This window comes from Gordonia hankookensis (assembly GCF_014673215.1).
Lineage (GTDB): Bacteria > Actinomycetota > Actinomycetes > Mycobacteriales > Mycobacteriaceae > Gordonia > Gordonia hankookensis.
Window position 1 is genome coordinate 114477 of sequence record NZ_JACWMS010000002.1, and the last position, 230686, is coordinate 345162.

A 230686-nucleotide genomic window follows, 5' to 3' on the forward strand; every position below is an offset into this window, starting at 1 on the left:
CTCGCCGAGGCTCTGCCTCCCCTCGGCCCCCGTGAGATCCAGACACACACTGCGTTTCCCCCGGTTCAGACTGGCGAAGTACTCGTCACTCACCTGCCGGGAGATGTCGCCGCCTCGCGGCTCGATCTTGATCACCTCGGCGCCCAGGTCCGCGAGCATCATCGTCGCGTAGGGGCCGGCCAGCATGGTGCCGACCTCGAGGACTCGGATACCGGCCAACGGACCGGCAGCCGTGGTCTTCCCGGCACCACCGGGACTCAACGCAGTTCCTTCACCAACTCGGCAACCACCTCGCGGGTGCGGTACTTCGACGCCACCAGTTCGTCGCGCGTGTCACCGATCGGGAGCAGACGCATCGACAGATCGGTCACGCCCGCGTCGGCGTAACGACGGAACTGCTCGAGGATGGACTCCTCGTCGCCGGCCACACACAGATCACCGACGTTGCGCGCCTCTCCCTGATCGAGCAGGCGCTGGTAATTGGGCGAGTATTCCGCCTCGGCCAGAATGCGATTCGCACGCTCACGCGCCTCGTCGACCTCCGATGGGCGGCACAGGCACACGGGCAGACCCGCGACGACGCGCGGAGACGGACGGCCGACGTTGTCGGCGGCCTTGGTGATCCGGGGAACCACGTGATCGGCGATGGCGCGGTGGTCTGCCATCCACAGGATGGTGCCGTCGGTGCGTTCGCCCGCCAGATTCAGCATCACCGGCCCGAGCGCGGCCAGCAGCACCGGCATCGGGCTGACCGGACCGAGTTCGAGGGGGTTGTGCACGGCGAACGAGTCGTTCTCGACATCGACGGCCCCCGGCCCGGTCAATGCCTTGTCCAGGACGTCGAGGTAGTCACGGGTGAAGCGAGCCGGTCGCTCATACGGCAGACCGAGCATGTCCTGCACGATCCAGTGATGAGACGGCCCAACCCCGAGTGCGAGTCGCCCGTCGGCCACCGCGTGCGCGGACAGGGCCTGGCGCGCCAGGGCGACGGGATGTTGTGCCTGCAGCGGGACGACTGCGGTACCGAGTTCGATCCGCGAGGTGCGCGTCGCCATCATCGTGACGGTGACCAGTGCGTCGAAATCGGACGGCACCTGCGGAATCCACGCGGTGTCCATGCCCGCGGACTCCGCCCATTCGATGTCTTTCAGCATTCGACCGGCTTTGCGGGCGGAATCGCCCCGCTCCGGCCCGATCATCACTCCGACGCGCACGATTCCTCCAGGTCTCCGGCACTTCTCGATTCGGTTGCGGTACAGATCGTCACGACGGCGACGCCGCCGCGGTGAGGGCCCGGACCTCGGTGACCAGTGTGTCGAGCGGTGTGCCCGTCGGGAACACCGCTGCCGCACCGGCTTCCATCAGGGTGTCGACGTCGGATTGCGGAATGGTGCCGCCGACGACGACCGCGATGTCGCCGGCGTCGGCCGCCCGCAGGGCATCGACGGTTCGCCGGGTCAAGGCCACATGCGCGCCGGACAGGATGCTCAGGCCGACGACCGCGACATCTTCGTGCAGCGCGATCGAGACGATGTCCTCGATCCGCTGCCGGATGCCGGTGTAGATGACCTCGAAACCGGCGTCGCGCAACGTCCGGGCGACGATCTTCGCGCCGCGATCGTGACCGTCGAGACCCGGTTTGGCGACCAGGATGCGGGCGGTCATCAGAAGACCACCGGCTGCCGGAACTCGCCCCACACACCCTTGAGTGCCGACACCATTTCTCCCACGGTGCAATACGCGTTCGCGCAGTCGATCAGGCGATGCATCAGATTCTCGTCTCCTTCTGCTCCCCGCGACAATGCAGCAAGCGTGTTCGCCACGTCGTTCGCGTTCCGTTCGGCCTTGACCTTGGCGAGGCGCTTGAGTTGCACCTCGCGCCCCTCGGGATCGAGCTCGTAGGTCGCGATCTCCGGAGCGGGCTCGTCGGCCACGAACCTGTTGACACCCACCACCGGTCGCTCACCACCCTCGACCTCCTGATGGACCCGGTAGGCCTCGTCGGCGATGAGACCCTGCAGGTAGCCTTCCTCGATCGCACGGACCATGCCGCCGTGTGCCTCGAGGTCGGCCATCACCTCGATGATGCGTTGCTCGGTCGCATCGGTCAGGGCCTCGACGAAGTAGGACCCGCCCAACGGATCCGCAACGCGGGCAACACCTGTCTCGTACGCGAGTATCTGTTGTGTACGCAACGCCATCGTCGCCGATTCCTCGCTGGGCAGGGCGAAGGGCTCGTCCCACGCGGCGGTGAACATCGACTGCACACCCCCGAGCACCGACGCCATCGCCTCGTAGGCGACGCGGACCAGATTGTTCTGTGCCTGGGGCGCGTACAGCGACGCCCCGCCGGCGACACAGCCGAATCGGAACATCGCGGCCTTGTCGGTGGTCGCCCCGTAACGCTCGCGGACGATCGTCGCCCAGCGACGCCGCCCGGCGCGATACTTGGCGATCTCCTCGAAGAAGTCGCCGTGGGTGTAGAAGAAGAACGAGATCTGCGGCGCGAACTGGTCGATCGTCATCCGCCCGCGCTCGACGACCGTGTCGCAGTACGTCACACCGTCTGCGAGCGTGAACGCCATCTCCTGCAAGGCATTGGCGCCCGCGTCGCGGAAGTGCGCGCCGGCCACGGAGATCGCGTTGAACCTCGGCACCTCCGCCGCACAGAACTCGATGGTGTCGGCGATCAGGCGCAACGACGGTTCAGGAGGCCAGATCCAGGTTCCGCGCGAGGCGTATTCCTTGAGGATGTCGTTCTGGATCGTGCCGGTCAGCTTGGCCCGCGGAACGCCCTTGCGCTCCGCAGCCGCCACGTAGAACGCCAGCAGGATGGCCGCCGTCCCGTTGATGGTGAAGCTGGTGCTGATCTTGTCGAGCGGGATCTGGTCGAACAGGATCTCGGCGTCGGCCAGGGTGTCGACCGCGCAACCGACTCGGCCGACCTCCTCCCCGTATTCCGGATCATCCGAGTCGTACCCGCATTGCGACGGCAGGTCGAGCGCAACCGAGAGCCCGGTGCCACCCTGATCGAGCAGATACCGGTAGCGGCGATTCGACTCTTCGGCGGTACCGAATCCGGAGTACTGCCGGAAGGTCCACAACCTCCCCCGGTAGCCCGTCGGAAAGTTCCCCCGGGTGAACGGATACTCCCCCGGCGACGGGGGGACCGCGGAGTCGGGGCTCGGCCCATAGGCAGGGTCCAGCGGGATGCCGGAGGCTGTTTCAGTCTGTGGTTCCATCAGCGGATACGATACTTGCAGAAAATGAGAATGCCAATACCACGGCGTCGTGAGATGAGGTGTCGCAACCGCAGCGGCCGGGACGCGGACCGCGCGGCGACCCCCGTGATCTCGACGGTCACGCTGCGCCACGGCGATCTTCGGCCTCGACAGGGTGAGAATAAGATTCTCACTGAGGGAGATCACGATGCTATCGTTGGGGCATGCAACCGGCCAGCATCGCGCCCGACGGCGGTCCAGGTGACCCGCTCGGCGATCTGACGGCAGCGTCCCGGCAGTACCTGAAAGCGATCTGGGACGCGAGCGAGTGGGATCGGAATCCGGTCACCACCAAGTCGATCGCGGAGCGCGTCGGCGTCTCGCCGTCGACTGCATCCGACGCGGTTCGGCGCCTCGCCCACAAGGGACTCGTGAAGCATGAACCCTACGGCGCGGTGGCACTCAGCAGCCGTGGTGAGGCGGCGGCCGCACACATCATCCGGCGCATGCGGCTCATCGAATCCTTCCTCGTCCGGGAACTGGGCTACGGCTGGCATGAGGTTCACGACGATGCCGACACCCTCGCCCATGCCGCCTCCGACGACTTGATCGAGCGCATCGATTGCCGACTGGGACACCCGACGCGGGATCCACACGGCGATCCCATTCCCGCGGCCGACGGTCGGGTGACCACTCCCGCACTGCGCCCGCTGTCGACCTGCGAGACAGGAGACACCGGCACGGTGGCCCGGATCGCCGACTCCGATCCGGCGATGCTCGAGTACTTCGGTTCCGTGGGCCTCACCCTCGACTCGGGAGTGACCGTCCACGCCAAACGGCCGTTTGCCGGGACGATGCGCATCTCCGTCACAGGCTTCGCCGAGATGGAACTCGGCGACATCGCGGTCCGGTCGGTCTGGTTGACCACCGCTGACCGCGGATGAACACAGACAGAGCCGGGAACCACCGGCAATTCCACCAGCCACGAAGGAGAGTGTCATGAACATTGACGACCTGGTGCTCATCAGCATCGACGACCACGTGGTGGAACCGCCGGACATGTTCCTCCGCCACGTCCCGGACAAGTACCGCGATCAGGCACCGGTCGTCATCACCGACGACAAGGGCGTCGACCAGTGGATCTACATGGGCAAGCAAGCGGGGGTCAGCGGACTCAACGCGGTGGTGTCCTGGCCTGCCGAGGAATGGGGCCGCGACCCGGCCGGATTCGCCGAGATGCGGCCCGGGGTCTACGACGTCCACGAGCGCGTTCGGGACATGAGCCGCAACGGGATCTGGGCGTCGATGTGCTTTCCCACCTTCGCCGGGTTCTCCGCACGTCACCTGAACCAGCACCAGAGCGACATCACCCTCGTGATGGTGTCCGCGTACAACGACTGGCACATCGACGAGTGGGCCGGCGCCTACCCCGATCGCTTCATCCCGCTGGCGCTGCTGCCCACCTGGAATGTCGACGCGATGTGTGCGGAGATCCGGCGGGTGGCGGCCAAGGGCTGCCGAGCGGTGACCATGCCCGAGCTCCCCCACCTCGAAGGTCTGCCGAGCTACCACGACCTGGATTACTGGGGTCCGGTGTTCGAGACCCTGTCGGAGACGGGTCTGGTGATGTGCCTGCACATCGGCACCGGCTTCGGCGCGCTCAACCTGGCCAAGGATTCGACCATCGACAGCCTCATGGTGCTGGCGTCGCAGATCTCGGCGCTCGCCGCGCAGGACCTCCTCTGGGGCCCGGCGATGCGCACCTATCCCGACCTCAAGTTCGCGTTCTCCGAGGGCGGGATCGGTTGGATACCTTTCTATCTCGATCGCTCAGACCGCCACTACACCAACCAGAAGTGGCTCCGCCGCGACTTCGGGGACAAGCTGCCCAGCGAGGTCTTCCGGGACCACTCGCTGGCCTGCTACGTCACCGACAAGACCTCCCTGCTGCTCCGTCACGAGATCGGTATCGACAACATCGCGTGGGAGTGCGACTACCCGCACTCGGACTGCTTCTGGCCGGACGCCCCGGAGCAGATGCTCAGCGAGCTCCAGGCCGCCGGTGCCGACGATTCCGACATCAATCAGATCTCGTGGGAGAACTCCGCGCGCTTCTTCAACTGGAATCCGCTCGACAAGCACACCCGCGAGGAGATCAACGTCGGTGCGCTGCGTCGGTCCGCAACAGATGTCGACGTGTCGATCCGGTCGCGCGACGAATGGAAGCGGCGCTACCACGAAAAGCACATGGCGCAGGCCTAGTCCGCACTCGCGTGTGGCTGCTCACCACCGCTGGACGAGCAGCCACACGTAACCACACCCCCCACCGCTGGTTGAGTAGCCACGCGCGAGCGCAGCGAGCCCGAGGCGTATCGAAACCCCCGTGCCTAACCCCCGGCGACCAACCCCCGACCACTCACCATCGGCAGGTCCAACGCGGTCACCAGACCCGGCTTCGCATCCACCACGGCGGCAACGGAATTGACCAGCCGCATCGCCGTCACGATCATCCCCGACACATTGTGGTCACCGTTCTCACCGTGGTGGACGAACTCGACCTTCATCTCCGGTTCACCGGAGATGAGGACGCGGTAGCAACCGTCGCCCTCGGCGGGGGTCGGCCAGTCGGGACACTGCCGAGGATCCGTGCGGGTGTAGTGCTCGAGTACGACGCGATCGACGCCGTCGACCTGCCCGACCACCTCGAAATGCAGTGCCGCCATGGTCCCTTCGCGGATCTCCACGGACACCGTCGAATAGTCGCGGTCCGCTGCCACCCGGTCGTGACGTTCGATCAACGGCTCGTCCAGGGTCAGCCCGAGTCCGGCGGCGATCTGCCGGACCACGCTGCCCCACCCCATCGCCAGCACTCCCGGCAGCAGGAGCAGGGGCGTCGCATCCATCGGCTGCCCGAACCCGAAGATGTCCTTCATGACCACCGGCTGGTAGTAGGTCGAGTAGTCGGCGATCTCGAGGCAGCGCACCTCGTCGATCCGCTGCGAGAGGCTCGTCATCGCCAAGGGCAGAACGTCGTTGGCGAACCCGGGATCGATGCCGTTCACGTGCAGGCTTGCGTTGCCGGATTCGCCTGCGGCCGCGATCCGGTCGAGCAGTTCCTGGTTGAGGATGCCCTGCGGGAACTGAAGCACCACCGGGCCGCTCGACACGACGTTGATCCCGTTCTCGACGAAGAAGATGAGATCGTCGATCGCCTCGAAGATTCGATCGTCGGTCATCGCGGTGTGCACGATGCAGTCGGGCCGCAGGGCGATCAGCGCGTCACGGTCGTCGGTGGCGATGACACCGAGTTCTCGATCGAGCCCGGCGAGGTCGCCGGCATCCCGGCCGACCTTGGCCGGGTCCGACACCCAGACCCCGACGAGCTCCAGATCAGGCCGGGCATCGATCCCGGCGATTGCATGCCTACCCACGGTTCCGGTCGACCACTCGACCACACGAAGAGTCATGACCCCAAGGTAGAACATGTTCCAATTCTGCCGTGTGATTTTGCCGATCCCGGTGGCCCCCGCGGGGATTCACCTCTCGTTTGCCGAGGTCACGTACGGTCGGTGAGGTGACCGATCCGCCCGCACCGACGGCCGTCGTCCACGACGGCCACACCACCCAGATCAAATGGCACCGGGCGCGTCGTCGTGCCGACGACCCCGCTTTCACGACGTCCCGCATCGTCGAGGGCATGACGCTCGGCGCGAGTGTCGAAGTCGACCTGGTGATCCATGCCGATCGTGGATTCGCGGTCCTGCACGACCGCGACGTCGCACACGCCACCACGGGAACCGGCCGCATCTCCGAACTCCCGGCGAGCTATGTCCGCACACTGTTCCTGCGGTCCGACACCGGGGTTCCGCTCGATGAGCCGGTCCTGCTCCTCGAGGACCTCTCCGACGTCATCGCCCGGCCGACCGTTCATCCGGACGCGTTGCTGCAGTTGGATTTCAAGGAGGACGCCAAGGCATTGGACACCGCAGCGATCGACACCTTCGCGCGTGCGGTCGCCCCGATCGCGCGGAATGCGATCCTCTCGTGCGGTGATGCAGAGGCCGTACGCCTGTTGACCGACCCGGTCCCGGGCATCCGTGTCGGTTACGACCCCTGCCATCACGGCGCCGTCGACCGGGTGCTGCGCTCGGGTGATTTCGCGGCCTTCGTCGAGCGCGCGGTCACGGCGTCGCCCCGCGCCGAGCTGATCTACCTCGAACGCCGGTTGATCCTCGAGGCGGATCGTCGCGGGTTCGACGTCATCGCCGCATTCCACGCCTACGCGCGCACCGTCGACGCCTACACGCTCCAGCGCGCCGACGACGAGTCCGTCCGACAGGCGCGACGGCTCGTCGAACTGCGGGTCGATCAGATCACCACCGACGACCCGGAGGGGCTGATCGCGGCATTGACCGGGTGAGCAGCCGGCCTCGGCGACCACGCTCCCCGATGCACTGTCCCCGGGTCGACCACGCCGCACCGATCCTTGCCACCGGCATCCGACGTGAGTAATCTGCGTCACATTCAGGGCAACGGCGCCCGGCCATCTCCCCAGGTCACGGCAGTGCACCTCGTCCGGTTCGCCTCCCCCGCGAAGGAAGTCGAGGTATCTCATGCTCGTATCGTGCGCCTTCCCGACCGCCCTGGACACTCCCGACAACATCGTTGTGGCCGAACAGCTCGGCTATCACCGTGCCTGGGTGTACGACACCCCGCAGCAAAGTGCAGACGTGTGGATGACGCTCGCGCTGGCCGCCGACCGGACCGACCGGATCGGGCTCGGCCCCGGCGTCCTGGTGCCGAGCCTGCGACACCCGATGGTCAATGCCGCGGCCACCGCCACGCTCTCAGCGCTGGCACCCGGTCGCGTCGCCGTCGCCTTCGGAACCGGATTCACCGGTCGCCGCGCAATGGGCTATGGGGCGGTTCGATGGTCGTTCATGGCGTCCTACATCCGTGCGTACCGGGCACTGCTGCGGGGCGAGGTCATCGAGTGGGAGGGCGCGACGATGCAGATGCTCCATCCCGCCGGACACGCGCCCGCCCGACCGATCGAGGTCCCGATCTACATCGGCGCTCTCGGCCCGAAGGGCAACACGGTCGCGCGCGATCTGGGCGACGGACTCTTCGCCACCCTCCAGTCACCCGAGTTCATGTCCGAACACGAGCATGTCGCGTTCCTCGAATGGGGCACGGTTCTCGACGACGGCGAGCCGACCGATTCCGAGCACGCGCGCGACGCCGCAGGCCCTGGCTGGGCATTGTCGTTGCACGGCGCGTACGAGTTCGCCGGCCCCGACGCGGTACGCACGCTGCCCGGCGGCGACGAATGGCTCGACATCGTCGAGAGCCACCCCGACGGCCGGCGGCACCTGTTCGTCCACGCCGACCACTGCGTGGCTCTCAATGCCGCCGACGAGGCTGCCTGGCAGGCCGGTGGGCACCGCACCCTCCGCGAGGTGACCCTCAGTGGAACGCGTGAGGAGATCCGGCGCGCCCTCGATGCCCACGAGGCACACGGCGTCACCGAGATCGTGATCCAGCCCTGCGGACCGGCAGTGGATCGAGAGCTCGAGAGATTCCTCGACGCGGCCCGCATCTGAGTCCCATCGAATCGACAACCGTCCGACCCACCGTCCAGGAGGACACCGCATGAGCATTGCCGGCAACGCTTCGAGTCGTGGCATCACCACTGTTGCAGACGGATTCGCGTACCTCGAATGCCCGCGGTGGCACGCCGGACGCATCTGGTTCGTGGACTTCTACACCTACCGCGTGTGTTCGGCAGCCGAGGACGGCAGCGACCTGCGGGTCGAGGCGGAGGTGCCGCAGCAACCGTCCGGGCTCGGCTGGCTGCCCGACGATCGGCTGCTGATCGTCTCGATGCGCGACGCGCGGATCCTCCGTCGCGAGCCGAACGGCGAGCTGGTGACACACGCCGATCTCTCCGGATACGTGACCGGACATCCGAACGACATGGTCGTCGACCCGTCATCCGGACGCGCCTACGTCGGCGAGTTCGGATTCGACCTCATGGGCGGTGCACCACTGCAGACCGCGGTGCTCTTGCGAGTGGATCCCGATGGGTCGGTCACTGTCGCTGCCGACGACCTGTGGTTCCCCAACGGCAGTGTGATCACCGACGACGGGGTCCTGCTGGTCGACGAGACCTTCGGTAATCGGGTGACCGCCTTCGACATCGGCGACGACGGCGGGCTCACCAACCGTCGGGTCTGGGCTCAGTTCGGCGAGTTGCCCACGGACACCGAGATCGAGAAGGCGCTTCCCCAACTCTCCGTGGCACCCGACGGTTGCTGCCTCGACGCCGACGGCGCGCTCTGGATCGCCGACGCGCTGGGCGCCCGTCTCGTCCGGGTCGTCGAGGGCGGCGACATCGTCGATGAGGTCCCGGCGGGCACCGGCGTGTTCGCCTGCATGCTGGGCGGATCGGACGGGCGCACGTTGTTCGCCTGCGCCGCACCCGATTTCCACGAGGAAGCCCGCAAGAACGCGCGCGAGGGAAGCCTCATCGCGATGTCGGTGGACGTACCCCACGCAGGAACGCCCTGAAACCGGGCGGCCGTGTCAGCCGAACAAGGTCGGCAGCGTGCCCTCGTAGACCTCGCGCAGTTCGGTGAGCGGGATCTCGAACTGATCCTGCACCGACACCGCGTCGCTGCCCTGATCCACCACGCCGACCCGGGCCCACGGCATGCCGCGTGCGTCGAGCATCGAGGTGAATCGTGACTCCTCGGTGCGCGGCACCGCGACGACGGCTCGACCGGCCGACTCGGAGAACAGCCACACGAATGGATCGGCCCCCTCGGGAAGCAGGATCCGACAACCGGTCTCGCCGGCGAGCGCGGACTCGACGACCGCCTGGATGAGTCCGCCCTCGGACAGGTCGTGCGCAGCGGACACGAGACCGTCCCGGGAGGCCGCCATCAGGATGTCGGCCAGCAAGCGCTCGCGTTCGAGGTCGACCTGCGGCGGCACACCGCCGAGATGGTCGTGGACGACCTGCGCCCAGATCGAGCCGTCGAACTCGTCGAGGGTCGATCCGAGCAGGATCAGGGTCTCCCCCGGCTCGGTACCGAAACCGGTGGGGATGCGGCGATGCACGTCGTCGATCACACCCAGCACACCGACCACCGGCGTGGGCAGGATCGGGGTCGAGCCGGTCTGGTTGTAGAAGCTCACGTTGCCGCCCGTCACCGGGATGCCCAGCTGCGCGCAGCCGTCGGCGAGCCCGCGCACGGCCTGCTGGAACTGCCACATCACCGCCGGGTCCTCGGGAGAACCGAAGTTCAGACAGTTCGTCACCGCCTTGGGTGCCGCACCCGACACCGCGACGTTCCGGTAGGCCTCGGCCAGCGCGAGCTGTGCGCCGCGGTAGGGATCGAGGAAGGTGTAGCGACCCGACGCGTCGGTCGCCAGCGCGATGCCGCGGCCCGAGCTCTCGTCGATCCGGATCATGCCGGAGTCGGCGTTCTCGGCGAGCACGGTGTTGCCGCGGACGTACCTGTCGTACTGCTCAGTGATGAACTTGCGGCTGCACAGGGCAGGCGAGCCGAGCATCTGCAGGGTGGTCGCGCGCAGTTTCTCCGCGGTGTCCGGACGCGCCAGGTGTGCGGTCGTCGACTCGATGACGCCGTCCTGCCACTCGGGTCGCAGAACCGGACGATCGTAGACCGGACCGTCGTGGGCGACGGTGCGGGGCGGGACGTCGACGACGGTCTCACCGTGCCAGGTGATCTGCAGGTGTTCCCCGTCGGTGACCTCACCGATCACGGTGGCCAACACGTCCCACTTCTTGCAGACCTCGAGGAACGCGTCCACGTTGTCGGGGGTGACCACGGCGCACATGCGTTCCTGCGACTCGCTGGAGAGCACCTCCGCCGGGGTCATGCCCTCGGCACGCATCGGCACCTTCTCCAGATCGATGTGCATGCCACCGTCGCCGGCGGCAGCGAGTTCCGAGGTCGCGCAGGACAGTCCGGCGCCGCCGAGATCCTGGATGCCGACGACCAGACCGGCGTGATAGAGCTCGAGGCAGCACTCGATGAGCACCTTCTCGGTGAACGGATCGCCGACCTGCACGCTCGGCAGCTTCTTGCGATTGGGACCGGCATTATCGCCGGAGTCGTCGAAGGTCTCCGACGCGAGCACCGACACGCCGCCGATGCCGTCGAGCCCGGTGCGCGCACCGAACAGGATGATCTTGTTGCCCGCTCCCGACGCGAACGCCAGATGCAGGTCCTCGGTCCGCAGCACGCCCGCACAGAGGGCGTTGACCAGCGGATTACCGGCGTAGCTGGCGTCGAATACGGTTTCGCCGCCGACGTTGGGCAGTCCGAGGGAGTTCCCGTAGCCGCCGACACCGCGGACCACGCCGTCGACGACGCGGCGGGTGTCGGGCGCGTCGGCCGGACCGAAGCGGAGCTGGTCCATGACCGCGATCGGACGTGCGCCCATCGCCATGATGTCGCGCACGATGCCGCCGACACCGGTCGCGGCGCCCTGGTAGGGCTCGACATAGCTCGGGTGGTTGTGCGATTCGACCTTGAAGGTCACCGCCCACCCGTCCCCGACGTCGACGACACCGGCGTTCTCACCGATGCCGGCCAGCATGCCTGCCCGCATCTCGTCGGTGGTGGTCTCTCCGAAGTAGCGCAGATGCACCTTCGACGACTTGTAGCTGCAATGCTCGGACCACATGACCGAATACATCGCGAGCTCCGCATCGGTCGGCCGACGGCCCAGGATCTCGCGGATCCGGGCATACTCGTCGTCCTTGAGACCGAGTTCGCGGAACGGTTGGGGTTGATCTGGGCTGCCTGCAGCGGCTGAGACGGTATCCACCTGCGCATTCACTCTAGCCAGTGTAGGTGAGGCACCATCTCGGGCGCGTGGTGGCGTGGCCCATGCCACCGCTAGGCTGACTTCGGACACGGACAGGTCGCCGACGTCGACGACGGCCTGCACGAGGCATGTATCTGGGGGGCCTGAGATGGCAGACGTCCGCAAGGCGCGGCAACTGTTCGAACTCGGCGTGTTGTCGCTGGGCATCGCGGTCGAGGGTCAGGAACCGATCGACAATCGACAGCAGGCGGCCAAGGCCTTCACCCGCGCCAGCGAATGGGACCCGACGATGGGCGACGCGTGGCTGGGCCGGCTGGCCTGTGGCGAGGACACCGACGAGATCCTGCTCGCCCTGTACCGCAATCGCACCACCATCGGCCTCGAACAACGGCGTCTCGGGCTACCACACGGCACGCTGGCCGGGCGCTGGGTGGTGGGCGACATCAGTTATCACCTCTCCGATGTCACCGAGGCCACCGCCGCCTACGCGTCGTCGTTGGCGCGCGGCAAGGACTTCGCCGGGGCCCAGGAGGTGCTGGACGAGATCCCGGCGGCCCAACGCGTGCCGATCGTCGAGTTCGTGCAGGCGACCCTGTTCATGTCGACACAACGCTGGACGGATCTGTTGACCGCGCTGCGCCGCTCGGAGCGATGGGATGACACCTTCCTCCACGCCGCCGCAGACTTCATGGCCGGCACCGCGTGCATCCAGATGGGCATGTTCGGGGAAGGAATCCGACGACTGCAGAAGGCCGTCGACGGCCCCATCCCGGCGCTCGCCACCGAGGCGATGGTCGCCCACGGTATGGCGCTGCGCGAGCAGGGGCAGGAGGAGAAGGCCCGTGCGTTGTTCGAGCAGGCGTACGCACGCAACCCGAACTCCATCGCGGGTCAGGCACTGAGATCTCCGAGCTTCCGCCTCGTGATCACCTCCCCCGACGAGATCGCCGAACGCCGCGACCCGTGGGACCCCCGGTCGGTCACCGACCCGGTCGAGACCCTCGTCGCAGATACCACCGGACAGCCCGAGATGGCGGAGATGGTCGACGACGCCCAGCGTGAGCTCGGCGCTCAGATCGGCCTGGAATCCGTCAAACAACAAGTGGCGAAACTACAGTCGGCCGCAACCCTGGCGAAGGTCCGGGCCGATCGCGGACTGAACACCTCGGCGCGGAGCCTGCATCTCGCCTTCACCGGCCCACCGGGAACGGGCAAGACGACGGTGGCGCGGATCGTGGCCAAGATCTATTGCGGGCTCGGATTCATCAAGACGGACAAGGTGATCGAGGCGACACGTCGCGACCTCGTCGGCGAGCACCTGGGGTCGACAGCGCCCAAGACGTCGGCGGTCATCGACTCGGCGATGGACGGGGTGCTGTTCATCGACGAGGCCTACACGTTGATCCAGCAGGGGTTGTCGGGCGGCGATGCGTTCGGCAAGGAGGCCGTCGACACCCTCCTGGCCAGGATGGAGGACGACCGCGACCGACTGGTGGTGATCATCGCAGGCTACGACTCCGAGATCGACCGTTTCCTGTCATCCAACGACGGCCTCGCCTCCCGCTTCGCACGCCGCGTACGATTCGACTCCTACACTCCCGAGGAATTGGCCCGGATCGGTGAGTTCATTGCGCGCAAACGGGATTCGCTCCTCACCCCGGAGGCGGTCGCAGAGATCGAGTTGGCCTGTACCCCGCTCTACCACGATGTACGCGGCGAGGGGCCTGCGCGGCGACGGGCCAGCGACATCGCAGGCAACGGGCGCTTCATCCGCAACATCATCGAGGCCGCCGAAGAGGAGCGTGAGTACCGCCTCTCCGCTCTCGGCGATCTCGACTCCCTGTCACATGACGATCTGATGCGCGTCGAGGTGACCGACGTCCGAACCGCGTTGTCGGGGGTGCTGTCGGGTCTGCAGTTCAGCCATAACCGATCGATGCGATGACGTGGTGCCGGTGGGGCTCCCCCTCCAGCTTGTGGAGGTACCGCTCGATGAACTCGAACGTCTCACGATGCCCCTTCTCGAACCCCAGCCACTTCTCCATCATGACCAGCCGGGACACGCTGGTGATGATGACGATCAGCACCTCTGCCGGCAGCTCCCGCGAACTCACGCCGTAGGTGGGTAGCAACTTCGTGATCGCCTCCTGCGCCTGGTCACGGAGTTGCTCCGAGTAGCGGGCGATCTCGGTGCGGAGTTCCTTCCGGTGATTGGCGAGCGCGAGGAGCTCGGTCGTGAACTGGGAAACCGACGGGTCGATGCTGAACTGCCACAGCGCCCACAGCGGCTGCGGCGACTCGAGCAGGGCACGCTGTTGTTCCAGCCCCTGATCGGCCCGGCGCCGGAACATCTCCAGGAACAGCTCGTCCATCGTGCGGAAGTAGTAGTGCACGAGTTGCGGCTTCAGACCGGCGGCCTGCGCGACCTTCCGTGAAGTGACTGCGGCATAGCCACTTTCGAGCATGAGAACCTCAGCCGCATCCAACAGGATCGACCTGTTCTTTGCCTCAACCGATCCGAATCTGCGCTCGTTCACACTCTCCACCTCTCCTGTCGCGCCCCGGACTCACCCTAAACCGGAAACGGGATATGTCCATTTTGAGAATGTGATCTTGACCTCACTGATCGGAGCATGGTAACAAGTATTACACCCCGCTGAGCACTCGCTCAGCATCTTTACCCAGGGTTCCCAGCCAACACAGCCCTTACGCACCCTCTCCCTGACGAGAGTTGCCGCACAGGAGGTTTCCGGTGAGCGATCTGACCGAACTGAATTACTTCACCGACGAGAGCCTGGTTCCCGACCCATACCCCTACTTCGACGAGCTGCGCAGCAAGTGCCCCGTGACCAAGGAGCCTCATTTCGGCGTCCTCGCGATCACCGGCCACGCGGAGGCGGTGACCGTCCTCAAGGACCCCGCCACGTTCTCGTCCTGCCTCGCCGCCACCGGCCCCTTTCCGGGCCTGCCGTTCGAACCCGAGGGCGATGACGTCGGCGAGCTCATCGACCAGCATCGCGACGAATTGCCCCTGCACGAGCACATGGTGACCATGGATCCCCCGGACCACAGCCGTGCTCGTAGTCTGCTGAGCCGCCTCCTCACGCCGCGGCGGATCCAGGAGAACGAGGAGTTCATGTGGAAGCTGGCCGACGAGTACATCGAGGAGTTCGTTGCCAACGGTGAGTGCGAACTCATGTCGGACTTCGCAAAACCTTTCTCACTCTTGGTTATCGCCGATCTGCTCGGCGTTCCGGAAGAAGACCACGAGGAGTTCCGCACCGTTCTGGGCGCGCCACGTAAGGGGGCCCGGCCGGGCGCCCTGGACTCGGAGGTCATGTCCGACAACCCGCTGCAGTGGCTCGACGACAAGTTCACGAAGTACATCGAGGACCGCCGCGCAACACCCCGTGGCGACGTCCTCACCGCCCTGGCCGAATCGAAGTACAAGGACGGCAGCACACCCGAGGTCGTCGAGGTGGTGCGCACCGCAACATTCCTCTTCGCCGCGGGCCAGGAGACCACCACCAAGCTGATCAGCGCCGCGCTCCGGGTGATCGGTGAACGACCCGACATCCAGCAGCGACTGCGCGACGAGCCGGAGCTGATCCCGATCTTCATCGAGGAGACACTGCGACTCGAGAGCCCGGTCAAGAGCGGCTTCCGGGTGGCGCGCAAGACCACCACGGTCGGCGAGACCGCCGTGCCCGCCGGCACGACGCTGATGTTCTGTCCGGGCGCTGCCAATCGCGACCCCGACCACTTCCCGGACCCGAACACCTTCGATCTCGAGCGCACCAATGTGCGTGAGCACCTGACCTTCGGCCGCGGGATCCATTCGTGCCCGGGTAGCCCGCTCGCCCGCATCGAGGGCCGCGTCACCGTCGAGCGCTTCTTGGCCCGCATGGCCGACATCCGCGTGTCCGAACAACACCACGGTCACAACGGCCACCGCCATTACGACTTCGAACCGACCTACATCCTGCGTGGTCTCACCACCCTGCACCTCGATTTCACCCCGAAGGCCTGAGGAGCAGACATGCCGACCACAACTGCGACAGCCACCATCCGCACCAGCGTCGTCACCGGTGGAGGATCGGGGATCGGGCAGTCCGTCGCCGAGCATCTCGCGGCGGCCGGACATCGCGTCGGTGTCCTCGACCAGAACGCCGACGCCGCCGAGAAGGTGGCTGCCGACCTCCGCGCCAGTGGTGCCGAGGCCCTCGCCCAAGCCGTGGACGTGAGCGACCGGACTGCGGTGGAGAAGGCCATGGGTGTGGTCCGGGAGAGGTTCGGCCCCATCGAGATCCTGGTGACCAGCGCAGGCATCGAATCGCAGATGCCCTATCCGGAGATCGCGCAGGACGAGTGGGACCGCATCATCGCGGTGAATCTGACCGGCACGTTCAACTGCACGCAGTCGGTCATCGGCGACATGCAGGCCGGCCAATGGGGACGCATCGTGACGATCTCATCCTCCAGCGCCCAGTCCGGCGCTCCCGAACGCGCCCACTACGTGGCGTCCAAGGGCGGTGTCATCGGGCTGACCAAGGCACTGGCATTCGAATACGCGCCGCATGGCATCACCGTCAACACGATCCCGCCGTCGATCATCGCGACGCCGATGGCCGAGAAGGCCGTCGAGGCAGGCCTGGTACCCGCGATCGAGGACCTCGCAGCCATGACACCGGTACGCCGAGCGGGACTGCCGGGCGATGTCGCGGCCGCGGCAGCGTTCCTGTGCTCGGATCAGGCCGGCTTCATCACCGGACAGGCCATCGGCGTCAACGGCGGTTGGTACATCTGACGCTCGACTTTCCCGAGTGAGCACCCTCAGCCCGGGGTGCGCACCCCTGACCATCACCGCCGATGGTCTGGCCTCCGCATGCCGAGGATGAACCGGGCCCGAGAGGGGGAACGGTGTCCACCGTCAACAGCGACATCACCAGGCACGTCGCCCCTGCCGACGATGATGCGCCGACCCGGCCGATCTCCGCCGGTGGCGTCGACCACTCGTCTCCCCCGCGGTCCGGGCCACCACCGACGCCCGAGACGACACCCAGGGCCACCGACGAGATCACCTCGTGGATGGCCGGTTATGTGCACCGCCACCCGCGGGCATCACTGGAAACCGTTGGCGGCCAGTTCGTCCTGGGCATCCGCGCGATCCAGCACCTCATCGTCGATCTCCTGACGTTCCGGTTCCCGGTCAAGGAGTTCATCCGGCAGTCGACCTTCATGGCCTCGGCCTCGGCGCTGCCGACGATCTTCGTCGCCATTCCCATCGGCATGACCTTGTCGATCCAGTTCGCGCTCCTGGCAGGTCAGGTCGGCGCGACGTCGCTCGCAGGTGCGGCGAGCGGCCTCGCCGTGATCCGGCAGGGCGCGCCGATGGTCTCGGCTCTCCTGATGGCCTCGGCGGCGGGCTCCGCCGTCTGCGCAGACCTCGGTTCCCGAAAGATCCGCGACGAGATCGACGCCATGGAGGTGATGGGTCTCTCGGTGATCCGGAGGCTGGTCGTCCCACGATTGGCGGCGGCGATCCTGGTCAGTACCGCACTGACGGGAGTCGTCTGCTTCGTCGGCTTCCTGTCCGGCTACCTGTTCAACACGTTCGTCCAGAACGGGACGCCGGGCACGTTCGTCACCACCTTCGCCTCGTTCGCGACGCTCTCCGACTTTTACCTGACGATCGTGAAATCCATTGTGTTCGGTGCGATCGTGGCGATCGTGGCATGCCAGAAGGGACTGACCACCCGTGGCGGTCCCGCTGGCGTCGCCAACTCCGTCAACGCCACCGTGGTCGCCTCCATCATCCTGCTCATGCTGGTCAACGTCGGCTTCACACAGATGTACGTACTGCTCTTCCCGAGGACGGGGTTCTGATGGCGGCAACGTACTACCCGACCGGGCTCCGCCCTCTCGTCCGCGCGACCGACGCGGTCGGGAGCGTCATCCTCCGCATCGGGCACCTCGCCGCGTTCCTCGGCCGCGCACTCGTCTCCATCCCTACAGCCCTGCGCCACTATCGCAAGGAGTGCCTGCGCATTCTCTCCGATGTCACCTGGGGCAACGGCTCCATCGTGGTCGGCGGCGGAACCGCGGGCGTGATCATCGTCCTCGGCGGCGCCGCAGGCGCGATCGTGGGCATCGAGGGCTACAACGCGTTGCACCTGCTCGGCATGGAGCCGGCGACCGGCATGGTCGCCTCCACCGCCACCACACGCGAACTCGCACCGATCATGGCGTCCTTGGCCTTTGCCGCACAGGCGGGCTGTCGCTTCACCGCTCAACTGGGGGCCATGCGCATCTCCGAGGAGATCGATGCGCTCGAGGCCCTCGCGATCCGGCCGATTCCCTACCTCGTCTCGACCCGCCTGTTCGCCTCCATCGTCGCCGTGATCCCGCTCTACCTGGTCTGTCTCGCGGTCAACTACGTGTCCGTCCAACTCGTCGTCGGACTGAGCGGCGGGTTGTCGGGCGGTACGTATCAGCACTACTTCGAGCTGGTCCTCAACCCCACCGACATCATGTACTCGTTGATCAAGGCTGTGATCTTCGTGGTCATCACCACCACCATCCAGTGCTACTACGGTTTTTATGCCCACGGCGGCCCGCAGGGTGTCGGCACCGCGTCCGGCCGTGCGATGCGAGCCAGCATCTCGGTGATGATCGTCGCCAATCTCCTTCTCACCGTGGCATTCTGGGGAGTCGGAAGCGGAGCAAGGTTGAGCGGATGAACGCACCGAGCATCTACGACGCGGGACCGCACGGTCTGTCGAACCGGCAGCTGCTCATCAGCGGCATCATCGCCATCGCGGTGATCGTGGCAGTTCTCGCGGCGATCGCACTCAAGTCGGGTGGCACCTTCACCCCGAAAGTACCGGTGACCGCCCAGCTCGCCGACGTCGGCGACGGTCTCCCGGTCAACTCCGACGTCAAGTACCGAGGTGTCATCGTGGGCACGGTCACCGGGGTGACACCGGCGATCACCGGCCCCGACAACACGGTCGACATCTCGATCGCACCCGACCGCGCGCCGCAGATACCTCGCACGGTGACCGCTCGCGTGGTGCCGAGCAATGTCTTCGCCGTGTCCTCGGTGCAGCTGATCGACAACGGCTCCGCGCCGGCGATCGCATCCGGTGACGTGATCTCTCAGGACACCAACGCCTCGACGGTGCAATTCCAGACGGCGTTGTCCAAGCTGCGCGCCATCGTCTCCGCGACCGCACGCGCCGGGAGCGACCGCACGGTCGGCATGCTGGCTGCGGTGGCCACCGCCACCGATCGGCGGGGTTCCGACATCTCCCGCGCCGGTGCACAACTCGACCGCATCGTCGGCGAGCTCGACCGTGTCGTCGCGCCCGACGGAGGGCCGTCCACGCTGAGGTCACTCAGTTCGGCGGTCACCGGCCTGCGGAAGTCCGCACCCGATCTCCTCGACGCGTTGCACAGCTCGGTCGGACCCATGCAAACGGTCGCTCGCGAATCCGGGGCGCTCTCCGACCTTCTCGGCTCCGGCATCGCCACCACCGCGCGGGTCAACACGGCATTGGAGCGCAACACCGCCCAGATCATCCGAATCACCGGCCAGGCCGCCCCGGTTGCGTCGGTCGTGGCTGACGGCAGTGCCGGCTTCACCTCCATCGTCATGAACATCGGTGTCATCGCAGACAAATGGTTCTCGGACTTCTGGCCTGCGGGCCTGGCCAACGGGAGGGGCAAGTTCCTCTTCCAGTTCACCCCCCACAAGCTCTACACCCGCGCGGACTGCCCTCGGTACGGAAATCTGCAGGGCGCCAGCTGTTCCACTGCACCGAGCAGCGTGTCGCCGCCGGTCCTGAAAGGCAACGAGCGCAAGAGAGTCACCGCCGGATACCAGACGGCGAGCATGGGCGGCAACGTCGGTTCGGTCGGCAGCGCCGATGAACAGGCCACGCTCGGCAAGCTCGTCGGTGGTGGCCCCAACAGCGCCAACACACTCATCCTCGGCCCCGTCGCCCGCGGCGAGTCCGTCACGGTGTCCCCCGACGTCCAGAAGGGGGCACCATGAGCATCCGCAAGCCTCTCATCGGTTTGATTCTCTTCCTCCTCGTGTCGCTGGCATTGACCTCGACGGTCTACGTCACCCTTCAACGTGACGTCTCGGAGGACACGAAGAGCTACAGCGCGGTGTTCACCGACATCACGGGACTCAAGGCAGGCGACGACGTCCGCATGGCCGGGATCCGTGTCGGACGGGTCGACTCGGTCGGTCTCGACGGGACCGCGGCACGCGTCTCGTTCCGAGTCGACTCCGATCAGGTCGTCGACGGGAGCACCAAGGCGTCGATCGTCTACCAGAACATCGTCGGGCAACGTTACGTCGGCCTGTCTCGCGGAGAGTTCCCCCACCCCGCGCCGCTGAAAGGCGGCGAGATCCCCCTCGCACACACCGAGCCGTCCTTCGACATCTCCGCATTGCTGAACGGATTCGAACCCTTGTTCAGCGTCCTCGATCCGAAGCAGGTCGACAATGTCACCGAAGCCCTCATCCGGGCCCTGCAGGGAGATTCGTCATCCATCACCACCCTCGTCGCCGAGACGTCGTCCCTGGCCGAATCGGTCGCCGGACCCGATCAGGTGCTCGGCGACGTCATCTCCAATCTGTCCCGCGTGGTCGGGACGTTTGCGGCCCAGCGCAGCAGTATCGACACCGTCCTCGTCAGCTCTCGCCGGATCTTCGAACAGATGTCTGCACAACGTGATTCATTCATCGGCTCGCTCGACAAAACCGCGCAGGTCGCCGATCGGGCATCGACGCTCGCCCGTGGCGCGCTTCCCGAGGCGCAGCAGATGCTCTCGCGTCAGCCCGGATTCCTCGGCCACTTCCTCGCCAACAAAGACGAGTTCGGCTACCTCGGTTTCAATCTCCCACCGCTGCTGAAAGGCCTGGCACGGGTCACACAGGCGGGCGCCTACATCGACACCTACCTGTGCAACTTCAACGTGACCCTGGTACCCGCGTTGAGCACGGTGATCCCGTCGATCGTCGCCCATGCGACACCGGGTGGCCACGTCACACAATCCCCGATCTGCAGGTGAGACGATGAGATCCTTCACCCAGCGTGTCCGCAACTCGTTGTCCCAGCCCATCGAGAACTGGAACAAGGTGATCATCGGTGCCGTAGCACTGCTGGCCATCGTGGTGGTGGCCCTCGGGCTGATCAAGATCGGCTCCGCCGGCATCGGCAAGCACTCGGTCCGGGCACAGTTCGCCCAGGCCGCAGGCCTCACGCCCGGCGATTCGGTCAGTGTCGCAGGCGTTCCGGTCGGCACGGTCAAGGACACCCGGCTCGACCACACCTTCGTCACCGTGACGATGGAGGTCGGCGACGACGTTCCGTTGGGATCGGACACGCGAGCATCGATCAAGCTGACGACGCTGCTCGGCTCCCGGTACATCGAGCTCTCACCTGCCGGTCGCGGCTCGCTGTCCGACGATCTCATCCCCCTCTCCCACACGGCTGTCCCATACGACCTGCAACAGGTCATGCAAAACGCGACAACGACTTTCGAGCAGGTCGATGCCGAGAAGATCGGGACGTCGATGACCACGTTGTCGCGGCAGCTCGACGGCACCCCCGAGCTGGTCCCGCAAGTCCTCACCAACATCCAGAGTCTGTCGACGATCCTCGCCGATCGCCGGGGACAGATCGGTTCCCTGCTGACCAGCACCCAGAAACTCACCGCAGTCGTCCGCAGGCAAGAATCCGGTCTCGGCCAGCTCATGACTCAGGGCCGTGATCTGTTGCGTGCATTGCTGACCCGACAGGTGATGATCGATCGGCTCCTCAACTCGACAACGGTGCTGGCCAATCAGCTCCGCCAGGTGGTCGTCGCCGACCGGTCGGGCCTCGACACCTTGGTCACCAACCTCGACGGCCTGCTGGACAGCCTTCGCCGCAACGACAATCTGCTGCGCAACACGCTGCAGATCCTTCCCGTCCCGGTCCGGAACTTCGCGAACGTCACCGGGACCGGCAACGAGACAGACTTCACCTCCCTGACGGGCCCGCTGATCGATTCGTGGATGTGTGCGATCTCCAAGCAGGCCGACCTCGCCAACCTCCCGCCCTACTTCAAGGACTGCCGATGACCCGGGGTCGAATCATCAAGGTGGCACTGCTGGCCGTGGCGGTCTTGCTGGTCGTCGGTGTCGCCCGGTCGTGCACCGACGACGACCACACGATCTCCGTCGTCGCGCAGTTCGACAACGCCTCCGGACTCTACGAGGGCAACGCGGTCGCAGTCCTCGGGATGCCGGTCGGCAAGGTCACCAAGATCACCCCGCACGCCGGATTCGTCGACGTGGCAATGGACATCAGTTCGGATACACCGGTTCCGGCCGACGCGTCCGCCGTGACGGTGTCGACGTCGGTACTGACCGATCGGCACGTGGAACTCACCCCCGTATATCAGGGCGGCCCCCGACTCCAGGACAACGCCCACCTGGGCCTGACCAGGACCAGGACCCCGGTCGAGGTCGACCGGATGCTGGCCATGGCCGACAAACTGTCCGTCCAACTACAGGGCGACAATCGCGGTGGCGGACCGGTCGCCGACCTGCTGAACGTAAGTGCGGCGATGACGTCGGGGAACGGGCCGGACATCCGGTCGGCCCTGGGCTCGCTGTCTCGTGCGCTGGCGATGGGCTCCGATCACGGAGAGCAGACTCGTAACGCCATCACCGACATCGTCGACGACATGTCGTCGCTCTCGGCAACCGCAGCCCGAAACGACTCCACCATCCGCGAATTCGGATCGTCGGTCCAGAAGATGTCGGACCTGTTCGCCGACCAGAACATCGGCTGGGGCACCACCGGCGCCAAGATCAACGCGGTCCTCGGCGAGGCCACCGACCTCATGCAGAAGCGTCGCAACGACGTCGCGGACACGGTCTCAGGCGCAACGACCGTCACACGCGCGCTCGCGGACTACCGGAGATCGTTGTCGGAGTTCCTCGACGTCGCGCCGCTGGTGATGGACAACGCGTACAACACGATCGACCAGAAGGCAGGCATCGCCCGGGTCCATGCCCAACTCGAGAAGGTCTTCTTCGACGGACGACTCGTCAAGGAGGTCTGCAACGTTCTCGGAATGCGTCAACTCGGCTGTTCGACGGGAACTCTGCGCGACTTCGGGCCCGACTTCGGCATGGACGGGATGCTCGAAGCGATGGCGGGAAAGCCGCAATGAGGTACTCGACGATCGTCCGGCTGTTGGTGGCAGCACTCTGCATGTGCACGCTCGCCGGCTGCGGCGTCGGCCTCGCCGACCTCCCGTTGCCCAAGAAGGGGACCGAATCGGGCGCGACCTATACGCTGCACGCCGAGTTCGCGAACGCGCTGAACCTTCCCGAGGAGGCGAAGGTCAAACTCAATGGCGCGGACGTGGGTTCGGTCCAGAGTATGTCCGTGCGCGACTACGTCGCCGTGGTGACCATGCACGTCGCGGACGAGGTGAAGCTGCCACGCGGCACCCGAGCCGAACTGCGCTCGGCCACTCCGCTCGGCGACGTCTTCGTCGCGCTGCAACCGCCGAAACCGCTCACGACAGACACCGCCGACCTCGGCGACGGTGACACGATCTCGCTGCGCGACACCGGCGCCGCGACCACCGTCGAGGAGATCCTCTCCACCTCGGCGCTGCTGGTGAACGGGGGCGTCTTGCGCGACCTGACGAAGATCGTCAACGGCCTGGGGCGAACCGTGGGCAATCGTGGTGACCAGTTGTCGGACCTCATCGCACGATCGACCCGGTTGATCTCCGCGCTGTCCGCACGATCGGGCGACATCCGTAATGCGCTGCGCCAGACCGACGCTCTGGTCTCCACCCTGTCGGCGCAGCAGAAGACGGTCAACGATTCGCTCGCCGCCGGCGGACCCGCCCTCGACGTCATCTCGTCGAACGCGGATCAGATCCTGACCCTGGTCGATCAGATCGGACAGATCAGCACACAGCTGTCGCGCTATCCGTCGATCGCCACCGGCAAGACACAGAATCTGATGGCCAACCTCAACACTCTGTCGAAGGGACTCAACGACGCCGCGACGGCACCCGGGGCAGACCTGACCAAGATGAACTCGTTGCTCGCCCCGGTCATCAAGATCACGAATTCCACAGCGGCGCACGTCAATGCCGACCTGGAGGACCTGTCCATCGGTGCGTTGGCCGACCCCCGACACCGGGCCGACCCGGGGGCCCGACTACCCGACGTCACCGATGTCGGGAACTTCGTCGGGACCATCACGTACACCCTGGAGAAGCTGCGCAAGAAGCTGGAGCCGCCGCGATGACGTCGACAACCGAAGGCACGTCATTCGCGACACCGGCCACCTCGGCCTTCCGCACCGGCTTCCTGGAGGTCCCGGCTCGCGGCATCGTGTCGGCCACCCGCCGGGGCCGGCGACATCGACTCGGATTGTCCGCCATCGGGCTGTTCGTCGTACTCATCCTGGGCATCGGGTATCTCGTGTTCGGCGTCTTCCACAGCTCGCCCGCAGCTTCTCCGATCGTGGTCCGCGTGCAGCTCAAGGAATCCGGTGGGCTGCTCGCCGGCCAGAACGTCACACTCCGCGGCGTTCCGGTCGGCCGGGTGCGGCAGGTGGACCTCACCCGCGACGGTGTCGTCGCGCAGGCCGAGATCGACTCGAGCGTCCAGATCCCGGTGCAGGGCGAGGTCCGTGTGGCAGGCCTGTCGCTGGCGGGCGAACAGTATCTCGACTTCCGTCCGACCACGTCGTCCGGTCCGTTCCTCGCCGACGGGACGGTGATCTCGGCGGACCAGACCACCACCCCGGTCCCGCTCGCGAATGTCCTCGACGATCTCAGCGGCACGCTCGAGCAGATCGACCCGGAGAAGTTGCGGACCATCACGCATGAACTCGGCGTCTCGTCGCAGGGTTCGGAGAGGCTCGCCGACATCATCGACGGCGGGACGTTCCTGATCTCCACCCTCGATTCCGTTCTGCCTCAGACGGTGAGCCTGCTGAAGACGAGTCGCACCGTGTTGACCACCCTTGGCCAGGGAGCACCGGCCCTCACCGAGACGTCCAAGGATCTCAGCCATCTGATGGCAGGCGCGGCGCGAAAGCAGAACGGCTACCGCACGCTGCTGGCCCGCACCCCGGCGGCGCTGAAGGCCACCGATGCCATCATCGCCGACAACGCGCCCACGATGGTGCAACTCCTCGGCAATCTCGCGACCGTGACGCAGATGGCCTACGTGCGTATCCCGGCTCTCAACGAATTCTTCTTCCCCAAGGATCGGGACGGGTCCACCCTCGGCGCACTGAGCACCACCATGCGCGACGGGGGCATCTGGGCCGCGGTGAACATCTATCCGCGCAACACGTGTGATTACGGGCTGCCGCGCCTGCCACCGTCACAGCCCGATCACCCGGAACCCTATCTGTACACGTACTGCAACAACCCCGATCCGTCGGTCCTGATCCGGGGTGCCCGGAATGCGCCCCGGCCGCCCGGCGACGACACCGCGGGTCCGCCACCCGGCGCCGCACCCGACGCCCGATCGAGCCCCTCACCGACTGGGCCGCAATCGATTCCGCTGCCCTTCGCCGGACCCGCATTACCGTCCACACCCTGACCACCGGAAGATCGATCGAAAGGACAATCGTGAACTCCACGACGACCAAGGCACCGAACAAGTCCTCGTCTGTGCGTCCGCCGTCCGCACGATCCACGGCGAAGCGGATCGCAGGCGCAGCGCCGTCGGTGCGCCGCGAGAAGTCCCCCGAGTCGCCGAGCGAGCCCGCGACCGCCTCACCGCCCGACGACGACGTCGTCGTGGCGGATCCGGCACAGGTCACCTCCGATCCGCCGGAGGTCACCGCAGGCGACGAAGCGGTCGCCTCCGATCACGAGGAAGAATCCGCCGCATCCCCGACGCGTCGTGCGCGGGTCCGGGCGGCCCTCACCGGCCGCCGAACCCGCCGGGTCGTCGCCGTCGTCGTCACTCTGGTCGCCATCGTCGGGGTGGCACTTGCCGGTTGGTTCGGCATGGAGTGGAAGCAGTCTCGCGACGTCGACAACGCCGCCATGGCCGCGAAGTCGGTCGCCGAGCAGTACGCGGTGTCCCTGACCAGCGTCAGCGCCGACAGCGTCGACAAGGATTTCGCCACCGTCCTCGGCGGCGCCACCGGCGGATTCAAGGACATGTACGCGAAGTCGAGTGCGCAGTTGCGTCAGCTGCTCGTCGACAACAAGGCGGACGCGCAGGGAAAGGTGATCGCATCCGGCATCCAGTCGGCGACCACCGACAAGGTGGTGGTGCTCCTGTTCATCGACCAGACGGTGCGTAACGCGTCCACTCCCGAGCCGCGGATCGACCGCAGCCGTGTGGTGATGACGATGGACAAGGTCGGTGACCGATGGCTCGCGTCCAAGGTCGATCTGCCGTGATCATCCGCGACTGACCCTGCGTGGGTGGAACGGTCGACGCGAACCTGCGGATGTCTACGCTGAGTTCATGAGCTTCGACATCCCTGCCCTCACGGGGTCGATCGACGCGCGATACGACGAACTCGTCGAGGTGGCCCGCGCGTTGGTGGCCGACGAATCCGACCTGGTCGCGAATGCCGCCAATCTGTCGGCGCTGGTGTTCCATTCGCTTCCCGAACTCAACTGGGCCGGGTTCTACTTCTACGACGGCAGCGAACTCGTCGTCGGCCCGTTCCAGGGGCGGCCGGCATGTGTGCGCATCGCGCTCGATCGCGGAGTGTGCGGGGCCGCGGCACGAACGCGCACCACGCAGCGCGTCGCCGACGTCCACGCGGTCCCCGACCACATCGCCTGTGATGCGGCCAGTCGCTCCGAGCTGGTGATACCGCTGATCGGGACGGAACTGATCGGGGTGTTCGATCTCGACAGCCCGGTCCCCGATCGATTCGGCCTCGCCGACCAACGAGGTCTCGAGGCGATCGCGCAGGTCCTCGTCGACTCCCAGCGGTGAGGCTCAGGCGTCGGCAGAGGTGATCCCGATGATCGCGTCCCTCAGCTCCGGCCGGCAGATCACCAGGTCGGGCAGGTAGGTGTCGTCGCGGTTGTAGACGAGCTCCGAGCCGTCGATCCGACCGCACCACAGGCCTTTCGCCTGGGCGACCGCAACGGGTGCTGCCGAATCCCACTCGTACTGGCCGCCCGCGTGCACGTAGGCGGCGGCCTCGCCCCGGACGACCGCCATGGCCTTGGCACCGGCAGATCCCATCGCCAGCACCTCGCCGCCGATGGCGTCGGCGACCGACGCGGAGAAGGCCGGCGGACGAGAAGCGCTCACCACCACGCGCGGCCGATCCCCCGCGGGCACCGCCGCGAGTCCGCCGGTCGGAGTGACCGGTTCGGTGTCGTCGAGATAGGTGACGCCGAGGGCCGGGAGTGCCACCGCACCCGCGATCAAACCGTCGGTCGCCGACCACAGCGCGACGTGGACCGCCCAGTCGGTGCGACCTTCGGTGCCGTATTCCCTTGTGCCGTCGACCGGATCGACGATCCAGACCCGCGGTGCGGTCAATCTCTGCTTGTCGTCGGCTGATTCCTCGGAGAGCACCGCGTCATCCGGCCGCTCGGCCCTCAGTCGCGCCAGGATGAACTCGTCGGACCGGAGATCGCCTGCCTTGCCGAGCTCCTTTCCTGCCAGCCCGCTGGTGGCACGGATCTCGACGAGCAGTTCTCCTGCGGCGGTGGCCAGATCACCGGCGAGCACACGATCGGTGGACAAGACGCTCTCCTACAGTCCCAGGTTTCGGATGATCGATTCGGCCACGTCGACCGGCGAACCATCCGATGGTGTCACCACCACGTCGGCGTGGCCGGGACGTTCGTAGGGTGAGTCGATTCCGGTGAACTGGCTGATCTCGCCACGACGTGCCTTGGCGTACAGGCCTTTCGGGTCACGTTCTTCACACACTTCGAGCGGCGTGTCGACGAAGATCTCGAAGAACGGCAGTCGCCGCTGCGCATGGATCTCGCGCGCCCGCTGCCTCTCCTCGGCGAACGGACTGATCAGCGAGACGATCGCGATCGCCCCCGCATCGGCGAACAGGGCGGCGACCTCACTGGTTCGGCGGATGTTCTCCCGCCGGTCGTCGTCGGAGAATCCGAGGTCGACGTTGAGACCATGCCGGAGGTTGTCGCCGTCCATCAGGTACGCGGGGCGGCCCTCGGCCACCAGTCGGCGTTCGAGTTCGACGGCCAACGAGGACTTGCCGGAACCGGACAGCCCGGTGAGCCAGATGGTGGCACCCTGATGCGTCCGCTGTTCACGCGACACCTTGGTGGTCTGCCACACCACGTGGCTGTCGTTGCTGACCGGCGCGGTGATCATGCCCGCCGCGACCGTCTTGTTGCTCCCCTCGTCGATGAGGATGAAGCTGCCGGTCTCCCGGTTCTTGCGGTAGGCGTCGAACATCACCGGCTGCTGGGTGTGCACCGTGATCCGCGCGATCTCGTTGAGCCCGAGGCTCGTCGCCTCCTCGTCACGGTGCAGGGTGTTGACGTCGAGCCGATAGTTCAGACCACTCACCTGCGCGCGGGTCACCCGTGTGCCGCACATCATCTGATAGCGGTTGCCCGGACGCAGTTCGGTGTCGTCGGCGAACCAGCACACCATCGCGTCGAGGTCACGGCCGATGTACGGACGGTTGTTCGGGCGCGCCAGCATGTCGCCACGCACGATGTCGATCTCGTCAGCGAGTTCGATCGACACCGCCATCGTCGCGAACGCCTCGTCCACCTTGGTGCCGCCGGGCCCCCAGATCTCGGTGATGGTCGTGCTGAATCCCCCTGGCAGGACGACGATCTCATCGCCTCGCGAGAACACGCCGCCGGCCACCGTGCCCGCGTAGGCACGGTGGTCGGCACCGTCGCTGCGCTGCGGCCGGATGACGTACTGCACCGGCATCCGCGCGTCGATCAGGTTGCGGTCCGAGGCGATGTAGACGTTCTCGAGGTGGTTCAGCAACGGCCGCCCCTCGTACCACGGCATGTTCACCGACTGCTCGACCACGTTGTCGCCCTGCAATGCAGACATCGGGATGAAGGTCAGGTCGACGACGTTCAGCTTGGCGGCAAAGGCGACGAAGTCGTCGCAGATCTCGTCGAAGCGCTCCTGCGACCAGTCGACGAGGTCCATCTTGTTCACGCAGATGGTCAGGTGTGGGATGCCGAGGAGTGAGGAGAGGAACGCGTGCCGCCGGGTCTGTTCCAGCACCCCTTTGCGGGCGTCGATGAGGATCATCGCCAGGTCGGAGGTCGAGGCGCCGGTGACCATGTTGCGCGTGTACTGCACATGTCCAGGCGTGTCGGCGATGATGAACTTACGCCTCGGGGTGGTGAAGTACCGGTAGGCGACGTCGATCGTGATGCCCTGCTCGCGTTCGGCCCGCAGGCCATCGGTGAGGAGTGCGAGGTTCGCATACTCGTCACCACGCTCGGCGCTCGTGCGCTCGATGGATTCGAGCTGATCGGTGAAGATGCTCTTCGAATCGAAGAGCAGTCTGCCGATGAGCGTCGACTTGCCGTCGTCGACCGATCCGGCGGTGGCCAGGCGGAGCAGTTCTTTGGCGTGCCGACCGGGCCCGCTCACTTCGTTCCCGGCGCCCACCACACCGGGCCCGCTCACTTCGTTCCCGGCGCCCACCACACCAGGCCCGCTCACTTCGTTCCCGGCGCCCACCACACCAGGCCCGCTCACTTCGTTCCCGGCGCCCATCACACCAGGCCCGCTCACTTCGTTCCCGGCGCCCATCAGAAGTACCCCTCCTTCTTCCGATCCTCCATACCCGCTTCGGAGATGCGGTCGTCGGCGCGGGTGGCACCCCGTTCGGTGACCCGGGTGATCTCGATCTCCTCGACCACCTTCTCGATGGTGTCGGCCCCGCTGAGGACACAGCCGGTGCAGGTGGCGTCGCCGACGGTACGGAAGCGGACCATCTCGGTCCGCGTCTCCTCCCCCGGGTACTGCTGCAGGAATCGGGTGTTCGCGAGCAACATGCCGTCGCGCGGGATGACCTCACGCTCATGCGCGTAGTAGATCGGCGGGAGTTCGATGTGTTCGGCGCCGATGTACTGCCAGATGTCGAGCTCGGTCCAGTTGCTCAGCGGGAACACCCGGATGTGTTCGCCCTTGTGATGTCTGCCGTTGTAGAGGTGCCAGAGTTCGGGGCGTTGGGCGCGCGGGTCCCAGGCACCGAACTCGTCACGGAAACTGAACACCCGCTCCTTGGCCCTCGCCTTCTCCTCGTCGCGCCGGGCACCGCCGAACACCGCGTCGAAGCGATTCTCGGTGATGCCACGAAGGAGTGCGGTGGTCTGCAGCCGGTTGCGGCTCGTACCCGGACCGGTGTCCTCGACGACACGTCCGGCATCGATGTCATCCTGGACGGAGCTCACCACCAGTCGCACACCGGTCTGCTCGACGACGCGGTCACGGAAATCGATGACCTCATCGAAATTGTGTCCGGTGTCGACATGCATCAGCGGGAACGGCACCGGGGCCGGCCAGAATGCCTTGCGCGCCAGGTGGAACATCACCACCGAGTCCTTGCCACCGGAGAACAGCAGTACCGGGCGCTCGAAGGTGGCGGCCACCTCGCGAATGATGTGGACCGACTCGGCCTCGAGCGCATCCAGATGGGTCAATTCGTACCCGTGGTGCACGCGATAGCCTGTCGCGTCTGCCGTGCTCGACACTGACCATCTCCTTGACATGTCGGATATTCGACACTCAGTATTGAGTATGTGACACAAACCGTAGGTGAGTCGTCTGGCGCGAGTCAACCGTCGCGCGCCGGCACCTCACCTCCCACCGCCCGCGTCGTCAGCATCATCGAACTCCTCGCCGATCCGGACAGGCAATCGATGACGCTTGCTGAGATTGTCCGCCAGATCGGGCTGTCGCGCGCCACCGCCCACGCGATCGTGGGCGAGCTCGTCGAACACGGCTGGATGTTCCGGGACCCGGCGTCGAACACCTACGGGATCGGTCCGGGATTCGTCGCGCTCGCCCGGTCTGCCGACAATGCCGATCACCTGAGTCGCTGGGCGGGTACCGCCGCACGCGAACTGAGCGAGCGATTGTCGATCCCGTGCTTCGTCGCCCGACGCACCGCACCCGATTCGATCACCGTGTCCGAACACGCCGTTCCCGATCACCTCACCGACGACGGAGACGCATCGCCGTGGTTCCGGCATGGCCAGCGCATCCGCCTGCGCCCACCGATCTGCCGCGAGTTCCTCGCATGGGAGACGTCGGAGGTCCGGGCCGAATGGATCGCCCAGGCTCCGGAGACCACACGGACGCGACTACGACTGGTCCTCGACGTCGTCGCCGAGCGTGGGTACTCGATCGAGCGGATGACCGACGATCACGTCGCCATGGTCGACGCGTTGAGCTCACTCGACACGATGTCGGACGGCCTGCGCGCCAAGGTCGGCGACCTGCTGACCGAACTGTCGGTGATCGACTACCTCCCTGACGAGCTGACCGGCGACGTCGCCGCGGTCACGATCGGCGCTCCGATCAGGGATGCGAACCGTGGCGTCGTGGCTTCGATCGTCGCCTGCCCCAACACGACGATGGCGGCAACCGAGCTGATCGCCGTCGCCGACGCGACGCGGTCGGCTGCCGACCGGATCTCCGAACAGCTGCGATAGGGGAATCAGCTCAGCTCCTCCGTTCATCTGACACACCAGTCACGACAACATCACAGTTCCCATAACTCGCAAACATCCGATAACGGGCAGATCGGCTCATCGACTACCGTCCCCGGCATGCCCCAGCTCCCTCACCTCACGACCACGCCTTCCGCGACTCTGACCCCGGTGCGCGGTCGCCGCCCGTTCCGCCTCGCCATCGCCCTCCTCGCCGTCACTGCCGCGATCGGACTCGGCGCCGTGGCGCCCGCGACCGCGTCAGCCGAGACGGTCGTGCCGCTCGACCGATGCTGGGGAGTGAGTCCCAACATCGTCGACCAGCCGTTCAGTACCGCTCGACTGTTCGTGAGTCCGAACGGGCGCGGCCGGGTCACCGCTGCGGTCCGCGACGTCTCCAGCTTCTGGACACCCACCGGCGGGTACCAATCGGCCGGACGCCTCGACTGGCACAACCTCTCGACCGGCGCGAAGGGCGTCGCGGTGAACACCGCGCAGATCAGGCTGTTCGTCGGCGGACCCACGTTCCGGCTCGACACCGGGCCCGGAACGGTTCGGGTCACGTTCAGCGCAGTGAATCGCAACGCGTTGTGGGCGATACCGAGCACCTCCTGTAGCGGAACCATGCGCGTGGGTTGACCGAGTCCCCGACCACGCTGCCCGGATCGAGCGACACCCGACTACCAACCAAGCACTTGCTAGGTTAGGCTCGGGGCATGAGTGATGCCGTCATCCCGCCCGCACTCGGCCCCGACGACCTCGGGCCGGATTCGACACCCGTCGCCTACGAGGTCGGCGGTCCCGAAGGCGCTGTCGCCTACGTGACGCTGAACCGGCCCGATTACCGCAACGCCCAGAACTCGGTGATGACGTATTCGCTCGATGCGGCCTTCCGCAAGGCCGTCGACGACGCGGCGGTCAAGGTCGTGGTGCTCCGCGCCAATGGCAAGCACTTCTCGGCCGGTCACGACATCGGTACGCCCGAACGCGACTTCGACACGTACTACGACAACGTCGCCACCCTGCATTGGGATCACACCGACAAGTCGGGGGCAGATCAGCGTCTCGCGCGCGAGATGGAGGTCTACATGGGCATGTGCCGCCGTTGGCGTGACATGCCCAAGCCGGTCATCGCCCAGGTGCACGGCGCCTGCATCGCGGGCGGTCTGATGCTCGCGTGGATCTGCGACTTCATCGTGGCCTCCGACGACGCTTTCTTCTCCGATCCTGTTGCCCGCATGGGCATCCCGGGTGTGGAGTACTTCGCGCACGCCTACGCACTCGGCACCCGCCGTGCGAAGGAGATCCTGTTCACCGGCGAACGGTTCACCGCAGCGCAGGCCGCCGAGTGGGGCATGGTCAACCACGTCGTGCCCCGGGATGAACTGTCCGCCAAGGTCGACGCGATCGCCGAGAAGATGATCGCGATGCCGATGCAAGGACTCTTCCTGAGCAAGAAGGCCGTCAACATCTGCGAGGACCAGATGGGCCTGCGGAACTCGATGGACTCGGTGTTCGGGTGGCATCACTTCGCGCATGCGGCCAACTCCGAATCGGGCGGTGATTCGCTCGGCGGCATGGACGCCAAGTCGATGAAGGCGAGTGGGGCGTCGGCATCCAACGGGTCGGGGAGCTGACATGGATCTCTATTTCGACGACGACGCCGAGGAATTCCGCACCGAGGTGCGTTCGTGGCTTGCCGAACACGTTCCCGCCGAGCCACTCCCGTCGATGGACACCGCGGAGGGCTTCGAGGCGCACCGGGATTGGGAACGAACGATGGCCACCGATCGGATGTCGGTGGTGAGCTGGCCCGAGGAATACGGTGGCCGCGACGTCCCCCTGCTGCACTGGGTCATCTTCGAGGAGGAGTACTACCGCTCGGGTGCGCCCGGCCGCGTCAGCCAGAACGGTATCTTCCTCCTGGCCCCCACCTTGTTCGAACATGCCAACCCCGGCCAGCTCGCCCGCATCCTGCCCCGCATGGCGCGCGCCGACGACATCTGGGGCCAGGCGTGGAGTGAACCAGAGGCGGGCAGCGACCTCGCCTCGCTACGGTCGACGGCGACCCGCACCGACGGCGGATGGCTGCTCAACGGGCAGAAGACCTGGAGCTCGCGGTCGAGCTTCGCCGACTGGGCGTTCGGCCTGTTCCGCACCGACAAAGAGGCCAAGCGCCACAAGGGCCTGACCTACTTCATGTTCGACCTGCGCAGTCCGGGCGTCACGGTACGGCCGATCGCGCAGCTCGACGGCGAGCCCGGCTTTGCCGAACTCTTCCTCTCCGATGTCTTCGTCCCCGACGACCCGGCCGATCCCGGTGACTCCGGCGTCATCGGTGAGATCGACAACGGCTGGCGCGTGGCCATGAGCACCGCGGCCAACGAGCGCGGGCTCTCGCTGCGTTCTCCCGGCCGCTTCCTGGCCGCCACGGACCGACTCGTCGATCTGTGGAAGCGCAATCGCGATTCGGTGCCGTCGACGGCGAATGTCGATGCCCGAGTTGCCGATGCATGGATCGGTGCCCGCGCCTACGAGCTCTCGACGTACCAGACGGTCAGCCGCCTCGCCGCCGGCGGCCAGCTGGGTATGGAATCGTCGATCAACAAGGTGTTCTGGTCGCAATGGGACATCGCCACCCACGAGACCGCCCTCGACCTCCAGGGCGTCGACGCCGAACTCGACGACAACTGGATGGACGGTTACCTCTTCTCGCTGTCCGGACCGATCTACGCCGGTACCAACGAGATCCAGCGCAACGTCATCGCGGAACGCCTCCTCGGCCTCCCGCGTGGGGACAGGTGACACCATGGAATTCCTCCTCTCCGATGTGCACGACGACCTGGGCTCCACGGTCGACGCCCTGCTGACCAAGGCCGATGTCGCCTCGCGCGCCCGCGCGTGGGCCGACGGCGATCCGCAACCGGCGACCGAGGTCTTCGCCACCCTGGCCGAGACCGGGATCAGCGGCCTGCTGATCGACGAGTCGTCAGGCGGCTCTTCGGCCGGCGCCATCGAGATGGCCGTCGCCATGGAACAGATCGGACGCCACGCCCTGCCCGGACCGGTCATCGAGACCATCGCGGTGCTGCCGGTGTTGTTCCACGCCGCGAACATCACCGGGGAACGTCTGAGCGCCTTGGCCGAGGGCGCGATAGCCACCTGCGCCATCCCACCGATCGCGCCGATGGCCCCCGTCGCCGACGTCGCCTATCTCGTGCGCGACGGCGTGCTCAGCACCGCCACCGTCGGCGAACCGGTGGCGACGGTGGATCCCACCCGCATGGTCGCCGAGCTGACCCCGGGCGAGGTACTGGCCGACGGGGTATCCGTCGACGACGCGATCGACATCGGGATCCTGGCGGCGGCGGCACAGCTGCTCGGCATGGCAGGCGCAATGCTCACCCTCGCCGCCGACTATGCACAGGCGCGCAAGCAGTTCGGCCGTCCCATCGGCTCCTTCCAGGCGGTCAAGCACCACCTCGCCGACGTCGCGATCGCGATCGAGATGGCACGACCGCTTGTGCATGCCGCCGCTCTCGGGATCGACGGTCTGGCGCCGGAGGACACCGACATCCGTCGGGACGTCGCCGCGGCCAAGGTCGCGGCAGGCGACGCCGCCCACCTGGCCTCGCGCCGGGCGCTGCAGGTGCTGGGGGCCATCGGCTACACCACCGAGCACGACCTGTCCCTCTACCTGACCAAGACACGTGCGCTGCTCACCGCGTGGGGAACTCCCGCGGTCTTGCGGCAGCGAGTACTGGAGTCGTTGTGACCAGTGATGTGATCGCCCCCGCAGCGGTCTCGGCGCAGGAGCGCGAGGCGCTCGCCGAGGCCATCCGCGATCTGGTGGCCCGCCGCGCCGACTCCGCGTCCGCCCGAGCGGCGATGCGCGCGACGCCACGCATCGATCGCGGGCTCTGGCAGACGTTGTGCGCGGAGATCGGCGTCTCGGCCCTCCCCATCCCGGAAGATGCCGGCGGTGCAGGCGCATCCTTCGCCGAGACAGCGGCCGTTCTCGAGGAACTGGGCCGATCGCTGAGCCCGGTACCCGTCTTCGCAACGGCGTTGGCCACTGCGGCGATCCTCATCTCCGGCGACGACGAGGCCATTGCGGGGTTGCTGCCGCCCATCGCGTCCGGCGAGCGCATTGCGACGGTGTGTTGGGCGGGCCGCGACGGATGGGACCGGCCAGGAGTGCACGCCGACGGCGGACTGCTCTCCGGCACAGCCGACTACGTGATCGACGGCGAGTCGGCAGATCTCCTGCTCGTCCTCGCCGGCAGTGGCGACGGCACCACCCTGCACGCGGTGGACGCCGACGCCGACGGGGTGACGGTCACCCCGCTTCCTGTGGTCGATCCCAGTCGACCCCTCGCGAGGATCGACTTCGACGAGGCACCGGCGGGCACGATCGCGTCGGGCCCGGACCTGCCCGGCCGGCTACGCACCCACGCACGGGCTCTGCTGGCGGCCGAGCAGGTCGGCGGCGCCGCGGCAGCACTCGACCTCACCGTCGACTACACGAAGTCTCGCAAGCAGTTCGGTCGGATCATCGGATCCTTCCAGGCGCTGAAGCACCGGATGGCAGACATGTACGCGTCGGTCGAGACCGCTCGGTCGATTTCCCGGGCTGCCGTGTCGGCGATCGTCACCGGCGATCCCGCCGCCGACGACCTGGCAGCGGCGGCACATGTGTACTGCTCGGAAGCGTTCGCACGTGTCGCCGGCGAGGGCATCCAGCTCCATGGGGGCATCGGGATCACGGCCGAACACGACATCCAGCTCTACTTCAAGCGCGCGCACGGCAGTGCCCAACTGTTCGGGCAGCCACACGAGGTGATCGCCGAGCTGAGCCGACGTCTCCTCGCCTGAGACGCCCGCAACCCTGCGAGCAGCCGCCTTCGGCTCACGCAGGTCTGCTCGGCTCACGCGGGTCTGCTCGGTTCACGCGGGTCTGCTCGGCTCACGCAGGTGGTCGACGACCCGCGTGAACCGAGCGCACCCGCGGTCCGCTGTTCGACCCGCGACACCCTGCGACCGAGGCCTCCCGACCTCACTTTCTCCGCCCTCGCCTTGACTCCCTCACACCACCGGTCTAGTGTTGCCGCCATCACAAATTGAAACGTTTCAAATCAGTTCGCCCGGAGACCGGAGGAGATGTCATGAGCGACCGACAGCGGGTGTGCTTCCTCTTGCACTTACGTCCCGAGCGGGTCGACGACTACCTCGAGGCCCACACCGAGGTCTGGCCCGAGATGCTCGACGCCCTGCGTGCGAGCGGTTGGCACAACTACTCGTTGTTCCTGCGGCCCGAGGACGGCATGGTGGTCGGCTATCTCGAGACCGACGACTTCGCCGCGGCGACCGCCGCGATGGAGGCCACCGAGATCAACGCGCGCTGGCAGGCCCAGATGTCGGAGTTCTTCCGCCCGCCGGGCACCCGCCCGGGCGACGACGGAACGCCCGGCGCGAACCCCGACACCATCCGCACCGAGCTCGTGGAGTACTTCCACCTCGCCTGACGCACCGGACGGGAGCCCGCACATCGACGACACCGGCTTGACCTCCTCGATCTTCACCCTCTGTACTGAGACCCGACGCAAGGAAGCACCATGAAAGTAGGAGCGCGCTCCACCACCGGCTGGCGGGCGACCATCTCGGTCGCCATGTCGAACTACATCGAAGCCGGCTCCATCATCGCGATCGCGACCAGCCTGACGTTCTGGCAGGACCAGTTCGGCATCAGCAACTTCGCGGTTGGCCTGCTCGCGGCCTTGAGCGCCAACGCCTTCGGCGCCGCAGTCGGGGCCGCCGTCGGTGGCCCCCTCTGCGACCGTTTCGGACGTAAGGCGATCTACACCTACGACCTGCTCGTCTACATGGTCGGTGTGCTGCTGGCCGCGTTCGCACTGAACTTCGGCATGCTCCTCGCCGGCTTCGTCATCACCGGCCTCGCCGTCGGCGCAGGCGTCCCGGCGTCGTGGACCTACATCGCCGAACAGGCGCCATCTGTCGAACGCGCGAAACATGTCGGCACGGCACAGCTGGCCTGGTCCGTGGGACCGCTGATCGGTTTCGCCCTCGCCGCGGCACTCGCACCGCTCGGGCTGTGGGGGTCGCGCCTCATCTTCCTCCACCTGTTCGTCGTGGCCGCAGTGGTCTGGTGGATTCGTCAGGGTCTGCACGAGTCGAAGATCTGGCAGGACGAGGCTGTCGACGAGACACGGCAACTCACCTCGTCGGTCGGCGCACGCGGCGTGAAGGGCCTCTTCGCCAAGAAGGTCAACATCATGACGCTGCTGTTCCTCGGCGGCATCTACCTGTTCTGGAACACCGTCGCCGGCCAGGCAGGCATCTTCATGCCTCGCGTCTACGAGACCGCAGGTCTCGAGAGCGCCGTCCAGCAGAACCTCCTGCAGGTGCTGGTCTGGGGTTGCACCGTGCTGGCCACGTACTTCGGTTTCATGCGTTACGCCGACCGTGTCTCGCAGAAGGCCCTCTATGTGTTCGGCGCAGCCCTCGGCATCGTCGCGTGGATCGTCCTGGTCGCGTTCACCGACAGCGGCATCGCGACCATGCTGATCTTCGCCATCCTCTGGGGTGTGTCCTCAGGCATCGGCGCTCAGGCCTTCTACAGCCTGTGGGCCAGTGAGATGTTCGCGACTCCGTACCGGGCCAGCGCCCAGGGCGTCATGTTCTTCGTCTGCCGCTGCGCGACCGGTCTGCTGAGTTACTTCTTCCCGACGATGCTCGCCGCGACCGGACTCACCACCGTCGGCACCCTCCTCGTCGGCCTGCTCACCATCGCACTGGTCATCGGTGCCATCTGGGCGCCCAAGACGCAGGGCAAGACCCTGCAGCAGATCGAGGCCGAGCGCTACGGGGCGCCCGTGTCCCCCGAACTCGTGGAGGATGCCGCGACGGCACCGACGACCCGCGACATCTCGGTGGCGGCACCGAGCCGCACCTCCGCCTGACCTGCCCGATTGAAACGATTCACACACCTCCCCGCCGCCGGCGACTCCCCCGCCACGCCGGCGGCGGGGAACCACAACCGAAAGATGTTCACCATGACCACCTTTGACGAGACGATCCTCGACAACCTCGAGATCGAACTCCCCTCCTGGGCATTCGGCAACTCCGGCACCCGGTTCAAGGTGTTCGGTACCCCCGGCACCCCACGCACCGTCCACGAGAAGATCGCCGACGCCGCCAAGGTCCACGAGCTCACCGGCCTGGCACCGGCGGTCGCACTGCACATCCCGTGGGACACCGTCGACGACTACCGCGCACTCGGCGCCTACGCCAAGGATCTCGGCGTCCGCCTGGGCACGATCAACTCGAACACCTTCCAGGACGACGACTACAAGTTCGGCAGCCTCACGCACACCGACAAGACGGTGCGGCAAAAGGCCATCGACCACCACATCGCCTGCATCGACGTGATGAACGAGACCGGTTCGCGCGACCTCAAGATCTGGCTCGCGGACGGTACCAACTACCCGGGGCAGGGCGACATCCGCGGACGTCAGGATCGCCTGGCCGAGTCGCTCGCGACCATCTACCAGCACATCGGCGACGATCAGCGACTCGTGTTGGAGTACAAGTTCTTCGAGCCGGCCATGTACATGACCGACGTCCCTGACTGGGGCACCTCCTACGCGCAGGTGACCGCACTCGGCGAGCGCGCGATGGTCTGCCTCGACACCGGACACCACGCGCCGGGCACCAACATCGAGTTCATCGTCGCGCAGTTGCTGCGCCTCGGGAAACTCGGCTCGTTCGACTTCAACTCCCGCTTCTATGCCGATGACGACCTGATCGTCGGCGCCGCGGATCCGTTCCAGCTCTTCCGGATCCTCTTCGAGGTCATCCGCGGCGGAGGGCTCGACACGGGCTCGCCGGTCGCACTGATGCTCGACCAGTGCCACAACGTCGAGGAGAAGATCCCCGGCCAGATCCGGTCGGTGCTCAACGTCCAGGAGATGACCGCACGCGCGCTCCTTGTCGACACCGACGCGCTGACCGCGGCGCAGGAGTCCGGAGACGTACTGGGCGCCAACGCGATCATGATGGACGCCTTCTACACCGACGTCCGCCCGATGCTCGCCGAGCGTCGCGAGGCACGCGGCCTGCCCGCCGACCCGATGGCGGCCTACGCGTCGTCCGGACACGCCGCGCGCATCGCCGACGAGCGAATCGGCGGCACGCAGTCCTCCTGGGGCGCCTGACCTCCACCCGCCCGACACCGTCTGACACATCGAGGAGAACCCTCCCATGACCAACCCGACAGTTGCCGCGCTGATCGCGCGCTCCAACCGACTCGGCTCCGATCCGAAGAACACCAACTACGCCGGCGGCAACACCTCCGCCAAGGGCACCGACACCGACCCGGTCACCGGCGAGGACGTGGACCTGCTGTGGGTCAAGGGTTCCGGGGGCGACCTCGGCACCCTCACCGAGAACGGCCTGGCCGTACTGCGTCTCGACCGCATGCGCGCGCTCGTCGACGTCTACCCCGGCCTCGACCGCGAGGACGAGATGGTCGCCGCCTTCGACTACTGCCTGCACGGCAAGGGCGGCGCCGCACCGTCGATCGACACCGCCATGCACGGTCTCGTCGACGCTGCGCACGTCGACCACCTCCATCCCGACTCCGGCATCGCGATCGCGACGTCGGCCGACGGTGAGGCCTTGACTCAGAAGATCTTCGGCGACCGCGTCGTGTGGGTTCCGTGGCGTCGTCCCGGCTTCCAGCTCGGTCTCGACATCTCCGCCATCAAGACGGCCAATCCGCAGGCCATCGGCTGCATCCTGGGCGGTCACGGCATCACCGCGTGGGGCGACACCTCCGACGAGGCGCAGGCCAACTCGCTGGAGATCATCCAGACCGCCGAGCAGTACATCGCCGCCAACGGCCGCGCACAGCCGTTCGGCCAGGAACTCGACGGCTACCGCGCTCTGCCGGCAGACGAGCGTCGGGCGAAGGCGGCCGCGCTGGCGCCGTTCATCCGCGGCCTGGCCTCGATGGACCGCCCACAGGTCGGGCACTTCACCGACGTCGACCCGGTGCTGGAGTTCCTTGGCGCCGAAGAACATCCGCGTCTGGCCGAACTCGGTACCAGCTGCCCGGATCATTTCCTGCGCACCAAGGTCAAGCCGCTGGTGCTCGACCTCCCGGCGACCGCATCGGTCGACGACTGCAAGGAACGGCTCGCCGAGCTGCATGAGGCCTACCGCGCCGACTACCGCGGCTACTACGAACGCCACGCCACCCCCGACAGCCCGGCGATGCGGGGTGCCGACCCCGCGATCGTGCTCGTCCCCGGGGTCGGGATGTTCAGCTTCGGCAAGGACAAGCAGACCGCTCGAGTGGCAGGCGAGTTCTACCTCAACGCCATCAATGTGATGCGCGGCGCCGAGGCGGTCTCGACCTATTCCCCGATCGATGAGTCCGAGAAGTTCCGCATCGAGTACTGGGCCCTGGAGGAGGCCAAACTCGCCCGCATGCCGAAGCCGAAACCGCTCGCCACCCGCATCGCGCTGGTCACCGGCGCGGCATCAGGAATCGGCAAGGCCATCGCGCAGCGGCTGGCCGCCGAAGGTGCCTGCGTCGTGATCGCCGACCTCGATGTCGAGAAGGCGCAGGCCGCGGCAGACGAGATCGGTTCCGCCGACGTCGCGATCGGTGTGGCAGCAGATGTCACCGACGAAGCCGCCGTCCAGGCAGCGATCGAGGCGACCGTCCTCGCGTTCGGCGGCATCGACCTGGTGGTGAACAACGCCGGCCTCTCGCTGTCGAAGTCGTTGCTGGACACCACCGCTGCCGACTGGGATCTCCAGCACAACGTGATGGCACGAGGTTCGTTCCTGGTGAGCAAGGCCGCGGCACGCGCACTGATCGATCAGAAGCTCGGCGGCGACATCCTCTACATCTCGTCGAAGAACTCGGTGTTCGCCGGACCCAACAACATCGCGTACTCGGCCACCAAGGCCGACCAGGCCCACCAGGTGCGGTTGCTGGCCGCCGAGCTCGGTGAGCACGGCGTCAAGGTCAACGGCATCAATCCCGATGGCGTGGTGCGTGGATCGGGCATCTTCGCCGGCGGCTGGGGCGCACAACGTGCCGCGGTCTACGGCGTCGATGAGAAGGATCTTGGGAAGTTCTACGCGCAGCGCACCCTCCTGAAGCGGGAGGTGTTGCCGGAGAACATCGCCAATGCCGCATTCGCCCTCTGTACCTCCGACTTCTCCCACACCACCGGTCTGCACGTGCCGGTGGACGCGGGGGTCGCCGCAGCGTTCCTCCGATGAGCAGCTCGTCACGGTCCGCCCAGGTCGCCGCGATCGACCTGGGCGCGACCAGCGGACGCGTGATGCTCGCCGACATCTCGCAGGGTCGGCTGGAACTCGAACAGGTCGCGCGATTCGACAACGGTCCGGTCCACATCTGGAACGGGAATCGCACGGCGCTGCACTGGGATCTGCCCGGCCTGTTCCGCGACGCCTGTGCCGGGCTCGCGGAGGCAGGCCGTCAGTCCGACAACCTGGTCGGTATCGGCGTCGACTCGTGGGCCGTCGACTATGCACTCCTGCGTGAGGGCCGGATGCTGGGTCTTCCGCATCACTATCGCGACGCGCGGACCACCGGCGGCGTCGAGGCGGTACACGCCGAACTCGCCCCGGTCGACCTGTATCTCCGTAACGGCTTGCAGTTCCTCCCCTTCACCACCGTCTACCAACTGGCGGCGGAGAAGCGGGACGGTCTGCTCGACGACGCCGACAGCGCCCTGCTGATCCCCGATCTGATCACCTATTGGCTCACGGGCAGACGTGGAACCGAACGCACCAACGCGTCGACCACGGGCCTGCTCGGGATCAACGGCGAGTGGGATCTCGCGATGATGGAACGGCTCTCCCTACCCGTCGGTTTGTTCCCCGACATCGTCGAGACCGGGACCGATCAGGGCCCACTGCTCACCGATGTCGCCGATCGCCTCGGCCTCGTCGAGCGTCCGCACGTCACCGCGGTCGCCTCCCATGACACCGCATCCGCGGTGGCCGCGATCCCGATGGATCCGTCGTCGGCGGCGTACATCTCGTGCGGCACCTGGGGTCTCGTGGGTGTGGAGCTCGAGGCACCGGAGGTCTCCCGGGCCGGCTGGAAGGCCGACTTCACCAACGAAGTCGGTGCCGACGGCCGAATCCGCTACCTGCACAACGTGATGGGATTGTGGTTGCTCAGCGAGACGGTCCGGCAGTATCAGCGCGACGGCTACCGTGCCGATCTCGCGGAGCTGCTGGCCCAGGCAGCCGAGGTCACCCCTGGGTTCGAGGTCTTCGACACCGACGACGCGCGGTTCCTCCCACCGGGAGACATGCCGGGCCGCATCCGCGACTGGTACGACGAGCGGGGCATGCGACCACCGATGACGCGTCCGGAGATGGTGCGCGCCATCGTCGAGAGCCTCGCCGCCGCGTTCGCCCATAGCGTGCGCACCGCAGCCGAGCTGTCGAGAAAGGATGTCCGCACCGTGCACATCGTCGGCGGCGGTTCGCAGAACCGACTGCTGTGCCAGCTCACCGCCGACCGGCTGGGCCTGCCCGTCCAGGCCGGGCCGGTGGAGGCGACCGCGCTGGGCAACGTGCTGATCACCGCACGAGCCCACGATCTGATCGATGGCGATCTGGAGGCGATGCGGACCATCGTCGCCGACCGGTTCCCGCCGCAACACTATGCACCCCGACGTTCCCACAGCGTGCGTCACCACGCTGCGGTCGGAGCAGGAAAGGCATGACCATGCAGGGCAGTTCCCCCATGAGGCGCCGAGTTCCCAAGCCTCGCGATCTCGCACCGTTGATGCAGTTCAAGAAGCCGCAGTTCGACGCCAAGAGGCGTCGGCTCGACGCGGCGTTGACCATCGAGGACCTCCGCACGATCGCCAAGAGACGGACGCCGAAGGCCGCGTTCGACTACACCGACGGTTCGGCCGAGGCCGAGTTGTCGATCGCCCGGGCCCGTCAGGCGTTCAGCGACATCGAGTTCCATCCGGCGATCCTGCGAGACGTCTCCAAGGTCGACACGAGCTGCACCGTCCTCGGTGATCGGTCGGAGCTGCCGTTCGGTATCGCTCCCACCGGTTTCACCCGGATGATGCAGACCGAGGGGGAATACGCCGGGGCGCGCGCTGCCGCACGCGCAGGCATTCCGTTCTCGTTGTCGACGATGGGCACCGCGTCGATCGAGGACGTCAAGAGCGCCAATCCGCACGGCCGCAACTGGTTCCAGCTCTACATGTGGAAGGACCGCGAACGGTCCATGGCACTGGTCGACCGCGCCGCCGCAGCCGGCTACGACACGCTTCTGGTGACCGTCGACGTTCCCGTCGCCGGAGCACGCCTGCGCGACAAGCGCAACGGCATGTCGATCCCGCCTGCCCTCACCGCCAAGACCGTGGTCAACGCATTGCCGCGCCCGCAGTGGTGGATCGACTTCCTCACCACCGAGCCGTTGGCGTTCGCGTCGCTGGACCGGTGGTCGGGAACAGTCGCCGAACTGCTGGACACCATGTTCGACCCCACTGTCACCTTCGACGACCTGGCGTGGATCAAGTCGCAGTGGCCGGGCAAGCTGGTGGTCAAGGGCATCCAGACTGTCGAAGATGCCAAGGCCGTCACCGAGCTGGGTGTCGACGGCATCGTGCTGTCGAATCACGGTGGGCGTCAGCTCGATCGGGCACCGATACCGTTCCATCTGCTGCCCGACGTCGCACGCGAGGTCGGCGAGCGAACCGAGATCATCCTCGACACCGGCATCTCCTCGGGCGCCGACATCGTCGCGGCCCTCGCCCTCGGTGCCGACTTCACCCTGGTCGGGCGTGCCTACCTCTACGGCCTGATGGCCGGTGGTGAGGCAGGCGTCGACCGGATGATCGAGATCCTCTCCGAGCAGATCGCACGCACCATGCGCCTTCTCGGTGTCGCCTCGCTCGAGGAACTGACACCGGCTCACGTGACGCAGTTGGAGCGGTTGGTACCGCGGTCCCGACCTGTGGCGCCCGGATAGCGACGAAGCTACCGCGACGTTCCGACCCGTCGCTCGGCGAACTGGTCGGCCAGCCCGACGACCAGCGCGACCAGCACCAGCAGCGCCGCCGTCGAGAGCCCGAGTTCGAACGCCTTCGACCAGTCGCCGTGCGTACTCGCCACCTGCGCGAAGAACACTGCTCCCACCACCGCGATACCGGCGGCCGAGCCGATGCGCTGACCGGTCTGCAGGACGCCACCCGCGATGCCCGCCTTGGAGACCGGGACCTCGTCGAGACTGAGGGTGAGGTTCGGCGAGATCACCAGTCCCGATCCGACGCCGGTCACCAGCAACGGAAATGCGGCGGCGTAGCCCACGTTGTCGCCGGGTACCAGATGAACTGCGAACACGGTCGCCACCATGCCGACGACGACGAGCAGCAGTCCGAAGACGACCAGCCTGCGCCCGAACTTCCCGACGATGTTCCCGCCGATGCCCGCCGACACCGCGGAACCGAGCGCGAAGGGGGTCACGGCAAGACCGGCCATGAGTGCCGAATAGCCCAGTCCCTGCTGCACATAGAGGGTGTAGATGAAGAAGACCGTGGTGAAACCGGCGAAGTACACGAGCGCGATGACACAGCCGAGCGAATACGAACGCAGCGAGAACAACGAGAGGTCCACGAGTTGCTGACGGCCCCGGCGCGCCTGGTACCGCTCCCACCACACGAAGACCGCCAGGAGCACCGTGGCGACGACCAGCAGCAACCACTTGCCATTGCCGTCCCACTGCTGTTCCTGGACGAGCGGCAGCATCAGGGCGACGACGCCGATGCCGAGCAACAGCACCCCGATGGGGTCGAACGACGAAGCACGCAACGGCTGCTTGGTCTCGACCGGCCGGGCCGGTATCAGCCGGACTGCCGCGATGAAGGCGAGGATGCCGATCGGCACGTTCACGAAGAACACCCATCGCCAGCCGTGCTCCTCGCCGCCGATCTGGATGAGGATGCCGCCGAGCAGCGGCCCGACCGCGGTCGAGATACCGATGGTCGCGGCGAACATCCCGAACGCCCGGCCCCGCTCGGCGCCGCGGAACAGGAGCTGGATGAGTCCCGACACCTGAGGGCTGAGAATGCCGCCTGCGACGCCCTGGATGAGCCGCGAGATCACCAGCATGCCCGGCGCTGGTGCCAGGCCGCACGCCGCCGAGGCCAGGATGAACAGCGTCAATCCGACGAGGAATGTCGTCTTGCGGCCCCGGGCGTCCCCGACGCGGCCTGCCGGTACCAGTACGAGTCCGAAGGTCAGGGCATATCCGGAGACCACCCACGACAGGTCGGCCGACGTCGCGCCGAGGCCCTCCTCGATCGACGGCAGTGCCACGTTCACGATCGAGACGTCGAGCAGGGTCATGAAGCCGACCACCAGGCACACTGCCAGCGCCTTCCAGCGCCGCGGATCGGGCTCGTACTGATCGGAGAGCGGGCCGGCCGGCATCGACATGTCTGTAGTGAACCACCTCCGACCGTGTCGGGCGTGCGACTCAGGCCCCCGGGATCTGGTGAGATGGGCCCATGGGAGTGAGCATGCGCGAGGTCGCGGCCGCGGCGTCGGTCTCGGTCGGCACCGTCTCCAACGTGCTCAACTCCCCCGACAAGGTGGCCCCGGCGACGGTGATCCGGGTGCAGGCCGCGATCGAGGCGCTCGGGTTCGTCCGCAACGACGCGGCACGGCAGCTTCGGGCCGGCCGCTCCCGGTGCGTCGGCCTCGTCGTGCTCGACGTCGGCAACCCGTTCTTCACCGACATCGCCCGCGCCGCTGAGCGACGTGCGGGTGATCACGATCTGACCGTGCTGCTCGGAACGTCCGACGACGACGAACGACGGGAGCACGCCTACATCGACGCCTTCGACGAGCAGCGGGTGTACGGACTGCTGGTGTCACCCATCGGTGACGACCTGGGACGTCTCGACCTGCTCCGAAGGCGCGGCACGCCGGTCATCCTGGTCGACCGGGATGCCGATGGCACCCCCTTCGACTCCGTGGCCGTCGACGACATCGCCGGGGGTCGCCTGGCGGTGTCGCATCTCTGCTCGATCGGGCGCCGCCAGATCGCCTATGTCGGCGGGCCGGCGGGACTTCGCCAGGTCGCCGATCGGCGACGGGGCGCCGAGCAGGCCGTGGCCGAGGTCGACGGCGCATCGCTGGAGGTGGTGGAGACCTCGGCCCTCAGCGTGCTCGCCGGACGCGAGGTCGGGGAATCGCTGCAGCGCAGGAGCCCTGCCGCCCGGCCCGACGCCGTGTTCTGTGCCAACGACCTCGTGGCGATAGGCGTCCTGCAGGCCTTCACCATGTTGGGTGGCGATGTTCGTGTCCCCGACGACATCGCCCTGATCGGCTACGACGACATCGATTTCGCGGGTTCGGCGGTTGTCCCTCTGTCATCGGTCCGGCAGCCGACCTCCCTCATCGGCGCAACCGCTGTCGAGCTCCTGATCTCCGCAGCCACCGAGTCGCCGCAGCGACACCGGCCGTCGAATCCCGTCTTTCAGCCTGAGCTGGTGGCCCGGGCGTCGACCCTCGGTTGAGGGCACCACCCGTTTCATCTCCGCGACTTCTCGGCCCCTCGATGACGAAGTCGGGCAAGCAGTTTCTCCACCGGCCCCGACAGGAACAGCAGCAACAAGGGCCAGACGTCCGTCGCGGGATAGATGATCGCGACGACCATCGCGACCACCAGCAGAAGGAATGTGCCTGTACCCGAACGCTGTTCGAGCCACGGCTCGATGTCCTCACCCGGCTCCAGCAGGTCACGATGACGTGCGCCCCAGCCGGTCATCGTGACCAACGAGAGGATCGACACGGCGAGCACCCCCATGTAGACGGCATTGGCGCGCTCGATGTGCCGGTTGTCGAGCATGGCCGTGGCGAACGGGAGCACCACGATGGTGAGCAGCCAGACGAAGTGGAGTTCGAACAGCACGCGGTCGTAGATCCGGAAATGCTCCATGATCCGGTGATGATTGCGCCACAGAACCCAGATCACGATGAAGCTGATGGCAAAACTGATGATCTCCGGCAGGTACTCGGAGAACACATCACCGACCGTGGTGTCCTGCGTGACCTCGCGAGCGATGTCCGCAAGCGGCAGCACGAGGAGAGTCAGCGCGATCGCGACCACTGCGTCCGAGAACGCGATCAGCCGCCGGAATCCCTCCTCGGTTCGACGAGACTCGTGGTCGGCCATGCTCCAGACAGTACGATGACCCGCGAGCGAGTGCTCGGCTTGCGGCGAATCCCACGCTTCGCAGTCACCGACCGGCCACGGAGGCCTTCACGAACTCGGCGGCCGCAAGCGCTTTCTCCAACTGCCCGGCCTTGACCAAGTCGTCAGCGGCCGAGGGTGTCTGCCACTGCGCCACCGGGCTGAGCTCGCCGTCGAGGAATTGCTGTCTGCACATGCCCCGCTGGATCTTTCCACTCGACGTCGTGGGGATCGAGACGCGCTCCACGAGCACCACCGAGTGCGTGTCGATTCCGTACCGCTCGGTCACGGTGGCCCGGACCTTGTCGATGACGGGGGCAAGCTCTGCTGCATCGATCCGATCGCTGTCGACCTCCTGCACGATGACCAGTCGCTCGACCTGCCGCAGGCCCGGTGTGAACGCAAAGGCCGCACCTCGACCGGACACCAACGCCGGATGACAGCCCTGGACGGTCAGCTCGATGTCGTTGGGATAGTGGTTGCCGCCACGGATCACGATGAGATCCTTGCAACGGCCGGTGATGAACAGCTCGCCCGCGGCCAGGAACCCGAGATCACCGGTACGCAGGAACGGACCTTCCGACGTATCCGCCGTCGATGCCGCGAAGGTGTGTTCGGTTTCTTTCGGGCGTGCCCAATAACCCTGGGCGACACCGGGTCCGGAGAGCCAGATCTCGCCGACCTCGTTCACCTCGCACCGACGCCGGGTCACCGGGTTCACGATGGCGACCTCACCCGCCCGCGGCCGACCGCAACCGACCACGGCGACCGATCGGTCGCCCGCGACACCGTCGACGATACGGTCCCGAGTCAGCGCCTCGCGGTCGACGTGACCGACCAGCGGAAGGTCGGAGTCCGACCCGCCGGATACCAGCAGCGTCGCCTCTGCCAGTCCGTACACAGCAGAGAAGGCCTCCGGTCGGAATCCGGCGGAAGCGAAGGCCGCGGCGAATGCCTGCAGGGACGCGGCCCGGACCGGCTCGGCACCGTTCATGGCGGTGGTCAGGCTCGACAGATCAAGCGCCGCGCGCTCTTCGGCGGTGCTGTGCTCGACACACAGGTCGTAGGCGAAGTTCGGTGCAACCGTGTAGGTGGCTCGATGACGGGATATCGCCTCCATCCACCGCATCGGCCGTTTGACGAAGGAGGTCGGCGACATCAAATGGGTGGAGCACCCGAGGTAGACCATCGAGAAGACGCCACCGATGAGCCCCATGTCGTGGTGCGAGGGCAACCAGAGGCACCCGATATCCGTGTCGTCGCCCGGCCAGGACTGACGGATGGACTCCATGTTGTGCATCAGGTTGCGGTGCGTCAGCACGACACCCTTCGGCGACGTGGTGGACCCCGATGTGTACTGCACCATGGCCGTTGCGTCGGCATCGACGTCGGGTGCCACCCATTCTGCGGCGTCGGCGGACACCTCGTCGAGCAGACCCCACTGCAGGTCTTGCCCCTCGCCGAGCCCGACCAGGGCGGACTTGATGCTCTCGTGCGTCTCGGCCACGCCCAGTGCGAATCGCGCTCGGGCATCAGGGACCACCGACGAGAGCCTCGGGGCCAGCCGCTCGTGGACCGGCACGGCCACCGCGCCCGCGTAGATACAGCCGAAGATCCCGGCGATGTGATCGAGGCCAGGCCGGCACAGCACCAGCACGCGTTCACCCGCGGCACCTTGCGCCTGCAGGCCCGCCGCGATCGCCCGAGCTCTCGTGTCCAGCTCGCGATACGTCAGCCGGCGAGAGTTCTCGTCGTCGCCGTCGTAGGAGAAGCCGAATGCGAGCTTGTCCTCGTAGGTATCGGCCCGCCGGCGCATCATGTCCAGAAGGGTCGCCTCGACGGGCGTTGTGTGGTTCTGCATCCGTCACCTCATCGTTCGTGCTGACCCGCGCGCTCCGATGTCGCCGGCCGAGACCAGACGACCGACTGTGGTCACCGTTGACCTCGGGTGCGAAGTGACCATACCCGAGGAACCGTTCGGCGCCACTGTTTTTGGCCCGGCCCCGACCGGTCTCACGCACGCCCACTTTGAGCGCCCCCCGACGCCCGGATCCGCTCGAGAGCGAATTCCCCAAAGCTCTCCCGTTGTGAGACTGCTCAGTCTATGTTCAGGGAGTTCTTATGTTACTTATGCGTACTAAGGAGTACCCGTGCAGCGCTCAGCCCCCGTCGCCATCGATGCCAAGGAACCATGTAGCCGCCCCTCCACCCGCTCCTGGGTCACCGCAGGCGTCGCCGTTGCCGGCGTCGGCATGATCGCGCTTGCGCCGAGCCTGACCTCCACGGCACCGCTCGCACAGCCGGCCACAGAGACGGCCGCGGTGCAACTCGCTGCGGACTGGAAACCCTTCACCGCGTACATCGACGCGTTCAACAAGACATCGGCCAATGCATCGACGCTGTTCGGCAACTTCATGTTGGCTCCCGGTGTGTCGCTGCAGCAGGCGATCGTCAACCAGGCGGGCTACCTGCAGCAAGTGATCGACGACCCGTCGAGTGTCGACACCGTGATCGACTCCATGCGCAGCAATCTCAAGGCGATCGCAACAGGACTGACGCTGATCGGGGCGGATGCGGACACCACCAGCACGGTCACGAATCACACCGTCGAGGGTCTTCACGGCCTGATCCTTTCCCTGCTCCCGCAGTTCTTGCCCGCCGACGGGGGTATCGACCCCGCCGTCATCTCCACGGTCATGAACGTGCTGGCCTCGCCTCTGAGCGGCGTCCTCATCGGTCTCGCGGGCCCGGCGGTCAGCCCCGCGGTCGCTGTTCTCAACAGCGCCATCAGCATTGCGGCAGCGGTGCAGGCAGGCGATCCATCGGCCGCATTCTCCGACCTCTGGGATGCGCCGGCAAATGTGGTCGGATCGTTCTTCAACGGCGCGACCCTCGATCTCACCGGCCTGACGCCGATGATCAACGATGCCGGGCTACTGGGCGGCACCACGCTCAACAGCCTCGACATCGCCTTCGGTGGTCTGTTCACCCCGGGCAGCATCGGGCGTGGCACCTATGACGTGAACGGTGGCACGATCGCCGCAGCCGGCGGCTCGATCCTCAACAGCATCGGGCTGAACCTGACGACCGACGCTCTGGGAGCCCCGTTCACCCTGGACATCCCCGGGCAGGCGGTCGGTCCGATCGGCGCTCTCGAGGGCATGTCCCAGACCATCGGAGCGCTCCTCGGCGACAACTGGGATGGCAAGAACGGCAAGGTTGTTCCCCCACTGGCCGGACTGGAGTTCCCCCAGCTGCCCGGCGGCTCGACGAGCACCACCGACGCGGCGGACAGGCTCGCGGCCGCGTACGCCGACACCACCTCGGCATCGTCGACGAGTGCTGCCGCCTCGGTCGACGCACCGGCGGTCAAGACGGTGAAGCTCGACCTCGGCTCGCCTGCCGACGACGCGACGTCGTCGGACATCTCGTCGGGCACCAGCCCGTCGGGCACCACCGCGACGACCTCTCCGGCAACGGAAACCACCAGTCCGGCGGCGTCCGGTTCTGACAGTGGATCGTCGGCCGGCTCGCACAGCGACTCCACCGGCGGCCAGTCCGCCTCCGGGACGCACAGCGGATCGACGTCGAGCGACTCGACCTCCAGCGACTCGACGGCGAGCGAGCCATCTTCCGGCGGATCATCCTCCGGCGACTCCTCATCCACTGCCTCGTCGTCCGGTGACTCATCATCCAGCGGGTCGACGTCAGGGGGGTCGTCGTCGAGTTCGGGCGGATCGTCCTCCGGTACTTCGTCATCCAGCAGTTCGTCATCCAGCAGTTCGTCGTCCAGCGGTTCGTCATCCAGCAGTTCGTTGTCCAGCGAGTAGCAAACCGATCGGTAACCATGTGAAACGCTCGGCCCGCAGACGCGGGCCGAGCGTTTCATGCCGGGTGCCGATCACTCCCCAGGGCGCCACTCAGCGGGCGAAAGCCTCCGCGACGGCGCCTTCGGTCAGTCCGTAGTCGGCAAGACTGTACTGGTGCTGCGGTTTACGTGCACCCGACCGACTCTCGGCATCGAGGGCCTCCATCGCACTGCGCGCCTCGGTGGTGTACTCCGCACCCAACGCCGAGTACACCCGCTCGACGGTGCCGAACGGGTCGCTGCGCAGATCTGCGAAATCGATGTCGAGGAACTGCGCCGGGTCATGGTTGCGGCGCGCGGCCTCGAACTCGCGCAGCCCTCGCGACCAGAGTTCGAGCTGCGCCTCACCGATCTTGTCGCCGACGAAGGTGTTCGACCATCCCGGGGTCGCATGCTCGGCCAGGCTGCACATCGACGCGATGATCGTCTCCGGGGGCCGGTGGGTCTGGATCACCAGCGCATCGGGATAGGCGGCCATCAACGCGTCGAGCGCGAACATGTGGCTGGGATTCTTGAGGACCCAGCGCTTCTCCGGATCGTTGAGTCCGATCATCTGCAGATTACGGCGGTGCCGCTGATAGGTGGGCGTCCAGTCCTGCTGCGCGAGCCAGCCGGAATAGGTGGGCAGGTGGGCCAGCGACTCATAGGAGATCGACATGACGTTCTGCCGCAGCAGTTGCCAGCACTCCTCGACCTCACCGGCGTCGAGGTAGTGCAGACCCATGAACTCGGGGTTCGCCACGTGATGCTTCTCCAGTCCGGCATTGATCTGCCGATAGACCGGATTCGACGCCCAGGTGTCGCGCGGCGGGCGCGGCTGCGGGAACTCGGCGAGCCACATCTCCAATCCCTGATGTGCGGGATCCGCGGTGAGAAGTCGGTGCAGGGCCGTGGTACCCGTCCTCGGCAACCCGGTCACGAAGATCGGCCGCGTGACGGGCACGTCCGCGTAAGACGGATTTGTCTGCCACGACGACTCGGACAACAGCCGGGCGATCAGCGCTCCTTTGAGGAAGAAGCGGAACATCTTGCTGCCCAGTTCGGTGAGATCGGCGTCCCGTGCATACGATTCGAGCAGCACCTCCAGCGCCTCACGGTAGTCGTCCGGGTCGCCGAAGTCGTCCAGACCCGTTGCTCGCATGGCAGATTCGTGCAGGTCTGCGCTCGTACCGACATTGAGACGCGGCCCGCTCGCCGCACTCCCGGCGCCTGGCACACGAGCCGCACTAGTCATGGTATTCACCACAGTTGACGTCGAGGGTGTGGCCGGTGATCGCGCTGGCCATCGGTGATGCCAAGAACACCACCGCCTCGGCGATCTCGTCCGGCTCGGGCAACCTCTTGAGATCCGATTTGCTCGCGGTCTGTTCGTAGACCTGCTCCTGGGTGATCCCGTACTTCTTCGCGACCTCACCGAAGTACCACTTCAACTGATCGTCCCAGATGTATCCGGGCGCCACGGTGTTGATCCGGATACCCTTGTCGCCCAACTCGGTCGCGAGTGTCTGTGACATCGCGAGCATCGCCGACTTGGCCAGCTTGTAGCTTCCGTAACGCGGTTCGGAGTGCCGGATGACCATCGAGTTGATGTTGACGAAGGCCCCGTCGGTCTCGGCGAGCGGATCGGTGAAGGCCTTGATCACCCGGAGCGTACCCAGGACGGTGAGGTCGAGGCTCGCGGTGATGTGATCGAAGTCGGTGCGCGCCAGCGGTTTCATCGAGGGCAGTGCGAACGCGTTGTTCACCACCACATCCACCCGCCCGAACTCGCCGATCGTCGCCGCCACCAACCCGTTCACCGCATCGTCGTCGGTGATGTCGGTCGGTACCACGAACGACGTGCCACCGGCATCGTCGACCTCGGCGGCGACCTCTTTCAGACGCGATTCGGTACGCGCGGCCAGCACGACCTTCGCGCCAGCGGCCGCGGCGCGCAGACAGATCGATCTACCCAGACCCGGACCCACCCCCGACACCACGACCACCTTGTCGGCGAGCAGTCCTCCGGACACCGATGACGTCATCCCAACATCCTTTCGGCAAAGGCACGCTGGCGCGCCGCGATTCGTTCGGCCCATCCGGCCGCGTCGATGACATTGTCGGACCAGTACGGCAGATGCGCCTCGACATCGTCGATGTCGATCACCTGTGCCGTCGGTCCGCCTTCTGACGGTATCGGGTGATCGGTGCGCTGCCAGCGGAACTGCATTATCCCGGTGGTACGTCCGGTGGTCTCGATCCAATTGGCGACGCCCGGATTCCGCCGCGACACGACCATCCGGATCATGCCGTCCGGATCGACCTGCGCCTGCGCAGAATTGAGGCTCGTCTGGTGATTCACGTAATCGAGCGAGATGTACCACATGCTGCCCAGTTGGAAACCCTGGTAGGGCGCCTCCGACTTCGGCACGGTGATCACCATCGCCTCGTTGTCGGCCAGGCGGAAATGTCCGACCGACGACGACTGGGTCGCCAGCCCGCCAGGAGTGAGCCGCGGCGCGGTGAAGGTGTTGACCGGCTCGTCCAGGTAGAACCACTTCGGAAAGTTGAACCAGGTGTTGATCCGTGAGGTGAGCATCTTGCCCGCCGTTGCATATCGCCGCGTCACGCGCGCGAGATCCGGTTCCTCCGGGGCGGTTCCGACGGTGTCCATCCGTTCGATGGAGATGGACCCCTTCTTCTGCGTCCAGTCGCCATACACCTCACGCACCGCGAGCATCGAAGCGCCGTCGGCCAGCACGAAGTAGTCGTCACGCTCCTCGTCGATCGGCGGGCCGAAGGTGATCTCGAAGTCTCCGTCCGCGTCGATCGGGATACGGCGGTCGTCGAACGCATCATCGCCGCCGGGGACATTCGACGCCGTGTAGTCGCCCGCGAGCACCTGGAAGCTCAGATCGACTGTGCTGCCACGCCGTCCGCGCACCACATACGTCCCGTCCGACTCCACATCCGCGTGATAGTAGAGCGTGTCCGGGTTGTCGAGGCCCATCTTCGTCGTCGGTCCGGTCGACGTGATGAAGTTCGGGTGGCTCTTCTGCCGGGTCCGCACCAACTGCACGATCGCGGCGATACTGCCCCCGAGGTAGTCGTACCCCTCGGCGAGATCCTGCTCGCTCTCCACGAACTCGGCCGAGGCGATCAACCTCTCTGCCTCGGCGATCGCATCGGTCAGTGGCCGCGTGACATCGACAGGACGCACGATCCCCGTGTCGGTTGATTCGCTCGTCGGTGAGCTCATAGCCAGGTGTCGCCTCCGGTCCAGGTGAGGAAATTCTCCAATTCGGCCTGTGCGGGCGTCACCCGCGGATGCTCGGTAGACAGGTATCCGCCGCGGTAGAACAGCAACGGCTTGTCCTGCAACACATCGCCCAAGGTCAGTGCACGACCGATGACGATGTGATGATCCCCGCCATCGGTGACCCGCTCGACGTCGCACTCCACCCACGTCAGGGCGTGCCGGATCACCGGCAGTCCCGCCGGTGACGGGTCCCAGGTGATGGTGCGGAACTTGTCGTCACCGGGTGCCCCGAACGCGGCGCTGACGTCCTGCTGGCGGTTGGACAGCACGTTGACACAGAACTTGCCGGTCTGCTCGATGACCTTCCAGCTCCGCGAGGTCTTCATCGGGCAGAAGATCACGAGCGGGGGGTCCAGAGACAGCGCGGCGAAGGACTGGCAGGCGAATCCGACCGGCGCCCCGTCCTCACCGATCGTGGTGATGACGGTGACGCCGGTACAGAACTGCCCCATCGCAGTCCGGAACTGCCTCGAGTCGAAGTCCGCCGAGCCATACGGTGTGTGTGTCATCTCAGTTCTGGAATCCGACAGTGAAGTCATGTCCCCACAAACTCACGGCGGTGCTCTCCCGCGCCACCCACTCGTCGTCGACGACGGTTCTTCCCTCGCAACCGAACTCGACGTCGAAGCCACCTGGAGTCTTCATGTAGAAGGAGAGCATCAGATCGTTGACGTGTCGCCCGAGGGTCGCCGACATCTTCACCTTCTTGCGCAGCGCGCGATCCAGACACAGTCCGACGTCGTCCGAGTTCTCCACTTCGAGCATCAAATGCACGATCCCGGTGCTGTTGGGAATCGGCAGGAACGCCAGCGAATGATGGCGCGGGTTGCAGCCGAGGAAGCGAAGCCATGGCGACTCGTCGCCCTCCTCCCTGCCGACGGCCTGCGGCGGTAGGCGCATCGAGTCACGGAGACCGAACCCCAGCACATCTCGGTAGAACGCCAGCGCCGCCTTGTCGTCATCACACGTCAGCACGACGTGCCCGAGTCCCTGCTCGCCGGTCACGAACTTGTGACCATAGGGGCTGACCACCCGGCGATGCTCCAGCGCCACACCGTGGAACGCCTCGATGGTGTTACCCGCCGGATCGGTGAAGACGATCATCTCGACCACGCGGCGGTCCGCGAGTTCGTCGTCCTTGCCCTCCCGGAAGATGACTCCGGCCGCCGACAGGCGATCCCGCACATCCTGTAGGGCTTCGGCATTCGGACATTCCCAACCGGAACTCGCCAGGCGGTCGTGTTCGCCCGGGACGATCACCAGCCGAGCCGGGAAGTCGTCCATCCGAAGGTAGAGGGCGCCGTCGGTGAGTCCCTTCCCCTCGACCATGCCGAGCACCTTGAGACCGTAGTCGCGCCAGGCGTCGACGTCGGTGGCCTCGATCCTCATGTATCCGAGAGACCGGATCGGACTGTCACTCATCTGTTCTGACTCCTACTGCTCGTTCCTCGCTCTGAAACGTCTGAATCAGACCATGCTGTCGCCGATGGGGATGCCGAACTCGCCGTTGCCGAAGGCGACGTAGGCGCGCTCGGGATCGTTGGCCGCGTGCACACGTCCGCCATGGGCATCACGCCAGAACCGTTGGATCGGCGAATCGAGGTTGAGCGCGCCACCGCCCGAATTCTCGAAGAGCGTGTCGATCGCGGCAACGGCACGGGCGGTGGCCCGCACCTGATCACGACGCGCCGCGAGGCGCAGCTCCATCGGCGGCTCTTCGCCCGCGAGGATCAGGTCGTACTCGTCCTGCAGGTTGCCCGTGAGCTGACGCCACGCGGCGTCGATGTCGCTCGCCGCGCCGGCGATCCGCACCTTGGCGAACGGATCGTCCTTGCTCTTCTCCCCGGCGTATGCCGCGCGCACACGCTTGCCCTGATGCTCGACGTGCGCCTGGTAGGCGCCGTAGGCCATTCCGACGATCGGCGTCGAGATGGTGCTCGGATGGATTGTCCCCCAGGGCATCTTGTACACCGGTGCAGTGTTCCGCTCGAGCCCGGGGCTCTGGTAGGTGGCCATGGTGCGCATGCTCAGCACGCGATGGGTCGGCACGAACGCGTCCTTGACCTCGATCGTGTTGGAGCCGGTGCCCTTGAGCCCCACCACATGCCAGACGTCCTTGATGTTGTAGTCCTCGCGCGGGAGCAGGTAGGAGACGAAATCCACCGGTTTCCCGTTCTTGATGACGGGACCACCCACGAAAACCCAATCGGCGATCTCGCATCCGGACGAGAACGCCCAGTTTCCGTTGACCTTGTATCCACCGTCGACGACCTCGCCCATACCCATCGGGGCGTACGACGAGGAGATGCGAACCGAGGTGTCCTTGCCCCAGACGTCCTCCTGGGCCTGCTGGGTGAACAGCGCGAGGTGCCAGTTGTGGATCCCGATGATGCCCGACACCCAGCCCGTCGAGCCGCAGGCGGTCGAGATCCGGCGAACGGCCTCGTAGAACGTGACCGGGTCGACCTGGTATCCACCCCATTGCTCCGGCTGCATCAGCTTGAAGAAGCCCGCGCCTTCGAGGCTGGAGACGGTCTCGTCCGGGATGCGACGCAGGTCTTCGGTCTGCTGAGCCCGTTGTTCGATCTCGGGAAGCAGCGCGTTGATCTTCTCCAGGACCTGCTCGGCCGCTTCGCTCCGCTGACTAGGCATGTCGCCTGCTCCTACTCGTTGCTCGACGACCATCGAGGTCGCCCCTGGTTCTCGTTCGTGTTTGAGATTAGAACACGTTCTCATTTATGTCGAGCACTGGGCCTTTGTGCCCATTTCCTGCCCCGATCTACACCTCGGTGGGCGATTCGTTCCTCATTTTTGTAACATGTTCTAGTATTGGCAGTGAGCCGATTCGCACCGAACGGGCGAGTCACGCGTCAGATGACAGGAGTAATGGATGTCTGCGACACCCGACACGAAGGCCGGCGCCACAGCCCCCGCCGGTGACGATGTCGACGTCCGGGAGATCGACACGGGCGCACCCCCCACGCGATTCGCACGCGGCTGGCACTGCCTGGGCCTGGTGTCGGAGTTCACCGACGGCAAGCCGCACTCGGTGCAGATCTTCGGGACCAAGCTGGTCGTGTGGGCCGACGAGGACGGCAATGTCAACGTCCTCGACGCGTATTGCCGGCACATGGGCGGCGACCTCAGTCAGGGCAGCGTCAAGAACGGCAATGTCGCGTGCCCGTTCCACGGCTGGCAGTGGAAGGGCAACGGCCGGTGTGCCACCGTGCCATACGCCAAGCGCAACCCGAAGCTCGCCAAGACCCGGGCCTGGCCGACGATGACCCGTAACGGACAGATATTCGTCTACAACGATCCCGAGGGCAACCCGCCGCCCGAGGATTGCATCATCCCGGAACTCGAGGAGGTCGGCTCCGAGGAATGGACCGCCTGGACCTGGAACCGGATCGTGATCGAGGGCTCCAACTGTCGCGAGATCATCGACAATGTCGTCGACATGGCGCACTTCTACTATGTGCACTTCGCCCTGCCGGACTACTTCAAGAACGTCTTCGAGGGAGAGATCGCCGCGCAGTACATGAACTCGCACGGGCGACCCGACATCACGCTGGGCACCAACTACGGCGACAGTCGACTGGAGTCCATCGCCGCGTACTACGGGCCCTCCTACATGCTCAATCCGATGGTCCAGTACTACGGCGGATACGCGGTGGAGACCATCTTGACCAACTGCCACTACCCGATCGATGAGAACTCGTTCGTGCTCATGTACGGAGTGATGGCAAAGGTCCCGGATGGCCTCACCGCCGAGCAGGCGTCGAAGATGGCCACGAAGATCTCGGCTGGTGTCGAGGTCGGCTTCCTCCAGGACGTCGAGATCTGGAAGAACAAGACCCGCATCGACAATCCGCTCCTGGTCGAAGAAGACGGTCCCGTCTATCAGCTCCGTCGCTGGTACGAGCAGTTCTACGTCGACAAGGCCGACGTCACCGATGAGATGTCCGAACGCTTCGAATACGAGATCGACACCGAGAAGGCCCTCGAGAGCTGGGGCGTCGAGATCCAGGAGAACCTGCGCCGCCAGGAGGAGGAAGCCGCTGCCGATGGCCGCAACGCCGACTCCTCGGAGAAGGCCGAGGTCTGAGACGATGACGCGGGCAGCCGAGCGCGGCGGGATCACGGGGTCATCGGAATGGGCCAAGGCGCCCGACTTCCATGCCGATCCCGACCGGCGCGCGGCTGTCCACGACGCCACCGAGCGCGACCGAGACCACTACCTGCGCGGTGGTATGCGCGAGATCGAGTGCCGTAGCTGTCATGCCTGCGTGCTGGTCAAGAAGACCAGTTCGTTTCACACCAGCGTCCAGTGGAACACCGAGGCACGCGCCAGGTGCAACGAACTCGAACCGGACCGCGACGTGGGCCGGGCACTCCTGCCGGGCGCGATGATGCCGACATGCCCACGGATGTCGGCCAGCATCGATCACGGCGTCGCCGAAGGGATCATCCCGGGTGAGTCGCCGGACAGCGACCCCGACGGCTACTGGTAAACCGCCCCACAGGCCACTTCAGCCACTTCTGCCACGTTCTCAACCAAAGGTTGAGCCGATTTCTGCCGGGTCGGTCACTGTATTGGCATGCAGAATATTCGACGTCGTGTAGCCGGCATCGCGTGTGCGGCCGGTATTGCGATCGGCGCGTCATTCGCGGCGCAGCCCCCCGCCCTGGCGGATACCGGTTCATCCGGTTCGTCGGGATCGATGGAGATCTACCTACCGGTCTCCACACCGGCAGGTATGCAGGCCCTCAACGCGGCCGTGACGCAGATTGGCAAGCCGTACAAGTGGGGTGGAACCGGGCCCAACTCGTGGGACTGCTCAGGCCTCGTCCAATGGGCGTTCCGTACAGCCGGGATCCAACTCCCACGGGTCAGCCAGCAGCAAGCACGCGTGGGTCACGCCATCCCGTTCGGGGCCCTGGCTCCCGGCGACATCATGATCTTCTGGCCGGACGCCAGCCACGTGGGCATCTACGCAGGCTTCGGCCAGGTGTTCAACGCGTACGGCCCTAACGGGGTGCCGATCGGCTTCACGCCGCTCAATCGCATGCCCCCGCTCAAGACGATTCGTCGGCTGGGCTAGCCACGTCCGGTCCGGTTGCGGAATCGGCCACCGTGTCTCGCCCGATGATCGCCGTCGACATCATCAGGCCGAGGAGCACCACACTGACGACCAGCACTCCGACCAGGCCGTACCCGACCGAGATGATCGGTGTGTCCGCATCGATGGCGTCGGTGACCCGGGATTCGAACAGATGCTTGCCGGGATCGGACAGCGTCACGACGGCTACGACCAGCGAGACGACCGACGCGATGCCCACCACCACGACGGCGGGCCACCGCAACGCCGATCGCCACCAGGCCAGCGCGGCGGCGATCGCGATCACCACACCGACGGCGACAGTGATCAGCCCCGGCCTGCGGGTGAGGTCCTCGAGGAAGGCCACATCTTCGGGCGCCGCGCCCGGCACCGAGACCCGGCCCAGGCCGGTCACCGACGGCTTGACCCCCTGATCGGACACACCCCACGGGACGAGGCTGAACGCGACGAGCAGTAGTCCGCCGAGCACCCCGGCAGGCCAGGTCCATCGGCGCACGTGGTCGGGCCGTGATCGGTCGACTCCGTCGGTCATTCCTCCAGGGTGCCATGCGGCCAGAACGGATCGCGGCCGGTCAGCCCCGCCAACCGATCGACGAGTCTGGCGTCCTCCGGGACCTCGACGACCGGCCCGAACATCCCGTCACGCTCGTTCTGCGGCTGCGGGGGATGGTGGAAGTCGTAGACGACCTGCAGGATGCCATCGGGTAGTTCGAGATCGACACCGATACTGCGCGCCACATCCCACCCGTGGAGGACGAGTTCGGAGAGCGCGATGGTGCCCATGATCGCCCCCGGCGCGTCGACTCCGCCTGCCTGCGTCATCCCCTGCCACGCGTCGGGACGCTGCCAGCTCGCCGCGAGGTCACGCAGCCTGGACGGCACGACCGTCCGCCAATCGTCGGGCAGGACGCTCTCCGACACCTGCGGCGCCGTGGATGTCGACGGGCCCAGGTCTTTTCGAGCGGCGGCGGCAAAAGCCTCGCTCAGCCCTATCACGTGCGCCATGAGCGCACCGAGGTCGGTGCCCGCGCATGGCGTCGGTCTGTGGAGCATGTCGTCGTCGACCTCGGCCGCCAGGCCGAGCATCACGTCGGCCGCGGTGGAGATCTGTGCTGCATAGGTGACATCGGTGGACTGCATGTGGACTCCTCGTTCCGGTCTGACGACGGTCGGTTGAAGGTGTCGACCGCGCAGGTCCCCCGTTCTCATCGGTGTCCGGCAAACCCGGCATGTCGTCGATGATTTTCCGCCACGCTTGAGGTCAACAGTGGTGAACGATCCCAACCCGTGAGAGGACTCGGCAATGAGCGACTATTCGGCACCGGTCGGCGCACCGATCTGGTTCGACCTGATGAGCAGTGATCCGGCGAAAGCCGTGGAGTTCTACGGCGCACTCTTCGGCTGGGATGTCGAAGGCCCCCCGCGTGAGGAGTTCGGCGGTTACCAGAACTTCACCAAGAACGGTAAGCGGGTCGCGGGACTGAGTCCCTACATGGCCGAGGCGGGTGGGCCGGCCAACGTGTGGTCGGTGTACCTGCACACCGACGACCCCGCGGCCACCGGCAAGGCGATCGAGGAGGCCGGCGGAAGCGTCATGTTCCCGCCGATGGATGTCGGCGACGAGGGCACCATGATGGTCGCCACCGACGCCGCAGGTGCGGCCATCGGCTTCTGGAAGCCGAACCAGCACCACGGTTTCAGCCAGTGGGGCGACCACGGAACGCCGTACTGGTTCGAGTCCCACTCCAAGGACTACGCGAAGTCGATCGACTTCTACAAAGCCGTGCTCGGTGCTCGCATCGAGGAGGTTGGCACCGGGGGCGATCCGGATGCCGTCGGACCTGATCACTACGGGCAGATGTTCATCGGCGACAGTTCCTACTCCGGGATCATGGACGCGGCCAAGATCCATCCGGCCGAGGTGCCCTCCTTCTGGCAGGTCTACATCACCGTCGATGACGTCGCGGCGTCGGTGTCCCAGGCCGAGTCACTCGGCGGCACGATCCTGATGCCCGGCGAGGTGACGCCGTACGGCACGCTGGCTGCCGTGACCGACCCGATGGGCGCCGTCATCTCCCTCGGAAATCCGCCTGCCGGGATGTAGGCCGCAGACACGCGGGTCTGGTCGGTTCACGCGGGTTGTCGACGACCCGCGCGAACCGAGTTCACTCGCGGCCTCCGAATCGACCCACGCCATCCGCCGGTCGAGTACCCGCGAGCCGCCAGTCGAGTAGCCGCCATCCGCCGGTCGAGTAGCCGCGAGCCGCCAGGCGAGCGGCGTACCGAGACCGCCTGAGCCACAAGCGGTCTCACGCACGATCAACCGGCGATCTGCGAAATGGCTTCTCGCGTATGCAGATCGGCGTATGCCGCGGAATACCGTCGGGCGAGCGCCCTGGCGATGTCGGGGCGCTGCCACAGTTCGCCGGCACTCGCGGTGCAGAGCCACAACGTGAGACCATGTGCGGCCGATGCCCGATAACCCAGGAGGATATCGTCGGGGCCGGGCTTCTCGCTCTCGGGCATCGCGAGCGCATCGCGGTACTCGGTGAGCAGATCCCGCTCACTGCGGCGTCGATCGTCCACCGTCAGCGCGCCCTGCAGGAAGTACCCCAGATCCAGCGACCAGTTGCCACGCCGGACCACCTGCCAGTCGAGGAAGCCGACCTCACCGTCGGGTAGCAGGTAGGTGTTGCCGATGTGCGGGTCACCGTGCAGCAACGTCTGCGGCCCGGCGGTCAGTGTGTGGATGTAGGGCTTCCAGATGTCATCGATCAGTTCACCGATGCTCAGCGACGTCACCTCGTCGGGCGCATCGTCGCCGAGATGGGCGTACGCCTGCTCGATCGGCGCCGCATCCATGCCCTCCCACGTCTCGAACGGCTCGAGCCAGGCCAGCGATCGCTCCGACGCGATCCGGTGCCCCCAGAAGCGACCGTGCAACCGGGCCAGAGCGCGCACCCCGTTGGCCGCCTGTTCGACGGTCATCGGCCGGGTGGCGTCGCGCATGTCGGCGCCTCGCGCCGCCATGTCCTCCATCACGAGGCAGAAGTTGTCGCCGTCGGTGTCCATCAGGGCGGCGTAGGTCAGCGGACACTCGATCGGCAACGTCACCCCGGAGTTGAACAGGCGGGGCTCATGAAAGAGGCCACTCGTGAGTTTGTGTAGCACGACGTGTTCCGGATCAGCCGACTTGGCGAAAACCGTCGCCGGTCCGACTCCCTCGGCGTACGTGATTGCCAGACGGGCCCGACGATTCGTGCCGTCGTCGCGGAGTGTCACCTCGACTCCGGACACCTCCACGTCAGGATGGTGCGCGGCAAGCACAGCGGTCATCCATTCCGGGGTGATGTCGCCCCAATCGCTCGGCACGGTCAGCTGCGCTGCGGTCATCTGCCATCTCCTGAATTCGTTCGGACCGATGAGAATGCGGACCAGGTCTCGGCGAGCAGTCGGCGTTCGGAACGACGGTGCGCTCCACGGCACGAGCGGGGCGTCGGCCTCGCCATGCCGGCGCCCCGCTCCGTGCAGCCACGTGTGCGGGCGATTACATCTGCGCCCAGACGGTCTTCGACTGCAGATAGGTGTCGACACCCGCCTTACCGGCCTCATAACCCCAGCCGGACTGCTTGTATCCGCCGAACGGCATCGAGTGGTCGAACTGGAGCTGGCAGTTCAGCCCGACGGTCCCGGCCTTCACCCTCTTCGCAAGGCGATGCGCCCGAGCAAGATTCGAGGTCCAGATGGTCCCGGCGAGACCGTAATCCGTGTCGTTCGCGAGCGCGATGGCCTCGTCCTCGTCATCGAACGGCAGGACGGTGACGACCGGCCCGAAGATCTCCTCCTGGAACAGCCTGCTCGTGGACGGATCGACCTTGGTGGCCACCGTCGGGTGCACGAAGTACCCCTTCCGGTCGAGGCGATGTCCACCCGTGACGAGTTCGACGCCGTCGCTGCGCCCCTGATCGAGATAACCCATCACGCGCTTGAGCTGCTTCTCACTGATGAGCGGGCCGATCATGGCGCCCTCATCCTGTGGCCCACCCAGCAGCAGGTTGTTCGCCATCGTGGCGATGCCCTCGACGACGCGTTCGTAGACACCCCGCTGTGCGAAGATCCGCGAGCCCAGCATGCACACCTGCCCGGAGTGCAGGAAGCAGCCGAAGCCCGCCATCGCGATCGCCGTGTCCAGGTCGGCGTCGTCGAAGATGAGAACCGGCGACTTGCCGCCGAGCTCGAGTGTGACCTTGTTGAGGTTGCTGGACGCGGAGGCGTGCATGATCTCCCTGCCGACCTCGGTCGATCCGGTGAAGGCGACCTTCTCGACGTCGGGGTGCGCGGTGATCTGCGCACCCACGGTGTGGCCGTAGCCGTTCACGAGATTCACCACGCCCTCGGGAACCCCTGCCTCGGCCAGGATCCGGGTGAGAACGAGCGCCGAGAGTGGTGTCTCCTCAGCGGGTTTGACGACCGTGCTGCACCCAGCCGCCAACGCGGGCGCGAGCTTGGCACAGAAGTTGAACACCGGTCCGTTCCACGGGAAGATCAGTCCCACAACACCGTACGGCTCTCTCAACGTGTAGGCGTGCATATGCGACTCGACGCCCGTCAATCCACCCGTGTTCACATCTCGTGCGATTCCGTCGATCTTGGTACACCAACCGGCGTAGTAACGGAACCACTCCGAACCGACCGCCGTGATCACCTTGGCCTGGGACGGCGGGATGCCCGCATTGACCGACTCGAGATCGGCGAGCAGATCGGCGTTCTCGTCGATCAGGTCGGCAACCCGCCACAAGATCTTCGCACGGTCGTAGTCGGGCACACCCGACCACACTCCGGAGTCGGCGGCCTTCTTCGCCTGCGCGACCGCGTTGTCGACTGCTTCTGGACCGACGTCGGTGAACTCGGTGATCTGCTCCTCGGTCGCCGGGTCCACGATGGGGATCACCTCCCCTGTCCCCGGTAGGTCGCGGATCTCGTCCAGCACCGACTGCACCGTCATCTTCGTCCCCTTCGCTTCTCGGTGATTCTCTGCGGAAGGCCCACTCTTCGGACCGCTCTCGCGAGAGCGTGATCCACCGGCACAGGGGATGTCCAGCACCATCTCGGTGGTCGGGAGTGCCCTTGTCATCGAGCTGCGACGCCACGTAGGAACTGGGAGGAGTGGTTCGCACACGACTGTTCGGAATGCGGATGCCGGGGCCGCGGAGGGGCGCGAAAGGAGAAATGGTGAGCCATCCGAAACGGAAGAACGCAGAAGACCATGGCAGCGTGGGGGGCTCCGAATCGTTGGTGGCCCAGCCCTACAGCGGCGCCGGGACATCCACCACGATGCGGGGGACATGGACATGACGCGATCGCTCCTGAACGGGTCGGACGGGGTTGCACCGTCCGCCGATCCATCCGAAGAGGTCACCGATCTCGAAGTGGCCGAGGCCGAGGTCGCGGCCGCCGAGGCGGAGGCGGCCGCGGCTCGCGCCCGCGCAAATGCCGCTCTCGCCCGGGCCCGGATCGCGCGCACTCAGCGCGAGAACCCCGACGAGAAAGTCGCCGACGCAGAACCCGACCCCATTCGGTCCCAGCGTGATGCGACAGACGACGCGCTCGACGATGTCGATCCGGCTGACGCCACGCACGTTGCCGCCAGTGCGATGGTGACCATCGCCGAGCCCGATGTCCGCGAGCCTGAACTCACCGAGCCTGAACTCACGGAGTCGGATGCTGTGGTGGACCACGATGCCACCGCGGAACCCGGCAGAATTCGCCGGTTCGCGGCGGCCGCTCGGCATCGGATCGCGCCACTTCGACGTCCGACGAAACGAGGCATCGCGGTGACGGTGATGTCGGTGATCACCATCGCGGCACTGGTGACAACGGGCCTCATCGGCTGGCATCACCACACGACGACATCCGAACACGAACGTGCAGACACCTTCACAGCCGCTGCCGACCGTGGGGTCGCGGCGATCACATCACTGGATTTCAACAACGCCCAGCGCGACGTACAGCGCATCCTCGACCAGTCCACCGGCAGCTTCTACAACGACTTCAAAGGCCGGGCAAAGGACTTCACGTCCGTCATCGAGCAATCGAAGGTGACGACGAAGGGCAAGGTCACCGGGTCGGCTGTCGAATCGGTGAACGGCGATGACGCCGTGGTCTTGGTCTCGGCCAGCTCGGACGTCACCAACGCTGCAGGCGCGAAGCAGGAACCGCGAACCTGGCGACTGCGCGTGACCGTGTCCGACGCAGACGGAACGATGAAGATCTCGAAGGTGGATTTCGTACCATGAGCAAACCCAGAACGCCCGAGTCCGACACAGATCTGAACGACGATGACACCTCGGTGACTCCCGCGCAGAGTGCGCCCACAGTCGACCCGGATCACGGCAGCACCGCTGAGGCCCGTTCGGATGACACCGCGCCCGACGCGCCGAACACGGCACCGGCGGGCGGGATGCGCAACGTCCGCTCGTCATTCCGGCGGCGATTCGTGCCGATCGCGTTGGGTGTCTCGATGGTCGCGGCCGTGGCGGCGGCCGGCACCGCCTACGCCACCGTGTACCGCGATGACGTGGCCGCCAACGGTGATTCGGCACGCGAGGCCGTGGCCGCGGCGAACGATGGCACCGTGGCGTTGCTGTCCTACTCGCCGAAGTCCCTGGATGCCGACCTCGCGAAGGGTCAATCACACCTGACTGGTCAATTCCTCACGTATTACAAGGAATTCACCGCAAAGGTGGTCAAACCCGCGGCCACCGAGAACAACGTCGAGACCAAGGCGCAGGTGGTGCGATCAGCGGTGTCGAAGCTGTCCGCGGACGACGCGGAGGTCCTGGCCTTCGTCAACCAATCGACCACGAGCAAGACCAAGCCTGATCCCGAATTGACCTCCAGCAGTGTCAAGATCGCCCTCCACCGAGTCGACGGCAACTGGCTGATCTCGTCTTTCGATCCGGTCTAGCCTCGTCACGACTCCACGATCCACCGCTCGTCTCGGCGAGCGGTGGATCTGTCTATGTGATCGCCCACCGCCGGCACGATCTGGTGAGTGAGACGGACGACCGGAGATGTGTCGCACCGATTCATCGGACAAGCGCAGTCCCGATGACCGGCGACGCTGCGCCGACTCTTTCGCCGGGAAGGGCCGAGCACCGGTCTCGGCCCTCGTCGTGTCAACGGTCGGTCGGGCGAGACCTCATCGCGGCAACATCCCCTGCCACGACGACGCGCGACCCGGCTGTGTGAGGTTGGTCTGCCGGTATGCGGTTCCGTCGGCGCCCACGTAAGTGCCGTCGTCCGGATTGTACTGTGCAGCGCCCACCGATGGTGTCGTCGACGATCCGCCGCCGCTGTAGGACGAGGGCGTGATGCCCTGCCGCTGCAGATTCGGATCCGGAGGATAGGGCCCGACCACGGGTTGACGGGTGGCCAGCGGTGTGAACTCCTTGTCGCTGTTGCACATCGCCGCGGTCGCCGCACGTTTGCCCGGATGGCCCAGGCACGGGATGTTGCGTGCACCACGTACCCCGATCGGGCTGTTCTGCGGCAACTTGCAATACAGATCGCTCGGCGTATCGATTGTGGTGGTGTCCTCCGGTGGCCGCCACTTCGACGGCGGCAGGAACCCGACAGTACAGGCCGGCGGGTCTGAGGTTCCGCTGATCCGGAAGGTCCCCAGTCCCCACTGAGTACCGTTACGATTCGGCTGTACCGCCTGGATCATCGAGATCGCCGGCGGCAGAAGGACGAGGATCTGCTCGAGGCCTGCGTTGTAGGTCACGGCGAGCTGGCCGACCGTGGTCAGATTGGCGAGCAGGACCGGCAGGGTCAGCTTCACCGAATCCAGCGTTTTCTCCACCTCATCGGCAAACCCGGGACCCGAGCTGAGCAGCCTGCGAACCTGCGGCGTGTCGGTGACCACCTGCCCCGTGAATCCCTCGAGGTCGGTCGTCCACATGCGAATCGCATCGACACTGTCGACCTGCGAGTCCACCAGTGGCACCGAGTCTTTCAACAAGGTGCTGGTGTCGTCACCGACATCTTTCAGTCCGGCTGCGAGCGTCGACGACGAGGTGAGCAGTCGTTGCAGATCGTATCCTCGCCCGCCGAGACTGTCGTTCAGTTCGTCGACGAGTGTGAACAAGCGGTCTTTCGGAATGCTGGTGACAAGACCGTTGAGCTTCTCCAACATGGGCGCGACCGGAGGCGGGACGTTCACCTCGCCGGATTCGATGACCGAACCGTTGTGCAGATACGGAGGATTGTTCGTCTTGGGCCGGAGATCGACGTAGAGCTCGCCGATCGCCGACATGCTCCGGATGTCCGCTTGGAGATCGCTGGGGATGTGCTGGTCGCTGTTGATCGACAGGGTGGCCTTGATTCCCGTGTCGGTCAGTGCGACATCGGTGACCTGGCCCACATCGACGCCGCGATAGCTCACATTCGCGAACTTGTAGAGACCTCCGGTGTGATCGGTCTGCAGCGTGACATCGATCCGGCCGACTCCGATCTTCGACTGAACCTTCATATAGGAGAACAGCATCATCCAGGTCGCGATGAGGGCCATCACCGTGAAGATGACCAATTGGGCACGCACGAAGCGCGAAAGGATCATCGGGCACCTCGACTCTGGGGGGCGACGGGGAAGAACAACGGATTGTGAGTCGGTTTCCGGCTGTAGCCCGGGTCCCCTGGCGCGAAGGGCACCGTTTCGTTCGGATCGCCCAATGGTGTTCCCAGCAAGAGTTCCTTCTTCAATCGCGGCACCGTCAGGTCGATGGTGGCGTGGAGATTCAAGTAGTCGCCGCGCACGGCCCGGTCGATCACGCTCTGCCCGTACGGGAAGACCAGCGCATACGCCAGTGCTGCGTTCATCTGGGGCCCGACGTCGGCCAACGATCTCAGTGTCGGTTGCAGATGACGTAGGTCGGTCAACAGATCCGACTGAACCTGCGTCACCACCCCGGTGGTGGTGTCGGCGAACACCCGAAGACGGTCCACTGCTGAGGTGATCTTCGGCATCTGCTGTTCCAGGACCGCCAAACCGGGCGGAATCTTCTGCAGCGCGTTCTCGATCACGTCGTTCTGGGCGGCGAAACCCGAGCTCAGACGACGAGCCTGCACCAGCAGGTCCACGAGATCTCCGCGTTGCCTGTTCAATGTGTTGACGAAAGTCGACATCCGTCCCAGGAGTTCACGGGTGTCGTCCTCGCGCCCGCCGAATCCATCGTTCAGCGATCGGATGATCCCGCCCAATTGGCCCATACCACCGCCGTTCACCACCGACGACACCGCTGCGAGGGTCTCTTCCGTCGACGGGTATGCGGCCGAACGAGCAAGGGGAATTGTCGATCCGGGCGCAAGCCGGCCCGCCGGCGGCTCGCCTTTGGGCGGATCGAGGGCGAGGTGCATGGAACCCAACAAGCTCGTCTGGCCCACCGTCGCTTTCGCATTGCCAGGCACCACGGTCCCGCGCTTCACCCGGACATCGACCACCGCATGCCAGGCACGAACAGACATGTGCCCCACGCTGCCCACTTCGACGTCGTCGATGAAGACGGGCGAATTCTCCGACAGGGTACCGACATTCGCGATCTCGACACCGATGTGGTAGTCCTCACCCGAGGTCCCGACCGTTCCCGGCAGCGGCAGCGAGTTCACGCCGTTCCACTGGCATCCGGTGCCGAGTATCGCCACACAGAACAAGGTCAGAGCCACTCGCACCAAGCGTGTTCGGCGAGATCGTCCGATCATCGTCGGCCTCCCTGTCCCGGCAGGAGAAGCTGATCCCGCGATCGCGCACTCGCTTTCTGCGGTGTGCTCGGCATCAGGCTCTTCTCGCTGTAGATCACATTCGACGCATCCGGACCCAGCACCGGATTCACCGGCACGGGAAGATAATTGAATGCGAGCATCGGCGCGATCGGACCGAGGTATTTTCGGCATCTCTCCGCGCCCTCGGCGGCGGTCAGGTTCTCGATGCTGGCCACCGACGAGCAGATGAACTGGATCGGGTTGGAGAAGTTGTTGACGGTGAAGACCCCCGTCTCGGTGCCGGTGTCCGGGTTGTAGATGTTGTAGAAGTTGGACAGATTGGTCGGGAACGCATGCAACAGCTGCTCCACGTCGGCATCGTGGTCGACCAGGATCTGTGTCACCGATGCGAGTCGCCGTACCTGTTCTGATGCAGCATCGCGGTTCTCGACCACAAAACGTTGTACGTCCTGCACTGCGCGGGCCAAGGTCGTGAGGGCCTTGTCGAGATCGGATCGGCTGCCGTTCAGCACCGATGTCAGCGTTGCCAGACGATTCTCGAATTGCACGATCTGGGTGCCGCTGTCGCGCACCGCGCTGACAAAGGCTCGGACGTTGCGGATGGTGTCGGTGATGTTGCCGGTGTTCTCTCCGAGCAGCTGTGCCAGGTTGCCGAGTTCGCCCAGCGTGTCGCCGAGCTTCCGGCCCTTGCCGTCGAGCGCACGCGAGGTGCTGTCCACGAATCGACCGACCGAGCTCCCCGACACGCCGCCCTGGGGTCCCAGATCTGTTGCCAGACGAGTCAGTTGGTCCTTGACCTCATCCCATTCGACGGGGACAGCGGTCCGTGTGCGCGGGATCGTCGCTCCGTCGTCGATCACCGGGCCAGTCGTCGCGTACGCAGGCGCGAGTTGCACGTAGCGGTTGGCCACCAGATTCTGGGCGACGATGATGGCTCGTGCATCTGCCGGGATCTTGACCCCGTGATCCACGCTCAGCGCCATGCGGACCGTCTCACCCTGCGGCTCGATGGCGGCGATCTTGCCCACCTTCACACCAGAGACTCGCACGTCGTCGCCGACATAGATCCCGGTGGTGGTGTCAAAGATCGCATCGATCGTCGTCGGCCGGGTCAGCTGGCGATACCCGACGATCAGCCCCGCGACCACCACCACGATCAGGACGGCGGCGATCACGGTCATCCGTGTCTGCCTCGTCATCGGTGTCAATCGCCTCATCGGCCACCACCTGGCAGCGGGAACTGTGCCCCCGGCAACGGGAACTTCGCCTCCGGGTGCACGCCGAAGGCCCTGTCGATGAAGGGTTGAAGGAGTGGACCGGGCAGCAGGTTGGCGACGTACGCCTGGTAGAAGGGGCCGCTGGACACCGCTTCGCCTTGGGTCTGGGACACCTTGACATACCCGGAGATGGCCTTTGCGACGTCATCGCGATTCCGCTCCAGCATGGCCAGGACCGAGTTCAGCGACGTCAGTGTCGGCTGCAATTGTTTCTCGTTGTCGGCCACCAGGTTCGTGAGTTCCCGCGACACCGCCGCGGTGTTCACGAGCAACGACGAGATCTGCTGACGCCGATCGACCAGAACATCGAGGAGCATGTTCGCGTTGAGTATCAGCGAGTTGATGCGATTGGCACGCGACCCGATCACCGAGGTGACATCGCTGGTGGTCGACAGCAAGGTCCGGAGGGCCTCGTTGCGAGAGTTGATGCCGCGCGACATCTCCGTGAGTCCGTCGAGGGTGGGCGCCAGGTCCGGCGACACATCGTTCATGGTCTTCGACAACACATTCAGTGATGAGTTCAGCGAGGACGTGTCGATGCCCTTGGAGTTGGTCGTGAGATCGTCGACGGCCTCGTTCAGTGAGTACGGCGAGGAGGTGCGGGACACCGGGATCACCTCGGTCGGACCGATGGTGCCCGACCCTGACGGATCTACTGTCAGAATGCGTTGTCCCAAAAGCGATCCCGTTCGTATCTGCACCGTCGTGGTCTGTCCGAGTCGGGTGGATTGGTCGACCGTGAACGTCACCCGCGCCTTGCCCTGCGCCAACGTCACGTCGGTCACCGATCCCACCCGCGCGCCGGAGACCATCACGTCCGCACCGCCGGCCAGGCCGGCGGCCTCGTCGAAATCCGCCTGGTAGGTGGCCGAGGTGAACCAGGTGGTGAACTTGGTCATGTTCAGGCCGGCCATGACCAGCAAGACGATCAACGCCAATCCCACAAAGCCCGACCTGATGAGCCCCGCACCGCGATATCGCAACATCAGCCAGAACACCTCCCCTTCGTCTGCTCGATCCACGGAAGGGTGACGACCTTGCCGGACGGATCCGAGACCCGGACGCTCACCGCGCAGACGTAGTACTGGATGAAGTTGCCGTATGTGCCGGTTCGCACCAGCTTGCGGAAGTTCTCCGGAGAACGCTGTATCGCCTTCTCGAGCGTCGGCATGTCGTGAGTGAGATTCGGTGCCAGCCTGGACAGTTGGTCGATCGATCCGGAAAGCGGTGGCCGTGCCTGCGTCAAGAGGTTCGACACGGTGGCGGTCCCGTTGTCGAGGGCGGTGATCGCCGCGCCGATCGGATCGCGGTCCCTGGCGAGGTCACCGATGACCGTGTCGAGTCGATCGATGGCTTCGGCGAAGCGGGTCCGATTGCCGTCGAGGGTGACCATGACCTTCTTCAGTTGATCGATCACTTGCTCGATGACCCCGACATTTCGGCCCAATGTGGTGAACAGCGACGAACTTCCCTCGAAGAGGGAGCGGACCGTCCCGCTCTGGCCCTGCAGCACATCGAGAATCGAGGAGCTCAGGGCGTTCACCTGTTTGGGTTCCAATCCGGCGATCACGGGTTTGAGTCCACCGAGCAGCACGTCGAGATCGAGAGCGGGCTTGGTCCGCGTCGATGGAATCTCGCCACCACCGTGCATCACCGACCCTGAACCCTCGGTGACCTCCAGGTACCGATCTCCGACGAGGTTGAGATAGCGGACCGCGGCACCACTGCCGGTGGGTAGCCCGATCGAGCTGTCGACGTCGAACGTGACTCGGACCTTGTTGTCGGGCCGGAGGTCCACGCCGTGCACACTGCCAACGCGCACCCCGGCGATGCGCACGGTGTCCCCTGATCTCAGTCCCGAGACGTCGGTGAACACAGCGTGGTATCGGGTGGTGTCGCCGGACCGGTGGTCGCTGAACACCAGCAGCAGGAAAGCCGCCACGACCACCATCACGGTCGTGAACGCAGCGAACTTGATCGTCGTGGAATCGACTCGTGTTCTCACTGCGGAGCCCCGTCCGGCATCGGCCCGAACAACGCCTGCTGAAGGCTCTTCACATTCAATTCCAATGACTTTCGTCCCTCGCCGTACGGGTTGGCGCCGGTATCGGTCACCACGTATGGAGGCCTCCCCTGATATTTCACCGGCAGCACTGAGCACTGCGGGCCACCGGAGGCAGCAACCTTCGGCTTGTTGGTCTTCGGGTCGTACGTCTTGGCGCCCCAGAGGAAATTCGCCGACAGGCCCAGTCCGGGCACGTTTGCGGGCGGCGACACCGCCAGGTTCCCGAATCCGTCCAGGGCGCAGGTGATCGCCTTGTTGTACTCGTCGGTGAGTGCAGTCGTTGGCACCAGCAACTTCAGCGCCTTGGCCAGGCCCTGGCGGTTGTCGCCCAGGACGCGGTTGCCGGTGTTCGACAGCCCGATCACACTGGTCAGGAATGCGTCGAGGTTGCCCTGTTCGGCCACGAGGGTGTCACTGATGTCGCTCGTGTGGTTCACCGCGCCCAGCAATGGCCGGCTTGTATCGGCGTACACCCGCATCATCGCCGGGGCATCATCGAGGAGCGAACGGAGTGCGGGTATGGCCGAGTTCGTCTGGCGCATGAAACCGTTCAGATCGGTGAGCATCTGACCGAACTGTTCTCCGTGACCGCTCAACCCGGTCGAGATCGCGCTGAGCGCCGCGTTGAGTTCTGCAGGCCGAATCTGCGCCAGGACCTGGGTGAGCTCGCCGAAGACCGTGTTGACCTCCACCTCGACGTGCTTGGCGCTCAACATCTGGTTGTCGTGCAGGTGCCCGGCCGGATGATCGGGCACCACCAATTCGACTCCCTTGGCACCGAATACCGTCGGTGCAGCGATGCGTGCACCGACGTTGCCCGGGATCCTGGTGAGTTCGTCGGGCGCGATCTCCAACGTCAGCTGTGCACGGTCCACCTGGTTGTAGTCGATCTTCGACACCCGGCCGACCGTGATCCCCCGCATCTGGACCTTCGCATCCGGGTCCATCACCAATCCCGCTCGTGGAGCGGTCATCGTGATCGTGGCGGACCTCTGGGTCACACCGGCGAACATCAGCACGGCGACAGCGACCAACGCGATGATGACCAGCAGCATTCCCGCCCCGGCCAGCGGCCGGAGGACTCCCTTAGACAATGTCACGCCTCAGCCCGATAGATTGAAGTTTCCGTTGGAGCCGTAGATGGCCAGGGCCACCAGCAGCGTCACCGTCACCACGGCGACCAGCGATGTGCGGACGGCGTCACCGACCGCCACACCGACGCCTGCCGGCCCACCGCTCGCGAAGAACCCGAAGTGCGTGTGGATCAGCAAGATCAGCAACGCCATCACGAAGGCCTGTACAAACGACCAGACGAGGTCCAGCGGGTTGAGGAACGTCGAGAAGTAGTGCGCGTACAGGCCGGACGACTGGCCGAGCAGTATGACGGTGGTGAACCGGCATGCCGCGAACGATGCGATCAGGGCGATCGCGTACAGCGGAGCGATCACGACCATGCCGGCGGCGATCCGGGTGCCGACGACGTAGGCGACCGGATTGATGCCCAGCGATTCGAGGGCATCGATCTCCTCACTGATCCGCATGGCTCCGAGTTGGGCCGTCGCACCCGCACCGAAGGTCGCCGCCAGACCGATACCCACGACCACCGGCGCCGCGATTCGCACGTTGATGAAGGCCGACAAGAACCCCGTCAACGCTTCGATGCCGATGTCGCCGAGCGTGCTGTATCCCTGTACCGCAAGCGTGCTGCCGGTTGCGAGGGTGAGGAACCCGACGATCACCACGGTGCCACCGATGAGCGCCAGGTTCCCTGCGCCCATACTCGTCTCGGCGATGAGCCGGATCGTCTCGCGCCGGTAGTGGAAGGCCGCATGCGGCACACTGCGCAACGCGCGGACATAGAAGATCGCATGATCTCCGATGCGGCCCAGCGCGCCGACCGGGCGGCCGATCTCGCGGCGCAGGCGGGGATGAATCACGCTAGGACTCGACCCGTGGCGTGCGATCTTCGGTGATGATATGAGTGACAAGACCATTCACCTCGCCGTCAATTGAACACCGATGGCGGTGATCACGACGTTGACCACGAACAGCGCCATGAACGCGTACACCACGGTCTCGTTCACCGCGTTGCCGACGGATTTGGCCCCGCCCGAGACGATCAGCCCGCGGTAGCACGCGACCACGCCGGCGATCAGCCCGAACACGAGCGCCTTCACCGATGAGATGATCACCTCGGCCATACCGGTCAGCAAGGTGATCCCGGCGGCGAACGCGCCAGGGTTGACCCCCTGGACGAAGACCGAGAAGACATAGCCGCCACCGACACCGATCAGGCAGACCAGGCTGTTCAGCAGCAACGCGACGAGCCCGGATGCGAGCACTCGAGGTGTGACGAGTCGTTGCACCGGATTGATGCCGAGAACCTCCATCGCCTCGATCTCTTCCCGGATCGTGCGCGAACCCAGGTCCGCGCACATCGCGGTGGCGCCCGCACCGGCCACGATCAGCACGGTGACCATGGGGCCGACCTGTGTGACGGAACCGAATGCGGCGCCCGCACCGCTGAGATCGGCGGCTCCGAGTTCGCGAAGGAGGATGTTGAGGGTGAAGCTCACGAGCACCGTGAACGGTATCGCCACCAGAACGGTCGGCATCAGCGACACCCGGGCGACAAACCAGGACTGCTCGATGAACTCGCGCCCCTGAAACGGCCGGCGGAAGGCGAACCCCACCGCATCCGCGCCCATCATGAACAGTCCGCCAACCGCTTTCAGGGGAGCAGCCGAGTAGCGGGCAAGCATTCCGCTGACCGCGGGTGCGTCGCGGGTGCCATGTGCCGGGGTCACCGGTACGTACTCACCGACGCCGCGGGCATTCGCATGTTCATCTTCCCTCAACCCCTCCCGGAGAACGTGATTCTCATCGATGGGAATCGCCATGGCATATGCGATCTCAGACCTGCACGCCAGATCTGCGGCGCGCGTTGATATCTCGGAAGCGTGCCACACGCTCTTGGCTTCGCGAGCCCTACTCTCGCTCAGTGAGATCACGGTTGTTCACCGATGCCGCCTACCCCAGACTGGGCGAAGGTGCCGATCGCACAGCCGCGATCGACGCTGTTCAGATCCGCAAAGCAGTCCGCGCGAGAGGCCATCCCCCAGTGACGAGCAGTACGACAAACGACGTCCGGTACGACCCGTATGACGTCAAGCTCAATGCCGACCCGTATCCGATGTTCAGAGCTCTTCGCGAACAGGCGCCGCTCTATTACAACTCCGAGCACGACTTCTACGCCCTGAGCAGGCACGAGGACGTCACCGCCGCCCTCAACGACTACGAGACATTCAGCTCCAGCCGGGGCGCGATCCTCGAATTGATCAAAGCCAACATCGACATCCCGCCAGGGGTGCTGATCTTCGAGGATCCCCCCATTCACGACATCCACCGCAAGCTGCTCGCCCGGATGTTCACCCCCCGCAAGATCTTCGCTCTCGAACCACAGGTCCGGGAGTTCTGCGCGGCATCGCTCGACCCTCTGGTGGGAACCGGCACATTCGACTTCGTGAAGGACCTCGGCGCGCAGATGCCCATGAAGGTCATCGGCATGCTGCTCGGCATCCCGGAGGAAGACCAGGAGGCCATCCGAGACTTCGCCAATGACCAGATGCGCACCGAAGAGGGCAAGCCGATGAAGGCAGCCGAGGAAGGAATGGTCTCCGGTGACATCTTCGGCGCCTACATCGATTGGCGCGCCGAGCATCCCTCCGACGACATCATGACGGAACTGCTCAACGTGGAGTTCGAAGACGAGACGGGCACGGTCCGCAAATTGAGCCGCGACGAACTGCTGACCTACGTCAACGTGGTGTCCGGTGCCGGCAACGAGACCACCACCAGACTCATCGGCTGGGCAGGCAAGGTCCTCGCAGAGCACCCCGACCAACGGCGTGAACTCGTCGAGAATCCCGATCTCATCCCCAACGCCATCGAAGAACTCCTGCGATTCGAGGCACCTGCTCCGCACGTCGCCCGCTACGTGACCCGCGACGTCGAGTTCCATGGACAGACGGTGCCGGAGGGCAGTGTGATGATGATGCTCATCGCCTCGGCCAACCGCGACGACCGTCAGTTCCCGAACGGGGACGCCTTCGACATCCACCGGAAGACCAAGCAGCACCTGACCTTCAGCGTCGGAACCCACTTCTGCCTCGGCTCCGCCCTGGCACGTCTCGAGGGACGCATCGCGATCGAGGAGATCCTCAAGCGGTTCCCGGAGTGGGACGTCGATCTCTCGAAGGCATCACTGTCACCGACCTCGACGGTTCGTGGTTGGGACACACTGCCGTCCACGTTCTGATCCCACCCGCCCGACAGAGGCCGGGCACGTCACCATCGAGAAGGAGAATCTCAATGACCGGAAGAGTAGACGGCAAGGTCGCCTTCATCACCGGCGCCGGACGCGGCCAGGGCCGCACCCACGCCGTACGTCTGGCCGCGGAGGGCGCAGACATCATCGCTATCGATGTCTGCGAGCCCATCGACGGTGTGCCGTTCGATCTGGCCACCGAAGACGATCTGGCGGAGACCGCCGAGCTCGTGAAGGCCCACGATCGCCGGGTGGTGACCGCCAAGGTCGACGTCCGTGACCTCGACGCATTGACCCAGGCCGTCCAGACCGGTGTCGACCAGCTCGGGCGCCTCGACATCGTGGCCGCCAACGCCGGTATCGCCACCGGTGGATCGTCGCTGGAGGACATGGACCGCAAGACCTGGCAGGACATGATCGACGTCAACATGACCGGGGTGTGGCACACCGCGAAAGCCGCGATTCCGCATATCGTCGCGGGTGGCCGTGGCGGGTCGATCGTGCTCACCAGCTCCGTCGGCGGCCTCAAGTCCTATCCGTTCTGCGGGCACTACGTCACCGCCAAGCACGGTGTCATCGGGATCATGCGGACGCTCGCCATCGAGCTGGCGCAGAACAACATCCGCGTCAACTCGGTCCACCCGACCCAGGTCAACACCGCGATGATCATGAACGACGCCACCTACAAGATGTTCCGTCCGGATCTGGAGAACCCCGGCCCCGACGACTTCGCTCCCCTGTCTCAGATGATGAACACGCTGCCGGTCCCGTGGGTGGAACCGGAGGACATCAGCAACGCCGTCCTGTTCCTGGCCTCCGACGAGGCCCGGTACATCACCGGCGTCACATTGCCGGTCGACGCAGGCGCCTGCCTGAAGTAGCCGACGCGGCGGGTGCGGGACTTGTCCCCATGGGAGGCGAGTCCCGCACCCGCCCAAAGTCTTTGAGGATCAGCATGAAGATCGACGTGAACTTCGGCGTCTGTGAGAGCAACGGCCTCTGCGTGGGCGCCGCGCCCGAGGTCTTCGATCTCGACGACGACGACAACCTCCACCTGCTCCGTGACACCGTGACCCCGGAGATCGAGGAGGAGGTCCGCGACGCGGTGCGCCAGTGCCCGCGCCGGGCCATCTCGATCGAGGATTAGCCCAGGTATCGACACCACGCGTACAGATCGGCCACCAGGCCACAGCCACAGTCCCCGGACAGGATTTCCGTCCGGGGACTGAGTTCTGCTGTGCGGCAAGGTGTGCTACGGCCGAGGTGACTCGACCCGGTCCGCCGCGTCTTCGGCCGCCACATAGGAGAACACCACCGACGGCCCGATCGTCGCACCGGCGCCCAGGTACTTCCGCCCCATCACCGACGCCGTACAGTTGCCCGCGGCATAGAGCCCGGAGATCGGCCGCCCGTCGTCGGTCAGAACTCGCGCATTCTCGTCGCAGAGCAGTCCACCGTTGGTCCCGATGTCGCCCGGGTACATCGGCACCGCGTAGAACGGGCCCTTGGCCACCGACCCGAGGCAGGCGTTCGGCTTGTGCGTGATGTCACCCTGATACTTCTCGTGGTCGCCTTCTCCGCGATGAAAGTCCTCATCCACACCGGATTCCGCGAAACCGTTGAACCGGGCGACCGTCGCGACGAGACCCTCCGGGTCGATACCGCATTGTGCGGCGAGATCCTCGAGAGTCGCTGCCTTCTTCATCGCACCACTGGCAATCCAGTCCTTGGGAGTCCGGCCGGGTGGCGCGAACCCGAACACGTATCGCGATCGGTGTCGGGAATCGATGATCAGCCACGTCGGCAGGGCCCCACCGACGGTCCGTTCGTGCTCGAACATGCATTGTCCGGCCTCCTGGTACGCGATCGCCTCATTGAAGTATCGATTCCCCTTGGCATCGACCATGATCGAGTGTGGCTTGCTCCGTTCGCTGATACACATCGACGGCACGCCGTCGGGCATCAACCAGGACGGCAGCCACCATGCCTCGTCCATCATGTCGGTGGCCGCCCCGTGCTTCATCGCGATCTGCAGCGCCTCACCCGTGTCCCCGGGATTCGCACTGGTCCATTCCGGCCGGCCGGGCTGGCCGCCGGAGAACTCGTCCCGCATCACGCCGTTGTGCGCGAACCCGCCTGCCGAGATCAACACACCTGCGCGAGCACGCACTCGCAGGCTCGTACCGTTTCGGTCCACCACGGCGCCACGGACCTCACCGTCTTCGACGATCAACTCGACGAGTGCGGTCTCCGGCCACACCGGGACGCCTCGGTCGAGCAACGCCTTGAGCAGATAGCCGATCAGGGCCGCACCGTTGGTCACGTTCTTCTTGCCGCGCAGCCGTCCCAGCGCGGTCCGCGCCATGACGCGCGTCATCACCGACATACCCTTGCGGGTGAAGAGATTCGAGGCATACGCCGCCTCCCCGGTGTACATCGTCATGTTGCCGGCCACGGGTGGGCGCAGGCGCGCGGCCCATTCCCCGAGCTGTTTGACGTCGAAGGCCGGCGTCTCGACCGACCGCGACCGGGCCTTGCCACCCACCACACCGCGGACTCCCGCGTAGTAGTCGCTGTACCCGTCGATACGGAGGAACGGGACACCCTCACTCTCGAGGAAGGAGAACATCTTGTTGCCGGCCACCAGATATGTCCGGCGCCGTGCGTCCGACGCCGCCGGACTGGATTCCGCGGCCGTCCCGACCACGGAATCGAAGTACGCCGTCGCCTCCGCGAGCGAATCCGCGGCACCGTCGCGCGCCATCAGCGGGTTGTCCGGGAGCCAGATCACGCCTCCGGACATTCCCGTCGATCCGCCGATCATCTCGGACTTCTCGGCGACCAGGACGTCCATACCCAGGGCAGACGCGCGTAGCGCCCCGACCAGGCCTCCTCCCGATCCGATCACGAGAAAGTCGGTCTCGTAGTCCCATTCACGCATTGCAGTACCTCATTCAGCTCTGAGACTCAGCGGTTCTCGGTGCGCCGGGGTCTACCACGTCATGGGTAGCGCGTAGACGCCGTAGGCGAGACGGTCCGATTTGAACTCGATCTCCTCGCGCGGGCATGCGACCCGCAGGTCCGGAATGCGACGGAAAAGGGTCTTGTAGACGATCTGCAGCTCCACACGTGCCAGTTGCTGGCCGATGCACTGATGCGGACCGAACCCGAAACCCGTGTGATGCCGTGCGGAACGGGTCAGGTCGAGTTTCTCGGGCTCAGGGAAGGCGGCCGGGTCCCAGTTCGACGACCCGAGCTCGAGGATCACACCGTCGCCCGCGCGGATCTGCTGTCCCGAGATCTCGATGTCCTCGGTGGCGATGCGCCGCTGTCCGTTGTGGATGATGCCCAGGTAGCGCATCAACTCCTCGACCGCGTTCGCGATCACCTCAGGCTCATCGGACTCGCGCAGCAGTGTGAGCTGTTCCGGATTGTCCAGCAGAGCAAGAGTGCCCAGTGCGATCATGTTCGCGCTGGTCTCGTGTCCGGCGATGAGCATGCCGAGGCCCATCTGCGCGGCCTCGGCAGGCTCGATCTCGCCGTCCTTGGCACGTCTGGCGAAGTCGCTCAGGACGTCGTCGGCCGGGTCGGTCATCTTCTGCTCGACGAGTTCGTTCATGAACATGAACATCGCCGCGAACGCCTGCATGTTGTCGTCCGGCGTCGCGTACCGGTCCACGCTCTTCACCGAGTTCTCTTGGAAGAAGGAGTGATTCTCATACGGCACGCCGAGCATCTGAGAGATGACGATCGACGGGAGTGGCAACGCGAGCGCGGTGACCAGATCGCCCGGCTTCGGACCGTCGAGCATCGCGTCGATGAGTTCGTCAGTGGTCTGCTGGATGAACGGTCGCAGGGCCGTCACCCGCTTGAAAGTGAAGGCCCGGGTCATCATCCGGCGAAAGTGGGCGTGTACCTCTCCGTCCGAGTTGAACACCGACTTGGGCCGCATCGAGACGTTGGCCGCCATGCCCTCGTTCCAGTGCGGGAACCCCGGGAGCGTCTCGTCCACGCTGATCCGCGGATCGTTGAGCAGAGCCTTCTGCTGCTCGTGGCCGGTGACCAGCCACGGCTTGGAGCCGTCCCAGATCTCGACACGACTCACCGGGTTCTTCTCCCGAAGGACTCGAGTGCCTTCCGGCGGGGCGAAGGGACACCGCATGTCCCGGTCCATCGGGAAGTGCGGCGCGGTCTCGTTGCGTAGTTCGGTTGCCGTGTCTGACATCAGATGTGATCCTTCGTGTGTCGGCTGTGCTGGAAGTTGTCAGTCTTCGACGAGAATCGCCAACGCAGGACATACGGCAGCGGCGTGCCGGACGTCGTCGGCTTCGTCCTCTGGCGGGTCATCGTTGACGAGGAAGGCGATACCGTCTTCGTCTCGCTGATCGAAGACGTCGGAGGCCGCAGCCACGCACTGGCCCGAAGCTATGCATTTGTCCTGGTCGATCGTGATCTTCATCGATTTCTCCTACCTGGGTGTCGCTCGCAGGCGAACGTGATGCCGTCGCCCGAGAGCACGCGCGACGACACGGGGCTGTTCCGGTGGCGATGGACACGGTTGTCGGCGCCGTATGCGCTCTGTTCACGCGGCGCCCTCGTCCACATCGGGCATCGCGCTTCCGATCCGACCGCGATGTCGTCGGGATTGCTTCGGCATGTTCCAACCGAGAATCCCGGTCACCACGCCGTCACGCTGGAAACTCGCGACGAACCGTCCGGCCGACGGATCCCCGTCGAGAACCGACATCTCGGCGTCGCGGGGGATCGATCCGTCGACCTGGATCTTCACCCCGAACTGATCGGACCAGACGTACGGGATCGGGGTCGCAGGCGTCGAGACCCCGAGGATGTCTGCCGCCACCGCGATGCCCTGTTCGGTCGCGTTGGTCCGGTTCTCCCGGCGATACGACATTCCGGTCGTCGCGTCTCGGATCCGTGCGACGTCACCGGCGGCGTGAATTCCGTCGGCGGCCCGACACCGTTGATCACACACGACGCCGTCGTCGACGTGCAGTCCACTGCCCGACAGCCAGTCCGTGGCGGGAACGGCACCGATCGCCACCACCACGACGTCGGCGGGCACGGTGTCGCCGGTCGCCGATCGGACTCCGGTCACCCGCCGACCTGCCTCGGCAAACCCCACGACCTGGGTGTCCGGACGAACCCGGACACCCTGTGCGACATGATGTTCCGTGAGCATGCGGGCCACAACGGGTCCCAGCTGGGATTCCATCAGTCCGGCCTGCGGTCCGACAACGGTGACGTCGACACCCATGCCGCACGCCGTCGCCGCGAGCTCGGCACCGAGTACCCCGTCACCGACCACCACCAACCGGCCGGCCTCCAGAAGATCGCCACGCAGCGCCGAGGCGTCGGCGAGCGAACGGAATGAGTGCAGCCCCGCCAACTCCGGCTGCTGAGGAAGTCTCCGAGGGTGCGCGCCGGTGGCGATCACGACGTGGTCGGCGGTGACCGCCCGGCGGTCGGTCTGCACGGTGCGCGACGCGGCATCCAACGCGACCGCCGTCTCGCCGAGCGCGATGTCGAGAGCCAGCGAATCGATGAACTCGGCCGACCGGAGCTGCGTCCGGTCCGGTGACCATGCCCCCGACAGCACCTGCTTCGACAGCGGGGGCCGATCATAGGGCGCGTGCAATTCCGCCCCGAGCAGCATGATTCGTTTGTCGAAACCGCCGCGCCGCAACGCCTCTGCAGTCGCAAGCCCGGCCGCGGAGGCCCCCACGATGAGAACGTCGGTGTGGACCGTCATGTCAGATCACCCTGCGTCGTCGGCCCTGGGGGCACCCGCGAGCGCTGGTTCGCCATCGGACTGCGGCGACGCTTGGGCGCCCTGCATGGTCTTCGCGGGAGGGCCGGCGACCGTGCCACCGTCAACGGGTAGCAACGTCGCGGTCACGTACCGCGACCGGTCGGTCGCGAAGAACAGCGCCGCCTCGGCGACGTCCTCCGCGCTACCCTCGCGCTGAAGCGGTCGGTTCGCAGCCATCATCGAGCGCACCATCGCGGTGAAGGTCTCCGCGTCGGCACCCATCTTCGCCGCCGACGATGCCAGAAGCGGAGTAGGGATACTCCCGGGCGCAATACAGTTCACACGGATATCATGTTGCGCCAGATCAATGGCGACCGATTTCGAGAAGTGGATCACTGCGGCCTTCGAGGCCCGATACGTCATCACCGCGGCGCCGGCCTGGATGCCCCCCATCGACGAGATGTTGACGATCGCCCCACCGCCCGTGGTCGCCATCTGCCGCGCGGCGTACTTGGTCCCCGCCATCACACCTCGCAGGTTGACGCCCATCACGAGGTCGAAATCGGCCAGGTCGTCATCGAGGTAACTCTGATGCATGGTGCCCGAGACGCCTGCGTTGTTGACCATCACGTCCAGTCGGCCGAACCTCTCGACGACGTCGTCGACGAGTCCTGCGACGTCGGAGGGGTCCGACACATCCGTCCTACGGAAGAAGGTCGAGTCACCGGACGCCGAGGCCAGCTCAAGTCCGCCCTCCTCGTCGACATCGGCGATCGCCACGCGCGCGCCCTCGGCGACGAACTTCTCCACGATGCCCTGCCCCAGCCCCGACGCCCCGCCGGTGACAATGGCGACTTTCCCGGACAACTCATCGGCCATTATGTGGCCACCCTTCGGAATCGATGGTGATATTCATGTGCGAATGGACACGAATGGATTTCTACATCAATTGTTCACGTACAAAAGACACCAAGGCCACAAAAGAATGTCAGTCGGCGCCACATGGCGGCGTGTACATTTTCTTGCCACGGACTGATCGGTTCGAACTGATCGGTTCGAACGCTCATCCGGTGCCGCAGCGCCGCAGATTCGCCGAACGGTGAACGTCTCCGACAGCGATCCCGGTATGTTCGCAGTGTGTCGTGGGTCTCACTACTGTGTTGACAGACTCGCAGCAGCGACCCAAACTTGTCAAGCGATTGATTGAAACTGGACATCACGAACAGCCGGAACGGTGCCCGCGGGACGCAGGCGGCACGTGCGCGATCGCCCTGCATCCTGGGCTTTTGCCGTCCCGGTCACCGAATCTGCGGCGATAACCCCATCGAGCACCGCATATCACGGCGCAGGAGCACCGCCGCGAACGCGGCGACTCCTCGTGTCTACCGGGCCCAAGCCGCCGCCCGAGCCCCGGACGCGCAGCGGTTCACACGGATACCTGCAGTTCAAAGGCACTACTGAAACTTGTTCCGTCGGCCATACGGTAAATCGGCTGTTTTACACATGACCGATATTGGCCTAATTTTGGAGCGAGAACCGAGTCCGGTCGGCATCCCCGGACACGGGGGGACGGTGGCCGAAACGACATGCCCGGACGGGCGAAGCGATGAGCAAGAAAGGTCACCCAACGTGGTCACGATTCCCTCTGAGTCCTCGGGCGGCGCGTCCGAGGAGTGGCAGGCCGACAAGCCTGCCCCGCGCCGGCGCAAGAAGGAGGCCACTCAGGAGCTCATCCTCGACACCGCGGAGCGCTTGTTCGCCGAGAACGGCATCTATGCGGTCTCCAACCGTCAGATCGCCGAAGCCGCAGGCCAAGGAAACACCGCCGTCGTCGGATACCACTTCGGCAACCGGACCGACCTCATCCGGGCCCTGGTCAGCCGCTTCCACCGGGGTATCGAACCCTCGAGGGAGGCCCTCCTCCAACAGATCAGCGGCTCCAATCAGCTCCGCGACTGGCTCGAATGTCAGGTTCGTCCCATCACCAACCGGTTCGACGAACTCGGCTCTCCCACCTGGTTCGCGAGGTTCGGCGCTCAACTCATCTCCGATCCGGAACTGAGCGACATCTTGCTCGAAGAGTCCTGGCGCGAATCGCCGTCACTGCAGCAGACAGTCGACGGCCTCCTGAAATGCCTGCCCTTCTTCCCCACCCAGGTACTGCCCGAGCGCACCGATTGCGCCATGTTCCTCATCATCCAGATGTGCGCACAACGCGAGCGGGCACTCGCCGACGGTTTGCCGCTGATCCGCGCGACCTGGTCCGAGATGGCGACCGGGCTGGTCGATGCACTGGTCGGAATATGGACCGCGCCCGTCACCCCGGTCTGAGATCTCCCCGGTCTGATATCCGCAGGGCCGACAAGCGCCCGTTCGTCCACCCCGCGCGCCGGACGCCGAACCGGTGACCTGCACGAGCAGATGTTTATCCACACTAAGTCAATCGATTGATTGACTTCTCGCCTGTGATGCGGTTCACTTGCACTCATGGGCGCGAGGGCCGGCACAGGACCTTCGCACTCATCCGACCTCGGCAGGATCGGAACCCGATTCGGGCCCGACCGCTAGCCGGTCAATTCAGTGCGCACAACAGATGATATTCGACCACCACATTTCAACCGTGAGCGATCGATCCATTCTTCGACAAGATTCGAAGACAAGGATGCGCATTCATGGGCGACAGGAGGGGTGTCAGCATGACAGACGCATCGACCATTCAGAACGAACGTCCCTCGGCTGAAGAGATCATTCTCTATGACAAGAACCCGGCGACAAAGATCGCAACCATCACGTTCAACCGCCCGGATCATCTCAACGCACCGACGGCCGATGCCCGACTGCGTTACGCGGACCTCCTACATCGCGCGAACGTCGACGACGATGTCAAGGTCGTGGTCATCCGCGGCGTCGGCTCCAACCTCGGTTCGGGTGCGGACATCCCCGAGGCCATGGAGATGGAAGCAGACTCCACCAATCTCGCCCGGATGCGCGAACTCCGCGTCGACGACGAGTCTGCGATCAACTTCCCGCCCCCCGGCTCGTTCCGTCACGGCGCCACGCTGACGCAGTGGTACGCGAACTCCGCGGCAGGCTGCCGCAGCCTGCAGGAGTTCAAGAAGATCAGCATCGTCGAGGCCAAGGGCTACTGCTATGGGTGGCACTTCTATCAGGCTGCCGACGCCGACCTGCTCATCTCCTCTGACGACACGTTGTTCGGACATCCGGCATTTCGCTACATCGGCTTCGGTCCCAGGATGTGGACGTGGGCGCAGACCATGGGGATTCGCCGATTCCAGGAGATGGTCTTCACCGGCAGGCCGTTCACTGCCCAAGAAATGTACGACTGCAACTTCGCCAATCGGGTGGTTCCTCGCGACCAGCTCGAGAGCGAGACCGACAAGTACGCGCTCGCCTGTGCGCGCACCCGACCCACCGACACCGTCTTCATGCAGAAGATGTTCTTCGAGATGATGAAGCAGTCCCAGGGCGAATACCTGGGAAGCATGTTGACCGGACTGTTCGAATCCCTTGGCGGATATGCACATCCGGACGCACAAGACCTGGTCTTGGACGAGGACACGGTGTCGGGCGGAATCAACAATGCGGTGAAGGACAACGACGATCTCTTCCCACCCGACTTCAGGTTGAGCAAGTCGGGCCGACGACGGGCCGATTGAACCACCATCACTCTCCCGAACCCGGCACATTCCCGCTCGAACCGGAAGGTCAGCTACCGCGATGTCCACCACGCACCTCCCCCTCGACGAATACGTCGTCGTCGATCTGTCGGCCGGTATCGCCGGCGCCTACTGCACGAAAGTGCTCGCCGACGGCGGCGCAGAGGTCGTGAAGATCGAGCCACCCGAGGGCGATCCGCTGCGCGGTTGGTCTGCCTCAGGTGCTTCGGTCGAGCCGGGTTCCGACGGTGCGCTGTTCACCCACCTCGCCTGCTCGAAGCGCAGTGTGGTGGTCGATCCCGACAACGAGGCAGATCTCGAGACACTGAACGGCGTGCTCGCTCGAGCCGATGTCGTGGTGTGGTCCCGTGAATCACGTTTCGCGGCTCGTCCCGGCTTCGGTCCGGAGGCGATCCGGTCCGCTCATCCGCACCTGGTTGTCACCGCGATCACACCTTTCGGACTCGAGGGCCCCTGGAATGACAGGGCAGCAACGGAATTCACACTCCAAGCCTGGTCGGGCGGCATCGTCGGACTCGGACGTGGGGCACCGGATCGCGCCCCGGTCCATGTCGGTGGCCGGATCGGCGAGTGGTTCGCCGGCGCATACGCCGCAGCGGGCACGCTCACGGCACTGCGCAGGCGCGCCGACTCCGCACAGGGAGATCTGATCGACCTGTCGATGCTCGAGACCCAGATCCAAGGTCTGACCTACCACCCGGTGACGTTCCTCGAGCTACGCGAGCGGCCGTTCCGATCAGAGAGATCGGTTTTCGTCCCCGGTGTGTCGCAGGCATCCGACGGGATGGTGGCGGTCGGGGTTGCCACCGCCCAGCAGTGGTTCGACCTCTGCGTGCTCGTCGGTCATCCCGAATGGATCGACCGGGACAACCCACTGGCCATCACCGAGACCGCGGCGAAGGTCGCCCCGGAGATCTACGAATGGATTCGTGCCCGCACCGTGGACGAGGTGTGCGAGCAGGCCACCGCTTTCCGGATACCGAACTCCCCGGTGGCCAACGGCGCGAACGTCACCGGTATGCCCCACCACGACGAGCGCGGCTCGTTCATCAAGAACCCCTCGAAAGGCTTCAGCCAGCCCGGTCACCCGTACCGGATGAGTGCCTTCGCACTCCCTCAACCGGACAACGCGCCGACGCTGGGAGAGCACACCGACGCGTACCGCACGCAGGCGTCGCAGGCAGGCGACCGGTCCACGGCAGAAGGCGGAGCCCGGGGTGACGCGTCCGCGCTTCCCTTCGAGGGCGTCCGGGTTCTCGACATGACCGCCTTCTGGGCCGGCCCGTCGTGCACGCACGTACTCGCCATGCTCGGGGCCGAGGTGATCCACCTGGAGTCGACCTCACGCCCGGACGGCACCCGGATGATCGCCGGAGTCCCGATGACAGAAGAACTCTGGTGGGAGAAGTCGCCGATCTTCTCCGGCCTGAACACGAACAAGAAGAGCGTGACGATCAACATCCAGACCGAGCAGGGCCAGGAACTGCTCCGAGAGTTGGTCAAGACGTGTGATGTGCTGGTGGAGAACTACACTCCGCGGGTGCTCGACCAGATCGGGATGGACTACGACTCGGTCAGAGAACTCCGCCCGGACATCATCATGGTCCGCATGCCCGGATTCGGGCTCGACGGACCATGGCGGGACAAAGCCGCCTTCGCCTATGTCATCGAGGACGCGGCAGGCCTCACCTGGCTCACCGGACATCCCGACCAGAATCCCGTCGAGCCCTATTCCATCGGGGATCCGAATGCAGGAGTCCATGCGCTGCTGGGGCTGTTGATCGCACTCGAACATCGCCGGAAGACCGGCGAGGGAACGCTCGTCGAGGCGAGCATGATCGACGCGGCGCTCAATGTCACCGCCGAGCAGGTGGTCGAACACTCGGCATACGGCAATCTGCTGACCCGAGACGGAAACCGGGGACCGACTGCGGCGCCGCAGAACCTCTATCAGGCAGCGGGAGTCGACGAGTTCGGGCGCGACGATCGCTGGGTCGCCATCGCGGTCGAGACCGACGAGCAGTGGCTCTCGCTCCGATCCGCACTGGGTTCCCCCGACTGGGCCATGGACCCCGCACTACTGACCGCCCAGGGCCGCCGGCAACAGCACGATCTCATCGACGAACACGTGGCGCTGTGGTGCAGAGAACTCGACGACGACGACATCGTCGAGCGACTCTGGAGTGTCGACGTCCCCGTCGGCAAGGTGATGCAGCCGCACCGACAGGCCGAGTTGCCGCAGCTGCAATCGCGCGGTTTCTTCGCGCAGGTCGAGCACTCCGTGAATGGGACGGCCTCCCACAGCACGTTGCCTCTGACGTTCTCTGCGGGGCGGGGTGAGTTCACCGTCAGAGCGGCCCCGTTGCTCGGCGAGCACAACGCCGAGATCCTGTCCGGTCTCGGACTGTCAGACCGCGACATCGCGCGATTGGAGCACGACAAGATCATCGGACAAACGCTGTCGTTCTGACGACGGACACGGCCGCATCGACGGTCCCGCCGTTTCACAGCACACAGCCAACCGAACAGAAAGGCACACCAGATGAAACCCTCACCCGGCAACGCACTCTTCAGCACCGTCGACACCACTTCCGTCGTCGTGATCCGTTGGGACGAAGGTGATCTCGAACTGACTTGCGGAGGTGCGCCGATGAGCGAGACTCCCCCGGCCACCACGGGTGAACCTCCTCGAACGGGTGCCACGCAACTCGGTAAGCGGTACTGCACCGACGGTGGAGACATCGAACTGCTCTGCACCAAGCCAGGCGACGGCGCGCTTGCCATCGACGGGACTCCGTTGACCATCAAGGCCGCGTCGCCGCTGCCGGCATCGGATTGATCCCGATGAGTGCCGGCTCTCTCCTCGATCTCGGGATGGACTTTGGGGATTCTCTTCAGGACCAAGGTGATTCAGCCTCGGCCCGGGAGGCGGTGTCACGGCTCCGACGCGGCGAGATGGTGATGATCTGCGATGATGTCAGCACCTCGCCCCGCTACGATCTCGTGTGCGTCGCCGATCGCCTGACCACCGAGCACACCGCGTTCCTCGTCCGCCACACCTCCGGATTCCTGCAGGTGGCGCTCCCCGATGCGCGCTGTGACCGCCTGCAGCTCCCACCCGTGGCTCCCACGGTCGACCGGCGGGCCTCCCAGCAGTGCGTCGGGGTGGATGCCGCGGCCGGCACCGGCACCGGTATCTCGGCAACGGACCGGACGCAGACCATCAACACCCTGGGCCGGCGCGATTGCGTGCCGAGCGATTTCACGCGCCCAGGACATGTCCTCCCCGTTCGGGTCGCCGTGAACCCTCCGTGGTACGAACTCGCCGGTCTTGCACTGGGACTGGCCGAGAGTGCCGGTTCGGTGGCAGCGGTGTTCGCCACCCTGGTCGGCACCGGCCGCCGAGCCGACGGGCTCCTCGACAGAGACGAGGCAGAGGTGTTCGCTGCCCGTCATCATCTGCAGATCATCGGCTACTCCGTGGCCGGGCACGTGCGTGGTTCTCGGGCCGGCTGACGACGCCGGTAGTCACTCGTCACCTCACTGCAAAATTCACACATGCGAACCCCAGGCACCCTGGGCCGATCACTTTGGATGGTGCAACATGACCGCATTGCTGACCGACGACTGCGCGGTGAACGTGCAGAACACCTTGCCTCTGTCGATGGTCGAGCGGATGACGCTGATCATGGAGGCATTCGACCGGCCGCTGGCCCGGCTCACTCTCGATGAAGTCACCCAGCACACCGGTCTGCCGCGATCGACGGCACACCGGATCCTGGATCAGCTCGTGCAGTGTCGCTGGCTCATCCACGCCAAGACCCACTACAGCCTCGGAAGTCTCGCGCTCACGCTCGGGGGACGCGAACTCGCTCAGCACGAACTACGTTCGGCGGCTTCGGACACCCTGCAAGCGTTGGCGCTTCGTACCGGCCTGTACGTTCATCTCGCGTCTCTGGCCGGCTCGGAGATCTACTATCTCGACATGTTCGGTGGACGAAACGGCCATCGGGTCCCGTCCCAGGTCGGTGGCCGGGCCCCCGCTCATTGCACTGCAGCAGGCAAGGCAATCCTGGCCAACCTGTCGCCCGAATATGTCGACAATCAGTATGCCAGCGTGATCCGTAGTGGCCGTACCGATTACAGCATCAGTGACATCGTCGTGCTGCACCAGGAGCTCGCCCGGATTCGCGCACGGAACGGTCTGGCCACCGAGCGCGGCGAATGTTTCGGACATCTGGCGTGCGTGGGTGCGGCCGTACGCAACGCCGACGGACCCGTCGGCGCGATCTCCATCGTGACGCGCCACGCAAGCCCTCTGGAGCCCCTCGCCCCGATGGTGCTCCGTGCGGCACGGACGATCTCCGACAAACTCATTCACGGCAGCCGCTTCGCCTGACCGGGCCGCTCCCGGACTGCCGTCACGCAACGACTGCCTCGCAGACACGAGCGCCCGGTGGTGGCCTGCCAGAAGCCTGACACCACCGGGCGCCCGCGAGATCATTCGACCGTCACACCCTCCATGGTCCCGGCGGCACGCCACTTCTCCAGGATCTCGAAGAAGGCGACCGGACCGCCCCCGTATCCCGCGGACAACAGGCTGTCGGGGTTCTCGGTGTCACCTTCCGAATCCAGATAACTCGGTGTGCAGTCGGCGAAGAACTGCTTGCCCATCACCGTGCTCTCGGCCATGGTCTGTACCCATTCGTCCTCCGCCTCCTGGTCGGCCTCCACCAGCGCGCCGCCCTGATTCGCCCACTCCTTGAGGATGTACGCCACATGACGCGCCCGCTCCTCGGCGGTGTGCACGTAATTGGGCGCGATCCCCGTCTGGGTGTATCCCAGGAAGAAGCAATTGGGGAAGTCGTGCGATTGCAGTCCATGGAAAGTGCGCGGCCCCTTGGCCCATTTGTCACTCAGACGCGTTCCACCACGACCGGTGATGTCGAACCCTGCCCGCCTCGTGTAGTTCGTCGCCACCTCGAAACCGGTGGCGAAGATGAGCGCGTCGACCTTGTATTCGACGTCGTCGACGACCACGCCGTCGCGGGTCAGCCGGTTCAGTCCGCGGCCGTCGGTGTCCACCAACTCGACGTTGTCCCGATTGAAGGTCTGCAGGTAGGCATCGTGGAAGCTGAGTCGCTTGCATTGTCGCTTGTACCAGGGCAACAGCCGTTCGGCAGTCTCGCGGTCCTCGACGAGGGACTCGATGCGCCGACGCACGCGCTCCATCGACTTGAAGTCCTCCTCGAACAGGAAATCGGCGATCTCCTCCATCGACATGGCGGTGCCGCGACGCTCCATCTCCTTCATCACCGCGGGACCGGTCAGTTCGAGCGCTACTTGAGTCCACCCGTCGCCCACGAGATCGTCGTCGGCGCCCATACCGCCGGTCACCTGCGTGAAGTTCTCCATCCGTTCGCGTTGCCATCCCGGCTGCAGGCTCGCGGCCCATTCCGGATCGGTCGGCCGGTCGCCCCGGACGTCGACCGCGGCAGGCGTCCGCTGGAACACATACAGCTGGCCGGCCCACTCTCCGAGATGCGGAATACATTGCAGTGCGGTGGCTCCGGTGCCGACGATCCCGACACGTTTGTCGCGCAGTCGATCCAGACCACCTGTCTCGTCACCACCGGTATACGAGTAGTCCCAGCGACTCGTGTGGAAGGTGTGCCCTTCGAAAGAGTTGATGCCGGGGATACCGGGCAGCTTCGGCCTGCTGAGCGGCCCGGGCGAGACCAGCACGATCGTCGCTCTGATCCGGTCCCCCCGATCCGTCGTCACCGTCCACTTCCGTGCGCCGTCGTCCCAGACCATCTCCGTGACGACTGTCTGCAGGAGCGAATTGCGATAGAGATCGTAGTGTTCGGCGATCCTCACACAGTGTTCGCGGATCTCCGGGCCGAATGCGTACCGGCGCTGGGGAATGTAGTCCAGCTCTTCGAGCATGGGCATGTAGATGTACGACTCGATGTCGCACTGGGCGCCCGGGTAGCGGTTCCAGTACCAGGTCCCACCGACGTCACCCGCCTTGTCCACGATCCGGATGTCGTCGAATCCTGCCTCCCGCAACCGGACAGCCGCGATCAGACTGCCCAGCCCGGCGCCGATGACGAGGACCTGTACCTCGTCATCGACGGGGTCGCGCTCGACGAACTCCGTGTAGGGATCGTCCGCGTAGTGCGAGAACTCGGCCGTCACCTCGATGAACTGTCCGACCGCGTCGGTACGCAGCCGCTTGGCGCGTTCGTACGCGTACTTCTCGCGTACCCATTCCGGGTCGTAGGACTCCGGCTGCGGCCCTGGTGCCTGCTCGGGGAGCGTCATCTCGTACTCACCTCTCTCGAGAGAATCTGACCGAAGGTGTTGCCGTGACACGTGATCACTGGGCGTGAGCCTCTTTGCCGTGCCCGATGTTCACGCGCCGAACCGCTCACGGAGAGGACGCGAGTCGGGCCGTCCTCGGTAGATGCCCCGGTCGATCAGACGGGGGACCACCTCATCGACGAACTCACGGATGTCGATGACCCCGGTGGGGAACATCAGGTTGAAACCACCGACGTGACCGTCCGCGTGCCAGGTCGCCAGGTCCTCGACGAAATCGTCGTAGGAACCGATGAACTTACGATGCTGCGCACCACCCCTGGCCAACGAGTGAGCGGTCACATCGCGCACCGTGGCACCGGGATGATCGGTGATCCAGGTGTAGAGGCCGACGTAGTTGCCGTAGGTGCTCTTGATGGTGTCCTGGACGTCTTCGGGCTTCGGGAGCTGGTCGAGCGGGAACGGATCATCGATGCTGTCGAAGGTGTACTCCAGCCCGAACTGGACCAGCGCGAACGGCGCGTACAGCTCGTAGTCGACATGCTGATCGAGCTCGCGCTGCTTCTCCTCGGCCTCGGAGAGCGTCCGGCCGAGATATGGGATCAGACCGGGGATCGCCGGGACGGTACCCTTCGCCCGGCCGGCCTCGGCCAACGCCTGGTCGAGTTGCGCCCGGTACTCGGCCGCCTGCTCACGCGTGTTCGCATTCGTGAACACCATCTCCGCATGCTTGGCCGCGACCTTGATGCCCGGGCCCGAACCCCCGGCCTGGGCGATCAGCGGTCGGCCCTGCGGGCTGGGCGCGACGTTGAGCGGGCCGAGGACCTGATAGTTCTTGCCCTGGTGGTTGATCGGATCGGCGTAGAAGCGCCTGATGCCGTCCGGATCGAACCGCAGTTCGCGGTTCTCCCAGAGGCCGGTCACCACATCGAGGAACTCGTCGGCTATCTGGTAGCGGGTCTTGCGGTCGGGATGGCTTTCCTTGCTGTAGTTCAGCGCCCATTCCTCACTGACGCTGGTGACTGCGTTGAAGCCGGCGCGGCCGTTGGATATCTGATCGAGCGAGCCGAGGAGCCGGGCGAGGTTGTACGGGTCGTAGAACGACGTCGAGGCGGTGGCGATGAGGCCGAGGTATCGCGTCTGGCAGGCGAGCGCCGCGAACGCGGTGATGGGCTCCGGCGGGCCGTGATCCGGCGCGGGCGACCCCGCGGTCCCCGCGATATCACCGAGGAACATCGCCGTACACAGGCCTTCCTCGGCGAGCCTGCCCATCTCCAGGATCGGAAGATAGGCATTGCGCCGGCTCGGGCCGCCACCGTGGTCGCGCTCGTACGCGGGCGCGCCCTGGTGGTGATTGATCTCGTTGCCGACCAGGTTCAGGTGTAGATAGCGTTGGTTGGACATCTGCTCTCCGTCTTCGACTTTGTCCAGATCGAGCTTCGAACGTGGGAATTGTGCGAGTGCCGTGCCCGCGGGTCTTCGGTCAGATTAGAGCGGGTTCGAACCCACGGTCAGACGGCATCCCGGTGGTCGAGATTCCGAATTGGCCACGGCTCCAGCACTTCTCGCTACTGCGCGAAGCAGCCGCCTGCCAGTCGTGGGTCAGGCCTGCCCGACCGCCGCCGCCTGACCGAGCAGCGATGTCACCGACGACACCGAATCGGTCGACGACGCCATCGAGCCGTCCTGCGTGACGTCGAGTTCCTGACCGAACCACGTCATCCCGTCCGGGTTGGTCGGCGTCCATCCCAGCGCTTCCCAATCCGGATCGAAGATGTGGTAGCTACCGGAGTACAGCTCGATCCGATGTCCGGAACCCGGCTCCTCGAGATAGAGGTACATCGCCTGCCCGATTCCGTGTTTCCCAGGCCCACAATGGAATTTGACGTCGAGATCACGAAGCGTGTCCGCCGCCACGAGCAGATCGCTGTGGTTCTCGATGTTGAAGGCGACGTGATGGAGCTGGGCGTCCTCGCCGGTCATGCTCATCGCGATCGCGAGGTCGTGGACCTGCGAGGTCGCCGAGTTCCACGACGCGATCAGCATGTCGTCGGCCTCTGGCATGTAGACGAATTCGCGCCGCTTGAATCCCATGTTCTCGCGCAGCCATTCCTCGGCCTTGCCGACGTTCTCCAGATTGGCCTGGATGTTGTAGTGATCGAGGCGGCGGACGCCGAGTCCACGACGGCGTGACGAATTGCTGAGCAGTTTCGAGCGGATCTCCTCCGGAGCCTTCGGGGCCTCGATGTCGTAGTAGAGCTCGAACGCATGTCCCGCATGCGGCACCAGGAAGCGGATCGCGGTGCCCCGTCCCGATTGGTGGCCGGACGGCAGCTCGACGACCTCCACGTCCTGGGCGACGAGTTCGTTGTAGAACAACTCGACGTCCTGCGGCCGTTGCACCCGGAAACTATACGAATCCACGGTCGCGGTCTCGTTCTGGAACAGGACGAGCGAGTGGTGCTTCATCTCCTGATAACCACGGAGATAGACGGTGTCACCGACCCTTTCGACCTCTTCCATGCCCAATATGTCGCGGAAGAATCCGACTGATGTCTCGAGTCTGGGTGTGCCCAGCGCGATGGCCCCACAATGGGCGAGCCGTGGCCGTTCAGGCCCTGCTTCGGTCATGATCCGTTCTCCTCACACGTTTTCGACAAAGCACCTGACCAGAAGCGTAGGGACACGTGACCGGCGAGACAGCTACGATCTCGCTCACCGGGAACGCCTCGGCGCGTTCACATGTCGGCCCGTCCCGGTGAACGGAATCGCGCACTGGCACCGGTGCGGCGTTCATCACACTGTGAGGTGTCCGCCGTCTGTCGACCCATCTCTCGCAGCGGCACAACCACAATCAAACCAAGGAGACGGTGAAGTGGATGTAGACAAGGGCTACCTGTATAAGTTCCAACGCTTCTCGGCGTGGTCGGGCTTCCTCGTCATGGCCGTGGTCGGCGTGTGCTTCTTCATGCTGTCGAAGGTCCAACCACCCATCGACCCCGAATGGTCGGGCCAGCAGGTCAAGGATTGGATCGTGGACAACCGTTCCGGGATCCTCTGGACCACGGTCATCTGTTCCTTCGTCATCCCGCTCGAATACTTCTTCGTGGTGACCACCAGTTGGCAGATGCGTCGTATCGAGCGCGGCTGGGGAGTGCTCACCATGACCCAGGTCCTCACCGGTGTCGTGGCACCCATCGGGTTCTTCTACCCGATGTTCATCCTCTCGGCGGCCGCCTATCGCGCCGCCGGCAGGTCACCGGAGATCCTGCAGCTGATGACCGACCTGTTCTACTTCGCCTACGTCGGTTTCGCATTCATCTTCTGCCTGCAGTGCGTCGTGATCGGTATCGCGGTGCTCATCGACAGGCGCACCGAGCCGATCTTCCCGCGCTGGTTTGCCTACCTCAACTTCACCCTCGCCGTGGTACTCGCTCCGGGCGCGTTCATCTACGTGTTCACGTCCGGACCGCTGGCCTGGAATGGGTTGTTCGCCTTCTGGCTTCCATGCCTCGCGTACCTGGTCTGGAAGGTGGCGACACCTCTGCTCCTCCTCAAGGCCGTCAAGTCCGAGGAAGCAGAAACCGCGGACGAGGCCGTGCCCGTCCTCGTCTGACCTGTCGGCCTCGCACACCCCGTCGCCGACCCGACCCGAGGTGCTCCCGCGTACTCCGCGGGAGCACCTTTCGTCGTTGCCGACATCGGCCGCACCACGCGGCCCTCGGAGACCGGCCCCCAGAGACCGGGCCGTCCGAGACCAGGCCGTCAGAGACCAGGGAGCCACGGTTCCCTGAGGAACCGTGGCTCGGGCAGGTGGCCGACCTTCACGCCGACACGTCAGCTCATTCCGTGTCATCCGCCAGGTGGAGGGCGGCGCGGTAGGCGAAGGCCAGCGACGACCCGATGGGTGTCCCCGCGCCGAGATACACCGGACCCGACATCGCGGCCATCGTGTTGCCGGTCGCGTACAGCCCCCTGATGGGCTGCCCATCGGCACGCAACACCCGGGCGCTCGCGTCGGTCTTGAGCCCTCCCTTCGTCCCGATATCGGAGAGCAGGATGGTCGCCGCATAGTACGGCGGGGTGTCGGTGGCCGTCAGCAGCGGATTGGGACCTTCGGCGGGCAACGGGACCACGAAGTTCTGCTCCGGCAGGGCCGGGTACCCGACGATGAACTGGAACATCTGATCCCAGGCACTCTCGCCCCGGTGGAACTCCTCGTCGACACCGCCCTCCACATATCCGTTGAAGGTCTTCACCGAATCAACCAGTGCGGCGGGCGGTACGCCGATCAACTCGGCAAGCTCTTCGAGACTGTCGGCCTTCTTGAGTGCTCCTGACTCGAACCACTCTGCCGACACCGGAACATCAGGCCCTTTGCCGCCGAATCCGTCTCGTTCGAACGCCTTGTGGTCGAACACCCAGTACGCGGGAGCGTGCGAGCCTTCGGCCTCACGCTCTCCGTCGCGGATCACATGGCCGGCCTGGTCGTACGGACGGAGCTCGTTGACGAATCGTTCACCGGCACCGTTCACCCAGATACCTCCGCGGATACCGGTCTGGAACACCGGCTTTCCGTCGGGCTGGACGGTGCCGGGCACGTACCAGGCCTCGTCCATCAGGTCCGTCTCCGCGCCGACCGCAATGCCTGCCACGAGGGCATCGCCGACGTTGGAGTCGACTCCGTCCGACCACTCCGCATTGGACGGCAACGTGCCGTACTTGGCTCGCAGTTCGGCATTGTGCTCGAACCCGCCCGCCGCCAAGAGGACTCCTCGCCCGGCTCGCAACCGCACCGGCTCGCCCTCACTCAGCGCCTCGACGCCCACAATCCGGTCACCGTCCACGACGAGTCCGGTGAGTGCGGTGTTCAGCTTGAGCACGCCGTTGCCGGTCGCGAGGAAGGCGGACAACGCTCGCGCGATGAGGGCACGCCCTCCGACGAACATCTCGTCCTCGGTGTGCCCATAGCGCTCCGTGTATATCGACTTCCGCACAATGGAAGCCTTGTCACCCACCTCGTTCACCGCGATCGGCGGTGGGAAAATGCTTCGACCGTGCGGTGTGGCCCCCTCCAGATGCTCGAGATAGTCCGGGACCGGCTGATGCTCGAACGTCTGGAACCACGTGTTCTGTTCGAGTTCGTCGATCAGCGCGATACCGGCCGAGAGGTAGGCATCCTGCAACTCTTCGCGGGCGGGATCGTCGACCGCCTTCCGCATGTACTGCCGCGCCGACTCCAGATCGGAGTCGTCGATGCCCGCTCGCCTGGTGGGCGCACTGCCCGGAAACCACAGGCCGGAACCGGAATACGACGTGGTGCCGCCCACCTGATCCGTCTTCTCGATGACGAGGGTCCGCAGGCCCCGGGAGGCGGCGATGTACCCGCCGATCAACCCGCCGCCGCCGGATCCGACCACCACGACGTCATAGTTCTCTTCGTTGTCCGACATGACTTCCTCCTGTGTTCTCTCGTTGCTCCGATGCCCGGATTCACTCGCGCCGCTCACAGCAGCAGAAATGCGCCTGCGAGTACGACCCACAGTGCTACGCAATAGATTTCGAAGACCCACCGCAGGCCTTTCGGGGCGCTTCTGATCTCCATGAAGTCGAGCCCCACCAATCGGACCTTGTACGCGGCAAGGGCCAGAACCACCACCGCCGCTGCCGTTCCGGCGTGGGTCTCCAGACTGACGATCGGTATGACGACCGCCAGCATGACGAGGATCAGCCATGTCCGTACGTACCGTCGGCCCACCACGTCGCTGAGTATCATGCGATCACGCCACCAGGTAGACCAGCGGGAAGAGCACCATCCACAGCAGGTCGACCATGTGCCAATAGCACGCTCCACCTTCGTAGAACATGCGCCCGCGGCCATCCGCCCGTACCGCCCGACGTGCTCGCAGCAACAGGATCCCGATGACCACCACCCCGATCACGACATGGGAGAGGTGGATGCCGGTGAGGATGAACAACCACATGAAATAGGCATTCGAATCCGGTCCGTCTCCGCCGTGGACGAGGTGGACGTACTCGACCGCCTTGAGCGCGACAAAGAGGATGGCACACGCCATCGCCGTCGCGAAGACCGCTGCCGCCCTGCGATGATCGGCCGATCGCACGCACGTCAGACCGATCGCGACCACGAGCGAGCTGACCAGCAGCACCATCGTGTTCGTCACCGGGATGGTGAGATCGAGCGATTCCCGAGCCGCCCCGAACAGATCCGGGTCCTTGGCGCGATCGACCAGGAAGGCCACGAACATCACCGCGAAAATCACCATGTCGCCCAGGAGGAAGACCCACAGCCCCTGTTCCCCCGGGACGTGCGGCGCACTCGGCGCGCCCGTTGCAGACGCCTCTGGATCCGAGATGACCACGTCGCTCACACGCCGCCCCTCTCCTGACCTGGTTCACCTAGTCAAAGCCTTCACCAAGTGTGGCCGGGTTGCTCCGGGGCGCACATGGACGTTCCACTGAGCGAGATCGGCGCCAACCTCCCCGTCAGGTATCGGATTCGCCGGTTCTCATAGTTGAACAAGTGCTATAAGTAGTGGACGGTTTCCGGCACACCAGGGCGGTTGTGGACGACGCAGGTTCACCGTCCCGGTGTCCGGGATCGCCCGCCCCGCGGTGCACACGGCGGCCTACCGTCGCGTCTGAGGTCTCGGGTACCGAAGACCGGTCGAGCACCCGTGATCGGTAGTGCGCGTGATCGGAATCACCGCAGTGCCACAACAGCTTTCCACGACCCATCCACCGGTGACACCCCGACGAGAGGCCGGAAGACATGACTGCCGAGTTGACCTACGAGACGACCTCCGCCACCACGACGATCGACGGTCTCGATTTCCACTATCACGAGGCGGGGACAGGCCGTCCGCTCGTGATGCTCCACGGCTCAGGCCCCGGTGTGACCGCATGGTCGAACTTCGGCCGCAACCTCCCGTTCTTCGCCGAGCACTTCCGTGTGGTGATGCCCGATCTCCCGGGTTTCGGCGGCACGGCCCTGCCCGAGCTCAAGGAGGTGTACACGCTCGCCGGCGCACGGTGGATTGCACGACTGATGGACGAACTCGGCATCGAGTCGGCGGTGTTCATCGGCAATTCGATGGGCGGGGCCATCGCCGCGGAGATGGCCGGACACCTCCCCGATCGGGTGGAGCGCATGGCGATCATGGGGTCAGGTGGCATGTCGGTGAGCATGTTCCAGACCGAACCGAGCGAGGGCTTCCAGCGACTGTTCGCCTTCCTCTCCGAACCCACCCGTGAGCGCATGGTCGAGTGGATCAACACCATGGTTCACGACAAGTCCCTCGTCACCGACGAGTTGGTCGACGAACGGATGCGCAACGCCACCGCCGACGGCGTCATCGACCGGACACGAGCCATCTTCGGGGCCATGTTCAACCCCACCCTGCGCGAGACCTACACGCCTCTCTGGAAGCGTCCGGATTCCATCACCACGCCAACACTCATGCTGTGGGGCCGCGAGGATCGGATGCTCCCCTACGACCAGGCGCACTTCGCGAACCGCTGGCTACCCGACGTCGAGTTGCACACCTTCTCGCAGTGCGGGCACTGGATCCAGGTCGAGAAGAAGCAGGACTTCGAACGCGTCGCCCTCGAATTCCTCACTCGCGAAACGAGATGAGCGTGTCGCCGGCGGCTGTTCCCACTGAGCGGACAGAACCGGGCGCGCGACGATCCCACACAACAGAATCGGGACATCCTGCCGCCGGGCGGGGAGAAGCACGAGAAGGAAGTCAGAGGTACGACGGCATGGCACACGAAGTCATCAAGCGCATCGAGGAGCTGGGCCCGGAACTGGCAGCCCTGGCCGAGGAGAACGAAAAGCTGGGCAAACTCAGCGACAAGACCGCGGACCTGCTCCGCCAGACCGGTGTCATCAGGATGCTGCAGCCCACCGATTTCGGTGGCTATGCCGCGCATCCCCGCGACTTTGCGGCGGCCGTGATGGCGATCGCCGCCAACGACCCTGCGGCGGGTTGGGTCGCAGGCGTCGTCGGCGTTCATCCCTGGGAGCTGGCACAGATGGACCGGCGCCTCCAGCAAGAGATCTGGGGCGACGACCCGGACACCTGGGTGGCCTCGCCGTACATGCCCAACGGCATCGCCGATCCGGTCGAGAACGATTCGTTCGTACTCAGCGGGCGCTGGCCGTTCTCGTCGGGTTCCGACCACTGCCAATGGGACTTCCTCGGAGCGATGAAGGGCGACGGGTCGGGCAGACCCCTGATGCCGCCGGAGGTGATGCACGTCGTGCTCCCCCGGTCCGACTACCAGCTCATCGACGATTCGTGGGATGTCGTCGGGCTCTGCGGGACCGGTAGCAAGGATGTCGTCGTCGACCAGGCCGTCGTACCCTCCTATCGCACCGTCACCCAGAACGACATCTCCGACGGGACCGCGTCGGCACGCTCGGGACGCGAGGAGGCGGTGTACAAGTTGTCCTTCGGAGTGATGTTCCCGCTGGGCATCACAGCCGCCGTGATCGGCATCTGCGAAGGCGCCCTGGCCACCCACCTGGCAATTCAGAAGGACCGCGTCGCGGTGACGGGTGTCCAGGTCCGCGACGATCCCTACGTACTGCACGCGGCAGGCGAGGCCGCAGCAGAGATCGAGGCGTCGCGGGTGCAGCTGATCGAGGGCATCGGCCGCCTACACGACATCATCGAGAACGGCGGTACCCCGACCACCGAGGAACGATCGAACCAGCGTCGCAACCAGGTTCGGTGCGCGTGGCGGGCCGTGTCCGCGCTCGACGAGATCTTCGCGCGGTCGGGCGGCGTCGCCATCCGCAAGAGCAGCCCCATGCAGCGGTACTGGCGCGACGCCCATGTCGGACTGCAACACATGATCCACGTCGACGGTGTCGCCTACCACTCGAACTCCCTGCACAAGATGGGCCTCGAGACGCCACCCGGGATGCTGGTGACCATCTGAGGGCGACCGCCGCCGAACGCAAAGGACAGGAAAGATGGACGACCCCAACACTGCTCAGGTCTTCGAGGCGCGCTACCTGCGTGACGTCCTCGGCAATTTCCCCACCGGAGTCGTGGCGGTGACCACCATGGTCACCGACGACGAACCGGCCGGAATGGTGGTGGGGTCGTTCACCTCTGTCTCACTGGACCCGCCGCTCGTCTCGTTTCTGGTGGATCGGTCCTCGACCACGCTGCCCAAGATCCTCGACGCGGACCGGTTCTGCGCCAACGCTCTCGCCTCCGATCAGGAATGGCTGTGCCGTCAGATGTCCAAACGCGGCACTGATCGGTTCACGGGGGTGACGTGGCAGCAATCCGAGTATCGCAACCCGATCCTCGACGGTGTCGTGGCCTGGGTCGACTGCACCATCGAGAAGACCGTGGAACTCGGAGACCACTTCCTCGTCGTGGGTCGGATACAGGACCTGACCGTGGCATCCGTGAAACGCCCACTGCTCTTCTTCCGCGGCGGATACGGCGACTACACGTCCACCGCACAGCTGTTGCTGGACAGCCATCTCGGTCGTTGACCTCATCGAGCCTCCACAACGTCGAATCGGCAGGCGTGCTCTCGCGCCTGCCGATTCGACGCATTCGCGACAGCCGAGACTCCTCAGCGCCCTGTCCATCGGGGCGGTCGCCGCTCGGCGAAGGCAGCGGGCCCCTCTTGCGCATCCGCTGATGCGAAAACCGGATCGGTGAAGGCAACCTGGCCCGCAAAGGCCTCGTCGTCGGTCCACGTGCGTGAACTCCGCGCCACCGCCTTGCTCGCCCGGACTGCCAGGGGCGCGTTGGCAGCGATCGTGGCCGCGAGTTCCCGCGCCACCTCGACGGCCTGTCCATCCGAGACCACCCTGTTGATGAGACCGTGACGCTCCGCCTCGGCGGCGCTCATCGGCTCACCGGTCAGGAGCAGCTCGAGTGCAACCGCCCGCGGCAGCACCTGGGGTGTCCGGAAGATGCCGCCCGCCCGCGCGATGAGGCCGCGCTTGACCTCCGGCAGACCGAATTTGGCACTCTCGCCCGCCACCACGAGATCGGCCGCGAGGACCATCTCGAACCCGCCGCCGAGTGCCCAGCCCTCGACGGCCGCGACGAGCGGTTTCGCCGGCGGCGACTGCACCAGCCCGCCGAATCCACGCCCAGCCACCACCGGTCGCTCACCGAGCTGAAAGCGTTTGAGATCCATTCCCGCACAAAATGTTCCACCGCCTCCGGCGAGTACTCCGACCGAGATTCCGGGGTCGTCGTCGAGACGATCCAGCGCAGCGGCGAGCTCCTCGGCGGCGCTCTTGGTCATCGCATTGCGTTGCCGCGGACGATTGATGGTCATGATGAGGACGCCATCGGTCACCTCGGTGAGGATCTCCGGCACCCGCGCACCAGCCGTATCCGCTGTCGGGGCCTGATCTGCCGTCGGGGCCTGATCGGTCATCGCGGGGCCATCCGGATCGAGCCGTCCAGTCGCACCGTTTCACCGTTCACGTAGGCGTTCTGCAACAACGTGAGCGCCATTCCCGCGTAGTCCTCCGGCAGACCGAGCCTCTTGGGGAAGGGCACCGACGCCGCGAGCCCGTCGCGGATGTCATCTCGCAACCGGGCGAGCATCGGCGTGTCGAAGGTGCCGGGGGCGATGGTGTTGACCCGGATTCCGACACTGGCCAGATCCCGGGCGGCGACCAGCGTGATGCCGTGTACCGCCGCCTTGGAGGCGGTGTACGAGGTCTGGCCGATCTGACCGTCGAAAGCGGCCACCGATGCCGTCAGGACGATGGCGCCGCGCTCGGTGTCGATCGGATCATGGCGTGCGATGCGCGCCGAGGCAAGCCGCAGGACGTTGTACGTCCCGATGAGATTCACCTCGAGTACATCGCGAAAACTCTGCAGGGGCGCCGGATCTCCCGCCTTGTCGAGGATCCGCAGGCGGTCTCCGCCGCGACCGGCGCAGTGCACGGCGCCGCGCAACGGACCGTGGGACTCGGTGGCGTCGAGCGCATCGGCAAGGCTCTGCTCGTCGGTCACGTCGACGGGCGCGAACACCGCTGCCGGTCCCAGCCGTTCCGCGGTCGCCTTGCCATCCGACGATTGCAGATCCGCGATGACCACGCGGCCACCCGCACCGACGATCGCCCCGGCGGTCGCGGCGCCGAGGCCCGAGGCGCCGCCGGTCACCAGGAATGTGTGGTCGGTCAATCGCATCCTGATTCTCTCCTTCACGATCCCGTTCGCGGATCCCCGAAAGACGGGACCCGTGGTGGTCAGTTGCCTCAGACCCGGCCGGTCCGCTTGGCGGCGCGTAGTTCGCCGTGCCGCTTGATCATCTGGGCGGCGATCGCCTCGAGTTCGGCCGGCGGCTTGCGCAGCGTCGCCAACCCGGTCTCCCGGCTCGGCAGCGACACCGTGGCGGTCGCCGGGCACGTCACCTCGTCGCGTTGACTGGTGCCACGGAACTCGATGTCGACGAGGTGACGGGTGCCCTCCACCCGTTTCCCGACGACCTCACCGGTGAACGTGTGCGTATCGCCCAGATAGTTGAATCTGCGCATCTGACTCGACATCGAGTCGATCCAGCCGTCGTCGCCGATCCAGTCGGTGAGCACATGCGTGAGCCAGCAGTCCCGCATCATCCCGTAGTCGTAGGACGCGGGCAGCCCGATCGAACGGGCGTACTCGGCATCCCAGTGAATCCGCTGCGCCACATCCGGCACACCCTGCTCGTTGGGAATGTAGAAGGCACCGATGCGCTGGCGATTCTGGTGCCACAGCCGACCTGTGCACGGTGTGTAGGGCGCGAAACCATATCCACCGGAATGGAAGACGACCATGTCGGTTACGGTCAGCGGCCCCTTGGCCATCCTCGGGAGGGATTCGCCGACCTGTACGTCCTCCCAGTACCGCGTCTCGGCACCACGACGTTGCTCGGCGGCATAGATCTCGTCGATCGCGGCTATCTCTTCGGGGGTGTAGGTGGCCCGCTCGATCGTGTCGTACTTCTTGCGCTTCTTCGACTCGTGCCGCTCGGTGTGGATGGTGAGCACGCGCTGGATCTGGACGATCTCGGCCCGTTGGTTGAACTGAACGTGAATCCGGGTCACCAGCAGGGAGCGTCCGGCGAACTCCGATTCCTTCAGTTCCACATTGTCGAAACCTTCGAAGGAATAGATGATGTCGCCGTCGAAGACCGGCCGATACCAGTCGGTGGTGCTGCCGGAGACGAACACATGGATGCCGCGAAACGGCGGTCGCCGCTGTTCCTTCGGGATCGGATCGGCGAGCAGATCCTTGGTCACCGCGATGTTGATCATCGGGGGTGCGATCTGCGCCCCCCAGCGTGTGTCGAGGCCGTAGTCCTCGTCGACGAACAGCGGATTGTCGTCACCGTAGCTACGCGCGAACGCCCGCATGATGTCGGGGCTCGCCCGCGAGAACTGTTCGCGCTTTCGCACTGCGTGGTAGACGCCCACGATGTCCCGCGCGCGTGCGATGTCCTCGTCCTTGAAGGTGTAGATCTCCTCCGCGTCTGCCTTCGCAGCCGTTTCCGTACTCACGGTTAACCTTTCACCACTGTCGGTACTGAGTTGCGGCCGGTTCGCGGTCCACGTGAACCGCTGTGCCGCCGGGCTTCAGAACTGGATGGTCACGTTGACGTCCACATCGGCGCGTATCGCTTCCATCGCGGCGAGCCGACGGGCCATGTCGGCACGGCTCATCACGATGTCGTCGCCACCGACACCCCGGTCGACCCGGTCGATGCGGTCTCGTTCCGCGGCGATCTCCTCGTCGAGAAGAGATCCCGCGAGCTCGCGCGTCAGCAGATCCTGGTCCACCCAGTCGTCTTCAGGTCGCTGCTCGATCGGTTCGTCCATGGTCGGGGTCCGTCCTGTTGTCGCGATCAATTCGTCGAACGACGAGGAAAGTTCAGCAGTCGTCTGGCGTTGAGCTCCACCATCTTGTGCACGTCGTCGTCCGGGATGTCGCGCATGGTGTCGTGCACGATCTTGCGGCTGTTGGGCCAGTTGGAGTCCGAATGCGGGTAGTCACCCTCCCACGTGATGTTGTCGATGCCGACCGCGTGACGGTTCGCCACGCCGAACTCGTCATCGATGAAACAGCCGAAGATGTGCTGGGCGAACAGTTCCGAGGGCCGAACCGACTGATCGATGTTCTGGTAGAAGCGATGCTTCTCCCACACCCCGTCCATCCGCTCGAGCATGTACGGCACCCAGCCGATACCGCCCTCGGACAGCATGAACTTGAGATCCGGGTGCTTGTGGAAGGTCGGCGAGAACAGGAGGTCCGCGGTCGCGTACATCGAGTTGCACCCGAACAGTGCGGTCATCACCGCCATCGGGGCCTCCGGCGCCGTGATCGGAGGCTTGCCCGAGGTGCCGAAGTGGACACACAGCGGCTGACCGGTCTCCACCGCGGCGCGGTAGATCGGATCCCAGTGATCGGTATGGAATGACGGCAGCCCCAGCGGATGCGGGTTCTCGGGAAACGAGATCGTGCGCGCACCCTTGGCCGCCGTTCGGTAGATCTCCTTCACCGACTCCTCGATCGACCAGATCGGGAGGATGACCAGCGGGATCAGCCGGTCCGGGTCGGTGGCACACCATTCATCGAGGACATAGTCGTTCCACGCCTGCAACGACAGCAGCGCCAGTTCTTTGTCCTCGCCCTCCAGGAAGACGGTGCCGGCAAATCGCGGGAAGGACGGGAACGACAGGGTGGCCTCGACGCCGTCGATGTCCATGTCCTTCAACCGGGCGTTGGGTTCGTAGCAGCCCGGGATCATGTCCTCGTACCGGGTCGGCTCGGCGCCGTACTCCTCCGGCTTCTTCCCGGCGACGGCATTGAGCCCGATGTAGGGATAGATCCGTCCCTCGTATTGCCAGACCTCGGCGATCTTCGTGCCGGACGTGCCACGGCCGCCGTCGCCCGAGTGGATGGACTTCGGCATCTCCTTCTCGATGATCTTCGGTCCGGCGTCGAGGAATTTCTTGGGCAGGCGGTCCTGCCACAGACGCGGGTGCTCGATCAGGTGATCGTCTGTCGAGATCAGGTGCATGTGATCCTGCAGCGGCATGGGAGTCCTCCTGAGAGCCGAGTCAATTTTACGGTAACTAGTTTAACTATGTGGGCACGGCAGTGGGCGCGGCACCGCACGCTCGACACCCCCCAGACGAGGCTTCCCTATCGGACCGAAGGGGCCATCCCTGTGTCTCGATCACCGGGACGTCGCCACCGGACCATGGGGTCAGCTGCGATTCTGCCCATATCGGGCGTTGCGGGGATCGCTTCCGCAGCGGTACTAGTTGAACTAGTTTAGATATGTCGAACGCCGGTCGATCAGATCCGACTCGACGGCCAGGAGACAGAACGGAGATCGGACGATGGGCAAGTTGGACGGCAGAGTAGCGGTGATCACCGGCGCGGGGCGCGGTCAAGGTCGCAGTCACGCGGTCACGCTCGCGGCCGCGGGGGCCGACATCATCGCAATCGATCTCTGCGCAGATATCGCGACCAACGAATACGGACTCGCGACCGAGGACGATCTCGACGAGACGCGCCGCCTGGTCGAGAAAGAGGATCGCCGTTGCCTGACCGCGATTGCCGACGTCCGCGAACCCGGTCAATTGCGTACGGCGATCCGGGAAGGTGTCGACGAGCTCGGCGGACTCCACATCGTGGTCGCCAACGCAGGCATCTGCCCGCTCGGCGATGTGGCACGCACCGCATTTCTCGATGCCGTCGATGTCGATCTGGTCGGCGTGATCAACACGGTCAGCGCCGCCTTCCCCTATCTGTCATCCGGCGCGTCGATCATCGCGACCGGGTCGGCGGCAGCGCTGATGAAGGGGAGCGGGATCGACGTGCTGGGCCCGGGAGGATTCGGCTATGGGCACTCGAAACGTGCTGTTGCACAGTACGTTCACGATCTCGCGCTGACGCTCGCTCCGGAGTCCATTCGGGTCAACTGCATCCACCCCACCAACTGCAATACCGACATGCTCCACAGCGGTCCGATGTACAAGACCTTCCGTCCGGATCTCGAGACCCCGACCCGCGACGACGTGGTCGACGCCTTTGCGACCGTTCAGCCGATGCCGGTGCCGTGGGTGGAACCCGAACAGGTCAGCAAGGCGGTCCTCTTCCTCGCGTCCGATGACGCCGAGTTCGTGACCGGGATGCAGATGAAGATCGATGCCGGCACCGCGTTGGCCCACACCAACCCGTACTCGCTGAGGTAGGAGCGGATGTCCATGATCAAGGAGTACCGCCGGCTGTTCATCGGCGGCAGCTGGGTCGACAGCGAGACCGGTCGCGTGGAGCCGGTGATCAATCCTGCCACCGAGGCGATCATCGGCGTCGCACCGGTCGGGAGCCGAACCGACACGGTCCGTGCGATCGAGACCGCGCGACGCGCGTTCGACGAGGGTCCCTGGCCTCAGATGCCCGTCCGGGAGCGCTCGGCGATCCTGATCCGGATGGCCGAGGCCATGGAGAAACGTCGCGAGGAGCTGATCGCGCTCAACATCGCCGAGACCGGCTGTACCCGTGCAGGAGCCGAATCCTTCCAGACGGGTATCCCGATAGCCCATTTCCGCGACATGGCCGAGCGCGTCCTGCCCACGTTCCCACTCGAGGTCGGCCTGCCACCCAACGTCGGCGCCGGCATCGGGCAGGGCGTCGTCCGGCGCGAGCCGTTCGGCGTCGCGGCGTTGGTCTCCGCGTACAACTTTCCGTTCTTCCTCAATCTGATGAAGCTGGGTCCGGCTCTCGCCGCCGGATGCACGACTGTTCTCAAGCCCGCACCGACCACACCCCTGGAGGCCTTTGTCCTCGGCGAGATCGCCCAGGAGGCAGGTCTTCCCGACGGTGTGCTGAACATCGTCACCGGTGACGTCGACGCAGGCACCGAGCTCACCACCAACCCCATGGTCGACGTCGTCAGTTTCACCGGCTCGGACATCGTGGGCCGCAAGGTCTTCGAACAGGCTGCACCGACACTCAAGAAGGTCGTCCTCGAGCTCGGCGGCAAGTCCGCCAACATCATCTGCGATGACGCCGACCTCACGCGTGCCACCCAATCGGTCATCCGGGACACCATCCTGCATGCCGGGCAGGGCTGCGCATATCTCACCCGGACGCTTGTACACCGGTCGCGATACGACGAATTGCTCGAACTCGTGAAGGATCGGCTGGCAGCGGTCACCGTCGGCGATCCGGCACACCCGGACACCACGATGGGGCCGCTGGGTAGCGCGGCCCAGCGAACGCGTGTCGAAGAACTGATCGCCACCGGGATCGCCGAGGGCGCGACCGTGGCCGTCGGCGGTGGCCGACCGTCACATCTGACCGCGGGCTTCTTCATCGAACCAACACTTTTCGTCGACGTCGACAACTCGATGACCATCGCGCGACGCGAATTCTTCGGGCCGGTCATGATCCTGATGCCGTTCGACGACGACGACGAGGCCGTGCGGATCGCGAACGACAGTGATTACGGACTCGCCGGCGGGGTCTGGGCACACGACCCCATCCGCGCCTCTCAGATCGGGCAGAGGCTCCGTACGGGGTACGTCACGATCAACGGCGGTGGTGGCGGCCTGAATCCCGACGGCCCTTTCGGCGGCTACAAGCAGAGCGGACTCGGACGCGAACGCGGCGCGGCAGGCATGGACGAGTTCTTGCAGACCAAGACGATGATCTGGGGCGTCGCGACGGGCTGAGGGCCCCGTCGACCCGCCGATCACACACGACCACGAGGAAACTGTATGGACCACACGCGGATCGGATTCGTCGGAGCGGGAAAGATCGGCGAGCCCATGGTCGAACGCCTGCTCGCCGCGGGCCGGCATCCTGCGGTGTTCGCCCGGCGGCCCGAGGTCCGTGACCGCCTGACCCGGCTCGGCGCAACAATGGTGCCCACTGCCGAAGACCTCGCGACATCCGACGTCGTCATCGCATGTCTCTTCGACGACGCCCAGCTGACCCAGGTCGCCGGCGGGATCATCGAACGGATGACGCCGGGTTCCGTGTTCGTCTCGCACACCACCGGGAGCCCCCGTACCATCCAGCGCCTCAATGGAATCGGCGATCCGCGGGGTGTGGCCATCGTCGATGCGCCGTTCAGCGGGACCCCCGAGCTGATCCGGCAGGGCACGCTCACGGTGTTGCTCGCAGGCGCCGACGACGCCATGAACCGGTCCGCCGAGATCGTCGGGGCGTACGCAGCCACGATTCACCGGATGGGCCCATCCGGCACGGCGTTGTCGGCGAAGCTGCTCAACAATGCCCTGTTCGCCGCGTGCACCCAGGTGACGCTGTCGGCCCTCAAGGCAGCCACCGACCTCGGCATCACCGAGCACGCCTTCCTCGACCTGCTCGCGGATGCGAGTGGCGGCAGCGCCGCATCTCGGTACATCGCCGCCTCCGGCGATGACGCGGAAGCCTACAGCCGTCGTATCTCCCGATATCTGACCAAGGACCTCGATGCCGCGACCACGGCGGCCGATGACCTCGCGGTCGACATCGGTGAGTTGCTCGCCGCCGCCCGGCTCGGACCGATGGACCTCGGCGAGCCGGTGTCGGCCGCACACACCCGCTGAACCGCGCCCCACCCTGGCCACCACCGATCACGACCACAGGAGGAGATCATGAGCACCACCGAACCCGCATCGACGTGCCCGATCCACGAGTTCAATCACTATGCCGAACTGCCGTTCGGCGAGAAGCTCGCCCGCTACGACGACCTCCGTGACGAGGCCCCTGTCATTCGCAACGAGTTCGCCAACGGCCACTACATCGTCACGCGGTACGAGGACATCCTGAAGGCGTACCAGAACGCCAAGGTCTTCTCGAATACCGCAGTGACCGTCTTCAATCCGAACCCGACCTTCCGCTGGATCCCACAGATGCTCGACGGCACCGAGCACAAACAGTGGCGCAAGCAGCTCAATCCGTTGTTCTCGCCGAAGAACGTCGAGGGACTCGAGGACAAGGTTCGCGAGCGTGCCGTCTCGTTGATCAAGTCGATCGCGGCGAAGGGCACGTGCGACTTCATGCAGGACTTCGCACTCCAGTACCCGTCGTTCATCTTTCTCGAGTTGATGGGGATGCCGTTCGAGGACCTCGACAAGTTCCTGCACTGGGAAGACGAGATCCTGCATGTGTCCGGCGACGCCGAGGAGACCGCACGCCGACGCGGGGTGGCGACTGTCGAGTTGACCGAATACTTCCGCGGGCTCATCGACGAACGTCGTGCAGAACCGAAGGATGATCTGATCAGCAAGGCCATCGCATTCGAGATCGATGATGCGCCTGCGACGCAAGAAGATCTGGAGTCCTTCTGCATCCTGATGTTCATGGCAGGTCTGGACACGGTCACCGCCACCCTCGGGACGACCTTCCTCTATCTGTCGACGCACCAGGAGGACCGGCAGGCGATCGTCGAGGATCCCGAGCTGATCCCATCGGCGATCGAGGAGATGTTGCGCGCGTTCGCCATCGTGATCCCTTCGCGAAAGGTCCTCGAGGACACCGAGATCTCCGGATGCCCGATCAAGGCCGGGGAAATGGTGTGCCTACCGCTCAACCTGGCGACCCGGGACGAATCCGTCTACGAGGACGCCAAAGAGGTTCACCTGGATCGCAGCCCGAACAATCACATCGCCTTCGGCGCCGGACCACATCGCTGCCTCGGCTCCCACCTGGCACGGCGCGAACTACGGATCGCCCTCGAGGAATGGCACCGGTACATCCCGAACTATCGGCTGTCTCCGCAATCGCACCCGACGGAGTCCGGCGGCCAGCTCGGTCCCAACGGGAACATCATCCTGGAGTGGGACGTCTGAACCGAACTGTTCGGCCATGACACCGGCCGGCCGCGTGATCGATCATGCGGCCGGCCGGGTCTGTGAGCGCCGTCCCGCCCAGCCCGACGGTACGAGTGCTCACGCCTGTTCGCTCAGGAGAACTGCGCCAGCACCCGGCCGGCAGCCCGATCACGAAGGGATTCTGGTCGCGCGCACCAGGCCTCGTTGGCGAGGGCCCGCCTCAGTAGCAGATGTGCGGGGTGCTCCCAGGTGAAGCCGATACCACCGTGCACCTGCACGCATGACTCGGTCACGCGCACCGCAGCGCTCAGTGCATGAGCCGCGGCCAGCTGCGCCGACAGTTCCGCTTCCACGCTGTCGCCGTCGAGATCGGCTGCCGCGAGGACCTGGTTCCGTGCGCCCTCCGCTTCGACGAGCATGTCGGCGCAGCAATGCGACACCGCCTGGAACGATCCGATGATCCGGCCGAACTGCTCCCGCTGTCCGGCCCAGTCGACGGCCATGGCGAGGGCGCGATTGGCGACACCCACCGAATCGGCGGCGATCGCCAGATGCGCGATCCGCTGTGCCTCTTCGATGCCGCGCCGGGCCTGCGGCCCGACCGCGACCACGTCGCCACGGACACCGTCGAGGGATACCGCACCCACCGACGACGTGAGATCGAGCGGATCCTGGCGGGTGACCATCGCATCCGCGGGCTCGATGACCACCACGGCCACCTCCCCGGAGTCGGCGCTGCGCGCCACCACCACGAGGATCTGGGCGTCGGGTGCCCCGACGACGCGGTCCACCACACCGGTCAGCACTCCGTCGGTCACCGTTGGAGCCGTGTCGTCCAGGCACCATCCGAAGTCATCGACGGCCACGGCGACAGCGCAACGGGCTCCGGCGATCACCGGCGCGGCCGCGTCCTCGGCGCCGCACGCGAGCAGCAGGGCGAGCGCGGCGACGGTGGGGACCAGCGGTACCGGGGCGAGTCGGTATGCCGCCTCCTCGATCGCCGCACACAGCAGCCGCGGCGAAGCACCACCACCGCCGAGGGATTCGGGTGCGGCGAGTCCGGGCAGACCGAAATCCACCAGCGCATCCCAGAGCTCGGCCGTGTCCACACGACCGTGGAGAATCCGATCGGTCTCGACTCGGGAATGCACCACGCCTGCGACCGCCGAACGGACTGCGCGCTCATCGCTCTCCGGCACCGCCAACGGGCGTCCCGGTTCCACGACCGGATCGCGACGGCCCTCACCGCGATGCGATGGCAGGCCGAGAACCGTCTCCGCGATGGTGTTCCGCTGGATCTCCGCGGTGCCGGCACCGATGGTCGAGGCCCGCGACATCAGATACCCGTACGTCCATCGACCACCGTCGACCGCGCCGGCAGACCGACTGCCGAGGGCGGCGCCCGGGCCGGTCAACCGGAGTGCCAGCCCGTGCAGTCGCTGCTCGAACTCGGACTTGACCAGGCGATTGATCGAGGCGACACCACCGGGATCTTCTTGTCGTAGAACCGCACTCAGTGCGCGAGCGCTGTTGGTCGCGATGGTACGGACATCGGTTTCCAGGTCGGCGACGTGCTGCCGGACGAGAGGATCGTCGCGGTGCCCCTGCTCGACGGCCAGACGCAGCACCTGGTCGACGGTCTTGCGGTACCGGAATTCGTCGGCGAGGAACGCGGTCGCGCGTTCGTGCCCGAGAGAGGTCCGCATGATCGACCACCCGTCCCCCTCCTCCCCCACACGGTTCGCCATGGGCACCTCGACATCGTCGAAGAAGACCTCCGCGAAATGGTGTCCGCCTGCGGCGTCGCGCAGCGGGCGCACCTCGACGCCGGGCGAGTCCATGGCGATGAGCAGGTAGGTGATACCCGAGGTCCCGCGGCCGGGCGGCCCCGTCCGCACCAGGGCGAAGATCCAGTCGGCCCGGTCTGCCATCGTGGTCCAGATCTTCTGTCCGGTCACTCGGTACACGTCGCCGTCGGCGACCGCACGGGTGGACAGGGACGCGAGATCGCTTCCGGCGCCGGGCTCGGAGAATCCCTGGCACCAGAACTCGTCGGCGCGCAGCAGTGGTTCGAGGTAGCGATCCCGTTGCTGCTGTGTCCCGTGGACGATCAGGGTCGGGGCGACGATGAACGACAGGCTGCAGGGATGTTTCGGGGTTCGCGCCGCCGAGGTCATCCGGTAGTAGTCGAGCTGATCGTCGAGGTCGAGTCCCATGCCGCCCGCCGACACCGGCCACCCGGGAGCCGCGAGGCCGGCGTCCACCAGTTCCGATTGCCACGCTACCGCGGCATCGAACCGGGCACGGGAGCTGCCCGGCCGGGGTCGCCGGGAGTAAGCGTCCAGCAATGACGCCAGCCGCTCACGCCACGGTGCAGAACTCTCGCCGAGTGCGGCCCCACTCGTGAGCCGCGTGCTGTCGGTGGTCACGTCAGGAACCCTTCGCCGCCGAGCGCCGCCTGCCGTATCGCTCGGTGATGTCGGAACCCGTCGTACGGAACGACACAGCCGCTTCGGCCTCGAGTGCGAGGGCCTCGGTGACCGAAGCGCCCGCACCGTCCTTCAGCAGACGCAGCATCCGCTGCACGGCACCGGGATGCCCGCCGGCTATCGTGTGTGCGATCTCGAGCGTCCGGTCCAGCAGGCGATCGTGCTCGACGACCTCGTTGGCCAACCCGATCCGCAACGCGGTGTCGGCCTCGATCGGTTCTCCGCTCAGGATGATCTGGATGGCAGCGGCAAGGCCGACCGTGCGGGGCAGCAGAGCGCTGCCACCCCACCCGTTGAGCAGTCCGATCTGTGCATGCGTATCGGCGAAGACGGCCTGTTCCGACGCGATGATGAACGAACAGTTCACAGCGAGCTCGAAACCTCCCGTGTAACAGGGCCCGTTGACGGCGGCGATGACCGGCTTGGAGATGGCGCGCAGCACCTGCGTCGGGGTCGGGCCCTCCGTCCGCGGGGATGGCCCCGAGAGCGCCTCCGGGAGGTCCACACCGGAGGAGAACGAACTGCCCGAACCGGTGATGACCACCACGTGGACGTCCGGGTCGTCGTCGGCACGCCACAGCTCCTTCTTCATCGCCCGGCGCATGTCACGGTTGATCGCATTCCGGCGTTCCGGACGGTTCAGGGTCAAGACCGTCACCTGATCGACGCGTTCGACCAGCAGTGGCGGTGTCTCCGGCACCTCGGGTGCCGCCTCGTCGGTCATCACTTCGACCCTCGCGCGGTGACGAGCGATTCCCCCACGATCATCTTCCCCAGTCCCTCGATCACGCGCTCGGCTTCCTCCGCACTGCGTCGGACCACGTCGCCCGCGGTCGGTACATCATGGATGAGTCCCTGGGCGAGACCGACCGTCCAGATACCCAGTTCCGGGTCGCCTTCGGCGAAAACCCGTCGCCCGCGGATGCCCGCGACCATGTCCTTGATGTCGCGGAACCGCCCGCCGCGCTGCAGCACCTCGACCACCTCCTCGCTCACGGTGTTCTTGGCGACCCGCATGCTGTTCCGCAACTGCCGCATGATGAGCCGGGTGTCGCGCTCCGACGCACCCACGATCAGGTCCTTGATGTTGTCGTGCACGGGACTCTCCCGAGTGCACATGAACCGCGTTCCCATGTTGATCCCGTCCGCACCGAGGGACAGCGCAGCGGCGAGGCCACGGCCATCGGCGAAACCGCCCGAGGCGACGAACGGAATCGAGATGGCGTCCGCGGTCGCCGGGATGAGGACGAGCCCGGGGATGTCGTCCTCACCCGGGTGCCCGGCACATTCGAAGCCGTCTATGCTCACCGCGTCCGCGCCGATCCGTTCGGCCTTGAGTGCATGCGCCACACTCGTGCACTTGTGGATCACGGTGATCCCGTGTTCCTTGAGATGTTCGATGTGCTCGGTGGGATCCGAACCCGCGGTCTCGACCACCCCGACACCCGACTCGATGATCACCCGACGATATTCGGCGAAGGGCGGTGGATTGATCGAGAGAGTGAGCGTGAGGTTGACACCGAAAGGTCTGTCGGTCAGAGATTTACAGCGTTCGATCTCCGCAGCCAGGTCGTCCGGGGTCGGCTGGGTGAGCGCCGTGATGATTCCGAGACCGCCTGCATTCGACACCGCGGCCGCCAGTTCGGCGCGGCCGACGAACATCATCCCGCCCTGCACGATCGGGTGCTCGATGCCGAACAGCTCGGTCAAACGTGTTGTGAGCATTGACAACTCCTAGTACCCGAGCAGCTTCCGCCCTCGGGTGACGGTGGGTCGCGGCACTGCGGTGACTCACCGCGGCAACATATCTAACATAGTTGTCTATGTTGCCCCATGCAACCAGAGCTTCGCCGATCATCCGCAGACTCAGTCGAGTGTCCACACAGAGAGTCGGGACGATCCAGTGTCCTTCGGCACGCTAACTTATATGACCTTCTCCGACTCCCCGATCCAGAGGGCCCCAGATACGGCAGACGCCCGAAGGAATGACCTGAACCTCCGCATAGCCGGGGGATGCCGTCAATCGCCGGTCCCGCCTGCAGAGATAGTTCGATAAACCTGTTCCGTGCGGTCGACCGATGTGCGATAGTACCGAAACATACATAGTTAGCTAGGTCATCTACCGGCGATGCGCATCCGACATCCGACCGCGGTTGCCTGATCCGTCCGTCCGGCGGGACCGACTACCAAAGGAACACCGATGAATCCTCTGCGTGGCCTCCGTCCCGCCGGCGTGCTGGCGGCCTCCATCGTGATCGCAGCGACGGCACTGACCGCATGCGGCGGAGAGGGCAGCGATTCCACTGCTCAGTCCGATGTCGCGGCCCCGCCCGCGTCATTCCCCGGCAAGGCGGCCACCGGTGACGAGATCAAGATCGGGATGATCAACAACGAAGGTGGCCAGGCGATCTCGCAACCCGACAATCGCATGGCCGCCGAGGCCGCGGCTCGGTACGCGAACGAGCAGCTCGGCGGGATCGGCGGTCACAAGATCAACCTGGTGGAGTGCAAGAACGCCGAAGAACCCACGTCGGCACGCGACTGCGCGAACCGGATGGTCGAGGAGAAGGTGTCCGCGGTGGTGGTGACCACGACCGGTCAGGGTGACGTGCTGGTTCCCATCATCACCGGCGCCGGCATACCCTACGTGTCCGCCTCCGGCCAGAGCATGCAGGAACTGACCTCGAACAACGCGTTCCTGTGGACCGGCGGCTTCCCGTCGAGTCTGCAGGCGATGGCCGCACACGCCAAGACCGAGAACATGAAGCACGTCACCGCATACACCATCGACGTCCCAGCGGCGGTCAACGGGCTCAAGGCGATCGGGGCGCCAGCCTTCAAGGCCAACGGTGTCGATCTGAAGATCGTCACCATCCCGCCAGGAACCCCCGACGCCACACCGCAGGTCAGCGCCGGCCTTGCGGACTCGCCAGAAGGGGTGGTCGTCGTCGGCGAAGGCACCCTCTGCACGGCAGCACTGAAGTCGCTCGGGACGCTCGGGTTCTCGGGCGAGAAGATGGGCATCCAGGGATGCGCCACCCCGGATGTCGTCACCGCCGTCGGCTCGAACATCAACGGCACCAAGATCTTCACTGCCGCCCAGACCACCGGCGACAACCCGGAGGCCACCCTGTATCGCAGTGTCATCGCCAAGTATGCGCCGGACACGGACATCTCGGGTTACGCCTACGTGGGGTACCAGGGTGTGCTGGGCCTGGTCCGCGCGACCCGATCTCTCGACGGCGCCGACACCTCCCCCGGCGCGGTCGCCGGTGCGATCCGGACCGCGAAGGACGTCGTGCTCCCGGCCGGCGATGGTCTCACCTTCACCTGCGACGGCACTGCAAACCCGCAGATGAAGGCGGTGTGCGGCAAGGGATCTGTGGTGGCGACACTCCAGGACGGCAAGCTCGTCGATGCGCAGATCGTCGGCGGTCAGTAGCGCGAGCCGAGACCAACCCGTCCGTCGATCACAAGGCAATCCGATGACACAAGACATCCAGTTCCTGTTCCTGGGCCTGGGCAACGGCGCCGTGTATGCGGCCTTGGCCCTCGCCCTGGTCATGACCTATCGCAGTTCCGGCGTGGTGAACTTCGCGACCGGGGCCGTCGCCCTCTACATCGCCTACACATTCGCCTATCTCCGCAACGGTGAGCTCCTCATCCCGGTCCCCGGCTTCCCGAAGACGGTGGACCTGGGGGGAGAGCTGGACGTCCTCCCGGCGATGGTGGTCTCGCTGGCCATCGCCGCGGCTCTAGGAGTCTTGTTGTACTTCGCCGTGTTCCGGCTGCTGCGGACGGCACCCGCGACCGCCAAGGCCGTCGCCTCGATCGCTCTCATGCTCGCGATCCAGGCGTTGCTCGCGGCACGCGTCGGGACCACACCGGTCTCCGTCGATCCGATCCTCCCGACCGGGATCGTCACCTTCGGTGACATCCGGGTCCCCGTCGACCGCCTGTGGTTCGCCGGTATCGTCATCGCGCTCACGGTGCTGTTGATCCTCGCGTTCCGGCTCACCCGCTTCGGGCTGGCGACCCGGGCAGCGGCCGAGACCGAGACCGGCGCACTCGTGACCGGCCTGTCGCCCGAGCGGATCGCCTACGCCAACTGGGCTCTGAGCACCATGATCGCCGGCCTGTCCGGCATCCTGATCGCCCCGATCGTGCCCCTCATCCCCGTGTCGTACACCTTGTTCATCGTGCCCGCGCTGGCCGCGGCCCTGGTGGGCAACTTCAGCGCGATCGGCCCGGCGGTGGCCGCCGGGCTCGGAATCGGTGTCCTGCAGTCGGAGATGACGCACCTGCAGTCGACGATCGATTGGATGCCACAGTCCGGCATGGCCGAGTTGATCCCACTCGTGCTCATCCTCGTGTTCCTCGTGTTCCGGGGAAAGCCGCTGCCCAGCCGAGGCGCGATCATCCAGAACACGCTCGGCGCGGCTCCACGCCCGAGGAACCCACTCGTCATCGGCGCGATCTGGACGGCGATCGCCCTGGTGTTCCTGATTTTCACCCAGGGCAGCTATCGCGGCGCGATCATCATGACGTTCACCCTGGCAATCATTGCGCTCTCACAGGTGGTCGTCACGGGGTTCGCGGGCCAGATCTCGTTGGCGCAGTTGACGCTCGGCGGTGTCGGCGCATTCATGCTGAGCAGATTCACGGTGGACATGGGTATCCCGTTCCCGATTGCGCCGATCCTCGCGGCACTCGTCGCCACTGTCGTCGGAGTCGTCGTCGGCCTGCCTGCACTGCGTATCCGCGGCTTGCCGGTTGCCGTCGTCACGCTGGGCCTCGCGGTGTTCCTGGAGGCATTCTGGTTCCGCAACAACACGTTCAACGGCGGTATCGACGGCGCGCACGTCTCGGATCCGTCGCTGTTCGGTCTCGACCTCGGGATCGGATCGGGAGACTCCTACCCGCGCATCGCCTTCGGGGTGGTCTGCCTCATCGTCCTCGTCGTGACAGCACTGGCCGTGATCCGGTTGCGCACCAGTAGGCTGGGCGCCTCGATGCTCGCGATCCGCGCGAATGAACGTTCGGCCGCGGCCTCGGGGATCAACGTGTCACGAACCAAGTTGGTCGCGTTCGCGATCGGCGCGTTCATCGCGGGTATCGGCGGGTCGCTGATGGCCTATCAACAGACCATGGCCGTTCCGGAGGCATTCACGGCCATCGGCGGGATCGCGATGTTCGCGGTCTGCTACCTGGCCGGAATCACCTGCGTCTCGGGGGCCATGCTCGCCGGCATCATGGGTGCCGGTGGCATCCTCTTCGTCTTCCTCGACCGGGTGGCGAACGTCGGAGACTACTACTCGGTCATCACCGGAATCCTGCTGGTCATCACCGTGATCGCCAACCCAGAGGGCATCATCGCCGACGTCTACAAGCGCATCGGGCAAATCCGGACCCGGCTGGGCAGGTCGGGTGCGACCGCGCTCGGCACCGACCTCGATGTCGAACTGACCGACGACGAGATCTACCGCGGCACAGCCCGTGAGGTCGGCGACGTCGTCCTGTCCACACATGGCATCGGGGTCCGCTACGGCGGGATCACGGCCCTCGACGATGTGTCGTTCGATGTGCACGCAGGTGAGATCATCGGCCTGATCGGACCCAACGGGGCGGGCAAGACGACCTTCATCGATGCGATCAGCGGGTTCGCCGATGCCGACGGCACGGTATCGCTCGCCGGCGACTCGCTCGACGGACGGCGCGCATTCCAACGCAGTCGCGCGGGACTCGGCCGCACGTTCCAGGGCATCGACCTCTACGACGACTTGTCGGTCCGCGAGAACGTGTCGGTGGGTACCACCGCATCACTGCACCGGGGCTCCGACCATCCACCACTCGACGCGGGGCAGATGGACCACTTGTTCGAGGTCCTGCACCTCGACAAGGTGGCAGATCGTCCGGTCCGAGAGCTCTCACAGGGCCAGCGACAACTCGTCTCGGTGGCCCGTGCCCTGGCGGGCAGGCCGCAGGTGGTGCTACTCGACGAACCCGCGGCGGGACTCGACACCACGGAGAGCGTCTGGCTGGGGCACCGGCTGCGGGCGATCCGCGACTCCGGGACCACCATCGTCATGGTCGATCACGACATGGAGTTGGTCCTCGAGGTGTGCGATCGGATCGTCGTGCTCGATCTGGGCAAACGGATCGCAATCGGCACCCCGGACGAGGTGCGCACCAACCCACAGGTCACCCGCGCCTACCTCGGCGCGACCCACAGCGGCAAGGAGGTGACGGCATGACCACGGTTCTGCGATGTGACGGTCTCCAGGCCGGATACGCGAAAGGCCGTCCGTGCGTGCGCGATCTCGACCTGGAGGTCCACCGGAGCGAGGTCCTCGCCCTGCTCGGACCCAACGGAGCGGGGAAGACCACTACGCTGCTGACACTCGCCGGCCTGTTGCCCGGCCTCGGCGGCACGGTCGAGGTGGACGGGACCGTGGTGAAGGCGGGACACGCACGGGCCGCGTCGCGGGCGGGACTCGTCCTGGTCCCCGACAACCGAGAGCTGTTCACCACACTGACCGTCGAGGAGAACCTCCGACTGGCCGTCCGTGCTCGACGCCGATGGACGGCCGAACGCGACGCAATCCTCGACTACTTTCCCGGCCTGCGCGATCGCCTGCGCGTCCAGGCCGGCGCGTTGTCGGGAGGCGAACAACAGATGCTGGCGATCGGTCGCGCATTGGCCCAGCACCCCGGCGTCCTGCTGATCGACGAACTGAGCATGGGACTCGCGCCCGTCATCGTCGAGCGACTGCTGCCGGTGATGCGGCAAGTCGCCGACGAGACCGGCACCGCGGTGATCCTCGTCGAACAGCATGTGCACCTTGCTCTCGAAGTCGCCGATACCGCACTGGTCCTCCGGCATGGGGTGAACGTCCTGCAGGGCGACGCCCGAACGCTCGCCGCGACACCCGAACTCATCGAGCAGGCCTACCTGGGCGTCCACGACGGCAAGGGAGGGAGCACGGATCCCCTGGTTCCCGCCGACTCCGTCCAGTAGCGTCTCCGCGCTTCTGGAACCACCGAAGAAATTGCGAATCCGACCATTTCGCGAACGAAACCGATGAACAGCTCCTCACGTACCACGAAATCGCGGCACGTCGCCGCGACGCCGAAAGGGAACCCCATGAAATCCGTCCGCCGTCCGTACACCGCGCGGATCGTCGCCGCGGCTGCCGTAGCGGTCCTGTTTGCCACTGTGACAGCGTGCAGCAGCGACGACGATTCAGACAACAGCAGCAGCGGCGGCAGTAGCGCCGCCGTGCCCTCGGATGCCTTCTCCGGCAAGGCGGCATCGGGTGCTCCGGTGCGCATCGGCCTCATCGCCAACGAGGGCGGCCAGGCGATGTCGCTGCCGGAGACGCGCGAGGCTGCTGAGGCGGCAACGAAGTACGCCAACGAGAACCTCGGCGGAATCGCGGGCCGCCCCATCGAACTGGTGATCTGCAAGGAGCAGGAGGACCCGGTGTCGGCCCGCAACTGCGCCAACCAGATGGTCGAGCAGAAGGTGCCTGCGGTAGTCGTCACCAACACCGGCCTCGGTAGCATCATCGCGCCCATCATCACCAAGGCGGGCATCTCGTACGTGACTGCCCTCGGTGGCAGTCAGGCGGAGATCACCAGCGACAACTCGTATGTCTGGACGGCCGGCTCCAACACGTCCCAGGCCATGGCGCGGTTCGCCAAAGAGCAGGGCATGAAGTCGGTGGTCGCCTACAGCATCGACAGTCCGGCTGCGACCGGGTCGTTGACGAGGATGGGCGGGCCCGCGTTCGAGGCCGCCGGCATCAAGTTCAAGCTGATCACCATCCCGTTCGGCACCGCCGACGCGACGCCCCAGGTGAGCGCGGGCCTCGACGCGAATCCCGACGGCGTACTGGTCTACGGCGAATCGACGGTCTGCACGTCGGTCCTCAAGGCACTGAACACCCTTGGTTCCAAGGCCATCCCGATCTCACCGCAGACCTGCGCGGCTCCCGAGGTCGTGCAGGCCGTCGGCACCTCGGGCGTCGAGAATCTGCGGGTATTCAGCAGTGCCGACACGGTGTCCGACGATCCGGAGAGCGTCCTGTACCGGACGGTCATGGAGAAGTACTCCCCGGAGACCGCCACGCAGGGTTACGCCGTCACCGGCTACCAGGGCATGCTCGGCTTGGTGCGGGCAACCGCGGGTCTGACCGGCGAGGTCGATCAGCAGACCATCGGGAACGCCATCAGGACGGCCAAGGACGTCGTACTGCCCGCGGGCGACGGCATCACGTTCACCTGTGACGGAACGGCGATTCCCGGCCTGAAGTCGCTGTGCGGCGACACGATGATCGTGCTCACGATGAAAGACGGCAAGCTCACCGATCCGACCAAGGTCAGCGTCGCGAAACAGTGATGTCCCCTGGGTGGTCACGCACCCACGGCAGATCTGCGGCACCGGAGATGTCCTCCGGTGCCGCAGTTCTTTTCGGCCCTCCGATGCCGGCACGGGATGCCGGCCGGACAGGTCAGCCCGGGTGGCGGCTCGCCAGATCGCGGCCGATGATCTCCTTCATGATCTCGGTGGTACCACCGACGATCGTCTGGACACGGGCATCCGCGTAGGCACGTGAGATCGGGTACTCGTCCATGTAGCCGTATCCGCCGTGCATCTGCAGACACCGATCGATGACCCGGTTCTGCAATTCGGTGGTCCACCATTTCGCCTTGGCTCCCAGCGTGGCGTCGAACTCGCCTGCGTTGAGCGCCAGGATGCCCTGCTCGAGGAATGCGCGGGTGATCTCGACCTCGGTGGTCATCTCGGCGAGTGCGAACCGGGTGTTCTGGAAGTCGATGATCCGCGTACCGAATGCCTTGCGCTCGCTCGTGTATCCAACGGTCCAGTCGAGCGCCGCCTCGGCGGCGGCGAGCGCCCGCCACGCGATCGAGAGGCGTTCGAGCGGGAGTTGCGCCGTGAGATGGTGGAAGCCACGTCCCTCGGCGCCGACCAGGTTCTCGGCAGGCACGCGGACATCGGCGAAGGAGATCTCGGCGGTGTCCTGGGCATGCAGGCCGAGCTTCCGCAACTTCCGCCCTCGCGCGAAGCCCGGCGTGGTGGTCGGCACGAGGATCAGCGACAGCTGTGGCCTGCCGTCCTTCTCGCCGGTCCGCGCCGCGGTGAGGACCACATCCGATGAGTATCCGCTCGTGATGAACGTCTTGGCGCCGTTGATGATCCAATCGCCACCGCGGCGAACCGCCGTCGTCTTCATGCCACGCAGATCGGAGCCGGCGGCCGGCTCTGACATCGCGATCGACGCGACCACGTCGCCCTGTGCCATCCCGGGCAGCCAGTCGCGCTTCTGCCGATCGGTCCCGAGCTCGGTGAGGTACGACCCGACGATGTCCTCGTTGATCGAGAAGCCCGAGGCCAGGGACGCTGCACCCACACGCGCGAGTTCTTCCTGGACGACACACCGGAACCGATAGTCCCCGGCACCGCCGCCGCCATACTCCTCCGGCGTTCGCACACCGAGGATTCCCAGAGCTCCGGCAGCCTTCCACACCTCACGTCCGGTTGCGCGATTCTCCTCCCACGCATCCAGATTCGGTGTCACGTCGCGGGCGACAAAGCTCTGGACGACTTGCCGGAATGCCTCGTGATCATCGTCGTAGAAGCGTTGCGGCATGGTTGTTCCCCTCGGTCGGTGTCATTGGTGCGATACGACGACCGCCTGCGGTTCGTCGACGAGCTCGTACAGGGTGGCATTCGCCGTGCCACCGCCCTCGCAGATGGCCTGCACTCCATATCGGATGTCGTTGTCCCGCATGTGGTTGATGAGTCGGGTGGTCAGGATCGCGCCTGAAGCGCCGAGAGGATGACCGACTGCGATCGCCCCTCCGAGGGGATTGACGCGTTCCGGATCGGCACCCAGCTCGATCTGCCAGGCCAACGGCACCGGCGCGAACGCCTCATTGACCTCCACCGCACCGATGTCGCGGATCGAGAGGCCCGTGCGCGCCAACAGCTTCTGAGTCGCCGGGATCGGTCCCGTCAACATCAGGACCGGGTCGTCGCCCACCACCGAACCCGCCACCAGCCGGACGATCGGACGCAGACCCAGCTCGGCAGCCTTCTGTGAGGTCATGATCATCACGCCCGCGGCGCCGTCGGAGATCTGCGATGCGTTACCCGCGTGGATCACCCCGTTCTCCCGGAAGGAGGGCTTGAGACCGGCGAGCTTCTCCGGTGTGGTGCCACGCCGCAGCCCCTCGTCGACGGAGAACACGCCGTCGGCCGTCTCCACCGGCACCACCTGGGCGTCGAAGGCTCCCCGATCGACGGCGGCGGCGGTCAGTTGGTGTGAGCGGGTGGCGTACTCGTCGAGCGCCAGACGGGACAGACCCCACTTCTCGGCGATCATCTCCGCGCCCTGGCCCTGGTTCAGCTCCTCGACACCGTAGCGATCGAAAACGGTTTGACCGTAGGGGAAACCACTCTCCCGTGCGGCTCCGAGCGGCACCCGGGACATGGTCTCGACGCCACCCGCGATCGCGATCTCATACGCCCCGGCGATCACGGCATGGGCAGCCGACTCGATCGCCTGCTGGCCCGACCCACATGCCCGGTTGATCGTCACCGCCGGGACCGAATCCGGCCATCCGGCGGCGAGCACCGCGAATCTCCCGATATTGCTGGACTGGTCGCCCAGTTGGGTGACGCAGCCCCACATCACATCGTCGACGGATCCGGCGTCGATCCCGGTGCGCCGCACCAGCTCACGGAGCACGACTGCGGACAGGTCGGCCGCGTGGATTCCGGAGAGTGAGCCGTTGCGTCTGCCGATGGGCGTCCGGACCGCTTCGACGATCACGGCATCACGGGTCGCCATGTGGGCACCTCTCTCTGGTACGGGCTCCCGTTGCCGGGATCAATGGGTTTCGATGGCACGCTCAGGGCAGGCCGCGACGGCGTCGCGGGCCACCGCCTCGTCTTCTTCCGGCACACTGATCTCTGCGTTCAGTGCGTAGCCGCCGTCATCGATCTCGAACAGTTCTGGCGATGTGGCGAAACAACGAGCATGGCCGGCACACTTGTCGAGGTCGATCGAGACTTTCATCGCGCACTCCGTTTCGGGTTAGGGTATCTCGCTGGCGGACGAATCCGACGAGGACTCCGTCAGGTGACCGCACCGGCGATCTTCAGAGCGATGAGTTGGTCGTCGTCGAACCCCAGTTCGCGGAGAACATCGTCGGTGTGCTCGGCAAATCCTGGTGCGCGGGTGAGAGATACCGGCGCGTTGTCGAACTTCACAGGGTTGGCGACCAGCTTCTGTGAGTTGCCCTCGGCATCGACCATCTCGGCAATGCGCCCGTTGGCGGTCAAGGCCTCGTCATTGCCGAGATCCCAGGAATCCTGCACGACGGCCCATTGCCCGCGAATATTCTTCAGCGCGGCACGCCAGTGGTCGAGCGGTTGCGCACCGATGATCTCCGAGAAGATGTCCAGCGCTTCGGCATAGTGCTGCGTGATCAGTTCATCGGTCCCGAATCTCTCGTCATCGACGAGTTCGTCGTGACCTATCGCCTGGCAGAACTCGGGCCAATACCGTTTGGCCTGCAGCATGGACAACTGGATCCACCGTCCATCGGACGTGCGGTAGGCACCCGACAGCGGATTACCGGCACTCGCGGAACGCTTCTCCGCAGATGGTGCGGGCATCGCCTCGCCGCGCATCAGCGCCATGTTCACGGTGAACTGAGTGGCCCACGCACCCACCGCAAGCAGCGAGACGTCGATCTCCGACGGCTCCCCGGTCATCGCACGGCCGTACAGCGCTGCCGCGATACCGCCCGCGATGGTCATCCCACCGATGTTGTCCCCATATGCGCCTGCGGGCATGAAGCTGACGCGCTCCGCCTCGGCCGGGGTGGTTCCGAAGGCGCTGCCGCCGCGAGCCCAGAATGCGGTCGAGTCATAGCCCCCCTTGTCCGCATCGGGGCCCTCGGACCCGAATCCGCTCCCCGACACGTAGATGATGTCGGGATTGATCGCCCGGATGTCCTCGAGGGTGATCCCCAGCTTGGCTCGCGCGGGGGGTAAGAAGTTGGTCAGGAAGACGTCACTGTTCTTGACGAGTTCTTCGAGCACCGGCCTGGACTCCGACCGTTCGAGCGCCAACCCCACACTGCGTTTCCCACGGTTCGGACCTTCCATGATGGGTGCGAACGACGAACCGGCCAGGTCGTAGCCGAGCACTCGCACCAGCCCTCGCTGCGCATCGCCCTTTTCCGCGTGCTCGATCTTGACGATGTCGGCACCCCAGTCGGCCAGGACCGCCCCGGCCGCCGGGACAAAGGTGAACTGGGCCACCTCGAGAATGCGGACACCTTCCATCGGGCGGTGCATGCTTACTCCTCACGATTCGTCCGGTGTGATCCATGGTGTAACGATCTGGGCGGTAGCGGGTCTCGTCTCCCGGCGAGTGGGACTACGCAGGTCAGCCATGCTGATCGGGCCGACGGGTCGACCTCAGGCCTCGAGCAGTTCGAGAATCGTGGCGTTCGCCTGACCGCCGCCCTCGCACATCGTCTGCAGTCCGTACCGAATGTGGTTGCGTCGCATGTGCGCGATGAGATCGGTGAGGATCCGGGCGCCCGAACCTCCCAGCGGATGGCCGAACGCGATGGCGCCGCCATTCGGGTTCAGGATGTCGTCGTCCACCCCGAGCTCCCGCTGCCATGCCAACGGAACCGTCGCGAAGGCCTCGTTGACCTCGAAGACCCCGATGTCCGACAGATTCAGGCGTGCCTTGGCGAGCGCCTTTTCCGTCGCGGGGATCGGTCCGGTCAGCATGATCACGGGATCCGCACCGGTGACCACAGCCGTGTGCACTCGCGCCAACGGGGTGAGGGAGTGCCGCCGCGCAACCTCCTCACTCATCACCAGCAGGGCCGCGGAACCATCGGAGACCTGGGATGCATTGCCCGCATGGATGACACCGTCCTCGGCGAACACGGGCGCCAGTTTCGCCAAGGTCTCGACCGAGGTCCCGCGGCGGATTCCCTCGTCGGCGGACACGTTGCCGTCGGCCGTCGTCACCGGCACGATCTGCTCGTCGAGCCATCCCGCATCCTGCGCGGCCGCGGCGCGTTCGTGCGATCGGGCCGCATAGGTGTCGACATCGCTGCGCGACAGACTCCATTTCTGGGCGATCATCTCCGCGCCGATCCCCTGGTTCGGGACGACCCCGTCGTACCGCTCGCGATACCGCTGAGTGAACGGACTCTCCCCCACCGATGTCGATGAACCCATCGGGACGCGCGACATCGACTCCACGCCGCCTGCGACCACCACATCGTAGTGTCCCGCCTCGACACTCGCGACCGCGAAGTTCAGTGCCTGTTGCGACGATCCGCATTGCCGGTCGACGGTCACACCGGGAATGGACTCCGGCCAGCCGGCCGTGAGCACCGCGGTTCGGGCGATGTCGATCGCCTGTTCCGAGACCTGTTGGACGCAGCCCCAGATCACGTCGTCGACGATCTCCGGATCGATCCCGGCCCGTTCCACGAGTCCGGCCAGGACGGTCGCGGAGAGGTCGGCCGGATGAATCCCGGACAGACAACCCTTCTTTCGACCCACGGGCGTGCGAACGGCTTCGACGATCACTGCAGACATCGGAATCTCCTGACGGACTGGTTGACCCATTCCACGGGTCGCGCGGTGTGATGTGACCGGACTCAGGCGCTCGACGCCTCGAGCTCGGCGACGAGTTCGAGCAGACGACGGCGATCGACCTTGAGAGAGACACTGCGAGGCAGGGATTCGAGCGCATGGATGCTCACCGGGACCTCGTACCCGGTGAGATGGCCGCGCAGGAACTCTTTCAGCTCGGCCTCGTCCACCACCTGGGTGCCGTCCACCAGTTCGACGACCGCCACCGGAACCTGCCCCAGCCGGTCGTCGTCCTTGCCGTAGACAGTGGCGTCGAGGACCGCACTGTGCTCACGTAACGCGTTGGCCACCACCTCGGGTTGCACCTTGAACCCACCTCGGATGATGGCGTCGTCGGCGCGACCGTCGATGTAGAGGAATCCGTCGTCGTCGACGTGGGCGAGGTCGCTCGTGTGAACCCACTCATCGGAGCCCGACCCGGTCTGACCCGAGCACACCTCGAGCGCACCCGTGACCCCCCGCGGGAGAACCGAGCGCCGGTCGTCGACCACGCGCAGCTGCACACCGGGGAAGGCTCGACCCACACTTCCCCGCTTGGTCGCCCACCATTGCTCGTGCATCGGTTTCGTCCAGCCGGCAACCGCGCCGGAGAACTCCGTCGCCCCATAGACGATGAGGACCGGGATGTCATAGCGCCCGATGAACTCATCGGCCAGATCAGGACTCACGAATGTGGTGCCTGCGGTGACCGCCCGCAGACTCTCGAGCTTCTCACCGGGGATGTCCGCGTTGAGGAGCGATCGCATCGCGGCGGGCGGCAGGCTCGCGATCCTCGGCTTGTGCTCCTCGATGGCACCGACCCACCCTGCCACGGTGAATCTCGGCAGCAAGACAAACGGGCGTGCCTCGGTGAGCGCTTGCAGCACACCCCACATACCGCCGATGTGCACGATCGCCAGGGTCACCAGCGCGACACGGCCGGTCAACGGTCGCCGCGTCGACGACGACGTACCGACGTGACCGTGCACGGCGGACATCGCCGCGTCGAGCTGGCGCCAGGTCAACGGGATCCGCTTGGGCGGGCCGGTCGTTCCCGAGGTGAACATCTCGATCGCCACCGTCGCCGACGCCGTCGCGTCGTCCTCGGCGTCCACGTTCCGCGTCGCCCGTCGCGTCAGCCCGGCGTCGAGGGCGAAGCCGTCGACACCGATCTCGGAAGCAACAGCACTGAACTCGTCGGAGTCCCAGAGTTTCGCAGGCGCCAAGACGACATGCGGACGGGACTGGTGCAGATCCGCGGTGAGGCGCCCGATCGGCTGCATCGGATTGAGGGTCGTGATCGTGCGGCCGGTACTCAGGAGAGCCACCAGTGCCGCGATCGACTCCATACGGTTTCCGAGAACCACACCGATCCGCGATCCCTCGCAGGCGCCGATACCGGTCAGCCCGCGGTCGATGTTCTCGGCGAGGGCGCGGACCTCACCCCACGAATACCACCGTCCGTCTTGCTGGATCATCCGGGCATCGTCTGGGGCGGACCACAATTCGCGGAGTGCCTGTCTGATACCCGTCATGACGCCTCCGTTCCGCGCGAATCCGGTTCGCGCGCCAGAACCCAGTGATCTCCGAGCGGTGACACCGCCCCTCCGACGGCACACTCCCGATACGGGATGGCCAGGCCTATGCAGTAAAGGTATATGACATAGTTAACTATGACAACCCCGTGCGCGGTCGACAAACGAGTCCGAGACAGGATCCGGGACGACGATCAGCGAGGGAGACCCAATCCGCGCTCGGCGATCATGTTCCGCATGATCTCCGAGCTGCCGCCTGCGATGGTGTACGCACGGGCATAGAGGAATTCGTCCTGCCATCTCCCGTGATCGACAGCCGACTCTTCACCGGAGCACAGAATTCCGTCCTCACCGCAGAGTTCCAGTGCACAGGAGGCGATCTCCACCCCGAGCTCGCTGAACATCAGCTTCGTCATCGGAGCATCACCCGCACGGACGTCGCCCCGAGAGACCCGGGTGAGAGCCGCATAGACCAGTGCCGACAACGCATCGGCCGACGCGGACAGAGCACCGAGACGTTGACGAACCGACTCGTCCTCTATCGCCGGACGGCCGTGGCGCTCCACTCTCCCGGCGAGTTCGATCAGCGCGGATATGTTGCGTTGCAGACGGACTGCGTTGTTCGCCACTCCTGACCGCTCGTGCCCGAGGCTCGAGTTGGCGATCCGCCAGCCGTGGTCGATCTCGCCGATCAGCGCGCTCTCGTCCACCTCGACCTCGTCGAGGAAGACCTCGTTGAAGTCGGCGGTCCCGGTCATCTCGCGCAGCGGCCGGACGTCGATACCCGGCAGGTTCATGTCGATGATGAAGGCGCTGATGCCCTTGTGTTTGGGGGCTTCTGGATTCGTTCGCGCCAGGAGGTAACCGTAGTCGGCCCATTGCCCGTTGGTCGTCCAGACCTTCTGCCCGGTGATCCGGAAGCCACCGCCGTCGAGTCTCGTGGCCCGGGTGCGCAACGATGCGAGATCGCTCCCCGACCCGGGCTCGCTGAAGAGCTGGCAGAAGATGTGTTCGCCCGTTCGGATTCCGCCGAGGTAGGCCTTCTTCTGTTCGTCGGTGCCGTGGTCGATCAGCGCATGGGCGACCAGATTCGCCGCGCCCTGGATGGGGGCAGGCGCACGATGCCGGGCGATCTCCTCGCCGACCACCACATCACGCTCGAGCTGGTGGTCGGGGCCGTTGCCCCCGTACTCGCGGGGCCACGATCCCCCGATGTAGCCGGCCTCGAACAGTTTGCCGGTCCACTCCTTGAGGAGCGCGAGTTCTTCCCGGTCTTCTGCGACGCGGACTCCGGCCTTGGGCGGGATCGCAGGCGCGTGTCGCTCGACGAAGTCGCGCACCTCGGCCCGGAAACCATCCAATTCGGCTGTCACTCCGTACTTCACGATCGACCACCCTTCCGCGTCAGATGCCGTGACGTGCACACAGGGCGATCATCGGATCTCGTAGTCTCGGGTCGCGACCTCGGACCTGTTCACCTGTGCCTTGCCGATGGGGTTGCCCAGCGAGGTGTACGACATGCCCGTCGCCAGCGCCTGGGACCGCCCGGTGTCCCTGGACTCCCAGATCGCCCGGACGCTGCCCTGGATCGCCGCAGGCGGTTTCGCAGCGATCCGCCGAGCGAGCGCATCGGCCCGCGGCCAGAGATCCTGGCGCGCGACGATCTCACTGACGAACCCGATCTCACGTGCCCGCTGCGCGGACATACGTTCGTCGAGGCCGAGCAGGACCATGCGGAGTACCTCACCGATCGGGATCCGGTGCGCGAGGCCGATCGGCTCCAGTGCAGCGACCAGACCGTAGGAGACATGTGGGTCGAAGAACTGGGCGTCGTCACTGGCGACGATGATGTCGGCCTCGTTGAGCCAGTAGAGCGCCCCGCCGGCGACCATCCCGTGGACCGCGCAGATCAGCGGCTTCCAGCACCCGTTGTGCTTGGGAGAGAGATCGTTTCCAGGGTCACGCCGACTGAAGACGTTGTCGGAGATGAAGGTTCCCTCGCGGGTGTCCATGCCGGTCGAGAAGGCACGGTCACCGGCGGCCCGTAGCACGATGACATGGATGTCGTCCTGCTCGCGCGCGTGATCCCAGATCTGTCGGAACTCCGTACGCATCGTGTCGGTGAACGAGTTCAGCCGCTCGGGGCGGTTGAGGGTCAGCGTCAGAACGTGATCGTCGAGCTCGCCGATCACTGTGGTCAGGGCATCGAGGTCCACGATGTCGTCCTCCTTCGTCGGTCTGCGCGTTCACGTGAGTATCGCACCGCCGCAGGACTCGTCACGCCCCGTTCACCGACGCAGGCGCGGACTCGCTCACCAGGCGGTCGACCACATGCCGTCGGACGAGCTTCCCCGTCTCCGTGCGCGGCACCTGGTCCCAGAAGACGAATCTCTCCGGTGTCTTGCTACCGCGCAGCGTCGCACGTACATGCGCGCGGAGACCTTCGGCATCGCGACCGGCATCAGGCCGCACGACCACGACGGCCTCGATACGCTGGCCCCACTCCTCGTCGGGCACCCCGACCACCGCGACGTCGAGAACGTCGGGATGACGCAGGATGACGTCTTCGATCTCGGCAGGCGCGATGTTCTCCGCCCCACGGATGATCGTGTCGTCAGCGCGCCCGCCGACGAAGAGAAATCCGTCGTCGTCGACGAATCCCTTGTCGCGCGTGTCGAAGAACCCCTGCTCGTCCACGACCCGACCGACGCCCGCATACTCCGCCGACACCTGTTCGCCGGAGACGCAGATCCTCCCCAGGTGACCGGCGGGCAGCACCGCCCCGCCTTCGTCGCGGATCTCGATCCGAACCCCCGGCAGCGCTCGACCGACCGAACCGAGTCGTGTGCGTACACGCTCGTCGTCACTCGCCAGGGCATCACGATGATCCTGCGGTCCCAACACCGCGATGGTCGAACTCGTCTCGGTGAGTCCGTACGCGTTCACGAACCCGACATCGGGCCACAGCCGAAGGGCCTGTTCGATGATCCGGGACGGCATCGGAGCGCCACCGTAGGCGAGATTGCGCAGCGACGGAACCGACTTGTCCGCATCGGATTCCACGATCCGGGACAGCATCGTGGGGACCACCAGGGCATTCGTGACGCATTCGTCCCGCACTGTCTGCAGCCATTCCTGCGGGGTGAACTGCTCCAGCACCAGAGTTCTTCGTCCCGCATACAGATTGCTGATGACATTCGCGACCGCCGCGATGTGATACGGCGGAACGCTGACCAACGCGGCTTCCGTCGCATCGGCGTTCGCGAACTCGACCGATCCGAACACGTACGACGTGAGATTCTCGTTGCGCAACAACACCCCCTTGGGCGCCGCCGTGGTCCCGGAGGTGTAGATGATCACGGCAGGTGCATCGATGCCGTCAGACGGCCCGTCCGTGACGGAGGCCGGTGTGGTGGTTCGCGTCTGATCCAGCCACTGCTCGGTGGTGAGCGCCCGGAGACCGGCCTGCTCGAGGATCGAGACATGCTCGGGATCGGCAATCGCCAGGGCCGAGCGGTGATTCGCGAGAAGGGCATCGAGTTGTTCACGCCCCAGCCGGTAGTTGACCGGCACCAACGGCACTCCGGCACGCGCCGCCGAGAACATCGCCACCGGAAAAGCCGGTCCGTTCACCGCGAGATAGACAACTGCGTCGGCGCGCGCCCTCCGGATGACCTCCGCACCCGCGGTGGACATCGAACGTAGGTCCATCGCGGTGATCCCCGCGTCCCGGGTACCCACGACGACCCGGTCCCCGAAGCCATCCGCGGCCATGTCCGACAACAACGCGATGTTCATCCGATACCTCAGTCCTCATCCCGGTTGGCGCGCCGCCACACGACTCTCGCGCAGACGGTGACCGCGCCTCGTCACACGCTGATCGAGCCACGTCGTCCACTCTGCCCGACCGTCCGACATAGTTTAGATAGTATTATAAGTCAGACACAAGTGGAGGCCGCCCGCGTCGGCGGTCGAGAGCAGATGCACAGAGGGCGAGGATCAGCATGGACATCGCAGGGAAATCGGCCGTCGTCGTCGGCGGAGCATCCGGGATGGGTCGCGCGACCGCGCAGGCCCTGGCACAGGCGGGCGCGCGGGTCGCCATCCTCGATCGCGAGGGCAGCGATGGCAAAGACCTCGCCACCGAGATCGGCGGAGTCTTCCATGCCACCGACATCACGGATTTCGACGGCATGGAGGACACACTCTCCGCCGCGGTGGCCGACCTCGGCGGGCTCCACATCGCGGTCAACACCGCCGGCGGCGGCAAAGTACAGAAAACCCTGGGCCGCAACGGCCCTCATGACCTCGACATGTTCCGCCAGGTGATCGATCTGAATCTGGTGGGGACCTTCAACCTGAACCGTCTGCAGGCTCTGCACATGAGCGTCAACGAACCGGTCGACGATGAACGAGGGGTCATCGTCAACACCTCGTCCCTCGCGGCATTCGAAGGCCAGATCGGTCAGGTCGCCTACGCGGCCGCCAAGGCGGGGATCGCCGGCAGCGCTCTGGTGATGGCGCGCGACCTCGGACCTCTCGGAATCCGGGTCCTCGCGATCGCGCCCAGCCTGTTCTCCACCGGCGCCACAGCGGCATTCACCGACGAGCAGGTGGCCCCACTGGTGAAGGATGCCGCCTTCCCCAAACGGATGGGACGGCCGGAGGAGTACGCGAAACTCGCGCTGGCAATCGTCGACAACCCGATGCTCAACGGCCAGTGCATCCGACTCGACGCCGGACAACGGTTCGCACCACGCTAGCGCGGTGGCCTCAGTCCAGCAGATCCTGGACCCGGAGGTCTTCACGGCCGAGCATCACGAACTCCCGCGCAACGCCCATGTGCTTCTGCCAGTGGGCGGACGCCCCTGCACCGTCGCGGGCCCGCAGCAACTTGATGAAGCGTCGCTGGGATCGAACGAACAGCTTGTAGTTCGATTCATGTTGGGCACGACCGGAATCGAGGCGTTCCTTGGCAAACGCCACATGATTGCGTTCGAAGATCTCGTGCACCATGCCGGAGATCAGGGCCAGCGTCGGGCTTCCCGACAGCTGAACCATCCGCAGGTGGAAATCCGCTGCGGCGCGGCCCAGGTGGCCGGACGCGAACTCGGCGGGGACCACTTCGTCGACGAACTGCTCCAACTCGTCGAACGCCTCCTCGGGTCCCTCCTCCGCGAGCAAGCGGGCAGCCGTGGGCTCGACCGCCTCGAGCGCACGGTACACATCGGCGACGGTTGCTCCGGACAACTCCAGCAGAAGCGACGCAGGGCGTGCGACCACCTCTGGACCGGGCACACACACCTTGGCTCCCGATCGTGAGCCGCGACGGACCTCGACAAGTCGCTCTGCCTCGAGCACCCGGATCGCCTCGCGGAGCGTTGGCCGACTGACCGAGAAGAGCTCCATCAGCTCGGCTTCGTTCGGCAGGTGATCGCCGGCCTTGAGTTCGCCGTCGACGACCATCCCCCGCAACCTCCGGGCAACGAGCTCGGCGGTTTTCGGCGTCCGGATACCACGCTCGGCATCATGGCGCGTCGCGAAGACCCGGACAGTCGAGTTGTCGGTCACGTGGGGGTGTCCTCTCCAGTCGACAACGATTACTTGTTAAGTTACCTCACCAGCGCCATTGACAGCGCCTGCCGGCGATCCGCGCCTCGTGTGGCGGTCAACTGCGGAGCAGGATCGCCCCCGAGGGGACACCTCCGCCGGACGTGACGACGGCCAGTCGCGCGTCGTCGACCTGGCGACCGTCCGCCTCCTGCCGCAGCTGCAGCACCGCCTCCCGGACGAACCCGTATCCGTGCAACCGGCCCGCGGAGAGCTGTCCACCATGTGGGTTGAGCGGCAGCCGCCCGCCGAGGGATATCGCACTCCCGTCACCGATGAAATCGGCTGCTCCGCCGGGTTCGCAGAAACCGAGCCCTTCCAGCCAGGAGAGCGCGTTGAAGGTGAAGCCGTCGTACAGGAGTCCGACGTCCACGTCCCCCGGCCCGAAATCGGTACGCGACCAGAGGTGCGCCGACGGGCCGAGACTCTGTGGGAGATGTGTCAACGTGCCCTGATCCCACGACAGCGTCTCCATGATCTGGGTACCCACCGCCTCGACGAACACCGGCGGATGCGGGCAGTCGAGCGCCGCGTCGACCGCCGAGACGATCACCGCGACCGCGCCGTCGACGGGCACGTCGCAGTCATAGAGCCCGAACGGGCTCGAGATCATCCGCGCGGAGAAATAGTCGTCGAGTGTGATCGGGTCCCGGTACACCGCTTCGGGGTTGGCTGCCGCATGTGTCCGTGCGGTGACCGCGATCCGACCGAGCGTCTCCCGACCACCACCGTAACGGTGGAAATAGTGGCTGGCGCACAGGGCGATCCAATTCGCCGCCGACATCGCGCCATACGGCGCACGGCCTTCCATCATCCCGGTCGCCCGCGCATTCGGCGTGTGCCACCGGCCCTCCCGGACCAGCGACGCATGGCTGGACTCCCACACGGTCCGATAACAGAGCACGTGGCGACACAGGCCTGCCGCGACGGCGAGCATCGCCGCGACGATCGAGCCGTTCTGGCCGGGGAACTCGTTGCCGCCGTTGACCCAGGTTGGCCGGATCCGGAGGATCTCCTCGACCGGCATGATCCCACCCTCGGTGAGCCCACCCGCGCTCGCGCCGCCGGGATAGGTCACCAGGCCGTCGATGTCATCGAACGTCAGGCCAGCATCGGCGACCGCGGCCTCGCAGGCATCCACTGTCAGCGTCAGCGGGTCGACCATGAGCCTGCGCCCCACGCGTGACTGCCCGATCCCGGTGATCGCCACCGCCTCTTCGAACTTCGACGACGACGGGCTTGCGCGCAGACGCCCGGACAGGTCCTCCGGTTCCGGCACGGTCCCCCGGTCGGTGGCCTGCGGATCCAGTTCGAACAGCGGAATCCAGATGTCGTCGTCGGCCTTCTCGAAGGTCACCCGTACCCGTGACCCGATGCTCACATCGGCGGCGTCACAGCCGACGATGTTGGTGGTCAGTCGGACGGCCGGATCGTCGTCGAGTGCCACGATGGCGATGACATACGGCGGCGGAAAGGACGGCAACCATTGCTGGTGGTTCACCGTCAACCCCACCACCACCGCGTGCCCCGACACCGCGACCATCTCGATATCGCGACTTCGGCAGTGCGGGCATGCCGCCGGCCGCGGATGGGTCAGTCGCGCACATCGTCCACAGCCGGCGACCCGCAGCACCCCGTCCGCACCGGATGCCCAGAACTCGGCGGAACGCAGTGTGGGCTGCGGCACAGGGCGTCCCGACGGACTGGTCACCCGATCTCCTCACTCCTGCGGTACAGATCACGCCCCTGAGTTATCTATCTTGGTTACCTTACCCACCATGGCCGATTGACCATGCATGCGTTCCCGCTCAGTCGACGAGATCGACCAACGACCGCGGATCCTGATTCCGGTACGTGAGGCGGGCCGACCGCTGCAGGTGTGCGCGCCAATGCCGCTCGGCCTCGGCACCGTCGCGTGCCCGGACCAGGTCCAGCAGCTTCGAGTAGTCCCCGATCAGCTCCGAGGCCAGCTGTGGCGTACTCGGCCGGAAATTCACCGACCGGAGGCTCCGCCGATGGTGCGCCCGCAACATCTCGCCGAGCGCCCGGGCCTGCACAGCCAACGTGTTGTTGCCGCAGTGGTCGGCGATCGATTCGTGGAACTCGCGCGTCATGTCGACCCACGCCGCATATGCGGAGTCCGTTGCGAAGCCGGTGTCGGCGACCTGCCGGAGATCATCGAGTAGAGCGTCGAGTTCGCGCAGCGCGCCTCGCGTACGTCGTTCGGCCAGCAAACGCACGCAGATCGGTTCGAACTCCTGGCGCGCCTCCAGCAGATCCTTGAGGGTTGTCTGCTTGATCTGCAGGTAGTAGCCGATCTGACGGGACACCACACCGAGGTCGGGCACCTGCACGCGCGGCCCGCCGCCCGCGCCGGTCACCACGACGATCAAGCCCTCGCTCTCGAGGATCCGGAATGCCTCACGCAGCGTCGGCCTCGACACACCGAACTCCACCAGGAGTTCCCTCTCGGGCTTGAGCTTCGAGCCGGGGGCCAACTCGCCGCGAACGATCCTCCCGCGCAACCTGCCCGCGATCTGCTCGGCCGCCTTCGGCGCCCGTACCGCGCCGTCCACGGCCAGGGAGTCACGCACTCGGTCACGGTCGGATTGCACGCTCCCGATACTAATCCGCTGCCACCACCTGCAGGTCGACGATGCGACGCCGATGATCGTCCACGGAACCGTCGAGGAGCTCGTCAACCTTGATCCGCCGGATCATGAGGTGAACGTCGTGCTCCCAGGTGAATCCGATTCCGCCGTGGACCTGGAGCGCGAGCTGCGCGACATCGCTTGCGCTCTGACAGGCGAACGCGACAGCCGAGGACACCGCGCGAGCGCGCACCGTGGCATCGTCGCCGTCGAGCGCGAGCGCGGCCGCCCAGAGCGTCGAACGCGACGCCTCCACCGCGAGGGCCATGTTGGCCAGGTGGTGCTTCACCGCCTGGAAAGAACCGATCGGTTTGTCGAATTGTGCTCTCTGGCCGGCATACTCGACAGCAAGGCCGAGGAGCCGATCGGCACAGCCGAGTGCATCGACGGCCCGGAATGTCGCCAGCTGGTCGGTGACGGTACCCACCGTGCCGGTCGGCATCGATGCCCAGTGTTCGGCCGCGATGCTGACGTCGATGTCGACGACCGCCCACGACCGAAGGAGATCGAGGGTGTCGCGCACCCGGATCTCGACGTCGCGAACGGGGATGACCGCCACGACATCACCGCCGTCGGCCGTTTGTGCCACCAGCACGATGCGGTCGGCGTCGACCAAGCCCGTTGCCGGAGCGGTCGTCCCACGAATCCGGAGTCCATCACCCACCTGTTCGGCGTCGAGACGGCCCGACGTCGGCGGACGGACCGGGATGACGATCTCGTCACCGGCCGCGGCGGCCTCCCACGCCCGGTGTCCCATGGTTTCGAGCAGCCCCACGGCGATGGCCACCTCCGCGAGCGGCACCGGGCTGCCCGCCCACCCGTGCGCCTCCACGAGGACCAGGAGGTCGACGTTGGTCGCGCCGACCTCCTTGGTCAGCAACCCCGCGTAGCCGGCCTCGGTCACGTGCCTGCGCATGGTCGACGACACGGCGGCGGGTCCGTCGTCGATCGACGGTCGCCGCTCCAGGATCGGATCATGTTTCTGCAACCACGCACGCTCGGCGTCGGCCAGATCCTGCCGGTCGGTGCTCAGCGCGAAATCCATCGACCCTCCCGTCATCCGTTATCACACATAGTTAACCATGTGACCGGGTGATGCGACACCTCTGGAATTGCGGAGGGTTCCCCGTACGCGGGTCGACCATGCAGACGCGGGTCGTCGACCACCCGCGTTCGACAGGCCGACCCGCGTTTGCTCGGACGACCCGCGTCAGTCGAGTTGATCCGCGTTCCGATATCGGTGGGCACCGATCTCAGCGCTGCTGCGTCCTACGTTCATGACACCCTTCCCCACCGATCGCCATGGCCTGATCCATCGCGCTGCCGTTCTGTCCGCCCACTTCTCGGCCGACGAGTACCGGCGTGCACTGCACACCAAAGAGACCATCTCCGTCGGCCGAGGCGTGTGTGTACCCGCGGGCCAGCGGTCCCCCACCGAATGGCACCGGCTGAAGGCCGTCGCGGCGTCGGTCACGAGCGATGTCGCCGCGACCCTCAGCCACCAGTCGGCCGCAGCGATCCACGGAGTCGAGATGCTGAGACCGAACCTGCGCCGCATCCACATGACCACCGGCTCGCCGGACGGCGGCTATCGAACCACCACTCAACATCGACATGTCGGCACCTTCGGCCCCGACGAGGTAGTCGAGATCGAGGGTCTCCGAGTGACCTCCCTGGAACGCACCGCGGTCGACGTTGCCTGTTCGAGTCCCATGGGATTCGCCGGGGCGTTGGCTGTTTTCGATTCCGCGTTGCGCAAAGGCGCAGACCGCGAGGTGATGGCGGGGCTACTCGGCAGCAGGCGGCGCGGCGCGGCGCACGCGAGGCGGGCACTGCACCACGCGGACGGACTGTCGGAGAATCCGGGCGAATCCTGGGGACGCGCCCAGATGATCGAGGCAGGTCTACCGGTCCCCCGACTTCAGCACGAGTTCCGTGGCACCGGCGCGAACGTCATCGCGCGCACCGACTATGACTGGGCCGGACTTCTGGTCGGTGAGTTCGACGGAAGGGTCAAGTACGAGAAGCTGGTCCGTCCCGGCGAGAGCACCTCCGACGTCGTCATCCGCGAGAAGGCTCGCGAAGACGCACTACGTCGACTCGGCATCGTGGTGGTGCGCTGGACCTGGTCCGACCTGGAGAACGGTCGCGTCGTGGGCGTCATCCGAGAGTGGTTGACCCGACTCGCCATCATCGCGGCGTGATCGGCAGCAGGCGACGCACACGCGGGTGCTGTTGTGGGACGCGGGTCGTCGGGCCTCACGCGGGTCGTCGACCACCCGCGTGGGCCGAACCCACCCGCGCGAGAGAAGACGACCCGCGTGTTGGCACTCAGACGCCGGCGTTCGCGTCCTGCTTCTTCTTCAGTTCCAGCGCGATGTCTATGAGCTGATCCTCTTGGCCGCCGACGAGTTTGCGGTTGCCCGCCTCCAGCAGGATCTCGGCCGCCGACACGTTGTAGCGCTCGGCGTGCCCCTCGGCATGTTTCAGGAAGGAGCTGTAGCACCCGGCGTAGCCCATCATCATCGCCGAGCGGTCGACCAGACATTCCGACGGCATCGCCGGGCGTACCACGTCCTGGGCGGCGTCGGCGATCTTCATGAAGTCCACGCCCGTGGAGATGCCCAGCTTGTCGCACACCCCGACGAAGGCCTCGGTCGGCGTGTTGCCTGCACCCGCGCCGAATCGACGGATCGAGCCGTCGATCTGCTGCGCTCCGGCGCGGATCGCGTTGATGGAGTTGGCAACCGCGATGTCGAGGTTCTCGTGTCCATGGAAACCGATCTGGGCGTCGTCACCCAGCTCCGCGCGCAACGCCTGCACCCGAACGGTGACGTCTTCGAGCACCAACGCGCCGGCCGAGTCGACAACGTAGACGCACTGGCAGCCCGCATCGGCCATGATCCGGGCCTGCTCGGCCAACTTCTCCGGCGGCTGCGAGTGGCTCATCATCAAGAAGCCGACCGTCTCCAGTCCGAGGTCGCGCGCCAGGCCGAAATGCTGGATCGACACATCGGCCTCGGTGCAGTGCGTGGCGATCCGGCAGATCTGCCCGCCGTTGTCCTGCGCGGCCCGGATGTCGTCCTTGGTCCCGAGGCCCGGCAGCATGAGAAACGCGATCTTGGCCTGCTTCGCCGTCTCGGCGGCAGCCTTGATCAGTTGCTGCTCAGGGGTTTTCGAGAATCCGTAGTTGAACGACGACCCGCCCAACCCGTCACCGTGGGTCACTTCGATCACCGGCACGCCCGAGGCATCGAGGGCCGCGACGATATCGCGCACCTCCTGCTCGGTGAACTGATGCCGCTTGTGATGGCTGCCATCGCGCAACGACGAGTCGGTGATGCGGATGTCGAGGGTGTCGGAATACTTGCGTGCGTTCGCCATCATATCGATTGCCGTGGTCATGCCGAGACTCCCAACTTCTGCTTCGCGATCTCTTCGCCGACCTTGGTGGCGGCGGCGGTCATGATGTCGAGGTTGCCGGCGTACGGCGGCAGGAAGTCGCCTGCGCCCTCGACCTCGACGAAAATCGAGACCCGCGCGTGGCCACCGTTGAGCACCGACGGCGGATCGAACTGTGGATCCTGCAGCAGCCGGTAGCCCGGCACGTACGCCTGGATCTCCTTCTCGCGCTTGTGGATCGACTCGGCGATCGCGTCGGTGTCGGCATCCTCCGGGATCGCGCAGAAGATGGTGTCGCGCATGATCATCGGCGGATCGGCCGGGTTCAGGATGATGATCGCCTTGCCGCGGGCCGCCCCGCCGATGGTCTCCACACCCTTCGACGTGGTCGCCGTGAACTCGTCGATGTTCGCGCGTGTCCCCGGGCCTGCCGACACCGATGCGACCGACGCGACGATCTCGGCGTAGGGCACCGGGACCACCGACGACACCGCGTGCACCATGGGGATCGTCGCCTGGCCACCGCAGGTGATCATGTTGGTGTTCGGTGCGTCGAGGTGCTCGCGGAGGTTCGCCGGCGGGACGACCGCCGGACCGACCGCGGCAGGGGTGAGATCCACCGCGGTGATCCCGGCCGCCTCGTACTTCGGGGCGTACTCGCGATGCACGTAGGCCGACGTCGCCTCGAAGATGAAGTCCGGATGTTCCGACGACGACAGGAGCTCGTCGGCCCCGCCGCTCATGGTGATCAGGCCGTGGTCGGCGGCCCGCTTCATGCCCTCGGAGTCGGCGTCGATGCCGACCATCCACCTCGGTTCGATGACCTCGGATCGTTCCAGCTTGTACATCAGGTCGGTGCCGATGTTGCCCGACCCGATGATCGCTGCGGTCAGCTTGGCTGCCACCTGCGCCTCCTTGCTCGTTCGTACATGTCGAAGTTCAGTTGTTCCGTTGTCGGCCGCCGGCCGAGTCGGCACCGCCGCCGGTCGGGCTAGTCGAAGTCCAGGGTCACGCTGCCCAGCCCCTCGAACTCGGCGACGAAATGGTCACCCGAGCTGATGTCGATCGCGCGGGTCGCGGTGCCGGGCAAGATCACGTCGCCCTTGCGGAGTCGCACGCCGAAGCCCTCGACCTTGCGGGCCAGCCAGGAGACCGCGTTCAGCGGGTGCCCCAATACCGCCGACGAGTTGCCCTTGGCGATCACCTCACCATTACGGTGCAGCACGGCGTCGATGTTCCCGGTGTCGATCTCGCTGATCGGGACACGTTGTTCGCCGAGAATCCAGCCACACGACGATGCGTTGTCGGCGATGGTGTCACACAGGGTGATCTTCCAGTCCTTGATGCGCGAGTCGATCAGCTCGATCGACGGCACCACCCACTCGACCGCCTCGATCACGTCCTCGTTGGTACAACCCTCGCCGGGCAGATCGGCGCCGAGGATGAAGCCGACCTCCACCTCGACACGCGGAAAACAGAGCTTCTGCGCGTCGATCGGGGTCTTCTCGAAGTACTGCATCTCGTCGAGCAGATGGCCGTAGTCCGGCTCGTCGACGTTCATCATCTTCTGCATGGCCTCGGAGGCGAGGCCAACCTTGTGACCGGCAACCTTCGCGCCGGCATCGAGCCGTTTGCGGATGTTGATCAGCTGGATCTCGTAGGCGTCGACGACATCCAGGTCGGGATGGGTGTCGGTCGGCCGGTCGATCGCGACCGCGGTCTTCTCCGCGTTCCACAGATCGGCCGCGATCTGCTCACGAATTGCCTGGTCGACCGCCACTTCGTCTCCTTCTCCGTTGCCTTCGGCCCGCCCGATGCGCTCCGGGCGCCATCGAGTGAACGTGTTCTAGTTTAGAACATGTTGCAGATTCGCGACATGCCGCCGCCACTCCCCATCGGTCGAATGACGTCGCCAGATGAGGTCAGGCGTGCGAACCGCCGTCGACCCTCAGCTCGGTGCCGGTGATGAACGCCGCGTCCTCGCTGGCCAGCATCGCGACCACACCCGCCACCACCTCCGGCGGAGCGAAACCACCACCGGCCAGCAGCGGCGTGGGGAACAGTGAGTAGTCGGCATCCTCGGGCAGGCCCGGTCCAACACTCTGTCCGCTCGCCCCGCTGCCGTCGGTCATCCCCGACGAGATCGATCCGGGCTGTACCGCGTTGAACCGGATGCCCGCCTTCCCGTATTCGGAGGCCAGGGCGTGGGTCATCGCCTGGATGCCCCCCTTGCTCGCCGCGTACGCGGCCATGTAGGGATGCGCGAATGCCGCAGAGGTCGAGCTGAAGTTCACCACCGCGGGTGACGATCCCTCGCGCAATGCCGGGATGGACTCACGGATCATCAGGAAGGTACCCGTGAGATTGATCCGGATGACGCTCTCGAACAAATCCACCGACATCTCGTGGCTGTGCGCCGAACGCAGGATTCCCGCGGCGTTGACCAGGACGTCCAGGCCACCGAGCGACTCGACCGCCGCGGCAACACCCGCCCGGACCGATGCCTCGTCGGACACGTCGACGACAACAGTGGTCAGGGTCGCCGAGGCACCCGCCTTGTCCTTGGTGTCGGCCAGGCCAGCCTCGCTCACATCGGCCGCGACAACCTGCGCCCCTTCCTCGAGCATCCGCAGTGTGGTCGCCTGACCGATCCCCGAACCCGCACCGGTGATCAGGACCCGGCGTCCCCCATACCGCTGTCCCACGCGGTGTCGTCCACCGTGTTGCTGTCCGCTGCCTGGCTGCATCGCAGTTCTCCCTTTCTCGGCGCTACCCCAGCGATACCACCAGACGACGTCGTCGCGGGTGCAATCGGCATCCACTCAGCGGGAAGCCGGAATTCCCGCCCACTGACCGGGAAGGAGCCGTTCGGTTGCGACGGGTTCCGACCACCATCGAGAACGTCACCAGTCCGCCTGGAGAGTTGGAGGTCTCGATGCTGGGTCACACGACGAATGGTCAATCCCCCTCGGAAACGGAGGGGTTCAGAACAATCGAAGCGGCGGCCGCACCTGCCCGCTTCGCCCGCGGCTGGCACTGCCTCGGGCTGCTCGACACCTTCCGGGACGGTCGACCTCACCAGGTGAAGGCCTTCGGCACCACGCTGGTGGTCTTCGCGGCGCAGGAGACCGGCAAGCTCCACATCCTCGACGCCTACTGCCGGCACATGGGCGGAAACCTCGCGCTCGGCACCATCAAGGGCGACTCGATCGCCTGCCCCTTCCACGACTGGCGGTGGGGCGGCAACGGTCGCTGCACCGACATCCCCTACGCCAAACGGGTCCCCCCGGTGGCGAAGACCCGGTCGTGGCCGACGCTCGAGCGCAACGGTCAGCTCTTCGTGTGGCATGACCCGCAGGGCAGCAAGCCAACCGACGACGTGACGATCCCCGAGATCGAGGGATTCGGAAGTCCGGAATGGACCGGCTGGACGTGGAACTCATTGCTTGTCGAAGGGTCTCACTGCCGCGAGATCGTCGACAACGTGGTGGACATGGCGCACTTCTTCTACGTTCACTACGCATTCCCCCGCTACTTCAAGAACGTCTTCGAGGGCCACGTCGCCACGCAGTACATGCGATCCACTCCTCGCCAGGACATCGAGGTGGGGACGAACTACGACGATCCGAACTCCACGTTGCGTTCCGACGCATCGTATTTCGGTCCGTCTTACATGATCGACTGGCTGTGGAGCGAGGCCCAGGGCATGACGATCGAGACCGTCTTGATCAACTGCCACTATCCCGTAACGTCGAATTCCTTTGTGCTGCAGTACGGCGCGATGGTCAAGAAGCCCGAGGGCATGTCCGACGAGGCGGCGGCCGGCATGGCCGCGCAGTTCGCGCAGGGGGTGGAGATGGGCTTCGAGCAGGACATCGAGATCTGGAAGAACAAGGCGCCCATCGACAACCCCCTGCTATCCGAGGAGGACGGTCCGGTGTACCAGCTGCGCCGCTGGTACGAGCAGTTCTATGTCGACGTCGACGAGGTCACCGACGACATGACCAACCGCTTCGAGTTCGAGATCGACACCGAGCGGGCGGTACAGAGTTGGGAGGCCGAGGTCGCCGAGAACATCGCCAACAGCAACACAGTGCAAGCGCACGCCTGACCGCTCCGACCACGGGCGCCGGTTTCACCGAACACCACACGAGCACGAGGACACGAACATGAACGAAGCACTCGAGAACATCACCGCGCTGGCCGAGGAGATCCGCGGTCAGGCGGACGAAGCCGAGCGGATCGGCCGGCTGCCCGACGAGACCGCGAAGAAACTCAAGGCCGCCGGACCCATCCGCCTGTTGCAGCCCAAGAAGTACGGCGGCTATGAAGCTCATCCGCGGGAGTTCGCCGAAACCGTGATGGCGGCCGCCGCACTCGACGGCGCGACCGGCTGGGTCTGCGGCATCGTCGGCGTCCACCCGTGGCAGTTGGCTTTCGCGGATCCGAAGGTCCAGGAAGAGGTCTGGGGTACCGACAACGACACCTGGATGGCGTCACCGTATGCCCCGACGGGGCTGGCCGTCCCGGTCGACGGCGGATACGTCTTCAACGGCCGCTGGCAATTCAGTTCCGGCACCGATCACTGCGACTGGATCTTCCTCGGTGCGCTGCTCGGCACGGCCGACGGCTCGATCGCCGACCCCCCGACGATGTTGCACATGATCCTTCCCCGCAGCGACTACCAGATCGTCGACGACTCATGGAATGTGGTCGGCCTCAAGGGAACCGGTTCCAAGGACATCATCGTCAAGGATGCGTTCGTCCCCTCGTACCGCGTGATGAACGGCGACCAGGTGATCGACGGCAGCGCGCAGCGCGAGTACGGCGTCACCGAGACCCTCTACAAGATGCCGTGGTCCAACATGTTCCCGCTGGGCATCTCCTCGGCGGTCATCGGGATCGCCGAGGGCGCGCTCGCCGCCCACCTCGACTATCAGCGCGAACGTGTCGGCGCCCAGGGGGCCGCCATCAAGGACGACCCCTACGTCCTGTTCGCGGTCGGCGAGGCCGCAGCAGACATCAACGCGGCCCGGCAGGAGCTGCTGGCCACCGTCGACACCATGTGGGACATCGTCGACGCCGGCAAGGAGGTGTCGTTCGACCAGAGGGCTGCCGGGCGACGGACCCAGGTGCGGGCCGCATGGCGGGCCGTGATGGCGGTCGATCAGATCTTTGCGCGCTCCGGGGGCAACGCCCTGCGCATGGACAAGCCACTGCAGCGATTCTGGCGCGACGCACACGCCGGACTGAACCACGCAATTCACGTGCCGAGCACGGTCTATCACGCCTCTGCCCTCAGCTCGCTCGGCATCGAGCCGCCCGAGCCGCTGCAGAAGATGATCTGACCGGAAATCACACGGAACAACATGACCGACAAAGGAATCGACATGACAGAGATCAAAGGACTGGGCTACCTCAAGATCCAGACCAACGACATCGACCGATGGCGCACCTTCGCCTTCGACGTGTTGGGGTTCGCCCAGGGCAGCGGTCCCGACGAGAACGCCCTGTACCTCCGCATGGATGAGCGCGCAGCCCGCATCGTCGTCGTCGCGGGAGACACCGACGAGGTCGTCGAGATCGGCTGGGAGGTCCGCGACGGAGCGGCGCTCGCGCGAGTCCAGTCCGCGCTGGAACGGGCCGGCGTTGCCGTGAAGCCGTTGTCCGTCGAAGAGGCCGAGGTCCGCCGCGTCGAGCAGGTCATCTCCTTCACAGATCCGACCGGGGCCAACGTCGAGGTGTTCCACGGACCGGTCCTGGATCACAGCCCGATCGTCACCCCGTTCGGAGCGACCTTCGTCACCGGCGCACAGGGCCTCGGACACGTCGTACTGCCCACCACGGACCCCGTCGGGGCGCTCGATTTCTATACCGATGTCCTCGGGTTCCTGCCTCGCGGAGCGATGCGCCTCCCGGCGCCACCGGAGTTCGGCCCGATGCGAATCCGGTTCCTCGGCATCAACGAGCGCCACCACAGCCTCGCCCTCTGCCCCGCGCCCCACGGCGGAGCACCGGGTCTCATCCACGTGATGGTCGAGGTCGACTCCCTCGACGCGGTCGGCCAGGCCCTCGACCGTGTCGTCAAGGACGGCTTCTCCGTCTCGTCCACGCTGGGCAGGCACACCAACGACAAGATGGTGTCGTTCTACGTCCGAGCCCCCGGTGGGTGGGACATCGAGTTCGGTACCGACGGCATGAAGGTGGACGAGGCCCACTACACGGCCGAGGAGATCACCGCCGACAGCTACTGGGGTCACGACTGGTCGGGCAGCGAGCCGCTGGCCGCGATGTAGCAGCGATCTGCAGTCATGAGACAGGCGGGGCGTTTCACCTGAGGGTGGGACGCCCCGTCTTCGTCACGAGGTGCCGGCCGGGGCCGCCCGAGATTTGTGTGACAGCGCCCACATTATGTGTTACTAATAGGCATATGCCTATTAGGCATAGCGTGCAGCCCGCACTCCTCACCGCTCCCCCATGGAGGTGTCATGACCCTCGAGATGGAGACATCCACCCCGAATGCCGTACTCGACCGCGTATCCCTCGTCCTCGACGCATTCGACGGACCAGGCCGGCTCACCCTCGCCCAGATCGTGCGGCGCACCGGCCTCCCGCGATCGTCGGCCCATCGAATGTTGGAACGTCTGGTCGCGCTGAGGTGGCTACGTCGGCAGGGACGTGACTACGAACTGGGTATCCGCTTGATGGAACTGGGCTCGATCGCAGTCCATCAGGATCGCCTTCACGAGGCGGCCCTCCCGTTCCTGCACGAGTTGCACCGGACCACAGGATTCGTCGTCCATCTCGCGATCCTCGACGGATCCGACGTGGTGTACCTGGAGAAGATCGGTGGCACCCTCGCGGCCGCCATCCCGACCCGGGTGGGCGGCCGCCAGCCGGCTCACTGCACCGCGGTCGGCAAGGCGATCCTCGCGCACTCGGGGCAGGTGGACACCCGGGAACCCGAAGCAGGCGGACCGCTGCCCCAGAAGACGCGCTACTCCATCTCGACGCGCTCTCGGCTCGAAACCGAACTCGTCAAGATCCGCACCCACGGAATCGCCTACGAGCGTGAAGAGTCGCTCCCCGGCATCGGCTGTGTCGCGGCGCCGATCGGCGACATCGACGAGGCCGTCGCCGCGGTATCGGTCTGCGGTCCCGCAGATCGGATGAACTTCGATCACCGGCTGGCGGCACCCGTGCGCATGACGGCCTTGGCCATCTGGCGCAACCTGGAGGGCGGATCGGGCCGGGTGGTGCCCACCCTGCAGCGCAGGCATCAGCATCTCGGGATGCGTAGGGCGTCGGTCTCCCCGATCAGCGGCGCGCCGACCCGCGTGGCGCGATGATCGACCCGGGAGTCGCGGCCATCCTGCCTCGCCTGAACGGGGGATTTCCGCGCGTGGAGACGATGTCGGCCCCGGCGGCGCGGGCAGCCATCCGTGCCCGGCTACAAACCGGTCCGGAGCCCGTGCCGGTGGCCCGCGTCCATGATCGGACGGTCCCCGGGCCTGGTGGCGAGATCCCGGTCCGGATCTACTGGCCCCTGGACGACGACGTCGAGACCGCACGAGCGCTGATCGTGTTCGCCCACGGCGGCGGTTTCGTGTTCTGTGACCTCGACAGTCATGACGACCTCTGTCGTTCGATGGCGAACGGGACCGGCGCCGTCGTCGTGTCCGTCGACTATCGTCGCGCTCCCGAACATCCGTGGCCGGCTGCTGCCCATGATGTCCACGCCGTCACGATGTGGGCGTCCGAGGTGGCCTCCGACCTGGGCGCGGATCCGGAGCGCCTGATCGTGGCCGGTGACAGCGCAGGCGGGAATCTCGCCGCCGTCGCGTCGCTGCTGGCCCGCGAGGCAGGCAAACCCCGTATTCGTGCGCAGGCGCTGCTCTACCCGGTCGTTGCCGCTGACTTCACCAGTGACTCATACGTCCGGTTCGCCGACGGCCACTACAACACGGCAGCCGCGATGAGATGGTACTGGGATCAGTACGTCCCGAACCCCGAGGACCGCACACACCCCCACGCCTCTCCCATTCGCGCGGACCTCGCAGGCCTGCCCCCGACACTCGTGATCACTGCCGGGCATGACCCGCTGTGGTCGGAAGGCGCCGACCTCGCGCGTGCGCTCGACGCGGCCGGGGTCCGCACCGTCCACCATGACCACGCAGGCGCCATCCACGGATTCATGACGATGCCCGTTCTCGACCTGTGTGAAACCGCACGCATACAGGCTTGGGCCGATCTTCGCGCCCTGGTGGATCAGGTCTGAGATCGATCAGTCGTCGTGTTCGGTTGCGCGGACCTGCTTCTCGACCTCGCGCCAGTGTCCCGGTCGTGGGCGGGGGAAGCTCTCACCGTGCTTGCCCGCGGTGAAAATCTCTTCGGCGCCGTCGATCTCGTCGATCAGCTCCAGCGCCAGTTCCCGTTCGTTGGCGTAATAGCGCTCGGCCCATCGCATCGCGATCCGTGCGTACGCCCACGCCGGTTCCGCCTCGGCAGCGGCGGCATCGACGGCGACCCTGTGCTGCAACGCCTCAACCCGCTCCACATGTTCACGGAGCATCGCCTTGACTGTCTCCGGCGTACTGAGGTGGCCGAATGCGGTCCGCAGCAACACGCCGTGCTTGAGCATCGGAGGATCCACCGGTGCATCGAGCGCCCAGATGCGCACCGCCCGCCGGCCGGTATCGGTGATCTTGTAGACCCTACGATTGCGGCCACCATCGCCGGTGGCCATCCGCGACGTGGCGTACCCGTGGTTCTCGATCCGTTTGAGCTCGGAATAGACCTGGCTGAACGACGGACTCCAGTAATAGTGACGAAGGCTCCAGTCCGCCCACTTCTTGATGTCGTACCCGGAGACCTCTTCCTCGTACGCGAGCATGCAGAGGACAGCCCATGAGGTCGGAGGAAGATTGGGCAGGTCCTCGAAGTCGACTTTTTCCGAGGTCACGCGCAAAATGCTACCAACCTGGTGGCCGGAGGCTCGCGACGTGGCCGCGCACTCAGCGGGACAGCCCGTTGATTCGTCGACGCGCGGAACTGATTCTGTTGTAACACGGCAACTTTCGGAGGAATCATGAGTCACGACAAAGTGATCACCAGGCAGCTCGACATCGATGAGGGCAGCCTGCGGCGGGTGTGGGGCAACTTCGCGACCGGCGTGGCGGTGATCACCGCCCACGACGGGACGGAACCCATCGGCTTCACCTGCCAATCCGTCGTGTCCGTCTCCTTGACACCGCCGCTCATGTCGTTCTGCCCGTCCGCGACATCCACGAGCTGGCCTCGGATCCGTGCGATCGGCGAGTTCTGCATCAACATCCTCGCCGACGATCAGCACGAGATGTGCCGCCAGTTCGCCCGAACCGGGACCGAGAAGTTCCGGGGCGTCGGCTGGCGACCCGGTCTCGCCGGTGCTCCCGCACTCGATGACGCGCTGGCCCACATCGACGCCCGTCTGGACGCCGAGCACGACGCCGGTGATCACACCATCGTGGTCGCGCGGATCACCGGGTTGTCGGCGCAGGAAGCCAAGGGCCCGTTGCTCTTCTTCCGGGGTGACCTCGGCACCTTCGGCGATCTCGACGGGTGACCGACGGCGCTCCCCGCTGTGCAACCAACGGGGAGCGCCGGTGTGGTCGGTCGATCTGACCGCGAGCAGGTCAGCCGGGTTCGGGCCGGCTACGGATCAACTCGAAGCCGCGGTACCCGTCCGCCGCCACTTGCTCGACGATGTCGCGATATACACCGAATCCGCCGACGAACGGCATGAACACCCTGGGCTTTCCCGGGATGTTCGCACCCAGGTACCAGGAGTTCGCCTCGGGCATCAATGTCCGAGCAGCACGCTCCGAGCACTCCCGGACCCAACCGTCGACCGCGTCGGGCCGGGCCTCGATGGCGTCGGCCCCGACGGAGTCGAGAGCCGTGAGTGCGTCGGCCACCCAATCCACGTGAAGTTCGGAGTGCAGCACCATGTTCGCCAGGACCGACGGGCTGCCGGGACCGGTCAGGTTGAACAGGTTGGGGAATCCGGCGACACCCAGACCGAGGTAGGTTCGCGGTCCTTCGCTCCAGGCCTGCTTCAGGGTCTCCCCATCACGCCCGACGACATTGATCCGTTCCACCGAGCCGGTCATCGCATCGAATCCGGTGGCCAGCACCAGCGAATCCAGCTCGATAGATCGACCGCCGACGTCGATACCCGAGGGTGTGATCCGGTCGATCGGTGCCGCGCGCACATCGATGAGGTGCACATTGGGACGGTTGAACGTCTGGAAGTAATTGTCGTCGGTGCAGATCCGCTTCGCACCGATCGGATGGTCGCGGGGGATCAGGAGATCGGCCACCGCCGGGTCGTCGATCACGGAACGGATCTGCTGCTCCCAGAACTCCTGGGCAGTCCGGTTCGCGTCGAGATCGGTCAACTGGTCCGGGAAGGTCTTGCTGAACAGCACTCCGCCCAGGAGCCAACGCTTTTCATATGCCTCACGGCGTTCGTCGTCGGACACGTCCAGCGCCGACCGCGGGTGCGGCTGGTGTGGTGAGCCCCCGCCACTCTCCATCGATCGGCGACGACGCTCCGGGTAGCCGGCCTTGTGGGCCGCCCGCGTCGCGTGGTCGACCGGCACGTTTCCGGCCGGGATGCTGTAGTTCGGTGTCCGCTGGAAGACATGGAGCTCCGCCGCGGTCTCGGCGATGCGCGGAATCGCCTGTATGCCCGACGATCCCGTACCGATGACCCCGACACGTCGCCCGGCGAAGTCGACGCCGTCGTGCGGCCACGACGATGTGTGGTGGACATCGCCTGCAAACGATGTCAGGCCGGGGATCTGCGGGATGTTCGCACTCGAGAGCGGTCCGAGCGCGAGTACACAGAACCTGGCCGACACCTCCTCACCGGTATCGGTCCGCACCAGCCAGCGAAGTGTCGACTCGTCGAGCGTCACGTCGATGACCCGGGTGTTCAATGCGATGTCGCGCCGGAGGTCGAATCGGTCCGCCACATGGTTGAGGTATCGGAGGATCTCGGGCTGGGTGGCGTACTTCTCACTCCAGTCCCAGTCCTGCTGCAGCTGTTCGTCGAAAGAGTAAGAGTAGTCGACACTCTCGACGTCACAACGCGCGCCAGGATAGCGGTTCCAGTACCAGACGCCGCCCACCCCGCCGCCGGCCTCGTAGACCTGGACGGAATGTCCGTCACGTCGGAATCGCTGCAGTGCATACAATCCCGCGATTCCCGCACCGACCACGACGACGTCGACGGTACGCACATGTGCGGCTGCTGCTGAGTTGGTGCTCTCCACGTGAGTTCGCCTTCCGATCGCTACGTTTCACTGACCGCCGACGCTAGGATCGCGAGCCCGCCTGCTGCCAGTGGTCCTCCCGCTGATCGGCACACCCGACGGCGGGCACATCACCCTCCCGATCATCGGGACAACGCACCTCCGCAACTCGCCCTGCTCACCTACCGTCGGCAGTGGTTCACAGAAGGGGAACAGCATGCACTGGGACGACGAAGTAGATGTGCTCGTCGCGGGATCGGGTGGCGGACTCGCCGGCGCCTACACCGCGGCACGTGAAGGACTGCGTGTGGCCGTGGTCGAGGCCACCGACAAGTTCGGGGGTACCACCGCGTATTCCGGCGGCGGCGGGATGTGGTTCCCGTGTAACCCGGCATTGCGCCGAGCAGGCACCGACGACACCCTCGATGCGGCACTCGAATACTTCCACGCCGTGGTCGGCGATCGCACTCCGGCCGATGTCCAGCAGACCTACATCCGTCGCGGATCCGACGTGATCGAGTACCTGGAGAGCGACCCCGCATTCGCCTTCGAGATGTTCCCCTGGCCCGACTATTTCGGGAAAGCACCGGCCGCTCGGCTCGACGGTCAGCGCCACATCACTCCCGTACCTCTGCCCGCGTCGGAACTCGGCGACCTACGTGACTCGTTGCGCGGACCGCTCGACACCGATCGGCTCGGCGCGCCACCGCCGGATCTGCTCATCGGCGGACAAGCGCTCATCGGACGATTCCTCAAGGCCATCAGCCGGTTCCCCAATGCGTCACTGCACCTCGACTCGCCACTGGTCGACCTCGTCGTCGAGGACGGTTCGGTGGTCGGGGCGATCGTCGAACACGACGGGACCCGCCGCGCGATCCGGACCTTCCGTGGCGTGCTGCTGGCTGCCGGTGGTTTCGAGCAGAACGCCGAGATGCGTGATCGGTTCGGGGTTCCCGGCTCGGCGCGCGACACGATGGGCCCGTGGGGGAATCTGGGCCGCGCACACCAGGCCGCGATCACCGCGGGCGCAGACCTCGACCTCATGGATCAGGCGTGGTGGTCGCCCGGGATGACCCATCCGGACGGGCGCTCGGCGTTTGCGTTGTGGTTCACCGGCGGCATCTTCGTGAATCAGCATGGGCAGCGATTCGTCAACGAGTCCGCACCGTATGACCGACTGGGCCGCGAGGTCATCGAGTACCTCGAACAGGAATCGCTGACTCTGCCGTTCTGGATGGTCTACGACGACAAGGAAGGTGTGGTCCCGCCGGTCAAGGCGTCCAACGTGTCCATGGTGGAGACCGAGGACTACGAGTCAGCAGGACTGTGGCACTCCGCCGACACGCTGGAGGAACTCGCCGCCAAGATCGGTGTCGACCCGGCGGGACTCGTGGCGACCGTCGAACGCTTCAACAAGTTCGTGGCCGACGGCGTCGATCCGGACTTCGGCCGAGGCGACGAAGCGTACGACCGCGCGTTCTCCGGCGGGGAGCCGCCGATGGTGCCGCTCGATCAGCCGCCCTATCACGCAGCAGCCTTCGGAATCTCCGACCTCGGCACCAAGGGCGGAGTGCGCACCGACAGCGCCGGAGCCGCCCTCGACACAACGGGCCGACGAATCGGTGGCCTCTACGCCGCGGGCAACACGATGGCCGCGGTGAGCGGGACAACCTATCCGGGCGGCGGCAACCCCATCGGCGCCTCGGTCCTGTTCAGTCACCTCGCCGTGCTCGACATGCTCTCCCGCACCGGAGATCCCGACCCCGACATCACGATCTCGAGGAGTTCCGATGAATCCGAATGACCTGATCCGCTCTCGGGTCCTGCAATATCTGTCGGCGATCGGAGCCGGAACGGCCGCAGACATCGCTGCCCTCTACGCCGACGACGCCACCGTCGAGGACCCCGTGGGTTCCGACATCCGAGCCGGCCGAACGGCGATCGAAGAATTCTACGGCGCGCTCAGTGGCGCCGACTGCGACGCCGAACTCCTCACCCTGCGCGTGTCCGGCAACACCGCTGCATTCGGATTCCGCGTCACCACACGCACTCCCGACCAGGTCATCGTCGTCGAACCCATCGACATCATGACGTTCGACGACGACGCCCAGATCACCAGCATGCGTGCGATCTGGGGGCCCGACGACCTGACCATCAAGAACCGATAGAGAGACCGGACATGACCACAGATGACCTGAAGTGGGATCGCGACGTCGATTTCGTCGTCGTCGGGAGCGGGGCCGGCGGGCTCACCGGTGCCCTGGCCGCCGCCGCGGAAGGACTGGACACACTCATCATCGAGAAGGCCTCGGTCTTCGGCGGAAGCACGGCACTGTCAGGCGGCGGGGTCTGGATTCCGAACAACGCAACGCTCCGCCGCGAGGGGATCGTCGATTCACGCGAGAGTGTCCGCGCGTATCTCGACGCCGTCGTCGGCGACCGGGTTCCCTCGGCCAACGTCGACGCCTTCATCGACGAGGGACCGCGAATGGTCGAATTCCTGGAGAAGACCAGCTCACACATGCGTTTCCAGTGGTGTCCGGGGTACTCCGACTATCATCCGGAGCGGCCCGGCGGTCGTCCGGAGGGCCGGTCGATCGAGCCACTGCCTGTCGATCTCAGGCAACTCGGCGAGGACGAGGACCGGTTGCGCCCGGCCGCCCTGGCCACGCCTCCCGGACTGTTCATCACGTCGAAGGACTTCGTCGCGCTCAACATGGTGATGCGCACCTGGAAGGGCAGACGTACCGCGTTGATGACGGGGCTCCGGGCAATCAAAGCGGTTGTCCTGCGACGTCATATGGACACGCTCGGCCGGGCACTCGTGGCCCGGCTCCGACTGGCGCTGAAGGATGCCGGCGTGCCGCTGCTCCTCGACACACCCTTGCAGTCACTCATCACCGACGCATCCGGCGGCGTGATCGGCGTCGTCGCCGACCATCGCGGCGAACAGATCCGCATCCGGGCGCGTGCCGGAGTGCTGCTGGCGACCGGAGGTTTCGAACACAACGACGAGATGCGCAAACGCCATCTGCCGTCCGGAGGCCAGGACGACTACAGCGCGGCGTCGAACGACAACACGGGAGACGGGATCGTCGCAGGCGTCGACGTCGGTGCCGCGGTGGACCTCATGGATGACGCCTGGTGGATGCCGTCCTTCCAACGCCCCGACGGCATCAACCAGGTCCTGGTGTCCGAGCGATCGATTCCGCGTTCGATCATCGTCGATCAATACGGCCGACGGTTCACCAACGAGGCGGCGCCCTACGTGACGTTCGTACACGCGCAGCTGGCCGGCGGTCACGAACCGACCTGGTTCATCTTCGATCGCACCGCGAAGAACCGGTACCCGGTCGGCGGCATCATGCCCGGACAATCGTTCCCCGCCGACTGGTCACAGAGCGGTCTCCTGGTGAAGGCGAGCACCCTCGGCGAGCTCGCGCTCGCCATCGGCGTCGACCCGGCCACCTTCACCGGAACCGTCGAGCGCTACAACGGTTTTGCCCGCAGTGGCAAGGATCTCGATCATGGCAGGGGCGACAGCGCGTACGACAACTACTACGGCGACCCCAGTCTCGACCACCCCACACTCGACGTTCTCGATCGCGGCCCGTTCTATGCGCTCCGCATGCGGGCCGGCGACCTCGGCACCAAGGGAGGTCTCGTGTACAACGCCGACGCACAGGTCCTCCGCGACGACCGAACCGTCATCGACGGCCTGTTCGCGACCGGCAACACCTCGGCCGCGGTGATGGGCAACGACTATGCGGGCGCAGGCGCAACCATCGGCCCGGCCATGGTCTTCGGCTACGTCGCCGCGCGGCGCGCCGCCGCCGACCGCTGAGGCCTGCTGTGCAAGAGTTGACCTGCGGCACTTGCCGAACCACTGTCCTCGCCGAGAAGTTCAGTCCGAGCCATACCAGCATTCAATGGCTCGAGGACGCCAACCACGCCTGCCCCGAGTTCGCTCGCATCACTGCGGCCGGCGAGAACGTGAGCGCCATCCCGACGTGCCCCGCGCTCCGCGATTCCATCGAACAAGCCGCCCGCAGCGGATGGTTGGCGACCGACAGCATTCGGGTCGAGCCGACCCGCGGACTACCCCACCGATCACGCCGCGATCAGAACACCCCAGGAGACTGAGATCATGAGTACTGCAACAACACCTTCGGACACAGCACAATTGGCCGGGAAGGTGATCGTCGTCAGCGGCGGCGCTCGGGGCCTCGGCTCGGCCTTCGCGCACCGCATCGTCGAGCGCGGTGGCAAGGTGGTCATCGGCGACATCCTCGACGACGTGGGCAAGCAGACCGCCGAGGATCTCGGTGACGCCGCGCGCTACGTCCGTCTCGACGTCACCGATCCCGACCAGTGGTCCCAAGCCGTCGCGCACGCACAAGCCGAATTCGGCTCCCTCACAGGGATCGTCAACAACGCCGGGATATCGACGGGAGCATTCGTCGAGCAGGACACCCTCGAGAACTTCCGACAGGTCCTCGAGATCAACCTCGTCGGCGTGTTCAACGGCATCCGCGCCGCCATCGCACCGCTACGGGCGGGCGGCGGCGGATCGATCGTCAACATCTCTTCCGCGGCCGGACTCACCGGGTTGCCACTCACCAGCGGCTACGGCGCATCGAAATGGGGTGTCCGCGGTCTCACCAAGCTCACTGCGGTAGAACTCGCGGCGGATCGCATCCGGGTCAACTCGGTCCACCCCGGGATGACCTATACGCCGATGACATCGTCGATCGGTATCGAGACCGGCGACGGCAAGTACCCCAACACACCGATGGGCCGGGTCGGGCTCCCGGATGAGATCGCCGGTGCCGTGAGCTTCCTCCTGTCCGACGACGCCGCCTACATGACCGGGGCAGAGCTCGCCGTGGACGGCGGATGGACCGCCGGTCCCACCGTCGCCTATGCGATGGGCCAGTGATCGTGACCGTGACGAATCCCGCCGTGGCCCTGCCCGGAGCGACGACACACGAGATCACCACGTCCCGGGGCGTCCTTCGCTACCACGAAGCCGGCGACGGACCGGTGCTGCTACTCCTGCACGGTTCGGGACCCGGTGTCACCGGGTTGCGCAACTTCCGCGGAAACCTGCCGTTCTTCGCCGAGCACTTCCGTTGCCTCGTCCTCGAGTTCCCCGGGTTCGGCGTCAGCGACGACTTCGGCGGCCATCCGATGGTCACCGCGCTGACAGCGGTCGAGGAGTTCGTCGACACGCTGGCTCTCCGGGACGTCGCGATCATCGGCAACTCGATGGGCGGTGGCGTCGCCCTGAGCTATGCGGCCGCCCACCCGGACACGGTGCGGAGCCTCGTCACGATCGGCGGAATCGGCACGAACCTCTTCAGCCCGGGACCCAGTGAGGGAATCCGGCTTCTGCAGGAATTCACCGACGACCCGAACCGCGAGCGACTCGTGCGCTGGCTGCACTCGATGGTCTACGACCCTGCCCTGATCACCGACGACCTCATCGAGGAACGCTGGGCGCAGGCCACAGAGCCCGGCACGCTCGAGAGTGCGCGACGGATGTACGGCTCATCGGCATTCGCGGCGATGATCGCGGCGATGGAGAACTCGGACACTCCTCCGCCCTGGGCCACGATGCACAAGGTCACCGCACCCACTCTGCTGACGTGGGGTCGCGACGACCGCGTGAGCCCGCTGGACATGGCCTTGATCCCGATGCGGACGATCCCGAGCGCCGAGCTGCACGTCTTCCCGCAATGCGGCCACTGGGCGATGATCGAGCAGAAGTCGGCGTTCGAGAGCGCAGTGCTGGCATTTCTGCGTCGGGAGCCCGTCGGCGACGTCGAACGATAACGAGAGCTATCCCGCAGGAGGCCAGGCATGCACGCCACGACCAGATCCGTCCGACCGCTGGCAGCATCCGAGGTCGACGAGTTCACCCACGAAACCGACGTGCTGGTGATCGGATTCGGCTGTGCCGGTGCGGCCGCCGCCCTCGAGGCCGACACCGCCGGCGCCCGCACAATCCTCCTCGAGCGGCAGAGCGGTGGCGGAGGATCGGCCGCGTTGTCCGGCGGCGAGATCTATCTGGGTGGCGGAACCGGGATCCAGCAGGCGTGCGGATTCACCGATACGCCTGCGGAAATGGAGAAGTTCCTGCTCGCGGCCCTAGGCCCGGACGCCGACGCCGACAAGGTCCGCCACTACTGCCACGGCAGTGTCGAGCACTACGAATGGCTGGTCGCACAGGGCGTTCCGTTCACGCCGTCGCTGTGGGACTCACCCACCTGGGTCCCACCGACCGACGACGGCCTGATGTGGATGGGAGAGAACGCGTATCCCTTCTGTGACCTCGCGACACCGGCACCGCGCGGTCACCGCGTCACGTCGGATGGCTTCGGCGGCAAGGTCCTGATGGCGGTGCTCAGTGACGCGATCGCGGCATCGGGAGTGGCCGTCCACACCGATACCGCGGTCCAACGACTCATGGTCGAGGGCGATCGCGTCGTCGGCGTATCCGCCCGTCATTTCGGCGAGACCGTCACCTACCGGGCGCGACGCGGGGTCGTGATCACCACCGGCGGATTCGCGGACAACACCGCGATGCTCGCTCAGCACGCCCCACAGCTCGTCAGCCTGGGCGTGAACAGCGACGGCGGCGACGACGGTCGCGGTATCCGGATGGCACAGGCCGCCGGTGCCGCGATCCGACACATGTCGGCCGGCCAGGTCGGCATCTCGTTGATCCCCGGAATGATGGTCCGCGGAATGATCGTGAACGAACTGGGCCAACGCTTCATCAACGAGGACGTGTACCCCGGCCTGGTCGGTCAGGCCGCTCTGTTCAAGCACGGATTGCGGGTCTGGGTGATTCTCGACGAGAAAGGGTACGAGGAGGTCCCGGAGAACGAGAGATGGGGTGTGGTACCTCATTTCGTCGCCGAGTCCGTCTCGGAGCTCGAACGCGAGGTCGGCATGCCCGACGGAGCCCTGCAGAACACCGTGGCCGAGTACAACCGGTATGCCGGTGAGGGCATCGATCCCTACTTCCACAAGTCTGCGCGGTGGCTACGGCCATTGCAGGCTCCATTCGCCGCCATCGACGTCCGCAAGGGCATCGCCCCACCGGAATACGGAGCCGCCGGTGGCGGTGGTGCAGAGGTCTTCACCCTCGGGGGCCTGTGCACCACGGTCGACGGCGCGGTTCTGGATCTCGACGGAGAGGCGATACCAGGACTCTTCGCGGCCGGGCGCGCGACGTCGGGGCTGCACTCCTGGGGCTACATCAGTGGCACCTCGCTGGGCGACGGCACGTTCTTCGGCCGACGCGCAGGCGCCGCTGCCTCCTGAGACACGACGTCGCTCCTCCATCCCGAACACTCTCCCTCGATCGAAGCAGCGGGAACGAAACACCACACGGTGTCGCGTATCCGACGCCCACCCATATCACGGTCCTTCGACCCTTCGTGAGTGGTGCACGATACGCGACACCGTATGGCGTCGTTGCCGATCAGGCAGCGCCCAGAACTCCAGCGGTCTCGGCGATTTCGTCAGTCGCGCGTCGTGGCATGGCGAGCGCTGTCAGCGCGCCGACCACCGAGACGATCGCACCGATCACGAAGGCCACCGTGAACCCGTCCGAGTCATAGAACGTGGCGCCTTGCGCAACCATCGCCACGTGCGAATTGTTCAGCACGGTGAACGCGACCACCGACAGCACCGCCGGGAAGATGCTCTGACTCACCGCAACGATGCTGGCCGTACTCGCCTGCAGCGTTGGTGACACGGCCTCGATCACCAGGTTCGGCACGGCCGCATACGACATACCCTGTCCCAGGCCGAGAATCACCGCTCCCAGGATGATCGTCGACTTCTCCGAATGGTTGAACGCCACCACGAGCATGCCGATCGCCATCAAGGAGAGGCCCGCGAGCATGAGCAGCCGCGGAGCGAATCCGCGGCTCACCAACACACCGACGAGCAGTCCGCCTGCCACGATTGCGATCACCATCGGCAGCTGGAACAGCGCGAAATCCTCAGCCGACAGACCCCAGCCGTACCCGAGTCCCATGATGCCGGGAACCATCACCATCATCGGCAACAGAACCGCGAACAGCCCGGAGATCCCATAGGCGACACCGGCACTGATGGTCGTGAGATACACCGGACGACGACGCAGAACGTCCAGATCGACCAGCGGCGCGGCAACTGTTCTCGCCGACACCAGCCATGCCATGAGCAACGCGGCCCCACCGAGGAGGTAGGTGAGGGTCGATGCTGCGGTCCAGCCCCAGGACGGCCCGAAGCTGACGCCGACCAGCACTCCGGCCAGGCCCGCACCGAGCAGCACCGCGCCGACCAGGTCGACGGTTGTCCGCACCCTCAGCGGCGACTCGTCGACCGTGACCAGGATCGCGAAGCCGATCGCGACCACCACGGCGAAGAGAAACCAGAAGATGCTGCGGAATCCGAAGTCGTCGATCAGCCAGCCGGTGAGGAACGGCGCAGGCACCGCAACCAGGCCCATCCCGGTCGTCGCGATGCTGACCGCCAGTGCGACGGCTTTCGGCGGGAACACATCTCGGATCAACGAATAGCCGAGAAACAGGCACGGGACGAGGAATCCGGCCAATGCACGGCCGGCGATCATCACGCCGTACGAGGGTGCGATCGCCGACAACAGGCATCCGGCCGCGGCGAGAGCGACACAGGCGAGCAGGAGCCGCCGCTTGCCGAACATGTCCGAGAGGCGACCGATGACGGGCGCCGTGACCGCGCCGGTGAGCAGGAATGCTGTGAGCAGCCAGGCCCCCTGAGTCGTCTGATAATGCGTGACGATGAACGGTAGTGCCGTCGAGATCATCAGATAGCTGATCGCGAGGACCTCCAGCAACAGCACGATGGACACGAGACCGAGCACGAGCCGGGGCGTCCAGACGCGCTGATGGTCGTCCGATGTCGTCGCGCCAGGCGTGACGCTCGAGCCCTCGCTCGGAGTGGGTTGTACAGGCATCGCGTACCTTCCAGGAAAACCGGCCCGCAGACCGCGGGTCGGAACAAAAGTGATCGACGACCACCGGATGTGGTGCCAGTCACATCACACCGGCACCGAACCACCTGCACCAGCCGAGGTTCCCGCTGTTCGGGACAGATGGTCATCCCAACGCGTCACGAGATGATCTGCACTGCAACATGATCACGGATGGCAAAGTCTTCGACGCAAACGACGACGTGGCCCCGCTGCACACGGGCCACGTCGTCGGTCAGGGTGCGAGTCGCGCTGTCAGCTTTGCGTCGACCCCGCATCGACGGGCAGCGTGACCGCCGTGATGTATCGCGCCTCGTCCGAGGCGAGGAACAACGCGGCGTTCGCGATGTCGACCGATTCGATCCACGGGACCGGCAACATGTTCATCGTCTGGGCCGCGGCTGCGAACTCCTCGCGGGTGGGATTCTCCAGATCTGGCCGGAACGCTTTTCGGACCATGGGGTTCTGGATCATCGGCGTGTCGACGTTGGTCGGGTGTACCGAGTTCACCCGAATGCCGTAGGGCGCCAGTTCATGTGCCAGCGACCGCATCAGGCCGACGACGCCGTGCTTGGCCGACACGTAGTGGGCCACTCCGGAGAGTCCACGCAACCCTGCGATGGAACTGGTCAGGATCATCGCACCACCACCCTGCTCGATGAGGTGGGGCGCGGACGCCTTGCAGGTCTGCCACACTCCCGTGAGATTGACATCGAGCATCGTGTCCCACTCGTCATCTCCGAGTTCGACCGCGGCCCCCTTCGAGGTGATACCCGCTGTGGCGCACACGATGTCGAGGCCACCGAGATCGGCAACGGCAGCATCGACGGTGCCGCGGAGGGCCTCGCCGTCGCGAACGTCGACGACGGCGGAGACCACCCGTGCGCCCAGCTTCTCGGCAAGCACTGTCACCTCGGCGAGATCCTCGGGAGTCGATGGCGGTGTCACCGTCGTCTCCACTGACCGGCAGATGTCGACGGCGATGATGTCGGCCCCTTCTTCGGCGAAGCGCAAGACCTGAGCCCGCCCGATGCCGCGCGCCGCACCTGTCACCAAGGCCACCCGCCCTGCCACGCGGCCCATCACGAGACCTTCGCCACGAGGCCGGCGTCGACCACGACATTCGTCCCGGTGACGTAGCGTGCCTCCGCGGACAACAGGAACAGCACGGCGTTGCTGACGTCTACGGGGCTGACCCACGGCACGCCGAGCAGATTGCGGGCGGCGAGCGCGACTGCCGCGTCGTCCTCGACGGGTGCAGCGAGGTCGGGACGCAGCTTCGCGAAGACGCGCTCGTTGAGGATCATCGACGTACCGACCGATCCCGGATGGACGGCGTTCACCCGAATACCGTTCGGGCCGAGTTCGTTCGCCAACGTCTGGGTCAGCCCGACGACACCGTGCTTGCTCGCGCAGTAGTGCGCCGTCCCGGCCATCCCCTTGAGCCCGTTGGTCGAACCGATGATCACCAGCGATCCGCCCGGTTGCATCAAGGGCACCGTCGCCTTGACCGTGTGCCACGCTCCGGTCAGATTGATGTCGACGACTCGGCGCCAGTCGTCCTCGTCGATCTCCCAGGATGGGCGGGCCTCCGGGTAGACACCTGCGTTGGCGACCACGGCGTCGAGGCGGCCGAGCTCGTCGACGCCGTGACCAACAGCCGCAGCGAGGCTCTCGAAGTCGCGGATGTCGGCACAAGCAGTGACGCAGCGCCCACCCACCCAGTCGACCTCGCGTACCGTGCCGGCCAGGTCGTCGGCCGACGCCTCGAGATCGACCGCGATGACACTCGCGCCCTCCTCGGCGAGCCGCACGCAGTGGCTTCGCCCCATCCCCTTGGCCGCGCCGGTGACCAGGACGACCTGGTCACGCATGCGATTCATTCGGTTCTCCCGGAGCACCTGTGCATGGCCGCGACCCTAAGGCCGTCACCCCCGGACGAGGCCGCACGCCTCCCACTCAGTGGGCGGCCACCGACATCTCTCCCGGACAACAGAATCCGCCACTGCGCGGGGCCGACCCACCACACACCATGACGTCATCACAACGAAGGAGGTTGGTATGACGACGGTTGCCGCCGGCGTGGCCCCGCCGCGTCCAGCGTCGGCCCGGGTCGCACGAGTCATCGACGAGACCCGGGACGCGAAGTCCATCGTGTTCGAGGTGCCGTCCCACCGCGCGCACGACTTCATCTATCGTCCCGGGCAGTTCCTCACTCTGCGCATCCCGAGCGACACGACAGGGTCGGTGGCCCGCTGCTACTCCCTCGCCAGTTGCCCGGTGAGCGACGACGAACTGATGGTCACGGTCAAGCGCACCGAAGATGGCTATGGCTCCAACTGGTTGTGCGACAACGTGTCCGAAGGAGACATCGTCGACCTTCTCCCGCCGTCCGGCGTCTTCACGCCGGCGTCGGTGCACGAGGACCTCCTCCTCTGGGGAGCCGGTGGTGGCATCACCCCGCTGTTCTCGATTCTCAAGTCCACCCTCGCGACCGGGAGCGGGCACGTCACGCTCATCTACGCCAACCGCGACGCCGATTCGATCATCTTCGATGGGCGACTACGCGACCTCGCAGCCCGGCACCCGAACCGGTTGGTCGTGATCCACTGGCTCGAATCCGTCCGGGGACAACCCACCGCCGACGAACTCGCACGGTTGGCCGAACCGTTCGCCGATCGCCATTCCTTCATGTGTGGTCCCGCGGGGTTCATGGCAACGGTTCGCGACGCGATGGCAGGCCTCGGCGTACCGCGGTCACGGGTGCACGCCGAGGTCTTCGCATCTCTGCGCGGCGATCCCTTCGCCGAGAGCGCGTCGGAACCCACCGCGGAGTCTGATCCACTCGCCGCGACCGACGCGGCGACCGCGCAGGTCGTCAGCGATGGGAACACCCACACCATCGACTGGCCGCGATCGCAGAATCTCGTGGAAGCGATGCTCGCCCACGGGATCGACGTCCCCTATTCCTGCCGCGAAGGGCAATGCGGCACCTGTGCGTGCGTCGTCGTCGACGGCGACGTGACGATGACCGACACCGGCGTGCTCGACGAGGACGACCTGGAAGCCGGCTACGTCCTGGCATGCCAGGCCCGTCCGCACAGTGATTTCGCCCGGATCAGATTCTGATCGGCATTCCACTCGAGAAAGAGGTAACCATCCCGTGTTGACCACCATTCGCCGTCGTAACGGCATCCGCCTCGCCGTTGCGGCCGTCAGCATCTGCCTGACGTCCGTCGGCATCGCCACGATTCCGGAGTCCGCACCGTCGGCATCCGCGGCTCCGGTCGCCGGCGCGAGCCTCGGGATCTCGGCCGTCAATGCGCGTGATGTCGGCGGTTACGCGACCCGGGACGGTTCCACCGTCCGCACCGGCGTCGTCTATCGCAGCAATGCACTCAACACGCTGACCGATGCGGACAAGCAGAAGCTCGTCGCACTCGGCGTCACCGATGTCGTCGACGTCCGGTCACCCAACGAGGTCGCCGCGAGCCCCGACAGTCTGCCGCCGGTCCGGTACACCAAGCGACCGATCTGGGATCCCGACAACGATTTCTATCTGACGGTCAACCGGATCATCGGCAGTGGCCCGGCGGCCCAGCAGCAGGCCCTCGGCGGGGGCGGGGCAGCGCGGATGATGCAGGACTACTACCGCTGGATGATCACGGACGCTGCGGCCCGTCGCCAGGTCGGATCGACCCTGCGTGACATCGCCACGTCCACCACACCGCTGCTCTATCACTGCACCTCGGGTAAGGACCGAACCGGTCTCATCTCGGCTTTCCTGCTGACCGCCCTCGGCGTACCCGAGCGGACCGTCTTCCAGGACTACCTCGCATCGAACTCTCGCCTGGCCGCGAGCAACCAGGCGCAGATGACATACCTCGTCGACCGCGGGCTGGTGACCGACCCCTCGCTGTTCACCCCGATTCTCGGCGTCCAGAGGAGCTTCCTCGCTGCTTCGTTCGACCAGGTCCGCCAGTCGTACGGCTCGTTCGATCGCTTCCTGGATCGCGGACTGGGCGTCGACGCAGCGACCGTGAAGGCCCTCCGGACCAAGATGCTGCACCGCGGGGGTCTGCCTCCGCTGTTCGGATCGCTCGACGTCGGGAGCTCTCGTTGACCCGGAGTTGCGGGCCTCCTCTGGCGTACCATTTCTGCAACGTGTTCTAATTCAGAACGAGAACTTGTTGCACCCCGCGGCGCACGAAGGGACTTCCATGGCCGGCGCGATCGATCCTGCACACCAGAACACCACGGCACAGTCGACAGAGGGCGAGACGTACGACGTCATCGTCGTCGGCGCCGGGGCGGCCGGCTTGAGTGCGGCCATCACGGCCGCCGCGAGCGGTCTGAAGACCGTCATCATCGAGAAGTCCCCGTACTGGGGTGGCTCGACGTCGCGCTCGGGCGGTGGCGTCTGGATCCCGAACAACTCGGTGCTGAAGCGCGACGGTGTCGACGACACCACCGACAAGGCCCGCGAGTATGTGCACGCGATCATCGGCGACCATGCGCCCGCCGAGCGCATCGACGCCTACATCGACCGTGGGCCCGAGGCACTGGACTTCCTCATGAAGAACGCCCCGCTCGACCTCGAATGGGTGAAGAACTATTCCGACTACTACCCCGAGGCCCCCGGTGGCCGCCTCGGCGGTCGGTCCGTCGAGCCCCGCCCGTTCGACGCCCGCAAACTCGGCGATGACCTGAAGACCCTGCATCCGCAGTACACCAAGGCTCCACTGAACATGGTGGTGCTGCAGTCGGACTACCGCTGGCTCAACACCGGTCTCCGGCACTGGCGGGGGCCGTTGCGGATGGCCAAGGTCGGTAGTCGGTTCTTCTGGGCCCGCTCGCGCGGCAAGAAGCTCATCGCGATGGGCGCCGCACTCGCGGCCGAACTCCTTCTCGGGGTCCGTCAGCTCGGCGTCCCGCTCCGTCTCAACACCGGTCTCACCGATCTGCTGACCGAGGACGGCCGCGTGGTCGGCGTGGTCGCCGAGTCCGACGGCGCGACCTTCCCCATCCACGCTCGGCACGGTGTGATCCTGGCGTGCGGCGGCTTCGAGAACAATGCCGAGATGCGGCGCAAGTACCAGCGGGAGCCGATCGGTTCGGACTGGACCACCGGCGCACCGTCCAACACCGGCGACGGCATCAGTGCGGGACAGAAGATCGGCGCTGCGGTCTCGCTGATGGACGACGCCTGGTGGGGCCCGACGATCCCGCTGCCCCGCGGTCCGTGGTTCGCGCTGTCGGAACGGTCCGTTCCCGGCACCTTCATCGTCAACGAGCAGGGACAACGATTCATGAACGAATCGTTGCCGTACGTGGAGGCGGTGCATCAGATGTACGGCGGCGAGTTCGGTCAGGGCGAGGGGCCCGGCACCAACGTGCCGTCGTGGCTGATCTTCGACCAGACCTGCCGCAACCGCTATTTGTTCGCGGGAATCAATGCACGCCAACCGCTTCCGAAGAAATGGCTGGAGTCGGGCGTGGTGGTCAAGGCCGACACCATCGCCGAGCTCGCCGAGAAGACCGGCCTGCCTGCCGACGCCCTCGCGGCGACGACGGAGCGATTCAACGGCTTTGCACGCTCGGGTGTGGACGCCGACTTCGGACGTGGCAAGAGCGGTTACGACCACTACTACGGCGACATCACCAACAAGCCGAACCCGAGCCTCGGCGCGGTGGCCAAGGCGCCGTTCTATGCGGCCAAGATGGTTCCCGGCGACCTCGGCACCAAGGGCGGCATCGACACCGACGCATCCGGTCGCGCACTGCGAGCCGACGGGTCGGTCATCGACGGCCTCTATGCCGCAGGCAACACCAGCGCACCGGTGATGGGCCACACCTACGCCGGCCCGGGCGCCACCATCGGTCCGGCCCTGGTCTTCGGATATCTCGCAGCCCTCGATGCTGCGGCAAAAGCGCAGACCGCCGCACCGTCCACGAGCACCACAGGAGCCTGATCACCGTGCCCATCGATCCATCCGTAGCCGTCGGCGCCGATCTCGGCGAGGTCTCCTTCGAATGGTCGGCCTCCGACGTCGCGCTGTATCACCTCGCCGTCGGCGCAGCGGCCGACCCGATGGACACCACCGGGCTCGCCTACGTCGACGACATCGCGCCGAAGGTACTGCCGACGTTCGCCGCTGTCGCCGCGTCGTTCCACATGACCGAGCCCCCGACAGTCAACTTTCCCGGCATCGACATCGATCTCGCGAAGGTGGTGCACGGGAGCGAGAAGATCACCGCACACCGCCCATTGCCTGCGGCAGGCAAGGCGACAAGCCGGACACGGATCATCGAGGTCCAGGACAAGGGCTCCGCGGCGGTCGTCATCCTGGAAGCAGCGACGTCCGACGAGGCCGGGCCGCTGTGGACCACCCAGTGGTCGATCTTCGCCAAGGGCGAGGGCGGCTTCGGCGGCGAACGCGGCGCGTCCGCCAAAGTGACCTACCCGGATCGCGAGCCCGATCATCGGCTGTCGGTGCCGACGCTCCCCCAACAGGCACTGCTCTATCGGCTGTGCGGCGACCGTAATCCGTTGCACTCGGACCCGGAGTTCGCCGCGAATGCCGGTTTCCCGCGTCCGATCCTGCATGGCCGCTGCACCTACGGCTCAGTCTGCCGCGCCGTCACGGATGCCGTACTCGGTGGCGATGTCACCACGGTCCGCGACTACTCGGCGTCCTTCGCCGGTGTTGTGTTCCCCGGTGAGACGCTGGACGTGAATGTCTGGGACGAGGGCGGGCAACTTCTCGTCACGGCGACCGTCGCCGACCGCGACGGCGCGCCGGCACTGGCGAACGTGGTACTCACCGTCGCGCGCTGACGACACGAGACGCGTTCGGCAACACGGGGTCTCGATACGTCGACTCGCTACGCTCGCCGACTACTCGACCGGCGGTTCGACCGACTACTCGACCGGCGGTAGGTAACTCACCACTCACCGGCGGTAGGGATCTCACCACTGACCGGGGGTGGATATCTCACCGGCGGTGGGTATCTCACCGCTGTCGACATCATCCCGCGGGCAACAGGCCGACGAGCCGGCGCAGGTCGTCGTCGGACGGCACCACGCGGACCAACACGATCTGATAGATCAGGTAGCCCGTCCAGCTGTCGACGATGACGTCGATCGGCAGGTCGGCAGGCAGCTCCGATCGTGAGATCCCCCGACGCAGGACCTCTGCTGCCGGCTCGTTCCATGCGCGGAGGATCTCACGCAATTCGAGCTGCCCGGCCTCGCCGCGCTCGGCGAGCGCGCCTGCGACCACGGACGGCCCACCCAGGAGCGTCAGCGCGTGCCTGAGGTCGCGCAGGTAGCCCAGGGCGTCCCCGCCGACCGAACCCGTGTCCGGAGCCGGGGGCGCGGCGAGGTCGGCGGCGACGGCGTCGGTGATGACCGCGGCCTTCGTCGGCCAGCGCCGGTACAAGGACGCCTTGCCAACGCCCGCATGGGCGGCGATGGCATCCATCGTGGTCTGGTGATATCCGACCTCGTCGATGAGCGCCCGGGTGGCATCGAGGATCTTCTCGCCGAGTCGCTCGTCGCGCGGACGACCTCGCCCTCGCACAACCTCATCGTCGACCATCTCAGCTGCCCTCCGGAATAACGGAACCATAAGTCTCGTTATGACGACTGTACGACCCGCCAATGGGACGGGCCGGCCTTTCACGGAAGAAGGTTCGCACCATGACTGCTCGATTCAGCGACAAGATCGTACTCATCACGGGCGCGGGTTCGGGGCTCGGCAGGGCCGCCGCGACTCGGGTCGCCGGCGAAGGGGCCTCGTTGGCTCTGGTGGACGTCAGCGAGACGGGCCTGGCCGGGACTGCAGAGGCCATTGCCGAGGTCGCCTCCGACACCAAGGTGATCCAGATCGTCGCTGACGTCGCCGACGAAGATGCGGTCAGAGGCTACGTCGCCCGGACCGTCGAGACCTTCGGTCGTATCGACGCGTTCTTCAACAACGCAGGTATCGAGGGAAAGCAGGATCTCACCCAGGACTTCGGCACCGACGAGTTCGACAAGGTGCTCTCGATCAACCTGCGCGGAGTGTTCCTCGGGCTCAAGCACGTACTCGCGGTCATGAAGGAGCAGGGATCGGGCAGTGTCGTGAACACGGCATCGGTCGGCGGCATCCGCGGCGTCGGCAACCAGTCGGGCTATGCCGCCGCCAAGCACGGGGTGGTCGGCCTGACCCGTAATTCGGGAATCGAGTACGGGCAGTACGGCGTCTCGGTCAAGGCCATCGCACCGGGAGCCATCATGACCCCGATGGTCGAGGGTTCGCTCAAGCAGCTGGATCCGGAGAACTGGGAAGAAGCCGGCCGACAGTTCGTGAGCGTGAACCCGATGAAGCGATTCGGCCGACCCGAGGAGGTCGGTCACCTGGTCGCCTTCCTGCTCTCCGACGAGTCGTCGTTCATCAATGCGACCGTCATCCCCATCGACGGAGGACAGTCCGAGAAGTACTGATCGAGGAGTTCGAGTGGTCTGCGCCACAGCACGGTGCGCGTGACCCCAACCCGGTCGGCCGGGCAGTAATCTCGACGCGGACAACCGCCGTCGACTTTGCCCGGCCGCCGGGCATCCGCGAGGAGAACTCATGAGTGATTCGCTGCAGTCCCTGCTCGACAACGATCGCCCCGCCGTGGTCGCCGACCTTGTCGAGGTGATCGATGCCGAGGTGTCGGACCAGAAGGGACTCGGCGGCGCCGCCGTGAAGACGGCCTACGCGGCCGCCCAGAAGGTCAAGCCCGGCATCACCGCATCGGCGACCGACAAGATGCTCCCGGACTTCCTGTCGGCGCTTGCACCGCTGTGGGACTCGAAGCCTGCCGGGGTCGCCTTCGGCGATCACCTCGTCGCCAACGGCGATACCGCGTCCGAGGCACTGTTGACAGTCACCGATGATCAGGCTGCGACCGCGAAGCCGTCGCTGGCCAAGGCATACAACTCGTTGCGAGGCAAGGCCAAAGGCTATGTCATCGCGGCGCTCCCGCGAGTGGGCGCCGCAATCGAGAAGCACGCAGGCTGATTCCACCCGCCACACGCGCGCGTCGCCGAGGAGTCCTCGGCGGCGCGCGTTATCGTGTCAGGCGGCAGATGTGACGATGACGAGCAGGCCGACGACCACCGCGACCAACGCCGCCACCATCGAGAGCACACGCCATACGTGCACGCGCACAGGCGAGTAGTCGGTACCTTGTGAAGAGGCGACACGGGATGACGCCATGATCTCCCACTTTCGGTTGTCCGGGTCATGGTCGACCGAACGGCCGACAATCGCCGGGATTTGTTACTGCAGTGATAAATGTGTCACATGTTGCGCTCAGGTTGACGTCGCCGACACCGCGTGTCTCGATTACGAAACAGCAACACCGCGACCGGGGATCTGATGAGGTGAGGCGATGCGCCCGAGTATGAGTCGAGACGACCTCCGGTCTGCGTGGTTGATCTCGATCGCGTGCGCGGCGGTGAGCATGGTCGTCGCGGCGATGGCCGCGCTGAACACGGCACTCCCCGACATCGCCATCGACGTCGGCGCCGACGCCGGACAGATGACCTGGATAGTCGACGGATACACCCTTGCGCTGGCCGCGCTGTTGCTGCCGGCGGGCGCCGTCGGTGATCGATTCGGCCGTCGCGGCGTTCTGATCGCCGGTCTCGTGTTCTTCGGCATCGCATCCCTGCTCGCCATCTGGGTGAGCAGCCCCACCGAGTTGATCGCGACGCGCTGCCTTGCCGGCGCGGCCGCCGCGCTCATCATGCCGACCACCCTCTCGTTGATCACCTCCGGCGTGCCGGAGTCGCGGCGCGCGATGGCTGTCAGCATCTGGGCGGCTGTCGCAGGCGGTGGCGCCATCGCGGGCTTCCTGGTGACCGGCATCTTGCTCGAATTCTTCTCGTGGCACTCGATCTTCATCACCTTCGCCGCGTCATCGGTGATATCGGCGGCGTTGTGCTTCACCATCGGCACCTCACGAGACCGCAATCCCGGCGCATTCGACTATCTCGGCACCGTGTCGTCGGTGCTTGCGGTGACGGCCATCGTGTTCGGTCTCCTCGAAGCGCCGCATCGCGGATGGGATGATCCCGTCGTTCTGGTCTGTCTCGTCGGCGGCATCGCGCTCGTCGGGGTGTTCTGCATCATCGAGTTGCGGCGGGAGTCACCGCTGCTCGACATCCGCCTGTTTGCCAACCGCGCCTTCGGGGCGGGTTCCCTGTCGGTGGCGATACAGTTCCTCGGCTCCTTCGGCATGTTCTATCTGCTGCTGCAGCAACTCCAATTGGTGTTCGGATACTCCGCGCTCAAGTCCGCTCTCGCCCTGCTTCCTTTCGTCGTGGGCGTCGGCATATTTTCACTGGTCGGCAACTGGGCCGCTGTCCGCTTCCACATGGTGAAGTACTTCATCGGCGGCGGCGTCCTGCTCTCCGGGGTCGGCATCATCCTCATGGGGGCCATCGACTACGACGACTATCTCTCGGTCGCATGGATTCTCGGGATCTTCGCCAGCGGTATCGGGCTGGCGAACGCGACGTCGACCACGGCGATCATGTCGAATACTCCCCTGGACAACCAGGGCATCGGGTCCGCGGTCAACGACACGTCTCGCGAAGTCGGCGCGGCCATCGGGATCGCATTGGCGGGGAGCATCGTGGCGGCCGGCTGGTCGTCACGGATCGGCCCGGTGGCCGATGAGACGCGCGCCCAGATGGTCGAGGCCGGTCAGCAGAGAATCGCCGCCGGTGACGCTGCCGGCGGGCAGGCACTGGTTACGCAGGCCGATGCCGTAGCCGACACCATTCGCCGGTCCCTCGCCGAGGCGAGCGCCGTCGCCGACCGTCTCGCCGATCAGGCGGGGCCACTCGCCGCCCGCATCCTCGATGGCGCCCGCGAGGCGTTCATGGGCCCGCTCAGCCAGGCCTACATCGTGCTCGGATCGGTGATCGTCGCCAGTTCACTGGTTCTGTTCTGGCTGGCGCCGATGCGCATCGTGGCGGAATCTCCTGAGGCCACCGACGATTCCGGCCTCGCGGACGCCGACGATGCCGCCCCCGAGGACGCCGGAGCCGTCGACACGCGGCCAGGCGGCTGAATGGTGCCGACTCATCCATGATCTCGCCTGACAACGCGTTCGGCGCGGGGGTGTCGATCGCGCTGCTCGTCGTGGTCATCGCGTTCACCATGACCGCCCGTCGGCTCCCCCCGGCCGTCGCCGCGGTGCCCGCTGCGGTTCTGGTGGTCGCCACAGGGCTCGCGTCGTGGTCGAGCGCCGCCGACGAACTCCACTTCATGGCGCCCACCATCGGGTTTCTGGCGGCAATGCTGGTCGTCGCGGACATCTGCGCTCGCACGGGGGTCTTCGCGTGGGTGGGTTCCCTCATGTCCCGATGGAGCCGGGATTCACCGAACCGTCTGTTGCGCATCGTGTTCGCTGCGGCCGCGATCGTCACAGCAATCCTCAGCCTCGACGCGACCATCGTCTTGTTGACACCCCTCGCGGTCGACACCGCGCGACGTATCGGAGCCCGGGTCGCCCCGGTCGGTTACGCGAGTGCGCACCTGGCGAACAGCGCCTCGACATTGATGCCGGTGTCGAACCTGACCAACCTCATCGCGTTCTCGGCCACCGGGCTGACCTTCCTGGGCTTCACCGCCACCATGGCAGCGCCCTGGGTCGTCGCGATCGTGGTGGAGTTCATCGTTTTCCGAGTGTTCTTCGCCGACGATCTCCGCGCCCGGCCGACGACGTCCGGATCGTCGGGGACGCCGTCGAGCGGCGGCGAAAGCGACACACCCCGTCCGCCACGCTGGACTCTCACCTGCCTGGGGATTCTGTTGATCGGATTTCTCGTCGCCGAACCGTTCGGCATCCCACTGGTGGGCGTCGCCACCAGCGGGGCCGTCTTGATGACGGTACCGCTGCTGGTGGCGGCTCCCCGCTCGAGCACGATCCACGTGCTTCGGGCGGCCAACGTCCCGTTCCTTGCCTTCGTCGCGGCTCTCGGTGTGGTCATCCTGCCTGTGCGCGATGGACCGCTCGGCGACGCGGTCGCAGACCTGATCCCCTCTGGCTCAGGCCTGTTGGCACTGCTTGCCGTCGCGGCCCTCGCCGCAGTGCTGGCCAACGTCCTCAACAACCTGCCTGCCACCCTGCTGCTGGTACCGCTGGTCGCTGATCAGCCCGCGCTGGTACTCGCGGTGCTGCTCGGAGTCAACATCGGACCCAACCTCGGCTACTTCGGCTCGCTCGCGACCTTGCTGTGGCGCGACGTGATGCACCGCCACGCCCTGCCGCCGCCATCGCGGCGCTACCTACAGCTCGGGTTGTTGTCGGTGCCGCCCACCCTGATCGCGGCGGTCGTCGCGCTGTGGATCAGTCTGCAGGTCAGCTGACCCCGCCGACCGCGAGGTGTCAGTGGTGACAGACGGCGCGTCTACGTGGCGGCGCCGGCCGTCTCACTGGCGTCGGCGGCGGCGTTCTTCGCCCACCGGTAATCTGCCTTGCCCGCCGGGGTCCGCTTGACCTCGTCGACGAACACCACGGTTCGCGGAACCTTGTAGCGGGCGAGGCTCTTTCGGCAATGTTCCTGGATCTCCTCCAGCGTCGGCTCGATCGAGCCGTCGGCCACCTGGATGACGGCCGCCACGCGCTGACCGTAACGCTCGTCGGGCACCGGGACGACCAGCGCGTCGGCGACTGCGGGGTGCGCGTGGAGTTCGGCTTCGACCTCTTCGGCGTACACCTTCTCGCCGCCGGTGTTGATGCACTGCGACCCGCGACCGAGGAACACGATCGTGCCGTCGGCCTCCACCGTGCCCATGTCGCCGAGGATCGAGATCCGGGTGCCGTCCGGCAGGGTCGGGAAGGTCTTCGCAGTCTTCGCCTCGTCCTTGTAGTAGCCCAGCGGGACGTTGCCGATGCGCGCGATGTAGCCGACATCACCGGAACCGGGTTCGATCTTGTTGAGCGACTCGTCGACCACCATCATCCGGTCGGTCGGCGGCACCCGGAGGTTCCCGTTGTCGTCCATCATGATCTCGCCGTCGTTGCCCGACTCCGATGCACCGAAGTTGTCGCGCAGCACCAGATCCGACTTCACCGCCAAGAAGCGGTCACGCACATGCTGCGACCAGATCGCGCCACCGGACGTGACCGAGAACAGCGATGACAGGTCGACTTCTCCGGTGCGACGTTCGAACTCCTCGACGAGTGGCATTCCCATGGCGTCGCCGACGATGAGGATGATCTGAACCTTCTCCGCCTCGACCGCGGACACGATGGCGACGGGGTCGAAGTCCCGCTCGATGACCAGCCGCCCGCCGAGGGTGAAGAAGGTGAACAGTGAGTACGACGCGGCACCATGCATCAGCGGCGCCGCAAGCAAGAAGGCGATCGACGGGAAACCCTTGACCGCAGTGGCGATCTCGGCCAGGTCCTGGCGAGCCTCACCATACGGGTTCCCGCCCGACAGCGGCTTCCGGAAGAAGTCGTCGTGCTGCCACATGACGCCCTTGGGGTAGCCCGTGGTGCCACCGGTGTAGAGGAGGTACAGCTCCTCACCGTTGCGCGCCTCGAAGTCACGCTCGGTCGACTTCGTGTCCGCATCGGCGAACGACACGATCTCCACGGATCGGTCACCCGGGAGATCGACTGCGGCGTCCGACAACTCGTTCTCGACCTCACCGATCACCAGAACGGTGCGGACCGAGGGCAGTTCGGGCAACAGGGCCGCGACGCTGCGCTGGTGTTCGGGCAGCTCGACGATGATCGCGCGCGAATCCGAGTTGTCGAAGATGTACTGCAGCTCGGGATTGGTGTAGCGGTAGTTGATGTTCACCGGCACAGCGCGGATCTTCAGCAGACCCAGCAGGCTCGTCACGTGCTCGACGCTGTTCTTCAGGAACAACGAGACATTGTCGTGGGCACCGATACCCGAACCGGCCAACAGATGTGCGACCTGATTGGCGAGCCCGTCGAGTTCGGCGTAGCTGATCTGACGCCCCTGGTAGCTCAGCGCGATGCGCTCGGGCACCGAATCGGCGACTGTCTCGAACACGTCGGCCAGATTGAACTTCATAGTCTTTCTCCCTTTTTGCTGAACTCGCCTAGTTGACCTGAGACCGCGTGAGCACCAGACCGCTGGTGGGGACCCCCGTACCCGCGGTGACCACGATCTTGTCGGCGTTCTCGACCTGATTGACCGAATCGCCACGTATCTGCCGGACCGCCTCCGCGATCCCGTTCATCCCGTGAATGTAGGCCTCACCGAGTTGTCCCCCATGGGTGTTCAGAGGAAGCTCGCCACCGACCTCGAGCGCGCCCGGGCGCCGGACGAAGTCCTTCGCCTCTCCTCGACCACAGAAACCCAACTCCTCGAGCTGCATCAGCGTGTACGGAGTGAAGTGGTCGTAGAGGATGGCCATGTCCATGTCGGACGGACCGAGCCCCGACTGCTTCCACAGCTGCCGGCCCACCAGGCCCATCTCCGGAAGGCCCGCGAGATCGTCGCGGTAGTAACTCGACATGATGAACTGGTCGTCGGCGCTGCCGGCCGCTGCCGCCGAGATCAGCGCGGGCACCTGCGGCAGGTCGCGGGCCCGCTCGGCCGACACGACCACGATGGCGACACCACCGTCGGATTCCTGACAGCAGTCGAGCAGGTGCAACGGCTCGGCGATGTAACGGGAGGATTGGTGATCCTCCAGGGTGATCGGCTTGCCGTGGAAGAACGCGTTGGGATTGACCGCCGCATGTTTGCGATCGACCACCGCGATTCGCCCGAAATCCTCACTGGTCGCGCCATATTCGTGCATGTACCGCTGTGCGACCATCGCGACGAAGGCAGCAGGCGTTGACAGCCCGTGCGGGTAGGAGAACGCATTGTCGGTGCCCGACGAATTCTCTTGATTGGCGACGGCACTGTTGACCTGACCGAATCGGAGGCCGGACCGTTCGTTGAAGGCCCGGTAGGCGACCACGACGTCGGCCACTCCGGTCGCAACGGCCATCGCCGCCTGTTGCACGGTCGCGCAGGCCGCACCACCGCCGTAGTGGATACGCGAGAAGTAGGTCATCTCCTTGATGCCCACCGCACGCGCCACCGCGATCTCGGCGTTGGTGTCCATCGTGAAAGAGACCAGACCGTCGACGTCGGCCGGGGTGAGCCCGGCATCGGCAACCGCGGCCGACACCGCCTCGGCCGCCAGTCGCAACTCGCTGCGCCCGGAGTCCTTCGAGAACTCGGTGGCGCCGATGCCGGCGATCGCGGCCTGTCCGGACAGCCCCGCCATCACGCCGTCCTTTCCGTGGTCTGCTCGTGGGTGAGCGTGACCGTCGAGATCACGTGCTTTCCCAGGGAATTCGTTCCGGTCACCGACACCGTGATCACTCCGTCGGTGATGTCGGTGACCTCACCGGCGAAGGTCACCGAGTCGTAGGCGTACCACGGCACGCCGAGTTTCAGGGAGATCGATCGAATCCGCGCGGTCGGGCCTGCCCAATCGGTGACAAAACGCTCCACCAGACCGGTGTCGGTCAGGATGTTGACGAAGATGTCCTTGGAACCCTTGGCCTGGGCGAGATCCCGGTCGTGGTGCACGTCCTGGAAGTCGCGGGTGGCCAGCGCGGTCGCGACGACGAACGTCGGTGTCGCCTCGATGGTCAGCGACGGCAAGACATCTGCCACCTGAACCGTTTGGGGTGCAAGGGCTGTCACGACTGTCCCTCCTCGACGGGTGTGAATGCGTACAGGGTCCACGGGGAGGTTCCGCGATCGCCGTCGGCCGGGAAATCGAGATATGTCGCTTCGACCGGCAGGCCCACCCGCACCTGTTCCGGCGTGATACCGCGGAGTTCGCCCAGCATGCGCACACCTTCGTCGAGTTCGACGAGGGCCACCACGAAGGGCAACTGACGACCCGGCACCTTGGGCGCGTGGTGGACGACATAGCTGTACACGGTCCCACGGCCCGTCGAGACGACGTAATCCGTCTCCGGCACAACGCCATCCGCCCCGCGTGTTTTCCAGGTGGCCGGGATCGGCGGATGCCGCAACGACCCGTCGGCCACTTTCTGAATCCGCAACTCGTGCTGCGCGACGCCGTCCCAGAAGAACGTGGTGTCGCGTGAAGCGCTCGGCTTGAGCATTTGGGTCGGGTCGAGATCCTCGGGAACCGTCGAGGCCACATCTGCGTCCGCGTCCGCCGATGGCGGCCGGAACTTCAGGATGCGGAAGGACATCTCGGCGACCACCTCGTCGCCGACGGACCACACGTTGCGGGTGGTGAAGAACCATCCCTCGCCGAGCGCCGTGGTCTTGGGGCCGACGACGTCTACGAGTTCAGCGGACAGGTTGACCTCTTCGCCTGGCTCGGTGTAGCGGTGATAGACGGTGTCGCAGTTGGTCGCGACGACCGAGGTGTAGCCCGCGTCGTCGAACAGTTCGCTGGCGCGACCGAGCGGATCGTCGGTGGTGCGCTGTCCGTGCAGTCCACGCATCGTCCAGACCTGCGCCATGGCCGGCGGCGCGACCACGCCCGGATGCCCCGCGGCGCGTGCCACCGATTCGTCGACGTAGATGGGGTTCGCGTCCCCCATCGCCTCGACCCAGTTGTTGATCATCGGCTGGTTGATCGGGTCACGCCCGGTGACCGGTGCGCTGCGGCCGTCGGCCTTGATGGCTTCTGCGGCGGCGCGGATCTCGTCGGCACTCACCGTATCCGGTGCGCTCATCGCTTTGCCCTCGGCAATCCCAGTCCGGAGGTCGCGATCATGTCGCGCATGACCTCGTTGACACCACCGCCGAATGTGATCACCACATTGCGCTTCTGCTGGACGTCCAGCCAGTCAACCAGCGCCGCGGTCTCGGGATCGGTGAAATCTCCATAGCGCCCGACGATCTCGTTGATGAGGCGGCCGATGTGCTGGAGACGCTCGGTGGCGAAGACCTTGGTCGCGGCGGCATCGGCCATCGAGATCGCCTCTCCGGTGGATGCGACCTGCCAGTTCAGCAACTCGTTGATCCGGGCGTAGGCCTCGATCTCGGCCAGCGCGCGACGGACGTCGGGATGCTTCGCGATCACCGTGCCGTCGGATCCGGGCTGTTGAGACCATGCCCTGATCCGGGCGGCCAGCCCGTCGATTCGGCCGGCGGGGCCGAGCATGACGCGTTCGTGGTTGAGTTGCGTGGTGATGAGCTTCCAGCCCCCGCCTTCGTCGCCGACACGCATCGACACCGGCACGCGGACGTCGTTGTAGTACGTCGCGTTCACATGGTGCGCTCCGTCGGCGGTGATGATCGGGGTCCAGCTGAAGCCAGGGTCCTTGGTGTCCACGATCAGGATCGAGATGCCCTTGTGTTTGGGGGCTTCCTTGTCGGTCCGGACGGCCAACCAGATGTAGTCCGCGTCGTGCGCACCGGTGGTGAAGATCTTCTGCCCGTTGACAACATAGTGATCCCCGTCGAGGACAGCACTCGTGGTCAGGGAGGCGAGGTCGGTGCCTGCCTCCGGCTCGGTGTACCCGATGGCGAAATGCACCTCGCCCGCGAGGATGTCGGGCAGGAACTTGTCCTTGAGTTCCGGTGTGCCGTGAGCCTGCAACGTGGGTCCGACGGTCTGCAGTGTCACCGCAGGCAAGGGCACGTCGGCACGAACCGCCTCGTTGGTGAAGATCTGCTGCTCGATCTCACCGAAGCCCTTGCCGCTGTATTCTTTCGGCCATCCGACGCCGAGCCACCCGTCTTTGCCCATCTGCCGGATGACCTTGCGGTAGGTCTCGCCGTGGCGCTCGGTGAGCATGGCCTCGGCGTCGGCCGGGCTGACGAGGTTCGCGAAGTACTCGCGGAGTTCGGCACGAAGGGACTTCTGTTCCGGCGTGAGATCAATGAACATGTGCTGCCTGCGCTTTCGAATCGAGCCGCGCATCGGAATCGTCGGCGACCTCGTCCAGGCGGGCATCGGCACCGCCGATCAGCCGGGCGAGATCCTTGGCAATGGAGAAGTAGCGATGGAGAGGATAGGTCACGTCGACGCCGATCCCACCGTGCAGATGTGTCATGGTGCGCATGGTCGCCGGGATCTCCGCCGCGAGCCAATACGACGCGATCCCGAGATCCTGTGTGGCGTCGAGCCCTTCAGCCATTCGCCATGCTGCCGCGGTGGTTGCGAGATCCATCGAGCGCTCGATCACATAGATGTCGGCGAGCTGCTGCCCGACCGCCTGGAAGAGCGCGATCGGCTTGCCGAACTGCTCACGCCCGGTGACATGGTCGGCGGTCAGTCGGGTCGCGCCGGCCACCAGGCCGTCGGCATAGGCCGACAACACCAACCGGTAGCGATCGCGCAGCACCGAGACATCCGAGGTGAGGACATCGGCCTCGTCGATCTCGACACCGTCGAACCGCACTGTGTACTCGCCCCACCCACTGGAGGTCGGCGTCCGCGAGATGGTGACGCCCGGCTTGTCGGCGGAAACCATCACGACGCCGCCGTCGGTCGACACCACGAGAGCCGTGGCACCGTCCGCGTGCAGCACACCCGTCTTCGTTCCGGTCAGCCGACCGTCGCGGATCGTGGTGCGCGGCGTCGGCGTCAGGGTGTCCCCCTGCTCGCCGATGGCCACCGCATGCCACGCCGCCCCCTGCAACGTCGGACCCCACGTGGCGCGAGATGTGTCCGATGCGTGGCGCAGCGTGAGCGCCGAGGTGAGCGTCCCCAGTGCCGGCGTGACCGCCGCGGACTCACCCATCTTCCGCAACAGCGGCAGGAGATCGATCACGGCGACGTCGTCGCCGTCGAGATCCGCCGGGAGCGGCAACGCCATCAGTCCGGCGTCGGCGATCGATCGCCAGAGAACGTCGTCGAACGCACCCGTCACCTCAGGGCCGAAACCCCGCTGACCGAACTTGGTCTCCCAGTCCGGCTGGTGCCGGGCGAAAACCTCCGCGGCGGCATCGCGTACCGCGACCGCCGTGTCGTCGAGGGCAAAGTCCACCCCACTGCCTCCTTGCCACAATTAGAACCTGTTCTAGTTGTATCAGACGGGTTTGCCCCCGTGTCCGCTACCGGCCCTCATCTGCCAATTCGTGCCGAATTGGCGGATTCGCCGGGGTCAGCCGCGGGGCAGACCGAGAATCCGTTCCGCTGCTGCGGTCCGCAGGATCTGCGTGGTGCCGCCCGCGATCGAAAGGCATCGGTTCTGGAGGAACACGTCCGATGCGTCACCCGCCACCACCGCGTCCGTGCCGAGGAGATCCAGGGCGAACTCCGGAACCGCCTGGCGGTGCTGGACGCCGATCAGCTTCCGCACACTCGACAGTGCACCCGGATCGTGCCCGGCCAACCGCTGGGTCACGGCACGCGCGTCGATCACCTGTCCGACGTGCGCCTCGGCGACGAGTCCGCCTAGGCGCACCATCTCGTCGGGTTCGAGGGACCTGGGCATGTCGATGACCTGCCGCAGCAGGGCGTCCATCTCCTTGCCCAGTCCCGATCCGCCCATGGCCACCCGTTCATTCGCGAGCGTGGTGCGCGCCAGCCGCCACCCCCCGTTGACCTCGCCGACCACGTGGTCGTCGGGAACGAACACATCATCGAGGAAGACCTCGTTGAAGTTGGCCCGGCCGGTGAGCTCACGCAGCGGCCGGATATCGATACCCGCCGAACTCATGTCGATGAGGAAGTAGGTGATGCCCTTGTGCTTCGGCGCATCCGGATCGGTCCGAGCGAGACAGACGCCCCAGGTGGCATTGTGCGCCTGTGACGTCCAGATCTTCTGCCCCTGCAATTGCCAGCCACCGTCGACTCGGGTTGCCCTGGTCCGCAGTGCGGCCAGGTCCGAACCGGCCTCGGGTTCGCTGAACAACTGACACCACACGATGTCACCGGCGAGCGTCGGCCCGACGAATCGGTCGCGCTGCGTGTCGGTGCCGTGTTCGAGGATCGTCGGGATCGCCCATGCACCGATCACCAGGTCCGGCCGCACGACTCCGGCCCGATCGAACTCGCCGTCGATCAGGAGTTGGAGGGCAGGCTCCGCCGACAGACCGTACGGCGTGGGCCAATGGGGCATCAGATAGCCCGATTCGGCCATCGCCTGACGGCGCGCTTCCGGTTCGGCTGCCTTGATCGCGGCCACCGCCTCCCGCACCTCGGGGCGCCGTTGCTCCACCGACGACAGGTCGATCTCGAAATCCCGCCGCGCACCCTCGACACCGAGTTGGCCCAGTTCGCGACGGGCATGGACGGCCTGGCCCAGTGCGGCTCGGGCATTCATCGCCGATCGCAGATACAGATGGGCGTCGTGCTCAAAGGTGAAACCGATCCCGCCGAGCACCTGGACGCAGTCCTTGGCGTTGGCGACCGCCGCCTCGGCGACGATCGTGTCCGCGGCGCATCTGCTGATCCGGAGTTGCCCATGTGCACGTTCGGGTTGCACGCCGAGGAGCACGTCGTCGACGGCGCGCGCGAGGTCCCAGGCCACCGCCGTGAGTTCTTCGCTCCGACAGAGCATGTCCGCGCAGATGTGTTTGATCGCCTGGAACGAGCCGATCGGCGCACCGAACTGCGTGCGCACCTTCGCGTAGTCAACCGCGGTGTCGAGAGCCCACCGGGCGACCCCGCTCTGATAGGCGGCCAGTGCCGCGGACAGCACGCCCGCCACGAGATCCGGGTCGTCGAGGGCGATGAGATCCGACGGTTCGACCGACGTGACGCGAACCCGCGAGACCGACTCGGTGCCACTGACGGACCCCTGGGGCGTCGCTTCGACGACGCCGATCCCGGGCGGCAGGATCCGCCATGCGAGGTCACCGTCGGCGGACCGCACCGGGATCAGCAGCGCACAGCCGTCTACATGGCCGGGGACCGATCCGAGATCGATCTGGCCGCCGCGGAGTTCCGCGACACCTACGCCCGCGAATGCGGTTGCCGGCGCCGCAACGGCCACTTCACCCGCCGCGAGACGCGCGAGCAGACCCCCAGCCCGGTCGTCGTCGGTGCTGCGGGAGAGTCCGAGAGCCGCTGCGACGATGGGACCGATCGGTCCCGGCACGAGGCTGCGGCCACATTGTTCGATCATCGCGGCGACATCGGTGAAGGTGGCGCCGAAACCCCCATGTTCTTCGGGCAGCGCCGCCGCGAACACGCCGAATTCGGCGAGTTGGGCGAGCAGCCCGGTCCATTGATCCGCCGGTTTGTCGATATCCGCGCGGACCAGTTCGGTGGTCTGGACACCATGCGCCCAGGTTGCGATCGCGTCACAGACGGCGATCTGTTCGGTTGACGTGGCGATTGTCACGCTATTCCTCTGTATGTCAGGTTGTGACGGGCAATTAGAACCTGTTCTAATATGCCATGGGTGGTTGCCAACCGGTAGGCACCCTTCAGGAACCGAAATACGTGAGGATGTCTTCGACCACATGGCACGTTCTGCACCGGCAAGCGCCTCCGTCGACACGGCGGCGAACCCCGCCCCGACGGCAGGCACATCGTCGGGGGGAACCGAGACCGGATCGTCGGCCCAGCGCGAACGGCGCCGTCGCATCCTCGACGCCACGTTGGCGCTGGCATCCAAGGGCGGCTACGACGCAGTCCAAATGCGGACCGTCGCCGACAAGGCCGATGTCGCCGTCGGCACGCTCTATCGGTACTTTCCGTCCAAGGTCCACCTGCTCGTGACTGCGCTGGCCAGGGAGTTCGAGCGGGTCGAGGCACGCGTCGATCGCTCGCAACTGCGCGGCGACACCGCGGTCGAACGCCTGCGGCATGTCCTCGACATGATCACGTATGCGATGCAGCGCGACCCCCTGCTCACTGAAGCCATGACGCGCGCATTCATGTTCGCCGACGCCTCTGCGACCGCGGAGGTCGATCAGGTGGCCGGCATCATCGATCGCCTTCTCGCGGGCGCCATGGTCGGCAGCGGCGAGCCAGGTGAAGAAGACCTCGCAATCGCGCGCGTCCTGTCGGACGTCTGGATGTCGAATCTGGTGCAGTGGCTGACGCGTCGCGCCTCGGCCACCGACGTCACCAACCGGCTCGAGCTGACCGTCCGGCTGCTCCTCAAGGACCGCGCCGACTAGTCACCGGGCCGCCTCGGTACCGATGCGGCCGAATCACTTTCGCCGAGCGGGCACAGCACCCTCGCCCAAATCGTCGAGGCGAGGTCAGTGGGCGGAGCGAGCCGCGGGCTTCGCCGCCGCCACCTTCCGGTTCAGATCGGCCGAGAGCATCGGCCAGGTACGCCGCAGATCGGACTCCCAGTACTCCCAGGAATGCGTGCCGGTCGGACGCGAAATGGTCTGCATCGGAACGCGGAGACCACGCATCCGGGTCGCCATCTGTTGCGTACACGAGTTGACCGCGGCCTCGATGACACCGCCGAGCACAACCTGGTTGGCCAATGTCAGAGGATTGCCCTGGATCAGGCGCGCCTCCGGACGGTCGTACGGGCCGGGCAGCCCTGTACCTGCCGTCATGTACACCTTGGTACTCCGCAGCTTGGCGGCGTTGACGAAGGGGTCGTTTTCCCGCCAGCCCGATCCGCCGACCGGTCCCCACATGTTGTCGAGATTGCCCTGGCCGCGGTCGGCGACCACCATGCGGATGTACGCCTGGCCCACCGGATCACTGGTCCGCGCGCACCCGCTGTACGCCGCGACCGACCGATAGAGGTGCGGAGCCGCGATCGCGAGATTCAGCACCGAGGTGCCTGCCATCGAGATCCCGGCAATCGCATTGACCTTCGTCGTACCGAATTCCTTGTCGATCAACGGCGGCAATTCCTTGGTCAGAAAGGTCTGCCACTTGTTTCGCCCCAACACCGGATCGTCGTGTCGCCAGTCGGTGTAATAGGAGAATGCGCCACCGATCGGGGTCACGACGTTGACGTTCTTGTCCGCGAAGAACTTCACGTAGTCGGTCTTGGCCGCCCAGGTCGCCGAGTCCTCACCGCCGCCCGCCCCGTTGAGCAGATAAAAGGTCGGCCGCGGCTTGCTCGTGTCGCGCGGCCGGAGCACGGTGATCGGGATCATCCGTCGCATCGACGCCGAATAGACGATGGCCGTGACCTGCTGCTTGCTGTCGTGGATCACCGTGTCGATTCGGGACACCGCCGGGTCCGGCACCGGGGCGGCCGACGCAGCTGCCGCCCCCATCGTGAGCGCCACGGCCACCGTGGCTGCGGCACTGACCCACGTACCCCATCGAGGACCCCACCGTGTGTCCACCGCCATTCCCTTCAGCCACAAAAGTCACATCTGTCACAGATGCTAGCCGTGGCCCCTCGCAGCCCCAAGTCGTGGAACAGGCTTGTTAGTCAGTTGTGACGTCCCGAGCGCGCGGGACCATCAGTGCGAACATCGGTCGCAGACACTCGGCGAGCCGCGCATCGGGGTCCGCCAACCAGCGTTCGTGGCCAGCCGACGACGCAGCCATCACGGCATACGCGACGGCGAGGGGGTATTCGTCGTCACGCGTTCGGCTCGTCCGTTCCGCCACGAATTCGGCGATCACGATGCGCCATTGTCGATACACCGCGGCGGCCTGGGCCTGCACGGCCGGGACGTACAAGATCAGTTCCGCGCGGTGCCGGGCCCACTCATCTTCGGCGAGGCCGTGGTCGATCGACGCGATGAAGGCGTTTTCGATGACGTCCACGGGGTGAATCGATGCGTCCGACGCCGCGAGAACTCCTCGAAAGTGCTCGAGCTCGGCATCCGACTCGAGCCACACCACGTCGGCCTTGGTGGCGAAGTAGCGGAAGAACGTCCGCCTGCTCACACCGACGGCGGCCGCGATGTCCTCCACCGTCGTCTGATCGAAGCCGTCGCCGAGGAACAACCGCTGCGCCGCGGCCGCCAGCGCGCGGGCACTGGTACTCGCGGGTCGTCCGCCCCGATCGACCTCGACATCCGAGGAAACTCCAGCACCGCTCGGCGTGACCTCGCGACTCATCGGACCATCGTCTCACCCGTCCGGCCGTCGGCACCGGAATCGACACCCTGGCGTTTTGTCACCGTGTGACATAGCCTCGAACTGAGATGTGGATCACACGTCCGCAGCGAAAGGGAGTGCGTCAGATGGGCAAATTGGCGAACAAGGTCGCCTTCATCACCGGTGCGGCACGTGGCCAGGGACGAAGTCACGCGATCCGGCTGGCCGAGGAAGGCGCCGACATCATCGCGGTCGACGTCACCGAGCAGGTCTCGACGGTCCCCTATGACACCGCCCGGCCGGGCGACATGGAACAGACCGTCAAGGAGGTCGAGGCGCTCGACCGCCGCATCATCGCCGCCGCGGTCGACGTGCGTGATCTCGCCGGGCTGCAGAAAGCAGCGGCAGACGGCATGGCCGCGTTGGGGCGCATCGACATCGTCCTCGCCAACGCCGGTATCAACACCATGGCGCCCACCCTCGAGATGGACGAGGAGATGTGGGACACGATGATCGACATCAATCTCACCGGCGCATGGAAAACGGTGCGCGCGGCCGTTCCCCACATCGTCGAAGGAGGGCGCGGCGGTTCGGTGGTACTCACGAGCTCACTCGCGTCACTCGTGGCGAACGAGAACATCGCGCACTACACGGCCGCCAAGCACGGACTGGTCGGTTTGATGAGGGTTCTCGCGAAAGAGTTGGGTCCGCAGAGCATTCGGGTCAACACCGTGCACCCCACAACGGTCGCCACGGAGATGGTCCTCAACGATGCGACCTACCGCCTGTTCCGACCGGACCTCCCGACACCGACCCGAGAGGACTATGAAGTCGCCGCCCGCGAGATGAATCGACTACCGGTCCCGGCGCTCGACCCGGTCGACATCTCGAACGCCATCGTCTATCTCGTCTCCGACGACGGGCGTTATGTGACCGGCACGACCCAGGTGATCGACGCAGGTGGCAGCCTCTGACGCGGATCGACCCGTGGTCTCGACAATCGGCGCGCCTGCCGGCTCACCGCCATGCGACTCTCGGATCGGCGTGATCGAGGGTCAGCTGTGCGTGAACTTCGGGTCGCGCTTCTCCACGAAGGCCGCCATGCCCTCGGTCTGGTCGTCGGTGGCGAACGTGGAGTAGAACAGTGCCCGCTCGGCACGTATCCCCTCGCCGAGACCGGATTCAAAGGCCCGGTTCACCGCATCCTTGGCCAGCGAGGCAGCGATGAACGACTTCGACGCGATCGTGGCGGCCACGTCCTTGGCCGTGTCCAGCGCATCTTCGGCAGGAACGACCCTGGACACCAGTCCGAGCCGGTCGGCCTCGTCGACCTTCATGTTCCTGCCGGTGAGGATCATGTCCATCGCCTTGGCCTTGCCGACAGCCCGTGTGAGTCGTTGGGAGCCACCGATTCCCGGGATCACGCCGAGGTTGATCTCGGGCTGACCGAACACGGCGTTGTCGCCGGCGATGACGATGTCGCAGATCATCGCGAGTTCGCAGCCACCCCCGAGTGCGTAGCCGGTGACGGCCGCGACAATGGGCGTGCGCAGCCGGGACAGTTCGTCCCACGCACCGAAGAAGGATTCCGTCACCACTGCGCTGTAGGACTTCGACGACATCTCCTTGATGTCGGCACCTGCCGCGAACGCCCGGTCGGAGCCGGTGATCACGATGGCGCCGATATCCGGATCGTGATCGAACTCGGTTGCCGCACCGACCACCTCGTTCATCAGGGTGGTATTGAGAGCGTTCAGCGCCTTCGGCCGATTGAGCGTGATGAGACCGACCCGTCCATCGCGCTCTACGATGATCGTCTCCAGATCAGACACTCGAATCCTCCTGTGGTGCAGTGTCGATGGTCAATTCCAGCTCGTCGGGAAGTGGGGCGAAGAATGCGTCGACCTCCGCTGCGGTCACCGCCGAATGGTCGGTAGGTCGCCACGACGGTGTGCGGTCCTTGTCGATCACCTGCGCGCGAATCCCCTCGGCCATGTCCGGATGCCGGAGGCTGCGCAACGAGACGCGGTACTCGCGCGCCAATGTCTCCTCCAGCGTGGGCTTTTCGTCTCGCAACGACCTCAAGGTCACCGCCAGGGCGGTCGGGCTCTTGGCGGCGATCGTGTCCGCCACCTTGGCCGCCTCGTCGGCGCCGACGGCTCGGCAGCGCTCGATGATCTCTGCGACGGTCTCCGCCGCGAACGCCGTACCGATCCAGTTCCGCTGCCCGTCGAGCGCCGACTCCGGTGGCCGCTGCGCATATTCGCCGAGCGCGTCCTCGAGCGGCATCGTGTGGAGAGCCCGCTGGAAAGCCTCGAGGTCGCCTGCGGGCACGAAATGATCGGCAAGGCCGAGCGCGATGGCATCCGCACCCGACAACGAACGGGCGGTGAGGGCGGCATAGGCCCCGAGGCCCTGTGGCACCCGCGCGAGCAGATGGGTCCCGCCGACGTCGGGGACGAACCCGATGCCCACCTCGGGCATGGCAAGGCGGGTGCGGTCGGTGACGACCCGGGTGTTCGCATGCGCGGCGATGCCGACCCCACCACCCATCACGATGCCGTCCATGATCGCTACATACGGCTTCGGGTAGCGCGCGATGTCGGCGTTCAGCCGGTACTCGTCGCGCCAGAACGCTGCAGACGGGCAGGCCGCCGCCTCGGCGTCCCCGGCTGTCGCATCACCGCTCAGTGCGGCGGCGTCGCGGTGGATCGTGACGATGTCGCCGCCGGCACAGAGGCCGCGCTCACCAGCACCGACAAGGACCACCGCGGCGATCGCGTCGTCGGCCGCCCAGGCGCGTAACCGCTGGTCCAGTGCGGTCACCATCGAATGGTCGAGCGCGTTGATCGACTTGGGCCGGTTGAGCGTCAGCGTCGCGACCCGCCCGTCCACCGCGGACAACACCGATGGTTCGTCCACCATCACCTACTCCTCGAACGTCGTCAGATAGTCCACCAGATACTTGCATATCCTAGTAATGAAGTACAGGGCAGACCACTGCAGGCGTTCGGAGTCGGGAGGCCGACTACGGCTGCACGCGCACAAATGCCTCGACGACGAGGGTCATGACGCGCTCGCCGCGCTGGTTGACGAGCTCGGCCCTCGTGGTCACCAACGCCCGACCACGCTCGTCGAAATCGATCGCCTCGATGACGATCGAACCGGTGAGGGTGTCGTCGGGCCGGACCGGCCGCAGGAACCGGACGTCGGTGAGACTCTTACCCGCGATCACACTCCAGCCCCCGAAGACGCCGGATACCGCCAACCGCTGGTAGATGGCCAGCGTGTGGATCCCACTCGCGATGAGGCCTCCATAGGCGCCGGCCTCGGCGATCTCCTTGTCGATGTGGAAGCTCTGCGGGTCCCAGGCCGTGGCGTAGTCGATCACCTCGGATTCGGTGACGGTGTACGTGTCGAGCGGATACCGATCACCGACCTGCAGATCGTCGGCGTAGGTGATATCGGGAGCGTGTTTCACGGTGGCCAGGGTAGCGATGGCCGATCAGAGAGCCACCTCACGAGGTGGCCACGGCGCGGTGGCCGTCGAGCATGAGCGCGGAGACCACGCCGAGCGCCTCCTGCCAGGCATCGGTCATCGCGGGGGTCCAGCTGCCCCCGCCGATCTCGACCATCGCCGCGATCATGCATTCGCCTACCGCGTCATACATCTCTGCCGTGACACCCATGTCGCCGTGACGACGCCCCAGCGCGTGCAGGTTGTCGGTCAGCCAGTCGCCGTCGTCGAGGTGGTCCAGTACCGACACGATCGCGGTCCTGAGCATGGCGGCTTGAACCTTGTTGTCGCGACGGAACATCGGCTCGACTGCTGGATACCGGTCGAACAGGATCTGGTAGAACCGGACGGTCAACCCGTCGTCGGGAAGATCGACGAGCAACAGACCGTCGTCGAGCGCTTGTCTGTCCATCGGGTCAGACCCCCTCGGACCTGTTGTCACGTGGGTCCTCGCGACCATCGTCGTGCATCTCGTTGACCTCGCTCTTGAGAATGCGCAACGAGCTGCCCAGACCCCGCGCGGCGGCGGGCAACTTGCTCGAACCGAACAACACGAGAAACACGATCGCCACCACGACGATATGCCACGGCTGGACCGCACCCATCACCATCTCCGTTCCTCCACAAGACTATTCGCCGATAGCCGCTGACAACTGCCCGACATCAGCCGTCCGCTGACAAGGCCCGACATCAGCCGTACTTGGGATTGTTGATCACCGGGATCTCGATGTTGATGGGCATGTGAAGCTCGGACATGTAGAACAACACGAACTGCCTCAGGAACTCGTCGAAGAGCCAGTAGGCCTCTTTTGGTACGCCGACGTTCAGAGCGCCCTCACGGACTGCCACATAAGGGCCCCACGCGGTCTCCAGCAGCGGACTCCACACCGGCTCCCTCGGGATGTCCAGCCAGTCGGCGATCTTGTCGCCGAGCATGAACCTGGTCAGCGCCCCCAGCACACCCCTCGAGAGCAGGGACAGATCGAGGTTGTAGCCGAGGCCGAGCAGGATGTCGGCCAGCTTCTTACCCTCCGGAGTGGGCGCGAGGATGGGGTCGAGCACCTGCTTTGCCTGCGAGTCCGCCGAACTCCACGACGCCGGGATGTACTGGTCCTGAACGCCCAGCATGGCGGCGCTCACCTGCCACGAGTGCAGGAACCCCTCGGACTCATCCGGAGCGATCGGCACATTCCACTTCTGCAGATTGCGCCACACCGTGGTCGGCAGGCTGTGCCAGGTGACCATGATGTCGGCCTGACTGATCGGCTTCTTCTCCGGCGCCACATGCACCCAGTGCGGCGACTGCGGCAGCAGGTGGCGAACGGCCGCATGCGCCATGCGCGTCTTCACACAGGTGACGATCATCTCGCCATCCGGCTGATAGGCATTGAGGGACCCGATGTCGTATCCGAGCTTGGCGGTCTTGGTGATGCGGTCCTTCATGTCCGCGCCACCCTTGGAGTAGTAGACCGCTCGCGCCTCCTTGGGGATGACCGTGCTCATCATGCCGCTCGCAAAGCCGTACAGCACACCGAGATACGTGCCGCGCTTCTGGTTGAAACGGACCGCCGTCGCGAGCTTCTCGCGGTCGGTCCACGCCGGCAACTGCCGGGCATGCTCCATGAAGTCCCGCAGGTCCGCGGGCAAACCGGCGGGCAGCGGTTGCCCGTTCTTGGTCCACGACCGCAGGATCTTGTTGACCTTGGGCACCTCTCCGCGATCGAGCAACGCGGCGATCACGGCATCGGCCTCCGGATCCCACTCACCCTTCGGATCCGCGCCGCTGCCGACCCCCGGCACGGACTCCGCCGGCGACCACGTCCACGGCGTGGCCGGTGCGATGACCGTTGCCGCACCGAGGGCCCCCAACGTTCCCCCGGTTTTCAGCAGCGTGCGCCTGTTCAGATCTTCCATTCTTCACTCCCGTCGAACGCCCGACTCGATGACGCGATGTAACAATCTCTGTAACCCTGTAACATTGCTACCATGCTTGTGGTCCGCATCACAAGGGGCGGGTAGCCGATCGCGGTCGATAGGCTCATCGGCGAAGGCGGCCGCCGAGGAGGGAAATCGTGCAACCACGTCCGGCGGCGTCAGCGCCCTCCAAATCGCTCCTCGAGCGCGCCTACATCGGGTTGATCTCGCAGGACGACGACGACCCTGACGATCCCACGCGGACCCGCATTCTGGATTCCGCATACGATCAGTTCTGCCGCATGGGAATTCAGCGGTCATCGCTGGAGGAGGTCGCTCGTCGCGCCGGCGTCACGCGCATCACGATCTATCGGAAGTTCGACACGAAGGACACGCTCGTCGAGCAGGTCGTCATCCGCGAGTTCCGGAGATACTTCGCCCGGTTCCTCGACGACATCGCCGGCGCCGATACGGTCGCGGATCGCGTGGTGGCCGGTTTCGTCAGCTCGCTGCGCGCCATCTCCGACAATCCACTCATCGGCGGGCTGCTCGAGACCGAGCCGACCCTGCTGATCGGCTCGATCATCGGCATCGGCGACAACGGGAGCCTGCTCGCCACCGTCCGCGGTTTCGTCGCCGGGCAGCTCCGTAGCGAACAGCAGGCGGGCACGGTCTCCGCTGACCTCGACACCGAACTCGCGGCCGAGATGATGGTCCGCGTCTCTGCTTCGTTCCTGACGGTGCCGAGCCGGATCATCGACCTCGACGACGATGTCCAACTCGCCGACGTCGCACGGCAGTTCCTGGTTCCCATGTTGAACGCACCGGCCACCGGCGACACGATCTCGTCGACCTGACCGGAACCTCATGCTTCATGCTGACGACGTCCGGCAGATCACTGACGTGATGACCGCACAAGTACACCTTCACGGCCGGACGACACGTCCCACCAACTCACGCAGGCGATCGTGCAGTCCGTCCCGAATCCATTCCGGCTCGACGATGCGAAACGTCGACTCCAGATAACCCATCCACAACACCCGCATCGCGTGATTACGATCGGCGAAGCTCAACTGCAGACGAACACCTCCCGCCGTGTCGGCGCGCGTCACCACCTCGGCGAAGCCCGAAATGCGCTCCACATCGCTTGCAACACAGTCGATCACCACATCGACCGAGTCGAACGTGGAGCGGAATGCGGCACGATGCCGCTCCCACACCTCCTCGAGATCCACCGAGGGCTCGCGTTGCGCCGGTTCGTCGAGCACCACCACCCCTGACATCCGCGACACCCGGTACATCCGCTCCACGCCCTCCGAAGTGGCCACCAGATACCAGGTGTCACCCGCCACGATCAGCCCGATCGGATCCAGCACCCGCTCAGCCGACACGCCTCCCCGCCTCTCGTACACGAGACGTACGCGAAGACCCTCGAACACCGCCTGCTGGACGGGCGCCAACGCCTCCAGTTGCTGTGGCGGACGCACAAAACCTTCCGGCCGCACCAGAATCCGCTGATTGGCCTCCGCCACACCACCGCGATGCACTTCCGGCAACGACGCCGCCAACTTCCGCTTCGCACTGGCCGCCGCCGCAGAATCGATCCGACCGCCTCCCGACAACAGCGCGATGGCCTCCGGTAGCGTCAGTCCCGACAGGTCCGTCCGGTACCCCTGCACCAACGCGAATCCCCCATGGCGGCCACGCTCGGCATACACCGGCACGCCCGACAGCGACAGCGCCTCGATGTCCCGCAGGATCGTCCGCTCGGAGACCTCCAACTCGAGCGCGAGTTCGGCTGCGGTCATGTGGCCTTTCGAGCGCAGCAACATCAGCACAGACAGCAGACGTTCGGCACGCATGCCGAAATCATCTCAAGAAAACATGACAGTAGATGTCATGTTTACGCGATTGACTGGTCATCACCAGCCCGAACAACCGAAGGAACAGCGATGACCAGCACCACACCCGCCGACCCCCGCCCCGCCTACGGTGCCGCCACCACGTGGGTCACCGGTCTTCTCGCCGCGGTGTCCGACGACCAGCTCACCTCGCCGACCCCGTGCGAGGAGTTCGACGTCCGCACGCTCGCGGCACATGTGATCGCGACCGCTCAGCGCGCCATCGTGTTGGCCGAAGGTGGCGACGTTCTTGCGGTGCCCCGGTTTGCCGAGACCCACGACGCCGAGTCTTATGCCGCCCTTGTCGCCCGGGCCGTCGAGCTGTGGTCAGACGACGCCAAACTCGGTGCCATGGTGCGCGTGCCGTGGGGCGAGGTCCCCGGGGCAGGCGCGCTCTGGGGCTATGTCAGCGAGACCTTGGTGCACGGATGGGATCTCGCGGTGGCCACCGGTCAACCCGCCGAGGCCGATCCCGAGTTCGTCGGCTCCGTACTGGCAGTGGCGCAGCAGTTCATCCCGGCAGAGATCCGGGGGGACGCCGAGGTCCCGTTCGGGCCCGTCGTCGAACCGCGGCCGGAGGCCGGGCCGACCGAGCGTCTCGCGAACTGGACGGGACGGGACGCGACGACATGGGTGCGACCGACCGCGTGAGGGTGTGGCCTCGATTCGACATGTTCACTCCGACGCAGTCGGGCCCGTGACAACAGCGTGAAGGATCACCAGGAGTTCATCGGCGATCGCACGCGCTGTCTGCTCGTCATAGAGCGCTGTCGCATAGAGGATCTCGATGGCGGCCCGGTCGCGGACCGGAACAACCGATACGTGCAGGTCACACTTGGCGAAGTCCGTGGGCAGAGGCGTGACCGCCAATTCCGATCCGGTGAACGATTCAGTATTCGCCCCCGGGCTCGCGGCCGCATCACCGACGGACAGATCGTCCACGGTCAACATCGCCTGAAACAACGGGTGTGCATTCGAGGCGTGACCACCGAGTTCCGCCGTAACCTCCGAGAACGGCGTCCGCGCATGGGCGTACGCGTGGAGTTCGGCGTCACGAACGGCCGCAATCGTTTCCGAGATGGTGTCTGCGACCGGGCAGACGACGGTCACGGTGTTGACGAACATGCCCACGACTCCGTCCCATCGGCGGTCGTCGCGACCGGATACGAGCGCACCGATGTGCACCGAATCCTGACCACCCCGGGCCGAGAGGCACGCAGCAAGGGCTGCCCGGACGACGGTCAGCCATGGAAGACGATGATGCCGTGCGTAATCGAGCACACGCGACCAGAGTGATTCGGGCACCGTTAGCGTGAATCGACGGCCGTCGTGGTCCACCACAGTCGGCCGCGGCCGATCCGCTCCCGAGACGAGAAGACGCCCCGGTTGTACTGTCGACCGCCAGAAGCTCAGTTCCGACTCACGGACCCTGGCCTGTTCGCGACATGCGATCGGTGCGTAGTCGAGATAGTCGTACCCCGCTGGGGACATGTCTCCGCGGAGCGCAGCGGCCAGCGCCCGCAATGAGTCACCGTCGACCGCGACATGGTGGAACGCGACGGCTATGTGCGTGCACGCGTCACCGCGCCCGACACCGATGCGAAACGGGTACTGGTACGCGAGATCCATTGGACGGTGGAGAAACTCACGCGCCCAATCGAACCCGGAATCCGTGACGTGGACCTCGTCCACAGACCACCGGTCGTCCCGCGCGAGCCCGTCCACGAACATCCGATCGCCCGAATAGGTGGATCGCAGCATCTGGTGGCGTTCGACAGTGACACGCACCATCGCCCGAACGGCGCCGGCGGCGATCACACCCGGGACGGTCAGCACGAACGGGATCAGGTTGGCCGACGACCTGTCCGGTAGCGGGACGTTGCGCTGTGCCGGGGAGAGCGGGACGGGCGTCCCCGCGGTCGCCGTCCACGGTGCACGGAGTTCGTCATCGGGGCGCGGCGTGAGCCGCGCTGCCAGCTCGCGAGGGGTGGGTGCGTCGAAGACGTCACGCACCGAAACCTGGTACTGCGGAGCCAGTTCGGCGACCAACTCTGTGGCACTGAGCGAATTCCCACCGAGCTCGAAGAAATCGTCGTCGACGCCGATCTCATCGGCAACGTCGAGTCGCCGCTCGTACGCAGCGACCACCTGACGCTCCTGCATGGATCGGGGTGCCACGAAACGGGCACTCGAGGCGAACAGCGGATCCGGCAAGCGCGAGCGGTCGACCTTGTTGTTGGCGGTGACCGGGATGTCTGCGATCGGGGTGATGCTCGCCGGCAACAGATAGGTGGGCAGCTCCGACGACAACTCGGTCCGCAGCTGCACGAGTAGGTCTCGGGCCGGTGCCCGAGTGACCACATAAGAATGCAGTTCGGTCAGATCACGACGCCGCCGCGCCACGGTGACGCACGCTGCGACACGTCCGGTTCGGAGTATCGCGGCGTCGACTTCAGCCGGCTCCACACGGAATCCGCGGATCTTGACCTGCTCGTCGGATCGGCCGACGTATTCCACTCGACCGTCTGCGCGGACGATCACCCGGTCCCCCGTCCGGTACATCCGGTTGCCCGGTTCACCCCATGGATGCGCTACGAAACGGGCGGCGGTGACGCCGAATTGCCGTAGATAGCCCAGCGCGAGACTGGGACCCGCGATGTACAGCTCGCCCTCTCCGAGGAGCGGTACCGGCCGCAGGTGTCTGTCCAGGACCAGCAGGCCGGCGCCACTCATCGGGCCGCCGAGCTCGATTCTTCGCCTGGCAGCGGTCGACCCGATCGGCTCGGTCAGGGCCACACTGCATGTCGCCTCGGTGGGACCGTAGGCACATCGAACGATGTGATCCGCGGCCCAGAGTTCGATCAGGGGCGCTGGGCACACATCCCCTCCGACGACGAGATGGGTGACGGTGTCGATCTCGTCGATCGGGAGCGTCGCCAGTGCGGCGGGCGTGATGAGGAGATGGGTGACCCGGTGGCGATTGAGGAACTCCGCGAGTTCCGTCCCGCCGCGGATCTTGTCCGGCACCACGGCCAGGGCCGCTCCCACGAGAGCTGCGGCCAGCATCTCCACCACGGCGGTGTCGAAGCCTGGTGCGGCAAGATGGGCGACCACGCAGCTCTCGTCGAGGTCATACGATCGGACGATCTCTGCGGCAAGATCGCCGATTCCACGATGCGAGACCACCACTGCCCTGGGCTGCCCCGTGGAGCCGGACGTGTGGATGACGTACGACGGGGTGTCGGCTGCGACCGCCACGCGATCGTCCGGCACCCAGCCGCCCGATGGCGACAAGAGCGGTACCGCGTCGACCAGTTCGATGCCGCCCAGCGCAGGCCGGGGGCCGGCGTGGAAGGCGATCGCCGGCCGAACGGTGTCGATCATCTTCTGTTGCCGGCGAACAGGATGTGCGGGGTCGATCGGGACAAAACAGCCTCCCGCGTAGGCGACACCCCAGAACACTGCCACTTCCGCGACTCCGCGGGGCAGCACGGAGGCAACCATGTCTCCCGGGTGCACGCCGTGGCGGCGGCAGACGTCGGCGATTCGGCGCGCAGCTGAGTCGATGTCGGCATAGGTGTATTCGACGTCCGCGTCGACCACCGCAGGCGAGGCCTCACCGGCGTGACTCGCGACGCAGTCCCCGATGGTCGTGAGCCCTGCCTGCGGCCGCGGTTCCTCCGGCCTGGCCGGCCACGGTTGCAGGTCACCGACCACCGCGTCGGCCGCCGATTCCGACAGCGTCCGAACACATTGCAACACACCGTCGGCGATGGCCGCCGCATCGGCGTCGTCGTATCGTCGTGGGTTCGCCTCGACGTCGAGGCGCCAGATGCCGGGCGTTGTCGCGTACAGGTCGATGTTGACATCCGCTACGGGACCCGTGGTCAGGACACGATGACGGGACGTGACCGCATCGCCGAGCTCGAGAGATCGGGCAACCGGTGCGATGTTGATCACCGGCGCGTCGTGCAACGGCGACGACATCCCCGGATGACGGTCGCGTCTCATCTCTTCGACACGAAATTGCTGGTGCCGCAGCACCTCTGAGAGCACCGTCGAAACCTCACCGATCCAGTCCGCGATGCGGGTGCCCGTATCGACCTGCATCGCGACCGGAAGCAGATTCGACATGCATCCAGCGGCCGCTCGCAGCCTCGCCGTCGTACGCCCCGAACTGGCGATGAGCACTGGGATATCGGCACGGTCACGCACACGCGAGAGGTACAGACAGACACCCGCAATCCAGATCGCCGCAACGGCCGTACGATGCGCCCGCGCATACTCCTCTATCCCGGCCGCTGTCGACGCCTCGATGTCGATGCCGGAGAGGACCGATGAGACAACCGGTTCCGCTGGTGATCCGTTCAGCCACAACGGTTCCGGTCGTTTGGCCAGCTCCTCCTGCCAGAATCGTCCATCCCGCCCGAGACGCGACGACGAACGATACTTCTGCTCATAATCCACGATCACCTCCGGCGGCTGCGGGGTGGGACCGTCTGTCTTGGTCTCGGTCCCGATCGCGTGCCGGTACAGCTCGGCAGTCCGGGCCAGCAGTGCTGCAGCGCCGTATCCGTCCACCACAAGATGGTGTGCACGAAGGTAGAAGAACCACCGGCCCTCGGCCTCGATCACCATCGACTCGGTGAGCGGCCCGTCGAGCGGCAGCGGACTCGCCGCGGCCTCCTCCATCAGTCCGAGGGCGTCTGCGACAGAGCTCGCCGACTTGCGCGGTACGGCGTCTGCCACCTCCGACCCGATGGCGAGTCGGGGCTCGCCCTCCACCCCGGTGATGACCCGGCACGAAGCGATGCCGAGCTCGACCGCGGCCTGCGAACCTGCCGAACACAACGCGTCGACGTCCACATCGCCCGCCAATTCGACGTAGTGCGCCACTGCGAGTGGGACGTCACCCAGAGCCTGCTGGGCGTACCAGAGAGCCGTCTGTGCCCGATTCAACGGAGTCATCCTGGATGCAGACATCGGCGTCACCGTCGACGCGCTCGGATCACCACGAGCTGCTCCCACCGTTGCCCTGGTGCGATCAGCCCCCGCTCTTCCATCCACGCCGCACGCCCCAGCATGACCGGCCCGAAAGGTATTGTCCGCGTGTGTGACACCGATACCTGAAAGCCCAGAGCAGACAGTGCGGTCATGGTCCGGTCGGCATCGCTGATGGTCGACTGGACCAGAAGCAAGGTCCCACCGGGGCGAACGAGGATCGGCGCGCGCTCGATGATCGAGTCGATCACGTCTCGGCCGAGTTCACCACCGTTGCAGGCATATCCGAGTGCGGACCTGGTCGCATCGGAAGGCGTCGGCACATAGGGCGGGTTCGCGAGAACCACGTCGGCCGCGAGCGAACAGTCCAGGTCGTTCACATCCGCACAGCGGAGATCCAGGACGACGCCGTTCGCCCGAGAGTTCGACCACATCGCCGCAATCGCCGCCGGGTTCCGATCGACCGCGATGACCGTGGACGCCCAGCGGCTCGCATAGAGGCTCGCGAGACCTGCGCCCGCACAGAGTTCGATGGCCGACGACAACCGGGACGGACGTGACCGGAACTCCTCGGCCAGGCCGAGACACAGCAGAGCGGAGTCGACCGCCGGTCGGTACACGTCGGGATGCTCGACGATCTGGGGCACAGGACCAGGCAGTGCACCGAGGATGCCGTGGGTGCGCCGGTCCAGGACGACCGCGTCACCCATGTGCTCGACGCCCACGCGTTTCGGCCCGGCCGACACTCATGGTGCAGGTCACGACCCTGACACCGCGCAGTGATGTCTACTCTCATCATTGACTCTGGACATGTCATCGACGCTAATGCCCATACACTTAAATTCGGCTGAAACTCACGAGGTAACGCCCTCGAGTGGACGCAACAGCGACGTGTCGGCAGACTCCCAGCATCGCCAGACATGTTCTGCGGCCAGTGCGTCGAAAGCGGCGCAGGCACGGGCACCTCGGATCAACGCTGCCCCGGCAGCAGGATCGCCTGCGGCCAGACGACCGGCCACCTCACGGACGATGAGCTGTTCGTGAACCGAATCCGCCTCGACGTGTTCGTCGAAGAACAGCCGCGTATCGGGGCCGAACCCGAGCCTGGCAAGCCCTCGACTGTACTTCCTGCTCGGTAGCGCGGAGGTCATCTCGACTGTGCACAGGTGACCGATCAGCTCATACCTGAGAGAACGATGCACGCCGAACATCGACAACGCATTAACCCCGGCCAGCGTCGACGCCGGGATCACGTCGACGTAATGCGCGTAGTCGCTGTTCAGCCCCAGTGCACGCATCATCCCCGCGTAGAGGGTCGCGTGCATTCTGTCGACGGATCCACCGCCGTACTCGTCCATCTGGACTTCGACCAGCCCTGCCTTCGCGGCGCCGTGCAAGCGCGGTATCGCCATCGTGTGCACGTCGGCCTCGCGAAGCTGGTGCAACGAGCGGTGTACGACCAGCTCGCGAAAATGATCGCCATCGGCCGTCCGTGCCATGAATGACGACACGGGCGGACCGTCGTCGGCATTTCCGATCTCCCACAGGGCGCCTTCCACGTCGGCCGGCGGCTGCACTGTTCCGACCATGTCATCGATGGCCTCCAGAAAGCGGGCTTCGAGTACTGCGCGCGCCGCCAGCATGTCCGTGTTCCACTCCCAGTCGTCGGACACTCCCGCGATTCCCCTGAGGTGCAGCTCGTAGAGCATCGTCAGCGTGATCGCGATGTCTTCGTCGAGCAGAAAGTCGTTGCCTGTGGGCAGACCCGAAGCCATGCGGTCACGCAGTTGATCGAGTCCGGTATGACCGGCCGTGAGGGTCGATACGAGGGCGCCGCTCAACGGCCCACGTGGCACCGGAAGCGGCATTCGTGGCTGATCTGCACTGGTAGCGTCGACGCCACAGCTGTCGATCGGATGTGCCGAAGGTGAGGACAAATGGACTCCAGCCTCCAAGATGACGACGACGGCGCAGACATGCGCAGCGCATCGACGACGATCGTCGTCTGCGACGACGGACCCCTGCTTGTGCGAGGACCGATAGATCTCTGTCGTTCCGACGGTAGCCCAATCCCGGTTCGACGTTCGACCGTTGCACTGTGTCGGTGTGGACGCAGTTCCATCACGCCGATGTGCGACGGGTCGCACAAACTCGGGCGTAGCACGACTCGATCCAGTGGAGCAGCTCGATGAGTTCGCCCCGAAGTCGGGTCGACCATGGGAACATCTCGACATGCAGCGCATGTCGTACGCACTTTGTGTAAGGGTCAGCGTGCTGGTCCTGTCGGTGGCGGCCGCCGCCGGGATGGCAGTCACCGGATCACCCGCTGCCACGGCGGACACAATGGACGGCATCAGCTACGCACATGCGAGCGCTGCCCTTCCGTATCGTGAGACCAGGCTCTCGCCGAGAAACCTCGTCGCATCGGTGTGGTCCCGATCCATGGCCACACAAGTGCCCGTGCTGGTGCAGGCGCCGGCGAATCGGAACCCCGGCGCGCCGGTCATGTACCTTCTGAACGGCTCGAGCGGAGGCGAACACGGGGACGACTGGACACACGCCACCGATGCCAATGCCTTCTATGGTTCCAAGAACGTGTGGACCGTGACGCCGATCGGTGGTGCGGCGAGCTACTACGCCGACTGGCAGAGAGTGGATCCCGCTGCGAACTTCCGGTTCGGGGTCAAGACCAGCAGACCGCTCCGGTGGGAGACATTCGTGACGTCGGAACTGCCATCGGCATTCGAGAGCGCCCATGGGGGAACAAGTCCCGGTCGTTCGCGTGGGATCGCGGGGATCTCGATGTCGGGCACAGCTGTCGTGCGGATCGCCGAGAACCATCCCGGAAGGTACCGTGCCGTCGGCGCGTACTCGGGGTGTGCCGAGACGGCCTCTGCACAAGGGCAACTCATCGCCCGCATCGTGACCGGGCTCCCCGACGGTGCCGATGCCGGCAACATGTATGGGCCACCGGGCGACCCCGAGTGGGCCGCACAGGACCCGGTCATCAACGCGCACAAGCTCGCTCGGCGAACCCCGGCGCTGTGGATAAGCGCGGCAAGCGGACTCCCCGGAGGTCACGACAACCTCGCCGATCGCAGAATCGCCGGAAACGGCGCCCGCCTCGCGCAGCAGGTAGTGGCCGGCGGAGTCGACGAGGCGGCGGCACGATACTGCACCGACGCCCTCGTCCGGCGGTTGAGCCAACTCCACATCCCGGCAACGGTGAGGTTCCCTGCCACCGGCACACATTCGTGGGGCTACTGGCAGGACCAGATGCACGAGTCGTGGCCGATGTTCGCACGGGCGTTGGGGGCCTGACCGCAGATCTGCGGTGGCACCCTTTCAGCGTTCTTTCAACTTCGTCGGTCTACGTTCATCGTGTGAACACGGTCAACGGACTGCCCACGCACCCGTTACTCGTCCATGCGGTCGTCGTGCTCGTCCCATTGGCGTCGTTGATGGCGGTACTCGCCGTGCTCTGGCCCGGCGCGCGCCGGCGTCTGGGATTCCTTGTCCCACTGGTCGCGCTGGCTGCGCTGATAGCGGTGCCGCTGGCCACCAGTGCGGGTGAAGCACTGGAGACGCGGGTTGCGCACACCGAGGCCGTGGAGCACCACACTCGACTTGGCGAGCAGATGATCTACTGGGCAGGACCGCTGTTCGCGTTCACCGTGCTCTGGTGGGCCGCACACGACGAACGCGTGAGCACGTTCGTCGTCAACCGCCTTCCCGTGTTGGGGCGAGCCGGCCGGGCAGGCGATTGGTTGCTCGGCGCCGCGACGCTCGGCGTGGCAATAGGATCGGTGGTCACGGTCTACCGAATCGGCGACAGCGGCTCGCGGGCGGTATGGATGTGATGCCGCCGGCCGGTAGGCCGATGTGATGCCGCCGGCCGGCCCGGGGAGCGGCCCCTGGTCCGACGGGTAGGGGCACCGAGGCACGAGCCGGGCGGCATACGATGGAAGCCGATGACCGAAGACCGGACGCCCGACGTTTACGAACCGGGTGCTCGGCACCCCGAAGCCGCGACGTCGGCCGCCGGCGGCGCATTCGCCTCCTTGGCCAACCCGAATTACCGGCTCTATTTCTTCGGACAGGCGTTGTCCCTCGTCGGCACCTGGATGCAGGCCACCGCGCAGGCCTGGCTCGTCCTCACACTCAGCGGGTCCGCATCGATCCTCGGCGTCATCGTCGCCCTTCAGGCGCTGCCGGTGCTACTCCTCGGGCCTTACGCGGGGGTGATCGCCGATCGCGTCGATCGGCGACGGCTGATGATCATCCTGCAGTCCGTCATGGGCGGGCTCGCCGCGGTACTCGCCGCGTTGACCCTCTCCGGCCGGGTGCAGATCTGGCAGGTGGCGGTCCTTGCCCTGCTCCTCGGGCTCAACAACGCCTTCGAGAATCCTGCCCGCCAGGCCTTCATCCACCAGATCGTCGGTGAGTCGCTGATCCGCAACGCGGTCACGCTGAACTCGGTGATGGTCAATGCCGCGCGCGCCGTCGGCCCCGCAGTCGCAGGCGTGCTGCTCGCCGCGGTCGGCGCCGGCTGGTGTTTTGCCGTCAATGCCGGGAGTTTCGGCGCGGTTGTCGTATCCCTCATCGTGATGAACACCGCGTCGATCGAACATGAGGAACCGATCGTCCGCGCGCGTGGACAGCTGCGTGAAGGACTGCGCTACGTCGCCGGCTCACCGACGCTGTGGATTCCCCTGGTGATGATGGCGCTGGTCGGCACCCTCGCCTACGAGTTCCAGGTGTCGTTGCCCGCGGCAGCCAAGGAGACGTTCGACGGCGGCCCGCAGGCACTCGGATTCATGACGTCCGCGATGGGCATCGGTGCGGTGGTCGGCGGTCTCCTGGTGGCCGCCCGTGGAACCACGGGCCTGCGGCCGCTGACGATCGCAGCGGCAGGTTTCGGGGTGACGATCGCGATCACCGCCGTGGCGCCCACCTTGCCGGTCGCGATAGCCGCCCTCTTCTTCGTCGGGTGGCTGAGCGTGACGTTCATGTCCACCGGTAATGCGACGCTGCAGCTCAACGCCGAGCCTCGGATGAGGGGACGGGTGATGTCCTTGTGGTCGGTGGCGTTCATGGGGTCTACCCCGATCGGCGGGCCGGCCATCGGGGCGATCAGCGAATCGGCAGGTGCACGCGTTGGCCTGGCCGTCGGTGCCGCCGCATGTTTCGTGGCAGCCGGGCTCGGTGTGCTGGTGTGGCGCCGCCGACGCGTGCAGCGAGTGCGCCTGACTCCCACCGACACCCTTACCGAACCGGATACCGGAAACCGCTGAGCCGAGGACGCCCAACCGGCTAGGGTGATCGCCACGCGGAAGTCGGTCGAATCTGGGGGGCTACATGTCGGGCCGTGCGTTGTCCTCACGTCGGTTGGGCGGTCGCCCCTTCATCGTCGCGTCAGCCGTGCTCACGGTGGGCCTGGTGCTCATCTCGATCCTCGGCGCGGCACCTGCCACTGCCGCCACGCACTACTTCCCCGACATCTCGGAGAAGTCGGTACCGAAAGCCCGATGCGGCCCGGGGGCGCTCGCCGAGCCTGGGCTGCAGGGCGAGGTCAGCGCCGAGGACCGCAACTCTGGTCGCAGTACGGCCGGCTATCGGTGCAACCTGACCCAACTCGGGAACGTGCGCGGCGCCGGCGGCGGGATCGTCTCGGCCACCTTTGACCACTGCAGCTATACGGGCAGTCTGTTCCCGGGCGACAACTTCGTGAAGCAGCCCGGCGTGCAGGTGGTCGATGCCTCGAATCCCCAGCGCCCGCAGGTCGTCGGCTCGCTCACCGATCCCGCCATGCGTGGTGGCACCTGGGAAACGCTGAAGGTCAACCGGCAACGCAAGCTGTTGGCGGCGACGGCGGTGCCGTTGCTGTGGGGTGGCGGCCTCTTCGCCATCTATGACATCTCCGACTGCGCACACCCCGTATTGCTCAATGCCGGTGGTCCCGGCCTCGCCACGCCGTTGCCGTTCACCTCGCACGAAGGCGGGTTCTCCCCGGACGGGCGGACCTATTGGGCCTCCGGACTGTCGCCGGGACACCTGTCGGCGATCGACGTCTCGGATCCGAGCAGGCCACGGGTGATCTGGCAGGGCCTGCACAGTCTGCTCGGGCACGGCTTCGGTATCTCCCCCGACGGCAATCGGATGTACCTCTCGAACATGGCGGGGATCACCGTCCTCGACATCAGTGCCGTGCAGCGTCGCGCCCCCTATCCGCAGGTCCCGCATCTCGCCGCGTATCTGTGGCCGGACGGGCAGCTCAATCAGCATTCGATCCCGATCACCCACCGATCCCGGCCGTACATCATCACTGCCGACGAGGGCGGCTCCGGCGGCGTGAAGATCTTCGACGTCAGCTCGGTCGACCGGCCGAGATATGCCGCACAGATCAAACTCGAGATCAACCTGCCCGACAATCTCGACCGCAACCTGCGCTCGTCGATGGGCGGGTCCCTGTTCAGCAGTAATCCGCACTACTGTGCGGTCGACCGCCCCGCGGATCCGACCACCCTGGCGTGCGGTTGGGAGTCGTCCGGAATCCGGGTCTTCGACATCCGCGACTTCACGCGGATCCGGGAGATCGCCTATTTCAATCCACCCGCACGCAAGGGCGCCACCCTTGTCGATGCGCCCAACTCACCGCACGTTCTCGGCTCGGTCATCGGCGTCCCGGCCGTCGATTTCCTGAGCCTCGGGATGTCGATGGCGCACGGGAAGGTGAAGCTCGGCGACGTCATCGGCCCGCGTTCCGGCATGGTGATCGGCGGCGACATGTCCACCGACTGGTGCCTCTCGCCACCGGAGTTCCATGGCAACGAACTCTGGACGACCTGTGCCGACGGCGGGTTCTACGCACTCGCCCTGAGCCCGAAGGTCTACACGCCGCCCGCCGACCAGCAGTCGACGATCGGATGAGCACCGCCATCCGGGCGGTCGCCACCGCCGCCGTCGCCGTCCTGCTCATCTCGATCGGGGTGGTGGCAGGCGTGGCATGGCAGAGCACTCACGACGGCACCGACACCTCGTACCGGCCGAGCGTCATCGACATCGGGTTCGCCCAGGACATGTCGGCCCACCACGATCAGGCGATCCTGATGGCACAGAGCCTCTCCCCCGACGCCGCACTCGAGATCCGCGGGCTGGCCAACCGGATCGTCGTGTCGCAGACCGCCGAGACGTCGACGATGCGTGGATGGCTGACGTGGTTCGGCATCCCGGTCACCTCGGATCATCCGATGTCGTGGATGGACCACCCGCAGAGCCACCATCACGGTGTGCCCCCGGGCGATGGTCCGCCGATGCCCGGGATGGCGAGCGTCGACGAACTGACGCGGCTGTCGGTCGCCCACGGCCGTGGCGCCGAAATCCTCTTCCTCCAGTTGATGATCCGCCACCATCGCGGTGGGATCGACATGGCCGTGGCAGCTCACAACGATGCCCGGGCGAGTTCGGTGACGAAGCAGCTCGCCCTGACGATGATCAGTGACGAGGGTGACGAGATCGGGCAGATGACCTTGCTACTGCGCGCCCGGGAGGCACTGCCGCTGCCCACCTGACCGGCCGGCCGGGCGAGATCAGTCTCGGCCCGCAGGCGTGCGTTCGATCCATGCGATGAGATCGCGCCGGACCTCGTCGCGATTGATCTCGTTGAGGATCTCGTGACGCGCGCCGGGGTACACCTTCACGGTGACGTCGGTCAGGCCGCCTGCCCGATAGTGATCGGCGAGCAGATTCGACAGGGCCAGTCCTCCATTGACGGGATCGAGGTCACCGACGGCGATGAGGATCGGCAGCGACGACGCCATGCCGCCCACACGGCCGGGGTCGGCGATCGCGCGGGCCTGCATGAACATGTCCTTGCCCGACTCGGCGTCGAGGCCGAAGCCACAGAGGGGATCGGCGACGTAGGCGTCGACGATCGCATCGTCGCGACTGAGCCAGTCGTATTCGGTACGAGCCGGCTCGAACGGCGCATTGAATCCCGACAGGTCGATCTCTGAGTCGAGGTCGAGAGCGGGCTCGAGGCCGTCGAGCGCCGCGGTCCCGCTCAAGACCACCGCGTCGACGGTGTCACTGTGATCGAGGAGGAACTGCTGCGCGGCGAACGACCCCATACTGTGGGCGATCATCGCCACCGGCAGGCCGGGGTACTCGGCGCGCACGCCGGCCACGACGACGCCGATATCGGCGACCAGGCGCTGCCAGCCGTCGGGGCCGAGATCACCGGGCTCCCGACCCGCCTGCACCGACCCGCCGTGACCGCGGTGATCGTAGGCGTGGACAACGAACCCGGCATCGGCGAATGCCTCAGCAGTCTCGGCGTAGCGCTGTGAGTGTTCGCCCATGCCGTGCACCAGCACCAGTGCCGCACGGGCATCGCCGTCCGGAACCCAACGACGGCCCAGCAGCGGAGTTCCGTCGCCGGCGGTCACGGTGAACGTCTCGGCCATGGTGCGCTCCCTCTGTAGGCCCCCGACCTCGTCGTCGGCGGGATTCGCGACTGACGCTAACCCACCACAACGCCCGCCCGCGGCCGTTCACCGAACCATCGTCGCGAAGGCCCCCGGGGTGAGCCGAGAACTCTCAGGTTTGAGGAGTAACCTCTCCGCGGGTCCCTCGGCCATCTGGTGTCCGAGGTGACCGGAGTGAAGCGGGAGGGCCGGGGCATCGTCACACAGGAACAACAGACACAGCCTCCCGAGCCTCCGCCGAATCCGGACGAATCGGACAGTGCGGCAACCCAATTCGCTGCCCCTGCGAAGCCGGTGACCGCAAAGCCGGACCGACACCTCTACCAGATCGATTTCGTGCGACTGGTGACGTTCGCAGCGGTCATCCTCGACCATGTCCTCCTCGGCATCGCGACGGGCACCGATGTCGGCGCCGGGGCCCTCGGGCTCCTGTTGCGCTACACCAGGTACTCGTTCTTCGCGTTGACCGGATTCGTCCTCACATACCAATACCGCGACCGCGAACTCAAACCCCTCACCTTCTGGCGACGTCGATACAAGTTGATCGGCCTGCCGTTCCTGGTGTGGAGCCTCTTCTACTGGGTGTACGGGCGCTATCGCGCGGGCGGTATGACCGCTCTGGGCGATCTGGTCGATTCGCCCCATTCGATCGCGTTGTCACTCAAGAGCATCGCCTACGACCTCGTCACCGGCAATGCCTGGTATCACCTGTACTTCCTGTCGGTCAGCATGCAGATCTATGCGGTCTTCCCCCTCATCCTGATCGTGCTCCGCAAGACCTGGGGATACCACCGGTACCTGCTGCTCATGAGCTTTGCCGCACAGACGACGTTGCTGTACTTCATGGTCCGGCCTCCGCTCGACTTCTTCACCCATGGCCCCCAGCACATGCTGTGGGCACATCTCGTCGCGACGATCCTGCCGTACCAGTTCTTCGTGCTCGCCGGATGCGTTGCTGCGATGCACTACCCGGCGTTCCAGCACTTCATGACCCGGTGGCGTTGGCAGCTGATCGCCGGCGCGGCCCTGGTGATCGCGCTGACACTGCTGTACTACCTGCACGAGACGCACACGGGCGAGACCATCTTCCGGGCCACCAACGTGTTCATGGTGCACAACACATTCGCCTACATCGCGATCATCACGATCCTCTACTGCCTCGGCACGGTCTGGCAGAGCCGCCGCACCAAGGGCTCGGTACCCGACAACTTCATGCGGACCGCCGCCGACCGCTCGTTCGGCATCTACCTGGCGCACGCACTGGCCCTGAGCGAATTGATGCCCATCATCGCCGAGCATCGGAATCTACCGACCTGGCCGCTGATCCTGGTCGCCTACGTGGGCACCGTCGCCTTGACGATCTTCATCGTGGAGGTGTTGCGGCGCAGCCCGATCAGTCTGATCACAACCGGCCGCAGCACCATCGATTGGCGAACCCAGAATGCCGGCCGATCGATGGCCGTGGCGACCACCGCCATCGCTCTGGGCGTTCTCCTGCGCGTCGTGTTCGCTGCTCTCGTGGGCGATCTCATCGTCGCCACGGGCGCACTGCTGCTCGTCTCCGCGGGCCTGGCGTTCTGGCGTCAGCGCCGGGCCGCTACCGCAGCGCTCTGAGGATCAGCTGCGTGACAGCGCTCTTGCCCGTGCGATTCGGGTGGTAGAAGACTCCGCGTTCGAATCCGTACACCCAGGGGCGCTGCGAGCACACAGCGTGGGCAGCACCCGATTTCGATGCGGTGACCAGTACGGCTCCGGTCGACCGCGCGGCGCGGGCGGTGGCCTCGGCCAGACCGTCGAAGACCCGCTTGGTCTCCGCGCGTTCGGAGTAGGTGAGCGGCAGCTCGGAACACGATGTCGAGGTCGTCCCGATCACCGGCGGGTAGTCGACCAGGACGATCTCGGCATGCGGGGCTCGTGCCCGAACGGCCTCGACGGTTCGGGCGATCGTCCGCTCGACCTCGCGGTAGGCGGCGGGCGTCGGCTCGGGAGCGGGGAGGCGCCCTGCGCCGCAGACTCGTTGGGCCACCCCGGCAGCCGCTGGTTGCACCGCGTTGCCACAGCTGAGTGAGGTCAAACGGCCGATGTAGTCGAGATCGTTCCCGCCCGTCGTGATGGTCACCAGGGCCGTTTTCGGGGTGACCGCGGCAACCTGCGGCTCGCTCGTCTTGCCTCGCTGCGCGCGGTCGACGATGTCTACTGTCTTGGCACCTGAGCAGGTCACGTCCACCAGGCGCATCCCACGCGCCGAGGCCACCTGGTGCGGATAATTGTCGGTCGATCGCATACAGGGCGTTCGCGGCGCCGACGACAATTCGGGCCCGGCGGCATAGGAACTGCCCAGTGCCACATACGTCTTGGGAATGTGGCCGGAGCCCGCAGCATTCGCCTTCACCGGAGGGCTGACCGTCTCGGTGATCGCGGTACCGGGGACGACGACGGCGGCCACGGCGGCCACGGACGCGGCAATGGTCGCCGCGCGGGTCACGAGTTCACGCCTCATGACGGATAGTCTCACACAGCGTCACCCACCGGGCGCACAGACCCCGCCGATCATGCCGAAGGTGTTGTGCGCGCGACGTGATCAGAAGATCTGTGGCAGATCTGTCGACACCCGATCGGTGAAGGTGGCGGGTCGCTTCTCCAGGAAGGAGGTGACCCCCTCGGCGACGTCTGGCATGGTGCCGCGGTAGTAGATGGCCTTCGAATCGGCCTCGTGGGCCACGCGGGGGCTCGGCGCACCTGCCATCCGCCACAGCAATTGGCGCGTCAGGGCGACCGACACCGGTGCGGTGCCGGACGTCATCTTCCTCGCCACCTCGATCGCGGTGGCGAGCACGTCCGCCTTGGGCACGACCTGCTGCACCAGCCCCCGTTCGTGGGCTTCGGCCACCGGCACCATCTGTGCACCCATCGTCCATTGCAGCGCGGTTGGCAGTCCCACGAGTCGTGGCAGGAACCAGGTCGAGCACGCCTCCGGGACCAATCCTCGCTGGGCGAACACGAATCCGAACTTCGCATCCTCGGACGCGATCCGGACGTCGGCGGCCAGCGTCATCGTCACGCCGACGCCCGCGGCCGCCCCATTGATCGCCATCACGACGGGTTTCAACGACTCGAAGATCCGGAGGGTCAGTTGTCCGCCCGAATCCGGCGGGATCTCGCCGGGAGCGGGCTCCTCGAGCTCGAACGTCGTGGCGCCTCCACCGAGATCTGCGCCCGCACAGAACGCGCGGCCGTTCCCCGTGATCACGACGGCCCGGATCGAGTCGTCGGCGTCGCACCTGTCGAGTGCGGCCTTGATCTCCTCCCCCATCTCGAACGTGAAGGCGTTGAGGCGGTCGGGGCGGTTGAGCCGGATCACCGCGATCTCGTCGTCGAGCTCGACGGAGATGACACCCTCCGACTCGGCAGCGGACAAGCCAGAAGCGGTCTGATCTGAAGTCACGTTCGCGATACTAACCCTGGCGGAAAATCATTCTCCGTACTGTGTCGATCTGTCGCGAGCCCGTTCGACGCATGGTTGGAGGGCCTCGACCCCGCGGGCCCCGGGACGAAAGGCACGACCATGAAGTACATGCTCATCATGCGAGCAACCGAAGAAGCCATCGCCGCCTCTGCCGAGGTCGATTTCACCGAGATCATCAATGCGATGGGCCGGTACAACGAGGAGATGATCAACGCCGGAGTCCTGGCTGCCGGCGAGGGCCTCAGCGACCCATCCGAAGGCGTCGTGGTGGCCTTCTCCGACGACGACGAACCCCTGGTCACCGACGGTCCGTACGGCGAGGTCCACGAACTGTTCAACGGATTCTGGATTCTGCAGGTCTCCAGCCGGGAAGAGGCGCTCGAGTGGGCGAAGAAGGCCCCGCTCGGGACCGGTTCCAAACTGGAGGTCCGGCGGATCAACGACGAGACCGACTTCGCTGAGTTCGCCGACAACGAGTACATCCAGAAAGAGAAGGGCTGGCGGGAACAGCTCGCCTCGGAATGAACGACGTCGAGATACGGCGCAGGGTCGACGCGGTCTGGCGCATCGAGGGCACCCGGATCGTCGCCACTCTCTCCCGCGTCGTCGGTGACGTCGGACTTGCCGAGGACCTTGCGCACGAAGCCGTCGCCGAGGCGCTCGAACAGTGGCCGCGGTCGGGTGTCCCGCGAAACGCGGGCGCCTGGCTGACGGCCGTCGCGAAGCGACGCGCGATCGACGGGTGGCGCCGACAAGAACGCCTCGATCAGCGATATGAGGTCATTGCGCGCGATCTCGGCACGGTCACCGACGAGGAGTGGGAACCGGTCCGCGACGACGTGCTGAAATTGGTGTTCACCGCGTGCCACCCCGTTCTGAAACGAGAAGCGCAGGTCGCCTTGACGCTACGGGTCGTCGGTGGGCTCAGCACCGAGGAGCTGGCCCGGTTGTTCCTGACGTCGGTGCCGACGATGCAGCAGCGGATCGTGCGCGCCAAGAAGACGCTCTCGGCGGCCCGCGTACCCTACGAGGTCCCCGAACCGCCCGAGTGGCGAGAACGCCTCTCCGGCGTGCTCGGCGTCATCTACCTGATCTTCACCGAAGGGTATGCCGCGACCGCCGGCGAGACCTGGATGCGTCGCGATCTCGCGCAGGAGGCGGTTCGCCTCGGGCGTGTTCTCGCCACCCTGGTGCCCCGCGAGCCCGAAGTCCACGGACTGCTCGCGTTGATGGAACTGCAGGCCTCCCGTTTCGCAGCACGCGTCGGCGCCGACGGGCGACCGGTGCTACTGGCCGCACAGGACCGTCGTCGGTGGGACCGCGGGCAGATCGCCCGCGGACTGACTGCACTCGAGCGGTCCGACGCGCTCGGCCGCGGTCGCGGTCCATATGCCCTGCAGGCGGCCATCGCCGCCTGCCACGCAGGTGCGCCGGCCGTCGACGCAACCGATTGGCCCCAGATCGTCCTTCTCTACGAGGCGCTGGAGCAACTGACCCGCAACCCCGTGGTGACCCTGAACAAGATCGTCGCGATCTCCATGGTGTCGGGGGCCGGCGCAGCGTTGGAGATCCTCGACGCAGAAGTCGACGACAGGGCCCTCGCCGGGTCGCACCTGCTGCCGAGCGTCCGCGGAGAGTTGCTCACGCGGCTCGGCCGGACCGTCGATGCGCGGATCGAACTCGAACGCGCCCGCGAGCTCACCGCCAACGGTGCTCAACGTCGCGTCCTCGAGGAGAAGATCGCGGCGTTGTGAGCGTCGCCCGGCCCCAGAGGAGCGCGCTCGCGAACGCCTCGAAGGGCACGACGAACGGGCCGCCGCGACAATCGCTGTCGCGGCGGCCCGTCTGTGTTCGGTTGTGAGAGTGACTAGTTCGACTCGCCCTTGCTGTCGCCGGCCTTGGTCAGCTCGGCAGGTGCGTCGGGCACCTCGCGCGGCTTCTCGGAACCGGAGAACACGAACTTGGCGTCCTCGCCGTCGTCTTCGCCATCCCAGCCCTCGACGTCGACCAGGATGATCTGGCCTGCGCCGATCTCGTTGAACAGGATCTTCTCCGAGAGCTGGTCCTCGATCTCACGCTGGATGGTCCGACGCAGCGGCCGCGCACCGAGGACCGGATCGAAGCCACGCTTGGCCAACAGGGCCTTGGCCTGGTCGGTCAGCTCGATCGCCATGTCCTTGTTCTTCAACTGTGTCTCCACACGGTTGATCATCAGGTCGACCATCTGGATGATCTCGTCGCGCGTCAACTGGTGGAAGACGATGACGTCATCGATACGGTTGAGGAACTCGGGGCGGAAGTGCTTCTTCAGCTCGTCGTTGACCTTCTGCTTCATCCGCTCGTACTGCGAGCCGTCGGTGTTGCCCTGCGTGAAGCCGAGGCCGACCGCCTTGGAGATATCGCTGGTACCGAGGTTCGAGGTGAAGATCAGCACGGTGTTCTTGAAGTCGACCGTGCGCCCCTGACCGTCGGTCAGACGCCCGTCCTCCAACACCTGCAGCAGCGTGTTGTAGATCTCCGAGTGCGCTTTCTCGATCTCGTCGAACAGCACCACCGAGAACGGCTTGCGGCGCACCTTCTCGGTGAGCTGACCACCCTCTTCGTACCCGACGTAGCCGGGAGGGGCACCGAACAGGCGCGATGCGGTGAAGCGATCGTGGAACTCACCCATGTCGATCTGGATGAGCGCATCGTCCTCGCCGAACAGGAAGTTCGCCAGGGCCTTCGACAGCTCGGTCTTCCCCACACCGGACGGGCCGGCGAAGATGAACGAGCCCGACGGACGCTTCGGGTCCTTCAGACCGGCACGCGTGCGACGGATCGCCTTGGAGACGGCCTTGACGGCATCCTCCTGGCCGATGATCCGCTTGTGCAGCTCGTCCTCCATACGGAGCAGACGGGTGGTCTCCTCCTCGGTGAGCTTGAACACGGGGATACCGGTCCAGTTACCGAGCACCTCGGCGATCTGCTCGTCGTCGACCTCGGCCACGACGTCCATGTCGCCACTGCGCCATTGCTTTTCACGCTCGGCTCGCTCGGCGACCAGCTGCTTCTCCTTGTCACGGAGATTGGCGGCCTTCTCGAAGTCCTGCGCGTCGATCGCGGATTCCTTCTCCTTGCGGGCGTCGGCGATGCGCTCGTCGAACTCGCGGAGATCTGGCGGCGCGGTCATCCGGCGGATGCGCATGCGCGCGCCCGCCTCGTCGATGAGGTCGATCGCCTTGTCCGGCAGGAACCGGTCGTTGATGTAGCGGTCCGCCAGCGTCGCCGCCGCGACGAGTGCGCCATCGGTGATGGACACCCGGTGGTGGCTCTCGTAGCGATCACGCAGACCCTTCAGGATCTCGATCGTGTGCTCGACCGACGGTTCGCCGACCTGCACCGGCTGGAACCGGCGCTCGAGGGCGGCGTCCTTCTCGATGTACTTGCGGTACTCGTCGAGGGTGGTGGCGCCGATGGTCTGGAGCTCACCGCGGGCAAGCTTCGGCTTCAGGATCGACGCGGCGTCGATCGCACCCTCGGCCGCGCCCGCACCGACCAGCGTGTGCAGCTCGTCGATGAACAGGATGATGTCACCGCGGGTGTTGATCTCCTTGAGCACCTTCTTCAGGCGTTCCTCGAAGTCACCGCGGTAGCGGCTGCCGGCAACCAACGACCCGAGGTCGAGGGTGTAGAGCTGCTTGTCCTTGAGGGTCTCCGGCACCTGACCGTTGACGATGGCCTGGGCAAGACCCTCGACGACAGCGGTCTTGCCGACGCCGGGCTCACCGATGAGCACCGGGTTGTTCTTGGTGCGGCGGGACAGCACCTGCATGACCCGCTCGATCTCTTTCTCACGCCCGATGACCGGGTCGAGTTTCGCCTCGGCGGCCGCGGCGGTCAGGTTTCTGCCGAACTGGTCGAGGACCAGCGACGTCGACGGTGTACCCGCCTCGCTGCTGCGTCCGCCGGTCCCGGCCTCCTGCGGCTCCTTGCCCTGGTAGCCCGAGAGCAGCTGGATGACCTGCTGGCGGACCCGGTTGAGGTCTGCACCCAGCTTGACCAGCACCTGGGCTGCCACGCCCTCGCCCTCGCGGATGAGGCCGAGGAGGATGTGCTCGGTGCCGATGTAGTTGTGGCCGAGCTGCAGCGCCTCGCGCAGCGAGAGCTCCAGGACCTTCTTGGCACGCGGCGTGAACGGGATGTGCCCCGAGGGTGCCTGCTGCCCCTGGCCGATGATCTCCTCGACCTGGGAGCGAACACCTTCGAGAGAGATCCCGAGTGATTCGAGTGCCTTGGCGGCGACACCTTCACCCTCGTGGATGAGGCCCAGGAGGATGTGCTCGGTGCCGATGTAGTTGTGGTTGAGCATCCGCGCTTCTTCTTGCGCCAGGACGACGACACGACGTGCGCGGTCGGTGAACCGTTCGAACATTGTTCTCCCTCGTTAGCTAGCGCCCCGGCCGTCGGTGACAACCACAGCGTCGACAACTGCAGCGGTGTCCGTATACATGACGACCAGCCTGCCTCCACTCTAGTGGTCGCTTGGAGTGCAGCTACCGTTAACGTCGGTCGGAAACGATATCCGTCATGGTCACGCCGGGGGTCTGCGCACTACAACCGTGCACGTAGGCGCTCTGTTCCATCGACGCTACGCCGAGAGCGAACGCCTCGTTTCCGCTGTACCGCGGCGACGTTTCCGCACGTATCGGCGCAACCTGCGACATCCGGGCCGTGGCGATCACCTCGCGCGATGCCGCGGGCGGCCTGCCCGCAGCCGTCGTGGTGCCGGTGGTCGTGGGCGCAGGTGGTCGTGGCGCAGGTGGTCGTGGTGCAGGTGGTCGTGGTGCAGGTATCCACCCCGGCCGATCAGATCGATCCAGATCGGCGACCACAGCATCCGGCGAGAATTCGGACATCGCCGGGTAACCTCCGTCACATGAGTGATGACGCTCGGCCTCACCACAGCACCGGCGACGTCATCGATTCCTCACCGAGGGATCAGCCACATCCCGAGGCCGGTCGCAGCTCGGTAGATCTCGGGGTCGTCTTCCTGGGCGCAGGCAAGTACGACCGGTACCTCGGCCCCGGAGAATCCCGACCCGGGTACAGCGTGTTCACCCGGACCGCCATGCTCTTCGCGGCCAGACCAGCGACAGCACGATCACACCGATCTGGGCCGGACGACGGGAGTTGGCACCAACGCCTCGTTGGCACGCTGAGCTATCCGGGGCCGTCGACGACGCGCGAGGCCGGCCCCGACACGACCCCGGCACCATGAGCGACACGCTTTTCATCGACGGCCGGTGGCGTTCTGCGACCTCCGGCGACACCCGTGAGATCCGCTGCCCTGCAGACGGTTCCCTCGTCGGCGTCGTCGCGGAGGCGGGCGTCGCGGACACCGAGGCCGCCATCGCCGCGGCACGCCGCGCCTTCGACGGCGGTCCCTGGCGACAGACCGATGCTGCCGAGCGAGGTGACCTCTTGGTGCACGTCGCGGCCGAGATCGACACGCGCCGAGACGAGTTCGTCCGCGCCGAGACCCTCGACACCGGCAAGCGGCCGTACGAGTCGGATCTCGACATGACCGACATCGCGAATTGCTTCCGCTATTTCGGCAAACTGGCCGCCCAGGATGCCGGCCGGGTCGTCGATGCCGGGTCCCCCGACGTCGACTCCCGGATCGTCTACGAGCCGGTTGGCGTGTGCGGCCTGATCACACCGTGGAACTATCCGCTCCTGCAGGCGGCGTGGAAGATCGCGCCTGCCCTCGCCGCGGGCAACACGTTCGTGCTGAAGCCCGCCGAGCTCACCCCGCACACGTCGATCCTCATCATCAGGGTCCTCGACGATCTGGGGCTGCCTCCCGGCGTGGCGAACCTCGTCCTCGGCGCCGGAGCCGATGCGGGGGCGCCGCTGTCGGCGCATCCCGATGTCGATCTCGTCTCCTTCACCGGCGGCCTCGCCACCGGCAAAGTGATCGCACGGCAAGCGGCCGCGACGGTGAAGAAGGTGGCGCTCGAACTCGGCGGCAAGAACCCGAACGTCGTGTTCGCCGACGCCTGCGACACCGACGACCTGCTTGCCGCCGCGGTCGACAACGCCCTCAACGCCGCATTCCTGCACTCGGGTCAAGTGTGTTCGGCGGGAGCACGTCTCATCATCGAAGAATCCGCACACGACCGATTCGTCGACGAACTGGTCCGTCGGGCCGAGCAGATCCGGCTCGGCCTGCCGTTCGCCGACGGCACCGAGACCGGGCCGCTGATCTCGTCGGCGCACCGCGACAAGGTGCACGCGTATGTCGAGCAGGCCCGCGCCGACGGTGCGCGGATCCGAACCGGCGGGGCCTTCGGCACCGGCGACCACGGCTCCGGAAGCCTCGACGACGGCTGGTTCTACCTGCCGACGATCATCGACGGGGCCACCCGGGAGATGGCCTGCGTTCATGATGAGGCCTTCGGACCCACCGTGACCGTCGAGACCTTCACCGGCGAGGACGAAGCCGTCACCATCGCCAACGACACCGAGTACGGACTGGCCGGTGCGGTCTGGTCCGCCGACTCCGCACGAGCCCGTCGCACCGCGGCCCGACTGCGGCACGGCACCGTCTGGGTCAACGACTTCGGACCGTATCTGCCGCAGGCAGAATGGGGCGGCTTCGGACACTCCGGCGTGGGCCGCGAGCTCGGACCATCGGGGCTCGCCGAGTACCGCGAGGCCAAGCACGTCTACGAGAACCTCCGGCCGGGCGTGACCGGCTGGTTCGCCGATCGAGGAGGACAACGATGACCGATGCCGCGTGGCCGTCGATTCCGGTGGCTGACTGGGCCGACACCCGGGACACGGTGCAGCTGATGACGCAGATCGTCGGCAAGGTCCGGATGGCGAACACGCCGTTGATGAGTCACTGGTGGAATGTCGTGCTCTACGTCTCGGCGCGGGGCCTCACCACGGGTGTCATCCCTCACGGCCACCGCGGTTTCCAGATGGAGTTCGACTTCATCGATCACCGACTCGTCGTCACCACCACGTCGGGAGACAGCCGCTCCGCTCCCCTGACAGCGCGGCCGATCGCCGACTTCTACGCAGACGTGATGTCCGTGCTCGACGAACTCGGGCTCTCGACCGACATCTGGTCGATGCCGGTCGAGATCCCGGACGCGGTGCCGTTCGACATCGATCGCGAGCATGTCGCGTACGACGCCGATGCGGCGCATCGCTTCTGGCAGGCATTGGTGCAGATGAACCGTGTGTTCGACGTCTTCCGGTCGCGGTACACCGGCAAGGTCAGCCCGACGCACTTCTTCTGGGGAGCATGCGACCTCGCCGTCACACGGTTCTCAGGGCGACCGGCACCCAAACACCCTGGTGGAGCACCCAATTGCGGCCCGCACGTCATGTGGGAGGCGTACTCGCACGAGGTGAGCAGCGCCGGGTACTGGCCCGGACCGGACGGCGAGGGCAACTTCTACTCGTACGCCTATCCCGAGCCCGCGGGTTACCGCACCGCCACCGTATCGCCGTCAGGTGCCAGGTTCGACGAGAACCTCGGTGAATTCGTACTGCCCTACACCGCCGTTCGAGAGGCGGCCGATCCCGACGCGACACTCCTCGAGTTCCTGCAGAGCACCTACGAGGTCGCCGCCGACCGGGCGGGTTGGGATCGGCAGGCGCTGGAGCGCTGACGACAGACAACGGACAATTCCTGCGTCCCGGGCGGCCGACTCGCATCGTCGCCGATGCCCGGCTAATGTCCGGCGAGTTCGGCGACGACCGGCGCAAACCTGTCGGCCACGTCGGCGCCGAAGACGAAGTAGGAGAAGCCGATCTCTTCTCGCCGCCGCTGGATCTCCTCGATGGCTGCCGCCGGATCGTCCGGGAGCACGGTCATCGCGTCCGCTGCACGAAGTGCGGCCGGGTCGGTGTCGGGCGGCGCCATGTGCGGGGCGACGTTGTCACCGACAACCGGCACGGCGAGCGCGAGCTCGACCTCCCCGACGGTGCGGAAGTCACGTGCCAACCGCTCTACCTCGCCGCGGGGCTGATCCCCCAACGCGAACGTGACCGTGTCGGCGAGCTCGGCCGCCAGTTCTCGCGCCTTGGGTCCGTATACGGCCATCGCCACGGGCGTGTGGCGGTCGGGGCCGTCGAGTTCCCGCAGTGCCCTGACCGCCTCACGCATCTGAGCCAGCCGCTCGTGCGGCGGCGGTACCGCAGGCATTCCCTTGTCCCGGAGCTCGTCCTCGATTCCCGGTCGGCCGGTGCCGATACCCATCTCGAAACGACCCTCCGTCACCAGGGACAACGAATGCGCCTCCCATGCCGTCAGCCAGGCCGGGCGTAGCGGCGAGGCGTAGACCCACGTCCCCACGCGCAGGTCGGTCACGGCCGCCACCGTGGCGAGCATCGGACCGGGAGCCGGTTGCATCTGCGGGAAGTCCGGTACCAGCAGCGTCGAATAGCCGCTGTCGGCGATGCGGTGCACGCGATCACGCCACGTCGGCGGGTCGGTCCTGAGCGGGGCAACAACCCCGAATCGAAACGGCTTGGTCATGTCTGGACTCCTGTCAGTAGGTCGATCCAGAGGTACCGACGACGGGTCGACGCGGAATTCATCGGTGCGGCCGAGATCGCAGGCCACCCCGTCTCGGATTCACCGCTCTGACCGTCCCCCGAACGAATCGACGATTCGGTCGAGGACGACGAGCACCTCTCCGGTGGCGGCGTCCCGGTCCGCTGCGCTCGCGACATACAGCGCCGACTCGTCGAGGGCCCCGATGGCGACATGGGCGAGGGGTCTCGTGGGTTGCTCGTCGATCTGCCCCGCAGCTATCGCCGCCTGCAGGATGCCCTCGATCAACGCGAAACCGAACTCCTCGCCACGCGCACGCCACTCGCTCCAGCCGAGCACCGACGGGGCATCAACCAACGAGATCATGTGGACCGCGGGGTCCGTCACGCGCTCGAGGAACACCCGCACACCGGCCTTCAGCGCAGACAGCGGATCACTGATCGCGAGTTCGCCAACACGATCGGCGACCTCGGCGGTGATGTCCTGCTCGACGTCGTCGTACACCGCCGCGAACAACCCCTGCTTGTCCTTGAACTGGTGGTAGAGGGCACCACGGGTGACACCGGCCTTGTCGACGATCGCCTGAGTGCCGACGTCGGCATAACCGAGCTCACCGAACAATGCGCGGCCGGCCGCGATCAGCGCGGATCGAGTGGCGGCGGTGCGCTCGGCCTGGGTTCGACGATTGACTTTCATACAGGTTGCACGTAACTTTCATACAGAATGTTTGTAAGTTCACGACAAGCGTAGTCGAGAGGGTGAGAGCTCATGACGAGCACGACGACCACCATCGAATTGCCTTCCGGAACCATCGAGTATGCGACCTACGGTCCCGATGATTCGCCACACCCGCCGATCGTCTTCGTGCACGGCGCGGTCGTCGACCATCGACTGTGGCGTCCGGTCGCCGAACTCCTCGCGCAGGCCGGTTACCGGTGCCATGCCCCGACCCTCCCGCTCGGCTCCCACCACATTCCGTGGGGCCCGGACGCCGACCGAAGCCCCCAGGGCGCAGCACGACTCGTCCGCGAGTTCGTCGCCGAACTCGGCCTCTCCGACGCGACGTTGGTCGCGAACGACACGGGGGGTGCGGTGACGCAGTTCGCCCTCGACGCCGACCCGGACTTCGTCGGTGCGCTGGTCTTCACCAATTGCGATGCCTTCGACCTGTTCCCGCCGCAACCGTTCCGCTTCTACTTCGCCCTGATGCGTCAGCGGGCACTGCTCAGGCCTCTGGTCGGGAGCATGCGCATCACGGCGCTACGACACTCGCCGCTTGGCGTCGGCCTGCTGCTCGCCGATCCCGATCCCGATCTGACGCTCTCGGTGTTCGAGCCACTGCGCACCGACGCCCGCATCCGCGACGACCTCATCGCATTTCTGAAGAAGATCGACCCGGCCGAACTCGCGGCGGTGACACCACGTCTCGCACGCATCGACCGCCCGGTGACCGTGGTGTGGGGCGCCGACGATCGGTGCTTCACGCCAGAGCACGGTCGGCGCTTCGCGGCGGTCTTCCCGAACGCGCGCTTCATCGATGTCCCGAATGCGCGGACCTTTGTGTCACTCGACCAGCCGAGTGCGGTCGCCGACGCGATCACTTCGACAACTGCGAGAATCTGACGCGCCGAGATCTGACGCGCCGAGCTGCGAAGATTCTTTCCGGATCAGGCGTCGGAAAACGGGTCCGACACACGACGATGTAGATGTGAGCGGCGAACAGGATGGCCCGCCCCAGGGCGGGGCACCGGCACTGCTGGCGGTGTACGACGATGCATTGCCCGCGGTGTACGGCTATCTGCTGCGCCGATGTTCGGATCGGCGGGTCGCCGAGGATCTCACCTCGGAGACCTTCCTGGCCGCGATGGACACGGTGCGCCGCGACGACGACGCCCGACCGACCACCCCGTGGCTGATCGGGGTCGCGCGGCACAAACTGGCGGACCACTGGCGGATGATGCAGCGGACGCCCGAGCCCGTCGAGCAACTCCCGGAATCGATCGACGACGACTGGGAAGTCCACCTCGACCGGATGGTGGCGCACTACACGCTCGCCAGGTTGTCGCCGACCCACCGCGCAGTGCTGACCCTGCGGTATGTCGACGACCTGCCCGTCGGCGACTGCGCCGCCGTCCTCGACCGCACCGTCGGTGCGACCGAAGCGCTGCTCACCCGGGCCAAGCGGGCCTTTCGCGCGGCCTATCCGGACACCGATCCCCGGCCCGGCCAGCCCCACCACAGCCAGGGAGGAGGTCACGCATGAGCGAGTACAACAACACCGAGAATCGCGGCCGCGCAACGCCGTCCGATCCGCTCGTCGTCCTGCGGGCCGACGATACCCCCGGCTGGACCGAACCCGTCGCACCCGACGCCGAGTTCGCCCGCACGCTGCGGGACCGACTCGAGCGTGGCGCGACCCTGCCCAAAGGAGTTGTCATGAGCACCGCAAGCACCCTCGACACCGAGACCACCCGACCGACCACCCGACCGACCACCGAACCGGCCGTCGAACGTCCTGGCGCACTCCCTTATCTCACCGTGGCCGACGGCCGCGCGGCCATCGACTGGTATGTCGCCAACCTCGGCGCACGCCTGCGCGGCGAGCCGATCGTCATGGACGACGGACGGATCGGTCACGCCGAACTCGAGATCGGCGGTGGTGTCATCTATCTCGCCGCCGAGTTCGAGGACATGGGCCTGCGCGCGCCGAGGCCCGGACACGTATCGGTCAGTCTGATGTTGCCTGTCGACGACACCGACGCCGCCGTCGCAACCGCCGAGCGAGGCGGCGCAGCGGTGACCCGTGAGCCGTACGAGGGCTACGGAAACCGGACCGGCACGATCGTCGACCCGTTCGGCCATCGGTGGATGCTGACCGGTCCGTCGAAGACGGGAGAGCAGATCCACAACCGGATCCACGCGGGTGACATCGTCTACATGTCTCTGCAGACCCCCGACGCCGGACGGGCAGCACGCTTCTACGGCGCCGTACTCGGCTGGAACTACGATCCGGAAACTCGGCAGGTCACCAACCTCGGTCACCGTCTGGGCATCTCGGACGCCGGCGGATACGGCTCGGGCACGCTCTACTGCGTCTACGCGGTGGACGATTTCGATGCCGCGCGGGATGCCATCATTGCCGCAGGCGGGCAGGCCACCGAGGTGTCCGAGGTCTCGCGCGACGGCACGCAGGTCCTCGACGCCACCGACGATTCGGGAGTCGCCTTCTCGGTCCACGTCGCCGCCCCCGGCGAGCAGCGGCCAGACCAGCATCCCCGCGGAGTCGGAGAGATGTCGTATCTGACCGTGCACACCGCCGACAGCTCGCGCTACCGGGCGTTCTATGGCGCCGTTCTCGGCTGGACCTTCCACGGCGGTCGCATCGACGACGGGTGGGAGGTCGACGATGTCCGCCCGCAGGTCGGCATCGCCGGCGGTTCGGACAAGACAGTGGCCGTACCGATGTGGAACGTCGCCGACATGGATGCGGCGGTCGAGCGGGTCGTCACGGCCGGTGGCCGGGTCGTCACCGAGCCCGACCGCCAGGCGTACGGCGTGATGGCTCTGTGTGCCGATGATCAGGGCACCGAGTTCTACCTGGGTCAGCTGTTCTGATCTCGTGCGGAGTCGTACGCGGTCCGCGAGATCGCGACGTCGGGAACACGCGATTCGACGAGTTCGATGATCCCCATCAATCGGGCCGCGACGTCCGCCCCGAGGTCGGTGAGCGAGTACTCCACCTTCGGTGGGATGGTCTGTAGCACAGCACGGTTCACGAATCCGTCCCGCTCCAGCGTCTGGAGGGTGACCGACAGCATCCGTTCACTGACCCCGTCGACCCGACGTCGCAGCGCGTTGAAACGCAGGTCGCCCTCGTTGAGCGCGGCCAGCGCGAGGAGCCCCCATCGGCTCGTCACGTTCTGCAGGACATCGCGGGACTGACAGTCGCGGGCGAACACGTCCGCCTCGAGGGTCGGGTCGCTCGCGACTTCGTCGATCGAGGACGCGGATTCGGAGGCAGCCATGACGACAGTCTAGGCCACCATGCGACGTGTGCTTCTCCTCACGCTTGCACCATACAAAAAGTAAGTGCATGCTGTCGGGGAACCAACACGATCACCAGGAGGACACTCGATGACCACATACGCGGTAACCGGCGCCACCGGCGGACTCGGCGGAAGCGCCGTCCGTTCCCTGCTCGAGCGGGGTGTAGCCCCGGGTGACGTGGTGGCGATCGTGCGCTCCCCGGAGAAGGCCGACGCGCTGCGCGATGCCGGTGTCACCGTCCGCGTCGCCGATTACGGCGACGTCGACGCGCTGACCGCCGCCTTGGCAGGCGTCGATCGGCTGTTCTTCGTCTCCGGCTCCGAGGTGGGACAGCGAATTGCCCAGCACACCAACGTGGTCGCCGCGGCGCGGACCGCAGGGGTCGGACTCGTCGCGTACAGCAGCATCCTCGACGCGGACACCAACCCGTTGACGCTGGCGGCCGAACATGTCGAGACGGAGAAGCTGATCGCCGACAGCGGGCTGCGGTACTCGTTCCTGCGCAACAACTGGTACTGGGACAACTACGTGGCCGGTGCCGGCGCTGCCATCGAATCCGGCACCCTCTACGGCGCGGCCGGCGTCGGCAAGGTGGCCGGAGCCGCCCGCGACGACTACGCCGCGGCGGCCGCTGCCGTGCTGCTGCGCGACGACCCGCGCCCGATCTATGAACTCGCCGGTTCCGAGCGACTCGACTACACCGAGATCGCTGCGACGATCGCGGAGATCTCCGGCACGCCGGTCCGCTACGAGAACCTGCCCGAGCAGGCATACGCCGCCGCTCTCGAGGGGAACGGAATCCCGGCGCCGTTCGCCGGCATCCTGGCCGACTCCGATGCGGGTATCGCCGTCGGCGCACTGGATTCGGACTCCACCGACCTTGCCGACCTGCTCGCACGACCGTTGGTCTCGCTCGCCGACGTCCTGAAGGCCGGGCTCGCCGGCCACGTCTGAGGACCGATCAGCCACGGGTCTGCACCAGACCCACGAGCATGACCGCGAATGCGGCCACCGCCGCGAGCGCCCGGACGATGTTCCACTGCACCCACGGTCGCACGAAATCCTCCCAGACCGTGGGTGCGTCGGCCGCCGACACCGAGCCTGTGCCGTCCAGCCGGGTGTTGAGCGGAACGTTGACGCCCATGGTGATGAGGAGGGCCACGAGGTAGAGGACGACCGCGACGATCAGCCACCACCGCAGCGTCTCCTGCCACCACAACGCGATACCGAGCGCACCGAACAGCAGCCCACCGAAGAAGATCAGTGCGAACACCGGATTGAGGATCGCGACGTTGATGCGCTGCATCGCGACCACCGCGACCTGTGCGTCGGCGCGATCGAGCCCGGGCATCACCGCATACGCGAACGCCGACAACAGGCCCGCGCTCAGGCCCACGGTCGTGATCGCCAGGACGAGAATCCCATCGCGGAGCTGGCTCATCGCGACACCGACTCACCGACAGTGGAATCCACGTAGTCGGCAAAATCTGTCGGCGGGCGACCGAGGACACGCGCGACGTCGCCGGACACCCGTGCATTGCGACCGTCGAACAAGGTGCCGAACAGCGACGACAACAGGTCGATCTCGGCCTCCACGACCCCGAAGCCGGAGAGCAGGTCGCGATACTCCTGGGCGCCGACGCGATTGAAGGAGATCGTCCGCCGATACGCGGCACCGATCTCGGCCGCCGCCTCGGCGAATGTCAGCAGGCGCGGTCCGGTCAATTCGTAGGTCTGCCCGGCGTGGGGACTGCCACCCTGCACCGTCTCGTCGAGCAGGGCGGCCACCGCCACCTCCGCGATGTCCCGGGTGTCCACAAACGGTTCACCCACCTCACCCACCGGCAGAGTCAGTGAGCCCCCGGCGATCTCCGGCGCGAAGCCACCCTCGGAGAAGTTCTGATCGAACCAGGCGCACGAGAGAACAGTCGACTCCGCGCGAGCGGCGTGCACGATACGTCCGGCCTCCTGCGCTTCCCGCTCGCCCCGTCCGGCGAGCAGCACCAGGCGCCTCACCCCGGCCACATCGGCGAGACGGACCAGCTCCGCGATGTCGTCGGTGGCGCCGGGCACGATGAGGTCGGGTTGATATGCGATGTAGACGGCCCCCGCTCCCGCGAGCGCCGGTGCCCACGTCGAACGTTCGGTCCAATCAAATCTCGTCGCGCCGGACCGGCCGGCCCTGCGCACGGACCGACCCATCTTCTCGAGTCGGTCGGCGACGTGGCGGCCGGTCTTGCCGGTCGCCCCGATGACGAGGACGGGTGCTGATTCCGGGTGGTTCGTGTTCTGGTTCATGCATTCAGTTCACCGCGTCCGACCGAGACGATCCATAGTCAATTGGCTCTGAAACATACGAGATCGTCTCGACGTGTCGTAGGCTCGATGCCATGGATGCACTCGGCAGTCTCCTCAACGGCCCCCGCGCACAGAGCCCGATGCTGTTGCGGATGGCGATGAGTGCGCCGTGGTCGGTGCGCATCGAGGACACCGCCCCACTGACCGTCGTCGCGGTCACCCGCGGGACCTCGACGCTCTCCTATGACGACGGCACCGAACACCTCCTCGCGGCCGGCGACGTCGCGCTGATCCGCGGCACGCACCCGTACACGATCGCCGACGACCCGGCACACCAGTGGGTGGCTCGGATCGACGCGAACGGCGACTGTTTCGATCCCACCGGCACGCACAGCGTCGCCGAGGACATGTGTTTCGGCGTCCGGTCATGGGGCAACTGCGCCGACGCCGCATCGGCCGACGCCGTCATGCTCATCGGCACATACGCGAGCGGGGAGGTCAGTCAGCGACTGCTCGACGCCCTCGACAGGTTCACGGTGGTGCCCATGCACGATCACCCGTTGGTGTCATTGATGGAGATCGAGATCGTCCGCGATTCCCCCGCACAGGAAGCCGTGTTGAACCGGCTCCTCGATCTGGTGCTGATCACCGGCCTGCGGCAGGCGATGGAATCCGGGCGGGTGCGGGCGGCACAGTGGTACCGCGCACATACCGACCCGGTGGTAGGTCATGCACTTCGCCTGCTCCACAACAACATCGGTCAACAGTGGACGGTTGCCTCCCTGGCATCGGCAACCGGGGTGTCGCGGGCGGTGCTGGCCCGGCGGTTCACCGATCTGGTGGGCGAGCCGCCGATGACCTACCTCACGCAGTGGCGGCTGTCGCTGGCCGCCGATCTGCTGGCAGACCGCACCAGATCCCTGAGTTCGATTGCCCGCCAGGTCGGCTACGGGAGTCCGTTCGCCTTCAGCGCCGCCTTCAAACGTCGGCGTGGGGTGAGCCCGGCCGCGCACCGTGCACGGATCACCGACGGCGACGACGCGACCCACGTGGGGCTCATGGTTCACTGATGGCCATGTCCATCCGCTCGTCACTCGCCGGTCTCGTGCGGCGCATGCCCTTCGGCATCGGCACGGTGACGATGCTTCTCGTCGCCGCGATGGTCGCGTCGGTCGCGGCGGTCCTCGCCATCGGTACGCCGGCGGACAATACGACCGACTACCGGGACGGGCATCTGCGCGGCTACTCCAGCGAGCCCGACGTCGCGTGGACCCAGTCGAGCGACACGCTGCCCGGCTATCGGGCCGACTCCGGCGTCGAGGTGGTCGACACATGGCGCGACGAATGGCTTCTCGCCTATCCGTCCGGACTCGGTCGCGCCTTCGTCCTGGTGACCGCGAGGTCGGGCTCACCACTGTGGAAGAACCCCGTGGTCGCCGGACTCGGCGGCTGCGGCCTCAACGATCTGGGGCAGGTCGGCTGCGCCATCAAGCTCGGCGGGGTACCGGACGGCTTCTATCTGATCGACGACACCGGCACTCCCACTTCGGGTACCGACCTCGACGACACCGAGCACGTCGTCGGCGTGGGCTCGGACTATCTCCGCATCGATCAGGCCGGATACCGCGCGACCATGCGGGACCCGGCGGGCCACGAGATCTGGTCGCGCACCTTCGCCGCCTCGGCACAGGCCAGGACCCGGCCCGACGGCGTGCTGATCGTCAGCACCGCAGACGGCACACGGTTTGTCCTCGACCCCGCCACGGGAGCCGATCGCCTCTCGTGCAGCCAGTGCGACATCACCTCGTTCGACACCGGCATCACCGTGCAGTACAACGAATTCGGCCACGAGCGGGTGGCGACCTATGCGGTCACCGACGGTGACGTGCAGACTCCCCCCGTCGCCGTCTCCGACGGCCTCCGGGTTGTCGGCGGGCCGTCGACACTGCCCGTCCTGGCCGGCACCGGCGACGCCCAGGTCCAGGCCACCCAGGGCCGATACGAGATCCGCGATCCGGCGCGTGAGGATGCACTCTGGCAGATCACCGACCCGGAACTGTCGAAGGCGAACACCAAGCCATGCGGCACCGAGGTGGCACTCGCCCTCAAGGATCGGACCCGGCTCTTCTACACCCTGGCGGACGGCAAGCGGGTCGGCCGGATGGACCCTCCCGCGTTCGACAGACCGGCAAGCAACATCGACCACCTGTCATGCGTCGGCTCGTCGGGCACCACCATGATCTTCGCCGACCCCGATCAGGTGACGGCCGTCGACACCACGACCGGACAGATCGCCTGGACGCGGTCGGTGATCGGCACCACCGAGGCGGTCGACGGCTACATCGTCCTTCATGAAGGCACCTCGATCACGGTCCTGCGGCCTCACTGATCGAACCGATCGACGCCCCCCGACTGTGCGTGGCGTCACATCACACCCGGTCGTAGACCACTGAACTGCGCCACCTCGAAGACCTTCAGGAACATCTCAGATTTGATAACGGCAAGATAACGGTAGACCCGAGAATTGGTGTACGGTCGGCGACGGTCGATGGTCGCTCTGGGGGGACCACACCGGGTAAGCAGTCCACCGATGTGTTGTTCGCGAGGTTGATTCGTCTTGGGGAAGCATTCCGCATCCACGCTGGGTGCATCGTCGTTCACCGTGACTCCCCCACCCCCACCGCCGGTCGAGTGGGAGCCTGTCGGGCCACCCGACGAGTGGAATCCCTTCGAGCAGGACGAGTGGAATGCCTTCGAGCAGACCGCCCCGCTCTGGCCGAGCGAACCGATCACACTCACCGGCCCCAGGACACCGAAGACGCCGAGAGTGCCGACCAGTCATGCGCGTCGGGAGGTCTGGAAGGTGCGCGCCCCCCTCCTGGCGGCCGCCATCGTCCCCATCGGCGTCATCGCCGCGAGCGCCACCGGCGTCGGGCACTCCACCACCCCGAAGGCGACGGCCTCGTCGACGGAGGTCTCCGCGCAGCCGCTCACCGGAGACGCACAGGCCACGGTCCGACGTGCCGCAGCCACCTTCCGCCTGCCGGCTCCACTCCCGCCGCCACCACCGCCTCGCCCACCGGCCGTCGTCGCCGACGGCCAGGTCCCCGCGCCGAACTACGACGCCTATCAGAGGGCTGCCGACATCTTGGCGAAGACCAATCCGAGCTGCGGGATCCCGTGGCCGGTCATCGCAGGCATCGGCAGGGTCGAGTCCCATCACGCGAACAACGGCGACGTGGACCCGACCACCGGCGAACTGCGCACCCCCATCTACGGTCCGACGCTGGACGGCAGTCTGGCAGCCAACGAGGTCATCGCCGACACCGACGGTGGGCGCCTCGACGGCGACTCCACCTACGACCGTGCGGTCGGCCCGATGCAGTTCCTACCGTCGACCTGGGAGCACTACGGGGCCGACGGCAACGGCGACGGCAAGAGCGACCCGCAGAACATCTACGACGCCGCGCTCACCACCGGGCGGTATCTCTGCGACGGTCACAAGAACCTCCGCAGCACCTCCGAACAGGTGTCCGCCATCCTCCGGTACAACAACTCGATGACCTACGTCGACGATGTGCTGGGCTACGCTCGGAGCTACTGACGCTCACGACCCGCTCAGGAATGCCTGCAGCGCAGCTGAATACATCGGTACATCGTCGGCACCCATGAGCTCGCGCGCGCTGTGCATCGCCAACTGCGGCGCCCCGACGTCGATGGTGGTCAGACCCGTGCGTGCAGCCGTGATGGGGCCGATCGTGGACCCGCACGGCAAGTCGGCGCGATGGGTGTAGCGCTGCATCGGCACGCCCGCCGAGTCGCACGCGATCGCGAACACTGCCTCACCCACCGCATCCGAGGCATACCGCAGGTTCTGGTTGACCTTCAGAACCGGACCGCCGTTGATGCCGATCCGGTGCGACGGCTCGTGCCGGTCCGGGTAGTTGGGATGGGTCGCGTGCGCCATGTCGCCTGACACACAGACACTTGCCGCCATCGCCTGCAGGTATTCGGCACGAGAACCATTGCGGGCCAACACTATCCGCTCGCAGATGGTCGCCAGGAAGTCGGAGGCGGCGCCCCGTTCGGACCCGCTGCCCACCTCCTCGTGATCGAACAGTGCCACCATCCGGGTCTCGTTCGAGGGCTCCGAATCGAGCAGCGCGCGCATCCCGGCGTAGCACGTCCCCTGATTGTCCAGGCGCGGGGCGCTGAGCAGATCGTCGCGTGCACCGATGAGTCGCGACGGCGTGACGTCGTGGGTCATCAGCTCCCAACCCAGCAACGACGACGGCTCGATGCCTGCGTAGGAGGCCACCCACTCCAGGACGTCGGACTCCTCCACGCTCGCCGACCACAGCCCGTCAAGGTGCCGCTGCGGATCGAGGGTGACCCCTTTCCGATCCTCGGACAAGTGAATTGCCAACTGGGGCACTCGGATGACCGGTTCGGTCACGTGGACCAGCACATGCTCGACGCCGGCCCCGACCCGATGGGCCAACCGGCCGGACAGCCCGAGATCGCGGTCCAGCCACGAATTCAGCCAGGCCCCGCCATACGGCTCGAGTGCCACCATGCCCACGCCGGCCGACGCCCGGTCCGGACGCTGCTTGACCCGCAGGTTGGGGCTGTCGGTGTGTCCGCCGACGATCCGAAAGGCATTGCCGTCGCCGGTATCCCACGCGACCAGGGAGCCGCCCCTGATGACGTAGTTCCGACTCGGGGCGGTCGTCCATTCCTCGTGCTCGTACAGCCGGACGTAACCCGCCGCCTCCAATTCGGCTGCGACGGTGGCACACACGTGGAATGGCGACGGTGAGGCATCGATGAACTCGCCGAGCCCCTCGGCAGTGGCAGTGGTCGTGATCAACGGGCACCTCCTACGGTTGCTGATGTCAGCGGCAGCCTGACCCCGCCGACGGCGGCCATGGTCGCGACGACGGCCGCGAGCAGTACGAGTTCGCCGAGGTTTCCTATCCACAGGACCGCGCTGCCGGCCGCTGCCGCGATCAGCATGACGATCGCGCCGATGAAAAGCCAGGGGAAACCCACACGGCGCCATGCCATCACACCGAGGACGATCAGCGCGAGGATGGTGATGATGGCCGGCAGCGGTGGTCCTTGCGCCTGCGCGTTCACGTATCGCAGCGCGTCACCCGCATCTTCGGGGACCAGTCTGGCCCGGACGATGTCCTCGACCACACCGATCGCGATGAGCATCGCGACCAGCGCCCAGCCCGCGAGCGCGATGTTCCGGTCGCGTATCTGCGTCACACCCAGACGACCGACCAGGACCCCGGCGACGACGATCAGAAGCGGGGTGACGATCGCGTGAATCCAGAAGCGCGGCAAGTTGATCGCGAGCAACACGTCGCCGTAACC

The 230686-nt window shown here is 66.0% G+C and carries 206 protein-coding genes and 2 pseudogenes (2 of these 208 only partly in view); 104 read left to right on the top strand and 104 right to left on the bottom strand.

What is annotated here, in order from left to right:
- The 4 genes in view from IDF66_RS07830 to IDF66_RS07845 are tightly spaced (at most 49 nt apart) and all read right to left on the bottom strand, a layout consistent with a single transcriptional unit that may run on beyond the window.
- Positions 1-261 carry the start of a CaiB/BaiF CoA transferase family protein gene (locus tag IDF66_RS07830; protein WP_223309389.1) on the bottom strand. 813 nt of this gene lie to the left of the window's left edge, so only the first 261 of its 1074 coding nucleotides appear in the window; the start codon lies at positions 259-261; its stop codon lies beyond the left edge, outside the window.
- On the bottom strand, positions 258-1214 hold the full coding sequence (locus IDF66_RS07835) for an LLM class F420-dependent oxidoreductase (RefSeq protein ID WP_190266423.1): 957 nt from the start codon (positions 1212-1214) through the stop codon (positions 258-260). Before IDF66_RS07835 ends, IDF66_RS07830 begins: the two co-directional genes overlap by 4 nt.
- Before the next feature lie 49 nt (positions 1215-1263).
- A complete protein-coding gene (locus IDF66_RS07840) occupies positions 1264-1665 on the bottom strand; it encodes a cobalamin B12-binding domain-containing protein (protein ID WP_190266424.1) in 402 nt (133 codons plus the stop codon).
- On the bottom strand, positions 1665-3242 hold the full coding sequence (locus IDF66_RS07845; protein WP_190266425.1) for a methylmalonyl-CoA mutase family protein: 1578 nt from the start codon (positions 3240-3242) through the stop codon (positions 1665-1667). The genes IDF66_RS07840 and IDF66_RS07845 overlap by 1 nt, the downstream gene beginning before the upstream one ends.
- A 218-nt stretch (positions 3243-3460) precedes the next feature.
- On the opposite strand from IDF66_RS07845, the gene IDF66_RS07850 reads away from it, so the two are divergent.
- A complete protein-coding gene (locus tag IDF66_RS07850) occupies positions 3461-4165 on the top strand; it encodes a metal-dependent transcriptional regulator (RefSeq protein WP_387999265.1) in 705 nt (234 codons plus the stop codon).
- A 55-nt stretch (positions 4166-4220) separates the two neighbouring features.
- The gene (locus tag IDF66_RS07855; RefSeq protein WP_164307335.1) at positions 4221-5483 is read left to right on the top strand and encodes an amidohydrolase family protein; all 1263 of its coding nucleotides are present in this window, start codon (positions 4221-4223) and stop codon (positions 5481-5483) included.
- 125 nt (positions 5484-5608) lie between these two features.
- Here the strand turns inward: IDF66_RS07855 and IDF66_RS07860 are convergent, their stop codons facing one another.
- Entirely contained in the window at positions 5609-6688 is a 1080-nt protein-coding gene (locus IDF66_RS07860; RefSeq protein ID WP_190266427.1) for an NAD(P)H-dependent amine dehydrogenase family protein, read from the bottom strand.
- 107 nt (positions 6689-6795) lie between these two features.
- On the opposite strand from IDF66_RS07860, the gene IDF66_RS07865 reads away from it, so the two are divergent.
- The 3 genes from IDF66_RS07865 to IDF66_RS07875 all read left to right on the top strand — a co-directional run bounded on the left by IDF66_RS07865 (position 6796) and on the right by IDF66_RS07875 (position 9791).
- Positions 6796-7641 (top strand): glycerophosphodiester phosphodiesterase, encoded by an 846-nt coding sequence (locus tag IDF66_RS07865; RefSeq protein WP_190266428.1) that lies wholly within the window; start codon positions 6796-6798, stop codon positions 7639-7641.
- 193 nt (positions 7642-7834) lie between these two features.
- Positions 7835-8824, top strand: a complete 990-nt coding sequence (locus tag IDF66_RS07870) for an LLM class flavin-dependent oxidoreductase (protein ID WP_190266429.1) — start codon at positions 7835-7837, stop codon at positions 8822-8824.
- 49 nt (positions 8825-8873) lie between these two features.
- Positions 8874-9791 carry an SMP-30/gluconolactonase/LRE family protein gene (locus IDF66_RS07875; protein WP_190266430.1) on the top strand — a complete coding sequence of 306 codons (918 nt, stop codon included), beginning with the start codon at positions 8874-8876 and terminating at the stop codon, positions 9789-9791.
- A 15-nt stretch (positions 9792-9806) separates the two neighbouring features.
- Here the strand turns inward: IDF66_RS07875 and purL are convergent, their stop codons facing one another.
- Positions 9807-12095, bottom strand: coding sequence for a phosphoribosylformylglycinamidine synthase subunit PurL (gene purL / locus IDF66_RS07880; RefSeq protein WP_190266431.1), 2289 nt, complete (start codon positions 12093-12095; stop codon positions 9807-9809).
- A 136-nt stretch (positions 12096-12231) separates the two neighbouring features.
- Here purL and eccA point away from each other — a divergent pair, with 136 nt between their 5' ends.
- Positions 12232-14028 (top strand): type VII secretion AAA-ATPase EccA, encoded by a 1797-nt coding sequence (gene eccA / locus IDF66_RS07885; protein ID WP_190266432.1) that lies wholly within the window; start codon positions 12232-12234, stop codon positions 14026-14028.
- Here the strand turns inward: eccA and IDF66_RS07890 are convergent.
- Positions 14003-14620: a TetR/AcrR family transcriptional regulator gene (locus IDF66_RS07890; protein WP_203589068.1), complete on the bottom strand. Its 618-nt coding sequence runs from the start codon at positions 14618-14620 to the stop codon at positions 14003-14005. The genes eccA and IDF66_RS07890 overlap by 26 nt on opposite strands.
- Positions 14621-14835: 215 nt before the next feature.
- Here IDF66_RS07890 and IDF66_RS07895 point away from each other — a divergent pair, with 215 nt between their 5' ends.
- The 12 genes from IDF66_RS07895 to IDF66_RS07950 all read left to right on the top strand — a co-directional run bounded on the left by IDF66_RS07895 (position 14836) and on the right by IDF66_RS07950 (position 27099).
- Positions 14836-16113: a cytochrome P450 gene (locus IDF66_RS07895; protein ID WP_164307341.1), complete on the top strand. Its 1278-nt coding sequence runs from the start codon at positions 14836-14838 to the stop codon at positions 16111-16113.
- 9 nt (positions 16114-16122) lie between these two features.
- The gene (locus IDF66_RS07900) at positions 16123-16890 is read left to right on the top strand and encodes an SDR family NAD(P)-dependent oxidoreductase (RefSeq protein ID WP_190266433.1); all 768 of its coding nucleotides are present in this window, start codon (positions 16123-16125) and stop codon (positions 16888-16890) included.
- A 281-nt stretch (positions 16891-17171) separates the two neighbouring features.
- Positions 17172-17969 carry an MlaE family ABC transporter permease gene (locus IDF66_RS07905; protein WP_190267385.1) on the top strand — a complete coding sequence of 266 codons (798 nt, stop codon included), beginning with the start codon at positions 17172-17174 and terminating at the stop codon, positions 17967-17969.
- On the top strand, positions 17969-18823 hold the full coding sequence (locus IDF66_RS07910; protein ID WP_164307343.1) for an MlaE family ABC transporter permease: 855 nt from the start codon (positions 17969-17971) through the stop codon (positions 18821-18823). Before IDF66_RS07905 ends, IDF66_RS07910 begins: the two co-directional genes overlap by 1 nt.
- Positions 18820-20139, top strand: coding sequence for an MlaD family protein (locus tag IDF66_RS07915; RefSeq protein ID WP_190266434.1), 1320 nt, complete (start codon positions 18820-18822; stop codon positions 20137-20139). The genes IDF66_RS07910 and IDF66_RS07915 overlap by 4 nt, the downstream gene beginning before the upstream one ends.
- Positions 20136-21170: an MCE family protein gene (locus IDF66_RS07920; protein WP_190266435.1), complete on the top strand. Its 1035-nt coding sequence runs from the start codon at positions 20136-20138 to the stop codon at positions 21168-21170. The genes IDF66_RS07915 and IDF66_RS07920 overlap by 4 nt, the downstream gene beginning before the upstream one ends.
- A 4-nt stretch (positions 21171-21174) precedes the next feature.
- Complete coding sequence (locus tag IDF66_RS07925; protein ID WP_190266436.1) at positions 21175-22224, top strand: MCE family protein; 1050 nt, start codon at positions 21175-21177, stop codon at positions 22222-22224.
- Positions 22221-23324, top strand: coding sequence for an MCE family protein (locus IDF66_RS07930; protein WP_164307347.1), 1104 nt, complete (start codon positions 22221-22223; stop codon positions 23322-23324). Before IDF66_RS07925 ends, IDF66_RS07930 begins: the two co-directional genes overlap by 4 nt.
- On the top strand, positions 23321-24424 hold the full coding sequence (locus IDF66_RS07935) for an MlaD family protein (RefSeq protein WP_190266437.1): 1104 nt from the start codon (positions 23321-23323) through the stop codon (positions 24422-24424). Before IDF66_RS07930 ends, IDF66_RS07935 begins: the two co-directional genes overlap by 4 nt.
- A complete protein-coding gene (locus IDF66_RS07940) occupies positions 24421-25734 on the top strand; it encodes an MlaD family protein (protein ID WP_190266438.1) in 1314 nt (437 codons plus the stop codon). The genes IDF66_RS07935 and IDF66_RS07940 overlap by 4 nt, the downstream gene beginning before the upstream one ends.
- Positions 25735-25763: 29 nt before the next feature.
- Positions 25764-26549, top strand: coding sequence for a hypothetical protein (locus IDF66_RS07945; protein ID WP_190266439.1), 786 nt, complete (start codon positions 25764-25766; stop codon positions 26547-26549).
- Between the two features lie 67 nt (positions 26550-26616).
- The gene (locus IDF66_RS07950) at positions 26617-27099 is read left to right on the top strand and encodes a GAF domain-containing protein (RefSeq protein WP_190266440.1); all 483 of its coding nucleotides are present in this window, start codon (positions 26617-26619) and stop codon (positions 27097-27099) included.
- A 3-nt stretch (positions 27100-27102) separates the two neighbouring features.
- Here IDF66_RS07950 and IDF66_RS07955 read toward each other — a convergent pair whose 3' ends face one another.
- The 3 genes from IDF66_RS07955 to cysD all read right to left on the bottom strand — a co-directional run bounded on the left by IDF66_RS07955 (position 27103) and on the right by cysD (position 30836).
- Positions 27103-27864 carry a 3'(2'),5'-bisphosphate nucleotidase CysQ gene (locus tag IDF66_RS07955; RefSeq protein ID WP_190266441.1) on the bottom strand — a complete coding sequence of 254 codons (762 nt, stop codon included), beginning with the start codon at positions 27862-27864 and terminating at the stop codon, positions 27103-27105.
- Positions 27865-27873: 9 nt separating this feature from the next.
- A complete protein-coding gene (gene cysC, locus IDF66_RS07960) occupies positions 27874-29748 on the bottom strand; it encodes an adenylyl-sulfate kinase (protein ID WP_387999261.1) in 1875 nt (624 codons plus the stop codon).
- Between the two features lie 143 nt (positions 29749-29891).
- Positions 29892-30836, bottom strand: a complete 945-nt coding sequence (gene cysD, locus IDF66_RS07965; RefSeq protein WP_317628625.1) for a sulfate adenylyltransferase subunit CysD — start codon at positions 30834-30836, stop codon at positions 29892-29894.
- Between the two features lie 48 nt (positions 30837-30884).
- Between cysD and IDF66_RS07970 the strand changes: the two genes are divergently transcribed.
- The 12 genes from IDF66_RS07970 to IDF66_RS08025 all read left to right on the top strand — a co-directional run bounded on the left by IDF66_RS07970 (position 30885) and on the right by IDF66_RS08025 (position 44865).
- Positions 30885-31799: an IclR family transcriptional regulator gene (locus tag IDF66_RS07970; protein WP_190266443.1), complete on the top strand. Its 915-nt coding sequence runs from the start codon at positions 30885-30887 to the stop codon at positions 31797-31799.
- 117 nt (positions 31800-31916) lie between these two features.
- Positions 31917-32435, top strand: a complete 519-nt coding sequence (locus tag IDF66_RS07975; RefSeq protein ID WP_223309390.1) for a hypothetical protein — start codon at positions 31917-31919, stop codon at positions 32433-32435.
- A gap of 77 nt (positions 32436-32512) precedes the next feature.
- Positions 32513-33433, top strand: coding sequence for an enoyl-CoA hydratase (locus IDF66_RS07980; RefSeq protein WP_190266444.1), 921 nt, complete (start codon positions 32513-32515; stop codon positions 33431-33433).
- 1 nt (position 33434) lies between these two features.
- Entirely contained in the window at positions 33435-34601 is a 1167-nt protein-coding gene (locus tag IDF66_RS07985; protein WP_190266445.1) for an acyl-CoA dehydrogenase family protein, read from the top strand.
- Between the two features lie 4 nt (positions 34602-34605).
- Positions 34606-35571, top strand: coding sequence for an acyl-CoA dehydrogenase family protein (locus IDF66_RS07990; RefSeq protein ID WP_190266446.1), 966 nt, complete (start codon positions 34606-34608; stop codon positions 35569-35571).
- The gene (locus tag IDF66_RS07995; protein WP_190266447.1) at positions 35568-36671 is read left to right on the top strand and encodes an acyl-CoA dehydrogenase family protein; all 1104 of its coding nucleotides are present in this window, start codon (positions 35568-35570) and stop codon (positions 36669-36671) included. The genes IDF66_RS07990 and IDF66_RS07995 overlap by 4 nt, the downstream gene beginning before the upstream one ends.
- Before the next feature lie 290 nt (positions 36672-36961).
- The gene (locus IDF66_RS08000) at positions 36962-37321 is read left to right on the top strand and encodes an L-rhamnose mutarotase (RefSeq protein WP_190266448.1); all 360 of its coding nucleotides are present in this window, start codon (positions 36962-36964) and stop codon (positions 37319-37321) included.
- A gap of 90 nt (positions 37322-37411) precedes the next feature.
- A complete protein-coding gene (locus tag IDF66_RS08005; RefSeq protein ID WP_190266449.1) occupies positions 37412-38776 on the top strand; it encodes an MFS transporter in 1365 nt (454 codons plus the stop codon).
- A 93-nt stretch (positions 38777-38869) separates the two neighbouring features.
- On the top strand, positions 38870-40030 hold the full coding sequence (rhaI, locus tag IDF66_RS08010) for an L-rhamnose isomerase (RefSeq protein ID WP_190266450.1): 1161 nt from the start codon (positions 38870-38872) through the stop codon (positions 40028-40030).
- A 46-nt stretch (positions 40031-40076) separates the two neighbouring features.
- Positions 40077-42113, top strand: coding sequence for a bifunctional aldolase/short-chain dehydrogenase (locus tag IDF66_RS08015; RefSeq protein WP_190266451.1), 2037 nt, complete (start codon positions 40077-40079; stop codon positions 42111-42113).
- Positions 42110-43597 (top strand): rhamnulokinase, encoded by a 1488-nt coding sequence (locus IDF66_RS08020; RefSeq protein ID WP_190266452.1) that lies wholly within the window; start codon positions 42110-42112, stop codon positions 43595-43597. The genes IDF66_RS08015 and IDF66_RS08020 overlap by 4 nt, the downstream gene beginning before the upstream one ends.
- A 20-nt stretch (positions 43598-43617) precedes the next feature.
- Positions 43618-44865: an alpha-hydroxy acid oxidase gene (locus tag IDF66_RS08025; protein WP_164307784.1), complete on the top strand. Its 1248-nt coding sequence runs from the start codon at positions 43618-43620 to the stop codon at positions 44863-44865.
- 8 nt (positions 44866-44873) lie between these two features.
- Here IDF66_RS08025 and IDF66_RS08030 read toward each other — a convergent pair whose 3' ends face one another.
- Entirely contained in the window at positions 44874-46331 is a 1458-nt protein-coding gene (locus tag IDF66_RS08030) for an MFS transporter (RefSeq protein ID WP_190266453.1), read from the bottom strand.
- A gap of 71 nt (positions 46332-46402) precedes the next feature.
- Between IDF66_RS08030 and IDF66_RS08035 the strand changes: the two genes are divergently transcribed.
- A complete protein-coding gene (locus IDF66_RS08035) occupies positions 46403-47416 on the top strand; it encodes a LacI family DNA-binding transcriptional regulator (protein ID WP_190266454.1) in 1014 nt (337 codons plus the stop codon).
- 14 nt (positions 47417-47430) lie between these two features.
- On the opposite strand, the gene IDF66_RS08040 is transcribed toward IDF66_RS08035, so the two are convergent.
- Positions 47431-48075, bottom strand: coding sequence for a TMEM175 family protein (locus tag IDF66_RS08040; protein ID WP_190266455.1), 645 nt, complete (start codon positions 48073-48075; stop codon positions 47431-47433).
- Between the two features lie 64 nt (positions 48076-48139).
- Positions 48140-49954, bottom strand: coding sequence for a fatty acyl-AMP ligase (locus IDF66_RS08045; protein WP_190266456.1), 1815 nt, complete (start codon positions 49952-49954; stop codon positions 48140-48142).
- Between the two features lie 289 nt (positions 49955-50243).
- On the opposite strand from IDF66_RS08045, the gene gjpA reads away from it, so the two are divergent.
- The gene (gene gjpA / locus IDF66_RS08050; RefSeq protein ID WP_190266457.1) at positions 50244-51923 is read left to right on the top strand and encodes an outer membrane porin GjpA; all 1680 of its coding nucleotides are present in this window, start codon (positions 50244-50246) and stop codon (positions 51921-51923) included.
- A 90-nt stretch (positions 51924-52013) separates the two neighbouring features.
- Here the strand turns inward: gjpA and IDF66_RS08055 are convergent, their stop codons facing one another.
- The 6 genes from IDF66_RS08055 to hsaA are packed head-to-tail and all read right to left on the bottom strand — an operon-like array spanning position 52014 to position 57911.
- On the bottom strand, positions 52014-53195 hold the full coding sequence (locus tag IDF66_RS08055) for a sulfotransferase family protein (protein ID WP_190266458.1): 1182 nt from the start codon (positions 53193-53195) through the stop codon (positions 52014-52016).
- On the bottom strand, positions 53188-53985 hold the full coding sequence (locus IDF66_RS08060) for an SDR family oxidoreductase (protein WP_164307369.1): 798 nt from the start codon (positions 53983-53985) through the stop codon (positions 53188-53190). The genes IDF66_RS08055 and IDF66_RS08060 overlap by 8 nt, the downstream gene beginning before the upstream one ends.
- Positions 53982-55199, bottom strand: a complete 1218-nt coding sequence (locus tag IDF66_RS08065; protein WP_190266459.1) for a hypothetical protein — start codon at positions 55197-55199, stop codon at positions 53982-53984. The genes IDF66_RS08060 and IDF66_RS08065 overlap by 4 nt, the downstream gene beginning before the upstream one ends.
- Positions 55196-55768: a 3-hydroxy-9,10-secoandrosta-1,3,5(10)-triene-9,17-dione monooxygenase reductase subunit gene (hsaB, locus tag IDF66_RS08070; protein WP_164307371.1), complete on the bottom strand. Its 573-nt coding sequence runs from the start codon at positions 55766-55768 to the stop codon at positions 55196-55198. Before hsaB ends, IDF66_RS08065 begins: the two co-directional genes overlap by 4 nt.
- Before the next feature lies 1 nt (position 55769).
- A complete protein-coding gene (hsaC, locus tag IDF66_RS08075; protein WP_164307372.1) occupies positions 55770-56681 on the bottom strand; it encodes an iron-dependent extradiol dioxygenase HsaC in 912 nt (303 codons plus the stop codon).
- Positions 56682-56726: 45 nt separating this feature from the next.
- Positions 56727-57911 (bottom strand): 3-hydroxy-9,10-secoandrosta-1,3,5(10)-triene-9,17-dione monooxygenase oxygenase subunit, encoded by a 1185-nt coding sequence (gene hsaA / locus IDF66_RS08080; RefSeq protein WP_164307373.1) that lies wholly within the window; start codon positions 57909-57911, stop codon positions 56727-56729.
- Between the two features lie 238 nt (positions 57912-58149).
- Here hsaA and IDF66_RS08085 point away from each other — a divergent pair, with 238 nt between their 5' ends.
- From IDF66_RS08085 to IDF66_RS08095, 3 genes are all read left to right on the top strand, one after another.
- Positions 58150-59364, top strand: a complete 1215-nt coding sequence (locus IDF66_RS08085) for a Rieske 2Fe-2S domain-containing protein (protein ID WP_164307374.1) — start codon at positions 58150-58152, stop codon at positions 59362-59364.
- A 4-nt stretch (positions 59365-59368) separates the two neighbouring features.
- Positions 59369-59770, top strand: coding sequence for a hypothetical protein (locus IDF66_RS08090; protein ID WP_164307375.1), 402 nt, complete (start codon positions 59369-59371; stop codon positions 59768-59770).
- 87 nt (positions 59771-59857) lie between these two features.
- The gene (locus tag IDF66_RS08095) at positions 59858-60361 is read left to right on the top strand and encodes a C40 family peptidase (RefSeq protein WP_164307376.1); all 504 of its coding nucleotides are present in this window, start codon (positions 59858-59860) and stop codon (positions 60359-60361) included.
- Here IDF66_RS08095 and IDF66_RS08100 read toward each other — a convergent pair.
- Positions 60336-60911, bottom strand: a complete 576-nt coding sequence (locus IDF66_RS08100; RefSeq protein WP_190266460.1) for a hypothetical protein — start codon at positions 60909-60911, stop codon at positions 60336-60338. The two genes, IDF66_RS08095 and IDF66_RS08100, sit on opposite strands and share 26 nt — an antisense overlap.
- On the bottom strand, positions 60908-61519 hold the full coding sequence (locus tag IDF66_RS08105; RefSeq protein ID WP_190266461.1) for a TIGR03086 family metal-binding protein: 612 nt from the start codon (positions 61517-61519) through the stop codon (positions 60908-60910). Before IDF66_RS08105 ends, IDF66_RS08100 begins: the two co-directional genes overlap by 4 nt.
- 163 nt (positions 61520-61682) lie before the next feature.
- On the opposite strand from IDF66_RS08105, the gene IDF66_RS08110 reads away from it, so the two are divergent.
- The gene (locus IDF66_RS08110) at positions 61683-62483 is read left to right on the top strand and encodes a VOC family protein (protein WP_190266462.1); all 801 of its coding nucleotides are present in this window, start codon (positions 61683-61685) and stop codon (positions 62481-62483) included.
- Between the two features lie 215 nt (positions 62484-62698).
- Here the strand turns inward: IDF66_RS08110 and IDF66_RS08115 are convergent, their stop codons facing one another.
- Positions 62699-63772 carry a phosphotransferase gene (locus tag IDF66_RS08115; RefSeq protein ID WP_190266463.1) on the bottom strand — a complete coding sequence of 358 codons (1074 nt, stop codon included), beginning with the start codon at positions 63770-63772 and terminating at the stop codon, positions 62699-62701.
- A 154-nt stretch (positions 63773-63926) separates the two neighbouring features.
- On the bottom strand, positions 63927-65384 hold the full coding sequence (locus tag IDF66_RS08120; protein WP_164307381.1) for an aldehyde dehydrogenase family protein: 1458 nt from the start codon (positions 65382-65384) through the stop codon (positions 63927-63929).
- A 346-nt stretch (positions 65385-65730) separates the two neighbouring features.
- On the opposite strand from IDF66_RS08120, the gene IDF66_RS08125 reads away from it, so the two are divergent.
- On the top strand, positions 65731-66675 hold the full coding sequence (locus tag IDF66_RS08125; RefSeq protein ID WP_190266464.1) for a hypothetical protein: 945 nt from the start codon (positions 65731-65733) through the stop codon (positions 66673-66675).
- On the top strand, positions 66672-67346 hold the full coding sequence (locus tag IDF66_RS08130; protein WP_190266465.1) for a hypothetical protein: 675 nt from the start codon (positions 66672-66674) through the stop codon (positions 67344-67346). Before IDF66_RS08125 ends, IDF66_RS08130 begins: the two co-directional genes overlap by 4 nt.
- A gap of 234 nt (positions 67347-67580) precedes the next feature.
- Here the strand turns inward: IDF66_RS08130 and IDF66_RS08135 are convergent, their stop codons facing one another.
- Genes IDF66_RS08135 through IDF66_RS08170 form a run of 8 tightly spaced genes read right to left on the bottom strand, consistent with a single transcriptional unit; the run spans position 67581 to position 76263 of the window.
- Positions 67581-68996, bottom strand: a complete 1416-nt coding sequence (locus IDF66_RS08135) for an MCE family protein (protein ID WP_164307785.1) — start codon at positions 68994-68996, stop codon at positions 67581-67583.
- On the bottom strand, positions 68996-70102 hold the full coding sequence (locus IDF66_RS08140) for an MCE family protein (RefSeq protein WP_317628627.1): 1107 nt from the start codon (positions 70100-70102) through the stop codon (positions 68996-68998). The genes IDF66_RS08135 and IDF66_RS08140 overlap by 1 nt, the downstream gene beginning before the upstream one ends.
- Before the next feature lie 32 nt (positions 70103-70134).
- Positions 70135-71358 carry an MCE family protein gene (locus IDF66_RS08145; protein WP_190266467.1) on the bottom strand — a complete coding sequence of 408 codons (1224 nt, stop codon included), beginning with the start codon at positions 71356-71358 and terminating at the stop codon, positions 70135-70137.
- A gap of 14 nt (positions 71359-71372) precedes the next feature.
- Positions 71373-72422: an MCE family protein gene (locus IDF66_RS08150; RefSeq protein WP_190267388.1), complete on the bottom strand. Its 1050-nt coding sequence runs from the start codon at positions 72420-72422 to the stop codon at positions 71373-71375.
- The gene (locus tag IDF66_RS08155) at positions 72422-73441 is read right to left on the bottom strand and encodes an MCE family protein (protein WP_190266468.1); all 1020 of its coding nucleotides are present in this window, start codon (positions 73439-73441) and stop codon (positions 72422-72424) included. Before IDF66_RS08155 ends, IDF66_RS08150 begins: the two co-directional genes overlap by 1 nt.
- A complete protein-coding gene (locus tag IDF66_RS08160; protein WP_317628629.1) occupies positions 73438-74601 on the bottom strand; it encodes an MCE family protein in 1164 nt (387 codons plus the stop codon). Before IDF66_RS08160 ends, IDF66_RS08155 begins: the two co-directional genes overlap by 4 nt.
- A 3-nt stretch (positions 74602-74604) precedes the next feature.
- Positions 74605-75495, bottom strand: coding sequence for an MlaE family ABC transporter permease (locus tag IDF66_RS08165; protein ID WP_164307387.1), 891 nt, complete (start codon positions 75493-75495; stop codon positions 74605-74607).
- Positions 75496-76263, bottom strand: a complete 768-nt coding sequence (locus tag IDF66_RS08170) for an MlaE family ABC transporter permease (protein ID WP_190267390.1) — start codon at positions 76261-76263, stop codon at positions 75496-75498.
- A gap of 359 nt (positions 76264-76622) precedes the next feature.
- On the opposite strand from IDF66_RS08170, the gene IDF66_RS08175 reads away from it, so the two are divergent.
- From IDF66_RS08175 to IDF66_RS08185, 3 genes are all read left to right on the top strand, one after another.
- Complete coding sequence (locus IDF66_RS08175; RefSeq protein ID WP_164307789.1) at positions 76623-77819, top strand: cytochrome P450; 1197 nt, start codon at positions 76623-76625, stop codon at positions 77817-77819.
- Positions 77820-77872: 53 nt separating this feature from the next.
- The gene (locus IDF66_RS08180; protein ID WP_164307388.1) at positions 77873-78709 is read left to right on the top strand and encodes a mycofactocin-coupled SDR family oxidoreductase; all 837 of its coding nucleotides are present in this window, start codon (positions 77873-77875) and stop codon (positions 78707-78709) included.
- Between the two features lie 74 nt (positions 78710-78783).
- The gene (locus IDF66_RS08185) at positions 78784-78975 is read left to right on the top strand and encodes a ferredoxin (RefSeq protein WP_203589060.1); all 192 of its coding nucleotides are present in this window, start codon (positions 78784-78786) and stop codon (positions 78973-78975) included.
- 105 nt (positions 78976-79080) lie between these two features.
- On the opposite strand, the gene IDF66_RS08190 is transcribed toward IDF66_RS08185, so the two are convergent.
- The 5 genes from IDF66_RS08190 to IDF66_RS08210 all read right to left on the bottom strand — a co-directional run bounded on the left by IDF66_RS08190 (position 79081) and on the right by IDF66_RS08210 (position 84477).
- Positions 79081-80769, bottom strand: coding sequence for an FAD-binding protein (locus IDF66_RS08190; protein WP_190266469.1), 1689 nt, complete (start codon positions 80767-80769; stop codon positions 79081-79083).
- Between the two features lie 51 nt (positions 80770-80820).
- Positions 80821-82053, bottom strand: a complete 1233-nt coding sequence (locus tag IDF66_RS08195; RefSeq protein WP_164307390.1) for a cytochrome P450 — start codon at positions 82051-82053, stop codon at positions 80821-80823.
- A 39-nt stretch (positions 82054-82092) separates the two neighbouring features.
- On the bottom strand, positions 82093-82287 hold the full coding sequence (locus IDF66_RS08200) for a ferredoxin (protein ID WP_164307391.1): 195 nt from the start codon (positions 82285-82287) through the stop codon (positions 82093-82095).
- A 123-nt stretch (positions 82288-82410) separates the two neighbouring features.
- Positions 82411-83598 (bottom strand): NAD(P)/FAD-dependent oxidoreductase, encoded by a 1188-nt coding sequence (locus IDF66_RS08205; protein ID WP_190266470.1) that lies wholly within the window; start codon positions 83596-83598, stop codon positions 82411-82413.
- A 6-nt stretch (positions 83599-83604) separates the two neighbouring features.
- The gene (locus IDF66_RS08210) at positions 83605-84477 is read right to left on the bottom strand and encodes an SDR family NAD(P)-dependent oxidoreductase (RefSeq protein WP_190266471.1); all 873 of its coding nucleotides are present in this window, start codon (positions 84475-84477) and stop codon (positions 83605-83607) included.
- Positions 84478-85227: 750 nt separating this feature from the next.
- Between IDF66_RS08210 and IDF66_RS08215 the strand changes: the two genes are divergently transcribed.
- From IDF66_RS08215 to IDF66_RS08240, 6 genes are all read left to right on the top strand, one after another.
- Positions 85228-85929: a TetR/AcrR family transcriptional regulator gene (locus IDF66_RS08215; protein ID WP_317628630.1), complete on the top strand. Its 702-nt coding sequence runs from the start codon at positions 85228-85230 to the stop codon at positions 85927-85929.
- A 365-nt stretch (positions 85930-86294) separates the two neighbouring features.
- The gene (locus IDF66_RS08220) at positions 86295-87275 is read left to right on the top strand and encodes an enoyl-CoA hydratase/isomerase family protein (protein WP_190266472.1); all 981 of its coding nucleotides are present in this window, start codon (positions 86295-86297) and stop codon (positions 87273-87275) included.
- Between the two features lie 61 nt (positions 87276-87336).
- Positions 87337-89766: a CaiB/BaiF CoA transferase family protein gene (locus IDF66_RS08225; protein ID WP_190266473.1), complete on the top strand. Its 2430-nt coding sequence runs from the start codon at positions 87337-87339 to the stop codon at positions 89764-89766.
- A gap of 180 nt (positions 89767-89946) precedes the next feature.
- Entirely contained in the window at positions 89947-90135 is a 189-nt protein-coding gene (locus tag IDF66_RS24025) for a hypothetical protein (protein WP_317628631.1), read from the top strand.
- Between the two features lie 92 nt (positions 90136-90227).
- Complete coding sequence (locus tag IDF66_RS08235) at positions 90228-90812, top strand: 3,4-dihydroxy-2-butanone-4-phosphate synthase (RefSeq protein ID WP_317628632.1); 585 nt, start codon at positions 90228-90230, stop codon at positions 90810-90812.
- An 88-nt stretch (positions 90813-90900) separates the two neighbouring features.
- Positions 90901-91695: an IclR family transcriptional regulator gene (locus IDF66_RS08240; RefSeq protein WP_164307399.1), complete on the top strand. Its 795-nt coding sequence runs from the start codon at positions 90901-90903 to the stop codon at positions 91693-91695.
- 101 nt (positions 91696-91796) lie between these two features.
- Here IDF66_RS08240 and IDF66_RS08245 read toward each other — a convergent pair whose 3' ends face one another.
- The 3 genes from IDF66_RS08245 to IDF66_RS08255 all read right to left on the bottom strand — a co-directional run bounded on the left by IDF66_RS08245 (position 91797) and on the right by IDF66_RS08255 (position 96251).
- The gene (locus IDF66_RS08245) at positions 91797-93623 is read right to left on the bottom strand and encodes a flavin-containing monooxygenase (protein WP_190266475.1); all 1827 of its coding nucleotides are present in this window, start codon (positions 93621-93623) and stop codon (positions 91797-91799) included.
- Between the two features lie 90 nt (positions 93624-93713).
- A complete protein-coding gene (locus IDF66_RS08250; protein ID WP_190266476.1) occupies positions 93714-95024 on the bottom strand; it encodes an NtaA/DmoA family FMN-dependent monooxygenase in 1311 nt (436 codons plus the stop codon).
- Between the two features lie 198 nt (positions 95025-95222).
- The gene (locus tag IDF66_RS08255; RefSeq protein WP_164307402.1) at positions 95223-96251 is read right to left on the bottom strand and encodes a VOC family protein; all 1029 of its coding nucleotides are present in this window, start codon (positions 96249-96251) and stop codon (positions 95223-95225) included.
- A gap of 244 nt (positions 96252-96495) precedes the next feature.
- Between IDF66_RS08255 and IDF66_RS08260 the strand changes: the two genes are divergently transcribed.
- The gene (locus IDF66_RS08260) at positions 96496-97236 is read left to right on the top strand and encodes a hypothetical protein (RefSeq protein ID WP_190266477.1); all 741 of its coding nucleotides are present in this window, start codon (positions 96496-96498) and stop codon (positions 97234-97236) included.
- Between the two features lie 226 nt (positions 97237-97462).
- Here the strand turns inward: IDF66_RS08260 and IDF66_RS08265 are convergent, their stop codons facing one another.
- Genes IDF66_RS08265 through IDF66_RS08275 form a run of 3 tightly spaced genes read right to left on the bottom strand, consistent with a single transcriptional unit; the run spans position 97463 to position 100012 of the window.
- On the bottom strand, positions 97463-99073 hold the full coding sequence (locus tag IDF66_RS08265) for an FAD-dependent oxidoreductase (protein ID WP_190266478.1): 1611 nt from the start codon (positions 99071-99073) through the stop codon (positions 97463-97465).
- A 53-nt stretch (positions 99074-99126) separates the two neighbouring features.
- The gene (locus IDF66_RS08270; RefSeq protein WP_190266479.1) at positions 99127-99396 is read right to left on the bottom strand and encodes a cytochrome C oxidase subunit IV family protein; all 270 of its coding nucleotides are present in this window, start codon (positions 99394-99396) and stop codon (positions 99127-99129) included.
- Positions 99397-99400: 4 nt separating this feature from the next.
- Positions 99401-100012, bottom strand: a complete 612-nt coding sequence (locus IDF66_RS08275) for a cytochrome c oxidase subunit 3 (RefSeq protein ID WP_203589058.1) — start codon at positions 100010-100012, stop codon at positions 99401-99403.
- A 401-nt stretch (positions 100013-100413) separates the two neighbouring features.
- Between IDF66_RS08275 and IDF66_RS08280 the strand changes: the two genes are divergently transcribed.
- From IDF66_RS08280 to IDF66_RS08290, 3 genes are all read left to right on the top strand, one after another.
- A complete protein-coding gene (locus IDF66_RS08280) occupies positions 100414-101277 on the top strand; it encodes an alpha/beta fold hydrolase (protein ID WP_164307406.1) in 864 nt (287 codons plus the stop codon).
- Between the two features lie 128 nt (positions 101278-101405).
- On the top strand, positions 101406-102590 hold the full coding sequence (locus IDF66_RS08285; protein ID WP_190266480.1) for an acyl-CoA dehydrogenase family protein: 1185 nt from the start codon (positions 101406-101408) through the stop codon (positions 102588-102590).
- 34 nt (positions 102591-102624) lie between these two features.
- Entirely contained in the window at positions 102625-103161 is a 537-nt protein-coding gene (locus IDF66_RS08290) for a flavin reductase family protein (RefSeq protein ID WP_164307408.1), read from the top strand.
- A gap of 83 nt (positions 103162-103244) precedes the next feature.
- Here the strand turns inward: IDF66_RS08290 and IDF66_RS08295 are convergent, their stop codons facing one another.
- The 5 genes from IDF66_RS08295 to IDF66_RS08315 all read right to left on the bottom strand — a co-directional run bounded on the left by IDF66_RS08295 (position 103245) and on the right by IDF66_RS08315 (position 107717).
- The gene (locus IDF66_RS08295; RefSeq protein WP_190267392.1) at positions 103245-104006 is read right to left on the bottom strand and encodes a crotonase/enoyl-CoA hydratase family protein; all 762 of its coding nucleotides are present in this window, start codon (positions 104004-104006) and stop codon (positions 103245-103247) included.
- Positions 104007-104062: 56 nt separating this feature from the next.
- The gene (locus tag IDF66_RS08300; RefSeq protein ID WP_190266481.1) at positions 104063-104830 is read right to left on the bottom strand and encodes an SDR family oxidoreductase; all 768 of its coding nucleotides are present in this window, start codon (positions 104828-104830) and stop codon (positions 104063-104065) included.
- 68 nt (positions 104831-104898) lie between these two features.
- Entirely contained in the window at positions 104899-106179 is a 1281-nt protein-coding gene (locus tag IDF66_RS08305) for an FAS1-like dehydratase domain-containing protein (RefSeq protein WP_190266482.1), read from the bottom strand.
- 75 nt (positions 106180-106254) lie between these two features.
- Positions 106255-106497 (bottom strand): hypothetical protein, encoded by a 243-nt coding sequence (locus IDF66_RS08310; RefSeq protein ID WP_164307411.1) that lies wholly within the window; start codon positions 106495-106497, stop codon positions 106255-106257.
- Between the two features lie 26 nt (positions 106498-106523).
- Positions 106524-107717: an amidohydrolase family protein gene (locus IDF66_RS08315; protein ID WP_190266483.1), complete on the bottom strand. Its 1194-nt coding sequence runs from the start codon at positions 107715-107717 to the stop codon at positions 106524-106526.
- A gap of 307 nt (positions 107718-108024) precedes the next feature.
- On the opposite strand from IDF66_RS08315, the gene IDF66_RS08320 reads away from it, so the two are divergent.
- The 4 genes and pseudogenes from IDF66_RS08320 to IDF66_RS08335 all read left to right on the top strand — a co-directional run bounded on the left by IDF66_RS08320 (position 108025) and on the right by IDF66_RS08335 (position 112488).
- Entirely contained in the window at positions 108025-108882 is an 858-nt protein-coding gene (locus tag IDF66_RS08320) for a mycofactocin-coupled SDR family oxidoreductase (RefSeq protein ID WP_164307413.1), read from the top strand.
- 12 nt (positions 108883-108894) lie between these two features.
- On the top strand, positions 108895-110364 hold the full coding sequence (locus IDF66_RS08325; RefSeq protein ID WP_190267393.1) for an aldehyde dehydrogenase family protein: 1470 nt from the start codon (positions 108895-108897) through the stop codon (positions 110362-110364).
- Positions 110365-110403: 39 nt separating this feature from the next.
- A pseudogene (locus IDF66_RS24120) lies at positions 110404-111243 on the top strand (NAD(P)-dependent oxidoreductase); the annotation flags it as partial.
- Between the two features lie 48 nt (positions 111244-111291).
- Positions 111292-112488 carry a cytochrome P450 gene (locus IDF66_RS08335; RefSeq protein ID WP_164307415.1) on the top strand — a complete coding sequence of 399 codons (1197 nt, stop codon included), beginning with the start codon at positions 111292-111294 and terminating at the stop codon, positions 112486-112488.
- A gap of 113 nt (positions 112489-112601) precedes the next feature.
- Here IDF66_RS08335 and IDF66_RS08340 read toward each other — a convergent pair whose 3' ends face one another.
- The 3 genes from IDF66_RS08340 to IDF66_RS08350 are packed head-to-tail and all read right to left on the bottom strand — an operon-like array spanning position 112602 to position 116684.
- Positions 112602-114899 carry an acyl-CoA dehydrogenase family protein gene (locus IDF66_RS08340; RefSeq protein WP_190266485.1) on the bottom strand — a complete coding sequence of 766 codons (2298 nt, stop codon included), beginning with the start codon at positions 114897-114899 and terminating at the stop codon, positions 112602-112604.
- A 1-nt stretch (position 114900) separates the two neighbouring features.
- On the bottom strand, positions 114901-115683 hold the full coding sequence (locus IDF66_RS08345) for an enoyl-CoA hydratase-related protein (protein WP_190266486.1): 783 nt from the start codon (positions 115681-115683) through the stop codon (positions 114901-114903).
- A complete protein-coding gene (locus tag IDF66_RS08350) occupies positions 115683-116684 on the bottom strand; it encodes an NAD(P)H-dependent flavin oxidoreductase (protein WP_164307418.1) in 1002 nt (333 codons plus the stop codon). Before IDF66_RS08350 ends, IDF66_RS08345 begins: the two co-directional genes overlap by 1 nt.
- A gap of 475 nt (positions 116685-117159) precedes the next feature.
- On the opposite strand from IDF66_RS08350, the gene IDF66_RS08355 reads away from it, so the two are divergent.
- The 4 genes from IDF66_RS08355 to IDF66_RS08370 all read left to right on the top strand — a co-directional run bounded on the left by IDF66_RS08355 (position 117160) and on the right by IDF66_RS08370 (position 123360).
- Positions 117160-118401: an ABC transporter substrate-binding protein gene (locus IDF66_RS08355; protein ID WP_190266487.1), complete on the top strand. Its 1242-nt coding sequence runs from the start codon at positions 117160-117162 to the stop codon at positions 118399-118401.
- Positions 118402-118444: 43 nt separating this feature from the next.
- On the top strand, positions 118445-121213 hold the full coding sequence (locus IDF66_RS08360; RefSeq protein WP_190266488.1) for a branched-chain amino acid ABC transporter permease/ATP-binding protein: 2769 nt from the start codon (positions 118445-118447) through the stop codon (positions 121211-121213).
- Complete coding sequence (locus IDF66_RS08365) at positions 121210-121977, top strand: ABC transporter ATP-binding protein (RefSeq protein ID WP_190266489.1); 768 nt, start codon at positions 121210-121212, stop codon at positions 121975-121977. Before IDF66_RS08360 ends, IDF66_RS08365 begins: the two co-directional genes overlap by 4 nt.
- Before the next feature lie 126 nt (positions 121978-122103).
- Positions 122104-123360, top strand: coding sequence for an ABC transporter substrate-binding protein (locus IDF66_RS08370; protein WP_190266490.1), 1257 nt, complete (start codon positions 122104-122106; stop codon positions 123358-123360).
- 112 nt (positions 123361-123472) lie between these two features.
- Here the strand turns inward: IDF66_RS08370 and IDF66_RS08375 are convergent, their stop codons facing one another.
- From IDF66_RS08375 to IDF66_RS08415, 9 genes are all read right to left on the bottom strand, one after another.
- Complete coding sequence (locus tag IDF66_RS08375; RefSeq protein ID WP_190266491.1) at positions 123473-124633, bottom strand: acyl-CoA dehydrogenase family protein; 1161 nt, start codon at positions 124631-124633, stop codon at positions 123473-123475.
- 21 nt (positions 124634-124654) lie between these two features.
- A complete protein-coding gene (locus tag IDF66_RS08380) occupies positions 124655-125836 on the bottom strand; it encodes a thiolase family protein (protein ID WP_190266492.1) in 1182 nt (393 codons plus the stop codon).
- Positions 125837-125875: 39 nt separating this feature from the next.
- A complete protein-coding gene (locus IDF66_RS08385) occupies positions 125876-126064 on the bottom strand; it encodes a ferredoxin (RefSeq protein ID WP_190266493.1) in 189 nt (62 codons plus the stop codon).
- Between the two features lie 59 nt (positions 126065-126123).
- Positions 126124-127353: a CaiB/BaiF CoA transferase family protein gene (locus IDF66_RS08390; protein ID WP_190266494.1), complete on the bottom strand. Its 1230-nt coding sequence runs from the start codon at positions 127351-127353 to the stop codon at positions 126124-126126.
- 123 nt (positions 127354-127476) lie between these two features.
- Positions 127477-128625: a thiolase family protein gene (locus IDF66_RS08395; protein WP_190266495.1), complete on the bottom strand. Its 1149-nt coding sequence runs from the start codon at positions 128623-128625 to the stop codon at positions 127477-127479.
- A gap of 62 nt (positions 128626-128687) precedes the next feature.
- A complete protein-coding gene (locus tag IDF66_RS08400) occupies positions 128688-130196 on the bottom strand; it encodes a class I adenylate-forming enzyme family protein (protein ID WP_190266496.1) in 1509 nt (502 codons plus the stop codon).
- A 194-nt stretch (positions 130197-130390) separates the two neighbouring features.
- On the bottom strand, positions 130391-131581 hold the full coding sequence (locus IDF66_RS08405; RefSeq protein WP_190266497.1) for an acyl-CoA dehydrogenase family protein: 1191 nt from the start codon (positions 131579-131581) through the stop codon (positions 130391-130393).
- Between the two features lie 48 nt (positions 131582-131629).
- On the bottom strand, positions 131630-132412 hold the full coding sequence (locus IDF66_RS08410; protein ID WP_190266498.1) for an enoyl-CoA hydratase/isomerase family protein: 783 nt from the start codon (positions 132410-132412) through the stop codon (positions 131630-131632).
- A 61-nt stretch (positions 132413-132473) separates the two neighbouring features.
- Positions 132474-133994 carry a class I adenylate-forming enzyme family protein gene (locus tag IDF66_RS08415; protein ID WP_190266499.1) on the bottom strand — a complete coding sequence of 507 codons (1521 nt, stop codon included), beginning with the start codon at positions 133992-133994 and terminating at the stop codon, positions 132474-132476.
- Between the two features lie 206 nt (positions 133995-134200).
- On the opposite strand from IDF66_RS08415, the gene IDF66_RS08420 reads away from it, so the two are divergent.
- The gene (locus IDF66_RS08420; protein WP_190266500.1) at positions 134201-134959 is read left to right on the top strand and encodes an SDR family NAD(P)-dependent oxidoreductase; all 759 of its coding nucleotides are present in this window, start codon (positions 134201-134203) and stop codon (positions 134957-134959) included.
- Between the two features lie 10 nt (positions 134960-134969).
- On the opposite strand, the gene IDF66_RS08425 is transcribed toward IDF66_RS08420, so the two are convergent.
- The 4 genes from IDF66_RS08425 to IDF66_RS08440 form a co-directional block, all read right to left on the bottom strand.
- A complete protein-coding gene (locus tag IDF66_RS08425) occupies positions 134970-135767 on the bottom strand; it encodes a FadR/GntR family transcriptional regulator (RefSeq protein ID WP_190266501.1) in 798 nt (265 codons plus the stop codon).
- 97 nt (positions 135768-135864) lie between these two features.
- The gene (locus tag IDF66_RS08430; RefSeq protein WP_190266502.1) at positions 135865-137517 is read right to left on the bottom strand and encodes a thiolase C-terminal domain-containing protein; all 1653 of its coding nucleotides are present in this window, start codon (positions 137515-137517) and stop codon (positions 135865-135867) included.
- 97 nt (positions 137518-137614) lie between these two features.
- Complete coding sequence (locus IDF66_RS08435; RefSeq protein ID WP_190266503.1) at positions 137615-138421, bottom strand: FadR/GntR family transcriptional regulator; 807 nt, start codon at positions 138419-138421, stop codon at positions 137615-137617.
- A gap of 10 nt (positions 138422-138431) precedes the next feature.
- Complete coding sequence (locus IDF66_RS08440; protein WP_190266504.1) at positions 138432-139502, bottom strand: acyl-CoA dehydrogenase family protein; 1071 nt, start codon at positions 139500-139502, stop codon at positions 138432-138434.
- A gap of 232 nt (positions 139503-139734) precedes the next feature.
- On the opposite strand from IDF66_RS08440, the gene IDF66_RS08445 reads away from it, so the two are divergent.
- The gene (locus IDF66_RS08445; protein ID WP_190266505.1) at positions 139735-140661 is read left to right on the top strand and encodes a hypothetical protein; all 927 of its coding nucleotides are present in this window, start codon (positions 139735-139737) and stop codon (positions 140659-140661) included.
- Positions 140662-140788: 127 nt separating this feature from the next.
- On the opposite strand, the gene dmpG is transcribed toward IDF66_RS08445, so the two are convergent.
- The 4 genes from dmpG to IDF66_RS08465 all read right to left on the bottom strand — a co-directional run bounded on the left by dmpG (position 140789) and on the right by IDF66_RS08465 (position 144606).
- The gene (gene dmpG / locus IDF66_RS08450; protein WP_164307436.1) at positions 140789-141862 is read right to left on the bottom strand and encodes a 4-hydroxy-2-oxovalerate aldolase; all 1074 of its coding nucleotides are present in this window, start codon (positions 141860-141862) and stop codon (positions 140789-140791) included.
- Positions 141859-142764, bottom strand: a complete 906-nt coding sequence (locus IDF66_RS08455; RefSeq protein WP_190266506.1) for an acetaldehyde dehydrogenase (acetylating) — start codon at positions 142762-142764, stop codon at positions 141859-141861. The genes dmpG and IDF66_RS08455 overlap by 4 nt, the downstream gene beginning before the upstream one ends.
- An 86-nt stretch (positions 142765-142850) precedes the next feature.
- Positions 142851-143639 (bottom strand): 2-keto-4-pentenoate hydratase, encoded by a 789-nt coding sequence (locus IDF66_RS08460; RefSeq protein WP_190266507.1) that lies wholly within the window; start codon positions 143637-143639, stop codon positions 142851-142853.
- A gap of 142 nt (positions 143640-143781) precedes the next feature.
- Complete coding sequence (locus IDF66_RS08465; protein WP_190266508.1) at positions 143782-144606, bottom strand: SDR family NAD(P)-dependent oxidoreductase; 825 nt, start codon at positions 144604-144606, stop codon at positions 143782-143784.
- A 188-nt stretch (positions 144607-144794) separates the two neighbouring features.
- Here IDF66_RS08465 and IDF66_RS08470 point away from each other — a divergent pair, with 188 nt between their 5' ends.
- From IDF66_RS08470 to IDF66_RS08490, 5 genes are all read left to right on the top strand, one after another.
- Positions 144795-145970 (top strand): Rieske 2Fe-2S domain-containing protein, encoded by a 1176-nt coding sequence (locus IDF66_RS08470; protein ID WP_190267394.1) that lies wholly within the window; start codon positions 144795-144797, stop codon positions 145968-145970.
- Between the two features lie 58 nt (positions 145971-146028).
- On the top strand, positions 146029-147207 hold the full coding sequence (locus IDF66_RS08475) for an acyl-CoA dehydrogenase family protein (RefSeq protein ID WP_190266509.1): 1179 nt from the start codon (positions 146029-146031) through the stop codon (positions 147205-147207).
- Positions 147208-147249: 42 nt separating this feature from the next.
- Positions 147250-148155 (top strand): biphenyl-2,3-diol 1,2-dioxygenase, encoded by a 906-nt coding sequence (gene bphC / locus IDF66_RS08480; RefSeq protein ID WP_190266510.1) that lies wholly within the window; start codon positions 147250-147252, stop codon positions 148153-148155.
- Between the two features lie 192 nt (positions 148156-148347).
- Positions 148348-149208, top strand: coding sequence for an IclR family transcriptional regulator (locus IDF66_RS08485; protein ID WP_190266511.1), 861 nt, complete (start codon positions 148348-148350; stop codon positions 149206-149208).
- Positions 149205-150137 (top strand): alpha/beta hydrolase, encoded by a 933-nt coding sequence (locus IDF66_RS08490; protein ID WP_190266512.1) that lies wholly within the window; start codon positions 149205-149207, stop codon positions 150135-150137. Before IDF66_RS08485 ends, IDF66_RS08490 begins: the two co-directional genes overlap by 4 nt.
- 6 nt (positions 150138-150143) lie before the next feature.
- Here IDF66_RS08490 and IDF66_RS08495 read toward each other — a convergent pair whose 3' ends face one another.
- Positions 150144-150821: a PadR family transcriptional regulator gene (locus IDF66_RS08495; RefSeq protein WP_387999050.1), complete on the bottom strand. Its 678-nt coding sequence runs from the start codon at positions 150819-150821 to the stop codon at positions 150144-150146.
- 126 nt (positions 150822-150947) lie between these two features.
- Here IDF66_RS08495 and IDF66_RS08500 point away from each other — a divergent pair, with 126 nt between their 5' ends.
- Positions 150948-151463: a flavin reductase family protein gene (locus tag IDF66_RS08500; protein ID WP_190266513.1), complete on the top strand. Its 516-nt coding sequence runs from the start codon at positions 150948-150950 to the stop codon at positions 151461-151463.
- A 70-nt stretch (positions 151464-151533) separates the two neighbouring features.
- Here IDF66_RS08500 and IDF66_RS08505 read toward each other — a convergent pair whose 3' ends face one another.
- On the bottom strand, positions 151534-153177 hold the full coding sequence (locus IDF66_RS08505) for a flavin-containing monooxygenase (RefSeq protein WP_317628633.1): 1644 nt from the start codon (positions 153175-153177) through the stop codon (positions 151534-151536).
- Positions 153178-153373: 196 nt separating this feature from the next.
- Between IDF66_RS08505 and IDF66_RS08510 the strand changes: the two genes are divergently transcribed.
- The 6 genes from IDF66_RS08510 to IDF66_RS08535 all read left to right on the top strand — a co-directional run bounded on the left by IDF66_RS08510 (position 153374) and on the right by IDF66_RS08535 (position 160488).
- Positions 153374-154960: an FAD-binding protein gene (locus IDF66_RS08510; RefSeq protein ID WP_190266514.1), complete on the top strand. Its 1587-nt coding sequence runs from the start codon at positions 153374-153376 to the stop codon at positions 154958-154960.
- Complete coding sequence (locus IDF66_RS08515; protein WP_190266515.1) at positions 154947-155324, top strand: nuclear transport factor 2 family protein; 378 nt, start codon at positions 154947-154949, stop codon at positions 155322-155324. Before IDF66_RS08510 ends, IDF66_RS08515 begins: the two co-directional genes overlap by 14 nt.
- Positions 155325-155335: 11 nt before the next feature.
- Positions 155336-157000: an FAD-dependent oxidoreductase gene (locus tag IDF66_RS08520; RefSeq protein WP_190266516.1), complete on the top strand. Its 1665-nt coding sequence runs from the start codon at positions 155336-155338 to the stop codon at positions 156998-157000.
- A 303-nt stretch (positions 157001-157303) separates the two neighbouring features.
- Complete coding sequence (locus tag IDF66_RS08525; protein ID WP_190266517.1) at positions 157304-158095, top strand: glucose 1-dehydrogenase; 792 nt, start codon at positions 157304-157306, stop codon at positions 158093-158095.
- Between the two features lie 8 nt (positions 158096-158103).
- Positions 158104-158991, top strand: a complete 888-nt coding sequence (locus IDF66_RS08530) for an alpha/beta fold hydrolase (RefSeq protein ID WP_317628634.1) — start codon at positions 158104-158106, stop codon at positions 158989-158991.
- 27 nt (positions 158992-159018) lie between these two features.
- Entirely contained in the window at positions 159019-160488 is a 1470-nt protein-coding gene (locus IDF66_RS08535) for an FAD-dependent oxidoreductase (RefSeq protein WP_190266519.1), read from the top strand.
- 160 nt (positions 160489-160648) lie between these two features.
- Here the strand turns inward: IDF66_RS08535 and IDF66_RS08540 are convergent, their stop codons facing one another.
- From IDF66_RS08540 to IDF66_RS08550, 3 genes are all read right to left on the bottom strand, one after another.
- Complete coding sequence (locus IDF66_RS08540; RefSeq protein ID WP_190266520.1) at positions 160649-162151, bottom strand: MFS transporter; 1503 nt, start codon at positions 162149-162151, stop codon at positions 160649-160651.
- A gap of 270 nt (positions 162152-162421) precedes the next feature.
- Complete coding sequence (locus IDF66_RS08545) at positions 162422-163249, bottom strand: mycofactocin-coupled SDR family oxidoreductase (protein WP_190266521.1); 828 nt, start codon at positions 163247-163249, stop codon at positions 162422-162424.
- Entirely contained in the window at positions 163249-164049 is an 801-nt protein-coding gene (locus IDF66_RS08550) for a mycofactocin-coupled SDR family oxidoreductase (RefSeq protein WP_190266522.1), read from the bottom strand. The genes IDF66_RS08545 and IDF66_RS08550 overlap by 1 nt, the downstream gene beginning before the upstream one ends.
- Before the next feature lie 178 nt (positions 164050-164227).
- Here IDF66_RS08550 and IDF66_RS08555 point away from each other — a divergent pair, with 178 nt between their 5' ends.
- From IDF66_RS08555 to IDF66_RS08570, 4 genes are all read left to right on the top strand, one after another.
- The gene (locus IDF66_RS08555; protein WP_190266523.1) at positions 164228-165295 is read left to right on the top strand and encodes a ferredoxin--NADP reductase; all 1068 of its coding nucleotides are present in this window, start codon (positions 164228-164230) and stop codon (positions 165293-165295) included.
- Between the two features lie 37 nt (positions 165296-165332).
- A complete protein-coding gene (locus IDF66_RS08560) occupies positions 165333-166289 on the top strand; it encodes a tyrosine-protein phosphatase (protein ID WP_190266524.1) in 957 nt (318 codons plus the stop codon).
- Positions 166290-166386: 97 nt separating this feature from the next.
- Positions 166387-168138: a 3-oxosteroid 1-dehydrogenase gene (kstD, locus tag IDF66_RS08565; protein ID WP_190266525.1), complete on the top strand. Its 1752-nt coding sequence runs from the start codon at positions 166387-166389 to the stop codon at positions 168136-168138.
- Between the two features lie 5 nt (positions 168139-168143).
- Positions 168144-169004 (top strand): MaoC/PaaZ C-terminal domain-containing protein, encoded by an 861-nt coding sequence (locus IDF66_RS08570; RefSeq protein ID WP_190266526.1) that lies wholly within the window; start codon positions 168144-168146, stop codon positions 169002-169004.
- Positions 169005-169194: 190 nt separating this feature from the next.
- On the opposite strand, the gene IDF66_RS08575 is transcribed toward IDF66_RS08570, so the two are convergent.
- The gene (locus tag IDF66_RS08575; RefSeq protein WP_317628635.1) at positions 169195-169749 is read right to left on the bottom strand and encodes a TetR/AcrR family transcriptional regulator; all 555 of its coding nucleotides are present in this window, start codon (positions 169747-169749) and stop codon (positions 169195-169197) included.
- A gap of 119 nt (positions 169750-169868) precedes the next feature.
- Here IDF66_RS08575 and IDF66_RS08580 point away from each other — a divergent pair, with 119 nt between their 5' ends.
- Both IDF66_RS08580 and IDF66_RS08585 read left to right on the top strand, forming a co-directional pair.
- The gene (locus tag IDF66_RS08580) at positions 169869-170654 is read left to right on the top strand and encodes an SDR family oxidoreductase (protein WP_190266528.1); all 786 of its coding nucleotides are present in this window, start codon (positions 169869-169871) and stop codon (positions 170652-170654) included.
- Between the two features lie 130 nt (positions 170655-170784).
- Positions 170785-171216, top strand: coding sequence for a DUF6918 family protein (locus IDF66_RS08585; protein ID WP_190266529.1), 432 nt, complete (start codon positions 170785-170787; stop codon positions 171214-171216).
- A gap of 57 nt (positions 171217-171273) precedes the next feature.
- On the opposite strand, the gene IDF66_RS08590 is transcribed toward IDF66_RS08585, so the two are convergent.
- Complete coding sequence (locus IDF66_RS08590; protein WP_190266530.1) at positions 171274-171414, bottom strand: hypothetical protein; 141 nt, start codon at positions 171412-171414, stop codon at positions 171274-171276.
- A gap of 187 nt (positions 171415-171601) precedes the next feature.
- Between IDF66_RS08590 and IDF66_RS08595 the strand changes: the two genes are divergently transcribed.
- The gene (locus IDF66_RS08595) at positions 171602-173278 is read left to right on the top strand and encodes an MFS transporter (protein WP_387999036.1); all 1677 of its coding nucleotides are present in this window, start codon (positions 171602-171604) and stop codon (positions 173276-173278) included.
- Positions 173279-173295: 17 nt separating this feature from the next.
- Positions 173296-174579, top strand: a complete 1284-nt coding sequence (locus IDF66_RS08600) for an SLC13 family permease (protein WP_190266532.1) — start codon at positions 173296-173298, stop codon at positions 174577-174579.
- 41 nt (positions 174580-174620) lie between these two features.
- Here IDF66_RS08600 and IDF66_RS08605 read toward each other — a convergent pair whose 3' ends face one another.
- From IDF66_RS08605 to IDF66_RS08635, 7 genes are all read right to left on the bottom strand, one after another.
- Positions 174621-176264, bottom strand: coding sequence for an acyl-CoA synthetase (locus IDF66_RS08605; protein ID WP_190266533.1), 1644 nt, complete (start codon positions 176262-176264; stop codon positions 174621-174623).
- A 28-nt stretch (positions 176265-176292) separates the two neighbouring features.
- Positions 176293-177477, bottom strand: coding sequence for a lipid-transfer protein (locus IDF66_RS08610; protein WP_164307531.1), 1185 nt, complete (start codon positions 177475-177477; stop codon positions 176293-176295).
- Entirely contained in the window at positions 177477-177902 is a 426-nt protein-coding gene (locus IDF66_RS08615; RefSeq protein ID WP_317628636.1) for a MaoC family dehydratase, read from the bottom strand. The genes IDF66_RS08610 and IDF66_RS08615 overlap by 1 nt, the downstream gene beginning before the upstream one ends.
- Positions 177899-178918: a bifunctional MaoC family dehydratase N-terminal/OB-fold nucleic acid binding domain-containing protein gene (locus IDF66_RS08620; RefSeq protein WP_190266535.1), complete on the bottom strand. Its 1020-nt coding sequence runs from the start codon at positions 178916-178918 to the stop codon at positions 177899-177901. Before IDF66_RS08620 ends, IDF66_RS08615 begins: the two co-directional genes overlap by 4 nt.
- Positions 178915-180078, bottom strand: coding sequence for an acyl-CoA dehydrogenase family protein (locus IDF66_RS08625; protein ID WP_190266536.1), 1164 nt, complete (start codon positions 180076-180078; stop codon positions 178915-178917). The genes IDF66_RS08620 and IDF66_RS08625 overlap by 4 nt, the downstream gene beginning before the upstream one ends.
- A complete protein-coding gene (locus tag IDF66_RS08630; protein WP_190266537.1) occupies positions 180068-181180 on the bottom strand; it encodes an acyl-CoA dehydrogenase family protein in 1113 nt (370 codons plus the stop codon). Before IDF66_RS08630 ends, IDF66_RS08625 begins: the two co-directional genes overlap by 11 nt.
- Before the next feature lie 117 nt (positions 181181-181297).
- Complete coding sequence (locus tag IDF66_RS08635; RefSeq protein ID WP_190266538.1) at positions 181298-183484, bottom strand: acyl-CoA dehydrogenase family protein; 2187 nt, start codon at positions 183482-183484, stop codon at positions 181298-181300.
- Positions 183485-183605: 121 nt separating this feature from the next.
- Here IDF66_RS08635 and kstR point away from each other — a divergent pair, with 121 nt between their 5' ends.
- Complete coding sequence (kstR, locus tag IDF66_RS08640) at positions 183606-184268, top strand: cholesterol catabolism transcriptional regulator KstR (RefSeq protein WP_164307536.1); 663 nt, start codon at positions 183606-183608, stop codon at positions 184266-184268.
- Positions 184269-184352: 84 nt separating this feature from the next.
- On the opposite strand, the gene IDF66_RS08645 is transcribed toward kstR, so the two are convergent.
- Together IDF66_RS08645 and IDF66_RS08650 are read right to left on the bottom strand one after the other, a co-directional pair.
- The gene (locus tag IDF66_RS08645) at positions 184353-185342 is read right to left on the bottom strand and encodes an alpha/beta hydrolase (protein ID WP_223309500.1); all 990 of its coding nucleotides are present in this window, start codon (positions 185340-185342) and stop codon (positions 184353-184355) included.
- Between the two features lie 157 nt (positions 185343-185499).
- Entirely contained in the window at positions 185500-186141 is a 642-nt protein-coding gene (locus tag IDF66_RS08650) for an acyl-CoA-like ligand-binding transcription factor (RefSeq protein ID WP_190266540.1), read from the bottom strand.
- A 125-nt stretch (positions 186142-186266) separates the two neighbouring features.
- On the opposite strand from IDF66_RS08650, the gene IDF66_RS08655 reads away from it, so the two are divergent.
- A complete protein-coding gene (locus IDF66_RS08655) occupies positions 186267-187094 on the top strand; it encodes a mycofactocin-coupled SDR family oxidoreductase (RefSeq protein WP_190266541.1) in 828 nt (275 codons plus the stop codon).
- An 81-nt stretch (positions 187095-187175) separates the two neighbouring features.
- On the opposite strand, the gene IDF66_RS08660 is transcribed toward IDF66_RS08655, so the two are convergent.
- The 6 genes and pseudogenes from IDF66_RS08660 to IDF66_RS08685 all read right to left on the bottom strand — a co-directional run bounded on the left by IDF66_RS08660 (position 187176) and on the right by IDF66_RS08685 (position 191551).
- Positions 187176-187952 carry an enoyl-CoA hydratase gene (locus IDF66_RS08660; protein ID WP_190266542.1) on the bottom strand — a complete coding sequence of 259 codons (777 nt, stop codon included), beginning with the start codon at positions 187950-187952 and terminating at the stop codon, positions 187176-187178.
- Entirely contained in the window at positions 187945-189045 is a 1101-nt protein-coding gene (locus tag IDF66_RS08665) for an enoyl-CoA hydratase/isomerase family protein (protein WP_190266543.1), read from the bottom strand. The genes IDF66_RS08660 and IDF66_RS08665 overlap by 8 nt, the downstream gene beginning before the upstream one ends.
- Positions 189046-189148: 103 nt before the next feature.
- Positions 189149-189601: a MaoC/PaaZ C-terminal domain-containing protein gene (locus IDF66_RS08670; protein WP_317628637.1), complete on the bottom strand. Its 453-nt coding sequence runs from the start codon at positions 189599-189601 to the stop codon at positions 189149-189151.
- A gap of 37 nt (positions 189602-189638) precedes the next feature.
- The gene (locus tag IDF66_RS08675) at positions 189639-190049 is read right to left on the bottom strand and encodes a globin domain-containing protein (protein ID WP_190266544.1); all 411 of its coding nucleotides are present in this window, start codon (positions 190047-190049) and stop codon (positions 189639-189641) included.
- Between the two features lie 31 nt (positions 190050-190080).
- Positions 190081-190242: pseudogene (gene tatA / locus IDF66_RS08680) on the bottom strand (Sec-independent protein translocase subunit TatA); the annotation flags it as partial.
- An 85-nt stretch (positions 190243-190327) separates the two neighbouring features.
- Complete coding sequence (locus tag IDF66_RS08685) at positions 190328-191551, bottom strand: oxygenase MpaB family protein (RefSeq protein ID WP_164307543.1); 1224 nt, start codon at positions 191549-191551, stop codon at positions 190328-190330.
- A gap of 158 nt (positions 191552-191709) precedes the next feature.
- Between IDF66_RS08685 and IDF66_RS08690 the strand changes: the two genes are divergently transcribed.
- On the top strand, positions 191710-192408 hold the full coding sequence (locus tag IDF66_RS08690) for a TetR/AcrR family transcriptional regulator (protein ID WP_317628638.1): 699 nt from the start codon (positions 191710-191712) through the stop codon (positions 192406-192408).
- Positions 192409-192477: 69 nt separating this feature from the next.
- Here the strand turns inward: IDF66_RS08690 and IDF66_RS08695 are convergent, their stop codons facing one another.
- Positions 192478-193413 carry a helix-turn-helix transcriptional regulator gene (locus IDF66_RS08695; RefSeq protein WP_190266545.1) on the bottom strand — a complete coding sequence of 312 codons (936 nt, stop codon included), beginning with the start codon at positions 193411-193413 and terminating at the stop codon, positions 192478-192480.
- A gap of 90 nt (positions 193414-193503) precedes the next feature.
- Between IDF66_RS08695 and IDF66_RS08700 the strand changes: the two genes are divergently transcribed.
- Positions 193504-194103, top strand: a complete 600-nt coding sequence (locus IDF66_RS08700) for a TIGR03086 family metal-binding protein (protein WP_190266546.1) — start codon at positions 193504-193506, stop codon at positions 194101-194103.
- Positions 194104-194127: 24 nt separating this feature from the next.
- Here IDF66_RS08700 and IDF66_RS08705 read toward each other — a convergent pair whose 3' ends face one another.
- The 3 genes from IDF66_RS08705 to IDF66_RS08715 form a co-directional block, all read right to left on the bottom strand.
- Positions 194128-198435, bottom strand: coding sequence for a non-ribosomal peptide synthetase (locus IDF66_RS08705; RefSeq protein WP_190266547.1), 4308 nt, complete (start codon positions 198433-198435; stop codon positions 194128-194130).
- Between the two features lie 5 nt (positions 198436-198440).
- Complete coding sequence (locus IDF66_RS08710; RefSeq protein ID WP_190266548.1) at positions 198441-199163, bottom strand: HemK2/MTQ2 family protein methyltransferase; 723 nt, start codon at positions 199161-199163, stop codon at positions 198441-198443.
- A gap of 144 nt (positions 199164-199307) precedes the next feature.
- Complete coding sequence (locus tag IDF66_RS08715) at positions 199308-200321, bottom strand: iron-containing redox enzyme family protein (RefSeq protein WP_190266549.1); 1014 nt, start codon at positions 200319-200321, stop codon at positions 199308-199310.
- 69 nt (positions 200322-200390) lie between these two features.
- On the opposite strand from IDF66_RS08715, the gene IDF66_RS08720 reads away from it, so the two are divergent.
- The 6 genes from IDF66_RS08720 (at position 200391) to IDF66_RS08745 (ending at position 206024) form a co-directional block, all read left to right on the top strand.
- A complete protein-coding gene (locus IDF66_RS08720; protein WP_190266550.1) occupies positions 200391-200645 on the top strand; it encodes a CDGSH iron-sulfur domain-containing protein in 255 nt (84 codons plus the stop codon).
- Positions 200646-200685: 40 nt separating this feature from the next.
- Complete coding sequence (locus IDF66_RS08725; RefSeq protein WP_190266551.1) at positions 200686-201774, top strand: alpha/beta hydrolase; 1089 nt, start codon at positions 200686-200688, stop codon at positions 201772-201774.
- Between the two features lie 62 nt (positions 201775-201836).
- Positions 201837-202313 (top strand): DUF2231 domain-containing protein, encoded by a 477-nt coding sequence (locus tag IDF66_RS08730; RefSeq protein ID WP_190266552.1) that lies wholly within the window; start codon positions 201837-201839, stop codon positions 202311-202313.
- Positions 202314-202424: 111 nt separating this feature from the next.
- Complete coding sequence (locus IDF66_RS08735) at positions 202425-203747, top strand: MFS transporter (protein WP_190266553.1); 1323 nt, start codon at positions 202425-202427, stop codon at positions 203745-203747.
- A gap of 157 nt (positions 203748-203904) precedes the next feature.
- The gene (locus IDF66_RS08740; RefSeq protein WP_190267399.1) at positions 203905-205383 is read left to right on the top strand and encodes an LVIVD repeat-containing protein; all 1479 of its coding nucleotides are present in this window, start codon (positions 203905-203907) and stop codon (positions 205381-205383) included.
- Complete coding sequence (locus IDF66_RS08745) at positions 205380-206024, top strand: DUF305 domain-containing protein (protein ID WP_190266554.1); 645 nt, start codon at positions 205380-205382, stop codon at positions 206022-206024. Before IDF66_RS08740 ends, IDF66_RS08745 begins: the two co-directional genes overlap by 4 nt.
- 18 nt (positions 206025-206042) lie before the next feature.
- On the opposite strand, the gene IDF66_RS08750 is transcribed toward IDF66_RS08745, so the two are convergent.
- Positions 206043-206918, bottom strand: a complete 876-nt coding sequence (locus tag IDF66_RS08750) for an alpha/beta hydrolase (protein ID WP_190266555.1) — start codon at positions 206916-206918, stop codon at positions 206043-206045.
- A gap of 315 nt (positions 206919-207233) precedes the next feature.
- Here IDF66_RS08750 and IDF66_RS08755 point away from each other — a divergent pair, with 315 nt between their 5' ends.
- On the top strand, positions 207234-208553 hold the full coding sequence (locus IDF66_RS08755; RefSeq protein WP_317628640.1) for an acyltransferase: 1320 nt from the start codon (positions 207234-207236) through the stop codon (positions 208551-208553).
- Here IDF66_RS08755 and IDF66_RS08760 read toward each other — a convergent pair.
- Both IDF66_RS08760 and IDF66_RS08765 read right to left on the bottom strand, forming a co-directional pair.
- Positions 208537-209439 (bottom strand): SGNH/GDSL hydrolase family protein, encoded by a 903-nt coding sequence (locus IDF66_RS08760; RefSeq protein ID WP_190266556.1) that lies wholly within the window; start codon positions 209437-209439, stop codon positions 208537-208539. The genes IDF66_RS08755 and IDF66_RS08760 overlap by 17 nt on opposite strands.
- Before the next feature lie 81 nt (positions 209440-209520).
- The gene (locus IDF66_RS08765) at positions 209521-210384 is read right to left on the bottom strand and encodes an enoyl-CoA hydratase-related protein (protein ID WP_190266557.1); all 864 of its coding nucleotides are present in this window, start codon (positions 210382-210384) and stop codon (positions 209521-209523) included.
- A 120-nt stretch (positions 210385-210504) separates the two neighbouring features.
- Here IDF66_RS08765 and IDF66_RS08770 point away from each other — a divergent pair, with 120 nt between their 5' ends.
- The gene (locus IDF66_RS08770) at positions 210505-210930 is read left to right on the top strand and encodes a YciI family protein (RefSeq protein WP_190266558.1); all 426 of its coding nucleotides are present in this window, start codon (positions 210505-210507) and stop codon (positions 210928-210930) included.
- The gene (locus IDF66_RS08775) at positions 210927-212159 is read left to right on the top strand and encodes an RNA polymerase sigma factor (protein ID WP_190266559.1); all 1233 of its coding nucleotides are present in this window, start codon (positions 210927-210929) and stop codon (positions 212157-212159) included. Before IDF66_RS08770 ends, IDF66_RS08775 begins: the two co-directional genes overlap by 4 nt.
- Before the next feature lie 113 nt (positions 212160-212272).
- Here IDF66_RS08775 and IDF66_RS08780 read toward each other — a convergent pair whose 3' ends face one another.
- Positions 212273-214819, bottom strand: coding sequence for an ATP-dependent Clp protease ATP-binding subunit (locus IDF66_RS08780; protein WP_164307574.1), 2547 nt, complete (start codon positions 214817-214819; stop codon positions 212273-212275).
- 504 nt (positions 214820-215323) lie between these two features.
- On the opposite strand from IDF66_RS08780, the gene IDF66_RS08785 reads away from it, so the two are divergent.
- From IDF66_RS08785 to IDF66_RS08795, 3 genes are read left to right on the top strand one after another with little or no spacing between them, the layout of a single operon-like run.
- The gene (locus IDF66_RS08785; RefSeq protein ID WP_190266560.1) at positions 215324-215665 is read left to right on the top strand and encodes a hypothetical protein; all 342 of its coding nucleotides are present in this window, start codon (positions 215324-215326) and stop codon (positions 215663-215665) included.
- Positions 215662-217176, top strand: a complete 1515-nt coding sequence (locus tag IDF66_RS08790; protein WP_190266561.1) for an aldehyde dehydrogenase family protein — start codon at positions 215662-215664, stop codon at positions 217174-217176. Before IDF66_RS08785 ends, IDF66_RS08790 begins: the two co-directional genes overlap by 4 nt.
- Positions 217173-218072: a DUF5996 family protein gene (locus IDF66_RS08795; RefSeq protein ID WP_190266562.1), complete on the top strand. Its 900-nt coding sequence runs from the start codon at positions 217173-217175 to the stop codon at positions 218070-218072. The genes IDF66_RS08790 and IDF66_RS08795 overlap by 4 nt, the downstream gene beginning before the upstream one ends.
- A gap of 62 nt (positions 218073-218134) precedes the next feature.
- Here IDF66_RS08795 and IDF66_RS08800 read toward each other — a convergent pair whose 3' ends face one another.
- Together IDF66_RS08800 and IDF66_RS08805 are read right to left on the bottom strand one after the other, a co-directional pair.
- Positions 218135-218941 carry an LLM class flavin-dependent oxidoreductase gene (locus IDF66_RS08800; RefSeq protein WP_190266563.1) on the bottom strand — a complete coding sequence of 269 codons (807 nt, stop codon included), beginning with the start codon at positions 218939-218941 and terminating at the stop codon, positions 218135-218137.
- 99 nt (positions 218942-219040) lie between these two features.
- Positions 219041-219655 carry a TetR/AcrR family transcriptional regulator gene (locus tag IDF66_RS08805; protein WP_190266564.1) on the bottom strand — a complete coding sequence of 205 codons (615 nt, stop codon included), beginning with the start codon at positions 219653-219655 and terminating at the stop codon, positions 219041-219043.
- Between the two features lie 72 nt (positions 219656-219727).
- On the opposite strand from IDF66_RS08805, the gene IDF66_RS08810 reads away from it, so the two are divergent.
- The 3 genes from IDF66_RS08810 (at position 219728) to IDF66_RS08820 (ending at position 222574) form a co-directional block, all read left to right on the top strand.
- Positions 219728-220582, top strand: a complete 855-nt coding sequence (locus IDF66_RS08810) for an alpha/beta fold hydrolase (protein WP_190266565.1) — start codon at positions 219728-219730, stop codon at positions 220580-220582.
- Between the two features lie 85 nt (positions 220583-220667).
- Positions 220668-221222: an RNA polymerase sigma factor gene (locus tag IDF66_RS08815; protein ID WP_387999005.1), complete on the top strand. Its 555-nt coding sequence runs from the start codon at positions 220668-220670 to the stop codon at positions 221220-221222.
- Positions 221219-222574: a VOC family protein gene (locus tag IDF66_RS08820; protein WP_190266566.1), complete on the top strand. Its 1356-nt coding sequence runs from the start codon at positions 221219-221221 to the stop codon at positions 222572-222574. The genes IDF66_RS08815 and IDF66_RS08820 overlap by 4 nt, the downstream gene beginning before the upstream one ends.
- Here the strand turns inward: IDF66_RS08820 and IDF66_RS08825 are convergent.
- The gene (locus IDF66_RS08825; RefSeq protein WP_190266567.1) at positions 222562-222984 is read right to left on the bottom strand and encodes a winged helix-turn-helix transcriptional regulator; all 423 of its coding nucleotides are present in this window, start codon (positions 222982-222984) and stop codon (positions 222562-222564) included. The two genes, IDF66_RS08820 and IDF66_RS08825, sit on opposite strands and share 13 nt — an antisense overlap.
- 109 nt (positions 222985-223093) lie before the next feature.
- Between IDF66_RS08825 and IDF66_RS08830 the strand changes: the two genes are divergently transcribed.
- Entirely contained in the window at positions 223094-223960 is an 867-nt protein-coding gene (locus tag IDF66_RS08830) for an SDR family oxidoreductase (RefSeq protein ID WP_190266568.1), read from the top strand.
- A gap of 7 nt (positions 223961-223967) precedes the next feature.
- On the opposite strand, the gene IDF66_RS08835 is transcribed toward IDF66_RS08830, so the two are convergent.
- On the bottom strand, positions 223968-224447 hold the full coding sequence (locus tag IDF66_RS08835; protein WP_190266569.1) for an anthrone oxygenase family protein: 480 nt from the start codon (positions 224445-224447) through the stop codon (positions 223968-223970).
- On the bottom strand, positions 224444-225304 hold the full coding sequence (locus IDF66_RS08840; protein WP_190266570.1) for a Rossmann-fold NAD(P)-binding domain-containing protein: 861 nt from the start codon (positions 225302-225304) through the stop codon (positions 224444-224446). The genes IDF66_RS08835 and IDF66_RS08840 overlap by 4 nt, the downstream gene beginning before the upstream one ends.
- Positions 225305-225396: 92 nt before the next feature.
- Here IDF66_RS08840 and IDF66_RS08845 point away from each other — a divergent pair, with 92 nt between their 5' ends.
- The 3 genes from IDF66_RS08845 (at position 225397) to IDF66_RS08855 (ending at position 228908) form a co-directional block, all read left to right on the top strand.
- Positions 225397-226374: an AraC family transcriptional regulator gene (locus IDF66_RS08845; RefSeq protein ID WP_190266571.1), complete on the top strand. Its 978-nt coding sequence runs from the start codon at positions 225397-225399 to the stop codon at positions 226372-226374.
- On the top strand, positions 226374-227693 hold the full coding sequence (locus IDF66_RS08850; protein WP_317628641.1) for a hypothetical protein: 1320 nt from the start codon (positions 226374-226376) through the stop codon (positions 227691-227693). The genes IDF66_RS08845 and IDF66_RS08850 overlap by 1 nt, the downstream gene beginning before the upstream one ends.
- A 438-nt stretch (positions 227694-228131) precedes the next feature.
- The gene (locus IDF66_RS08855; RefSeq protein ID WP_190267403.1) at positions 228132-228908 is read left to right on the top strand and encodes a lytic transglycosylase domain-containing protein; all 777 of its coding nucleotides are present in this window, start codon (positions 228132-228134) and stop codon (positions 228906-228908) included.
- Between the two features lie 3 nt (positions 228909-228911).
- Here IDF66_RS08855 and IDF66_RS08860 read toward each other — a convergent pair whose 3' ends face one another.
- Positions 228912-230174 carry a M18 family aminopeptidase gene (locus IDF66_RS08860; protein ID WP_223309395.1) on the bottom strand — a complete coding sequence of 421 codons (1263 nt, stop codon included), beginning with the start codon at positions 230172-230174 and terminating at the stop codon, positions 228912-228914.
- Positions 230171-230686, bottom strand: the 3' portion of a protein-coding gene (locus tag IDF66_RS08865) for a hypothetical protein (protein WP_190266572.1). It continues 162 nt past the right edge of the window; 516 of the gene's 678 nt are visible here — the last part of the coding sequence; the start codon falls outside the window, past its right edge; the stop codon is at positions 230171-230173. The genes IDF66_RS08860 and IDF66_RS08865 overlap by 4 nt, the downstream gene beginning before the upstream one ends.

Excerpts from the sequence above, each read along its gene's own strand:
- IDF66_RS07840 (WP_190266424.1), bottom strand. The coding sequence starts at position 1,665 with ATGACCGCCCGCATCCTGGTCGCCAAACCGGGTCTCGACGGTCACGAT.
- IDF66_RS07845 (WP_190266425.1), bottom strand. The coding sequence starts at position 3,242 with ATGGAACCACAGACTGAAACAGCCTCCGGCATCCCGCTGGACCCTGCC.
- IDF66_RS07855 (WP_164307335.1), top strand. The coding sequence starts at position 4,221 with ATGAACATTGACGACCTGGTGCTCATCAGCATCGACGACCACGTGGTG.
- IDF66_RS07860 (WP_190266427.1), bottom strand. The coding sequence starts at position 6,688 with ATGACTCTTCGTGTGGTCGAGTGGTCGACCGGAACCGTGGGTAGGCAT.
- IDF66_RS07870 (WP_190266429.1), top strand. The coding sequence starts at position 7,835 with ATGCTCGTATCGTGCGCCTTCCCGACCGCCCTGGACACTCCCGACAAC.
- IDF66_RS07875 (WP_190266430.1), top strand. The coding sequence starts at position 8,874 with ATGAGCATTGCCGGCAACGCTTCGAGTCGTGGCATCACCACTGTTGCA.
- eccA (WP_190266432.1), top strand. The coding sequence starts at position 12,232 with ATGGCAGACGTCCGCAAGGCGCGGCAACTGTTCGAACTCGGCGTGTTG.
- IDF66_RS07900 (WP_190266433.1), top strand. The coding sequence starts at position 16,123 with ATGCCGACCACAACTGCGACAGCCACCATCCGCACCAGCGTCGTCACC.
- IDF66_RS07905 (WP_190267385.1), top strand. The coding sequence starts at position 17,172 with ATGGCCGGTTATGTGCACCGCCACCCGCGGGCATCACTGGAAACCGTT.
- IDF66_RS07910 (WP_164307343.1), top strand. The coding sequence starts at position 17,969 with ATGGCGGCAACGTACTACCCGACCGGGCTCCGCCCTCTCGTCCGCGCG.
- IDF66_RS07915 (WP_190266434.1), top strand. The coding sequence starts at position 18,820 with ATGAACGCACCGAGCATCTACGACGCGGGACCGCACGGTCTGTCGAAC.
- IDF66_RS07920 (WP_190266435.1), top strand. The coding sequence starts at position 20,136 with ATGAGCATCCGCAAGCCTCTCATCGGTTTGATTCTCTTCCTCCTCGTG.
- IDF66_RS07925 (WP_190266436.1), top strand. The coding sequence starts at position 21,175 with ATGAGATCCTTCACCCAGCGTGTCCGCAACTCGTTGTCCCAGCCCATC.
- IDF66_RS07930 (WP_164307347.1), top strand. The coding sequence starts at position 22,221 with ATGACCCGGGGTCGAATCATCAAGGTGGCACTGCTGGCCGTGGCGGTC.
- IDF66_RS07935 (WP_190266437.1), top strand. The coding sequence starts at position 23,321 with ATGAGGTACTCGACGATCGTCCGGCTGTTGGTGGCAGCACTCTGCATG.
- IDF66_RS07940 (WP_190266438.1), top strand. The coding sequence starts at position 24,421 with ATGACGTCGACAACCGAAGGCACGTCATTCGCGACACCGGCCACCTCG.
- IDF66_RS07950 (WP_190266440.1), top strand. The coding sequence starts at position 26,617 with ATGAGCTTCGACATCCCTGCCCTCACGGGGTCGATCGACGCGCGATAC.
- IDF66_RS07975 (WP_223309390.1), top strand. The coding sequence starts at position 31,917 with ATGCCCCAGCTCCCTCACCTCACGACCACGCCTTCCGCGACTCTGACC.
- IDF66_RS07980 (WP_190266444.1), top strand. The coding sequence starts at position 32,513 with ATGAGTGATGCCGTCATCCCGCCCGCACTCGGCCCCGACGACCTCGGG.
- IDF66_RS07985 (WP_190266445.1), top strand. The coding sequence starts at position 33,435 with ATGGATCTCTATTTCGACGACGACGCCGAGGAATTCCGCACCGAGGTG.
- IDF66_RS07990 (WP_190266446.1), top strand. The coding sequence starts at position 34,606 with ATGGAATTCCTCCTCTCCGATGTGCACGACGACCTGGGCTCCACGGTC.
- IDF66_RS08000 (WP_190266448.1), top strand. The coding sequence starts at position 36,962 with ATGAGCGACCGACAGCGGGTGTGCTTCCTCTTGCACTTACGTCCCGAG.
- IDF66_RS08005 (WP_190266449.1), top strand. The coding sequence starts at position 37,412 with ATGAAAGTAGGAGCGCGCTCCACCACCGGCTGGCGGGCGACCATCTCG.
- rhaI (WP_190266450.1), top strand. The coding sequence starts at position 38,870 with ATGACCACCTTTGACGAGACGATCCTCGACAACCTCGAGATCGAACTC.
- IDF66_RS08015 (WP_190266451.1), top strand. The coding sequence starts at position 40,077 with ATGACCAACCCGACAGTTGCCGCGCTGATCGCGCGCTCCAACCGACTC.
- IDF66_RS08020 (WP_190266452.1), top strand. The coding sequence starts at position 42,110 with ATGAGCAGCTCGTCACGGTCCGCCCAGGTCGCCGCGATCGACCTGGGC.
- IDF66_RS08025 (WP_164307784.1), top strand. The coding sequence starts at position 43,618 with ATGAGGCGCCGAGTTCCCAAGCCTCGCGATCTCGCACCGTTGATGCAG.
- IDF66_RS08030 (WP_190266453.1), bottom strand. The coding sequence starts at position 46,331 with ATGTCGATGCCGGCCGGCCCGCTCTCCGATCAGTACGAGCCCGATCCG.
- IDF66_RS08035 (WP_190266454.1), top strand. The coding sequence starts at position 46,403 with ATGGGAGTGAGCATGCGCGAGGTCGCGGCCGCGGCGTCGGTCTCGGTC.
- IDF66_RS08040 (WP_190266455.1), bottom strand. The coding sequence starts at position 48,075 with ATGGCCGACCACGAGTCTCGTCGAACCGAGGAGGGATTCCGGCGGCTG.
- IDF66_RS08045 (WP_190266456.1), bottom strand. The coding sequence starts at position 49,954 with ATGCAGAACCACACAACGCCCGTCGAGGCGACCCTTCTGGACATGATG.
- IDF66_RS08055 (WP_190266458.1), bottom strand. The coding sequence starts at position 53,195 with ATGACTAGTGCGGCTCGTGTGCCAGGCGCCGGGAGTGCGGCGAGCGGG.
- IDF66_RS08060 (WP_164307369.1), bottom strand. The coding sequence starts at position 53,985 with ATGACGTCATCGGTGTCCGGAGGACTGCTCGCCGACAAGGTGGTCGTG.
- IDF66_RS08065 (WP_190266459.1), bottom strand. The coding sequence starts at position 55,199 with ATGAGCTCACCGACGAGCGAATCAACCGACACGGGGATCGTGCGTCCT.
- hsaB (WP_164307371.1), bottom strand. The coding sequence starts at position 55,768 with ATGACACACACACCGTATGGCTCGGCGGACTTCGACTCGAGGCAGTTC.
- hsaC (WP_164307372.1), bottom strand. The coding sequence starts at position 56,681 with ATGAGTGACAGTCCGATCCGGTCTCTCGGATACATGAGGATCGAGGCC.
- hsaA (WP_164307373.1), bottom strand. The coding sequence starts at position 57,911 with ATGCCTAGTCAGCGGAGCGAAGCGGCCGAGCAGGTCCTGGAGAAGATC.
- IDF66_RS08085 (WP_164307374.1), top strand. The coding sequence starts at position 58,150 with ATGTCTGCGACACCCGACACGAAGGCCGGCGCCACAGCCCCCGCCGGT.
- IDF66_RS08090 (WP_164307375.1), top strand. The coding sequence starts at position 59,369 with ATGACGCGGGCAGCCGAGCGCGGCGGGATCACGGGGTCATCGGAATGG.
- IDF66_RS08095 (WP_164307376.1), top strand. The coding sequence starts at position 59,858 with ATGCAGAATATTCGACGTCGTGTAGCCGGCATCGCGTGTGCGGCCGGT.
- IDF66_RS08100 (WP_190266460.1), bottom strand. The coding sequence starts at position 60,911 with ATGACCGACGGAGTCGACCGATCACGGCCCGACCACGTGCGCCGATGG.
- IDF66_RS08105 (WP_190266461.1), bottom strand. The coding sequence starts at position 61,519 with ATGCAGTCCACCGATGTCACCTATGCAGCACAGATCTCCACCGCGGCC.
- IDF66_RS08110 (WP_190266462.1), top strand. The coding sequence starts at position 61,683 with ATGAGCGACTATTCGGCACCGGTCGGCGCACCGATCTGGTTCGACCTG.
- IDF66_RS08115 (WP_190266463.1), bottom strand. The coding sequence starts at position 63,772 with ATGACCGCAGCGCAGCTGACCGTGCCGAGCGATTGGGGCGACATCACC.
- IDF66_RS08120 (WP_164307381.1), bottom strand. The coding sequence starts at position 65,384 with ATGACGGTGCAGTCGGTGCTGGACGAGATCCGCGACCTACCGGGGACA.
- IDF66_RS08125 (WP_190266464.1), top strand. The coding sequence starts at position 65,731 with ATGACGCGATCGCTCCTGAACGGGTCGGACGGGGTTGCACCGTCCGCC.
- IDF66_RS08130 (WP_190266465.1), top strand. The coding sequence starts at position 66,672 with ATGAGCAAACCCAGAACGCCCGAGTCCGACACAGATCTGAACGACGAT.
- IDF66_RS08145 (WP_190266467.1), bottom strand. The coding sequence starts at position 71,358 with ATGACGAGGCAGACACGGATGACCGTGATCGCCGCCGTCCTGATCGTG.
- IDF66_RS08150 (WP_190267388.1), bottom strand. The coding sequence starts at position 72,422 with ATGTTGCGATATCGCGGTGCGGGGCTCATCAGGTCGGGCTTTGTGGGA.
- IDF66_RS08165 (WP_164307387.1), bottom strand. The coding sequence starts at position 75,495 with ATGGTCTTGTCACTCATATCATCACCGAAGATCGCACGCCACGGGTCG.
- IDF66_RS08170 (WP_190267390.1), bottom strand. The coding sequence starts at position 76,263 with ATGCTTGCCCGCTACTCGGCTGCTCCCCTGAAAGCGGTTGGCGGACTG.
- IDF66_RS08180 (WP_164307388.1), top strand. The coding sequence starts at position 77,873 with ATGACCGGAAGAGTAGACGGCAAGGTCGCCTTCATCACCGGCGCCGGA.
- IDF66_RS08185 (WP_203589060.1), top strand. The coding sequence starts at position 78,784 with ATGAAGATCGACGTGAACTTCGGCGTCTGTGAGAGCAACGGCCTCTGC.
- IDF66_RS08190 (WP_190266469.1), bottom strand. The coding sequence starts at position 80,769 with ATGCGTGAATGGGACTACGAGACCGACTTTCTCGTGATCGGATCGGGA.
- IDF66_RS08195 (WP_164307390.1), bottom strand. The coding sequence starts at position 82,053 with ATGTCAGACACGGCAACCGAACTACGCAACGAGACCGCGCCGCACTTC.
- IDF66_RS08200 (WP_164307391.1), bottom strand. The coding sequence starts at position 82,287 with ATGAAGATCACGATCGACCAGGACAAATGCATAGCTTCGGGCCAGTGC.
- IDF66_RS08205 (WP_190266470.1), bottom strand. The coding sequence starts at position 83,598 with ATGACGGTCCACACCGACGTTCTCATCGTGGGGGCCTCCGCGGCCGGG.
- IDF66_RS08210 (WP_190266471.1), bottom strand. The coding sequence starts at position 84,477 with ATGGCCGATGAGTTGTCCGGGAAAGTCGCCATTGTCACCGGCGGGGCG.
- IDF66_RS08220 (WP_190266472.1), top strand. The coding sequence starts at position 86,295 with ATGACAGACGCATCGACCATTCAGAACGAACGTCCCTCGGCTGAAGAG.
- IDF66_RS08225 (WP_190266473.1), top strand. The coding sequence starts at position 87,337 with ATGTCCACCACGCACCTCCCCCTCGACGAATACGTCGTCGTCGATCTG.
- IDF66_RS24025 (WP_317628631.1), top strand. The coding sequence starts at position 89,947 with ATGAGCGAGACTCCCCCGGCCACCACGGGTGAACCTCCTCGAACGGGT.
- IDF66_RS08240 (WP_164307399.1), top strand. The coding sequence starts at position 90,901 with ATGACCGCATTGCTGACCGACGACTGCGCGGTGAACGTGCAGAACACC.
- IDF66_RS08245 (WP_190266475.1), bottom strand. The coding sequence starts at position 93,623 with ATGACGCTCCCCGAGCAGGCACCAGGGCCGCAGCCGGAGTCCTACGAC.
- IDF66_RS08250 (WP_190266476.1), bottom strand. The coding sequence starts at position 95,024 with ATGTCCAACCAACGCTATCTACACCTGAACCTGGTCGGCAACGAGATC.
- IDF66_RS08255 (WP_164307402.1), bottom strand. The coding sequence starts at position 96,251 with ATGACCGAAGCAGGGCCTGAACGGCCACGGCTCGCCCATTGTGGGGCC.
- IDF66_RS08265 (WP_190266478.1), bottom strand. The coding sequence starts at position 99,073 with ATGTCGGACAACGAAGAGAACTATGACGTCGTGGTGGTCGGATCCGGC.
- IDF66_RS08270 (WP_190266479.1), bottom strand. The coding sequence starts at position 99,396 with ATGATACTCAGCGACGTGGTGGGCCGACGGTACGTACGGACATGGCTG.
- IDF66_RS08280 (WP_164307406.1), top strand. The coding sequence starts at position 100,414 with ATGACTGCCGAGTTGACCTACGAGACGACCTCCGCCACCACGACGATC.
- IDF66_RS08285 (WP_190266480.1), top strand. The coding sequence starts at position 101,406 with ATGGCACACGAAGTCATCAAGCGCATCGAGGAGCTGGGCCCGGAACTG.
- IDF66_RS08290 (WP_164307408.1), top strand. The coding sequence starts at position 102,625 with ATGGACGACCCCAACACTGCTCAGGTCTTCGAGGCGCGCTACCTGCGT.
- IDF66_RS08300 (WP_190266481.1), bottom strand. The coding sequence starts at position 104,830 with ATGCGATTGACCGACCACACATTCCTGGTGACCGGCGGCGCCTCGGGC.
- IDF66_RS08310 (WP_164307411.1), bottom strand. The coding sequence starts at position 106,497 with ATGGACGAACCGATCGAGCAGCGACCTGAAGACGACTGGGTGGACCAG.
- IDF66_RS08315 (WP_190266483.1), bottom strand. The coding sequence starts at position 107,717 with ATGCCGCTGCAGGATCACATGCACCTGATCTCGACAGACGATCACCTG.
- IDF66_RS08320 (WP_164307413.1), top strand. The coding sequence starts at position 108,025 with ATGGGCAAGTTGGACGGCAGAGTAGCGGTGATCACCGGCGCGGGGCGC.
- IDF66_RS08325 (WP_190267393.1), top strand. The coding sequence starts at position 108,895 with ATGATCAAGGAGTACCGCCGGCTGTTCATCGGCGGCAGCTGGGTCGAC.
- IDF66_RS08335 (WP_164307415.1), top strand. The coding sequence starts at position 111,292 with ATGAGCACCACCGAACCCGCATCGACGTGCCCGATCCACGAGTTCAAT.
- IDF66_RS08345 (WP_190266486.1), bottom strand. The coding sequence starts at position 115,683 with ATGACCGACGAGGCGGCACCCGAGGTGCCGGAGACACCGCCACTGCTG.
- IDF66_RS08350 (WP_164307418.1), bottom strand. The coding sequence starts at position 116,684 with ATGCTCACAACACGTTTGACCGAGCTGTTCGGCATCGAGCACCCGATC.
- IDF66_RS08355 (WP_190266487.1), top strand. The coding sequence starts at position 117,160 with ATGAATCCTCTGCGTGGCCTCCGTCCCGCCGGCGTGCTGGCGGCCTCC.
- IDF66_RS08360 (WP_190266488.1), top strand. The coding sequence starts at position 118,445 with ATGACACAAGACATCCAGTTCCTGTTCCTGGGCCTGGGCAACGGCGCC.
- IDF66_RS08365 (WP_190266489.1), top strand. The coding sequence starts at position 121,210 with ATGACCACGGTTCTGCGATGTGACGGTCTCCAGGCCGGATACGCGAAA.
- IDF66_RS08370 (WP_190266490.1), top strand. The coding sequence starts at position 122,104 with ATGAAATCCGTCCGCCGTCCGTACACCGCGCGGATCGTCGCCGCGGCT.
- IDF66_RS08375 (WP_190266491.1), bottom strand. The coding sequence starts at position 124,633 with ATGCCGCAACGCTTCTACGACGATGATCACGAGGCATTCCGGCAAGTC.
- IDF66_RS08380 (WP_190266492.1), bottom strand. The coding sequence starts at position 125,836 with ATGGCGACCCGTGATGCCGTGATCGTCGAAGCGGTCCGGACGCCCATC.
- IDF66_RS08385 (WP_190266493.1), bottom strand. The coding sequence starts at position 126,064 with ATGAAAGTCTCGATCGACCTCGACAAGTGTGCCGGCCATGCTCGTTGT.
- IDF66_RS08390 (WP_190266494.1), bottom strand. The coding sequence starts at position 127,353 with ATGCACCGCCCGATGGAAGGTGTCCGCATTCTCGAGGTGGCCCAGTTC.
- IDF66_RS08395 (WP_190266495.1), bottom strand. The coding sequence starts at position 128,625 with ATGTCTGCAGTGATCGTCGAAGCCGTTCGCACGCCCGTGGGTCGAAAG.
- IDF66_RS08400 (WP_190266496.1), bottom strand. The coding sequence starts at position 130,196 with ATGACGGGTATCAGACAGGCACTCCGCGAATTGTGGTCCGCCCCAGAC.
- IDF66_RS08415 (WP_190266499.1), bottom strand. The coding sequence starts at position 133,994 with ATGAACATCGCGTTGTTGTCGGACATGGCCGCGGATGGCTTCGGGGAC.
- IDF66_RS08420 (WP_190266500.1), top strand. The coding sequence starts at position 134,201 with ATGGACATCGCAGGGAAATCGGCCGTCGTCGTCGGCGGAGCATCCGGG.
- IDF66_RS08440 (WP_190266504.1), bottom strand. The coding sequence starts at position 139,502 with ATGGATTTCGCGCTGAGCACCGACCGGCAGGATCTGGCCGACGCCGAG.
- IDF66_RS08445 (WP_190266505.1), top strand. The coding sequence starts at position 139,735 with ATGACACCCTTCCCCACCGATCGCCATGGCCTGATCCATCGCGCTGCC.
- dmpG (WP_164307436.1), bottom strand. The coding sequence starts at position 141,862 with ATGACCACGGCAATCGATATGATGGCGAACGCACGCAAGTATTCCGAC.
- IDF66_RS08465 (WP_190266508.1), bottom strand. The coding sequence starts at position 144,606 with ATGCAGCCAGGCAGCGGACAGCAACACGGTGGACGACACCGCGTGGGA.
- IDF66_RS08470 (WP_190267394.1), top strand. The coding sequence starts at position 144,795 with ATGCTGGGTCACACGACGAATGGTCAATCCCCCTCGGAAACGGAGGGG.
- IDF66_RS08475 (WP_190266509.1), top strand. The coding sequence starts at position 146,029 with ATGAACGAAGCACTCGAGAACATCACCGCGCTGGCCGAGGAGATCCGC.
- bphC (WP_190266510.1), top strand. The coding sequence starts at position 147,250 with ATGACAGAGATCAAAGGACTGGGCTACCTCAAGATCCAGACCAACGAC.
- IDF66_RS08485 (WP_190266511.1), top strand. The coding sequence starts at position 148,348 with ATGACCCTCGAGATGGAGACATCCACCCCGAATGCCGTACTCGACCGC.
- IDF66_RS08490 (WP_190266512.1), top strand. The coding sequence starts at position 149,205 with ATGATCGACCCGGGAGTCGCGGCCATCCTGCCTCGCCTGAACGGGGGA.
- IDF66_RS08500 (WP_190266513.1), top strand. The coding sequence starts at position 150,948 with ATGAGTCACGACAAAGTGATCACCAGGCAGCTCGACATCGATGAGGGC.
- IDF66_RS08510 (WP_190266514.1), top strand. The coding sequence starts at position 153,374 with ATGCACTGGGACGACGAAGTAGATGTGCTCGTCGCGGGATCGGGTGGC.
- IDF66_RS08515 (WP_190266515.1), top strand. The coding sequence starts at position 154,947 with ATGAATCCGAATGACCTGATCCGCTCTCGGGTCCTGCAATATCTGTCG.
- IDF66_RS08520 (WP_190266516.1), top strand. The coding sequence starts at position 155,336 with ATGACCACAGATGACCTGAAGTGGGATCGCGACGTCGATTTCGTCGTC.
- IDF66_RS08525 (WP_190266517.1), top strand. The coding sequence starts at position 157,304 with ATGAGTACTGCAACAACACCTTCGGACACAGCACAATTGGCCGGGAAG.
- IDF66_RS08535 (WP_190266519.1), top strand. The coding sequence starts at position 159,019 with ATGCACGCCACGACCAGATCCGTCCGACCGCTGGCAGCATCCGAGGTC.
- IDF66_RS08540 (WP_190266520.1), bottom strand. The coding sequence starts at position 162,151 with ATGCCTGTACAACCCACTCCGAGCGAGGGCTCGAGCGTCACGCCTGGC.
- IDF66_RS08545 (WP_190266521.1), bottom strand. The coding sequence starts at position 163,249 with ATGGGCCGCGTGGCAGGGCGGGTGGCCTTGGTGACAGGTGCGGCGCGC.
- IDF66_RS08550 (WP_190266522.1), bottom strand. The coding sequence starts at position 164,049 with ATGAATCGCATGCGTGACCAGGTCGTCCTGGTCACCGGCGCGGCCAAG.
- IDF66_RS08555 (WP_190266523.1), top strand. The coding sequence starts at position 164,228 with ATGACGACGGTTGCCGCCGGCGTGGCCCCGCCGCGTCCAGCGTCGGCC.
- kstD (WP_190266525.1), top strand. The coding sequence starts at position 166,387 with ATGGCCGGCGCGATCGATCCTGCACACCAGAACACCACGGCACAGTCG.
- IDF66_RS08580 (WP_190266528.1), top strand. The coding sequence starts at position 169,869 with ATGACTGCTCGATTCAGCGACAAGATCGTACTCATCACGGGCGCGGGT.
- IDF66_RS08585 (WP_190266529.1), top strand. The coding sequence starts at position 170,785 with ATGAGTGATTCGCTGCAGTCCCTGCTCGACAACGATCGCCCCGCCGTG.
- IDF66_RS08590 (WP_190266530.1), bottom strand. The coding sequence starts at position 171,414 with ATGGCGTCATCCCGTGTCGCCTCTTCACAAGGTACCGACTACTCGCCT.
- IDF66_RS08595 (WP_387999036.1), top strand. The coding sequence starts at position 171,602 with ATGAGTCGAGACGACCTCCGGTCTGCGTGGTTGATCTCGATCGCGTGC.
- IDF66_RS08600 (WP_190266532.1), top strand. The coding sequence starts at position 173,296 with ATGATCTCGCCTGACAACGCGTTCGGCGCGGGGGTGTCGATCGCGCTG.
- IDF66_RS08605 (WP_190266533.1), bottom strand. The coding sequence starts at position 176,264 with ATGAAGTTCAATCTGGCCGACGTGTTCGAGACAGTCGCCGATTCGGTG.
- IDF66_RS08610 (WP_164307531.1), bottom strand. The coding sequence starts at position 177,477 with ATGGCGGGGCTGTCCGGACAGGCCGCGATCGCCGGCATCGGCGCCACC.
- IDF66_RS08620 (WP_190266535.1), bottom strand. The coding sequence starts at position 178,918 with ATGAGCGCACCGGATACGGTGAGTGCCGACGAGATCCGCGCCGCCGCA.
- IDF66_RS08625 (WP_190266536.1), bottom strand. The coding sequence starts at position 180,078 with ATGTTCATTGATCTCACGCCGGAACAGAAGTCCCTTCGTGCCGAACTC.
- kstR (WP_164307536.1), top strand. The coding sequence starts at position 183,606 with ATGGCACGTTCTGCACCGGCAAGCGCCTCCGTCGACACGGCGGCGAAC.
- IDF66_RS08645 (WP_223309500.1), bottom strand. The coding sequence starts at position 185,342 with ATGGGGGCGGCAGCTGCGTCGGCCGCCCCGGTGCCGGACCCGGCGGTG.
- IDF66_RS08650 (WP_190266540.1), bottom strand. The coding sequence starts at position 186,141 with ATGAGTCGCGAGGTCACGCCGAGCGGTGCTGGAGTTTCCTCGGATGTC.
- IDF66_RS08655 (WP_190266541.1), top strand. The coding sequence starts at position 186,267 with ATGGGCAAATTGGCGAACAAGGTCGCCTTCATCACCGGTGCGGCACGT.
- IDF66_RS08665 (WP_190266543.1), bottom strand. The coding sequence starts at position 189,045 with ATGGTGGACGAACCATCGGTGTTGTCCGCGGTGGACGGGCGGGTCGCG.
- IDF66_RS08675 (WP_190266544.1), bottom strand. The coding sequence starts at position 190,049 with ATGGACAGACAAGCGCTCGACGACGGTCTGTTGCTCGTCGATCTTCCC.
- IDF66_RS08685 (WP_164307543.1), bottom strand. The coding sequence starts at position 191,551 with ATGGAAGATCTGAACAGGCGCACGCTGCTGAAAACCGGGGGAACGTTG.
- IDF66_RS08695 (WP_190266545.1), bottom strand. The coding sequence starts at position 193,413 with ATGCGTGCCGAACGTCTGCTGTCTGTGCTGATGTTGCTGCGCTCGAAA.
- IDF66_RS08700 (WP_190266546.1), top strand. The coding sequence starts at position 193,504 with ATGACCAGCACCACACCCGCCGACCCCCGCCCCGCCTACGGTGCCGCC.
- IDF66_RS08705 (WP_190266547.1), bottom strand. The coding sequence starts at position 198,435 with ATGTCTGCATCCAGGATGACTCCGTTGAATCGGGCACAGACGGCTCTC.
- IDF66_RS08710 (WP_190266548.1), bottom strand. The coding sequence starts at position 199,163 with ATGGGTGACGCGGTCGTCCTGGACCGGCGCACCCACGGCATCCTCGGT.
- IDF66_RS08715 (WP_190266549.1), bottom strand. The coding sequence starts at position 200,321 with ATGCCGCTTCCGGTGCCACGTGGGCCGTTGAGCGGCGCCCTCGTATCG.
- IDF66_RS08720 (WP_190266550.1), top strand. The coding sequence starts at position 200,391 with ATGGACTCCAGCCTCCAAGATGACGACGACGGCGCAGACATGCGCAGC.
- IDF66_RS08725 (WP_190266551.1), top strand. The coding sequence starts at position 200,686 with ATGCAGCGCATGTCGTACGCACTTTGTGTAAGGGTCAGCGTGCTGGTC.
- IDF66_RS08735 (WP_190266553.1), top strand. The coding sequence starts at position 202,425 with ATGACCGAAGACCGGACGCCCGACGTTTACGAACCGGGTGCTCGGCAC.
- IDF66_RS08745 (WP_190266554.1), top strand. The coding sequence starts at position 205,380 with ATGAGCACCGCCATCCGGGCGGTCGCCACCGCCGCCGTCGCCGTCCTG.
- IDF66_RS08750 (WP_190266555.1), bottom strand. The coding sequence starts at position 206,918 with ATGGCCGAGACGTTCACCGTGACCGCCGGCGACGGAACTCCGCTGCTG.
- IDF66_RS08760 (WP_190266556.1), bottom strand. The coding sequence starts at position 209,439 with ATGAGGCGTGAACTCGTGACCCGCGCGGCGACCATTGCCGCGTCCGTG.
- IDF66_RS08770 (WP_190266558.1), top strand. The coding sequence starts at position 210,505 with ATGAAGTACATGCTCATCATGCGAGCAACCGAAGAAGCCATCGCCGCC.
- IDF66_RS08775 (WP_190266559.1), top strand. The coding sequence starts at position 210,927 with ATGAACGACGTCGAGATACGGCGCAGGGTCGACGCGGTCTGGCGCATC.
- IDF66_RS08780 (WP_164307574.1), bottom strand. The coding sequence starts at position 214,819 with ATGTTCGAACGGTTCACCGACCGCGCACGTCGTGTCGTCGTCCTGGCG.
- IDF66_RS08785 (WP_190266560.1), top strand. The coding sequence starts at position 215,324 with ATGAGTGATGACGCTCGGCCTCACCACAGCACCGGCGACGTCATCGAT.
- IDF66_RS08790 (WP_190266561.1), top strand. The coding sequence starts at position 215,662 with ATGAGCGACACGCTTTTCATCGACGGCCGGTGGCGTTCTGCGACCTCC.
- IDF66_RS08795 (WP_190266562.1), top strand. The coding sequence starts at position 217,173 with ATGACCGATGCCGCGTGGCCGTCGATTCCGGTGGCTGACTGGGCCGAC.
- IDF66_RS08800 (WP_190266563.1), bottom strand. The coding sequence starts at position 218,941 with ATGACCAAGCCGTTTCGATTCGGGGTTGTTGCCCCGCTCAGGACCGAC.
- IDF66_RS08805 (WP_190266564.1), bottom strand. The coding sequence starts at position 219,655 with ATGAAAGTCAATCGTCGAACCCAGGCCGAGCGCACCGCCGCCACTCGA.
- IDF66_RS08810 (WP_190266565.1), top strand. The coding sequence starts at position 219,728 with ATGACGAGCACGACGACCACCATCGAATTGCCTTCCGGAACCATCGAG.
- IDF66_RS08820 (WP_190266566.1), top strand. The coding sequence starts at position 221,219 with ATGAGCGAGTACAACAACACCGAGAATCGCGGCCGCGCAACGCCGTCC.
- IDF66_RS08825 (WP_190266567.1), bottom strand. The coding sequence starts at position 222,984 with ATGGCTGCCTCCGAATCCGCGTCCTCGATCGACGAAGTCGCGAGCGAC.
- IDF66_RS08830 (WP_190266568.1), top strand. The coding sequence starts at position 223,094 with ATGACCACATACGCGGTAACCGGCGCCACCGGCGGACTCGGCGGAAGC.
- IDF66_RS08835 (WP_190266569.1), bottom strand. The coding sequence starts at position 224,447 with ATGAGCCAGCTCCGCGATGGGATTCTCGTCCTGGCGATCACGACCGTG.
- IDF66_RS08840 (WP_190266570.1), bottom strand. The coding sequence starts at position 225,304 with ATGAACCAGAACACGAACCACCCGGAATCAGCACCCGTCCTCGTCATC.
- IDF66_RS08845 (WP_190266571.1), top strand. The coding sequence starts at position 225,397 with ATGGATGCACTCGGCAGTCTCCTCAACGGCCCCCGCGCACAGAGCCCG.
- IDF66_RS08850 (WP_317628641.1), top strand. The coding sequence starts at position 226,374 with ATGGCCATGTCCATCCGCTCGTCACTCGCCGGTCTCGTGCGGCGCATG.